The sequence below is a fragment of the Sorangium sp. So ce394 genome, from assembly GCF_051474665.1.
Taxonomy (GTDB): Bacteria; Myxococcota_A; Polyangia; order Polyangiales; family Polyangiaceae; genus Sorangium; species Sorangium cellulosum_D.
This window is the reverse complement of record NZ_CP150339.1, coordinates 8077198-8307883: the sequence shown is the minus strand read 5'-3', so window position 1 is coordinate 8307883 and position 230686 is coordinate 8077198. Positions and strand designations below refer to the sequence as shown.

The following is a 230686-nucleotide window of genomic DNA, read 5'->3' as shown; positions in this document are numbered from 1 at the left end:
CGTGGGCCTACGTGGCGTCGGTCACGTACCACGACATGTTCTGGTACCCGCGGTACGCGAAGGAGAAGATGGCGCCCGTGCTGGAGAGCCCGTGGGGGCGGCTGTTCGCGAACTGGGGCAAGGTGCAGCCCGACGCGGAGGGGCAAGGCTACCCCGACGTCGGGTCGGCGAGCCCGGATCTGGTCCGCACCGGGGTGCGGCACTTCCTCGAGGGCATGCGCCTCGTGGGGATGGCGGTGGCGGAGTCGCCGGAGATCCAGGTCCGCAAGCGGGCGCGCGCGCAGGCGGCCGGCGGGGGCGGGGCGGCGGCGGTGTAGGCCCCGTGTCCTGATCCCGAGCGCAGCGCTCGCCGGGGGCGGTACCTTTCATCCTCCTGCGCGGAAGCTTGGCGCCGGCACGCTCCGGCGCTGGGCTTCCGCGCAGGAGGGCTCCGTCTCTTTTCGCCGCGCAGCTTGACGCTCCCGTTCGCCCGCGCTTTCCTAAGGGCGTCGAAAAAGGCGGACCGGTTCGGTGAGCCCGGTCGCTTCCGCAAGGGAGCTCTGTCCGACGCACCAGCGCGCCAGGACCCACGACGAGCAGGACGCAGTCTGCGCTGCGCCTGGTCGGGGCATCCATGGGCGAGCACATCCATCACCAGCATCCTGCGGGAACGCGCGCCGGCACACGCCGGCGCCGGACGGGTCGCGCATGGTGGGTCCCGACCTTTCAACCCCCTGAAAGGACCCGACATGCATCTCAACCACCTCGATCTGTGCGTACCCGACGTCCGAGAGACCAGCGAGTTCTTCGAGCGGTTCTTCGGCTTCCGATGCCAGCGGGAGAAGGGGCGCGACGCCCTCGCCATCCTGCAGGACGAGGCCGGCTTCACGCTCGTGATCAGCCGGCTGCGCGCCGGGGACCCGACCAGCTATCCGGCCCAGTTCCACGTGGGCTTCCTGCTCGAGAGCGAGGCGGCGGTCCAGGAGGCGTATGACCGGATGAGGGAGGCGAACGCGGAGAACGTGTCGCCGCTGCGGGATGTCCGCGGCGGGCCGGCGTTCTACACGCGGGCGCCGGGCGGCGTGCTCGTCGAGGTGAGCCACCGCCGCTGACGGCGCGAAGCGCACCGGCTCCACGGGATCCGACAGCTGGCCTAGCATCACGGGTCAGAAATCCCGCCAGAAACACCGGTCGATGACGAGCAGTCGCCGGAAACAGTAGCGATTTTCATAATTTCCGCCTGCTTCGCCGCCGAGGGCGGCTCCGGTGTGGCCCAACGGGGCCCTATGATCCCGAGGCGCGCGGCAAGATGGAGCGCTTCTGGCGGACGCTGCGCGAGGGGTGCCTGAATTTCCTCGGCGACGTCGTGTCGCTCCAGGACCTCAACGCTCGGCTGAATGCGCGACGCAAGCGGTCCTTACGCACCAGCAGTGCTGCCCAAAAGCCGAGCCGGCCGGTGGACTTCGACCCTGCGAGGACACTGTTGCGGGCAGGAGGCGAACGAGCCGATGACCACGGCGCCGACGCCGCAGGAGGTGCTCGATGAGCGAGTCCTTCGGCCGCTTCTTCGCCCTGTCGGAATCGCCCTTCTCCAAGGAGATCCCCGACAGTGACCTGTGGCTGCCTCCGTCCAAGCAGGCGCTGGTCGACGAGCTGTGCGAAGCGGTGCACGAGCGCTCCCAGGTCCTGCTCGTTGGCGAGCCGGGCGCTGGAAAGACGTGTGTGCTGCGGGCGCTGCGCCATCGGTTGCCTCAGGCCGGCTTCCGCCTGACTTACTGCCACAACGCCACGCTCGGCCGGCGCGACTTCTATCGCCAGCTCTGTCAGGCACTCGGCCTGACCCTTGCCGCGACGGCGGCCGCGGTCTAGATGCGAACGGAAGATGCGCGCGCTTTCAGTCGCGGGATCGACCTGGCGCATGCCTACCGTGAGGATCCATGCACCGAATCCGTGATCTCGAGCAGCGACCGCACGAGCGGGTCCTTGTCGTCCATGGCGCGCCACACCGAGCGGCCAAGGATGACAACGTCGAGGTCCCGAACCCGCTTGAACACCACTCCGGCAAGGAGCGTCGACGCGGCACTCTCGGGAAACAAGCTGAGACCTTCGCCGCTCGCCACGAGGATGAGGATCACATCGCTGCTGGCATCCTCGTGGGCGAGTTCGAGCGTATGGTCACGCGCTCGGAAGGCGGCGATGATGTCGTCGTGGAGGCGCGGGCCCTCCTTGCGCGGAGGCCAGAGGAAGCGCTCGTGCTTCAGGTCTGCGACCCTCAGTGTGCGCCGTGCAGCGAGGCGATGGCTCTTCGACATCACAACGCCGACGCGCTCGCGATACAGCACGCGGAAGCGGAAGAGCGGGTTGTCTTCCGGCGAATGATAGCCGTACCCGACTGAGATCTTGCCATCGCGCAGCGCGGCGACCTGCTCCTCGCTCGGCAGCGGCCGAAGGCGTACCTCGACGCGCGGATGACGCGCGCGGAACGTCTGCACGATCCCCGGCAGCAGGAGGGTGTCAGCCAGGGCGCCGTCGAATCCGACCACGACCGTCCCGATACGGCCTTGCGCCGTCGCGCGGGCGTCCTCGACCGCGAGCGTGGCGCGAGCTAGGGTCGCGCGCGCACCTTCGAGGAAACTCCGACCGGCGGCGGACAGCTTCACCCCGCGTCCCGAGGGCACGAAGAGCTCGACGCCGATCTCCTCTTCGAGCTGAGCGATTTGCCGGCTCAAGGGCGACTGCGAGACGTGAAGCTGCTCGGCCGCCCTTCCGAAGTGCTCCGCTTCCGCGACGGCGATGAAGTACCGCAGGTGACGTAGCTCCATGATTTCAGATCTATAGGGTCTGAAACCGTTGCGATCAATGTCCTGGTGGGGCTGAACGCGACGGTGCAGGCTGTTCAACATGGGGCGACACGAGAAAGGCCCGGCGGCTCCCCCCTATGACGTCATCATCGCGGGCGCGGGGCCGGTCGGACTTTTCCTCGCGTGCGAGCTCGGCCTGGCCGGCGCGTCCGTCCTGGTGCTGGAGCGCGACACGACGGCGGCGTCGCCTGGGTGAGTTCCTCGCGGAAAACTAGCTCCACGGCAACGACGCTGGTTACCAGGCACTCCCGGAGTCCATCGACCTGTCGCTGTTTCGCTGAGCCTCGCGCTCGACAACCGAGAGAACCCGACCATGACCGAGAACAACCCCACTTCCAGCTCCGAACGAAAGGAGCGCGCGAGGCCCGCCCCCGAGGCGAACCAGATGATGCAACGTCGCCCCGCCGGCGCGGTGCTCGTCGCCGCGGCAGTGATCTTCTTCCTCGCCGAGTTCATCGCCGCCGCGGCATGGACGGATCCTCCATACAGCTACACGCATCACTACATCAGCAACCTGGGAGTCCGTGGCCCCCTCGAGGCTCTTGGCCAGTTCATGAACTCGCCACTCGCGTGGGTCATGAACACCGGGTTCTTCCTCTTCGGGATCATGTTCCTCATCGGTGTCGCCGCGCTCAAGGGCCTGCGAAGCTGGCGCCGCTGGGCAGCGCTCATCCTGGGAGCTCTCCTGGCGCTTGGCGGCGTCTTGCTGGCGTTCAACCCCGGTTCCGGAGAGCCGCCCGACGGCGCAGTCGACTACCACGGCTTGGGCGCCTTCGCGTCTATCGTCGGAGGCAACGTGCTCGTGATCCTTCTTGGACGCCAGCGCCAACAAATCGGAGTCACTCCGAAAGCTGGGAGGGCCATGGTCGTCCTCGGCGTGTTCGGGCTCGCCTCGATGGTGGCCTTCCTCGCGGTCGCCAGCTCGGGGGCCAACGTCCTCATCGGCCTCGTCGAACGCTGCGCCGTCTATCCCATCATGGTCGGTTTCATCTGTGCCGGGGCGTCGATCTGGAATCGCCGGACCTGTGCACGCTCGAGCGGCGAGGACGAGACTTCCCGACCACAGATGCTGAAGCAGCAGCCAGCCTACATTAACATTATCAAGATGCGCGCCAAGCCTGGAGCGAGTGACAAGCTGTTCCAACTAGCCACGGTCGGAATGGAGAAATCGGGCGCATCGGACCGGTGGATCGTCTGTCGAGAAGACGGCGACCCGGATCTTCTGTGGTGCGTGGAGGTGTTCAAGTCCGACGAGGCGAAGAACGCCTACGAGAATGGCCCGCTGGCTGACGAACTTCGCGAAGAGATCCTGGCTCTGCTGGCCGAGGCACCGACGCAGATTTCGGTCCATCCGTACTCCGCGGCCCGAGTTCAAGTCGCCGCCCCGGTCTACTCGTCCGGGGTCTCGCTGATACGAAGCAGCAGCTCATGAAGCTTCGCGACCTCCGCCTTCGAGAGCGCAGCGAACGCGCGGGCAGCGACGTCGCGCGCGACAGCGGTGCCGGCGACGAGCGTCTTCGCGCCGCCCGCGGGATTGCGGCGCCTCCGTCGCCTGTCCGCCCGGCTGGTACGTGAGCGGCTCGCAGAGCGGGCCGAGCTACTGCGCCGGGATCTACGATCGGATCTCGTGTGGTGCGATGCCGTACCCGAGCGGGGCTTACGCGACGTGCGACCCGATCTGCTACCCTGGCTTTACCGAGACGGTGGTGAATGCCGGCGTGCCGAGCTGTGACTACCAGGACAAGCGCACCTGCGTGAAGTGAGCGGCGGCGCCACCTTCCGCCGCGACCCAGCTCTCTCCGGCGAGCGCGCGCACGAGCTACGGCGACGGCATCGGTCCTGCCCGTCGTCAACGATCGCCGCGCATCGATTGCCTCGTCCCTCGGCGTGCCGCCCGCGCGTGCCGGAGGCCCACCTCTGCCCCCCTGCTCGACCAACTGCGAGTTGCTCACTCCTTCTTGGGCGGGCCACGACGTTCTACCCCGTCCGGCTGGAGTATCCACCCAACGCGGCGCCTGACCAGGCGCTTCGGGTCGCCATCTTCCTGGCGCTGCTCAGGCCAGCGAGTCCGCGCGAGCGGCGGGCTCGACGCTCGGCCCGGCTTGCTCACCCCTCAGGTGCTACCGGCAGCCCGAGCAGCCGGCCGATCGCCTCGTGAACGACCCGGGCCGCCACCTCATCTTCGAGGGCGACGGCGCGGCTCAGAGTGCCGGCGAGCGAGGCGATCACCGCAGCCCGACGCGACGGCTCCGTCACGGCGAGCGCCCCAGGCCCGAGGCTTGACCGCTGGGCCCACGTTGGGCCCATGCCGTCCGAGGGGGTGCGATCAGTAGCTTCCGGCCGTTTCGCCGCCGAGGGCGGCTCCGATGTGGCCCAACGCGGGCCCAACGGGCCGCCCTCCGGCGCCGCGTCGGCCGCTGTCGAACGGCCCGCAGCATTCGCTTCGAGATGTCCCGGCAGCATGGAGATCGCGCCATCCACCTGGTCGATCCGGTTTCTAAAATAATATCCCCTTTTCCTTCCTTTTCCTTGGGGTGGGCTTGACGAAGCGCTCCGCGTTGTATGCGCGCTCCAACGCCTTCTGCCGCCACGGGTCCGGCAGCAGCGTGGCCGCGTCGCGGTAACGCTTGGACTGCTCCTGCTTGAAGGCAGGGGACTCGAGGATGTCCATCGACGAGACGGCTTCTTTCACGAGCGCGAGGTTGTAGAGGGCCTCGCCCGCGTAGGGCGCCTTGGGAACCGCCTCGACGATGGCCGCGAGCGCCCTTGTGTCGCCGAACCCCGCGGGGAGAGGGCGTGGATCGTGCATCCACGCCTTCGGGTAGTCCGGGGCGTGTCGAAGCGCGGTCGCCGTCGCGAGGAAGAGATCCACCTTGTGCGATCGTGGCAGCGAGCTGGCGAGCGAGATCGCGCGCTCGATGTCCGACGCGCGCATCCACTGCAGCCCCAGCAGCAACCGCGCTTGCGCGTGGAGCCACACCACGTCGGCCGGCAGATCGGCCGCCTCGAGGGCCGCGCGGTGCGGCGCCGGAAGCCCTTTGTCCATCAGCGCCCGCAAGAACGCAGGCTGGCGGGCGAGCGACGGCTCGAGCAGCAGCCCCGCATAGAACGTCGGCAGCAAGCCGGCGAGCCGCTCGTTGGTGGAGCCCGGTGACGCGGGCGGGGGCGGTGGTAGCTTCAGGGCAAGCTCGGGAGGCATGGTGTTCAACGCCAGGGAAGATATCCACCTGAACGGCGGGGACAGCGTCCCGGCGGGCGAGCTCCTCCGCGGGAACGTCCCATCGGGCGCGATCCTCCGCGGGGGCGACGGGGGGGTGGCCTTCCGGAGCGGCGGATACGACATCAATACCGAGTAGGTGTCGAAAAAGGTGCTCATCAGGCAGTGGGGCTGCATTTCGCGCATGATTATCCCGCCCCGGTTGGCGCGATAGTCGTCGAGCACGCCGAGCGCAGCGAAGTCGCGGAAGCTTACCAGGTAGGCACGGACGGCCTGGTCCACCAGCGGTTTATACACGGCATACCGGCCGAGGGAATAGGCATTGAAGAGAGCCATCTCAGCCCTGCCGAGTTTCGTCGATGGGCCGGCCACCAACATCAGCACGTGGTTAACTGTCGTTAGCGACACTTCCGCCAGCGCAGACGCAGCGATGGTGCGACCGTAGGAAGCCGGCATCGAGAGCACCTGTGCCCCGAGCTCGTCCAGAAGGGCCTTTTGCGCCTCCCACTCCGGCGTCAGGGTCTGCGCGAGGCGCGTCACGTCCTCTCGGGTGGGGCTCGCTCTGAGGTCGAGCGGCGGCAAATGGGGCGCCACGCGGGATACCCTGGATGCGAGCGCATGGCCATAGAGGGTCAGGTAAATCGCGCGGCTCATCCCCTGCGGAGGTGCGGCGAGCATCGGCACAACCAGCGCTTCGGCGCAGGCCGGAGGCGCGAGCTCCGCGCGCAGCGCCCGCACGACGCCGGCGGGCAGGCCGGCGCACCCCTCGAGCGCCGCGAGCTTCGCGCCGCGCTCGGACGCGCTCGGCGCGGAGAGCGCGGCGGCGAGGGCGGCGAGCGTCTTCTGTCGCGTCGCGCAGGCGGGCGCGCTGGCGTCCGCCGACGGCGTCCTGCGCACCAGGGCCGAGCATTCCAGAGGCGGTGGGGACAGCCCCGCAGGGGGCGCTGGGAGCGGGAGGGTTGCCGGGTCGAAGGATACGGGCTCCTCAGTCCATGGGTCATCCTGGTGCTTCGCGCTCTGGGCGTACGGGTCACTCGGCGCCACCTGGGCGGCCGCGCCGCCAGATGACGCGGCCGCACTGGGCACGGCCGCACTGGGCGCGGCCGCATCGCTGGATGACGCAGCGGCGGGCGCGTTCGATCCGGTCGCGGCCTCTGCGGCCGCCGGGGGTGGCGCGGGCGCGGCGCACGCGGAGAGCGCCGCGGCGAGCAGACCGGGCAGAACGCATCGGAGGGCGCGCGGGCGTGTGGACGGGTGCGGGTGTTCATCGCGCTTCATCATGGATTCGAGTCTCCCTGCGTGGATTGGGGCCGTTTTTGAGTGCAGCGATGTCGACGCCAGTCTGGCGTGGAGCGTGTGGTCATTCGACCCCAGCCTGTCGTCCGCCTCACGCATCGACCTCGCGCGCCGCCCGCAGCATCGCGATCGCGGGCCGCGGCAGATCGGCGGACACGAGCACGCGACCCGCCGGCTGCCGGCTCACTTCCTGGACGACTCGGGGGCGACCGAAGGCGCTGCCGGCCGGGCCGGGGGTATCGATGCGGGCGTCAACGTGGGCGTCGGCGCGGGGATCACGTTCGACGTCGGGCCGGGGGCGACGTGCGTTCGCGCAGGCGCCTTTTGCTTCGGCATCTTCTGCTGGTCCAACGAGCCCGGCAAGGGCGAGCCGTTCGGCGTCAGCGACCGCGGGGTCGCCGCCTCCGGCGCCGCCTTCGGGGGGGGCGTGGGGCGCGGATCGCTCGACCCGCCCTGTACGTCGAGCGCCTTGTGCGTCCGCTCGCGCGCCCCCTGCACCTCCGGCGCGCGGTCGCCTGCCGGATCGAGCCGCGCCGCCTCGTCCAGCTGCGTGAGACAGGGCTGGAAGTAGCCCACTTCGCACGCCCAGAGCGCCTGGGCGCGCAGCTGGCGCGCGGTGTCCAGCGGCGTTACCTCCTGCTGGGCTCGGGGTCTCGATGCGGGCGTCTGCCTGGGCTTCGGCGCGGGGGCCACCTGCGACGTCGGGCTCGGGGCAACAGGCGTTCGTGCAGACGCTCTTTGCTCCGGCATCTTCTGCTGGTCCGACGAGCCCGGCGAGAGCGAATCGATCGGCGCTGACGACGGAACCTCGAGGCGCGACGGCACCGGCTCGGGGCGGAACGCGATCTCCTCTTTCGGCCGCCGGAGGAGGCGCGCGACGAGGAGGGCGAGGAGCGAAAGCGCTGCCACAGCTGCGAGCTCCGCGAGCCAGCGCTCTCGCATCCAGCGGCGCATGCGCGACACCCGCTGCCGCACGCGGGCCGCCGGGACATGCTCCGCTGCAGCGATGCTCTCGAGCTTCTCCCCTTCACCCTCGCGCGCCATCCAGTCGAGCGTCTGCTCCGCGTCGCGCGTCGACGCGGCGGCCTGCCGTTCGGCCCAGCGCGCGAGCTCGCGTGCCTCGATCGGCGGCGGCGCGACCGGCACATCCGGCAGCTCTGCGACGCTCTCGCGGGCCGAGCGCCGGAGGTGGCGGGCCACCTTGTGGCGAGCGATTCCGAGCAGCCAGCACCTGAACTCCGCGGGCTCTTCGGGGCAGGCTTTCGCCGTGAGCGCCTCGCAGAGCACGGTCTGCACCACGTCCTCGACGTCGGCCCCGGACATGCGCCGCCTCACGAAGTCCGTGAGGGTCCGGCGGAGGTCCGGATCGGCGAGGGGGGAGCGCGAGCGGATCGAACATTCGGCCATGTGGCAGCTCATCGAACTCTGAATGGCCCGGGGCGCGCAAAGTGTGACACGCGACGGGCGAAATGAAACGAGCCCCCCACACGCGACCACCACCGGTCACCCCGGCCCACCGCCGCGCCTTTGTCTGGCCTCCCGCCGGCAGGACGACCTCTCGCGCGCGCCTCGCCGGGCATCTCCTGCTCCGGACGCTGCGCGCTGGGCCCCAGAGCCCCACCTCCGTCCGGTCAACCGGACGCTGCATGGGACCACGCACAGCCCGCGGGCGAGGATGGCAGAGGGGGCGGCGCGCGTCTCAGTCGCCTGGCGCGACAGGGGCAAGGAGCGAGGTGTCGATGCGCAGGGCGCGCGCCGTGTAGGGCCCCATGGGAGACGCCTGCGTGCGCACCGCGACGGTGAGCTCCGCGCCGAACGCGGAAGCGTGGACGAGCGGCTGATCCGGGCGCGACTCGATGTAGCCGTTGTTCCCGAGCGCGGGGAGCGGCAGCACCAGCGTGACCTCCGGGGCGCCTCCGGCCGACGGCACGCGCACGAGGCGCAGCTCGCCCCGGCTTTCGTCCACCGCGACGTCGCCGGCGCACACGAGCGATCCGTTGATGTTCTGCACCTCGTAGTCGATCGTCCAGTCGATATGGCTGATCACGACCGCGATCCATACGTCGCCATCGCTCGTGCGCGCGGCCGAGAAGGCCGACCACCCGAGCCCCGAGGTCACGTCGTGGCATTCGGCCGGGCAGCCGCCGGTGGGCTCGCTGGAGTCCGCGGGCTGCCAGTCGCGCGAACATTCGAGCGTCGGTGTCGCGGTTCCGGGGATCGCGATCTCGTCGAAGCCGGCGCCCTCGGCGGCGCTCGCCAGCCGCAGCCCGTCGGGGTGCTGCACGACCGCGGCAACGCGCGGAACCATCGCTTCCCCGGCGGGCTGCGGCGGCGCGATGACGCCGTATTCGAGCGGCGAATATCCGGCGACCGGAGCGCCGAGGCTCCGCTCCGTGGTGCCATCGAGCACCTTGAGCTGCCAGCTCAACGAATCCGCCTCGGCGAACCCAAAGGCCAGCGGCGCGCCGTCTGGCGCGAGGCCGAAACGGGTCCAGTCGCTGCGGCTCGGCCGGCTCGCCGGCACGAGGTCCCAGGTGCCGCTCGGCGCGCGCGTCGCGTGGACGAAGCGGTCGGGCCCGTCCGCATCGAACCAGATGTGCGGCTCGCCCCGGGAGTCCATCGCGAAGCCGTACACCGGCACGGCCTTGTCCTCGGGGTCGAACACCGGCTGCATCTCGGTCGCGCCGCCGGCGAGCGGCAGGAATACGAGACCGCCGGGATAGGCGCCTGGGCTGGCCTGCGTCTCATCCGCCGCGGCGTACGCCTCTCCCTCCGGCGAGAGCGCCACGTGCATGTAAACGGCCTCCATGTCGAGATCGCGTTGCGTCGCCCCCTCCTTGTCGAGCTCGAACAGCCGCGTCGGGTCGTTGCCGAGCGCCACGAGGTACGTCGCGCCCGCCGCCGGCGCGGCCATCACTCCGCCGAACGCAAAATTGGACTCGGTGCAGGTCACCTCCACGTCGAGCGTGATCGCGCAAGGCGCGTCCGCAGGACAGGCGTCGTCGTGGTTGCCCGGCCGCGAATCGCACGTCACCGCCGCGCCGCCCTGACCGCCCGCGCCGCCCTGATCGCCCGCGCCGCCCTGACCGCCCGCGCCGCCCTGACCGCCCGCGCCGCCTGCCGCTTCTGCGCCTGGCGACCCCTTGATATCGATCTGGCACCCAGCCGTCAGCCACAGGCCGGCGAGGATGCCGGCGCTCAAGATCCATTGGTCGCGCGAATTCAATTGTCTTCCCATGATCGATCGCCTCCTTGAGATGCGTGGCCACTCAAATGCGTGGCCACTCAGCAACAACCGCGCCATTCGATTTCTGCGCAATAGCCACGGTCACACTTGATACTCGTGCCCCCACGCGCCATGGCAACGACGTTCACAATTGACGGATTGTGCCGCCTTGTGCCGCACGCGATCCGCTGGAGCTCGCCGATGGGCAGCCCCTCCTCTCCTCGGCGACGGGCTCGCTGGCGGCGAGGGGATGGTCGGCTCCAACCGGACCCTGCAGGGGCTCCTCGGAGCCACATCCGGTGAAGCTCCACGACGCCTGGAGAGCAAACCAACCTGAGCCAGGAAGACAGCTGAGCGGCGTGACACAAATTCAGCAGGTGCCCTCGCCTGTGCATTGGTAGATCCTATGTTCTCTTGCCCGGCCGCGAAGCCGGGCGATGAGGGGCTCCAGTTGTCGCACTTTGCCCTCGGGCTCGCGCCTACGGAGGTGCGCCGAGCGGCGTCGCCGCGACAGATGGTCAGCTCGCCGTCCAGGTGCCATTCATCATTTCGCAGATCGGCTTCGCTATATCGTCCGCGAGCGACTCCGAGTTGTAATAGTGCAGCGTCGTCGTCCTGAGCATCCTCGCCCATCGCGCTCCGGGGGAACCTCCTGTCGTAGGCGTCGAGCGCCGAGAGGCACCCCGCCGCGTCGCCGGCGCGCCCCGGCCCGGCGCGTTCGCCGCGACCCACAGCGCCGTCCCGAGGGGAAACGAACGCTCGCGGCCGGGCGCCATCTCGCTGAGCTTGTGATGCGCGATCAGGAAGACGTGCTGCGCGGCGTCGTCGGCCGACCCGGCGAGGACGCCCAGCCCGCGCAGAGAGCGCCAGATGACGTCGAAATGCGCGTCGACCAGCGCGCGGTAGCGCTCCGCGGAGGGCGGCGGCGCGCCCTGATCGGCGCGCTCCGCGTGCGCCGTCATGGCCGCGTCGCGCGCCGCCTCCGCGCGCGCAGGGGGGTCGGCCAAGGTCGCGCTGATCATGGTCTGCTGCAGCTATGTTCGGAGGCGGGCGCCGGGATCACGAAATCGTGAGCCGATGCGAGCGGCGGGCTCGACGTTCGGCCCAAGCTTACTCGCGCCTCCGGTGCCACCGGCAGCCCGAGCAGCCGGCCGAGCGCCTCGTGAACGACCCGGGCCGCCACCTCATCCCCGAGGGCGACGGCGCGGCTCAGGGTGCTCGCGAGCGAGGTGACCACCGCGGCCCGACGCGAGGGTTGGGTCACGGCGAGCTCCCCAGGCCCGAAGCTTGACGTTTGGGCCCGGGTTGGGCCCACCTCTTCCGAGGGGCTGCGATCCGTCGTCGCGCCCTCCCCAAATCCCCGGAGATGCGACGGATCGCGACGGTTCGCCACCACCGAACAGTCCCGCCAGAAAAAACGGCCGATGGCGAGCGGTCGCTGGAAACAGCAGCAATTTTGCTAGCTTTCGCCTGTTTCGCCGCAGAGGGGGGCTCCGGTGTGGCCCAGCGGGGCGCCCTGCGCCGCCGCATTGCCCGCGGTGAAGGGCTCGTGGCAGCGTGTGGGACGGTGGGAGGCGAGCGGCCTGAGCGCCGCAGCGTTCGCGACGCGCGAGCGCATCGAAGCGAAACGGCTGGTCTGGTGGCGCTGGAAGCTACGATCGACACCGCCGGCAGGTTCGGCGGCAGTGATCGACTTCCTGCCCGTCCGGGTCCTGGACGCGCAGCCCGCTCGACCGAGCCCGGCCGGCCCCATCGCAGCGCACGATGAGATCGTCGCAGCATACGACAGGTTCGTCGTCGCGCACGACGAGTACGTCGTGGGGCACGATGAATACGTCGCCGTGCACGAGTACCCGTTCCGCGCCACCCGTCCGAGATGGCCATCGACATGCGCCCGGATTTGATGTTGGGCGCGTCGCCGACGCAGCGCTGCTGGCCGCGCCGGCGGTCCAACGTCACGAGGGGCGTACAGCGCGTGGTACTCACTCGCGGGCAGGCCGCCGCCACGGGCCCGCTCCGCCGCGGAGGACATGAGCATCGCAACAAGGGCTGTCTTGTGCGCCCACGCTGCGATCGATGCGAGTTCGCGCGGAACCCCATTGGACCTCTTGTTCTCCCAGCAGGCAGCCGTGTTGCCGTTACCGGCGGACTGGAGGCCGCAGTCCATCCATGAGGAGGTCCAACAGGCACTGGCAAGAGCTTCTCGCTGGGGCTTGGGGGCCACCGTGAAGATGCCGATGAGACTCGAGGCGATGTCTTCGGCGGTGACGTCTCGGCGGAGGTCATCCGCCGCGCGGCCGGCGTCGAGGATTGTGGTGATGGCCGCGAGCAGCTCGATTCGGGTCTGGTCGTGGGTGATCTCGCCTGTCTCGATCATCGCCAGCAGTGTGTTGAGCAGGCCGTTCTTGGTCGCGATCCAGTCGCCGAACAGGTCCCTCCAGCGCCGCATCGCCACGGCCGGCGGCAGTTGGTCACGAGCAGGAGCCGGGCGGTCCGGCTCGATTCCTTTGGCGGCCCCGAAGTCCTGGAGATCCGTGAGGTTCCAGCTCCGCAGGCCGGACCGGGACAGGTCCGTGTTCGGGTCACCGCGGCCGGGCTGAACCCGATGGACTGGTTCATGACCGCTGATGCGGACACTCTCACCCGTCGCCTCAGCCGCGCTACGTCGCCATTCGAGAAGCCGAAGACGAGGGGCCGACGAAATGCTTCCTGCGTTGCCGAGGATGAGGGGGGCCAGGACCCGCTTCGCAGTAGCCTCAAGGAGGTGACCGATCGGATCATCGCGACGCGATCCATCGCGACGTAACCGCCCGGCCAACGACATCCCGCCGTCACCAGCGCGAGCGGGCATGCTCGCGGGGTCCGCGTCGCGGCACCGTCACGTGGCATGCGCCGGCCGGCTTTGCCCGTCCGGTCAGGCCGCAGCGGCCGCGCCGCTCGCCTCGGCGCCTCTCTCCGTGCCTGCAAATAGGTAGTTCTTGCGGCCGAGCGGCACCCGTCGCAGGCGGCGCTCCACCTCACCGTTGTCGATCTCGAACCGACCGTCGGTGAAGCAGCGGCGGGAGACCTCTTCTTGGTTGAGCGCGTACTGGGTGGCGACGTAGAGCGGGGTGTTGGGCACCAGCTTCGGGTGCAGCTCGCGGATCCAGTCGTACAGCTCGTCGACCCGGGGCACCCCGGGTGCGGGTGGCGAAATCTCGGCGCGCGGCGCGCTCTTCGTAGAACCGCTCCACGCTCTCGACGAAGAGGCGGGTCAGCACGCCGAACAACGCCCCGTCCTGGGCGAGCCTGCGCCGCCATGGAAACGGAAACGTCAACACCCACGGACGGTGCGCCACCTCGGGCAGGACGTCCTCGATCAGGTTCGCCGCCGTGGCACACATGCGTCGGCCCAGACACGACGGGCAGAGAGAGCACCTCGCCCCGGGCGAGGACATCCGGTCCGCGCGTTTCTACGGCGATGTGGGCTTCGTCGTGACCTTCAAGAAGACCGACCCGCTCTACACGCCCGACTTCTCGAGCCCCGAGTCCCCGAAGGTCCGCGGCGAGCTCAAGATCCCCGGGTTCTCGACGTACATGCACATGATCGACGAGGGCCACGTCATGAGCATCGGCTACGACGCCGACGACCAGGCGGCCAGTTCGGCGACGAGATGACGTTCAGCGGGCTGCTCGTCTACAAGGTCGATGCCGCCGAGGGCTTCAGCTCGGTGGGCGGCGTTCCCCACCCGCTGCCCGACGCGAGCTCCGGCGCCGCCAGCTGCGGGAACTGGTGGAGCCAGGCCAGCTCGTTCGTGAAGCGGAGCGTCTTCATGGATGATTACGTCTACTCGATCTCGGAGGACGAGATCCGCGTCGCCAACATCAGCGATCTCGCGACCCCTGCAGCCGTCGTGTCGCTCACCCCGTGAGCCGGGCCCCGCGGCGCGGGCGCCCGGCGCGCCGGCCGGGCGCCCGCGCCGCCGGCTCCGCGGGGCTCCCCCTGCGCGGACTACGGCCGCAGCGCCGCGAGCGCGAGGGCCGTGACGGTATCGGCATACGCGGCGCAGAGCGGAGCGGTGCGCAGCAACCAGCGATGGAAGATGGGCCCGTAGAGGAGCTCGACGGCCACGCGGAGGTCTACGTCGGCCCGAATCTGCCCTGCGCGCTGCGCGACGCGGAGGCGGTCGACCGTGGCATCCATCTGCGGTCCTAGCAGGCGCTCCACGAGGCGCGTCGCGAGATCACGGTCGTGCTGGGTCTCGATCGTGAGCGCCCGGAGCGTGGCGTCGATGCGCGGATCGAGGAACTCCTCCACCGTGGCGCGCAGCACGGTCTGGAGATCTCTCCCGATGTCACCGGTGTCGGGCAGGACGACGCCGCTCGGCCCCTCGTTCATGGCGAGGAGGGCGTCGAACACCACCGCGCCCTTGGAGGGCCACCAGCGATAGATCGTCTGCTTGCCCACGCCGGCGCGCGCGGCGATCGCCTCGATGGTCAGCTTCGCGTAGCCGACATCCATCAGCAGCTCCCCAGCGGCGGCGAGGATCGCGCGGTGAGACCGTTCGTTGCGGCGGGACGAGTCCGGGGAGCGGGCGGGCATGCGCGCGCCGATCGTAATCGATGGCGAGACGAGACGCACCGTCTTGACAGAAGATAGCGGAGCGGCCACAGTACGCGAGACGCGCCGTCTCGCCAGCGAGGGGACGGTAGGACCAAGGAGATTCCATGACTTACGCAGAGCGTGTTTGGATGATCACAGGGGCGGGTCGCGGGCTCGGCCATGCCTTTGCTCGCGCGGCGCTCGAGGCGGGCGACCGGGTCGTCGCGACAGCGCGCCGGCCGGACGCGCTCGGGGAGCTGGCCGCGGCCCATCCGGAGCGGGCCGTGGTTCTGCCGCTCGACGTCACCGATCGGAGCGCGGTGTTCAGCACGATCGAGCGGGCGAACGCCGCTTTCGGGCGGCTCGACGTCGTGGTGAACAACGCCGGGTACGGGCTGCTCGGGGCGATCGAGGAGCTGACGGAGGCCGAGGCGCGCGCGCAGCTCGAGACCAACGTCTTCGGCGCGCTCTGGGTCACGCAGGCCGTGCTGCCGCACATGCGAGCGCGGCGCTCCGGCCACATCGTGCAGGTATCGAGCGTCGGCGGGGTGGGCAGCATGCCGACCTTCGGCATCTACAACGCGAGCAAGTGGGCGCTCGAGGGCTTCAGCGAGGCGCTCGCGGCGGAGGTCGCGCCGTTCGGCGTCCGCGTGACGATCGCGGAGCTCGGCGGGTTCGCGACCGACTGGGCGTGGCGCAGCATGCGGTTCGCCACGCCGCTGCCGGCGTACGACGGTCTGCGCGAGTCGCTCTTCGGGAGCGCGCGTGTCCCCTGGGACATGAGCCACCAGGCGAGCGACACGAGCGCCGACCCGGCCGAGGCCGCGAGCGCCCTCGTCGCGCACGTGCGCCGCGGCGACGGGCCGCTGCGCCTGCTGATCGGCGACGACGCGCCCGAGCATGTTCGCATGGCGCTGGAGCGACGCCGCGACGACTACCGGCGCGACGGGCGGTTCAGGTGGCCGGTGTGAGCGAGCGCGGCGTCGCCTGAGCTCTATTTCACAGGAAGCTCGCCGTCGCGGCGCCGCTCGAGGCCGTGGGCGGCTGCTCCGCCGGCGCGGAGAGGAAGCGGGCGATGTTCCTTCGCGCTTGCCTCCCGGCACAGGCCTGCTGCTTGCCGGCATCACTTTCCGGATGCCTCCGGGGCGCTTCGGCACGCAACCGCCGCGCGCGGGCGATCCCCGTAGAGCCTGCGGGCACTGGCGAACGGCAAGGCTCCGGCAGGGAGTCGACGCGAGCGGCGGGCTCGACGCTCGGCCCAAGCTTGCTCACCGCTCCGGTGCCACCGGCAGCCCGAGCAGCTGACCGATCGCCTCGTGCACGACCCAGGCTGCCTCCGCGTCCCCGAGGGCGACGGCGCGGCTCAGGGTGCCGGCGAGCGAGGCGACCACGGCGGCTCGAGGCGATGGATCGACCGTCGCGAGCTCTCCGGGTCCAGGGCTCGGCGGTTGGGCCGGTGTTGGGTCCACGTCTCCTGAGGGGGTGCGATCCGTCGTCACGCCCTCCCAAGTTCCCTGGCGGTGCGACGGATCGCGACGGTTCGGCGCCGCGGAAGAGTCCCGCCAGGGATTGCTGACGCGCGAAACCAGCGCGGACGCGAAGCCGGTCGCCCCCGCACCAGGCGCCTGCGCTCGCCGCGCGGCATCGCCCGCCTCTTCGAGCCGTGGTTCGCCCGCTCTGTGACGCCGTGACGCGGCGAGAGCGCCCCCGGCGATGGGCTCGATAGCTGCGTTTCAGCCGCCGGGCGTGCCACCCCCAGCGCCGGGCGGGCCACCCCCAGCGCCGGGCGGGCCACCCCCAGCGCCGGACGGGATGGGCGGCCCGCTGGTGTCGCCGCAAAGCGTCTCCTCCAGCGACGAGCGGATCACGAGCACCTTCCACGCGAGCAGCGCGCCGTCGGGCTGGAGTGCGGTCGAGAGCAGGGCCTCGTCACCCACGTAGACGAGATCTGTCGAGTTGCTCGTGTCCGGCTGCCCGAACTCCTTGTAGTCCGCGTGCTCGGCGAAGATCTGCGCGGTCAGATCCTCGGGGAAGAAGAGCTGGGACGTGACGTACTCCTGACCTCCGACCCGCAGGGTGAAGTGGATGTGGACGGCGCGCCCCTCGTACCACCCCGGATAGCAGGTGTCGAAGTCGACCCGGCCGTCGGCGCCGGTCGTCTGCACGCCGCGGAAGTAACGGTGCGACTCGGCATCGGCGTCATCGAACGTGCACATATCCACCGCGTCATTGCCAGAATACAGGCCTGCATTGCGGGTGTGCCAGATATCGACGGAAGCGCCCTCGACAGGGTTGCAGGACTCGTCGACGACGAGGAGCGCGAGCCGGACGGGCAGGCCCGGGTACCCCTCGCTGATGTCCCTTCGCTCGATTGTCTCCGCATAGCAGGGCCCGAGCATGAGCGCGCAGGTCATGGCACAGGTGGTGCCGAGGTCGTCCGTGAAGGGATCTGGATAGTCGCCGGACATCGATGCCGTGCCGCCGCTCGCCCAGTCGCCGGCGCTCGTGGTTCCGCCCGTCGCTCCGGTGCCGCCGGCGCCGCCCGTCGCACTCGAGCCGCCGGTCCCGCTCGAGCCGCCGGTGCCGCTCGATCTCGTGTCGCCGCATCCGCCGAGGCTGGCAAGGGGCATCACCGACAGGGCGATACCGAGGCCATGAAGAACATCGCGCCGCGTGACGGCGCGTGGCGCTTTTCTCTGCTCCATCTCGTCTCTCATCTCTTCCTCCTGGAAACATCCGACGTCCCGTGTCAGTCAGCGCCGCCGCTGAGAGAAGAACGCCTGGTGGCCCCTGGCCGCCCGGCGCGCGTCACTCCGCGGTGGCGCCCGCCTCGATCCAGGCGCGGATTGTCTGGATCTCCTCGTCCGTGGGCTTCACGCCGGCGGGGGGCATCGTCGTGCCGCACTCGGTGCATTCGATGTTGCTAAAGTCTCCGGTCAGCTTGCGGATCAACCAGCTCGTGCTGGGGGAGCCTGGATCGACCAGCGGCATATCGATCTCGGTGGCCGTCACCCCGACCAGGGCTTCGCGCACCTTGGAGGGGGCCACACCGCTGAGCACCAGCCCTTTGGAAGCAGCCACCGCGCCGTGGCAGCCGGTGCAGTACGCGTTCAGGATGGGCGCCACCTTCTCCGCGAACACGCCCGTTTCCGTGGTGGTCGGGCCGCTGGACGGTGGCGCCGCGTGGCCGAGCGCATGCATCTCCTCGCACTGGGCGATCATCTCGGCCTTGTATTTCGCCTCGTCCTCTCCAATGCCCTTCGCGACCCGATAGCGCTCCCACATGTCGTCGATCCAACCATGCAGCCGCCAGAAGGACACCAGGGCGACATTGACGTTGTTGTCGACCAGGTTGTACGGCGAGCCTGGCACGGCCCACTGCGAGTGCAGCCCGCCGTGGATGCCACCCGGCGGACGGCCGGAATCGTCCGTTCCACCCCCGTCCCCACCCATTCCACCCCCGCCCCCACCCGGTCCGCCACCGCCTCCACTCGTTCCGTCGCCGCCACCCGATCCATCACTCCCACCCGTTCCATCGTCGCTCCCGCCCGGTCCGCCGCCAAAGCCGGGAGGACCCCCCGGCGGGAACCCGCCAGGACCCCCCGGCGGGAACCCGCCCTCTCCCAGCTGGATCCATTGTCCCAAGTCGTCCTCGCTTTCGAACAGATCGAGGTTGTTCTCGATGTCCTGCAGGAGCGCGATCGCTGCCAGCTGGTCCTCGCTCCAGCGGATGTCGACCCACGGCAACGGGTTCTCGGGATCGTCCTGGGTCAGCGGCACCTCCTTGAAGCCGCTGATGATGGCGGCGTGCTTGGGGAACGCTTCCTTGAATCCACGGATCATGTGGCGATGCATCACGAGGAACGCATAGCCGTCGCCGGGCTCGCCTTCCTGGATCTCGGCGCGCCACAAGCCACGCGCTGCCATGACCTCGGCGCCCTCGCAAATGCCTCCTGGGCGGCCCTGCACGCAGCCCTGATCCCAGCGCCGGATGTTGTGCCAGTCGCCGTGCTCCTGATCCCATTTCTGCTCCTCGATCCAGTCGAACATCTCCTGAGGCAACTGCAGGTCGTATTGGTCGTCCGAGGGATCGTTCGGGTCGCCCTCGCTCGTGTAGATCCGGATGAGCTCCCCGGTCATCGTTGCGTCGCGCGGATCTGGATCGTAGGGTATGCCGCATTGGGCATGCTCTCCGACGTGCGTGCCCGTGTCGGCCTGCGCATCATCGGTCGTCTTCGTGCACGACGCCGGGACGAGGACGAGCAAGAGCGCGATGGGCGAGAGCCCTCTAGCGCCCCCGCTGCCCCGGCCCGAGGAGGCGGAGTCCGTTCCCATGTCTCTCAACATGAGTCGCTCCGAGCGGACGAAAGGCGCGGCCTGGGCCGGAAGCCCTGCCGCCCATCGCAGAAATCGAGCGTGAACCATGTCAGTTCTCCTTGGCGCCTTCTTTGCTCGGCCGGCGACGCCGGTGATCGAGAGGAGGAAGGCCGCTCTCCTCACGAAGGCGTTCCACGTCCGCCCGACCCGCCCGCGACGATGGCCGCCCGCCATGTGGGCGTCGTTGCTGGAGTGTGTCGGAGTGTTGCAGGCGGGCTCGCCCCGCCCCGCCCGGGGTTATCTTCGGATCTCGAATGGATACCCTGGAGCCTCCGATCCGCGCCCTCCTCGTCGAGGACGACGAGCGCCTCGCCCGCTTCACCCGCGAGTACCTGGAGGAGCACGGCGTCTCCATCACCCACGCCGCCGACGGCGAGGCCGGCCTGCGCGAGGGCCGGCGCGGCGGCCACGACGTGATCATCCTCGACCTCCTGCTCCCGCGCCGGAGCGGTCTCGAGGTCTGCCAGGCCCTGCGCGAGGGCTCCGACGTGCCGGTCCTGATGGTGACAGCCCGGGCCGAAGAGGCCGATCGCGTCCTCGGCCTGGAGATGGGCGCGGACGATTACCTCACCAAGCCTTTCTCCTCGCGCGAGCTGCTCGCGCGTATCCGCGCCATGGTCCGCCGCGCCCGCGGCCAGGTCACCTCGGGGCCGCGGGTGCTGCGCGTGGGCCCTCTGGTGCTCCACACCGGCAGCTTGCGGGCCACCCTGGGCGGCCGGGAGCTCGCGCTCACCGCCTACGAGTTCACGCTGCTCCGCGTGCTGGCCGAGCGCCGGGGCCGGGTGCTCACCCGCGAGCAGCTGCTCGATCTGGCCAAGGGCGCCGCGGAGGAGGCCTTCGATCGTTCCATCGATGTCCGCATCTCGCGCCTCCGGCAGAAGCTCGAGGAGGACCCGAAGCGCCCGCGCCTGCTCAAGACCGTGCGCGGCGCCGGCTACCTGCTCGCCGACGACGAGGCGGACCTGTGAGCCGCACCGGCCGCGCGCTGCGCCGCTTCCTGGTCCGGGTCTACCTCCACGGCCTGCTTCTCATCTTCCTCGCCGGCGCCTCGGTCTTCCTGGTGCTGGAGTCGATGGTGCGCCCCGCCATGGATCAGCGCGTCGACGGCACGACCGCCTGGGTGGTGGATCACATGGCCCTCTCCACGGGCGATCCGGCGCGCCTCGAGCGCGAGCTCGCCGCCCTCAAAGGCCGCGCCAACATCCAGCTGTCCTTCTACGACGCGCGCGGCGCGCTCCTCGCCACCGGCGTCCATCCCCCGTTGCCCCCGCTCCCTGCCGAGCAGGCCGCGCGCCTCGAGCCCGGGGTAGCCACGCCCATCGGTCCCCCGCACACGCACGCCGTCGGCCTCTTCACCGACGGCCGCCGCGTCGGCCACGCGATCGCCCATCGCGCCATTCCCGCTTCGCCCATCACGCCCGCGGTGGTCGCGCTCCTCGCGGTCCTGCTGGTGCTCGCGGCCGCCTCCATCCCGCTCGCCCGGTCCGTGGCGCGCCCCATCGAGCGCCTGCGCGGAGTGGCCCAGGCCTTTGGCGCGGGCCAGCTAGAGGTGCGCTCAGCGATCGCGCGGCAGGACGAGATCGGCGATCTCGCCCGCTCCTTCGACGAGATGGCCGATCGCCTGGTCGCGCTGCGCCGCGCCGAGAAGGAGCTGCTCGCCAACGTCTCCCACGAGCTGCGCACCCCCCTGTCGCGGATCCGGGTCGTGCTGGATCTCGCGAGCGAGGGCGATCCCCAGCGCGTCCGCCGCTACCTCGGCGAGCTCGCGGAGGACCTCGGCGAGCTCGAGCGGCTGGTCAACGACGTGCTCACCGCCGCGCGGCTCGATCTCGCCGTCAACCCCGGCGGCCTCCCGCGACTCGAGCGCGCGCCGGCGGATCTCGGCGATCTCGTCGAGGGCGCGGCGACCCGCTTCCGCGCGCGCTCTCCCGAGCGGCAGCTCGCCCTCGCGGTGGATCTCGACGGGCCCGTGTCATTCACGGCCGACCGCTCCCTGCTCCGGCGGGCGATCGACAACCTGCTCGACAACGCGCAGAAGTACTCCGACGCCGACGCACCCGTGACGCTGCGCGCCCGCCTCGACGGCGGCGCCGCCGTGATTGAGGTGGAGGATCGCGGCGTCGGCATCCCCGAGGAGGACCTGCCCCACCTGTTCCGCCCCTTCTTCCGCGGCGACCAGAGCCGCACCCGCGCGACCGGCGGCGTCGGCCTCGGCCTGATGCTGGCGCGCCGGATCGTGGAGGCGCACGGCGGCCGGCTGGAGATCGAGAGCCGGGTGGGCCAAGGAACGACGGCGCGGATCGCGCTGCCGGTGGAGGCGGGGGAGGCGGCGTGAGTCATGCGAGCGCGGCGGAGCGCCGCGAGCCCGCCCAGAGCGCCCGCATGTGCGTCACGCTCGGCGGCGCCACGCAGCGGCGAGGCCTGAGGCGGGGGATCCGCGCATGTGAAGCAACGGTGAGCGGGCGCTTCCGCCCGGCGCACGAATGAGGCCGATCAGGTCGATCGTCGGGCGATCGACGAGCAGATCGAGCTCGTGCTCGCGTTGCTCGTCGATCTCGACGCCTCGCAGGGCGCGGGCGCCGCGGTGACGGGGCCCGGGGAGATCGTGCTGGTGGGCGGGGTGCAGGGCGGCGCCGCGGCGCCGACCCGGCGGCTCGCGCCTGGGTGCGCCGGCGCGTGCGCCGCCGCAGAGGTCGCGGGCGCCCGCCCTGCCGGCTGCGGTCGCGGACGTCGCGGCGTTCGCGCTGCCCGGGGGCCGGGTCCTCGCCGTGGGCTCCGAGGCCGGCGCGGACGGGCCGACGAGGAGCTTCGTGGTGCAAGAGATTGATCGCCCGCGCACGCCCTCGCGCTTGCCTCCCCGGCACAGGCCTGCTGATTGCCGACAGCTCCCCAGGCCCGGGGCTTGACAGCTGGGCCCGGGTCGGGGCCAAGGCACCCCGAGGGGGTGCGATCCGCCGTCACGCTCCCCAAAATCCCGGAGGATTCGACGGATCGCGACGGTTCGGCGCCGCGGAACAGTCCCGCCAGGCTTTCTCCGGCAGCGAGAACGGACCGGAAGCAAGCTCGGCTAATTCAAAACGTTACGTCTGATTTTTCCGCCGAGCGGGGCTCGGCCGTGGTCCAACGCGGCGATCTCGTTGTCGCGAGTTGCTATGACTCCGCGAGTCCGGGGGCCGCGACAAGACGGGCCGGGAGCTCGTGCGGCTGAGCCGCGCGGGGGCCGGGACGCGGCCAGGGTGAAGCTCGCCGGGCGCACGGTGGAGGTCGCGGCGGGGACCTGCACGACGACCGTGCCGCTCGACGTGTCCGCCGCCGGCGGGGGGGCCGGCGGAGCCGAGATGAGGGGATGGAAGGGGAATGGGGTCGCGGCCGGGCGGCAGCGACCTGCAGGTCGGCAGGGGGGTGGGCGAGACCAGGCGGCAGCGACCTGCAGGTCGGCAGGGGGGTGGGCGAGACCAGGCGGCAGCGACCTGCAGGTCGGCAGCGGGGTGGGCGAGACCAGGCGGCAGCGACCTGCAGGTCGGCAGGGGGGTGGGCGAGACCAGGCGGCAGCGACCTGCAGGTCGGCAGGGGGGTGGGCGAGACCGGGCGGCAGCGACCTGCAGGTCGGCAAGGGGGTGGGCGAGACCAGGCGGCAGCGACCTGCAGGGGTGGTGTCCTAATGAGGGCAGACGGCGCGCCGCCGCTTGACCGGCGCGTGCGACCGCCATGCGGTCACCGATCTGAAGCTCAAGCGTCCCCATCCAATACGCCCTCTGTGCTGGACGTTGGACATCGCCGGCGCCGTCTGGTTCTTCCCCGCTTCCGTGGACACCCCCGGAGGCACCCAGGGGGCAGGGATGGGACGGAGAAAGAGGAGGGCGTTCACGCCCGAGTTCAAGGCGGAGGCGGTACGGTTGGCCAAGGCGGGCGACCGGAGCATTGGCCAGGTAGCGAAGGACCTCGACCTGACCGAGACGGCGATGCGCGACTGGATCAAGCGCGCGGACGCTGACGCGGGCCACGGCCCGCCGGGAGCGTTGACCACGCCGGAGCGTGAGGATTCAGAGCTGGTGAAGTCGCCTTCCTCGGCGGCGATGTCGGGCGAACCGTTTATCCTCGTGTGGCTCCTCACTGCTGGCGCGCCCAACGCTCCGAATGAGCCGCCAACGAACACGATGAAAGCGAACCCCTCCTCGTCGACCTCATTCGGTCGCTAGGCTCGCCTTCCCAAAGATCTTAACTTTGGCCTCATGGATTTCTAGTGCGAGGATCACCTCGTCCCGCGTCCAGCTTGGATTGCCGTGCCCGTGTGTTACGGCCATGATATGTGCCCAACGACTTCGGATTCTGCTGCGCGTGGATGCGCTACGTTCACCCACGCGTCGACGATCTCGACGAGCACTGTCCGGGACGCGGACAGGCCCGGCGTCACGACGAAGCTCCCTCAGCGCGCCGCGCTGGCCGCGTGCGACGGCCGCCGCCCCGACGTCACGGCCGGCGCGGCGCCCGCGACGAACCTGACGCGCACCGGCTTCGGCCGGAGCGGCGGCAGCGAGCGCGCCAGCCGCTCGTACGCGTCGCGCCCCACGCGCCGCTCCTCGTGGACGAGCGTCGCCCAGATCGAAGCCTCGCGCGCCTCCGCCTGCTCGGCCGCGCGCGGATCGAAGCGCAGCCCCCGCTCGATGGCCGTCGCGCCGGGCACGCCGCCCTCGGCGCGCCGCGCCGCGCGCTCCCGGAAGACGCCCGGACCGAAGCGGTCGTACTGGAGGATCGTGTGCGCCGTCGACACCGCGCCGGCCCACGGATAGCTGCGCAGCGTCCAGCCGCGCGACAGGTCGGCGAGCCGCTCGTCGACGTCGGCGCGCTCGGCGTCGGTCTTCCACGGCTCCCGCGGGACGAAGAACAGGCCGAGCCCGAGCTCGTCGCCCTCCAGCTCGAACACCTCGTCGATGCCGAAGCGCTCCGGCGCCTGCGCGACCAGCGAGCCGTGCGTCAGCCCGAACTCGCCGACGATGTACACCGCGAGCGCCTCCCGCCGCTCGCGCAGGAAATCGAGCGTCTCGACCGCCTCGGCGTGCGTCTCGGTGGGGAAGTCCGTGAAGCACATCGCCTCGGCGGCCACGCCCGCGGACGCGAGGTGATCGATGACGTCGGAGACGACCTCGACCGGCGCGCCCTTGTCGATGAGGCCGAGGACCCGCGGCGACGCGGACTCGACGCCGAGCGCGCACGCGACGGCGCCCGCGCGGCGCAGCACGTCCGCGCGCTCCCGCGTGAGGTACTTCTCCGGCTTGAGGTCGGTCGCCCACCGCACGTCGAGCCCGGCGTCGAGGATCGCCTGCGCCATCTTCACGAGCGTCTTCGGCGCGACCGAGTCCTGCGACAGGTAGAAGTGGCGGGTGCCGTGCCGCGCGGCGAGCGCCCCGAGGTGCGCCACGATCGTCTCGACGGCGCGCTCGCGGTACGCCGCGGTGCCGACCTCCGCGAGCCCGTAATGGCAGAACGTGCACTTGCCCCAGTAGCAGCCCCGCGTCGGGTCGTACGGGAGCACCAGCGTCGGCGCAAGGTACGCCCCGACCGGGAGCCCGTCGAAGTCGGGCGCCGGGAGCGCCTTGAGGTCCTCCATGCCGTGGCCGGGCATCCAGCGCGCGCCCATCAGCCGGTCGCGCGCCACGACGTTCGGCACGTCGCGCAGCGGCCGGCCCTCGTCGAGGGCGCGCGCGAGCGCGAGCAGGGTGTGCTCGCCCTCGAAGAGGCACGCCGAGTCGAACGGCCCGAGGGCGCGCGCGAGCCGCTCGCCCGAGAGCCGGAGGAGCAGCTGCGTGACGCCGGGGCCGCCGCACGTGACGTGCACGCCCGGCAGCGCCTCCTTGATCTTGCGCGCGAACGCGTACGCGGGCTGGAGCTGGCCGGGGAAGCACACGGAGAGACCCACGATGTCGGCGCGCGCGTCGCGGAGCCGGGGCACGAGGACCTGCTGCACCCAGGCGTCGAACGGATCGTGCTCCGGGCGGCTCGACCGGGCGATCTCGTCCATCGACATCAGGCCGAACGGCGTCCGGTATGCCGTGAAGTCGAGCTTGAGCGGGTGGTGGGTGGCGGACACGACGCCGAGCGCCGCCTCGATCGTCGCGACCGCGCGGGCGTAGGCGTCCGGGTCGTAGAAAGTATCGGCGGAGCGGAGCGCGGCCTTGGCGCCCTCGACCGCGCCCGGGACGGCGTGCGCGTCGCCGCGCGCGCGGGCGAGGGCCAGGTACTCGAGCTGCTCGGCGTGCGGGAGCGCCGCGCGCCGGTCGAGCTCGCCGAGGCGCGCCTCGAGCCGGTCGAGGAGCCCCGCCATGCGGTCCTGGGCGAGGAGGGCGTCGAACGCCTCGACGTTCGCGTCGACGGGCAGCACCTCCACGCCGTTCGCGCGGAGGAAGCCGGTCAGCATCGGCACTGCGAGGTACGGCGCGGTGGGGTCGCAGGTCGGCGGATAGACGAGCGCGATGCGCATGCGGGGCGGCGGTCTAGCACAGGCCCGGAGGAGCGTCCGGGCCGGTCGACCGCGATGCCGTCGAGGCCGGCGGCGGCTCCCTCGGAGGCCGCCGGCGCCGCGCGACCCCTTCAGGCAGGCGCGCCAGGGAGCACATCCGCTCTCCTCACGGCTGCTCCGTGTAGGCGTAGAGGCCGATGTAGGTCCCGACGAAGCCGCCGGCCTGCTGCGTGCTCAGGATCTTCCCGTCGACCTCTTCCAGGAGGCTGACCCACGCGCCGGGCTCACGCGCGTAGGAGAAGCTGTAGGCGGCGCCCTGCGCCTCGATCTTGAGGTGGATGGGCGCGCCTGCGGAGAGATCGAGCGGTGCCGAGGCGATCACCTGGGGTTCGCCGTTCGCGGTGCTCCCGGCCTTCTTCTCCAGCTGGATGACCGGCTTGCCGTCCGCCAGCGTGACGCCGAGGAAGTAATAGAAGTCGTCGTTCTGGAACGCGACGAGCCCCGCCGCGTCCCCGGGCGCTTCTGGCAGGTACTTCATGGCCGTGGAGGCGGAGGCCCAGCCGTGCTGCTGCCGCCGGCCGACGAACGACGGTTGCTCGCGCCGCCCGAGGTGGGCCGCGCGCGCCTTCAAGGTCAGCCACCCGGGCGACGCGGTGAGATCGTGCCATTGCTCGACGGGCGTGCGGATGAAGTTCCAGGCCGGGGCGAGCTCGTCGCCGTCGAACTCATCCCGGTACGTGAAGTTGCCGCTCGTCGGGGTGGCCGGCGCCGGCTGCGGCGGCAGGGCTGGGACGTCGTGCACGTAGGGCACCGTCTCCGTGCCTGCCGTGATGACGGGCCAGCCGTCGACCCACCGGACGGGCATCAGGAACGTCTCGCGGCCCGTGTTGTAGAGATCGCCCTCGTAGGGCCGGGTGCCCAGAAAGACGGACCACCAGTCGCCGTTCGGCAGCTGAACGAAGTCGGCGTGGCCGGTCGAGGTCACCGGGAAAGGCCGGTTGCGATCGAGGTGGCGTTGCGTGAGGATCGGATTGCCCGTGTAGGGCTCGTACGGGCCGGTCGCCGACGCGCTGCGGAACACCACCTCGGAGTGCTGATCGCCTGTGCCGCCCTCGGCGGCGATCAGGTAGTAGGTTCCATCCACCTTGAAGATGTGGGGGCCCTCGATCCAGATCGGCTTCTTCGAGATGTCGACGCCGCCGTCGACGATCACCGAGCGCGGGCCGACCATCTTCTGCGTCGCCACATCGAACTCCTGGATCCAGAGCGCTCGGTGGCCGTCGTAGAGCGACGCGCCAGCCGGCGGGCCGTTGTTGATGACGTAGGCCTTGCCGTCGTCGTCGAAGAAGAAGGAGGGGTCGATCCCGTCGACGCTGTTGAGCCAGGTGGGGTCCGACCACGGCCCCGCCGGATCGGTGGCGGTCACGAAGAAGTTGCCGCCGCCGCCGACGAGCGTGGTGACCATGTAGAACACGCCGTCGTGGTACCGGATCGACGGCGCGAAGATGCCCTCGGAGATCGCCTGGCTTTCGAGGTCGAGCTGCGAGGGGCGGTCGAGCACGTGCCCGAGCTGCGTCCAGTGGACGAGATCGCGGCTGTGGAAGATGGGGACGCCGGGGAAGTAGGAGAACGACGAGTTGACGAGGTAGTAGTCCTCCCCGACCCGGCAGAGGCTGGGATCAGGGTAGAACCCTGTCAGGATCGGGTTCGAGTACTCGCCTTCCCCCGCGGTGAACTCCTGATACACCGGGTCCTTGCCCTCGTACTCGAACCAGCTGAACTGCGGGTTCTTGCTCGGGGGCATCGAGGTATCCGGGTCGGCGCCGCCGTCGCCGCCGGTACCGCCGTCGCCACCGGTGCCGCCGGTGCCGCCGTCGCCGCCGTCGCCGCCGTCGCCGCCGTCGCCACCGGTGCCCGAGCCGGGGCCGGTGCCGCCATCGCCGCCGGCGCCGCCGGTGCCCGAGCCGGGGCCTTGATCGCCGCTCGTACCCGGGGGTGCGTCCTCGCTGGAGCACGCGCTCGCGAGGAGCGCCAGCAGAACGAAGGCGGCGCGCGCAACGCGCCGATGGGAGCGCCCCGCCAGCCGTGGGCCTCCATCGACGGACACGAGCTTGCCAGAGACCCCGGACGACCGGGCCTGACTCGGCTCGCTCTCACGACCCACCAGCGCGTCCCCGCGCCTCCATTCGCTTCCAGGAGGGGCACCGATCGCGGACAAGCTCTTCATGAAGAACACCTCGCTGGTCAGGCTGGACCCGACCACGTCAAGAACCTCGGCGAGCCTCGGGACTCGCCAGCAACGACCCAAGGTCGCCCGGAGAGTACTGAACCCTCCGCATGAGGAAAACCTATGAATACGCTTGAGCCTGGGTCGGGGTCGGCTGGCGGCCCGAGCAGCCGTCGATCGCCTCGTGAACGACCCGGGCCGGGGCGCGACTCGTCACTGGATGCCCGGGGGGATCGTGAGGCATGCTGCGTCGAGCGTCGATGAGCCCCTCCACGCAGCACGTCGCGATCACCCCCCTCGGTCCTGCCGAGGCGGCGACGGTCGCCTGGCTCCTGCGCGGCCAGCTCCATGTCACCGTCGTCGTGAAGGCGACGTTCGCGCTCGTCCCCGAGGGGCGCATGTCCCTCGCGAAGCCGGAGCCGATCGCGCCGGACGAGCAGCCGGATCCGTCGGGCCGCGGGCTTCGCGCCGCGGGCGACCTCGCGCCGTACCGCGCGCAGTGCGACGTCGTTGTGACCGGCCACGCGGAGCTGCCGCCGGCGTTCTCGTCGCCGGCGGTCATGGTCCGGCTCACGGTGGTGCAGGGCGGCCAGGTCCGCATCGACAAGCAAGCGCAGCTCGACGGCTCGGCGCGCGTCGGCGCGGGTCGCTCCCACGTTCGCATCGAAGGCATGGGGCCGCTCTCCCGCGCGTCGCCGCCGCGCAGCCGGCTGCTCGGCGGCGTCGACGCGCGCCGCCTCGCGGGCCTCTGGCTCGACATCCCCGAGGGGCTCGACGCGAGCTACTTCCAGGCGGCGCCGGCCGATCAGCGCCTCGGCGCGCTGCGCGGCGACGAGTGGATCGTGCTCGGCGGCATGATCGCGCAGCGGCCGAAGCTCCGGACGCAGCTGCCCGAGGCCCGCGGCGCCGCGCGGCTCTACCGGAGGCAGGGCGCCGCGCCGCGGGCTGGAGAGCCGATCCCGCTCCGCGCCGACACCGTGCACGTCGACGTGGATCGGCGCTGCTGCTCCGTCGTGTGGCGCGGCCATCTGCCCGTGGAGGCCGCGGAGCTCGCGTCGCTGCGCGTGCTCGCGGGCGTGGAGCTCCCAGGGCAGCCGGTGGCGTGGGCCGATCCGTTCGGCGCCGGCGGCGCGTCCGCCGCGGGCGCCGCGCCGCCGGCGGCGGCGTCGCAGCGAGGCGACAGGGGCGGCGCGCTGGAGGGCACGAGCCACCTGAGCCTCGAGGAGGCGGCCAGGGTGGTCGCGGCGCCGGTGACGCCGTTCGACCCGTGGCGCGCTCCGGCCCGCGCGGCGCGCTCGAGCGCCGCGCCGCCGGCTGCGCCCGGTGCCGCTGCCGCGCATAGCACCGAGGTGCCTGCGCCGCGCGCGCGCGAGAGCGATGCGCCGGCGGAGACGGCCCCGGTCGCGGGGGCTGCTCCGCGCGGGGAGAGCGCGCCTCGTGGTGAGGCGACGCCTCGTGGCGAGACCGCGCCGCCCGGCGAGACCGCCGTGCTCGGGGGGACGAGCCAGCTCAGCCTCGAGGAGGTGGCCAGGGCGGCCGCCTCCGCTGCGACGCCGTTCGGCGCGCGCCGCGCGCCCTCCGAGCCTGCGCGCGCGGCTGCGCCTCGCCCCGCTGCGCCGGCGGCGTCGCAGCCGGCCGCTGCCCCGCGCGCAGCGGCGTCCTCGCCCGTGCGCCACGGCGCCCTCGAGCTGCTCGGAGAGACGAGCGCGCTCAGCGCCGAGGAGGCGGCGAAGGCCATCGCCTTCGCGGCGACGCCGTTCGACGCCGGGCGAGCGCCGGCCGCTGCCGCGCCCGCGCGCCGTCCCGCCCCCTCGAGCGCGTTTCCGGCCTCGCCCGCGCTGCTCGCGCCGGCGCCTCCCGTTGCGCACGCCCAGGCGGCGCCGCCCCCCGTGCAGCCGCCCGGCCTGGGCGATGCGCGCGGCCTGGGCGATGCGCGCGGCCTGGGCGATGCGCGCGGCCTGGGCGATGCGCGCGGCCGGCCGGAGGGGCTCGGCGCGCAGTTCCTCGCGGCGATGGCCGACGCCGATCTGGCGTCCATCTAGCGGGACCGGAAATGGCGCGGCGGCGCCGTCCCGGCGCGCGGCTCGACCGGCGCGCCCGGGATCTTTCCGGCATCTCGCCGGCGTCGAGGGCCGTCGTCCATTGCGGTCGAGCGGGCGTCGCACGTAGGATGGCATCCGGCTGAATGCTGCCCGCGGTCCGTCCGCGCATCCGCTCGGCGCACGTCTGCTCAAGGGAGAGTCCATGCACTTGTTTCAGGTCGACGGACTGGAGCACGAGCTCCGTGTGACGCGGTTCGAGGGGCGCGAGGGCATCTCCGAGCTCTTTCACTTCGATGTCCTCGTCGCCTCGCCGGAGAAGGACATCGCGTTCACGGACGTCGTGGGCAAGGCGGCGCTGCTCACCTTCCAGATCGGCGAGCAGCCCCGGTTCGTCCATGGCGTGGTCGCGAGCTTCGAGCAGGGCGAGGAGGGGAAGCGGCTCACGGCCTATCACGCCACGATCGTGCCCGACGTCGCGCGCCTCAAGCACCGCCGGAACAGCCGGATCTTCCAGGCGCTCACCGCCCCGGAGATCATCGAGAAGGTGCTGCGCGCGGCCGGGATCCCGGGCGATGGCTACCGCTTCTTGCTGAGCGGGGTTTACCGCGCGCGGGAGTATTGCGTGCAGTACCGGGAGAGCGACTTCGCCTTCGTGTCGCGGCTGCTCGAGGAGGAGGGCATCTGTTACTACTTCGAGCACGACGAGGGCGGCCACGTGCTCGTGTTCGCCGACGGCCCCTCTGCGCACGGGCCGATCGCGGGAGAGAGCGCGGTCGTGTTCCGGCCGCAGCTCGGCGCGCTGTTCCAGGGCGAGCACGTCTCTCGTTTCCGGTACGTCGAGCGGGTGCGGTCGGGGAAGGTGACGCTGCGCGACTACAACTTCAAGAAGCCCGGCCTGTCGCTCGAGAGCAACGCCCAGGCGGACGCGGACGACGACCTCGAGGTCTACGATTATCCGGGCGACTACGACGCGCCCGGCGCGGGCTCGAGCCTCGCCAAGATCCGGCTCGAACAGCTCCAGACCTCGCGCAGGACGGGCAGCGGCGAGAGCGTCTGCCCGCGCTTCGTCCCGGGCCAGACCTTCACGCTCGCGGAGCACGGCCGCGACGCCTTCAACCGCGAGTATCTGCTCGTCTCCGTGCACCATTACGGCCACGAGCCGGCGGTGGACGCCGTCACCGACAGCGACGTCCCGGCGTACGGGAACCGGTTTCAGGTCATCCCTTCCGACGTCCCTTACCGTCCGCCGTCGGTGACGCCGTGGCCGACGATCAAGGGGATCCAGACGGCGATCGTGGTCGGTCCTCCTGGCGAGGAGGTCTATACGGACGAGCATGGCCGCATCAAGGTCCAGTTCCACTGGGACCGGGAGGGCAAGAAGGACGCCCAGAGCTCGTGCTGGATCCGCGTGAGCCAGATCTGGGCCGGCGCCGCGTGGGGCGCGGTGTTTCTGCCGCGGATTGGCCACGAGGTGGTGGTCGATTTCCTCGAGGGCGATCCGGACCGGCCGCTCGTGGTGGGGAGCGTCTATCACGGCACCAACGTGCCGCCGTACGCGCTCCCAGCGGAGAAGACGAAGAGCACCATCAAGTCGAACAGCTCGACCGGGGGCGGCGGGTTCAACGAGCTCCGGTTCGAGGACAAGAAGGGCTCGGAGGAGATCTTCCTGCACGGCCAGAAGGACTGGAACATCGCGATCGAGCACGACAAGAAGCAGTGGATCGGGAACGACGAGATGCTCGAGGTCGCCCACGACCGGAGCAAGGTGGTGGGGAACGATCAGAGCGAGGAGATCGGCGGCCACAAGAGCATCGACGTCGCGAAGACCCACACGGAGACGATCGGCGAGGACGAGACCCTCTCGGTCGGGGGCGACAGGGCCGTGAGCGTCGGCGGGGATCACACGGAGTCGGTCTCGGGGAGCCAGTCGATCGACGTGGGCAAGAGCCAGAGCGCGTCGATCGGCGAGAACAAGAGCGAGTCCGTGGGGGGCTCGAGCTCGGAGAGCGTCGCCAAGGGCAAGTCGACGAGCGTGGACGAGGGCTACACCTTGACGGTGGGCAAGGACATGACGGTGACCATCGGGAAGAGCGCGAAGGAGGAGGTGAAGGAGAAGAAGACGATGATCATCGGCGAGAAGCTCGCGATCCAGTGCGGGGACGCCACGATCACGATCGAGAAGAACGGCAACGTCACCGTGCAGGGGAAGAAGATCACGGTGAAGGGCGAGGGCCCGGTCCGGGTGGAGGGGAAGAAGCTCGACGTGAAGAGCGAGGGGGCGGTGAACGTCGAGGCCTCGGGGAACGTGAAGATCAAGGGGAGCAACGTCGGGGTGAACTGAGGCGGGCAGGGGATCGCGGGCGCTTCGAGGCGAGCGGGAGCGGAGGAGCAGGGCGATGAGGGACGATGGGCGGGCGCCGGCGGCGGAGCAGGGCGGCGAGGTGATCCTGATCGAGGAGGAGGGCGCCGAGGCGGCGGCCTCTGGCGAGGCGGGGGTGGACGAGGCGGCGGGCGAGGCGGACGCGATAGAGGGCGCGGAGGGGCTGCTCGAGCTCGTGGTCGCGGCGCACGAGGAGCGCGTCGCGGCGGAGGCCGCGAAGGCCGGGCCGATCGACGGGGTCGTGGTGGGGCGGATCGTGGGGTTCGGGCCGAACGGCGATCCGCTCGTCGAGGCGGCGGTCCTGGGAGGCGGCGCGGGTGGGGGCGTCCTCGCGCGGTCGATGACGGCGCTCGGGCCGGAGGACGAGGGGCGGGAGGTCGCGCTGCTGTTCGAGGGGGGGCGGCGCGACAGGCCGGTGGTGATGGGGCGGATGCACGCGGCGGGGGACGGCGCGGGCGCGGCGAGGCGCGACGGCGCGACGGCGACGGCGGACGGCGAGCGGCTGGTGCTCACCGCGGAGAAGGAGATCGTGCTCCAGTGCGGCAAGGCCAGCATCACGCTGACGCGGGCTGGCAAGATCCTGATTCGCGGCGCGTATTTGCTCACGCGGTCCTCCGGGGTGAACCGGATCCAGGGCGGCTCGGTGCAGATCAATTGATCTCGACGATAGAAGCCGAAGTCTTCGAGCAGCACGCCTCCGAGGCGGCGTTCCTGTGGTCGTACCGGGACGCGGCGGTGCTGGACCCGCTGTATGATCTCGAGAGCCTGGGTGAGCTCGACGAGCGCCTGGAGGCGCACGTCGACGGCCTCCGGCTCGCCGGCGACGCGGGGTGGGAGATCTGCAGGGCGGCCGTCGACGAGGAGGAGCCGGGGAGCGTGTTTGCGCCGATGGTGCTCGCGGTCGAGCGGCGGGATCTGAAGGGCATCGCCGAGGTGCTCGACGTGGGCGGGGCCGTACCGGCGCTCGCGCGGGCGCTTGTGTCGGGGCTGGGCTGGGTGTCGTTCTCGAAGGTGCGGGCGATCCTTCCCGGGCTTTTGTCGCACCGGGTCGGGCCGGAGCTGTACGCGATCGGGATCGCGGCGTGCGCGGTGCAGCGGCAGGATCCCGGGGCGGCGCTGGGGTACGCGGTGGGGTCGAGCGATCTGCGCCTCAGGGCCAGGGCGCTGCGCGCCGTGGGCGAGCTCGGTCGGGCGGATCTGCTGGACGAGGTGCGGGGCGCGCTGGGCAGCGAGGACGAGGCGTGCCGCTTCGCGGCGGCGTGGTCTGGGGCGGTGCTCGGCGATACGGCGGCGCTGCGGGCGCTCGGGGCCGTCGCGGACGGCGGCGGGCGGTTCGCGGAGCGCGCGTGCGCGATGGCGATGCGGCGGATGGAGCCGGCGCTGGCGTCGACGTGGCTGCGCGCGATCGCCGGGGCGCCGCGGGGGGCGCGCGCGGCGCTCGCGGGGGCGGCGGCGCTCGGGGATCCGGCGCTGATGCCGTGGATCCTCGAGTGCATGGGGACGCCGGAGCTCGCGCGGATGGCAGGCGGGGCGTTCACGATGATCACCGGCGTGGGGCTCGAGGAGGCGAAGCTGCGGGGGGAGAGGCCGGCGGGGTTCCAGAGCGGGCCGAGCGACGATCCGGAGGACGAGGACGTCGCGATGGATCCGGACGAGAGCTTGCCGTGGCCGGATCGGGAGAAGATCGCGGCGTGGTGGGGGAGCCGGGGGAAGGAGCTGAAGCGGGGGACGCGGTACCTCCTGGGGAGGCCGATGGAGGTGGCGTGGCTCGAGGAGGTGCTGAAGCGAGGGAGCCAGCCGGCGAGGGCGGCGGCGGCGGTGGAGCTGGCGTTGCGGGGGGCGCGGCGGGGGGTGGTGGAGGTGAGGGGGCCCGTGCGGGAGCAGGTCAGGGGACGGGGGAGCTACTGATCGATGCCAACGCTGCTCAGCGGCAACGCCGCGTCGGCAGCCGAACAAGAGGCGAATCTCGTGAGACGGAGGCTTCAATGAGCGTGACAGTTGGAGTGAACTCGATGTCGGTGGTCCACAAGGGCAGCGGTGGGGTTACTTCGAGCTTCCCCGACGTCTGCAAGACGCCGAGCCCAGGCGGGCCGATCCCCATTCCCTACCCCAACATCGCCCTCGCCAGTCACACGGCCAAGGGTACGAAGAAGGTGAAGTGCGACGGCAACCCCGTCTGCGTGGCCGACTCCAACTTCAGCACCAGCACGGGCGACGAGGCGGGGACCGCAGGCGGCGGGGTGGTGTCCAACAAGACGAAGGGGAAGGCGGAGTTCGTGAATTACTCCTTCGACGTGAAGTTCGAGGGAAAGGGCGTGGCGCGGGCTCTCGACATGATGCTTCATAACGACAAGAATACGCCGCCGTTCCCGCTGATGCAGGGGCCGGTAGTGGTGATCCTGCCACCCGGGGCCGATGTGACCAGAGAGTGCGCCTGCTGCTCTGAGTCGCTCGGCTGAGCCCTGAGCCCACGGAGAGCGGACGGAGGTCGAGCATGTCGCAGAAGCAGCACACGGCGGATATCGAACACAAGCTCAATCACGTGTCGGTCTCGGGGGCGACCGAGGGAGGCCAGTGCTTGAACCGGCATGTCGGGAGGACAGAGGTCTCCTGCAGCCACATGTGGCAAGGGTTCAAGCAAGCCGAGGCGACGAGCGACCTCTACAACTGGCCGAAGTACAAGGGCATGAAGAAGATGTCCCTGGCCGTCCGCTATGGGACGGATGGATTTCGGTGGCGGGAGCGCAGAGCGCCCCGTCAGCATGAATGGGATGTCGGCGAGCCGGGGCCGCGAGGAAAGAGCAACCACAAGGATAGCGCTAATGTCCCGTATTATCATGAAGCGCATCACCTGGTGCCGAACGGCGTGCTGAACGGCTGTATCAACGACGCGTTTGGCACTATCGATGCGGTCTTGTGGGCAGTACGTGCCGGGTTGCTCGATGAGGGGTACAATATCAACCACAAGCATAACATGGTATTACTCCCGCTCGACGCCGCGATCGCGAAGCAGCTCGAGCTGCCACGCCACCGCGCATTCGGCTCGTACAGCCACCGGACCTACAGCAAGCATGTCAAGACGAAGGTCAAGAAGATAATCAGCGCCAACCAGCAGAACATCGATAATTGTGAGCTGACGAAGTACTCGGATATGAAGGACCAGCTCGTGTCGCTATCAAAGACGCTGTTCGAGCGGGTGGTCAAGGCGGGCAAGGAGGGGGTCTCCAGCCTCGACGACATGAGCAGGCAGAGGTTCAAGTGAGCGCCGAGCGCGGGCCGAGGAGGTAGACGTCATGAGCTTTCACCTGCTGTCGACCACCGGGGACTTGGCGAACGAGGACCTGGTCCTGATCGAGGATGCACCCCGGGGCATGGGTATGAAGAGCTACTGCATGGCTCGCGGCGTTCGCGCCACCCCGCACTATCCGGATAATGCCAAGATCTACCTCAGGGAGGAGAACCCGGGCATCAAGCTCTCGTCGCTGCTCGGCAACACGGAGAGCTACCTCATCGTTTCATCGGCGATGAGGGGCGTCATCGAGCAGCACTGTCAAGGGCTCGAGATCGAGTACCTCGCGTTCACGCTGTACGATCATCGTAAGCGGGTGCACTCGAGAGACTACTGTATCGTCAACCCGATCGGAGCGTTCGACTGCCTCGACGAGGCGGCCAGTGGGGTTAAGTACGGTAAACAGGGCAGCGTCGTCAAGGTCGACAAGTTTGTTCTTGATCGGAACAAGATTCACTTCTTGCCTGCATTGTTCCGTGCTGACAAGGAAGTTACTGAGTACATCGTACGTGACGACCTAGCTCAAGCCCTGAGGACGAGCGGCTTCACGAACGTGCTGCTCGAGGGCCTGGACGTTATCGGCTGAGCGCCTGCGGAGCGCTGCTGGTGGAAGCCCTGGGAGAGCGATGGACCTGGTGATTACGGGCTACGGTGCGCTTTCATGTGTCGGCCAGAGCGCCGCGACGACCTGTGCGTCGATACGAGCTGGGCTGTGCTTGCCGCGAGAGATCCACTGGTTCAGTGTGCTCGACGAGGAGCAGCAGGCGTTGGTTCCGCTCACCGGTCATCCGATCAGGGGCTACACCGACGGTTTCGCTGAGCTTGGAAGGCTCATCCGTCTCGCACATGGAGCCGTGCGCAGCCTGCAAAACGAGTCGGGGCTCCTCGCGAGGGCTGATGCGCGGTTCTGGGAACGCACGGGGCTCATCTTCGTCGGGCCGCCTCTGGAAGAAGACCGCTTCGAGGACGCTGAGGAAGACGTCGATGAGCTGAAGGCATCTGTCCTGGCTCAGCTCATTCGCGCATTGGGTCTCCCCCTATCTGAGCAGGCTTCGGCGCTCGTCGACATCGGCCCGGCTGGTGCGGCAGATGCGATCTATCTCGCTGTTCAGCGCATCACGCAGCGGCAGGTTGAGCGCGTCATCCTCGTCGCGGCAGACTCCTGCCTTGACAGCATCACTCTAGAGTGGCTGCTGGAGCGGGGGTGGCTGAAGTCGCCGCGTAATCCTGTCGGGCTCGTGCCCGGCGAGGCTGCGGCGTGTGTGATGCTCGAGTCGCGCTCGTCCGCGCAGCGACGGGGCGCGCGGGTCACTGCGGTCGTGCGAGCGGCCGCCACCGACCGCGAGGAGGCCCACGCGCTCGCTGACAAAACGAGCACCGGGGCAGGCCTATCTCGCGCCATCTTGAAGGTCACCTCGGGCGGGGGCGCACCTGCTCGCTTCGAGGGCGATGTCATCATCGATCTTGATGGCGTGCCGTGGCGCGCTGCGGAGTGGGGCTATGCCCAGGTGAGGTGCGCCGATGTGCTCGGGCCGAACATGAAGCTCGTGCTTCCGTGCGGATCGCTCGGACACGTCGGCGCGGCGAGCGCTGTGCTGGGGCTGGTAATCGCAGCCCGCTCCTTGGAGCGTGGGTACGCTTCGCGCGGGCAGTCGCTCATCCTCGCCAGCTCCGGCTGGGGTTATGTCGGTGCGGTGCTCGTTGGAGCGGGGAGGTAGAGTCTGTCATGGCATCGAAGTTCCTTCGGGCCTACATGAGTAACGCCCATCACGACTGTGAGCAGATGCTCCCGGCAGCGATGGCCCATCGTCTGACCTTCAAGCAGGCGCTCCGGTTCAGCCAGCAGTATCGCATCATCGCGATCGGCGCACTGTTTCTGTACATGGATGCTTCAGCGTTTCAGCTCTACTTGTACAAGAGTGGCCGCTCGTTCGCACACTACGTCCAAATTGGGCGCGAATCTGAGCAGGTGCCGAGCCGATGCAGGCCGCTCTTCGATGCGGTTGCGGCGCTCGATCTGGACGGAGCGAGAGACATCGCTCGGCGCATTCAGACCAGCCGGAGCGACGCTGAGTATGAGGAGGACTTTCTCTATGTCACCTTCATTAGGTCCTGGCTGCTGGGGCGGGCACACGAGGAGGGGACAGGCCTGCTCGAGCGCTATGAGGTCGTCCTGGAGGGCGCCGACGATCCTCGGCTCGATCTGTGCCGGGCGCTTCTGCGACGAGATGGCTCGCTGTTCGACGAGGCGCTCCGGCGCTTTCTCGAGCAGGTCGAGGCCCGCTACCTGCGGCTAGCCAGGACCGAATCCATCACCGACGAGGAACTGGCGACGGAGGGCAGGCTCTCCGTGGAAGGGCTTGCCCTAGTGACCCTAGCGGAGAGCGCCGGCATGAACACGTCGAGCGACTATCTGATGGTTCCGTCCGCGGCGCGTGCGCGGAGCGCGCCCACGGCGTCGCCCGAAACCTGGCAGGTCGTCGGGAGCTGAGCAGCTTCGATGTTGCCGCACGGCCGTCGCCATGGGTTGGATGGCTCGCGTTTCGCGCTGGCGTCTACGGAGTTGACCCGCGGCAGCGCGGACCCCCTGTGCCTCGTCAGGCATTGGGGGCTGCATGGGGGCAGCGCGCGAGCCGCTGTTCGCCGGTGCCGGCATTCTGCAAACCCCGGCCAGGGGTTGCATCGGTCAGCTGTTGCGAGCGATGGGAGCGCGTCGCAAGCGCCCCCGTCCTGTCGTCCGCTGCTCGTGGCCGAAGTCGCGCGAGCGCCGCAGGATCGGAGCCATCCGCAGGTTGATCAAGGCCTATACCGAGACGATCGTGAAGGCTCGGCTCCATCTGGTCCACTTTCGCCCACAGACGCTCGCCGCGTATCGGGAGCGGTGCTGCGTCTGTGAGCTGCGGGAGCGTCCCCTGCTCGACGCCGCGCACATCGTCCCGGACCGGCTCCCGGAGGGCGCACCGACGATCCGGAACGGCCGCCCTATGTGCGCGACCCACCATCGAGCGTACGACCAGGAGATCCTGCTCGTCACCGAGAACTACCGGGTCGAGGTTCGCGGTGACGGGCTTGTTCGTGGGGACAGCGACGCGACCCGGAGGACGCTCCGAGACTTCCACGGCCGGTCGCTCTGGCTTCTGAGGGAGGAGGGACTCCGGCCGGACGCTGAGCTGCTGCGAAAGAAGATCGAACTGGCGGCGTAGAGTCAGCCCAGAACAGGCCGGCATGGCATCGAGGCGCAGCGTTGACGGGAGCGCGGAAACTGCTCCTTGCGTCACCAGGGGAGATCGTCGCGCAGCGTGACGCGCTCGTTGCGTCCGCGGGCGTTTGTTGAGATAGTGCGCCGCGTCACCATGGAAGCGATCGGCGTGGGAGTGCGGGGCGCAGTCTGGCTGCTGCTTGGTTTCATGCCTGTGGCAGGCCCGGGTTGCGCCAGCCTAGAGGTCGACTCCGAAGGCGAATGGCGGGGATCTTATGGGGCCGAATCCTCGCCAGACGTATGGCCGAAACGGCCGAGCTCGCTCGTGCAGCGCGGCGGCGCGCCACCGGGGCTACGCGCCGCGTACCTCGCAGCGGTACAGGCCGGGGCTCCAGCTGCGTACCACGCGAAGCCAGTGACGGCGGGAAAGCTGCGGACGCGCAATCCGAAGCAACGGCTCGATGTGGAGCTCACGGCGAAAGAGGTGCGGCTGGAGCACGAGGGCTGGAGCTTCTCCCTGGCGACAACGCGCTACGGGTGTGCGGGCGCGCTGCACCCGGTCGGCTCGGCCGCACCCACGGGCGAGAAGAATCGGGTGGAGTACCGTCGCGGCGGGGCCACCGGAGCGGCATTGGTCGAGTGGTACGTCAACGGTCCGCTCGGGCTGGAGCAGGGGTTTACTTTGTCCGCGGCGCCGGACTGCGGCGGTGGAGGGCGGTCTGATGAGGTGTTGATTGAACTGTCGGTGGCAGGCGCGGTACCGCTGCCGCCTACCAACGTAGGCGGCGCGGTGGCGCTGCGCGAGCCGGGTGGGGCGCGCGTCGCACGCTACGGTGAGCTGTTCGTGCACGATGCAACAGGGCAGGAGTTGCCTGCGCGGCTGGAGGTGCACGATAGATCCGTGTTCATCCGGACGGACACGGAGCGTGCGGTTTATCCAGTGACGGTGGACCCGCTGGTCTGGGTGCAGGAGACGAAGCTATTAGCGAGCGATGGCGCGGCAGGTGATGACTCTGGTTATGCGGTCACCATTTCGGGCGACACTGCGCTGGTCGGATCTCGGGCTGGCGACGGCTCGAGTTTGAACTCTGGTTCGGTACATGTATTCGTCCGCACTGGTTCTACATGGTCTGAAGAAGCCGAGTTGCTGCCAAGCGACGGCGCGGCGGGCGATCAGTTTGGTACTTCAGTCGCGATCTCGGGCAACACCGCGTTGATCGGGGCTCCGCTTGATGACAACCCAGGCTCGGAGTCGGGCTCGGCCTATGTCTTCGTCCGCACCGGCACCACATGGTCTGAGCAGGCCAAGCTGCTCGCCTCCGATAGCGTGCTCGGCGAGCGTTTCGGTACTTCGGTTGCCATCTCGGACAACACTGCGCTGATCGGTGCTATGTTTGACGACGACCAGGGTTCATACTCTGGATCGGTCTATGTGCTGATGCGTACTGGTAGCACATGGTCCGAGCAGGCCAAGCTGCTTGCCTCGGATGGCGCTCCGGGTGATTATTTCGGCGCCGCCGTTGCCCTATCGGGTGATACCGCGCTGATAGGGGCCCCAGTTAATGATGAGGTGGGAGAAAATTCGGGTTCGGTCTATGCCTTCGTGCGCACCGGCTCTACTTGGTCGGAACAAGTCGAGTTGCTGCCGAGCGATGGCGAGGTGGGCGATCAATTTGGTAAGTCCGTTGCCATCTCTGGCGATACAGCTCTGATAGGCGCTCCGCTTGATGACGACCAGGGCTCGGAGTCGGGCTCGGCTTATGTCTTCGTGCGCACCGGTGCGACATGGTCTGAGCAGACTAAGCTGCTCGCTTCCGACGGCGCATCTGACGATCGTTTTGGCTTCGCAGTTGCCGTTTCAAACGATACCGCGCTGATCGGGGCCTACGGGGATGACGATGTGAGCCCAAATGCTGGCTCGGCCTATGTGTTCGTACGCGCCGGTAGCACATGGTCTCGGCAGACGAAGTTGCTCGCGTCCGAGGGGACCGCAACCGATTTATTCGGTTATGCAGTTGCCTTGTCGCACGATGCCGCCTTGATTGGGGCCCTCCAGGATGACGAGTTGGGTCCGTACTCGGGCTCGGCCTATCTCTTCGCGCTGAAGCTCGAAGTAGGTGATCCCTGCTCCACCGCGCTCGAATGTGTCAGCGGCTTCTGCGTGGACGGCGTTTGCTGCAGCTCTGCCTGCACCGACCAGTGCGAAGCGTGCTCGCTGACAGCCGGATCCACCGTTGACGGCACCTGCTCGCCCCTCACCGGTTCTGCGTGCGACGATGGCGACGGGTGCACCGAGACGGACTCTTGTCGGGCGGGCACCTGCATCGGCTCGACTCCTATGGCTTGCGCTCCGCCCGATGCCTGTCACGAACCTGGCGTCTGCGAGCCTGGTGCCGGTCAGTGCTCCTATCGTCCCAAACCGGCAGGTGTTCCCTGTGGCGTTGCCGCCTGTAGCGGTGCCCTGCGGGAGCTACCCGACCAGTGTGATGGCCGAGGCACCTGCGCGGATGGCGGCTCCCAGAGCTGCGGCCTCTTCCTTTGTGCGGAGGCGACCTGTCCTACGACGTGCGCTAACGATGCTGCGTGCGTCGCCGAGGCATACTGCGCCGCCGGCAGTTGCTCGCCGAAGAGGCCCATCGGCTCGGCCTGCGCTGCGACTAAGGAATGCCTGAACGCTCAATGCATCAGCGGCGTCTGCTCCCTCGATACGGATGGCGACGGTGTGTCCGATTCGAACGACAACTGCCCGATGCTTCCGAACCCCGCCCAGACCGATGCAAACCATGACGGTCGCGGTGATGCCTGCGATTGCGCCAGCCCGCCCAAGCCGGACGGCGCGTCCTGCGACGACGGCGACCTCTGCAGCCATGGCGATACCTGCCATCGAGGCTTGTGCATGAGTGGCGACCCCATCATCTGTCCCGATGTGGCGGCGTGCATCCGTGGGCTTTGCGCTCCTGGCACTGGTGCCTGCGTACCAGTCCAGAAGCTGGAAGGTACCCCCTGCGTCGAAGGCGGCGAGCGCGGGGTGTGCCTTGCCGGCGGCTGCGTTCTGGAGCCGTCCCTCGGCGTCGGCGAGTCCGCAGGCGAGGATGGTGGTTCCGGCACAGGTATCGGCGACAGCGGCGCCTCCGCGGGCGAGGGAGGCAACTTCGCAAACGTCAGCAGCGGCGTCAGCGGAGGCGGGGCGGACAGCGGAGGCAGCGGTCCGGACGCTGGCGGCGCCCCTGGTACGAGCCCTGCGCTGCAGGATGCTCGGCGGGTGCATGGCAACGGCTGCGCTACAGGAGCCGCTGCGGCCAGCGGGCGCGGCGAAGTCGGGGTACTGGTTGGGCTGCTGCTCGCAGCAAGTCGGAGGCGTAGGCGAGCGGCACTTGGCAGTGTGCGCGCTGAGCGACCCGAGAGACGATAGGCGCCGTCACGCAGCCTACTGGTGCCGAGGCCACGACCGCCTGACACCCAGTGATGTGATGTGAGGTAAGAGTCCAGTGCGATAGCAGCGCACGCTTGGATTTGTGCTGGGGGCAGTTCGATGTGGATTGCCAGCAGTGCGCGCGTCCACGTCGACCGTGCCCAGCCGAAGTCCTGCGGGCTCGCGTCAAGCAACTGCTCCAGTCGCCGCCGGTGCGTTGCCGAGACCTTCCGCTGACCGTTGCGCGCGCGATGGTCCCGTAGGTCGCAAGTCCTTCGGTGAGGAAGCGTCGCACTTCGACGTTCTGCGCTGGGCGTCGTGGCTCCCTACTGCGGGGATCGTCAAGGCACTCTGTTTCTGCCGAGCTCTTTCACGATGGCGCTCGTGAGCGCGTGCCTGCGCGCCGGGCTCAGATCTTCCTCGATCGCGATCGCGCGCACGTCGTGCGGCCCGTCCCGCAGCGCGACGTGCCCGCGATACTGCAGCACCACGCGATCGACATCCGTGTCCACGATCACCGTATCCAGCCGCAGCTCTACCTGCGCATCGTCCCGCCGTGCGAGCCCCACCCGGCACCTGGGCGCGGCGAGCCCTGGCAGCCGGAATGAGAGCCTCCCGAACGGCGACGCGTTCTCCACCAGCACCGGCTCATCGCCCCTCAGGTAGCCTGGCGCGACGAGCCCCTTCGAGGCCGCGTTGAAGAACCGCCGATCGAAGTCCCTGGGCAGGAGCGGCATCCGCTCCTTCGACCACGCGGCGTCGTAGGTCCCGGCCAGCGCGGCCCGAGGCTGCCAGTCCGGCGAGACGAACCCCACCCCCGCCGGCGCGACCGCCTGGCCGTAGCGCTGCAGCGGCTCGCCCGGGTCCTCGATGTTCGGCAGGCGGAGCCCCTCCTCCACGGCCGCGTCCGGCGCGCGGAACCCTATCCCGACGGGATTCCTCGGCTCAAACGCGTGCTTCGCGGGATCGGGGTGGCTCCGGTCCCAGCCGCCGAAGGCGTGCTCGTAGCTGAGCGGGATCCGGTCGAACGGCCGCGGTCGCGACGGGACCATCGCTGCACCGCTCCGAACCCACGTCCGATCCCCGAAGACCCGCACCGTCTTCCCGACCGGGCCGACGCGGAACACCACCTGGAGCTCCGGGACGGCATGGCGCGGCGCCTGCGCGTGGCCGACCAGGACCACATCCGTGGCGGGCTTGAAGAAGGCGAACGCCGGCTCGATCCGGTAGCTCGACGTGGCCGCGTCCGCGCCCCAGAGCTCGCCGGCGAGGCCCGGCGGCGGCTGCTGCTCGGCGCGCTCGAGGCCGCGCACGGCGTGCAGCGTGAACGTCGCCTGGACCAGCACGACGAGCAGCGGGCGGCCCTCCTCGTCGGCGAGGAAGAGGGGCTCCATGGCCCACGGCGTCTGGTTGTCGACCGCAGGATGCCCCATGAGACGGCAGGATCTCCGATCGGCCGGAACGGCGCAATAGCCTCAGCGCGCGGCAGCCGCCGCTCGCCTCAACGCGCGCTCGCCGCCGCTCTCCTCACCGCACCACCCGCAGCGCCCCGCCGCGGCTGCCGACCACGATCGGTATCTGCATCGTGCTCTCGTCCGCGTCCGGCGGCGTCTGTAGCAGCGGCTCTCCTCCGGGCCGCCGCAGCTCGCAGAGCTTCCCCCCCGCGCATGGCGCGAGCTCCACGTCCTCGCGCTCGAAGTCCGTCACGAACCCCCGCGGCGCATACTCGGCCTGCAGGACGCCGCGCAGGCTCGCCCGGATGGCACCCGCGTCGTCGTCGTAAGCCGCCGCGTACGCCTGCACCTTCGGCTCCATCTCGGCCACGAGCCCGTCCACGTCGCCCGCGCGCGCGAGGTCGCGCAGCCGGATCGCATAGTCGCGCAGCGCCTCCTCGCCGGGCAGCGGCTCGCCCGTGGTCAGCTCGGCCGTGAAGTCCGGCCCCGCGGCGTCGAACGCGAAGCGAAACGCCTGCGGAACCGGCAGCTCCTCGCCGCGCTCGTCCGCGGCCTCCATCCGCGCAGCGAGCTCCCTCATCACCGCGAGCTCTAGCACCACCGGCCCCTCACCCGGCGCCACCGCGTCGCCCTTGCCGTAGACGCGCACCGCGCCCTCGAGCTCCACGCCCCGGAAGTCTCCGGGGGAGCCGTCGTCGCGCGGCAGCGGAGCGACCTCCACGTCGAGCCGGTTCGCGCCCGCGACGAGGACCAGGTTGATCGGCGGCGCGAACCACTCGGGCTGCTCGCCCTCGGCCGTGAGCTCCACGACGGGCACGTCGTTCAGCCGCACGCGCACCCGGCATCGCTCCGCCTTCGTCTCGAGGTGGTAGATGGGAAAGCTCATCGTTAGTTAGAGTAACTTATCGTTCGAACGGCCCTCTACCGCGTCGCGCCCGCCCCCCCGCGTCCCGGCGGGCTCAGCCGGTGAGCTTCCGGAGCGGGCTCGCGCCGTCGTTCAGGTGCTTCTGGAGGCTGCGGCCGTCGATCGTGCCGTCGAGGTACGCCTTGAACCGATCCGCCTCGATCCAGTCGCGCCCCCAGCGGTCGCCGAGCGCGTCGAGATCCTGCCGGACGGCGTTCGCGAGCGCGTCGACCATCTCGGGCGTGCGGTGGAACGCGTGGTCGCGCTCGATGCGCGCCGCGAGCGCGCCGGCGACCTCGTCGACCGTCCACGCCTTGTCCGCGACGAACGCGCTCCCGGACGGCGTGAAGACCCGGATATCCCAGCTGTTCGAGAGCACCTTGGCCAGCACCGCCTTGATCGCGTCGCGGCTCATGAACGGCGGCTTGTACTCCTTCGGGCTGGGCCACTCGACGTGGAGCCGCTCGCTCTTCGGGACCAGCGTGCCCTTCCACTTCTTGGTGCCGCCGATGCCCCACATCCCGACCGAGCCCGTCGCGGTGCACTCGATGCCCGTCCACACGAGCCCTCCGTCGATGCTGACGATCTGCGAGCGGTTCGGCTGGTTGATGCCGAGCGTCAGATCGACCTCGAGCGCGGTCTCCATCTTCGCGTTGAACTTGAAGAAATAGCCCGCCTCCGCCCGCGCGCCGAGGGCGCCGCCGATGCTGCCCTTGCCCTGCAGCGCGGCCCCCGGCGCGCCGTCGGGCTTGTACCGGGTGCCGCTCACCTCGACCCCGAGCGAGCCCGAGACCTGGCCGAAGACCTGGAGCTTGAAGCTGTAGGCGCTGACGCCCACGCCGATCTCGAACGTGATGCTGAAGACGTCGAGCGCGGCCTTGACGTCGATATAGCGGAAGACGCGGTGATCCTCCCACTCCTGCCAGCGCCACTCCGCCGCGAGCCCGCCCTGCATCACCTGGATCTCGAGATCGACATACCAGCCGACCTGCGGCGCGTAGCTCTTGATCGTCTTGATGAGCCCGAGCCCCTCCTTGATGAACTCGAGCAGGCTCCCCACGATCTTCGCGGCGTCGATCGACAGCGCCCCGCCGTCGCGGCTCAGCACGATGGAGTCGGCGAGCTTCGTGCTCGTCTCGGACTCGGGCTTGCGCTCCTCTGTCGTCTTCCCGCCGGTCGTGGTCGCGGTGTGCGACGACTTGCTCGAGGCGATCTTCAAGGTCGACGGCTTCCAGCCCTCCGCGCTGACCTCGAGCTTCTCCTTGACCGTCTTCTTCTTGGTCATCGAGAGCTTCGACAGCGAGTCTCCCTCGATGGACTGCGACGACGCGGTGTACTTGTAACCCGCCTTGAAGCTCTCCAGCGGAGGGAACTTGAGCTCCAGCTTGAACTGCCGCGGATTGTAGACCTCGACGCTGACCGGCCGCGGGCCCGCCCCGAACGTGTACGACGTCTTCTCGTTCAGCGCCCGCCAGAAGGGGGGGAAGGGGAAGCGCAGCTCGTTCAGGTCGCCGAGGTACGCGACCTCGGCCTTGTACGCCGTGTACCCCGCGCTCGCGCCGGACTGGCTCGCCTTGGCCTCCGGGTGCCCGGGCGTGGTGAGCGCGAGCGAGGGGGGCATGCTGCCGAGGTAGTCGTCGCGCCAGTGGACGGTGACCGTGTCCTTGGTCTTGCCCTTGTCGGGGACGACCTGGATGAGCGTGCCGCGCTCGAAGAACGGTCGGGAGCCGGCCGCGTGGTGCTTGCACTCGATCTTCCAGTCGCGGATCTTGGCCTCGGCCTCCTTCGGCTTCGGCTCGGGCGGCTTCTCCTCCTTCGCCGCCTGGCTCTCGCCGTTCTGCGCCGGGAGCGAGTCGAAGCGCGCGATCTCGCGCGAGAGCTCGCGCCGCCGGACGAGCACCATCGTGCCCAGCGAGAGGCGCCGAGTGACCAGCAGGCAGAGCTGGTGATCGTCGGGCGGGAAGGCGAGCTCCAGCGCGTCGTCCTCGAGCGCGCGCAGCAGCCGGTGGCGGTTCGACGGATCGTCGAGCAGGAGCCGCACGTGCCGTTCGATCGCGTCGGGATCGGTCACGGCGATGCCGTCGCCGGGGTCGGTCATGCCGAGCGTGGAGCGCAGCTCCAGCGGCTCGTGGAAGGAAGCGAGGAACATGCGGCTCAAGGGTTCACCTGGGCGGGGCGCGACGCGGCCATCGGACAGGAGAGCGAGGCGCGCTTTTCCTGTCAAGCAGAACCCGCGAGACCAGGGGCGGGCCGCTCTCGCGTCTCGTTCGCGTCTCGTTCGCGTCTCGTTCGCGTCTCGCGCGCGTGTTGAGCGCGTCTCGAGCCGTGCGGCGCGCGTCGCGAGCGCGTCCGCTGCGCCTTTCCTTCTCGAACCCGATCGGTGTACTACCGCGGCCGCCGTCTCCGTCGCCGTCCCTTTCGCCGTCGCGACCCGTGGTGAGACCACGGCAGCCCAACAGGTGCCCATGCGCAAGATCGTCGTCCACGAGCCCGGCAGCCACGACAAGCTCCGCGTCGAGGAGCACCCGGACCCGAGCCCCGGGCGCGGCGAGGTGCTCGTCGACGTGCGGGCGGCGGGCGTCAACTACGCGGATTGCGTCGTCCGCATGGGCCTTTACGAGTCGGCGAAGAAGTACGTCGGCTGGCCCATCACGCCCGGCTTCGAGGTCGCGGGCACGGTGGCCGCGGTCGGCGAGGGCGTCGCGGATCTCGCGCCGGGGGCGCCCGTCGTCGGCGTGGTCCGCTTCGGCGGCTACGCCTCGCGCGTCGTGGTCCCGCGCCACCAGGTCTTCCCGCTGCCGCCGCGGCTCACGCCGGAGCAGGCCGCGGGCTTCCCGGCGGTGTTCATGACGGCGTACTACGCGCTGTTCGAGCTGGTGCGGCTGCGGCCGGGCATGGTCTTGCTTGTGCACTCGGCCGCCGGCGGCGTGGGCAGCGCGCTGGTGCAGCTCGGCAAGATCGCCGGCTGCCGCGTGGTCGGCGTGGTGGGCGCGGCGCACAAGGTCGAGCCGGCGAGGCGCCTCGGCGCCGACGCGGTGATCGACAAGAGCAGCGAGCCGCTCTGGGCGGCGGCGGAGCGGCACGCGCCCGAGGGCTACGACGTGGTCCTCGACGCGAACGGGGTCGAGACGCTGCGACAGAGCTACCGGCACCTGGCATCGGCGGGCAAGCTCGTCGTGTACGGCTTCCACACGATGCTGCCGCGGCAGGGCGGCCGCCCGAACTACCCGAAGCTCGCGGTCGACTTCCTCCGGATGCCGCGCTTCAACCCGCTCGATCTCTGCAACGACAACAAGAGCGTGCTGGCCTTCAACCTCTCGTACCTGTTCCACAAGGCGGAGATCCTGCGCGAGGCGATGGATCGGCTCGCGGGCTGGGTGGAGGAGGGGCGCATCGCGGCGCCGCCGGTGGCGACGTTCCCGCTGGAGCGGGCCGCGGACGCGCACCGGGCGATCGAGTCGGGCAAGACGGTGGGCAAGCTGGTGCTGACGATGTAGCCGGCGGCTGTCGAGAGGCGCCGGGGAGAAGTGAAATTCAACCCGGAGGGGGTCGAGAGCCTCCCGGGAGAATTGAAATTCAACCTGGAGGCTGCAGGCACGCCAGCAGGCGAGCGATTGGCGAGGACGGAGCCCTGGAAGGAGGCGAGGGGTGGCGCTGGCGTGATGACGGCGCGCGCGATGTCTTCGCGGAAGCGCTGGGGGATCGTCGTGGTCGGGGTGCTGGTGCTTTGTCTCGCGGCGCTTCTTGCCGTCGCGGTAATTGGGACCGTGAGGGGGTAAGGCGCCGTCGGGATCGGCCTCCAGCTTCGCCGGCCAGCTGCAGCACGCTGACGCGCTGGTAACTCCAGGTGAATGACACGTGGGGATGGCATCGCCGCAGAGCGCGCGAGGCGGCAGGGCCGCGCGGGGTCGCGCGGCCCTGCGGGGCGGTGGTGTCAGGGAGAGAAGCGCAGGTCGTCGAGCACGTAGGTGCCTGCGTTCGTGGGCGCGTTGAGCGCGAGCCGGAGCTGGCACTCGTTGTCCTGGGCGAGGAGCGCGAGACCCGCCGGAGGCACGGTGAAGCTGACGACGTGGGCGCCCGAGCCCAGCGGGAGCGGGACCGTGTTGGTCGCGACCTCCTGGTAGGACAGGTTCGCCCCCATGCACTCCAGGAACATCGTGGCATCGCCGGACCAGCCGGGGTTGACCGGCGGCGGCGACACCACCTGGAGCTGCAGCGTCGGCCCGAACGAGGCGAGCTCGCTGGTCGGGAACGACGTGCTCTCGATGACCGTGTAGTTCGAGGCCGCGACCGAGAGCGCGTTCAGCACCGGGACGGTCGGCGACGCGACGAGGCTCGCCGTGGTGCCCTGGACGACGTGCCAGGTATCCTCGGTCTCGAAGCCGAGCACGCGCGCAGCGGTGGTGACCGGCACGAACGGCCCGTTGTTCAAGAGGTAGCTCGGCGGCCCGTTCCACTGGAGCTCCCCCATGAACCGCACGTTGTCGAACTGGAAGCAGTCGCCGTTCGCCGCATCGGCCATGAGCGAGACCTGCAGGGTGGAGCCGCCGTCGGTCTCTTGAAGGGCGGCGAAGATCGGCTCGGGGAGCGTGAAGTGCGCCGTGACCCACTCGCCCGCCGGGTAGCCGGTCAGGTCGAACTGTCCGGCGAACTGGGCGACGGTGTCCTCGGGTCGATCATGATAGAAGAGCTGCACGGAGCCCTGCCATGCCGGGTTCGGCAGCCCGGTGGGGATCCGGACGTCGAGCGCGAGGTGGTGAGAGATCCCGGTGAAGCTCTTCGGGACGAAGGACGGGCTCTCGAGCGTGCGGGAGCCCGAGGAGCACACCCGCTGGGATGCCTCTCCCACGGTCGCCATCGGACTCATCGAATTGCTGGCCGTGGTGGTCCAGGGGTCGTCCCAGCTGCCGACGAGGGCCTGGCCGCGCGGCGTGGAGCGGTAGGTGGTGGCCCGCAGCGACTTGACGTGCACGGTGGCGCCGGCGGCGCCCGCGACGTCGATGGCGATGGTGACGGGCTCCTGCGTCTGCTGGAGCTCCTCCAGGGCGTCGGCAGGGACGTTGAAGAGCACGTCCGTCTCGCCCGCGGTGAGGACATCGGCGAGCACGACGGTCGAGCCGAGCTGGACGGTGCCGGTCGAGGCGGCGTTCAGGGTGACCTTGAGCCGAGCGCTGCGCGTCGGGTTGCCGGTGACCGCGACGGAGAACCACACCGACCCCGGCGTCCAGCTCGTTCCTGTGCGCTGGTACTCGCGGTCGATACGGGCGTTGCCAGCGCCGTCCGGGGTGATGGTGAAGCCGGTGCCGTCGCCGTTTTGCGCGGCGGAGCCGGGCTGCGCGGGCAGCCAGCTCTCGTCGAACCGGATCTGGCTCGGGGGGTCCGCGGCCGCGTCCCCTTCCGGGAGGCGCTTCGGATTGTGGTGGTCCCTCGAGTCGAGGGTCAACTTCGCACCCAGGTGCGGATTGTGGATTGTGACGAGCCCGTCGCCCATGGCCCGCACGTACTCGACGTCCGTGAACTGATAGTCCGCGTCGACCTGCTGGACCAAGAGCAGCGGGAAATCGCGAACGTCCTGCGCAGTACGCGGATCGAACGCGAGGCCGAGGACCCCGTTGATCTTGAAGAACTTGAGCTCGGGGGCGGGCTCCGCGAAGTACGAGATCTCCAGCAGCTCGTCGCTCACCACCGTCCGGTAGGGGAACACGTTGTCCCAGTCGGTCAGGCCGGCGTTCCTGGACACGACCGCGCTCAGGACCTCGGCGGCCGGAACGCTCGCTTCCTCGGTGCCTGAGCCCCAATGACCAGGGACGACCTCCCAGAGACCGCCGTGGATCACGGGGAAGGAGACGACGACGACGTGCAGGCCGCCGCCCGGCTTGGTGATCACCTTGGCCCTCGACCCGTTGTCCAGGTTGACGACCTGGCTGTCGACCCATCCGGTCGGAGTCTTCGTGGGCCAATCCAGATTGGGATCGTAGCCCAGCGTGACGTTCTTGTACACGGCCCCGTTCTTCGAGGTGTAGCCGCCTCCTCTCATCATCGGCGTGACGTCCTGACCTTCGTTCACGCCCCAGTCGCCCTGATCGCCCGGGAGCAGCAGCACGCTGGGCTTCGCGAGGAAGTCGTGCGTGTGCTTCTTCTCCTCGAAAAACTGAGCCTCGACATTCGATTCGCCGGGCCTCAGGCCCGCGTTCTCGAAGTGCCAGTACTTGCCGCCCGAGCTGTTCAGGTAGTCCTTGGTGGTGAAGTAGTGCTCGAACGCCGGCTCGTAGTTCCAGGACCCGGAAAATAGGCCATCCTCTTTGACTGTCTCTTCCAGGACGCGGGCCGGATCACGCGCGATGGCGTCGAGGTCCGGGTCGCCCATCACGTTGGGCGCCGGGTAGCGCGCCGGCCCGTGAATCCGGTAGAACTGCGTGGAGTAGCGCGCCGCGGCGCGCGTGTACGCGCCGAACCCGGGCTGCTCGTTGTCCGGCTTCAGCATGAAGTGGTGGATCAGCTCCGGCACCTGGTACCCGCTGAGCGCGGCGTCGAGGGCGAACCCTTTGTACTGATCTCCGCCGTTCGTCCACATGCAGTTGCGAGCATCGCAGTGCGGATTGTCGTTGAATGAATACACGCCCGTCAGGATGCCGAACATGATGGGCGGATAATCGGAGCTGTACAGCGCAAGGTTGTCCCTGTAATCCCAGAGACGCCGCATCGGGGCGTAGCGCTTGCCGTGGTAGGACTGGAAGGCGATCATGGCGGCGGCGTAATCCACGGCGTTGCGCGCGGCGGTCCGCACCTTCTCGCCTTCGGCATGGCTGGCGAGCTGCATCAAGGCGCGCAGCGTGAAGCCCTGGTAGGGGCGCGCGTTGGTCTCGAAGAAGCCGTTCTTCGTGATCCGGCCGAGGATGGCGAGCAGCCCTTGCTCGAGGTGCGTGCCGTCATTGACGTACTTCTCGGGGCTCAGGTCGTGGATCGTCTGGATCTCCGGATCCTGTCGGGGGTTGTTGCGGATCCACTGGTTCGCCAGGTAGATCCAGGTGTTGATCATGAGGACGTGGTTCTCGGTCTCCGGGACTGTTATGATTTCATTGGGGTACGACAGCTTGCTCACCCTGTCTCCGGCGTAAGGGATCGTGGGTCTGCACCAGGTCTCCACGTGGACGTTGTCGCCGGGGTCGAGGGCCCCGCTCTCCCAGGCGTCACACGTCGTCTGGGGCGCCCACCTGTACATGAGGAGCGAATTGACGGCCTTGTCCGTGAGCAGCGGCTGCGAGCCCTCGGGCGTGTTCCCGAACGCGTTCAGCAGCGTCATCGCGCCCATGAGATAGAAATCGAAGTCCGCGTTCGTACCGACGTCTTTGTGCATGTACGCGTGGCTGAGGAGCCAGTCCTCGACGATCTGCGGGAAGGTCCCCGGCGGCCTGAGCACGTCCGTCTCCTCCAGGTGGACCATCGCCGCGAGCCCCGCGGCGATGCGGCGGAAGCCTGCATTTTCGGCGTCTTCCCAGCTCCCGATTTTGGTGAAATCGCCTTGAAAGGTGCGCATCCACGCCCGCAGGAGCTTCTTGAAGCGGTCGTTCATCTCCGCGTCGGCGTCCGCGACCGAGCCGGGGATGGGGTGCGGATCGCCCTCGATGACGCACTGCTGGTCGCCGAAGGCGATGTCGGTGACGTAGTAGTCCTCGTCCCAGTCGTGGCCGAACCCTCTTTTGTAGACAGCGCCTGCGCTCAGGTCGTCGTAGATACCCCACTTGGGGGCCGGGCCTTCGGTGCGGCCGAACACGAGCTCCCCCTGGCCATCTGAATCCGCGTCGAAGATGGCGAGCGGGTACGCGCCGATGTCTTCTCCCCATTCCTGACCGCGGGTGGTCTCGGAGATGACCCCGCTTTCGTCCTTGCTGAAGATCACGATCCTCGAGCGCTGGTCGCCCCCGCTCCGCCCGACCGCGAGCTCCTCCCTTCCATCATCGTTCATGTCTCCGGCTGCGATGGAGATGGCCTGGTGGTCGCTATCCCAGGCGTCGCTGCCGGGGTCGAACTGCGGCCCGAAGGCGATCTGCCCGAGGGCGAGGTCGTGCATGCCGGGGAAGACGAACACACGCTGATCGCCGTGGTCTCCTTCGGCGATCGCCGCGAGGTCCCCGTTGCCGTCGCCGTCGAAGTCGAGGAGCTTGACGCCGAGCACGGCGGGGTCGTCGCCGAACACGCTGTCGCCCGCGCTGAAGCGGGTGGTGAGGTTGCCGTTGACATCCAAGCCTGCGACCTCGACGCGGAGCCCGATGCTCCCGCACAGGAGGCCGCAGCCCATGTTCCTGGAGATGGCGACCTCGGCGCGACCGTCTCCGTTGACGTCGCGCACGTCGAGCCCCGTCACGTAGTAGTCCTCACCCCATTCCGTGCGCTGCTCCTTGACCACGTTGAAATGGGGGGTCTCGCCGTCATGGGTGAAGTCATCCAGGATCAGCACCCTGCCCGCCAGCGTATCGGTGCCGTCGTTCATTCCGACGATGACCTCGTCGTCGCCATCGCCGTCCAGATCGCCCGCCGCCAGGGCTTCCACGCCCTTGCTCGTGCTCCAGTTGCCCATCGTCGCGATCTGCTTGAACTGGGTGGTTCGATCATCGTAGATGACCAGGCGCGGCACGACGTCGCAGCCCAGCACGCAATCGCGCCGGTTGCGCCCCGCGATGAGCTCGAGCTCCTCATCATCGTCGATGTTGGCGAACGTGATCGCCGTGGCGTGATAGGGCTCGCCGTAGTTGTCGCCGCGCAGGGTGAACACGTGGTCGCCGTCGTACACGTAGATCGACGGGTGTTTTTCCGTGTCACGGAACCGCGAGACGGCAAAGAGCTGAGCTTTGGCTCGGCATTCAGTGTTCTGCGCGTCGGCGGTGATTGGAACGCCGACCAGGACGATGGATCCAAGCAATGATAACCAGCGACGCATCGGTCTCCTTCTCTGGGCCTGCAGGTTGGCTGCGGAGCGAAAGCAGCCCATTCGCTGCAGGCGTCCGCGAAAGCAGCGACCGTGCCACCGCACGCGCGCCTCCCCGCAGGGCGCGGTGAGATGGCCGGCGAGCCGAAGCTGCGCGCGCCCTCGCCCCGCCACGCGCATGGCGGCACGTGGCACGTGCCACGGGCACGTGCCCGTGCCGCGTGCAACCCGGTGGCGGGCCCGCAGGTCTCCAGCCTGGGGAGGGGACGGCCTCGCCGGCCAGCGCGCGAGGCGGGCAGGGCCGCGCGGGGTCGCGCGGCCCTGCGGGGCGGTGGGTGTCAGAGGGAGAAGCGCAGGTTGTCGAGCACGTAGGTGCCTGCGTTGGTGGAGGCGTTGAGCACGAGCCGGAGCTGGCACTCGTTGTCCTGGGCGAGGAGCGCGAGACCCGCCGGAGGCACGACGAAGTTGACGACGTGGGCGCCCGAGCCCTGCGGCAGCGGGACGGTGTTCGTCGCGACCTCCTGGTGCGACATGTTCGCGCCCATGCAGGCCAGGAACATCGTGGCATCGCCCGGCCAGCTGGGGTTGACCGGCGGCGGCGACACGACGTCGAGCTTCAGCGTCGGCCCGAACGCGGCGAGCTCGCTCGTCGGGAACGACGTGCTCTCGATCTCGGTGTAGTTCGAGACCGCGACCGACAGCGCTTTCAGCTCCGGGACGGTCGGCGATTCGACGAGGCTCGCCGTGGTGCCCTGCACGACGTGCCAGGCGTCCTCGGTCTCGAAGCCGAGCACGCGCTCGACGGTGGTGACCGGCACGAACGGCCCGTCCTCCAGGCCGCTCGTCGCCCCGTTCCACTGCAGCTCCCCCATGAACCGCACGTTGTCGAACCGGAAGCAGTCGCCGTTCGCCGCGTCGGCCATGAGCGAGACCTGCAGGGTGGAGCCGCGGTCGCTCTCCTGAAGGGCGGCGAAGATCGGCTCGGGGAGCGTGAAGTGCGCCGTGACCCACTCGCCCGCCAAGTAGCCGTCAGGTCGAACTGGCCGGCGTACTGGGCGACGGTGTCCTCGGGGCGATCATGGTAGTAGAGCTGGAGGGAGCCCTGCCATGCCGGGTTCGGCAGCCCGGTGGGGATCCGGACGTCGAGCGCGAGGTGGCGAGAGATCCAGGTGAAGCTCTTCGGGTTGAAGGAACCGCTCTCGAGCGTGCGGGAGTCCGAGGAGCACACCCGCTGCGACGTCTCGCCCACGGTCGCGACCGCGTTCATCGAGTTGCTGGCCGTGGTCGTCCAGGGGTCGTCCCAGGTGCCGACCCTGGCCTGGCCGCGCGGCGTGGTGCGGTAGGTGTTGGCCCGCAGCGACGTGATGTCCACGGTGGCGCCGGCGGCGCCCGCGATGTCGATGGCGATCGTGACCGGCTCCTGCGTCTGCTGGAGCGCCGCCAGCGTCGCGGAAGGCACGTTGAAGAGCACGTCCGTCTCCCCCGCCGTCAGGACGTCGGCCAGCACCACGGTCGAGCCGAGCTGGACGGTGCCGGTCGAGGCGGCGTTCAGGGTGACCTTGAGCCGGGCGCTCCGGGTCGGGTTGCCGCTGACCTTGACCGAGAACGACACCGACCCCGGCGTCCAGCTCGTCCCCGTGCGCTGGTACTCGCGGTCGATGCGGGCGTTGCCAGCGCCGTTCGGGGTGATGGTGAAGCCGCTGCCGTCGGCGTTCTGCGCGGCGGAGCCGGGCTGCGCGGGCAGCCAGCTCTCGTCGAACCGGATCTGGCTTGGCGGGTCCACGGCCGCGTCCCCTTCCGGGAGGCGCTTCGGATTGTGGTGGTCCCTCGAGTCGAGGATCAACTTCGCACCCAGGTGCGGATTGTGGATCGTGACGAGCCCGTCGCCCATGGCGCGCACGTACTCGACCTTCGTGAACTTATAGTCCGCGTCGACCTGCTCGACGAGGAGCAGCGGGAAATCGATGACGGCCTGCGGCCCCTGCGGGTCGACCGCGCTCGCGGAGTCGCCATCGATCCGGTCGATCCACATCAGCGACTCCTCCTCCGAGAAGCCGATGTCGAGCTGCTCGTCGCTCACCACCGTCCGGTAGGGGAGCACGTTGCCCTGCGCCGTCAGGCCGGCGTTCCTGGACACGACCGCGCTCAGGACCTCCGCGGCCGGGACGCCCTGCTCCTCGGTGCCTGAGCCCCAGCGACCAGGGACGACCTCCCACAGACCTCCGTGCATGACGGTGAAGGAGACCACGACGAGGTGCAGGTCGCCGCCCGGCTCGGTGATCACCTTGGCCCTCGACCCGTTGTCCAGCATGACAACGTCGCTCTGGGCCCAGCCATCCGGGGTCCGCGTCGGCCAATCTTCCTTGGGATCGAAGCCGAGCGTGACGTTCTTGTACACGGGCCCGTTGTTCGAGGTGTAGCCGTCCCCTCTCATCATCGGCGTGAGGTGCTGAGCCTCGGTCACGCCCCAGTTGCCCTGATCACCGGGGAGCAACAGCACGCTCGGCCTCGCGAGGAAGTCGTGCGCGTGCTTCTTGTCTGGCTTCGTATCCTCGATAGCCTCTTCGAGAGAGCCCAGCCCCGCGTTCTCGAAGCGCCGGTACCTGCCGCCCGAGCTGTTCAGGAAGTCGTTGGTGGAGAAGTAGTGCTCGAACGCCGGCTCGTAATCCCAGAACCCGGAATAATCGCCTTGCTCTCTCATCGTCTCTTCCACGACGCGGGGCAGATCACGCGCGATGGCGTCGAGGTCCGGGTCGCCCATCACGTTGGGCGCCGGGTAGCGCGCCGGCCCGTGGATCCGGTAAAACTGCGTGGAGTAGCGCGACCCGGCGCGCGTGTACGCGCCGAACCCGGGCTGTTCGTTGTCGGGCTTCAACATGAAGTGGTGGATCAGCTCCGGCACCTGGTAGCCGCTGAGCACGGCGTCGAGGGCGAACCCTCTGTACTGATCTCCGTTCCACCACATGCAGTTGTGAGCCCACTTCGGGCAAGACGGATCATCGTTGAACGAATACACGCCCGTCAGGATGCCGAACATGCTCGGCGGAAAGTCGGCGGTGTACAGCTCCAGCTGGTCCTTCTGTGCCCATTGACGTCGCATCGGGGCATAGCGCTTGCCTTCGTAGGACTGGAAGGCGACCATGGCGGCCATGTAGTCGACGGCGTTGCGCGCGGCGGTCCGCACCTTTTCGCCTTCGGCGTGGCCGGCGAGCTGCATCAAGGCGCGCAGCGTGAAGCCCTGGTACGGGCGCGCGTTGGCCTCGAAGAGGCCGTTCTTCGTGACCCGGCCGAGGATGGCGAGCAGCGCTTGCTCGAGCTCCGTGCCGTCGTTGACGAACTTCTCGGGGCTCCGGTCGCGCATGGCCTGGATGTACGGATCATGCCGTGGATTGTTGCGGATCCATTGGTTCGCCAGGTAGATCCAGGCGTTGGTCATGAGGACGTGGTTCTCCGTCTCGGGGACGGCGATGTGGAACGGCAACGCGTCGACGAGCGGCGCGTCGTGCACCAGCTTGCGCACCTTGTCTCCGACGTACGGGACAAACGGTGAGCAAAAGTGTGCGTAACGGTCGGGCGGGTAGCTGCTGTCGTTTTGGATGACGTCACAAGCCGCCGGGGTCATCCTCGTGTACACGAGGAGCGCTTTGACGGCCGCGTCTGTGAGCAGCGGGGTCGCGCCCTCGGGCGTGTTCCCGAACGCGTTCAGCAGCGTCATCGCGCCCATGAGATGAAAGTCGAAGTCGCCGTCCGTACCGACGTCTTCATGCATGTGCGCGTTCTCGACGAGCCAGTCCTCGACGAGCTGCGGGAAGTCCGGCGGCGGCCTGAGGTTATCCCCCGGGTCCAGATGGACGAGCGCGGCGAGCCCCGCGGCGATGCGGCGGAAGCCCGTGATCTGCGCCCTGTCCCAGCTACCGAAGTTGGTGAAGTCGCCTTCGAAGGTGCGCATCCACACCTTCAAGAGCTTCTTGAAGCGGTCGTCCATCTCCGCGTTGGCATCCGCGACCGAGTCGGGGATGGGGTGCGGATCCCCGAAAATGGCGCACACCTTGTCGCCGACGGCGATGTCGGTGACGTAGTAGTCCTCGTCCCAGTCGGTGGTCCCCCCTTTCCGGTAGACGACGTCCGTTAGCAGGTCGTCGTAGACGCCCCACCTCGGGTTCGGGCTCTCGGTGCGGCCGAACAGGAGCTCGCCCCGGCCGTCCAGATCCGTGTCGACGATGGCGACCGCGCTCGCGCCGACGTCTTCGCCCCACTCCTGGCCGCGGGTGATCTCGGAGATGGTCCCGTTGTCGCTCTTGCTGTAGACGATGAGCTTGGGGCCCGGGCCATCCCCGAACCGCCCGACCACCAGCTCCTCGTTTTCGTCCCCGTTCATGTCCCCGGAGCTGATGGAGATGGCCTGGAGATCGCCGCCCCAGTTGTCGCTGCCGGGGTCGAAAGGAGCCCCGAAGGCGATCTCCGTGGTGAAGAAGTCGTGCTCGCCGGGGAAGACGAACACACGCTGGTCGCCGTAATCACCTTCGGCGATCGCCGCGAGGTCCCCATTGCCGTCGCCGTCGAAGTCGAGGAGCTTGACCCCGAGCACCGAGGGGTCGGCGCCGAACACGCTGTCGCCCGCGCTGAAGACGGTGGTGAGATCGCCGCTGCTATTCAGGCTCGCGACCTCGACGCGGAGCCCGAGGCCGCTGCACCCGTCGCACGGGCTGTTCCTGGAGATGGCGACCTCGTCGCGGCCGTCTCCGTTGACGTCGCGCACGTCGAGCCCCGTCACGTAGTAGTCCGGTCCCCATTCCGAGCGCTGCTCGCGGACCGTATCGAAATGGGAGCTCTCGCCGTCATGGATGAAGTCGTCCAGGATCAGCACCCTGGCCGCCAGCGCATCGGAGCTCTCGTTCATTCCGACGACGACCTCGTCGTCGCCGTCACCGTCCAGATCGCCCGCTGCCAGGGCCTTCACGCCCGTGCTCGTGCCCCAGTTGCCCAGCGTCGCGATCAGCTTGAAATGGGTGGTTTTGTCATCGTAGACGAACAGGCGCGGCACGGTGTCGCAGTTCACGCAATCGCGCGCGTTGCGCCCCGCGATGAGCTCGAGATCCGGATCGCCGTCGATGTTGGCGAACGTGATCGCCGTGGCGTAGTGAGGCTCGCCGTAGTCGCCGCCGAGGTCGACGAAGACGTGGTCGCCGTCGTACACGTAGATCGACGAGTGGCCCTCGGTGTCGCGGTACCGGGAGACGGCGAAGAGCTGATCTTCGGCCCGGCATTGAGTGCTCTGCGCATCGGCGGTGATTGGAACGCCGATCAGGACGATGGATCCAAGCAATGTTAACCAGTGACGCATCGGTCTACCTCTCTGGGTCTGCAGGCTGGCTGTGGGGTGAAGACGGTCCATTCACAGCAGCGCACCGCTAAAGCAGCGGCCGTGCCACAGAGAGCGCGCCACCCCGCGGCGCACGGTCGGATGGCCGGCGAGCCGAAGCTGGCCGGTCTCGCAACCCGGCGCGTGTAACAGCACGTGGCACGTGTCGCGCGGCACAAGGCACGTGGGCACGTGGTCGACGGCCGCGTGTGGCACCCGTGGCGGGCGCGCAGGTCTCCAGCGTGGGGTGGGGGTAGGGATGGCCTCGCCGGCCAGCGAGCCGGGTCGGCAGAGCGCGCTCAGGCGCTTGCGGCGGCGGGGGAGCTCCGGCTAGATTCGCGCGCGCCAGCGCGCTCTCCGCCGCTGGCGCTCATCGCGCGCGAAGCGCTCATCGCGGCCGCGCTCCATCACCCGCTCTTCTGGACGGGCATCACAGGTCAGGGGAGAATATCTTGTTTTCGTTCATCGCCGCCTTCAACCTGCCGGACGCGAGCGACCGCGATCCCGCCGCGTTTCTCCGCCGCACGGCGCTCCTCATCGGCGAGCGGATGCCCTCCGTGGGCCCGGAGCCCCGGGTCGCGGTGGAGGTCTTGCCGGAGGTGGGCGGCGGGTGGGCGCTCCTCGCGCCGGAGCCGCGGCCGAGGCTCGACCTGCTCGATCAGGTGGTCACCGACACGCACGCCGTGCTGTTGTTCGGCGATCTGCAGGGCGAGTCCAGGGCGTCGCCCGCAAGCGCCGTCCTCCGCGCCTATAAGTCGGGCGGCGGGGCCGCGGTGGCCGCGCTCGACGGCAACTTCTCCGCCGTCGTCGTCGACCGCGCGGAGCGCACGGTCGCGGTGATCTCGGACCTGCTCGGCCGCCGGGCGCTGCGCACCCTGCACGCGGACGGGGCCCTCTACGTCTCTCCCCACGACATCGCGCTCGTGGCGACCGGGGCGTGCCCCATCGAGCTCGATCACGCCGCGGCGTGCTCGATCGTCGCCGCCGACTGGTCCATCGGCGGGCGGCCGCTGCTCGCGCGCGTCGAGCCGTGCGAGCCCTCGCACTGGCTGCGCCTGCGGGGCGGCCGCCTGGAGCGGCTCGCCGCGCCCCTCGGGCTGTTCGAGGGCCGCGTCGACGCCCGCGACGGGGCCGCGGTCCGCGAGCGAATCGACCAGATGGTCGACACGATGTGCGAGAGCACGCGCTTCGCCGCGGCGGGCTTCGACACGGTCCGGGCCGACCTGACCGCGGGCATCGACAGCCGCGCCGTCTTCGCGCTCGTCGCGTCGGTCGTGCCGGCGGAGCGCATCGTCGCCAAGACCTCGGGCGCGCCCGACAGCCTCGACGTGCGCGTGGCCGGGCGCATCGCCGCCCTCTCGGGCGTGCGGCACGAGCACCGCGAGCTGGATCTGCCCATCCACGATGACTTCAGCCGCCACGCGGATCTCATCGCGTTCCACATGAACGGCGATTCGAGCGCCAAGCGCGCCATCGACAGGTATCCGAGCTGGGACGACGAGCGCCCCCTGGGCTTCGACGGGGGAGGGGGCGAGATCTTCCGTGGCTATTACTATGCTCGCCCCGGCCAGTACCGGCGGGTGGCCGGCGCCGGCGCCGGCGACGTCGCGGCCTTCCTCGCCCGGAAGTGGCGCCGCCTGGCCGCGCCAGGCTTCCGCTCGCCCGAGCATCCGGCCGCCGTCCGCGAGCGCACCCAGGCGGTGGTCGAGGCGATGTTCCGGCGCTCGCCCGACGTGCACGACGTGCTCGATCAGTTTTACCTCTTCGAGCGGTATGGCCGCTGGGGCGCGCTCACGTCGCGCTTCTCCTGGTGGAGGAGCTTCAGCCCGTACGCGAGCCCGTCCGTCGTGCGGCTGGCGTTCAGCCTGCCCTCCCCGATAGGCATGCACGCGGGCTTGCACGACGCCATCGTGCGCCGCTTCTTGCCGCCCGCGCGCGGCATCCTCGTGAACGACAACGCCCTGCTCCGGTTCCAGGGGCCCGGGCTCGGGCGCATGCTCGCGCGCGATCTGCTCTATGTCACGGGCGAGCTCTGGCGAGCGGCGACCGCGTGGCGGGGCCGCTCGGCCAAGCAGCGCCGCTCGGTGGACGCCATGCGCGCCGACATGGTCGCGGGGCCGCTCCACGACTACGCGCGCGACGTCCTCCTCTCGCGAGACAGCATCGCCGTGGATCTGCTCGGGCACGAGCTCGCCGCGCGCCTGCTGGACGAGAACAGGGCGCGCCGGCAGCACCTGGAGACCCTGTGCAACCTCCTCGGCATCGAGCATTTCCGGCGGCTCGCCGCGGCCACCGCCGCGGCCGCGGCCGGGCGTTGACCGGCGGCGTCGCTGGCAGTCACGTTGCTGGACGTGCCGCCGATGGCCGCGGTGAAGACGACGGCCATGTCGCGCTCGTCGCGATGTTGCTGATGCTGTGCTGGAGGTCGAGGGCGAGAGGCGGCGCGAGGCGGCGCGCGGCGGTGACGTGAGCTCGTCGGGCTCACCCCGGGGCGTGGGCGGCAGACCCGAGGCGGCGCCGCGCGGTCTGGATATCGGCGCGGAGGCGTGACGTCAGCGAGCGCTCACTGGCAGACCCAGTAGTCAGGGAACGCGCTCGATTGCGGCGTGCACGCCGGAAGCCCTTCGAGGCTGCGGAAGTTGTTGATCTGGCTCATCCGGGTGCTGGAGATCCGCATGCCCCGCGCCTTGCCGCCGACCTCGGCGCAATGATCGTCACCCGGCTTCTCCGAGTTGGAATGGATGCCGAAGATCCAGTTGGTGTTCCTGAGGAAATAGGGGCCGCCCGAGTCGCCTTCGCAGACTCGGATGTCGTCCGCGTCCGTGACGAAGTGCTCGGCACCTACCCAGTTCAACGAATCATTCATGAAGCGCATGACATTTTGGCCCGTGCCATTGTAGTGGTAGAAGCCCCGCCCGTAGAACGTATAGGGCTCCGTGGAGCCGAGGTACCCTGCGTAGATGCCATCGGCGGCGTCGCTGGCCGTCACGTTCTGGAACGCGCCGCCCGCAGCCTGGGTGAAGACGACGGCCATGTCCGCTTGCGCATCCGCATGCTGCAGGCGTCGCACCCAGACACTGCGGTTCGTCGAGCATTTGCCGTTCGAGGGGGTGCCTGTCATGCAGCTCCAGGTGGTCCCGGTGCGCGCGTAGGATACCGAGACGCTCACAGACCCCGTCAGCGCCGTGCCGAGCAGGTGGTCAAAGCAGTGAGCCGCGGTGAGGACCATGTGTCGACCGATCAGCGTTCCCGTGCAGAATCCGTTAATCCCATCTCCGATCTCCACGGCGCCGACTCCGCCGCCCTCCGTGCCGGCGCGGATCTCTTCCGCGTGGGTCCCGAGCGGCTCGTCGGAGAGGTCGTCGCTCGGATCTGCGGCGACGCACGCCGAGCCTGCCAGAGCGAGCAGCGCGCCGGCTGCGCCCGTGCGAGCCCATACGAGCCCAGCTCCTACCATCCCGCGGCAACCTTTCGAATCCTTGATGTTCGTCATTGGAGTTCTCGCCTTCGTCCTGAGTGGTTGTTCTTCTTCTCCGCTGCTCGCGGCGCGCAGAGCGACACACAGGGCTCGTCACCGAAGCCCGTGGGCCACACCGCTGGCCTTCGAACGCGGCCACATCGATGCTCCCGACATGCTCGGTCGGAGGGAGCCTCCGCCTGCAGCATCGGGATCATCGCGGGATACGCTTCACCCGGGACCGCCCGTCTTCAGCTGGATTACGATCCAGCCATACAGCGGGTCAGATAAAGAGTACCGCTCAGGGGGCAGTGCAACGAGCGCGCCAGCTCAAACGCACGACGGATCCGGGAGCGCTGGCAAATTTTGACGGTCATTTCGCCCTGCGCGCCGTGACATGTCACGGCGCGGCCCCATGACATGTCGCCCAGCGCACCGTGACATGTCACGGTGGAGCGGGCCGCACGTCACGGCGGGCGGCTCGTTGTCCGGCGCGTGGACGCGACAACCTCCCCCCGGAGCGGAACCTGGGCCGAGGTCTCCCGGATCTCCGCCGACGCCGCCGGAGCGCTTCAAATGCGCGTCGCGGCGGACGAGCAGGATGGCGCCCGGCGCGGTAGGCAGCGTCCCGCCCGGCGCGGTGCTGCTGAACCCGTGCTGGAGGTGGCGGCGCGGACGCGCGAGGCGCTGCCCGGCTACGCGGGCATCGTGGACGACGGCGCGGCGTTGCTCGCTCGCGCTGCGCAACACGCTCTCTCACGATGTTGCCCAGAGCGCCCAGCGCCGGCGATACCCGGCTGGTCAACGAGCCGCATCCGCAGGGAAGCGGGTATGCTCGCTGTCGTTTACCTGGAGCCACCTTCGGGACTTGAACCCGAGACCTACGGTTTACGAAACCGTTGCTCTACCACTGAGCTAAGGTGGCACGCCTCTCGTCGAGGAGGCGCGCAGATTACCCACTCGCCCCGCCGAGTCAAGCTCTTTTATTCGTCCCCCGATCGGCCTCTCCTCTTCCTTGGGCTTTCGTGGCTTCCGCTGGCTCGCCGCCACCGCCGCCTCCGCGGCCTACCTCGCTCCCCCGCTCCTCGGCCCCGCCGCGTCGCCGGCGCTCCCCCTCGCGAAGAACTCGCCCAGCCGCTCCGAGAGCTCCGCCGCCGCCGACCAGTGCATCATGTGCCCGGCGTCCGGCAGATCGACGTGCTCCGCGCGCGCGAGCTTCGCCACCCGCGCCGCCTCGTCCGGCGGGCGCCACCCGGTCGGCCCGCCGCTCACGACCAGCGTCGGGCACGCGATGCGCTCCAGGAACGCCGCGAACGCCTCCGCCTGGAACCAGAGCGGCGACGTCGTCCGGTGCATCGGATCGTACGCCCACGCGAGCCCGCCGCCGGGCTCCTCGCGCGTGAGCAGCGGCGCGCGCGTCGCGAGCACGTCGAGCGGCACGCGCGGGTGATGCGCCGCGAGCCGCGCGATCGCGTCCTGCATCGACGCGAGCCGCCGCGGCGCCCGATCGAGCCCCTTCATCTCGCGCAGCCACGTCTCCATGCGCGCGACGGCGACGTCGGGCCCGCGCGCCGGCGGCCCCAGGCCCTCGAGCAGCGCCAGGCGCTCGACGCGGCCGGGGCTCGCGCCCGCGTAGTACACCGCGACCGCGCCGCCCATCGAGTGGCCCACCACGCCGAGCCGCGGCGGCGCGAGCGCGTCGACGAGCGCCGCGACGTCGGCGATGTAGTCGGGGAAGTAGTAGTAGCCGCCCGCGCCGACGCGGCCGCTCCGGCCGAAGCCGCGCAGGTCGGGCGCGATCACGTCGTGCCCCGCCCGCGCGAGCGGCTCGGCCACGAGATCCCACGTGCTCCCCGCGTCGAGGAAGCCGTGGAGCAAGAGCAGCGTGAGGCCGGACGGCCGCGCGGCGTCGTCGCGAAAGCGATGGACGCACAGCGTGAGACCGTTGGTCTTCCAAGATTCCGACGTCCTACGCACCACGCGCGTGCTCTCGCGTGCAGGCGCCCACGTCAACCCCCCGCGCGCGCCGCGCGCCCGGCGCCGTCACCGCTTCGCTGGCGGCGCCGCAGGAGCCGCCGGGGGAAGCATCGTCCCCGTCGCCACCGGCACGGCCGATCCCGCCGCGCCCGCAGGCGGCGCGGCCGCAGCGCCCGGCGCGGCCGCAGCGCCCGGCGCGCCCGGCGCCGCGGCGTCGGACCCGGCCGGCGCGGCGCTCGCCGACGCCGCAGGCGCCGCCGGGAGCGCGGCGCCCGTGAGCCGCGCGGCGTCCTTCAGCACCTCGTCGGCGTGCACGCCGGGATCGACGTCCGGGTAGACCTTCGCGACCTTGCCGTCGGGATCGATCAGGAACGTCACGCGCGCCATCGACCCGAGCCGCGTCGGCACGCCGAACGCGTTGGCCCACGTCTGGTCGGTGTCGACGAGGATGGGGAACGGCAGCCTGTGCTCGGTCGCGAACGCCTCGTGCGACTCGCGCGTGTCGGGGGAGACGCCGAAGATCTGCACGTTGGCCTGCTTGAAGCGATCCCACGCGTCGCGGAACGCGCACGCCTCCTCCGTGCAGCCCGGCGTCCCGTCCTTCGGATAGAAGTACACGACCACGGCGCGACCCCGCTGGTCGGACAGCCGCTGGATCGCGCCGTTCTGATCGGCGGCGAACACGTCGGGCGCCGTCGCGCCGACCGGGAGGAGCCCCTGTCCACCGTCGGGTCGCTCGGCCGCGCCACACGCGAGCAGCGAGACAAAGGCAAAGACGACAGCAACTACGACAAAAACGAGGGCAGTCGGGAAGCGTCTCTTCATCAGAGCGCCACGTTAGCACGCACTCGGTAGGATCGATCCGACGCTTCTGGTACGTTGCGCCGACAGGAGACCAGGCCGATGGCGATCTACGGAAACGGCAGCGGCGCCGCCCCCGGCGCGGTGCGCCAGGGCAGGGGAATCACCTACCCCGATTTCTCTTCGCCTACCGTGGATAAGGTCATGGTGGAAGAGCGTGCAGCCGGGCTCGGCAAACGAAGCATCAAGGGCCCGGCCAAGGTCGCCGGCCTCAAGCTCGCCATCTCCATGATGGACCTCACCACCCTCGAGGGAAAAGACTCGCCCGGAAAAGTCGAGCAGCTCTGCCAGAAGGCGCTTCGCCCTCACGAGCGCGCGGACATCCCTCCGTGTGCGGCGGTGTGCGTCTATCCGAAGCTCGTGCCCGTCGCCAGGCGAGCGGTCGCGGGCTCGACGGTCAAGGTGGCGAGTGTGGCGACCGCCTTCCCGAGCGGGCTGTCCACGCTCGAGGTCAAGCTCGCCGACGTGCGCCAGGCGGTCGAGCTCGGCGCCGACGAGATCGACATGGTGATCGACCGCGGCGCGATGCTCGCCGGCGAGGTCAACGCCGTGTACGACGAGATCGCCGCGACCAAGGAGGCGTGCGGGCGCGCGCACCTCAAGGTGATCCTGGAGACCGGCGAGCTCGGGAGCTACGACCGCGTCCGCAAGGCGAGCCGCATCGCGATGCTCGCCGGCGCCGACTTCATCAAGACCTCGACCGGGAAGGTCACCCCGGCGGCCACGCCCGCGGTGACGCTGGTGATGCTCGAGGCGATCCGCGATCACGCGCACGCGACCGGCCAGCGCGTCGGGATGAAGCCGGCCGGCGGCATCCGGACGGCGAAGCAGGCGCTGCACTACCTCGTGCTGGTCAAGGAGACCCTCGGCGACGCCTGGCTCACGAGCGACCTGTTCCGCTTCGGCGCGTCCACGCTCCTCAACGACGTGCTCATGCAGCTCGAGAAGGAGCGGACCGGCGCCTACCAGGGCGGCGACTATTTCAGCAAGGACTGACCGCGCGCGGTCGGGGCGCGCGCGCGGCCTGGCGTCGCGCGGCGTGGCCGGGGCCGATGTTCAACGCGCGGCCGCCGGCGTAGAGTGCGCGGCATGAGCGACAGGAGCACCGCCGCGGCAGGCGGCGACGGGGGCGCGCCCCGGGAGTCTGGCGCGGAGCGCGCCGCGCGCGACGCGAGCCCCGCGCGCGAGGCGGCCGTCGTGTTCGGCGACGCGTGGCGCTACGCGCCGGCGCCCGAGGGGCGCGACCACGTGAAGATCGCGCCGCGGTACGACCTCTTCATCGGCGGCGCGTGGCGCGCCCCGGAGTCGGGCCGCTACCTCGACAGCGTCAGCCCGTCGACCGAGGAGAAGCTCTGCGAGTTCGCCGAGGCCTCCGAGCGCGACGTCGACCTCGCCGTGCAGGCGGCCCGGGCCGCGTACGAGAAGCACTGGTCGCGCCTGCGCCCGCTCGATCGCGGCAAGTACATCTACCGCATCGCCCGCGCCCTCCAGGAGAAGTCGCGCGAGCTCGCGGTCGTCGAGTCGCTCGACGGGGGCAAGCCCATCAAGGAGTCCCGCGACGTCGACCTCCCGCTCGCGGCCGCGCACTTCTTCTACTACGCGGGCTGGGCCGACAAGCTCGAGCACGCCTTCCCCGGGCGGGACCCGCGGCCGCTCGGCGTCGCGGGGCAGGTGATCCCGTGGAACTTCCCGCTCCTCATGGCGGCGTGGAAGCTCGCGCCCGCGCTCGCGGCGGGCAACACGTGCGTCCTCAAGCCCGCCGAGACGACGCCGCTCACGTCGCTGCTCCTCGCGAAGATCATCGAGGAGGCGGACCTGCCGCCCGGGGTCGTCAACGTGGTCACGGGCGCGGGCGCGACGGGCGCCGCGGTCGTCGGCCACCCCGGCGTCGACAAGGTCGCGTTCACCGGCTCGACCGAGGTCGGCAAGCGCATCCAGCGCGCGCTCGCCGGCACCGGCAAGCGGCTCACGCTGGAGCTCGGCGGCAAGGCCGCGAACATCGTGTTCGAGGACGCGCCGCTCGATCAGGCGGTCGAGGGGATCATCGGCGGCATCTTCTTCAACCAGGGCCATGTCTGCTGCGCGGGCTCGCGCCTGCTCGTCGAGGAGAGCGTCCACGACGCCCTGCTCGTCAAGCTGCGCGAGCGCATGGCGACCCTGCGCGTCGGCGATCCGCTCGACAAGAACACGGACGTGGGCGCCATCAACTCGCGGGCGCAGCTCGAGAAGATCCAGGAGCTCGTGGCCGCGGGCGAGCGCGAGGGGGCCGCGCGCTTCTCGGTGAGCTGCGCGCTCCCGGAGCGCGGCTACTGGTTCGCGCCGACGCTCTTCACGGGCGTCGCGCAGTCGCACCGGATCGCGCGCGAGGAGATCTTCGGCCCGGTGCTCTCGATCCTGACCTTCCGCACGCCCGAGGAGGCGATCGAGAAGGCGAACAACACGATGTACGGGCTGTCGGCCGGCGTCTGGACGGGCAAGGGCTCGAAGAGCTTCTGGGTCGCGCAGCGGCTCCGCGCCGGCGTCGTCTGGGCGAACACCTTCAACAAGTTCGACCCCAGCTCCCCGTTCGGCGGCTACAAGGAGAGCGGCTTCGGCCGCGAGGGTGGGCGCCAGGGGCTGCTCGCCTACCTCGAGGTGGACTGATGGCGCTCGGCAACGGCGAGGCGGGCGCGCGCGTCGGCGTGCGCAAGGCGTACAAGATGTTCGTGGGCGGCGCGTTCGTGCGCTCGGAGTCGGGGAGGTACACGCAGGTGCGCGATCACGGCGGCGCGGGCGCGGTCGAGAACATCCCGCGCGCCTCGCGCAAGGACGGGCGCGACGCGGTGGTCGCGGCGGCCGGCGCGCTCGGCGGCTGGTCGTCGCGCTCGGCCTACAACCGCGGGCAGATCCTCTACCGCCTCGCGGAGATGCTCGAGGCGCGGCGCGCGGAGCTCGCGGCCTCGCTCGAGCGCGGCGGCCAGGGCGCCGGCGACGCCGAGCGCGAGGTCCTCGCGTCGATCGATCGCGCCGTCGCGTACGCGGGCTGGGCCGACAAGTACCAGAGCCTCTTCGCGAGCCTGAATCCCGTGTCCGGCCCGCACTTCACCTTCACGGTGCCCGAGCCGATGGGGGTCGTCGTCATCGCGGCGCCGCCGCGCCCCGCGCTCCTCGGCCTCGCGGGCGCGCTCCTGCCGGTGATCACCGCCGGCAACACCTGCGTCGTGCTCGCCAGCGAGGCGGATCCGCGCACCGCCCTCGTCTTCGCCGAGGCGCTCGCCACGAGCGATCTGCCGGGCGGCGTCGTCAACCTCCTCACCGGCCAGCTTGCCGAGGTGCTGCCGCACCTCGCCGCGCACATGGAGGTCGCCGCGCTCGATCTGCACGGCGTGGACGCGGCCCTGGCGAAGCGCCTCGAGGAGGCGGCCGCCGCCAGCGTCAAGCGGGTGAGGTCCCGCTCGCTCGGCGAGGCGGAGTGGTTCGACGACCGGGCGGCGACGTCCCCGCGCTGGATCGAGCGGTTCGTCGAGCTGAAGACGATCTGGCACCCGGCCGGGCCGTAGCGCGGGCGGCGCGAGCCGCGCGCCGCTCAGCCGCCGAGCACCATCCCCGTCTGCAGCGTCCGCCCGGCGACGAGATCCGCGGCCGGGAGCGGCTTCCGCCCCTCGGCCTGCGCCCGCAGGATCTGGATCGCGCCGTCGCCGCAGGCGACGATCACGATGTTGCGGCCGGCCATCACCACGGTCCCCGGCGGCGCCCCGTCGCGGTCGGCCTCGCGCTCGACGCGCGCGGCGAGCACCTTGAGCGCCTTGCCCTCGATCGTCGTGAAGGCGCCTGGCCACGAGGTCATCCCCCGGATGTGGTCGTGGATCTGCCGGGCGCTCCGGTCCCAGCGGATGCGCCCGTCCTCCTTCTTGAGGAGCGGCGCGTGCGTCGCCGCCTCGTGATCCTGCGGCGTCGCCTGGAGCTCGCCGTCCACGGCGCGGCGGAGGTCCTCGCGCACGACGCGCGCCGCGAGCGCCCCGAGATCGACCGCGAGCTCGTCGGCGGTCGTGTCGGGGCCGATCGGGATGCGATGGATCGCGTAGACCGGCCCCGTGTCCATGCCCTCGTCCATCTGCATCAGCGAGACGCCCGTCTCGGCCTCGCCCCCGGCGATCGCCCAGGTGATCGGCGCGGCGCCGCGGTAGCGCGGCAGGATCGACGCGTGCAGGTTCATGCAGCCGCGCCGCGGCGCATCGAGCACCGCCTTCGGCAGGATGCGCCCGTAGGCGATCACGAGCGCGACGTCGGCGGCGGCGTCCTTCACCCACGCGGCGAACTCGGGCGTGCGGATCTTCTCGGGCTGCACCACCGGCAGGCCGAGCTCTCCGGCCTTCACCTTGACCGGCGGCGCCTTGAGCTCGAGCCCGCGGCCGGCCGGCCGATCGGGCTGGCAGACGACGCCGACGACGTCCGCGATCGACGCGAGCGCCTCGAGCGAGGGCACGGCGATGGCGGGGGTACCGAAGAAGAGCGCGCGCACGCCCTAGCTTCTAGCAGGAGCGGCGCCCCGCACGGCCGCCTTCTTCATCGCGATCGCGCCGACGCTGCCGCGCGGACGTGGCTCAGGGCTGCGCCGCCGGCCGCCCGGCGTCGTCGTCCTTCCCGCGCGCCGCTGCGCCGCGCGGATCGGCGCAGCAGCGGAAGCCGGTCTCGTAGAACACGAACTTCGGGTCGTGCGCGTCGTTCGTCCCGCGGCAGCCCGTCCACGGCTTGGCCCAGAAGCCGCCCATGAGCGCGCCCGGCCACCGCCGGCCGCGGCGCGACGCGACCCACTCCTCGACGTTGCCCATCATGTCGAAGATGCCGAACGACGAGGCGCACCCGGGGTACGAGCCGCTCGGGGCGCCTTGCCAGAGCCGCTCCACCTCGTGCCGCGCGACGTCGCCGGAGGCGCCGAGCTTCCGCTCGTCGACCGGCCGCCACGCCTTGCCGCTGTTGCAGACGGCCCTGTCCACGCGCCAGCCGTAGACGAGCGGGCGCCGCTCGGGGCCCTCGCACGCGAGCTCCCACTCCTGCTCGGCGCACACCCGCTTGCCGCGCGCCGCGCACCACGCGGTCGCCATCTCGAACGACTGCATGACGAGCGGCTTCGCGCCCCGCTGGTTCGGCGCCTCGAACTGATCCATGCACACCGCGATCTCCGTCGTCGGCCCCTCCTCCGCGGTGATCCCCTCCCAGTAGGCGAAGCAGTGGGTCGCCTTGCCGCTCTTGACCGGCTCGACGCAGACATGCTGGACGTCGTCATGGTGGGTGCCGGTGACGAGCCGCATGTCCGGCGGGCACGCCGGGCTGGGCCCTGGATCGAGGGACGGCGCCGCTGGCAGGCTGAGCATCGCGAGGGCGAGCGCGCCGAGGCCGAGCAGGGGATCGATCATCGTTCGCGAGGGCTCCGGTGTCGCTCCGCGCCGGGCGCCGCCGCGGCCGAGCCCGCGTCGCGGCGCGACGGCGGGGAACGGTGGGGAGACGATGCGCCTCTCGTCTGACGCGGTGGGCGACGCGGTGGGCGACGCGGTGGGCGACGCGGTAGACCCTGCGCCGCGTCGCCGCGCCGCCCGACAAGCGAGCGCTGCAGGTCGGAGCTGACCCGCAGAATATCCCCATTCAAAAAAATGGCCAGGGCTGTGGCACGCGGCATGCGCCGTGTCTATGGTGAGTTCCCGTAGCCTCGCGGGCTGTCTTCCACCAGAGCTGCCAGCAGGGCTCCGCGTCGCACCGTTCGCATCCGTCTGGATGCAAGCCAGGATGACCGGGGCGCGCGCCCGCCGCGCGACCCGGCGTCAGGTTGATGAAGGGGTTTACCTCCCCCGGTCGGGTGCCTAGAGGAGATCGCCATGTCCGAGAAAAAGAACCCGCCGATGCCGCCGCGCTCCGAGGAAGAGGTCGTCTTCGGCGACGAGCTGCCGGTTCTGCCGATCCGCAATGCGGTCCTGTTCCCGGGCGCCGTTGCGCCCTTCGATGTCGGCCGCGAGAAGTCGGTCGCGCTGGTCGAGGATGTCGACAACCTTCCCGGCCCGGTCATCGCGATCTTCGCCCAGCGCGATCCGTCGACCGACGATCCCGGCGCCGAGGATCTGTACCCCATGGGCTGCGCCGCGCGGGTGCTGAAGGCGCTCAAGCACAGCTCGGGCAACTACTCGCTGATCCTGCAGGGCCTCACGCGGATCCGGCTCGACACCGTCACCGCCCACACGCCGTACCTGCGCGCCAAGATCCGCCGCATGGACGAGCCGGCGACGGAGGACGTCGAGGCCGAGGCGCTCGCGATGAGCCTGCGCGACATCGCGAAGCAGGTCATCCAGCTGATGCCCGAGCTCCCGCGTGAGGCGGGCTCGCTCATCGACTCGATCCAGGCGCCGGGCGCGCTCGCCGACCTCGTCGCGGCGAACCTCGACGCGCCGGTCGAGGAGAAGGCGCAGCTCATCGAGACGATCGACGTGAAGGAGCGCATCCGCAAGGTGCTCCGGCTGCTCACGCGGCAGCTGGAGATCCTGAAGATGCGCGAGCGCATCAACTCCCAGATCAAGGAGGAGATGGGCAAGAACCAGCGCGAGTACGTGCTCCGCCAGCAGCTCAAGGCCATCAAGGAGGAGCTCGGCGAGGACGACGGCGATCAGGGCGACCTCGACGGGCTCGAGGATCGCATCGCGAAGGCGAACCTGCCGACCGAGGCGGAGACGGTCGCGAAGAAGCAGCTGAAGCGGCTGCGGACGATGCAGGTCGGGTCGGCCGAGTACACCGTGGTGCGGACGTACCTCGACTGGATCCTGGACGTGCCGTGGACGCAGTCGACGCAGGACAACCTGGACATCGGCAGCGTCCGCAAGGTGCTCGACGAGGACCACTACGGCCTGGAGAAGGTCAAGAAGCGCATCCTCGAGTACCTCGCGGTCCGCAAGCTGAAGCAGGACAAGAAGGGCCCGATCCTCTGCCTGCTCGGGCCGCCCGGCGTCGGCAAGACGTCGCTCGGCCGGAGCATCGCGCGCGCCCTCGGCCGCAAGTTCCACCGCGTCTCGCTCGGCGGCGTGCACGACGAGGCGGCGATCCGCGGCCACCGGCGCACCTACGTCGGCGCGCTGCCCGGCCAGATCATCCAGGGCATGAAGAAGTCGGGGACGATCAACCCGGTCTTCATGATGGATGAGGTCGACAAGATCGGGCACGACTTCCGGGGCGACCCCTCGGCGGCGCTGCTCGAGGTGCTCGACCCGGAGCAGAACAACACGTTCGCGGATCACTACCTGGAGATCCCGTACGACCTGTCGCACGTGATGTTCGTCGCGACCGCGAACGTGGCCGATCCGATCCCGCCGCCCCTCCGCGACCGCATGGAGATCCTCGAGATCCCGGGCTACACGCGGAAGGAGAAGCTCGCGATCGCGCGGCAGCACCTGCTCCCGAAGCAGCTGTCCGAGCACGGGCTGACGACCGACCAGCTCGAGGTCACCGACAAGGCGCTGGAGGAGATCATCGATCACTACACGCGCGAGGCCGGCGTCCGCTCGCTCGAGCGGCAGATCGCGGGCGTCATCCGCGGCGTGGCGGTGAAGGTCGCGGAGGGCGACACGCAGAAGCGGCGCGTCGACAACGAGGACGACCTGCACGAGTTCCTCGGCCCGGCGAAGTACACGAGCGAGGTCGCCGAGCGCACCGCCGAGAGCGGCGTCGCGACGGGCCTCGCGTGGACGAGCGTCGGCGGCGAGATCCTCTTCATCGAGGCGACGCGGATGTACGGCACGGGCAAGCTCCAGCTGACCGGCCAGCTCGGCGACGTGATGAAGGAGTCGGCGCAGGCGGCGCTGTCCTTCGTGCGCAGCAACGCGGCGAGGTACGGCATCGCGAAGGACTTCCTCGAGAAGAGCGACCTGCACATCCACATCCCCGCCGGCGCGATGCCCAAGGACGGGCCGAGCGCGGGCGTGACGATGTTCACGGCGCTCGTCTCGCTCCTCACCGGGGTCAAGGTCCGCCACGACGTCGCGATGACGGGCGAGATCACGCTCCGCGGTCGGGTGCTTCCGATCGGCGGCCTGAAGGAGAAGGTGCTGGCGGCGCACCGCGCCGGCATCAAGCGCATCATCGTCCCCGAGCGCAACCGGGCGGATCTCGAGGAGGTCCCGAAGGAGGTCGTGGACGAGCTGCAGTTCTTCTTCGTCAGCCGGATGGAGCAGGTCCTCGAGGCCGCGCTCGAGCGGATGCCCGAGCCCGCGCCCGCGACCGAGGAGTCGAAGGACGGCGAGAAGAAGGACCTGGAGAAGTCGGAGAAGAGCTCGATCGCGAGCAACTGATCCGGGGGCGATCGCTCTGCGATCGTTCTACGAGGCGCCGCGCGGCTTGGACGCGCGGCGCCTTTTTCGTCAACCCTTTCGTCAAGAGGGGCGAGCGGCTCGTCGCGCGCCGCGCCGGGAGCCGCGGGCGTGCGCGCGCTTGCCGCCGGCTTTCGTCTCGACGGAAGTCAAGCGAATCGGTAGCCTCGTTGTCGCATGAGGCCGTGCCCGAACTGCGCGTGGATGCTCAAGGAAACCGACGCTGCCTGCACGATGTGCGGCGCGAGCGTGGCGGGTGCTGCGCCTTCGGCCTCCGGTCCGGTCGCGCCTCCGCCGCCGGTGCAGGGGGGCGCGGGCGCCTACGCTCCGCCTGGCCCACCGGGCTATCCGGGGCAATCGGTCGCCTCCGGGTACGGCGGTGCGGCGCCGCAGGGGTACGGCGCCGTGGGCGGCGCGCAGGGGGCCTACCCGCCTCCTCCTCAGGTCGGGGTGGGGGGTGGTCTCGCGGCGCCGCCGGGAGGCGTCCCCTTCTCGAGCGGCGCGGACTCTCCGTTCCCGGTCTCTCCATGGGCGCGCGCGGCTCCTTCGGCGGGGCTCACGTCGCAGCCGTCGTCGCCTCCGATGAACCAGCCGGGCGTCATGCCCGCCCAGCCGCCGCTGGCGTCGCCGATCCCGGGCATCGTGCCCGGCGCGTCGATGGGCGGCGCGATGGGGCAGCCGGCCGCGTCGCCGGCGCCGGTCTTCGGCATGCCCCCGCAGATCGTCGCGCAGCCGCCGATGGTCGTGCCGACGGCGGCGCCGGGGATGGTGGCGCCGCCGCCGCTGGTGCAGGCCGGGGCGGTGGCGCCGCCGCCGCTGGTGCAGGCCGGGGCGGTGGCGCCGCCGCCGCTGGTGCAGGCCGGGGCGATGGCGCCGCCGCCGCTGGTGCAGGCCGGGGCGATGGCGCCGCCGCCGCTGGTGCAGGCCGGGGTGCCTGCGGCGGCGCAGGGCAGGGCGCCGGCGATCGTCGCGCCGCCGATCGTGCAGGGCGCGGTGCCGGCGGCGGTGCAGCCGGTCCCGGGGCAGCCGTCACGCGTGCTCGTCGGCTTCCTCGTGACGTTCCAGAACGACCCGGGGGGCAGCTTCTGGCCGATCTACAGCGGGCGCACCCAGGTGGGGCGCGCCGGGGCGGATCCAACGACAGAGATCGGGCTGCCCGACGCGAGCGCCTCGTCGCGGCATGCGTCGCTCCACGCCGACCCGACGACGGGCCAGGTCTTCATCGAGGACGACGGCTCGCGCAACGGCACCTTCGTCAACGAGCAGCGCCTCGGGCAGGGCGAGCGCCGGCAGCTGCGCGACAACGACCGGCTGCGGCTCGGGAGCACGACCTTCGTGGTGAAGGTGCTGGTGGCGTGAGCGGAACGGGCCGGGCGCTGCGTCGCAGGCCCAGCCCTCCACGGAGCTTACTGTCCGCCCGTGCCGCCTGCGCCACCGGTGCCGTCGGTGCCGCCTGCGCCGCCTTCGCCGTCCTCGGCCGCCTGGCATACCTTGAAGCCGGTTGAGGGGTCGACATCACATATCCCGGACGTGCAGTCGTCAGCGGTGACGCAGGCCTGCCCATCCCCGCAGTCCCTATCGCAAAGCGTGCCGCCGCAGTCGATGTCGGTTTCCAGGCCGTCCTTCTCGCCGTTGAAGCAGAGCGGCGCGGCCGGCGGGATCACGCAATTGAAGTATTCAACCACCTCGGCGGGGGTCTCCTTCACGATACCCTCGCTGTCGGTCGACGGATCGATCGGCGGGTAGTGGACGCGGAAGCTGATGAATCCGGCGTACTTCTCCATCTCCTCAGCGTCCGTCAGGTCGGCCTTCGGCGGAGGCTGGAGGCCAGGGCTCGACTCGAGCACAGCCCTCGGCAGCAGTTGATCGAAGCCGCCGCACTCCCGTTCGGCGGCGTCGATCCGGTTGAAATGGTGCGAAGTCCCGTCGGCGCAGCTCACATCGAGGATGTCCCGGCCCTCCGGTGTCGTGATCGAGACAGTCCCTCCGTTCACGCTCAGAACCTCGGCGCTGCTGCCGCCGCCGCTTCCGCCAGTGCCGCTACCGCCGTTCCCGGGGTTGCCCCCGCCACCGTCGCTGCCGCCACCCTCGTTGCCGCTGCCATCCTCGCACTGCGGGAGCATGACTCCGGCGCCCCCCGTGCCCCCGGCGCCCCCCGCATTCTCGGGCTCACCGCAAGGATTGATCGTCACGGAGTAGGTGAACTCCCCCGCGTACGTGAACGAGCCGCACTCCTGCGCCTGGGCGTCGATGCGCTTGAACGAGACGCTCGTCGGGGGGAACGCCGCGACGTCGAGCGGCGGATCGAAGATGACCTGCCCGCCACCCTCGAGGAAGCACACGTCGAGCTTCTCACGGGTCGCGAAGCTGCCTTTCGGCCCATTCCCCGCGCCCGGAGCGCCGCACCTGTCGTCGATGTCGTCGTGAAAGGTCGCGTAGCAGCTGTTCTGATCCCTGAGGAACGCGCAGATGTTCTCGAACTCCTCGCCGCAGCCGGGCACGGTGACGGCTGCGGCCACGAGGAGCGGAGCGACGGCGGCGGCGAACAAGACGTAACGGCGCATGGGCGCAGTCTACGCGGACTCCCCGCAGGTGGGCCAGATCCGCAGAGGTCGCCAAGGCACGGCGGCGCCGGGGGGCGCCTCGGCCTCGCGTCCGCGGTCGGCTCGCCTCAGAGCTCGGCGTAGGGCCCGGGGACCACGTACGCGTCGTCGTTGCCCGCGTACGTGAACACCCCCCAGCAGACGAGCTTGTACTTGATCGCGAACGCCATCGCCTCCCGCAGGCTCGCCTTGGGCGCCAGCACGGCGAGGTTCGAGCGGCGGACGCCCCACCAGCCCGGCCCGTGCTGCAGCACCGCGTCGTGGAGGTCCTTCGTCGCGTGCTCCGAATCCTCGAGCACCGCAAGGCGCAGCCGGACGAACGACTTGTCGCTCGAAGGGAAGTCGAACCAGTACAGGTTCGACCTCGCCTGCTTCGGGGCGATGCTCCCGGCGCCCTGCGCCGACAGGAAGCGCGTGAGGTCGTCGGGCGCGAGCTTCTGCGTCACCGGGTGCGTGTCGACGCCCTGGCACGTCTCGGGGCCCACCTTGAACTCCCCGAGCGTGAGCGGCGGCTCGCGGCCGTTCTCGGGCGTCAAGAGGAACCTGTCGATCTCGGGCAGATCGCCCGGGTACTCCACGCCGGCGTCGATGCCGCTGCACGCCGGGACCCCCAGCGAAAGCGCGAACGCCGCCGCGAGCGCGGGGCGCCCTGGCGCGCGGCTCGGCGCCGGACGTCCGTGGGCGGGGCTCCTGCGGAAGGGGGGGCTCGGCGCGCTCGCCGCCGGTGCTCCGGCGGGCGCGCCCTTGCGGCTCGGTTTGCTTTCGTTCGACATGGCTCTCTCGCGGCACCTGGGGCGTCGCCTCGATCGGCGGGCGCAGCGCTGCCCGGGCCGGGCAATCATTCAATGCCGGACGCCCCGAGGGCAAACTCCTCTGCGAACATTTGGCTGGCGCGCCCCCGCTGGCCTAAAGTTCGCCCGATGAGGCACCTCGGAACGCCGATGCTCGCGCACGTCCCCGCCCTCCGCGCAGGGCTCGCGGCCGCCGCGGGGCGCGCCGGAGCGGCCTGCGCCGCCGCGGCCATGATCGCGCTGCTCGCCGGCTGCGGCGGGTCGCCCGCCGCCCCCAGGCAGGACGAAGTCTTCTATCTCCACGGCGCCAGCGGGCTGCTGAGCAAGGACCAGAGCTTCGAGGTGTACTTCCCGCCGCTCGACGCCCCGGCCACCGATCGGGTGCCGCGCCGGATCGGCGTGGGCCTCATGAACGGCGACGTCCGCATCAGCCGCCCGATGGACTGGAACGTCGGCGGCGCCGACTACACGCCCGAGCGCCGCTTCATCACGTACCAGTCGCCGCGCCAGTTCCTGTTCTCGATCTACGAGCGCATCGACAGCCCGGAGGACCCGTGGCCCGACGTGCTCAAGCGCTACGAGGCCGACCTGGAGGAGCAGGGCGCGGAGATCCTCTCCGGCCGCGCCCCGGTGGCCACCGCGAACACGCAGGGCCGCAGCTACCTCGTCAAGGCGAAGATCCCCTCGAAGCCCGTGTCCGAGGCCTTCGCCCACGAGATCCTCGTCCGGAGCCCCCGCCGCGTCCTGCTCGTGCAGATCGTGCACCACGAGAACATCGACGCGAACGCCGACGAGATCACGGCCGCGCTGCAGAGCCTCACCGTGTACTGAGCGCCCGCCGCGCGCCCCCGTCACATCGGCGGGGGCTCGCCCCGATCCTCGTCGTCCTCGTCGTCGCCGCCCGCGAGGTGCTTGTCGTCGAGGGGGATCGTGATCACGAGCCGCTCCGCCGCGGAGCCGCCGATCCACGCGGTGCGCTTGAGCGTCGAGGCGCGCGGCGAGCCGAGCTGGAACCGCGGCGCCTCCTCCGTGTCCACGTGGATCTCGAGCATCACGTCGTGGATGCCCGGCGTGAACGTCTCGATGATGCCGCGGACGAGCTCCTGACGCTGGCCGCCGGGCAGGAACGAGAGGTACTCGTCGTAGCCGACCGGCCCGAGCACGACCTTGTAGCGGCCCGACCCGTCGAACACGTAGCGCCCCAGCGTCAGGCTCTCGCCGAGCTGGTGGTTCATCACGCCGAGCTTGTTCCTGAACGGCTTCTCGATCTTCGTCCAGTGGCCGACGAACTGCTCGATCTTCACGCCGATGTCCCCGAGCATCTCGGAGAGCACCGTCTCGAGGTTCCGCGCCGAGCGCGACTTCGAGGCGAGGATCGGCGCGTACCGGAGGAAGAAGAAGCGGTCGAGCGGCGTCTCGTAGTCGCGGAACCCGTCGAGGCCGACCGCGCAGAGCATCCGGCGCGAGAACGGATCGGCGCCCTGCTTGCGGTACGTGACGGGCAGCCGGTACTTGGTCCACGCGCGGTAGAGCAGCGACAGGAGCCGGTGGTGGAGGACGTCGAGGAGCTCGCGGACCGGCTGCGGCCCGCCCTGATAGTCGGCCAGCGCGATCTGCTCGATGAAGTACGCCGGCAGCGGCGACACCGAGCCGTACAGGCCGAGGAACGTGGTCGAGACCCGCGCCCGCTGGACCCCGTCCGCGTACTTGACCGGCGCGAGCTCGCTCACGTCGCTCGACGCGAAGACGAGCGACGGATCGCCGCGCAGCCGGATGCGCTCGTCCTGCACCGGCCCGAGCTGGCCCACCGGCGGCGCGGCGGGGAAGAGCCGCTCGAGCAGGTAGACGAGGCGGTAGTACGAGAAGCGCGGCGCGGTCTCCGCGAAGCGCCGGAGCGCCTCCATCGCCGCGGGGTCGGCGGCCGCGGCGCCCCTCGGCGCGGCCGCCCTCAGATCAGCGTCAGGCTGCCGCTCTTCGGCTCCCATTTGTGCACCACGCGTGTGTTCGTGCCGGTGACCGTCAGCTGCGTGAACGAGTTCAACGAGACGTAGGACCCGAGCATCTCGTTGAGGATGCTCGCGAACAGGTACATCTCGCCCTCGCCGACGAACCCGCCCTCGTCGAGCTCGACGTCGACCGCGACGCCGCGCACCGGCGCGCCCCGGTACAGCCGGTCGGTCGGCCGCACCCGGATCGACTTCATCGCGGCCAGGCGGAGCTGGTTCGCGCGCGCCGCCTGGCGATCGACGATCGCCTGGAAGTTGTAGAGATCGACCGTCGCCCGGAGCACCTCGAGATCGGTGATCGAGCGGTAGCTCATCGCCATGTGGGCCAGCACGCGCCACTGCAGCTCGCGCCCGATCGGCGGCGGGAGCGGCGCGGTGACGCCCGTGAGGTTCGTGAAGCTCGCCACCGCGGGGGAGGTCGCCGTCGGCACCCGCAGATCGCCGAGCTTCAGCTGCGCCGGCAGGCGGCGGTTCGTGCTCGTCGCCTCGATGCTGATCACGTCGAACTCGGGGAGCGCCCCCGCGTCCTGCGGCGAGCCGAACGACAGGTACATGTCGATGCCGTCGCCGATCGCGGCCGGGCGGAGGTGCGTCTGGTAGAAGATCGTCCGCGCGGCGGCCTCGGGATCGAGCTCGTGCTGGAAGCTGAAGAACGAGGGGATCTCGACGCGCTGGCTCGTGCGGCGGGCGATCCCGACGACCTTGTCGATGCTGTGGATCTCGAAGGCCGCGGGCGTCGCGCCGGCCGGGCGGCACAGGTACTCGTGCTTGGTGGCCTCGGGCTTGATCGGATCGCTCGTGTGCTCGAACAGGTTCACGACCGGCGAGCAGAACAGCCGGAGGTTCTCCCGGCTGACGCGGGTCCCCGGCGGGAGCCCGTCCCTGAACTGCAGCAAGATCGCGAACCGGTCGGAGATCCGCTCCGCCGAGAGCGCCTGGAGGCCGGTCACCTCGAAGAACGCGAACTTCTGCGGGAGCGTGAAGAACTCCTGCAAGAGCCGGAAGCCCGGGTAGACCGTCTTGGGATACGGGATCAGCGCCTCTTCGTCGGTGAAGCCGGTGAGCCGCACGGCGCGCCCCGGGAGCGACGCGATCGTCGTGTCGCGCCCGGACGCGTCCACGGCGGCGAGCGCGACGGTGTCGACGTGCGCGCCGACCCAGAGGCGGAGGTCGTCCTGGAGCCGGCGCTCGCCGTGGATGTAGAAGCGGAGCGACGAGAGCGACAGGCCCGCGAGCGCGGCGCCGCCGGTCAGGCGGAGCTCGATGCGGAGCGTCTGCGCGAGCTGCGCGCCCGTGTCGACGCGCACGTCCTCCACCGCGAGCGGGACGAGCTCGACGTCCTGCGTGGTGCGGAACCGGCACGAGACGCCGTCGACCGGCACCGACCCGACCTCCGCGTGCCGGGCCACGACGAGCCTCTCGCGCACGACGTTCGGCAGCGGCGTGAACTCGATGATCGACGTCGCCGGGATCTGACGGAGGTAGTGCGGAAAGAGCAGCGACGCGACCGAGTGGATCACCTCGGGGAGCTCGTCGTCGAGCTTCTGGCGGATCTTGCCCGTCAGGAAGGCGACGCCCTCGAGCAGGCGCTCGACGTCGGGGTCGCCGCCGCGCTCCGCGAGCATGGGCGCGATCCCGGGGTAGGCCGCGGCGAACTCCCGCCCCAGGTCCCTCAGGTAGGTGAGCTCGTCCTGGTAGTACTTGTTGAACATCCTCTCGCCACCGCCAGTCGACCGCCTGGGCCGAAGCGTGTCAACCGCCGTGAGCTCGGCCGCCGGACAGAAGCTACGTCATCCGGACGTTGCCGCTCTGGTCCACCGCGGCGCCGAGCCGGAGCGCCTGGCGCCGGCCGTCGGGGAACTGGATCTGCGCGGTGATCTCGAACTCGAGGATCATCGACTGCAGCACCGAGTCGCTGCGCAGGTGCCGGACCTGCACGTTCTTCAGCCGCGGCTCGTAGGCCTGGATGCAGTTCTTGAGCGAGCGCTGCACCAGGCCGATCGCCTCGGGGAACTCGTGCAGCACCTCGGAGACCTCCATGAGGCCGTAGTCCGGGCAGGTCAGCGAGCTGCCCTGGCGGGTGTTCAGCATGTGCCCGAGGTGCGTCAGGATGGCCGACTCGAGGTCGTGATCCCGGTAGGTGTGCCGCTCCGTCGAGTGCGGGTCGGCCGCGTGCTGGATGCGGGTGAGGAGCGATGGGCCGGCCACGGCGCGGATCGTAGATCAGCTCGCGCCTCGAGCGGAAGCCCGGCGTTTCAGCGCGGGGTGAGCCAGTCGTCCTCGGCCGAGAGGCCGCCGTCGTTCCAGATCCAGAGGACCTTCTGGTACGTGAACGCGACCTCCTCCTGCTCGGGCACGCGCGCTTGCGACGGGTGCCGCACGTTGAGCATGTGGAACTGGATGCTCGAGATGGTCGCGTTCGTGAGCTGGACCGTGAAGACCGGCTTCTCGATGCCGATCGCGACCGACCGGTAGAACTGGAGCTCCCAGCGGGGGATGCTCTCGTTGTGGCTGAGCATGCTGAGGAGGAGCGGGGTGGACCGGTCGAGGTCCTTCGTGACGATGAAGGGCTTGTGCATCCGCTTGCCCGTCGGGCGGCCGGTCACCGGGTCGCGCGGTCCCACCAGCGAGTGGAACACCTCCGTGACCAGGATGCTACCTTCTCGCCCCTTCTGGGTGACGGAACCCCTGACTTCCCCTTGTTTTGCGCCGACGAGTCTGAGGTAGGCGTTGAGGGGCATGCCAACATTCTGATCCGAGGACGCCGTATCGCCATGCCTGAATTCGAGCGGCCTCCCGGCCGGCTCGATCTCCAGGACCACAAACGCGACCGGGCGACCCGAAGGCCGCCCGGCGCGACGAGACCCGAAGCCGGAGGCTACGGGTTACTGGTTCGGCGTCTCCCAGTCGTCGTCCGCCTGGCGGGCGCCGCTGCCGTCGTCGTACGACCACTCGATCTTCTGGTACGTGAAGGCGACCTTCTCGTACTCCGGCGTCTGCGCGTCCCGCCGGGTGTTCTCCATGTGGAAGTCGATGCTCGCGACCGTCGCGTTCGTGAGCTTGACGGTGTAGTGGTTCTTCTCCTTACCGTCGTTGTTGATCGCCTTCGCGCCCGGCGTGTAGAACTTGAGCTCCCACGTCTTGATGCTCTCGTTGTTGACCAGGGCGTTGTAGAGGAGCGGGGTCGCCTTATCGAGCTCCTTCGTGATCACGAAGGGCTTGTGCTGCCGCTTGCCGCTGGGCAACCCGGTCGCCGGATCGCGCGGGCTCACGACCTGATGCTGCACGGAGATGACGGCGATCGTGTTCTCGCGCTTAGCCTGGGTGACCGAGCCGTGAATCGGGCCCTGCGTAACACCCTCCAAGGTGAGATGAGCTTGCAACGCCATGGTCAATTGCCTCTTCCTTCAAGGTCTCGCCGCCTGGGCTCAGTCTACGCCCCATTGCGCGCTGGCAGACGGTTCGTCCCATCGGGAGTAAGAGCCTGAGAGATACGACTCTCATCGTATCTCTATCCCTGTTCATCCCAGGGAGCCCAGAAGGTAACTCCCTATATGGGAGCGTCAAGACTTTTGTGTCCCAGGGCAGCCGGCGCTTGCAGGTTTCTTGGTTCTCGATGTTCTCGATGGCCGCAATATTCCGTCCGCTGGGCCACCGCTTCGATAGGGCGGCGCTCGTGTGTCGAGCCCGTTGCGGAGGTTGTGGGCGACGTGACGATGCGCGGCGCAACGGCTCGATCCGACGGTGGGCATGACCGCCGACATGGAGAACAAGGTGGCCTGGCCGGCCAACAGGGCTGGCCGGCCAACAGGGCTGGCCGGCCAGCCGGAGCGGCCGGCCAGCGTGGCCGGCCAGGGCGTTCGGTCGCGAACTCGCCTCGGCGACGCCTTGCATGATACGAAGGACGCGTGAACATCGTTCGCTTCGGCTCCGTCGCCGGCCTGGGGCTCGCCGCCGCCCTCTCGGGCTGCGGAGCGTACCCCGAGCAGCCGCACGGCGAGCTGCAGACACGCAAGCAGAACCCGATTCCGGTCTGCACGACCCAGCTTCCGCCCGCGCGGCGCGCGGCGGGCAACAAGGCGGCCGTCCGCACCCTCGATCACGACCAGTGGCTGGGGATCGTCGTCCCCGCTTACAACGAGGAGCGCGGGCTCGGGCCGACCGACGTCGACTGCACCGGGCACTACGTGTTCGCCAACGAGACGCTGCGCGGCGGCGTCTCCAAATCCGGCTGGCCGCGCAAGATCGATCCGGACGAGGTCGAGATCCGCTCCGGGCCAGAAGGGCTGCGCGCCATCTGGGTGCGCGTCCTCAAGTTCGAGAACGGCGACGAGGGCGGCGTCGTGGCGCTCGTGCGCGCGGCGGGCGACCGAGCCGACGTCTACGGCGTCGGCAGCTTCCGCGCGCCCGCCAAGGGGACCAAGCTGTCCCCGGTGCGCCTCGGCAACGACAACCTCGTCGTCGCCGAGACGAAGAGCTGCCCGGATCCCGACGACTGCCGGCAACGGGCCCACTTCTACCTGGCGCGACGAGGACGCCTGATCGAGGCGGCCTCCGTCGACCTGGAACGGACCGCCGTGGTGCCCTCCGTCACCGAGCGCGGGCTCTACGCGCGCTACGTGCTGCGCACCGACGTGTCCTACAAACCGAACGGCATCCAGCTGCTCGAGCAGGTGCGCGTGAAGATCGTGAAGTACGAGGACGGCAACCGCGACAGCGATCGCGAGCTCCGCCGCGTCGAGTTCCAGCGGTTCCTCCGGGTGGAGCGGGATACGCTCTTCTCGTCGAACGATCCGCTCTGGGAGCGCGTCGTCGGACAGGACTAGAACTGCAGCGGCGGCGCTGGGGGAGCGCCCGGGGGGGGGCGGGCGGTGGCCCGCCGAGCTCGCAGGACGCGCGGCTCGCACGCGCGCAGGGCGCGGACGGGCCGCGCGTGGGTCGGCTCGGAGGACGGCCAGAGAGGAAAATTGCCGTCGTGACGGGGAGGGGCGCCGGCGCGGAGGGCTCGCCGGCGACAGGGGCTCGCCGGCGAGCTGCGGCGGCTACCAGCAGAACAGCGCGTTGCCGTAACCGCAGTTCGGACGCTGGAACATCGCGTAGGCGGTGCCGACGGCGAGGCCGCTCAGGAAGCCGGTGACGCCGCCGATCGCGATCTGACCGGCGTTCTCGTGCGGCCGCGTGCCTTCCGGGGCGACGCCGCGCGCGATCGTGGTCACGACCGAGGCGGTGAGGGGGAAGGCGACATTGCCGATGAAACCGCCGGCGTTGAAGCGACCCGACGAGTACCGGAACGTGTCGACCAGGAAGATGCCGGTGCCCGCGCCCGTCGCGCCCCACGAGGCGAACGCGTGCGTCGAAGGGCCGCCGAACGACTCGCAGCCCGAGTCGGGCAGCGCCGTCTTCGTCTCCTCGATCCCGCATCCGGGGCGCGTCGACTCGATCGCGTCCTTGATCGGCAGATCCACGAGCAGCGTCAGCGCGGTCATCGTCATCGCAGGCGCCAGGACCGAGAAATGCCAGCGCCCCTTCCAGCCGACCGTGGCCTCCGGATCGCTGTAATAAACGCGCGGCATCAGGAAGACGACCGAGGAGCCCAGCGCGAGGCTCACGTCCGAGACCGTGGCCCAGCCCTTATCGCGCACCGCCTCCGCGGCCGCCTCGCGCGGGGCGAGGAGGCACGCGGCCACCGAAAGACAACCTGCTGCTACGACTTTCTCCCTGATTCGCATGAACGGCGCCTCGCGTTCGGCCGCGCCACCGGCGAAGGGCGGCGAGCTCAAGGCGCGGCGCGCCGCGCGAAGCCCCGCCGTTTTGGGGCGCTACCGTTTGTTCGAATTCCCAGAGACGGGGAAGCGGACGATGCTCCTGCCTCCCGACTCGCCGGATGACCCGTAGTCCTCTCCGGCGGTCGCAGCGTACGCCCGAGAGAACTGCTCGCCAAATATTTCCCGAAACGTCTCCTTGTCCTCCCCCGAGTAGTCGCCGTGGCGGCGCTCGTAGAGCTTCCAGAGCTCCTCGTACTTGCTGGAGAACAGCCCGCCTTTCTTGCCCTCGCGCTCGAGCTTCTCTTCGAGCGTCTTCGGCGCGAGCTTCACGAGCAGCGACCTCACGCCCCCCATCACGCCGTTCAGGAGCGCGATCTGGTGGCTCATGACATCGACGAAGATCTCGTGGAGGTGCCGCGCGGCCTCCGGCCCGCCGACCGGCGTGAGCAGGACCGTGCCGAGCTCCTTCGCGTCCTTCGCGTTCGCGACGTTGTCCGTCTCCGCGGAGCGATCGCGGGCCAGCACCTCGGCCTCGAACTCCTGGTAGCCGTCGCGCAAGCTCACGAAGCACTTCAGGAAGACCTCCATCGTGTCGCGGAGCCGCCGCGCGAAGTTGACGATGCCCGCCACGTCGTCCGGCGGCTTCGCGCCGGGCGCGAGGGCGCCCGCCAGCTCGGACAGCGCAGCGAACGCGGCGTTCGCCGGCGCCAGCTCGCCGAGCGTGCGGTAGTCCACGCCGTAGTACTGGGAGATCTTCTGGAAATCACGCTCCGCGAGCACGCTCGGGTGCTCCTCGCCCAGCCGGCGCAGGTAGCTCTGGCGCGCGTCGGGCGGGAGGCGCGCGAGGTGATCCCAGATCATCCGGTACACCGCGCCCCACGCGGTCCGGTACGCCTCCAGGTACGGCACCACCTGGCGCAGGTACGGGTCCTCGCCGCCGGGCGCGGCGCGCTTCTGCGGGTGGAGCAGCGCGGAGAGGTTCTCGCCGCCCGTGCCGAGCAGCGTGCCGTCGCTCGGGCTCTCCGACTTCAGCGGCGCCTCGACGATCGCCAGCCGGATCTGGATCGGGCCGATCGTGATCTCCGGCTGGCTGCTCACGTCCACCGAGGTGTCGCGCGCCAGCCGGTGCCCGGCGAACATCGTCCCGTTGGTCGAGCCGAGGTCGCGGACGAGGATCCGGCGATCGCGCACGTCCACCGCCGCATGGAACTGGGAGATGTACGGCCGGTCGATGTGAAGGTCGTTCAGCTGGTTCCTGCCGATCCGGACAGGGAAGCGCTCGAACGAAGCTTCGAAGCTTTGGTTGGCCTGGGTGTCGGACACGCGGGCCGAGAGCGCCGCCGGCATGGGTGCAGACTAGCAGACCCGCTCCGCCGCACGGGAGTGCCTGACGCCCCTCCGCGCCGCCATCCCGCCGACGCGCGGTCCGCCCACCAGCCCGCAGCGCACGGCGAAAGCAAGCCGGTCGCTTTCTTGACGGGCTTGCCTACATGGTGCGACCTTAAACCACACATGAGCCTCGTCCATAAGATCCCTCCCATGGTCTCCGCCCTGGCGTTTGGCTACGGGGTCGGGATGGCGGCGCCCCAGTCGGCGATCTCGTCGGTCCAGGCGGCGGTGTCGACCTACCAGCTGGGCGGAGCGCGGGCCGGGGCGCAGGTCACGGCGCTCGCCGCCGCGCCGGCGCGCGGGGTCGACGCGCCTCCGGCGCGCGGGGTCGACGCGCCGCTGGCGCGCGGGGTCGAAGCGCCGGCGCTGCCGCCGGGGAGCGAGTCGCGGGAGCTGCTCCGGCTGCGGGACGCCGCGGGGCGCGACGCGCGGGAGGGCGCGTCCTGCGAGGTGGATCGGCCGAGCTTCTCGCGGCCGCCGCGCGCGTTCTCCGCCGAGGGCAGCTACGCCGACGACGTGGACGACCTCGACGCGCCCGGCGCCGAGGCGCTCTCGAAGCTGCAGCTGCCGGACCTCCGGCTCTCCGTGTCGCGCCGCACCCTGAAGTACGTCCGCTTCTTCACGCGGACCGACCGCGGCCGGGGGATGTTCGAGACGTGGCTGAAGCGGAGCGGGCGCTACCAGGAGATGGTCCAGGCCGAGCTCCGCGACCGGCGGCTGCCGGAAGATCTCATCTGGGTCGCCATGATCGAGAGCGGCTTCGACCCGCGGGCGAAGTCGCCGGCGGGCGCCGTCGGGCTCTGGCAGTTCATGCCCGCCACGGGGGAGGTGTACGGGCTGCAGCAGACGCGGCACCTCGACCAGCGCAAGAACCCGCGCCTCGCCACGCAGGCCGCGGCCCACCACCTGCGCGATCTCTACATGCGCTTCGGCAGCTGGGATCTCGCGCTCGCGGCCTACAACATGGGCTACGAGCAGCTGCTCGACCGCATCGATCGGTACGGCACGTCCGACTTCAACGAGCTGGCGCGCCAGCAGGCGATCCCCTCGGAGACGGCCGCCTACGTGCCGAAGATCGGGGCGGCGGCGATCGTGGCGAACAACCTGGAGCGGTTCGGGTTCGATCAGGTCGAGGTGAGCCGGCCGCTCGACGCCGCCGAGATCGCGGCGCCGCCGGGGACGCCGCTCAAGACCCTGGCGAAGGCCGCGGGCGTCGCGACGTCGACGCTGCGGTCGCTGAACCCCGACATCCTCGGGGACCGCGTGCCGCCCGGCCGGGGGGACTTCATCGTGATGATCCCGTCGGACACGCTGGCGCGGGCGCAGGCGGCCCTGCCCGCGATGCTCTCCGCGGAGCAGCTCGCCACGGACGACGCGTCGATCCTCGATCCGGTCGACCTGCTCGGCGGGCGCGACTTCGCGCCGCGGCGGAGGAGCCTCGACGACGAGAGCCTGCTCTCGCTGCTCCCGAAGCCCGCGCGGCGGCGGGCGGCGGACCCGGCGGACGGCGACGACCGGCCCGCGAGCGGCAAGCGGCGCGCGATGCGCGACCCGGTGGCCTCGCTCGACGACGGCGCGGAGAGCCCGTCCGACGACGACGCGGCGTATGCCCCGGCGCGATCGCGGACCGCGCGCGCGGGGCGAGCTGCGCGCGAGGTGATGCTCTACCGCGTCGGGCCCGGCGATACGCTGATCGGCGTGGCGCGGCAGTTCGTCATCGACGTCGAGGACGTCGCGCGCGATAACGGGATTGACGCGGACCAGAAGCTCCGCGTCGGCGCCCTGCTAAAGCTGCGGATACGGCCCGACATGGTGGACCGCGTCGCCTCGAGCGAGGCGGCCGTCGCGCAGGCGAAGGACGAGAGGGCCCAAGACGGGGCGGCGGCGTCGCGGGGCGCCGCGCCGCGCGTCGAGGCGGCCCGCGGCGGGGCGAGGCCGCCCGCGCGGGAGCGCGGGGAGGCCGGCGGGGGCGAGGGCCGCGCCCCGGAGGCCGCGGAGAAGAAGCCCAAGGGGCGCGGCTGACGACGGCGCTTTCGGACGAGGGCGCGCCTCGGTTAGCATGCCTCGCATGCAGCTCGTCGACACCAAGGCCATCGTCAAGCGACTCACCAAGAACTGCACTTCAGCCCTCGAGGCGGCGATTGGCCAGTGTGTCAACGCGCGCCACTACGAGGTCACGCTCGAGCACCTGCTCCTCGCGCTGCTCGACGACGCGAACTCCGACATCGCGTTTCTCGTATCCCACTATGATCTCGACCCGTCGCACCTCCGCGCCGCGCTCCAGCGCAGCCTGGAGGAGCTGAGGAAGGGCAACGCCGGAAGGCCGGTGCTCTCTCCGACGATGCTCGAGTGGATGCAGGACGCCTATCTCGTCGGATCCATGGAGTATGGCTACCAGCGGGTGCGGAGCGGCGTGCTCTTCCAGCGCCTCGTCCAGCAGCCGACCCGGTACTCGGTGAGCGGCATCGGCGCTTACCTCGAGGGCATCTCGAAAGACGATCTCAAGACAAATCTCTCCAAGATCGTCTCCGGCTCGAAGGAGGAGGCCGAGGCCGCCGCGGCGTCCGCGGGCGCGCCCGGGGCGGGGAAGCTGCCGGCCGGCATGGCGAGCGCCGGGCCCGACTCGGCCCTGGCGAAGTTCTGCGTCGACTACACCGGCAAGGCGCGCGCGGGGCAGATCGATCCGATCTTCGGCCGCGAGCGGGAGATCCGGCAGGTCATCGACATCCTCGCGCGGCGCCGCAAGAATAACCCGATCATCGTCGGCGACGCGGGCGTCGGCAAGACGGCGCTCGTCGAGGGGCTCGCGCTGCTCATCGTCGAGAGCTCGCCGGAGAACCCGAAGGTGCCGCCGCTCCTGCAAGGGGTCGACATCCTCGGGCTCGACATGGGCCTGCTCCAAGCGGGCGCCGGCGTGAAGGGCGAGTTCGAGAACCGCATGAAGCAGGTGATCGCCGAGGTGAAGGGGTCGCCGAAGCCGATCATCCTCTTCATCGACGAGGCGCACACGCTCATCGGCGCGGGCGGCCAGCAGGGCGGCGGCGACGCGGCCAACCTGCTCAAGCCGGCGCTCGCCCGCGGCGAGCTCCGCACGATCGCGGCCACGACGTGGAGCGAGTACAAGAAGTACTTCGAGAAGGACGCGGCGCTGGAGCGGCGCTTCCAGCCCGTCAAGGTCGACGAGCCGAGCGAGCCGGCCGCCGTCGTGATGCTCCGCGGGCTCCGGCCGAAGTTCGAGCAGGCCCACAACGTCATCATCCAGGACGAGGCGGTGACCGCCGCGGTGCGGCTCTCGGCGCGCTACCTGACCGGCAGGCAGCTGCCGGACAAGGCGGTCGACCTGCTCGACACGTGCGCGGCGCGGGTGAAGGTCGCGCTGCAGCAGCGCCCCGCCGCGGTCGAGGACGCCGAGATCCTCATCGTGAACACCGAGACCGAGCTCAAGGCGCTCGAGCGCGATCGGGACAAGGGCGTGCACATCGACGCCGAGCGGGTCGCCGAGCTCAAGGATCGGCTCGCCAAGGCGAAGGCCGAGCTCGAGGAGGTGCGCGCCGCCTACGCGAAGGAGACGGCCGGCACGCAGAAGGTCATCGACGCCCGCAAGAAGATGGACGAGGCGAAGTCGAACGAGGAGCGCGACGCCGCCCGCCGCGAGGTGGTGAAGGCCCTCGACGAGCTCAAGCAGAGCCAGGGCGAGGTGCCGCTGATCCGGCCGGACGTCGACGAGGCGATGGTGGCGAGCGTCGTGGCGGCATGGACGGGCATCCCCGTCGGCAAGATGGTCCAGGACGACGTGAAGGCGCTCCTCGAGATGGAGGACCGGCTGACCCGGCGGATCAAGGGGCAGACGCACGGCATCGTGACCATCTCGAAGGAGCTCCGGAGCGCGCGCGCGGGCCTGAAGCCGCTGAGCACGCCGCAGGGCGTGTTCCTGCTCGTCGGGCCGAGCGGCGTCGGCAAGACGGAGACCGCGCTCGGCATCGCCGACCTCATGTTCGGCGGCGAGCGGATGATGACCGTCATCAACATGTCCGAGTTCCAGGAGAAGCACACGGTCTCCCGGCTCATCGGCTCGCCGCCCGGCTACGTCGGTTACGGCGAGGGCGGCATGCTCACCGAGGCCGTGCGCCAGCGGCCCTACACGGTCGTGCTCCTCGACGAGGTCGAGAAGGCCGATCCCGACGTGCTGAACCTGTTCTACCAGGTGTTCGACAAGGGCATGCTGAGCGACGGCGAGGGGCGGCTCGTCGACTTCAAGAACACGGTCATCATCCTGACGAGCAACCTCGCGACCGACAAGATCACGAACATGACGATCGCCGCGCGCGAGGAGGACCCGGCGCGGCGGCTCGACGCCGACGGCGAGTTCATCAAGGAGGTGGTCGAGGCGATCAAGCCGACGCTCTCGGCGCACTTCAAGCCGGCGCTGCTCGCCCGCATGACGACGGTGCCGTACCTGCCGATCTCGCCCGACGCGCTCGGCGAGATCACGCGGCTCAAGCTGGACGCGCTCGTCGATCGCCTGCGCAAGAGCCAGCGGATCGAGGCGTCGTACTCGGACGCGCTCGTCGACACGATCGCCGCGCGCTGCACGGAGGTCGACACGGGCGCGCGCAACATCGATCACATCCTCCGGGCGTCGCTCCTGCCGCAGCTCTCGGTCGCCGTCCTCGAGAAGATGGCGGAGGGCCCGCTCCCGAAGCGGCTCCAGATCGGGGTCGACGCCGAGAAGAACTTCACGGTGTCGTTCTCGGACTAATCGACCGCGCCCGCGCACCGAAAGTTGTACGGGCCGTGAGACTCCGCATAAATTGGGCGGAGCATGGTCGCGTTCGCCAAGCTCCTACAGCGTTCGATGTGGCTCGGGGAGCCGCGTTCGCCCTCCCCCGCGGGGGAGGGCCCGCCGCGCAGGCCGGCGCCTCGACCCGGGCCGGCGTCGCTCCTCCGCGGGGCGGCCCCGGGGAGGGCCGCCGCCCTGGTCGCGGCGGCGACGCTCGCCGCCGCCGCGCTCGCCGGCCTGCCCGCCGCGGTGGCGGGCTGCACGTCCCCCGCGCCGCCGCCCGCCGCCCCCGAGCCGTGCGACGTCCAGATCGTGACGCTGTCGATCTACGCGTCCGACAACATCAACCCCAACGAGAACGGCAATCCGCGGCCCGTCGTCGTGCGGCTCTACCAGCTGAAGAGCAGCGCGCGCATGGAGAACGCGACGTACGATCAGATCCTGCTCCGGGACAAGGAGACGCTCGAGGACGACCTCGCCAAGGTCGACGAGGTCGAGGTCTTCCCGAACGACCTCGTCGAGGTGAAGTTCGAGCGCCTGCCGGACGCGAGCCACCTCGTCGGCGCCGCCCTGTTCCACAGCCCGAAGGGGAGCAGCTGGAAGACGTTCTACGAGTTCCCGCTGCCGCCCGGAGAGGCCCAGTGCGGCGGGCGCGAGAGCGACGCGGGGCCGCCCGTGGCCGACCCGCGGGTCGCGTTCTTCATCGACTCGACAAAGATCGACAACGGGGTCGAGATGGACGAGTCGATGTTCCCCAACGCGACCGCCGTGCGGCGGCTCAACCTGCCGAAGAAGGCGGCCGCGCCGGAGGCGCCGTCCGCGCCGAGGCGGTAGCGGCCCATGGTGCGCCCCGGTCGTCCTCGATGCGGTGCTCGATCGCTCGCGGGAGCGGCGAGCGGCGCGGCGCGCGCGGCGCGGCGTGATGGCGCGACGCGCGCGGTCCGGCGTCGCGGCGCCCCGCGCGCGGCCAGCTTTCGCGCCGCGCTGCGCGGCACATCTGATAAGACTGGACGGGCGACATGATCCACCCGCGTAAGCCTGTCTGGACCGAGGGGCTCTTCATGACCCCTCAGCATCTGCAGCAGTCGGACGTCTACCACGAGACGCTGCTCCACGCGCGCCTCCACGCGGTCGTGGGCTACGACTGGGGCATCACGTCCGCGCAGTTCGACGAGCGGGCGCTCTCGGCCGGGCAGTTCAAGGTGGTCAAGTGCCACGGCGTCTTCCCCGACGGGACGCCGTTCTTCATCGGCGATCGCGGCGAGGACCAGGTCGAGGCGCGGCCGCTCGAGGGCGCCTTCCCGGCCGCGCTGCAGGATCTCGACGTCTACCTCGGCATCCCGAACCTGCGCGAGACCGCGGCGAACATCAGCCTCGACCCGGCGAAGGCGGGGCCGGCCCAGCGGTTCGTGGCGTCCCAGGCGACGGTCCCGGACGTGAACTCCGGGCGCAACGACACGTCGGTCACCTGGGCCCGCACCAACCTGCGGCTCATCTTCGGCACCGAGCCGCGCGACGCGTACCAGACCGTGCGCATCGCGCAGCTCACCCGCGACCGCTCCGGCGCGATCGTCCTCCGGAAGAGCTTCATCCCGTCGGTCCTCCGCATCAACTCGTCCGACCACATCATGTCCGGCCTCCGGCGGGTGCTGTCGGCGCTGGTCGGCAAGCAGAAGTCGCTCGTCGAGGGGCGGCGCATGCGCACCGCGGCGTCGGTCGACTTCCAGGCCTCCGACCTCACGAAGTTCTGGCTGCTCCACACCCTGAACTCGTACATCCCGGTCGTGTCGCACCTCGTCGACCACGGCCGCGCGCACCCGGAGCAGTGCTTCGTCGTCATCGGCTCGCTCATCGGCGAGCTCTGCACCTTCTCGGCGGCCGACAGCGACCCGACGACGATCCCCAAGTTCAACTACCTCGACCTGGAGGGCGTCCTCGACCCGATGTTCGATCGGGCGGTCGCGCTCATCAGCGGGGTCGTCACGGACCAGTTCATCATCGTGCCGCTCGAGAAGCGCGAGGACGGCATGTACCTCGGCAGGTTCGATGACCCGAAGGTGCCGCGCACCCACGAGATGTTCCTCGAGGCGAAGGGCACGGACGAGGCCACGCTGCGCGAGCGGCTCCCGCGCCTGCTCAAGATCGGCTCGTGGACGCAGATCGGTCACATCCTGCACTCCGCGACGCCTGGCGTGAACGTCGCCATCGAGTACCGGCCGCCGGGCGCGATCCCGGTCAAGCCGGGGCTCGTCTACCTCCGCGTCAACCAGTCCGGCGATTACTGGAACGACATCCTCGGCTCTGGCACGATCGCCATCTACCAGCCTATCGAACCGCAGAAGGTCGACCTCCGGCTGATCGGGGTCCCGACGGGGAAGTGATCGTGCCTGGCCGCCCCATCCGGGTGAGGAGCCCATGAGCCTCTCGCAGACGATGTACTTTGTTTGCTCCGACGTGCTGTCGCTGATCCTGCAGCTCAGGAACTCGCGCGACCTGCCGGCGCCGGACATCCTCCAGCGGCGCGTCCTCGGCCTGTTCGACACGATGATGCAGAACGGGCGGGAGGCCCGCATCCCCGAGCAGGACATGATCGACGCGAAGTTCGCGCTCGCGGCCTTCGCCGACGAGGTGATCTTCAACTCGAACTGGCCCGGCAGGACGCAGTGGCTCCAGAACCCGCTGCAGTTCCAGTTCTTCCAGCTGAACACGGCCGGCGACGGGTTCTTCACGAACCTCGACAACCTCTACGGCCAGCGCGGCAGAAACCACGTCGCGCAAATCTACTTCCTGTGCTTGGCCCTCGGCTTCCAGGGGAAATATCGTCTCCGGCAGCAGGAGGGCCTCGGCGCGGTCATCGAGGGTGTGGGCAACTACGTCGCCGTCGCCGAGGGCGGCGGGGACGTCCTCGCGCCGAACGCGGAGCGCAAGGACGGGGGCGCCGGCGCGGTGCGCCGCGAGCTGCCCTACCTGGCGATCGCGCTCGGCCTGCTCGTGCTGGCCGTCCTCGTGGTCATCGTGCTCCGGCTCGTCGTGGCCTCGGACGCGGAGGGCGTGGCCGACCAGATCAAGAAGCTGATCAGCACAGGGACCTAGGCGACTCCGCCCGTCCTCTGTTGTTCCCGAGGGAGACTTCCGATGTGGCTGTGGATCCTGAGCGCCCTGTTCCTCGCCGCCGTGTGGGGAGTATGGTTCATGCTGCGCCCCGCGGGAGGGGAGGGGGCCGAGGTGCTGCCGATCGAGATCCCGATCGCGGCGACGGCGGCCGTCCTCTTGCTGCTGGCGGGGCTCGCGGTCTACCGGCGGATCCGGGCGGCGCGCGCCGCGCGGGCGCTCGAGAAGGCGATCGCGCAGCAGGCGCAGGAGCAGGTGATCAACGCGAAGCCGGAGCGGCGCGCCGAGATCCAGGAGCTGAGCCGGCAGATGCAGGAGGGCATCGCCGCGCTGAAGGCGTCGAAGCTCGGCGGCGGCCAGCGCGGCGCCGACGCGCTGTACGTCCTGCCCTGGTACGTGATGGTCGGCCCGCCCGGCGCCGGCAAGACCACCGCGCTCCGCCACTCGGGGCTCGTGTTCCCGTACATCGACCCGGAGCGCACCGGCGTGCGCGGCGTCGGCGGCACCCGGAACTGCGAGTGGTGGTTCACGAACGAGGCGATCCTCCTCGACACCGCCGGCCGGTACACGACCGAGAGCGACGACCACGACGAGTGGATGGCGTTCCTCGAGCTCCTGCTCCAGTACCGGGAGCACAAGCCGCTCAACGGCGTCATCGTCGCGGTGAGCATGAGCGAGCTGCTCGACGCGAGCGACGACCAGATCGACCAGACCGGCAAGAAGATCCGCGCGCGCATCGACGAGATGCAGCGGACGCTGCACATGACCCTGCCGGTCTACGTGCTCTTCACGAAGACCGATCTCGTGGCGGGCTTCACCGAGTACTTCGGCGACCTGAAGAAGAGCGAGCGCGCCCAGGCCTGGGGCGCCACCGTGCGGCTCGACGAGGGCAAGTCCGAGCCCGGCAAGATCTTCGATCGCGAGTTCGACGTGCTCATCGAGCGGCTCCACGCCCGCCTGACGAAGCGGCTCATCGGCGAGCGGAGCCGCGACGTGAAGGAGAAGGCCTACCAGTTCCCGCTCGAGTTCGCGGCGGTGAAGCGCAACCTCTCGGACTTCATCGCGGCGGCGTTCGCGCCCGGGGCCGGCGCGGCCCCCGCGCCGATCCTGCGCGGGTTCTACTTCACGAGCGGCGTCCAGGAGGGGCGGCCGCTCGATCGCGTGGTCGGGGCGATGGGTCGGGCGTTCGGGCTGCGCGCGGCGCTCGGCGAGGGCGAGGAGGAGGCGGCGCTCCCGAAGGAGTCGAAGAGCTTCTTCCTGCACGACGTCTTCACGAACGTCGTCTTCCCCGATCAGGATCTCGCGGCGCGCAGCGAGGCCGAGCTCCGGCGGCGCCGCTTGCAGCGGATCCTGGTGGCGGCGGTGGCGGCGTTCGTCGCCCTCCTGTTCCTGCTCCCGGCGGTGATCTCGTACTTCAACAACAAGGCGCTCGTCGCCGAGACGAGGCGCATCTCGGACGAGATCGCGTTCGTGGACTGGTCCGGGCGGAGCGGCGCCCCGCCGAACGTGCCCGCGAACATCGACAAGCTCGACCGGCTGCAGGGGCACGTGGGGAAGCTCGATCAGTACGTCGAGAACACGCCCCTCGACCACGGCTGGTTCATGTTCCAGGGGGACAAGCTCTTCCCCCCGACGATGGGGCAGTACATCAAGAGCCTGAAGCAGGGGTTCGTCGGCCCGGCGAAGGCGCAGCTCGAGGCGAAGCTCGAGCGGGTGCGCGACGGGGAGTTCCTGGACGGCTACAACGCCCTGCGCAGCTACCTCCTGCTCGGCAAGGGCTTCCAGGAACACATGGATGAGCAGGCGGCGCGGTGGCAGACCGGCCGGCTGGTCCAGGTCTGGGCCGACATCCTGAAGCCGTTCACCGACATGCCCGAGAGCGACCTCAAGGAGCGGCTCACGCCGCACGTCGCCTATTACATCGACCTCGTGCGGCGCAACAAGCTCGAGGCCGAGGAGCTGAACGATCCGCTCATCGCGAGGGCGCGGGCCGATCTCCTGCGGGTCGACCCGACGAAGCGCTACTACGACCAGTTCGTGACGAGCCTGATCGACCAGAAGTACGACGAGTCGGGGCCGAACACGCCGGAGAACCTGAAGTACCCGCCGGTGTCCCTGGACGAGATGTTCGCGGACCGGCCCGAGGTGCTGACCGTCATCCACAGCGCGCAGAAGAACCGGGGCGGGCCCTGGTTCAAGGTGGAGGGGCCCTACACGGCCAAGGGGCACGCGCAGGTGCTCGAGTCGCTCAAGGAGGGGAGGAAGAAGCTCGAGCGCGAGCTCTGGGTGCTCCCGCTGTCGAACGACGAGAAGCGGAGCGGCGACCAGATCCAGAAGGAGCTCGACCGCGTCCGGCAGGACTACGACAACGCGTACATCGCGCAGTGGGAGGCGTTCTTCCGCGACATCCAGGTCGACATCCCGAAGACGAACCGCGACGCGATCCACGAGTTCCGGGTCCTCTCCACGCCCGACTGGCCCTACCGGCGGCTGCTCCAGCGGCTCCACGACGAGACGCAGTTCCCGGTGGAGAAGCCGAACGTGCTCACCGCGGACGGCGGCATCATCGACAGGGCCAAGGACATGTTCGCGCAGCGGGTCGAGCGGCGGACGAACGTGCAGATCGGCTCGATGCTCCCGGGGCAGGGCGGGCGCGAGCACTACGACCCGGTGCCCGACAAGTTCGAGTCGATGGCGGGCTTCGGCGTGTCGGCGCCGGCGGAAGAAGGGCAGCCCCCGCCGCCTCCGGCCAAGCTGAACCAGTACGTCGGCCACCTCGAGCGGCTCGCCGGGGAGATGAGCGTCGTCGAGGACGGGCCGCCGGACACGGACACCTCGAGGGCCACCGAGGCGTTCCAGGACGCGGTGAAAGAGACGCAGACGCTCCTGCTCTCGATGGACCAGACCGGGCAGCGGCTGATGGAGCCGCTCCTCATGAACCCCCTCCGGCAGGCGTACAAGGCGGTCGTGCGGCGCGCCGGCGGCGCGGCGAGCGGCATCTGGGAGGTCGAGGTCTGGCCGCACTACCGCGACAAGATCAAGGACCGGTACCCGTTCAACCTCGCCTCCTCCCGCGACGCCTCGCTCGAGGACGCGATGGCCTTCTTCAAGCCGAAGGACGGCGTGCTCTGGGGCTTCTACGAGACGTACCTGAAGGGCTTCCACTACCAGGTCGGGCACGAGTACTTCCCGAAGTCGCACCTGTCGGGGCAGCCGCAAGCGGCGAAGCCGTTCACGCCGTTCAACGCGAACCTGTACAACTGCCTGAGGCGCTCGGACGAGATCACCGACGCGCTCTTCGGGGGCGGCGGCGCCGAGGGGCCCAAGGTCGTCTTCCACATCAACATGAAGACGGTCAGCCCCATCGTGAGCGAGGTGGTCTTCGAGGTCGACGGCCAGAAGAGGCTCTATCGCAACGAGAAGGAGTTCTGGCACACCTTCAACTGGCCCGGAGAGGGCGCGAAGGGCGCGAGGATCCAGGTGCGCGGCGCAGGCGGGCTCGACGAAGAGCTCGTGCGCGAAGGGCCCTGGGGGATCTTCCGGCTGTTCGAGGCCGGGACCACGACCGCCCAGAAAGACAACGACGCGCTCTTCACGGTGACCTGGCAGATGACCGCTCCGCCCGTGACCGTCACCATGGAGATCCGGCCGACCCGCGGGAACCATCCGTTCCCGGCGAGCTTCTTCCGGGCGACCAACTGCCCGCCCAGCATCGGTGATCGCTTCGGCAAAGGGTGATCCGGACAGCAACGGAGCCGGCGGGGGAGGGGGTGTCGTGCGGGGGGCCGGCGGGGGCCCCTCCCGCGAACTCGCGCCTTTTGGCGGCTATGGCCGTGGGGACGGGGGGACCTGGGCTGTGAGGTGGGCGCTGCGATGCGGGCCGGCGCTCGGATTCGCGGGGCCCTACCCCGCCGGCCCCCCGCACGACACCCCCTCCCCCGCCGGCTCTTTGTGACGGGGAAGAAGAGAGGGGCGGTCGGCGATCGCCGGCGCGGGGGTTGAGGCGATCGTCCTGAGCCTGCCGGCCGGAACGGAGCGTGCGGGGAGGGGGCCGCGCGCGCGGGGGGCGGCGGGGTAGGGCCCCGCGAATCCGAGCGCCGTCCCGCATCGAAGCGAATCGCTCATGATCTCGGCGGATCCGTACGTGTGGCCATAGCCACCACAAGGCGCGAGTTCGCGGGAGGGGGCCCCGCCGCCCCCCCGCGCGCACGGCCCCCTCCCCGCACGCTCCCGCTGCGACCAGGAGCAGCCGGGAAGGTGGTAGCGCTCGGTGAGCAGTTCGTGGTTCACTCCCAGGCCGTCATGTTCTGGCGCCGCAAGAAGGGCCCAGCCGCTCCGCCGCAGATCGGCTGCTTCGGCAAGCTGCCCGCCACGGGCGACTTCATCCGGCTGAACGCAGGAGGCGAAGAGCTCGCCGCCTTCGACCGATGGCTGGGCGCGTCCATCGATTTCGCCCGGCGCGCCATGGGCCCCCATTTCGATGCGTATTACCAGCCGGCGCTGGGCCTCTTCGTCTTCCACGGCGACCCGAAGGGCGACGAGCCGCCCGCCCGCGGGCTCGTGGGCGCATGGGCCGCGAGCGGCGACAACGCCGGCCGGCTCTACCCGATCGTCGTGTTCGGCTCGTACGACTACGACCAGCTCCTCGCCGCAGGGCCGTCGCTCCCCATCACCCTGTTCCCGCTCCTCGCCGCCGCCCACGACGCCGCGACGAACGGCCGGTCCATGCCCGTCGACGCCTTCCTCCACCGCGTCTCCCAGATCGCGCCGCCGTCGCTCGACGACCCGGACGCGTCGAACGCCGCCTACCGCGCCTGGCTCAAGACCCAGCCGATGAAGGCGCTCTGGGACGCAGGCTTCGGCACCGACGCGAGCCGCTTCTGGGTGCTGCAGAACATCCTCGACTCGGTGATGCCGTTCCGCGGCCAGGAGCTCCCCAGGACAGGGCTCGCGCTCCGGCTGCCGCTCGGCGCCGGCGACGCCTACGCCGCCGCCGTGTGGATGGACATGACCCTCCGCCTGTCGAAATGGGGACGCACGCTGATGAACGCGTTCTGGACGCCCCAGCGCACCCTGCTCCTCCACCTCGGACCCCCTCACGTGGGCTCGTTCCGCGAGATGATCGCCCCTACCACCCAGGCCGAGCACATCGCCGACCTGTGCGGACCCCCGCCGGTCGAAGAGCACGTTTCCCGACACGCGCTCGGGCCGGAGCTCGACGCCCTCGTCGCCCGCACCGACCTGTCGCTCGACAGCTTCCTGGAGGCCCTCGGCTGAGCCCGTGCCCGAGCCCACGACCCCCGATCCGCCGCATGCGCCGCCGCTCCGGCGCGCCGCCATCGATGCCCGCCGATTCGCCGTCCACGCTCGGGACGTCTTGATATCCTTCGCGCCCCATGGCCGCTGAAGACGCCATCCAGAAATCCAAAGCGCGGATCGAGACGCTGTTCGCTCCCATCGACGGCGGCGTCGGCGCCGACGTCACCTACGACGAGGCGTTCGAGGCCCTCAAGAACGAGGTCGATAAGCTGCAGTCGCTCGCGGGCGGCAAGGTCGACTGGTCCCGCGTCGTGACCGGCGCCGACGAGATCCTGAGCGAGAAGTCCAAGGACTTCCGCGTCGCGCTCTACTACGCCGCGGCGAAGGCGCAGCTCGACAGGCTCCCCGGCCTGCTCGACGGGCTCGTGCTCGTGCAGGAGCTGAACAACGCGTTCTGGGACACGATGTACCCCGCGCTCCGGCGGCCCAAGGCGCGCGGCAACCTGTGCACCTGGTTCGGCGACATCGCGGCCTCGACGCTCGCCGGCGTGACGCCCTCCGCCGCGGAGCGCGACGTGGTGAACGCCATCGACCAGGTGAGCCGCGCCCTCGACGCCGACCTCAGCAACCGGCTCGGCGACGCCTACGGCGGCTTCGGCCAGCTCCGGAGCGCGATCCGCAGCGTCGTCGCGAGCCTCCCCGCCGAGGCGCCGCCGCCGCCGCCACCCCCGCCGCCGCCACCCCCGCCGCCGCCGAAGGCGGCCGAGGCGGCGATCGTCCAGGCGCCGGCGGCCACCCCGGTGATCGTCACCCCGCCGCCGGCGCCGCCGCCGCCGCCGCCGCAGGTCGTCGTCACGAGCAGCCCGGGGCTCAGCCTGGAGGCGATCGTCGACGAGGACTCCGCGCTCACCGTCCTCGGCCGCTGCGCGCCCCTGATCGCGCGCGCGGGCGACGCGCTCCGGGCGACGAACCCGAAGCGCGCGGCCGCGTACCGCGTCCTCCGCATCGGGCTCTGGATCGACATCCTCGACGACCCCGGGGCCGGATCCCCGAACAGCACCACCGGGGTCCCGCCGCCGCCCGATCACGTGCAGCGGGCGCTCCCGGCGCTGACGAGCCAGAGGGCGTTCGCCGACATCCTGCCGCTCGTCGACGAGTACGCGCAGAGCTACCCCCTCTGGCTCGATCCGCACCGGTACGCGGCGAACGCGCTCGAGCAGCTCGGCGACGACTACGCCGACGCCCGGCGGGCCGTGCTCGTCGAGATGGGCGTCCTCATGCTCCGCGCGCCGCTCCTGGCGACGCTCAAGTTCAACGACGGCACGCCGTTCGCGGACGCCGAGACGCAGACCTGGCTCTCGAACGACGTGGCGGCCGCCTTCGGCTCGGGGGGCGCCGGCGCCCCCGCGAGGCCGCGGAGCTACCTCGACAAGCCGCTCTCCGAGGCCCGCGGGCTCGTCGCGAACGAGCAGCCCGTCGACGCGATGGTCCTCCTCGAGAAGGCGGCGGCCGCCGCTCCGTCGGCGCTGGACCGCTTCCGCGTGCGACTCGCGATGGCGCAGATCAACATCGAGCTGTCCCAGTTCCTCGTGGCGCGCGCGCAGCTCGAGGCGCTGGAGCACATCGTCGAGCACCACCGACTCACCACCTGGCAGCCGGATCTCTGCGCGGAGCTCTACGCCGCGCTCCATACATGCTACCGCGCCCTGAACGAGCGCGACGACGTCACCCCCGAGGCCAGGGCGAAGGAGGTGCTCTGCTTCGAGCGCGTCTGCCAGCTCGACGCTGCGCTCGCCCTGAAACTTTCGCTGGGGGTCTGAGGGGCCCGACGGGGGGAGGCGGGGACGAGGGGGGCGAGGCGGGGACGAGGGGGCGGCCGAGGACGATGAGAAGGCGGATGCGCGTCGCGCCGAGAAGCTTGCCCGGGGGGCCGGGGTTTTGGTCTATGCTCGTACGGCCTGCGGGCGCTCCGCCCGCTGCTGACGGGGAAAGGAGCCTGCGATGAAAGAGGGATCGGTCGCGCCGAAGGAGCGCGTGAACATCACGTACAAGCCGGCCACGGGGAACGCGAAGGAGGACGTCGAGCTGCCGCTGAAGCTCCTGATGCTCGGCGACTACACGCAGCGCCCGGATCCGCGGCCCCTCGAGGACCGCAAGCCGATCAACGTGGACAAGGACAACTTCCAGAAGGTCATGAGCGAGCAGAAGCTCGCGCTCACCTTCAACGTCAAGGACGTCCTGTCCGAGCAGGAGAACAGCGAGCTCACGGTCAACCTCAAGTTCCGCCGGCTGAGCGACATGGAGCCCGAGGCCATCGCGACCCAGGTGCCGGAGCTCAAGAAGCTCCTCGACCTGCGCGCCGCGCTGACGGCCCTCAAGGGGCCGCTCGGGAACGAGAAGGCGTTCCGCAACAAGATTCAGCAGATCCTGAGCGACCCGGCTCAGCGCAACAAGATCGTGAGCGAGCTCGGGCTCGACAAGGAAGGGGAGTGAGCGATGGCGACGGAGACACAGGCCGCGGGGAGCGCAGGCGTCCAGACCCTGGAGGGAGGGTCGCTGCTCGACGAGATCCTCGCCGAGACGAAGATGACGCCCGGCGACGAGGGGTACGAGATCGCCAAGCGGGGCGTGCAGGCCTTCATCTCGGAGCTCGTCGCCCCGCGGCGCGAGGGTGAGAAGGTCGACAAGGCCTTCGTCGACGCGCTGATCGCGGAGATCGACGTCAAGCTCTCGCGGCAGATCGACGAGATCCTCCACCACCCCAGCTTCCAGAAGCTCGAGTCCGCCTGGCGCGGCCTCAAGTTCGTCATCGACCGCTGCGACTTTCGCGAGAACGTCAAGGTCGAGATGCTCAACTGCTCCAAGGAGGACCTCCTCGCCGATTTCGAGGACGCCCCCGAGGTGCCGAAGAGCGGCCTGTACAAGCTCGTCTACTCGGCGGAGTTCGGCCAGTTCGGCGGCAAGCCGGTCGGCGCGATCATCGCGAACTACGAGTTTGGCCCCGGCCCCCAGGACATCGCGCTGCTCCAGAAGTGCGCCGCCGTCGCGGCGATGTCGCACGCGCCGTTCATCGCGGCGGCGGGCCCGCAGTTCTTCGGCCTCAAGGACTTCATCGGGCTGCCCAACCTGAAGGACCTGAAGGCGCTCTTCGAGGGGCCGCAGTACACGAAGTGGAACGCGTTCCGTGAGACCGAGGACTCGCGCTACGTCGGCCTCGTGATGCCGCGCTTCCTGCTCCGCCTGCCCTTCGGCGCCAACACCGTCCCGGTGAAGGCGTTCAACTACGAAGAGGACGTGATCGGCAAGCACGACGCGTACTGCTGGGGCAACGCGACGTACGCCTTCGCCACCCGGCTCGCCGACAGCTTCGCCAAGTACCGCTGGTGTCCGAACATCATCGGCCCGCAGGCGGGCGGCGCGGTGGAGAACCTGCCGCTTCATCAGTACGAGGCGATGGGCGAGATCCAGACCAAGATCCCGACCGAGATCATGCTCACCGAGCGGCGCGAGTTCGAGCTGTCCGAGGAGGGCTTCATCGGGCTCACGTTCCGCAAGGACTCGGACAACGCCTGCTTCTTCTCGGCGAACTCGGCGCAGAAGCCCAAGTTCTACGGGCAGAGCGAGGAGGGCAGGGCGGCCGAGATGAACTACCGGCTCGGGACGCAGCTGCCGTACATGTTCATCATGTGCCGCATCGCGCACTACCTGAAGGTGCTGCAGCGCGAGCAGATCGGGACGTGGAAGGAGCGCGCCGACCTCGAGAGGGAGCTGAACGAGTGGATCGGCCAGTACGTCGCCGATCAGGACGTCGTCTCCGCCGCGACCCGCGGGCGCCGGCCGCTCCGCAAGGCGAGGATCATCGTGACCGAGGTGCCGGGCAACGCCGGCTGGTACAAGGTCGACATGCAGGTGCGCCCGCACTTCAAGTACATGGGCGCGTTCTTCACGCTGAGCCTCGTCGGCAAGCTCGACAAGGAGTGAGCGGCCGGCCACGGCACCGCGCTGCCCGCGCGGTGCCTGGCCGCGCAGCGGGCGGCCAGGCCGCGCAGCGGGCGGCCAGGCCGCGCAGCGGGCGGCCAGGCCGCGCAGCGGGCGGCCAGGCCGCGCAGCGGGCGGCCAGGCTACGCAGCGGGCGGCCAGGCCGCGCAGCGGGCGGCCAGGCTACGCAGCGGGCGGCCAGGCTACGCAGCGTGGGCGACGCCGCGAGGCGGGCGGCCCTGGAACGAGCCCGCCCGCCGGCGTAGGCTCGGGCGATGAGGAAACTCTCAAGGATCTGCGTCTATTGCGGGTCGAGCGCCGGCGCGTCGCCGGCCTACCGCGCGGCCGCCGTTCAGGTCGGGGAGCTCCTGGCCGCGCGAGGGATCGGGCTCGTGTACGGGGGCGGCCACGTGGGGCTCATGGGCGCGGTCGCCGACGCGGTGCTCGCGGCCGGCGGGGAGGCGATCGGCGTCATCCCCCACTTCCTCAACCAGCGCGAGATCGAGCACCGGGGCCTGACGGAGCTCCACGTGGTCGAGACGATGCACGAGCGCAAGGCGAAGATGGCCGCGCTCTCCGACGCCTTCATCGCCCTGCCGGGGGGCATCGGGACGCTGGAGGAGCTGTTCGAGGTGTGGACCTGGACGCAGCTCGGGTCTCAGGAGAAGCCGGTCGGGCTGCTCGACGTCGCCGGGTATTACCGGCCGCTGATCGCCTTTCTGGATCATGTGGTGGCCGAGCGGTTCCTCAAGCCGGGCCACCGCGCGATGCTCCAGGTCGAGAGCGACGCCGAGGCGCTCCTGGGGCTGCTCGCCGCCTGGCGCCCGAACGTCGAGCACAAGTGGATGGCGCCCGACGAGCGGTAAGCGCGTCGCTCGACGCGAAGTCGGGAGCGAGGGTCATTCCTTCAACTCGAGCGCATTTCTCATCCGCCCTGTCGAGGACCCGGCCGCGCGCGCTCGCGAAACGCGGCCGCACTGCGGTGGTCGATCAGGCGATACCCTAGCTCGTATCCGGATCTCTCCTTGGCTCCGCTGCATGAGGGGCACTCCCGAGCGCTCCGGCAAGCATCGTGCATCTACGACCCTGCGCTCGCGCCCGGAGGCGCGTCGAAGGGCGCGGCGCAGTTTGCATCTTTTATGAAGGGCCCGCAGGAAACGCCCGAACGCGGCGCATTTTGCCTCATCTGTGGCAAGTTCGCCCGATCTCGCGTCCAGCGATCATGGCGCCGGCGAGCGTACTTCGATGTTCAGCGCTCTGCCCAGCCCATGTAGCGGATTGCCGCGCGTTTCACGGCGGCCGCGCGGCCCGGCCGCGATGTCCCCGTCAATGGCTTCATCCCGTCGTCGGCCCGTAAATTGCTAAAAGCCGGCGCGGTACGTTCTCAATTCACAGAAATCGGAGACAAGATGAAGCAGGTCGGGCCCGATCTCATCTGTTTGTCGCACCTGCGCTGGAACTTCGTCTTCCAGCGACCGAACCATCTGATGAGCCGCTTCGCGCAGGAGAGGCGGGTTTACTTCGTCGAAGAGCCCGTGTTCGAGGACGGGCCCCCGAGGCTCGAGGCGAGGCACATCGAGGCCAATCTCACCGTCGTCGTCCCCCACCTCCGCCACGGCACCGAGCAGGAGGAGGCCCTCGCGCAGCAGCGCCGCCTGCTCAACTCCTTCGTGCGGGAGCAGGACATCCGGCAGCCGATCCTGTGGTTCTACACGCCGATGTCGCTGCCGATCGCCGCGGACGTGGAGCCGTCGCTCGTCGTCTACGACTGCATGGATGAGCTCTCCGCCTTCCGCGGCGCCCCGCCGATCCTCCGGGAGCGGGAGCGCGAGCTCTTCGCGCGCGCCGATCTCGTGTTCACCGGCGGCCAGAGCCTCTACGAGGCGAAGCGCGCCCAGCACCCGTCGGTGCACGCCTTCCCGAGCAGCGTCGACGCGGCCCACTTCGCGAGGGCGCGCGAGCATGCCGCGGACCCGGACGACCAGCGCGACATCCCGAGGCCGCGGCTCGGGTTCTTCGGCGTCATCGACGAGCGGCTCGACGTCGAGCTCGTCGCCCGCGTGGCCAAGGAGCGCCCCGACTTCCAGCTCGTCATGCTCGGGCCGGTCGTGAAGATCGACCCGGCCACGCTGCCCCGGCTGCCGAACATCCACTGGCTCGGCCAGAAGTCATATCAGGATCTTCCGGCCTACCTCGGCGGCTGGGACGTCGCACTCATGCCGTTCGCGCTCAACGAGGCGACCCGGTTCATCAGCCCGACGAAGACGCTCGAGTACCTCGCCGCGGGCAAGCCGGTCGTCTCCACCGCCATCCGTGACGTGATCACGCCCTACGGCGAGAAGAAGGCGGTGCACATCGCCGACGCCTCCACGTTCGTCGCCGCGGCCCTCGCAGCGCTCGCGGGGCCGCGCGAGGAGCACATCGCGATCGCGGACGAGATGGTGAGCGCGACGTCGTGGGACAAGACGTGGCGCTCGATGTCGAAGCTCATCGCTGACGCACTCCAATCCAAGCGTCCGGCGGCTGTCCGGGCGGAAGGGAACGTACCGTGTTCGACACTCTGATCGTAGGTGCTGGGTTCGCTGGCAGCGTGCTCGCCGAGCGCCTTGCCTCGCAGATGAACAAGTCGGTCCTCCTGTGCGACAAGCGTCCGCACATCGGCGGCAACGCGTACGACTACCACGATGACGCCGGGGTCCTCATCCACAAGTACGGCCCCCACATCTTCCACACCGCGTCGCCGCGCATCTTCCGCTACCTGTCGCAGTTCACGGAGTGGCGCCCGTACGAGCACCGCGTGCTCGCGCACGTCGACGACAAGCTCGTCCCGTTCCCGATCAACGTGGATACGGTCAACGCCCTCTACGGGACCAACTACTCGCCCGCCGAGGTCGAGGCGTTCTTCGCCCGCGTCGCCGAGCCGATCAAGCACTGCCGCACCTCCGAGGACGCGGTCGTCAGCAAGGTGGGCCGGGAGCTCTACGAGAAGTTCTTCCGCAACTACACGCGCAAGCAGTGGGGGCTCGACCCGTCGGAGCTCGACGCCTCGGTCGCCTCGCGCGTGCCGGCGCGCACGAACTACGACTCCCGGTACTTCACGGACGAGTTCCAGGCCATGCCGCTGCGCGGCTACACGCGGATGTTCGAGAACATGCTGGATCACAAGAAGATCCGGATTCTCCTGAACACAGATTACCGCGACATCATGAACGAGGTGAGCTTCAAGGAGATGATCTACACGGGACCGGTAGACTCCTTCTTCGACTTCCGCTACGGGAAGCTCCCTTACCGCTCCCTGGAGTTCAAGTTCGAGACGCATGACAAGGAGACCTTCCAGCCCGGCGCGGTCGTCAACTACCCGAACGAGCACGCGTATACCCGTATCACGGAGTTCAAGTACCTCACGGGGCAGCAGCACCCGAAGACGAGCATCGTGTACGAGTTCCCGAGGGCCGAGGGCGACCCCTACTACCCGGTGCCTCGGCCCGAGAACGCGGAGATCTACCGGAAGTACAAGGCCCTCGCCGACGCGACGCCGAACGTGCATTTCGTCGGGCGGCTCGCGACGTACCGGTACTACAACATGGACCAGGTCGTGGGTCAGGCGCTCGCCACCTTCGACCACATCCGCGAAGCCAAGCTCGACGGAGCAGCGGTGACCGTCGCCGCCTAACGGACCCATGCCTCGACAGCACCTTGCACAGATCGGTATCCCAGGTTCGGTGCCGCCGCCGGCCGACAGCGGCGGCGCCCGCGGCTACCCGCGCCCGCTGCTCCGGCGAGAGGGCTGGACCTCGCTGAACGGGGCGTGGGAGTTCGCCCTCGATCCCCGGGCGGAGTGGAGCTCGCCGGCCGACGCGCGCTTCGACAGGACGATCGAGGTGCCGTTCGCCCCGGAGACGCCGCGGAGCGGGGTCGGCGAGACCGGCTTCTTCAAGGCCTGCTGGTACAGGCGCCAGGTCAAGGTGCCGGAGCTCGACCCCGCCGAGCGGCTCATCCTGCACTTCGGCGCCGTGGACTACCTGGCCAGGGTGTGGATCGAGGGCAGCTTCGCCGGCGAGCACGAGGGCGGCTACACGCCGTTCGAGCTCGACATCACCGAGCACGTGAAGGGGCGCGAGAGCGTCACGATCGTGGTGCAGGCCCACGACGATCCGAACGACCTCGCGAAGCCGCGCGGCAAGCAGGACTGGAAGCTCGAGCCTCACTCCATCTGGTACCCGCGGACCACGGGGATCTGGCAGACGGTGTGGCTCGAGCGCGTGCCGCGCATGCGCGTCGAGTACCTCCGGTGGACCCCGAACCTCGAGCGCTGGGAGATCGCGGTCGAGGTCCGCGTCGCCAACGCGCCGGTGGAGGGCGCGCGCGTCGGCGTGCGGCTGCGCGTCGGCGACATGACGATCGCGAACGACCAGTACACGGTCGTGGCCGGGGAGGTCCACCGGCGCATCACGCTCTCCGACCCCGGCATCGACGACTTCCGCAACGAGCTCCTGTGGTGCCCCGAGCGGCCGACGCTGATCGAGGCCGACATCGTCCTCTACGACCAGTCCGGGATGACGATCGACCGCGTGAAGAGCTACACGGCGCTGCGCTCGGTGGCCGTCCGCGGGGACCGCTTCCTCCTGAACGGGCGGGCGTATGTCCTCAGGATGGTGCTCGACCAGGGCTACTGGGAGGGGACCGGGATCACCGCCCCCGACGACGAGGCGCTGCGCCGCGACGTCGAGCTCACGAAGCAGATGGGCTTCAACGGCGCCCGGAAGCACCAGAAGATCGAGGATCCGCGGTACCTCTACTGGGCCGACAAGCTCGGCCTGCTCGTGTGGGAGGAGATGCCGAGCGCCTACCGGCACACGCGCAAGTCGATCGAGCGGCTCGCGCGGCAGTGGCTGGAGGCGATCCGGCGGGACATCAGCCACCCGTGCATCGTCGCGTGGGTGCCGTTCAACGAGTCGTGGGGCGTCCCGAACCTGCCGGACAACCCGAACGAGCGGCACTACGTGCAGGCGCTCTATCACCTCACGAGGTCGATGGACTACACGAGGCCGGTCATCGGCAACGACGGGTGGGAGAGCGTGGCGACCGACATCATCGGGATCCACGACTACGATCCGTCGCCCGAGCGCATCGCGCGCCGCTACTTCGCGCACGACGTCGTGCCCAAGCTGCTGAAGCGGGAGAGGCCCGGGGGGCGCGCCCTCGTGCTCGACCCGTCGGTCAGCCACGAGACCGCGATCGTGCTGTCGGAGTTCGGCGGGATCGCGGTCGCGCCCGGCGGCGGTGACGGCGGCACGTGGGGGTACTCCGCGTGTAGGACGTCGGAGGAGTTCGCCGAGCGCTACACGAAGCTCATGAAGGTGGTAAACTCCCTCGAGCTGCTCGCCGGCTTCTGTTACACGCAGTTCGCCGACACGTACCAGGAGGCGAACGGCCTCCTCCACGCCGATCGCACGCCGAAGTTCCCGCTCCACAAGATGGCGGCGGCGACGCAGGGGAACCCGTTCGTCGGCCCGAACGAGACGCCCTCGACGCTGAGCGACGGGGGGCTCGCGGACATGCCGGCCTTTGCGGACATGCCCGGGCTCGTGGACATGGGTGCGCCGCGATGACCGCGCGCGGGCTGGGCTTCGAGGCCGTCTTCGGCCGCCCGGCGAAGCTCGCGGCCGAGGCGCCGGGGCGCGTGAACCTGATCGGCGAGCACACCGATTACAGCGGCGGGTACGTGCTGCCGACGGCGATCCCGCAGAAGACGCGCATCGAGATCGCGCCGCGGGACGACGGGCTCATCCAGGTCGCGAGCGAGAACGTGGACGGCGGCGCCCCGCTCTCGTTCCGCGCCGGCGAGGAGGCGCGCCGCGGCCTGTGGCTCGACTACGTGCAGGGCATCACCGCGGTCCTCCGCGGCCGGGGCGCGTCGATCCCGGGCTTCGACGCGAGGATAGCGTCGTCGGTGCCGCTCGGCAGCGGCCTGTCGTCGAGCGCCTCGCTGCTCGTGGCGCTCGCCCGCGCCTTGCGGTCGATGCTCGATCTCTCCATCGACGACGTGGAGATCGCCCGCATCGCGCACGCGGCGGAGCACGACTTCGTGGGCGCGCCCGTCGGGAACATGGATCAGATGGCCGCGAGCCTCGCCGACGAGCACACGGCGCTGTTCATCGACACGAGGACGCTCGCGTTCGAGCGCATCCCGCTGCCCGCCGAGGCCGAGCTGCTCGTCGTGAACTCGGGGGTGGCGCACCAGCACGCGAGCGGCGACTACAAGACGCGGCGCGCGGAGTGCGAGCGCGCCGCGGCCCTGCTCGGCGTGCCGCAGCTCCGGGACGTCGACGCTGCCGCCGAGCGGCGCATCGCGTCGCTGCCGGCGCCGCTCGACCGGCGCGCGCGCCACGTCGTCACCGAGAACGCCCGGGTGCTCGCCGCCGCGGCCGCGCTCCGCGCCGGGGATCTCGGCCGTTTGGGCGAGCTCTTCGACGCGTCGCACCGGTCGATGCGCGACGACTTCGAGGTGTCGGTGCCGGCGGTCGACGCGCTGGTGGAGAGCGCGCGGGCGCAGCCGGACGTCTTCGGCGCCCGGCTGACCGGCGGCGGCTTCGGCGGCTCGATCGTGGCCCTGGTGAAGCGCGGCTGCGCGGCACAGGTGGGCCGGGCCGTCGTGGAGGCCTACGGGCGAACGCCGGGCCGGCACGCGACGGTGCTGGTGGGAGGGGTGGCCCCGTGAGCGATCGCGCCGGGATCGCGCTCTGGGCCGGCGTCGAGTGTACGGTCAACCGCGTCGGCGACCAGTACTTCAACCAGCTGGAACGCACGGGCCACCACGGCCGCATCACCGACCTGGACCTGCTCGCGGAGCTCGGGGTCACGGCCGTCCGTTACCCGGTCCTCTGGGAGCGCACGGCCCCGGACGGCCCGCGGAGCGCCGATTTTTCGTGGGCAGACGAGCGCCTCCACCGGCTGCGGGAGCTCGGCATCGACGTGATCGTCGGGCTGGTCCACCACGGCAGCGGGCCGCCGTGGACCAGCCTGATGGAGGACAGCTTCGCGAGCGGCCTCGCGGAATTCGCCGGCGCCGTGGCGGAGCGCTACCCGTGGGTGAGCGACTTCACGCCGGTGAACGAGCCGCTCACGACCGCGCGCTTCAGCGCGCTCTACGGGCACTGGTACCCGCACCGCCGGGACTCGGCCTCCCTCATGCGCGCGCTGCTCGTGGAGACGCGCGCCACCGTTGCCGCGATGCGCGCGATCCGGCGGGTGCGCCCGGACGCGCGGCTCGTGCAGACGGAGGACTTCGGCGCGATCGCCAGCACGCCCCGGCTCGCCTACCAGGCGGAGTTCGAGAACCACCGGCGCTGGCTGAGCCTCGATCTGCTGTACGGGCGCGTCGACGCCGCGCACCCGCTGCGCCAGCACCTCCGCGACTGCGGCGTGAGCGACGAGGAGCTCGCGCGGCTCGCGGCGGAGCCGTGCCCGCCGGACGTGATCGGCGTGAACTACTACCTGACGAGCGATCGGTTCCTCGATCACCGCGTCGAGCGCTACCCCTCGTGGACGCACGGCGGCAACGGGCGCGACGCGTACGCCGACGTGGAGGCGGTGCGCGCCCGGGAGGAGGGGATCTTCGGCCACCACGAGGTGCTGCGCGACGTGTGGCGGCGGTACGCGACGCCGATCGCGATCACCGAGGTCCACCTCGGGTGCACGCCGGAGGAGCAGATCCGCTGGCTTGTCGAGGCGTGGGAGGGCGCGCGCGCGGCCCGGGCGGAGGGCGCCGACGTGCGGGCGGTGACGCTGTGGTCCGCCTTCGGGGCGTACGACTGGGACAGCCTGGTCACCCAGGCGCGCGGCCACTACGAGCCCGGGGTCTTCGACGCGCGCGGGCCCGCGCCGCGGCCCACGGCGCTCGCGGCGGTCGCGAAGGAGCTCGCGTCCACCGGTCGGACCGAGCACCCGCTCGCCGGGGCGCCGGGCTGGTGGCGGCGCGACGAGCGGCTGCTCTACGGGGCGCCGCGCTCGACGGAAGCGGCGCTGGCAGCCGGGTAGGCCGGCGTTCCAGCCGTGCTCTCCGCTCCGTGGGGAGCCGCAGGGCGATACCCTGGCGTCCATGAACCATGGTTCGTGGACTGCTGGGATCCTCGCGGCGCTGGCCTCTCTCCTGGCGATGGAGGCCAGCGCGGGCGCGTGCGGCATGCCGTATCCGGGCGTGACGGAGGTCTTCCCGGCGAGCGGCGCGACGACCCCGGCGAACGCCGCGCTCTTCTTCGCCGGCCACGCCCTCTCGCTGGACGCCGTGTCGGTGACGGTCGACGGCGAGCCGGCGCGCCTCGTGGCCGCGCCGGACGTGCCGGCGGCGGGGTACGATCTCGTCGCGCGGATCGAGCCGCCGCCCAGTGAAGGGCAGGCGATCGTGATCGAGGGCAGCTTCTGCCCGGACGAGGGGTGCGAGGCGACGCGGATCGAGCTCACGGCCGGCGCCGCGGACACCGAGGCGCCGCCGACGCCGAGCGGGCTCTCGTTCGACCTCTACGATTATGCCGACGCCACGCCGAGCAGCGGGAGCTGCGAGTCGCACAGCCACCTCGCGTGGTGGGTCACGGCCGAGGGCGAGGCCGCGGGGACCGGCGCGTCCCCCGTGATCTACACGGTCGAGGCGTTCCGGGACGTCAGCTTCACGGAGCCGGTGTTCTCGACGAGCCGGCTCACGACCGACGCCTCGGTGACCATGGCCATCCACCAGACCGTGGACGTGCTCGCCGGCGTCGACGCCCCGACGGCGCTCTGCTTCCGGGCCACGGCGATGGATGCGGCCGGGAACGTCGCCGGCGAGGCCGTGCACGCCTGCAGGCCTTGCTTCTACAGGAAGGATCCGGAGACGGCGCAGCCGAGCTCTTCGCGGCCGTCCGAGCCGGAGTGGACGGAGCAGGACGTCTATCCCGGGGGAACGTGCGACTCAGGGATGGAGCCGGGCAGCGGCGGCGGGGGCGCTGGCGACGGCGACGACGACGACGACGACGCGGTGCGCGGCTGCAGCTGCCGCGCCGCCGGCGAGCGCGGCCCGGGCGGCGCGGGGGCGCTCGGGGGAGCGGCGCTCGCGCTGCTCGCGTGCGCGGCGCGGCCCCGGCGAAGGGAGCGCTGCCCTCACTGATCCCACTCGATCACGATCCGCTTCGGGTCCTCCGGATCCACCTTCACCGCGACCGGCTCCTTGCTCGTCAGCTGCCCCACCCGCAGCCGCGGCACGCTGTGCCGGATGACCGCCGTGTACGGCTCGCGGTTCTCGAGCATCACGTGCAGGTGGAGCGTCACCACCGGATCCCGGTTGGTCGTCACGCCCGTGTCGTCGAACTTCGTGATGACCGCCTTGCCCGGGAGCCCCGACGCCCGGATGCGCGCGGTCCGCGCGTTGACCTTGCCCCAGAAGAAGAGGATCGCGCCCATGAGCAGGCAGAAGAACGCGACCTGGCCGAGCGCCGCTCGGTTCTTGCCGAGGTGCGCCGAGAGGACCGCATACGCGCCGTCGGACACCGACGCCGCGCCGAACAGCAGGCCGAGGAGCGCGAGGAGGACGCCGGCGATGATCATGACAGGCCTCCTCAGGGCGCCAGGAGCAGCACCTTGACCTGGCTCGGGACGAGCCGCATCCCCGGGCAGTTCGTGGAGTTTTGCAGGCTCATGCTGGTCATCCTCGTCGCGGGGATGCCGCCGATCAGGCACGTGAACGCGCCCGTGAGATGGCGGCTCGGGCCCATGACCATCCCGGACGCCACCCCCATGTTGATCCCGGTGTTGTCGCCGTTCGTCAGCGGGACCGTCGTCGCCATGTTGTGCGCCGGGGTGCCCATGAACAGGATGTTGTACGCCGCGGGGACGCCCATCGGGCCGGCCGCGATGTTCGGATAAGGAATGGGGACCGGCGCCGGCGTCGGCGTGAGGCAGACGTCGGGGAACCCGAGATCCAGGCCCATCATCTGAGAGTTCGCGAACATGGCAGCGCCTCCTATCCGAGGTGAATCTGCTCGCCGTCGAGCTTGACCAGCTCCTCGGCGGTGACCAGCGTGTTCTCGCCCCGCAGGCTCGCCGTCTGCTTCGCGGCGTAGTCGATGCGATCGGCGCGCACGTGGTCGAACTGCTCGATGAGGCGATACGACCTCTTGAGCTTCTGCGTGAGCCGCTCGGCCACCGTCTCGAGGCTGGTGAAGACCATCTTGGCCTTCTCCACCTCGGCGTGGACCGCCGCCCCGAAGCAGGAGAGGCGCTGGAAGACGACGTTGCCTTCGACGGTGTTGACCCGGACGCCGGCGGACGCGACCGAGACGTCCTTGCCCGACGCGAGATCGATGCCCTCCTGCGCGGCGACCCGGAAGCGACCTCGCCGCAGCTGGAGCTCGATGTCGCCGTCGTGCACGACGCGCGCGGCCGCCCCCGGCGCGCGCTCCAGGACCGCCAGGACATAGCTCTTGCCGCGCTCGGACCTGGCGAGCAGCACGACGTCGCCGACCTCGGGCTCGACGAGGCAGCTCACCGCGCGCTGCGCCTCGTGCTCGCCCGTGCCCGCGCGGACGACGAAGCCGCCCGCGCCCGCGCCGACGACCCGCCCGGTCTCCTGGAACGTCTCCGTGCTCTCGAGCTTCCGTGCCAGGTTCTGCATCGATGTCCTGCTCATCCGATCGTCACACGCTCAGTGGGGGGACTTGAACGCTTCCGCCTCTGCCAGCGCCTCGTCGTCGCCGAGCGCGGCGGCGCGGCTCGTCCAGACGGCGCCCTCCTCCTCGACCTTGTGGTACCGCGCCCGGAAGAGCGTCGCCCCGGAGAAATCGGCGCCCGAGACGTCGGCGTAGGAGAAGTCGGCGTACGTGAGATCCGCGCCGGCGAAGACGGCGCCAGCGCACGCGGCCCGCGTGAAGACGCACTGCTGCAGGTCGGCCGAGGCCGCGTTCGTGGAGGAGAGCGTGGCCTCGACGAACAGCGACTGGCGCAGGAGGGCCCGCCGCAGGGAGGCGCGCGTGAGGTTCGCCTGGACGAAGACGGCGTTCTGGGCGGTCGCGCCGGTGAGGTCCGCGCCGGTGAGGTTCGCGCCCTTGAAGTTGCACTGGACGAGCGTCGCGCCCCGGAAGCTCGTGGCCTCGAGATCGGCGTCCATGAACTGCGTGAGCGTGAGATCCATCCCCGAGAGATCCATGCCCGAGAGCTTGCTTTGCATCAAGATCGCGTTCTCGAGCCGGGCGCCCGCGAGGACGGCGCCCGTGAGGTCGGCCTTCATCAGGACGGTCTGCTTGAGGTGCGCGCCCGCGAAGCTCGTGCCCTGGAGGCTCGCGTCGACGATGCTGGCCCGATCCAGGTTGGTCCTGGAGAGGTCGGCGCCGACCAGGATCGGCTTGACCAGGGCGGCGATGACGAGGTTGGCGCCGGCGAGCACGGCCGAGGTGAGGTCGACGTCGACGAGCTTCGCGGCGATCATGGTGGCGCCGGTGAGGTCGGCCCCGGCGAGGCGGCCCTTGTCCATGACGAGGTGATGCAGGTTGGCGCCGGTGAGATCCGCGCCGCGCAGATCGCACTCCATCAGCACCGACTCCTTGAGGCGCGCCCCCGAGAGCTTCGCGCCGTGCAGGTCGACGCGCTCGAAGATGCACCCCGAGAGATCCGCGCCGGTCAGGTCCATGCCGGCGAGGCTGACCTTCTCCAGGACCTCGCCGCCCCGCACCAGCGCGACGAGCTCATCCCTGTCCACGGGCGCCCCCTTGCACGACCCGAGCCTGGTTGACGTGCGCGTCGTCGAGGTTTGTCGCGCGGTCGCCCTCGACCCGCGCGAGATCGGCGCGAAACAGGTTGGCGCCCCGGAGGTCGGCGCCGCGGAGGTTCGCCTTCTGGAGGAGCGCGTAGATGAGGTTGGCGCCCGTCAGGGCGGCCTGGCTCAGGTCCGCCTTGACGAGCCTCGACTCGCGCGCCTCCGCGTGGTGCAGCCTGGCGCCGCGCAGGTCGCACTCGCTGAGATCCGCGCCCTTGAGGAGCGCGCCGGTGAAGTCGGCGCCGGCGAGCTTCGTGCCGCGCAGGTTGGCGGCGGTCAGGTTGGCGCCCCGCAGATCGGCGCCCTCGAAGCAGGAGTCGACGACGATCCGGAGGTTCTCGAGCATGGCGCCCCGGAAATTGGCGCGGTTGCCCTTCGAGGTGACGAACAGGGCGGACTTCAGCGTGGCGCCGGTGAAGTCCACGCCTTCGACGGTGACCTCGATGAAATTGCACTTGGTGAGATCCGCGCCGCGGAGCTTGATCCCGGTGAGGTCGTTCCGGAGGAAGATGAGCTCGGGCGCCGAGGCTTGCTGGAAGTCGGCTCCGGCGACGAGCGCCTCGGAGAGGTCGGCGCCCTTCAGCCGGGCGCCGCGGAAGCTCGCGCGCGAGAGGTTGGTCCTGGCGAAGACCGCCCCGGTGCAATCCGCGCCGGCCGCCTGCGCGTCGCTCAGATCGGCCTCGCCGAGGTTCGCGCCCGCGAGCTTCGCGCCGGTGAGGTCGGCCCCGGAGAGGTCGCACCGCGCGAGGACGGCGTCGCTGAGGTTCGCGCCCGCGAGGTTCGCGCCCACGAGGCTCGCGGCCTCGAGGAAGATGCCGGAGAGGTCCGCGCCCCGCAGATCCACCCCGGAGAGGTCGACCCCGGTGAAGTCGCGGGCGTCGAACCGCTCGCCCGCCTGGCGGCCGGCGAGCAGCGCGTCGCGGAGGCGCGCGGAGCCGGCCGGGTCGAGGCGCGCGGCGGGAGGGAAGTGCTGCGTATAACGTCGGTAAGCCTCGTTCATCTTCTGCTCTTGCAGGAGGAGCTTCTGCTCGAGCTCCGGATCGGCCAGCTTGGCCTCGACGTCGGGCAGCGCGACGCCGCCGTTCCGCGCCATGACGAGGATGTCCTTGAGCCGCTCGAGCTCGGCCTTCGCCGAGAACCGAGGCGGCCCGCCGGCCTTCTTCTTCTGCTCCTCGACGAGCGCGTCGTAATCGAGCCCCTGCGCCGCCAGCGCCTCCCGGGCCTGCGCCTCGGACGCCTTGCGCCGGTCCTCGGCCTCGCTCTTGAGCTTCTCGACGTCGGCCATGGCGCGCTCGACGTACGCCGGGAGCTCGTCCAGGTCGGGCGCGGGCTCCTCCGGGGGCAGCGCCGCGGGGATGTGCTCGTCCGGATCGAGGCCGAGCGCCCGGAGCTCCCCCCGCAGCCGCTCGAGCTCCTTCTCGGCCCGCCGGCGCTGGTTCTTCTGGAGCAGGTCTTCCCGCGCGAGCAGGTCGCCCACGTCGCCTATCTTGTCGTCCGCGATCTTCGGCTTGCTGGCCGGCTCGGGCGGCATCAGGTCGCCGTCGCGCAGCGCGAGCAGGTGGCCGTCCTTCTTGTCGAGGCGCCGCGCCAGCACGTCGCGGTAATGGCTCTCGGGCTTCGGCGACGCCAGCGACTCGCAACCGACGATGATCTCCAGCACGTCGGACGCGTCGTCCTCGGCGATCTCGGTGAGGCCCCGGAAGATCAGGATGCCGCGCTCGCGGTGCGGGAAGAAGCGCACCGTGTCGAGGCGGGTCGCGATCTCGCGGAGCTCGTCGCCGGCGTCGGTCTTCTGCCGGATGAAGCAGCGGGTGGCCACGCCGGGGAGCGCGGACTCGATGAGCGGCTCCGTGGGGTGCATGTTCTCGAGCGAGAACGGCTCGTCTCCGCGGAAGTACCCCTCGATCTGCTGGTCGTCCGGGGCCGTGTTGAAGAACCCGAGATCCGTGTCCTTCGCGAGCCCCGGGAACCCGTCCTTGAGCCACGCCTCGTCGTAGGTGCCGATCTTCGAGAAGCGCTGCGGCCACATGAAGTCGAGCGCGTCGAAGCCGGCCGGATCGGGGCGGTCCCTCGGCGAGCGCACGAGTCGGTCCGGATCCTCGATGTTGGGCAGGAGGTGGACCTCGCCCTGCGCGCCGCGGACCGGGGCGAACCCCTTGCCGACCGGGTTCTTCGCGAACCCCTCGCCGCCGAACGCGTTCTCGTACCGGATCGGCATCTCGGTGAACGGCGCCGGATCCGACGCGACGCCGCGCGTCCAGCGCCGCTCGCCGACCAGGTAAAGGGTCTTGTCGATCGCGCCGAGCCTGACGCGGGCGGAGCACGCGGGGGCCGGGCGGCCTCCGGGCGGGTAGCCCCGGGCGCTCAGGAGGACCTCGCCGCGCGGCTTCGGCATGCACATGTCGAGCACGCCCTCTTTCCCGAGCTCCTCGCCGACCATCTTCCAGAGGTTGATCTCGGGCAGGAGCGTGGAGGGGGAGGAGAGGGGGAAGAAGACGAGCAGGGTGGTGACGAAATAGAAGCGGCGGTCGAGCTCGAAGACCTTGTACAGGAGGCCCAGCCGCATCGGCTTGACGGTCTTCATAGGCGGATGTGCGCGGCCGCGATGGCGAGATCGAGCGCGGCCTGCTTGATGGTGGGGCCGTGGGTCGCCCAGAGCTCGAGGGCCTTGGTGCGGATCTCCGCGGCCTTGGCCTTGATGTCGGCGGTCTTGATCTCGACGTGCGGGCCGACGTGGATCTCGATGTTGGCGGCGAGCAGGGCCTCGAACTTCAGGCCGACGACCGACTCGATCTTCCCGCCGATCAGGTTCTCGTTCTTGATGCCGACGGTGGTCTCCGAGGTGGCGGAGATGGTGGTGCCGATGAAGGAGCCCAGCGTGGTGAGGATCTCGTCACCCTTGTTGGTGACGTTCATCTTGTTGCACGTGAGGTTGTAGTCGAGGCTGATGGTCTGGTTGACGGCGCCGGTGACGTTCTGGGTGACGCCGGCCTTGTACGTCTGGGTGAGCGCCCCGTCGACCTCCTCGAGCAGGGTGCCGTGCACCTTGAACGTGCTCGGGTCCGTGATGTCGACGGTGGCGCCCCCGGCGCTGACCGTGAGCTTGTAGCCGCCCGTGGTGACGGTCTCCTCGCGCCCCTTCGCGACGGTGGTCACCTGCTTGTCCTTGTAGGTCTCCGTGACGAGGTTGTCGACGACCGTCCTGAAGGGGCCGACGATCCACTCGGTCGAGCTCTGGTCGACCCATTCCTTCTTGTGGCCGACGGTCCAGAGATCGAGGTCCTCTCCGATGTACAAGTACGTCATCCCGTCGGTGTTCAGATACAGGTTGCTGTCGTCGTTGGGCGCGCCCATCCGGATGAAGGTGTTCTTCGTGGGCGTGGAGAGGGTGACGCGCTGGCCGCCGTCCTGGTCCTCGAGCTCGAGGCGGTTGCGGCCGCCGGTCTGGATGATGTTGGTCGTGCGGTTCTGGGACGTGACGGGGCTCGGGTTGAGCGCGTTCGGGACGACGCCGGCGATGACCGGGAGATCGGGGTCGCCGCCGAGGAAGGTGAAGAGGACCTCGACGCCCTTGCGGAGGGGGAAGTGCCACCCTTCGACGCCGCCGCCGTGGGGCTGCAGCATGCGGACCCAGGTGGAGGCCTTGCCGTCCTTGAGGGGGCTCTCGTCGAACTCGAACTTGACGGCGTAGCGGCCGTGGTCGTCGACCTGCGCGTACTCGCTCTCGGCCTCGCCGTCGATGGTCCCGTTCTCGAAGCCGTAGATGCGCGGCCACGGGGTGCGGCTCTCGGCGCGGTACTGGACGCCGGCCGGGATGGCCTTGAACTCCATCCGGTACACGTCGTCGGACTCGACGCCGAGCAGCTTCTTGATCTCCGCTCCGCCGCCGGCCGCGATCGCGACGTGCTCGGTCTGGGTGATGAGGTATTTCGCGTTGAGGGCGCCGCGCGGGTGGTCCTCGAGCTCGAACAGGTATCCGGGGCGAAAGAAGGGGGCGGTGCCGCCGCCTTGGGCCACGACCTGCCGCGCGAGCAGCTCCTCGGCGCGGATCTTCGCGAGCCGCGCGCCCTCCTCGGGGGTGAAGAAGCGGCCGGCATGCTGGTTGATCTCGCCGATGCCCGTCATGGAGACCGGCGCGCTCCCGGAGACGTCGAGCAGCGGCCGCGCGTAATCGTAGTCGCGGAGCTTGACCCGCGCCGGGAGCGCGGTGTGCCGGCAGAGGAACGACGAGAGCGACGCCCCGGCGACGACGTCGGTGTCCGAGACCGGGTGATACCGGACCGGCGTCCGCTCGATGGGCCCGTGGGCGGAGGACTTGTCGGTGATGATGAGCTTCTCGGAGCTGCCTTCGTGCTCGAAGTAGTAATAAAGCCCCTCGCGCTCCATCCAGCGTGAGATGAAGTCGAGGTGGCTCTCGCGGTACTGGCAGACGTGCTCGTGCGGCTTGTAATCGCCGTAGACCCTGAGCTCGTAGTCCTCCGGCAGCAGCCCGCCGTCCTCGAGGATCGCCTTGATGATGTCGGGGATCGTCTGATCGGTGAAGATGCGGCTGTGCTGGGTGAGGGTGAGCTGCCAGAGGTGCGGGACGAGCGTGGCGCGGAAGAGCGCGCGGCTGTAGGTCTCCTGCACGAGCTCGAGCGTGGACAGGATGCCGTGGAAGACGAAGGGCGGCGTGTCGTCGTCGTCGCGATCGAGCGTCAACGTGGCCTTGGCGCCGATCGTGTCGGCCATGTCGATGTCGCGGCTGTCGTCGCTGGTGAGCGCGAGGTAGATCTCGAAGCAATACGGCCGCGAGATGCCCTCGGTGCCTCGCACGCCGAGCACGCGGGCGGCCTCGGGCAGGACGCTGGAGCTGATGGAGACGACATCCTTCATGGCCATCGCAGGTCCCTGGGCGCCAGACACCCCGGCGCGGTGGTTGCAATCAAACGTGGCAAACGTGGCAAACGTGGCAAACGTGGGATCGAGAGTGTGATCGAGAGTGGGATCGAAGACGGCGCCAGGACGAGCCCTGTCCGCAAATCCAGACGATATCGGCCGGTATCCGGACCGTCAACACGGATTCACGGCGGCTCCCCTCCCTGGGTGAGCCGCTCGCCGGCGGCCGTCGTCGAGCGCCGCGCGAGCGCGCGCGCGAGCGCCGCGAGGGCGGCCTCTCCCCACGCCGCGCCGAGCTCTGCCGCCGGCCACGGCTCGCCGCGATAATAGAAGAAGCCAGCCATGAACTCGCGAGTCACCGCCTCGCGCATCCGGCGCGCCAGGTCGATGTCCCGGGCCTGCTCGAGCTGCAAGAGGCGGAGATCCTCGCGCTGCGAGGGCGCGCGGCGCTCGGCCCGCCGGATCATCCGGCGCGCGCGGAGCAGATCGATCGAGAGATCGCGCGCGCGCTCCGGGTCGCCCGCGGCGACCCAGATGAGCCGCCCGGCGAGCGGCGGGCGCCCGCTGCGGTCGCGCCACTCCGCGTCGGATCTGCGGTACATCGGGAGGTAGCGGAGGTCGAGCCCGAGCGCCGCGTCCCCCGGAGGCCGGAGCAGCGGCGTGTCGTGCTGGCGCTTGCCGTCCGAGTACCACGCGCGCAGCGGCGCTGACCGCCCCTCGAGGCGAGGGACGACGAGGCCGTGGAGGAGCTCGCCGAGCAGCTCGCGTATCAGCTCGCTCGTGTGCTCGAAGGTCACGGTGAAGTCGTCCCGCTCGCGGCGCCACGGCTCGAAGGACGCGGTGAGGAGCTGGGCCCCGCGGCGCTCGGTGAGCCCGGCGAGGCGCGCGGCCTCGAGCGCCGCGAGGCAGGCGCTCACGGCCGCGACGGGGACGCTCTCCCGAGGGCCGCCGTAGAGCGATCGCGCGATCCCGGACGGCGTGACGGGCGCCGCGTCCGCGGAGAGCTCGAGCAAGGCGACCGCGCGCGCGACGCGCGAGACGAGCGGGCGCTGCCCGTCGAGCTCCGGGAGGTCGTCGATCCGCGCCACCGCGGCGAGGACCGCGGGATCGAGCGCGGCGCGCGCCGCGTCGAAGGCGGCGTCGAGCGGGATGCAGCGGTCGAGCGGCGCGTCGCGGAGGCCCTCGGCGCGGAGGATCTCGCCGACCCAGCCGGGCACGGAGAGCGGGGCTTCACCGTCCGGCGCGGTGCTCGCGCGCAGGGCCGACGCGGTCCGGATGAGGAGGTCGATCACCTCGGGGAGCAGCGGCCAGGAGGCGACGAGCTCGTCCTCGGTGAGCGACGCCGAGGCGCGGGCGTGCTGGACGAGCTCCGCGGCGCGCTGCCGGAAGAGATCGCGGAGGGCGGCCTCGGCGGGCGGCCGCTTGGCGAGCGCGCCGAGGCGGAGGACGTCCGGCAGGGAGCGATCGAGGCGGAGGCGGAGATCGGCTGGAAAGAGCGCCTCGAGCGGCCCGAGGTCCTCGGGCTCGCGGCCGTCGTCGCGGGCGGTCGCGACGAGCCAGGCCCGCGACTTGAGGCGCTGGGCGAGGTGGGAGAGGAACGAGACGACGTTGCGCCGCCCGGCGTCGTCCGCGGCGGCGAGCGCGTCGACATCGTCGATGCCGAGGCACAGCGTCTTCTCCGGCGCGCGCAGGCGGAGGAGGGCGAAGATCTCCTCGACGGCATCCTTGACGGAGAGCTCCCTGCGCCGCTCCGCGGGGTCTCCGAGGCGCTCCTTCAGCTGCTGGAGGACCGCGGCGTGCAGCGACGCGCCCCGCGCCCCTTCGCGCGCGGCGCTGACGACGACGCTCGCCCCGTCGATGCGCGCGCGCAGCGCGCCGAGGGCGTCGCGGAGCTCGGGGGCGAGATCGCGCGGGCTGCGCGCGGCGCCGGGGAGGGGGCCGCCCGGCGGAGGTGCGCTGTGCAGGCCGGTCAGGAGCAGCCGGAGGAGCGTGGACTTGCCCGAACCAGGAGGTCCCGCGATCCAGAGAAAGGGCAGGGGCGCCGCCCGCCCCTCGTCGACGGCCGCGGTGAGCCGCCGGAGCGCGCGGAGGAGCGGCGCGCCGAGGCTGGGTGGAACGAGGACGCCGGCGAGATCGCCCGGAGCGGGCGCCGCGCCTCGCCCCGAGGCGCCCGCGCCCGGCAGCAGGAGGCAGGGGTCGACGAGGAAGAGATCGCGGAGCCGCATGCGACGGGTCGCCCAGCGTAGCAAGGCGCGCTCTCCGCCGGCAGCGCGCCCCGGTCAGAGCACCCGGGCGAGCACCACGACCGAGTAGCCGACCGCCTGCTGCTTGCCGGGGTTGTGGTACGAGTGGCGCTGATCGCCGCGGAACACCGCGACGTCGCCGGCGCCGAGCGTGAACCGCTCGCCGCTGACCACGAGCTGGAGCTCCCCCGACTCGCACGTCAGGTACTCGCGGGTGCCGGGGGTGTGCGGGACGCCCGTCATGCGCCCGCCCGGGGGGATCTCGATGCGATCCATCTCCATGCCCGGGATCGGATCCGGCAGGAGCTTGCGGACGAGCGCCTGGCCGGGGGAGCGCGTGGGCAGCGCGTCGCGCGCGTAGAGCTGGCACGTGGCGCGGGGCGCGGAGAGCATCTCCTCGATCGAGACCTGGAGCGCGGCGGCGGCGCGGTGGAGCACGCCGAGCGTCGGGTTCGCCGCGCCGGACTCGAGGTGCGCCCACGTCGCCCGGGGCACGCCGGCGAGCTTGGCCAGCTGCTGCTGCGTGAGCCCGCGGGCCTCGCGCAGCTGCTTGATGTTCTTCGCGAGCCGCCCGGCGAGCTCCGCGTCCTGATCCATGACCGGAGATTAGCACGATTCCAAGATACTGGAGGTGGCTCCAAATTATGGGTCAGCGCAGATTAGGCTCTGGGCGAGGAGGAAGCACCATGAACGACGAATCGACCGGAAGCGAGTCGCTGATCCAGGCTGGAGGCATCTCCCAGCCGTCTCTCGCCGACGCCGCGCGGGACGCCGACGCCGCGCGGGACGCCCACGCCGCGCGGGACGCCGACGCCGCGCGGGACGCCCACGCCGCGCGGGACGCCGACGCCGCGCGGGACGCCCACGCCGCGCGGGGCGCGCCGTTCGCGCCGCGCGCGGCGCTGGTCACCGGGGCGAGCCGCGGGCTGGGCGCCGCGCTCGCGCGGGAGCTCGCCCGGAGGGGCGCGAAGGTGGTCCTGGTCGCGCGCGAGCGCGCGCCGCTCGAGGCCGTGGCGGCCGAGATCGCCGCGCAGGGCGGGGTGGCGCACGCGCTCGCGGCGGACATCGGCGACAAGGGCCAGACCCACGCGATCGCCGGCGCGGCGGCGGCGCTGGTCGGTCCCATCGATCTGCTCGTCCACAACGCGAGCACGCTCGGCAGGACGCCGCTGCCGATCCTGCTCGACACCGAGTGCGAGGATCTCGGCCGCGTGCTCGAGGTCAACGTGGTCGGCCCGTTCCGCCTCACCAAGGTGATCGCGGGCGCGATGGCGCTGCGGCGGCGCGGGGTGGTCGTCCACATCAGCTCGGACGCGGCCGTGAACGCCTACCCGCGGTGGGGCGCGTACGGCGCCTCGAAGGCGGCGCTCGATCACCTCAGCCGCACCTGGGCCGCCGAGCTCGAGGGCACGGGCGTCGCGTTCTATGCGGTGGATCCCGGCGAGATGAACACGCGGATGCACGCCGAGGCGATCCCCGACGCCGATCCGAGCGCGCTGGCCGACCCCGCGGACGTGGCGAGGCGCATCGTCGCCCTCATCGGCCGCGCCGGCGAGGTGCCGAGCGGCGCGCGCGTCGAGGCCGCGCGCTTCGAGGAGGCGCCATGAGCCCCGCCGCCTGGCCTCGCGAGAACCCCCTCGAGGAGCGGCTCCTCCACGTGGATGCGCGCCTCGGGCGCCTGCGCGACGGGCGCATCGCGGATCTGCCCGCGCTCCTCGATCCGGGCGATCTCCTGGTCGTGAACGACGGCGCCACGCTGCCGGCGTCGCTCCACGGCGCGACCGGGGGCGGCGCGGCGGTGGAGGTGCGCCTCATCGGCGAGCTGTCCGAGGGGCGCTACGCGGCCCTCCTGTTCGGCGCGGGCGACTGGCACACGCGCACCGAGGATCGCCCGCCGCCGCCCGCGCTCGGCCCGGGCGACGCGGTGACGTTCGGCGACGACCTGTCGGCCGCGGTCGAGCGGGTGTCGCCGGCCTCGCCGCGCCTCGTCGAGATCGCCTTCCGCGAGCGGGGCGCGCCGCTCTGGTCGGCGCTCTACCGGAGGGGGCGGCCGATCCAGTACGCGTACGTCGCGGCGCCGCTCGAGCTCTGGCACACGCAGACGCGCTACGCGAGCCGGCCGCTCTGCGCCGAGCTCCCGTCGGCGGGACGGCCGCTCGTGTGGGGGCTCTTGCTCGAGCTGATCCGCCGCGGCGTGCGCGTCGCCTCGCTGACGCACGCGGCCGGGATCTCGTCGACCGGCGAGCCGGCGCTCGACGCGCTGCTCCCGTTGCCGGAGCGCTTCGAGATCCCGGAGGAGACGGTGGCGGCGGTGCGCGAGGCCAAGGCGAGCGGGCGCCGGGTCGTCGCGGTGGGCACGACGGTGACGCGCGCCCTGGAGGGCTGCGCCGCCCAGAACGGCGGTGAGCTCCGGGCCGGCTCGGGCGTCACCGATCTGGTCCTCCACCCTGGCTTCCGGCCGCGGGTGGTGGACGGGCTCCTGACCGGCGTGCACGACCCGACCGAGAGCCATTTCCGGCTCCTCGAGGCGTTCGCGCCGGCCCCGCTGCTCCACCGCGCCAACGCGTACGCCGAGCAGGCGGGGTATCTCTGCCACGAGTTCGGCGACTCCTACCTCGTGCTCAGCTGATCTCCGGGCGACGGCTCGCCGAGTACGGGCCGGTTCGCTGCCTGCATGCGAAAACGCCGAGGTATGTCGAGCAGCACAGCGGATTGCGACGTTGCGCCGTCGTGCCGTGGAGGGGGCGTGGTCGCCGCCAGCTCCGCCATGGCGCCGCCACCCCTCGAGCTGGCTTTCTCCTCGGGTTTTCCCGCTGTTTCGCGTGGGCATGCCGCGTGCTCGAGGCCGACCGTCATGCCGACGCTCGAGCACAACGCCCTCGTCGAGATGTTCCGTGACCAGCCGGCGCTCGCGCCCCGCTTGCTCTCGACGCTCTTTCACGTCGAGGTGCCGCCGCACGCCTCCGCCGCGGTGGTCGAGTCGTCGCTCGACCAGCTCCTCCCCGTGGAGTTCCGCGCTGACCTGGTGCTCGAGCTCCGAGACGCGAGCGGCACGATCGTGCTGGCGATCGTCATCGAGGTCCAGCGCGACATGGATCCGAACAAGAAGTTCTCGTGGCCGACGTACGTCACGGTCGTGCGCGCCAAGACGCGCTGCCGCACGGTCGTGCTCGTGGTCGCGCCGGACGCCGGCGTGGCTGCCTGGGCGGCGGAGAGCATCGATCTCGGCCTGGGCCGCGGCCACGTCGCGCCCCTGGTGCTCGGCCCGGCCGTCGTCCCCGAGATCACCGATCCAGGCGAGGCGGAGGCGGAGACGGAGCTCGCCGTGCTCTCGGCGGTGGCGCACGGCAACGGGCCGAACGGACCCGCCGTGGTCCTGGCGGCGCTCGCTGCCCTTGGCCGGCTCGACCAGGAGCACGCGATGGTCTACTTTCAGCTCATCTGGAACGCGTTGCGTGAGCCGATGCGGCAGGCTCTGGAGGCGTTGGTCATGGAACGGCAGATCGAAGGCGAGGCGACGTTTCCCCCGTTCGTGCAGAAGCTCATCGATCGCGGCATGCGTGAGGGCGAGCTCAAGGGCATCCGTGAGGGCGAGCTCAAGGGGAAGAGGGATACGCTGTCGCGGCTGCTCGCGCGTGCAGGGATCGCGCCCACCGAGGACGAGAGCGCGCGCATCCAGGCATGCACGGACATCGCGACCCTCGATCGCTGGATCGATAACGTCCTTGGGGCGAAGACCGCCGCCGAAGTGCTCTCCTGACGGGTGACGGATGCGGCCCAACAGGCCATGAATCAGACGCGCTTCGACCGCCGGTGATCGCCAGGGCGCTGGGGCGCGAGAACGAAGGTGGACATGGCCCGATGCTGGTCAGAGGAGCACCCTAACCTTCGCGTCACGACGGACGCGCTTCGGCTGATGCCCGTCGTGGAGCTTGAGCCCGGCCGCGTCGGCTCGGCGCCCCATCCGAGCTCGGGGCCGTGGACCGCAACGGAAAGCGATGGCTACTGGCGGGCGTGCCTTCGTGCGGGAGGCCTGGCCGGTGTTGACCCCATCGTGCTCGGCTCGTGGTTCGTTGCGATCGATGCGCTGACGTCCCAGGACGCGCTGGTCCGGGTCCTGCGTGCACACCTCGGCGACAGCGCTCCAGCGGACGACGAGGTTGGCGCCCTCAGCGGTGGCCTCGCGCTCGTCGACGACGGCGAGGTCCTCTTGTTACCGGCCTGTTGTGGTGATTTTAGCGATCTCGAAAATTGGCGGACAGCCGCCCATCGGTCGGCCGAATCGCCCGAGGTGCTCTGGATCGGTCACCCATGGCTCATGGCCTGGTATGCTGCCCCGATGCTTCACATTCGGGAAGAATCCGAGCACGGCATACCCGCTCAACCAAGAGAGCTCGTGGTCAAGCCAGAGATCCTGCAGCGCGCGGTGCGCCTCGCCGTGCAGGATCTCGATGTCTTCTCCGAGCGAGTCGCGTCAGCGCTGCGGCACATCCCCGGCGTCATCGACGCGCGGGCGACTGCCAGGATCCTTGTTGGTAGGAGAGCGTCTTGATGGCGCATCACCCGAACGCGCGCAGACCGATCGCGATGAGGCGCGCTGCGAAGGGCCCGGTGGCTCCCCGCCCCGTCCTGCGCGAGAGGCCAACCCGTAGCCGTCTGGCGTCGACGAGCGCGACCTGGGTGCGCTCGGCGAGGGCCACGGGCGAGCGGCGACCGAGCGAGGGGAGGGCGGCGGTGCCGAGGATGCGCGGCCCGACGCCCGGGAGGCCGAGCACCATCTCGAGAGGGCGGCCTCGGTCGTGGTCGGCAGCTCGGCCGCCGTCTCGGCGGGGGCATCGACGGGGCCCGGCTCGTCGGGGCCACCTCCGATCGCGGGTGAGGGCGCGACCTCGGCCCACCTCTGCGCTCCCGGGGACGGATGGGACCGCCCTGCCCCGCGGGGTTCATCGCTCGCCGGCTTATCCCCGCGCCGGGTGACGGCCAGGGTCGCCCGAGGTACACTGCGCGCGATGAAGCTCGCCATCGACCTGTCGCCCGCGCAAGCCGACCTCCTGCATGAACGCGCAAAGAGCCTCGGCTTGCAGCCGGAAGAGCTGGCGCGGGCCGCCGTGGCAGATCTGCTGACGACGCCGGAGGACGAGTTTCTAGCTGCGGCCGAGATCGTCCTTCAGAAGAACGCAGAGCTGTACAGGCGGCTCGCCTGATAGTGCGTTACTTGACCTTGGCGGAGGTCTTTTACCTCCACGAGCGGGTCCTTGCGGAGAGCGGTGGCGCCGCAGGCGTTCGCGGCCTCCGAGCCGTCGAGGCTGCCGTGGCCCAGCCGAAGGCAACCTTCGCAGGTGAGGATCTCTATCCTAACCGTCGTCGCCAAGGCAGCGACGCTTTGCTTCTCGCTGGTGCAAGGCCACCCGTTTGTCGATGGTAACAAGCGTGTCGGTCATGCCGCGATGGAGGTCTTCCTCATGCTGAACGGCTACTCCCTTGATGCGCATGTCGACGAACAGGAGCGAATCATGCTCTCACTAGCCTCTGGCGCGCTTCCACGGGACCAGCTCCTCGGCTGGCTCGAACAGCATGTCCGGCGGCGGGAGACCTCCGTCTAGGAGGAGTTCATCCCCGTCATGCTGGGCGTGACGCTCTGGCCGCCGCTCAAGCCCAAGCAGAACAGCGCCGTTCACATCCGCGCCTTGTACAGCTTCTTCCTCGCAGGAGCCCAGCCCATGTACATCTCGCTAGATCGCATCGACGTGGAGCTCGAATCGAAGGACGGTCGTGCGCGCGTGATTCAGACCGACCACCGAACGGCAGCCGAGATATCGGCACGACCAGCCCTCTCGACCATCGTTGCGCTGATCCGGTGCCTCAACCCGCGTCGAGCCTATGGTGAGCTCGAGCTGTTCTACAATTGTCAGCACGATCCGCCTGCGTTTCTCCGCGATGCCGTCGCGGCGTGCGGAGCTCGGCTCTGGGTCGGCGATGACCCTGCGACTCTCGACCAGGATCTGCCTCAGGCCGCGATCGATGAGGGCGCGGTCGATCGACTCGTCAACGGCGCGATGCAGGAGCTCGCGCGCGAGCTCGTGGGAGGATCGGACGCGACCGAACCTCTCGGAGCCCTTGAGCTGCTGGAGCAGGAAATGGCCAGAACGGGGTTTCCCGACGAGGAGGAGGATGTCACGGCGTTCTGGACCTCCGTCTTGGAGCTCGGCGCGCTCGCGGGCGCCGCCGTCGGTGCGTCGAACAGCGGTGCATGGTTCCATGACGTCGCAGGCCAAGCGACGTTGCCGCTCAAGTACAGGTGCTCCTTTCGAGGAGAGATGGCCGCGGCGAACCCCCTCGGCAAAGCGCTCAAGTTCATTCGTGAGCAGGGAGGCGGAGAGGAGCCGAGCTTTCTCGTCAGGACGCTCAGGTCGAGCTCGTGAGCGAACCAGGCGAGGTGCGCGATCAGCGCCGCCGCACGGAGGGCTCCCGCGGGCCATGACACCGCCACTGCCTTTCCGGTGTCGTAGAGCGAGAAGAGGCGACAACGCACCGACAGGTACATCGAGATAGGCGGCCTCGAGGTCGTCTGAGCGCGCGTGCGGCGCTCCCCCTCACCTCACGAGCAGGACGTCCGCGGCGACCTCCGCGAGGTCATCCTCGAGCTGATGACCGCGGGCGTCGAGCTCGCGAAAGGTCGCGCTGGGGAGCGCTTCGCGGTAGTGCGCGAGGTGCGCGAACGGCACGGTCTCGTCGTCACGGCTGTGATAGAAGAAGAGCCGTAGCTCCGCCGGCAGCTTGGCCGCGAAATCGTCGGCGAGCGCAAACTCGGGCACGTCCCAGTCCTCGACACGCCAGAACGGCGCGGCGATGAGAAAGAGGCCGGAAGCTCGGCCGTCAAGCGGCTCCTCGGCGGCGTACTTCAGCAGGAGCGAAGCGCCGAACGAGTGGCCGACGAGCGCCGCCTTGCGCTCGAACGCTGCGAGCTCCCGCGCGATCGCGTCCTTCCACGTTGCATAGGTCGGGTTCCGCTCGTTCGGCATCGCTGGATAGCGGACGTCGTACTCGACGCCGAGCGCGCCCTGGAGGGACTCCGCGAGCGGTCTGTCCGCTTCATATGCACCTTCACCGCCGCCGTGGATGAACAGTACAGGATTTTTCAAAGCTTGGTCCTCGAGGCTCCGCCGAGGGCGGTGTTATCACGATTCTCCGCGGCCTGAACGAGAACCCGCCGCGGAGGCAATCGGGCTCGATCGGCGTGGAAAGCGGCGGCCTCTCCGAGCGCTCTGGCGCGGGGCGCCCCCGTCCGATGATGCGCGTGGCTCGCGTCACCAGGGCCTCCCGGCGGCCGCGCGCGCCGCCTCGACGCGGCGCACGCACGCCTCCCGGCTGGCCCTGGCGGCGGCCTCGGGCACGCGCAATAGCTCCATCCTCCGGTCGACCGGCATGCAGTAGGTGGTGGCGGCCCACAGCTTCGGGTCGTCGACGCTGCGGAGCTCCTCGAGATCGGTCCACACCCGCACCACCCTGTCGTCCGCCGCGGCGACGATGCGCTGGCCATCCGGGCTGAACGCAACGGCGTTGATCGGCGCATCGACGGCGCGGAGGACCAGCGGCTCGCCCGCGCCGCCTCCGTGCCACACCCGCACGGTCTCGTCCTGCGATCCGGTGGCGATGCGCGTGCCGTCGGGGCTGAACGCCACCCCGAGCACCCAGTGCTCGTGGCCGCGGAGGACGAGGGGCTCGCCGGCGCCGTCGGCGCGCCACACCCGCGCGGTCCGGTCCCAGGACGCGGTGGCGACGCGCCGGCCATCGGGGCTGAACGCCACCGCGTTGATGCCGTCGTCGTGACCACGCAAGACCGTCGGCTCGCCGGCGCCGTCGGCGCGCCACACCCGGGCGGTGTTGTCCGACGATCCGGAGACGATGCGCTGGCCGTCGGGGCTGAACGCCGCCGCGTAGACGCGATCCGTGTGGCCGCGGAGGACGAGGGGCTCGCCGGCGCCGTCGGCGCGCCACACCCGCACGGTCCGGTCCCAGGACCCGCTGACGACGCGCTGGCCGTCGGGGCTGAACGCCGCCGCGTAGACCTGATCGTCGTGACCGCGGAGGACGAGGGGCTCGCCGGCGCCGTCGGCGCGCCACACCCGCACGGTCTTGTCGGCGGACCCGCTGACGACGCGCTGGCCGTCGGGGCTGAACGCCACCGAGTTGACCTCGTCGTCGTGACCCCGGAGGACGATCGGCTCGCCGGTGCCGTCGGCGTTCCAGACCCGCACCGTCCTGTCGAGCGACGCAGAGGCGACGCGCCGGCCATCGGGGCTGAACGCCACCCCGTAGACGCGATCCGTGTGGCCGCGGAGGGCGAGGGGCTCGCCGGTGTCGTCGACGTTCCACACCCGCGCGGTCCTGTCGTGCGACGCGGTGACGAGGTGATGGCCATCCGGGCTGAACGCCACGGAATAGACCTGATCGTCGTGACCGCGGAGCACGAACGGATCCCCCGTGCCGTCGGCGTTCCACACCCGCGCCGTCTCGTCCTGCGACGCGGAGGCGACGCGCCGGCCATCGGGGCTGAACGCCACCCCGTAGATTCGATCGGTGTGGCCGCGGAGGACGAGGGGCTCGCCGGTGCCGTCGGCGTTCCACACCCGCACCGTCCTGTCCCAGGACGCGGTGACGATGCGCTTGCCATCGGGGCTGAACGCCGCCGCGTAGACCCGATCGTCGTGGCCGCGGAGGACGATGGGCTCGCCGGCGCCGTCGGCGCGCCACACGCGCGCGGTCCGATCCTGCGCCCCGGTGACGATGCGCTCGCCATCGGGGCTGAACGCCGCCGAATAGACCTGATCGGTGTGGCCGCGGAGGACGATGGGCTCGCCGGCGCCGTCGGCGCGCCACACCCGCGCCGTACGGTCGGCGGACGCGGTGACGATGCGGGCGGCGTCGGGGCTGAACGCCGCCGCGTAGACCCGATCGTCGTGGCCGCGGAGGACGATGGGCTCGCCGGCGCCGTCGGCGTTCCACACCCGCGCGGTCCGGTCCTGCGCCCCGGTGACGACGCGTCGGCCGTCGGGGCTGAACGCCGCCGATTCGACCTGAGCCGTGTGGCCGCGGAGGACGATGGGCTCGCCGGTGCCGTCGGCGTTCCACACCCGCGCGGCCCTGTCGGCCGACGCGGTGACGATGCGCTTGCCGTCAGGGCTATAGTCCGCGTCCAGCACCCCGTCCGGGTGGACGAGCACCGCGCGCGCGAGCCTGCTGTACAGCGCCCAGCGCGCGAGGACGGCCCACCCCCGCGGCTCGTCGCGCGGCTCGACCTCGCGCAGGATCGCGAGCACGCTCGTGGGATCGGCCTGCAGCTCGCGCGCCGCGGCCACGCGGGTGGCGTTGCGCGCGCGCAGGGCCTCCCGATCGGCGCGCGCGGCCTGCTGGTCGGCGCGGACCGCCAGGTACGACACCGTGACCGCGAACGCGGTGAGCGCGGCGATCACGCCCGTGGTGAGCCGCCGGCGCAGGCGGCGCGCCCGCTCGCAGTAGGCCACGACGGCTAGGAGATAGCGCTCCTCGCGCCGGCCGAGCCCGGCGCGCCACTCGGCCCCCTGCTCGGCGCGGCGGCGCTCGTACCACGCTCGGGCGTCGCTCGCCGCGCGATCGCGCCAGAGCAGCCCCTCGGCCTGCCCGCTCGCCGCCCATGGCTCGGCCGCGGCGCGCAGCCGGGCCAGGAACTCCGCGTCCTGCTCGCTCTCGGCGAGCCACTGCCCGAGCTTCGCCCACCGCTCGATCAACGACTCGTGCACCAGCTCCACGGTCGTGCCCTCGCGCTCGCCGCCGGTCTCGATGAGCAGGAGCCGCGCGGCGGCGAGGTGCTGGACCACCTGCGCGATCGCCTGGGCGGCGTCGCCCTGACCGTCCGGCGCGAGCTCGCGGAGCTCCTCCAGGCGCACGACGGCGCGCGTGCGCTCGGGCGTCACGAGGCGCAGGAGCACCGCCCGGGCCAGCCGCTGCTCGTGGGGCGGCAGCGCCGAGAGCACCGCGTCCGCGTGCGAGGACAGGGCGCCGGCCACGCCGCCGAGCCGCTCGTAGCTCTCCCGCGTCAACATCCGGCGCTCGCGATCGCGCGCCTCCCACAGCTTCGCGGCCGTGAACTGCAGGAGCGGCAAGGGGCTCCGGGTGCTCTCCAGCGTGCTCAGCATGTGCTCGACCAGGGCCGGGGTCTCGAACCGGTGGCCGGCCGCCTCGGTGGGCCGCGTCAGGGCCTCGCGCAGGCAGTCGCGACCCATGGAGGGGAGGAACGAGAGCCCGCGGGTCACCTCGGTCATGAAGTGGTGGTCGTCGGCGATGCGATCGAGGAAGTCCGAGCGGATGGCGAGCAGGACGCGCAGCGGCGAGGAGGCGTCGTCGGCCGCGCCCGTGAGGCACGCGATGAACGCCGCCCGCGCCTCGGCGGCGGCGCCGAGCGTGTAGAGCTCCTCGAACTGATCGACGAAGAGCAGGATGCGGTGCCGCTTCCCCACCCGGCGGCAGCGCGCGCGCAGCCGGGCGCCCAGGCTGCCCGGCTGCGCGCGCAGCGTGGCGACGAGCTCGTCGTGGTCGGGGAGCTCGGGCGAGCCCGTCGCGCTGGCGGGCTCCGCCTCGGCGACCTGCGCGAGCACGTCGACGAGGGCGGACAGCGGGCGGTGCCCGGGGCGCAGGATGAACGCTTCCCAGCGATCGCCCAGGCGCTTCAACGCCGGGATCACGCCCGCGCGCACGAACGACGATTTGCCCGCCCCCGAGGGCCCGGCGACGGCGACGAGCTGCTGGTTGCGCAGCCGCGTCAGCAGGGCGGCGACCTCGCGATCGCGCCCGAAGAAGCGCGGGGCGTCCGCCTCCTGGAACGCGGCGAGGCCGGCGAACGGGCTCTCGTCCTCGCTCAGCGCGAGCGACGTTCGGCCGGGCAGGAGGTCCTCGAGCTCGGCGAGGAGCTCCTTGGCCGAGCCGATGCGCTCGGCCGCGCGCTTCTTCAGGCAGCGGTCGATGAGGGCGCCGAGCGGGCCGACGTCCGGGCGCCGCTCGCTGGTGGCGGGCATCGGCAGCTCAAGGTTCACGATCTCCACGAGCCGCGCCGCCGAGAACGGGTCGAGCGGGTGCGCCCCGGTGACCAGCTCGTGGAGGATGATGCCCACGGCCCAGAGGTCGGAGCGGGCGTCGATGTCCCCGCCCCGCAGCTGCTCGGGGGACATGTACCGGGGCGTGCCCAGGATCGTGCTCTGCGCGCTCGGCCGAGCCCCTCCGGCGAGCACCATGCGCACGCCCGTGAACATCGAGATCCGCTCGGCCTCGATCTGCTTGGCGATGCCGAAATCGAGCACCTTGATGGAGCCGGAGTCCTCCAGGGCGATGTTCTCCGGCTTGAGGTCGCGGTGCACGATCCCGAGGTCGTGCGCGCAGGCCAGCGCGCGGACCACCGGGATCATGAGCTCGACGGCCAGGCTGGGCGACAGCGGGCCGGGCGGCGTGTGCGCGATGGGCGATCCGGACGCGCTCGGGTGCTCGCGCTGCGACATCCACTCGCGCAGCGTGCGGCCCTTGACGTACTCGAGCACGAGGTAGGGGTGCCCGTGGAGCTCGTCCACCTCGTGGATGACCACGATGTTCTCGTGCCTGCAGCGCGCCGTGGCGCGCGCCTCGGCAAGGAAGCGCCCGATGCCTTGCCTGCTGTGCTCGCGGAGCAGCTTGATGGCGACCAGGCGGCCGAGCCTCGTGTCGCGGGCCAGGAACACGACCCCCATGCCGCCCTGGCCCAGCTTGCGGATGATCTCGTAGTGCTTGATGGTGTCGCCGACGTTCGGGGGCACGTAGGCCGCGAGGGCATCCGCCGGCGTCGCCAGGGCATCCGCCGGCGTCGTCGGGGCCTCCTCCGCGGACGGCGTGGCCCCTGACATCTCCGGCGTCTCCACCTCCTCGGGGAGCGCGCCCGCGGCAGGCCGCGTCAGAGGCCCCGAGCCCGGGCTCTCCGCCGTCTCCGCGCCGGTGGGCACGCCGAGGTCGACGAGGGCCGCGCGGCGGAGCCCGCCCGGCTCGCAGGCGTCGAGCTCGCGCAGGAGGCCCTCGGCCGTGACGAGCCGCTCGTCGGCCTCCTCGTTCGTCGCCCGCCGGACGATCGCGCCGACCGGGTGCCCGAGGAGCGCGGGAGGGATCCGGACCGGCCCACGGCCCTGCTGCTGGACATCGCCCCCGTCCGGAGGGCTGGCCCGGTCCGCGCGCCTGCCCGTGAGGCACTCGAGGAACATGAGCGCCCAGGCGTACAGATCCGAGCGCGCCGTCGGGGCGGGCCCCCAGATCTGCTCGGGGGCTGCATACGCCAGCGAGCCCAGGGGCTCGGTCCCCGAGGCGGGCCCTCCGCCCCGGCCGCTCCGCAGGCTCGCGGCGACCGCGGCGACGCCGAAATCGAGCACGCGCGCGTCCCGCCGCGCCGCCGAGGGGACGATCATCACGTGCGTCGGCCGGAGCGCCCCGTGGACGATGCCCTGCCTGTGCGCGCAGGCCAGCGCGTCGAGGACCTGCCGCATCAGGTGCCGCGCCTCCTGCGGCTCGAGCGCGCCCTGCTGCGACAGCTGTTCGGCCAGGCTCTGGCCGGGCACGAGCTCGCTGACCGTGAACACGTGCCCCTCGTCCGCCTGCCCCCAGTCGATGGGCCGGACGATGCTGGGATGGTGGAGCCGCGCGCAGCGACACATCTCTTGCAGGGAGCGCGCGAGGTCTTCTGGATCTGCGGGGTCGCCGCCGCCGTCGAGGCGCATGAGCCTGAGGGCGATCGGCTGCCCGGTCTCGATCCGTCGCCCCCGGTAGACGGTGCCGAGGCTGCTCTCCCGGAGCACGGAGAGGAGCTCGTAGCGGCCCTGGAACACCATCCCTGGAGCGAGAGTCTCCCGGTTCATCGAAACCCCTCAGGTGGCAGCCGCCTCCCCGCGGCGGCCTCGGGCGGAAGGCCCGACGCCACGAGAGCATCGCGCCGATCGCGGCCGTCGAGCCCGTTCGGCGCGTGGCCGGGAGAGCTCGACGAGATGGCCGGTCCGATGCTCGGGCAGCCGATGTCGCTGCCCACCATTTCATAAAGTGGCCCCCGCGCGTCGTCCGGCGCCGGCGCGCCGCCAGCGCGTCGAGCGCGGGCCGGGCGGGCGACCCGACCCACGTCGCAGCGGACGACCCGGCCCACGTCGCAGCGGACGACCCGGCCCACGTTGACGGCACCGCGGCGGATCGCTAGACGGCGTGCGAATGGTCGATGCGTCCGAGACCCCTTTCGCCCTGCTGGGCGGCGAGCCGGCGGTGCGCCGGCTGGTCGAGCGCTTCTACGACCTCATGGGCCGCGACGAGCCGGCGCTCGCGCGCCTCCACGTGTGCGACGAGCGCGGCCAGGTCGCGCGGGAGAGCCGCGACCGATTCGCGCTCTTCCTGATCGGCTGGCTGGGCGGGCCGCAGGACTACATCGCGGCGCACGGCCACCCGCGGCTGCGAATGCGCCACGCCCGCGTCCCGGTCGATGTGGCGATGCGCGACGCGTGGCTGCGCTGCATGCGCGCGGCGATGACCGAGCTCGACGTGCCCGCGCCGCTCCACGCCTTCCTCGACCAGCGCTTCGGCGAGGTGGCGGACTTCATGCGCAACCGACCGGGCTGAGCCGTTTCCTCCACGTCCGGTGAGCGCCCGCCGCTGCTGGTGCGGAGGTTGCACGCAGCCTCACCATGAAGACGCAGAAGAAGAGCCAGCCAGCGAAGACCGCAACGACCGCAACCCGGCAGGAGACGCCAGCCCCGGTTGCCGAGAGGGAAGCGAAGGCGTCGCCGGAGGGCGATCTCGTCGGCGGGGCTGCCGAGGGCGCGCTCGTCGGAGGTCTGCTGGGAGGCGGCGGCGGCGCGGCCGTGGGCGGCGCCGCCGGGCTGATCGGCGGCGTGCTGGGCGAGGACGACGACTCCGGCTGGTGAGGGGCGCCGGTCCTCGGGCGCCGCGCGCGAGAGCGCCCCGGCTGCTCGGGCGTGAACGGCGCCTCCCGGAGCGCACCGGGTCAGGCGCCTGCGGGCGGCGCGGGCGGCGCGGCGTCCGCCTGCCGCTCGTGCCAGGCCGGGCCGTCGAGGAGGCGGGCCACCATCATGCTGCTCACGTTGTCGCCGACCGCGTTGACCAGCGTGGCCGGCGGATCCACGAGCGCGCCGACGGTGGAGATGATGGGCAGCGCCTCCATCGGAAACCCGAAGAGCGAGACGATCACCAGCTCTCCGATGAATCCCCCGCCGGGGACGCCGCTCATCACGGTGCCGCTCAGGAGCGCGACCCCCAGCACGGCCAGGTACGTGTCCGCTCCGCCGAGCTCGCGGCCGAAGACGCCGAACAGCAGCGCCGTCTTGAGCACCGCCGAGAGGCACGAGCCCTCCATGTGGATGGTCGCCCCGATCGGGATGACCACCTCCGCGATGTCGTCAGGCACCCGGGAGCGCCGCGCCGCCTCGAGGTTCGAGGGGATGGTCGCCATGCTGCTCGAGGTCGCGAGCGCGGTGAGCGCCGGCGCGGGGATGTTCTTCCAGAACGCCCTCACCCCGCGGCCGCGGCCGGCGAGCCACGCGTAGAGCGTGAAGGCGAGGAAGAAGTATGCGGCGGCGAGCGGGTAGAAGAGCCCGACGGCGCGCACGTACGACTGGAGCAGCGTCGGGCCGAAGGCGCCGACGAGGTGCGCGAAGTAGGCGCCGAGGCCGATCGGCGCGTAGTACATCACGAAGTCGACGAGCTTGAGCATCACCTCGTTCGCCGAGGCGAGCAGGCGCGCGACCGGCTGGCCGCGCTCGCCGGCGGCCGTGGTCCCGAGGCCGACCAGGAAGGCCATCACGATGAGCGGCAGCACGTTCCTGCGGGAGAGCAGGTCGCCGAAGTCGGGGACGCTGACCGCGCCCACGAGCTGGTCGCCGAGGCTGACCGGCGCGACCTCCGGCTTGCCGGGCAGCGTCACCTGCAGGCCCTCGGCGGGCGGGTAGAGCGCGACGGCGGCGAGCATCAGCGCCGAAGCGACAAGGCCGGTCGCGACGAAGACGCCGAGCATCGCGGTCACGATGCGCCCGAGGCGCCGCAGGCTGCCCATGCCCGCCACCGCGGAGGAGATGGAGAAGAAGATCAGCGGCACGACGAGGGTGAACAGGAGGTTGAGGAAGAGGTCGCCGAGCGGCTTGAGCACCGCCGTGCGCTCGCCGAGCGCGAGGCCGAGCCCGGCGCCGGCGGCGATCGAGGCGAGCAGGAGGAGGGTGAAGCGGTGGGCCGTGAGGAGGGTCCGCAGCGTTCTCGTCATCGCGGCCGCCAGCATGGCGCCATGGCGGGGGGAGCGCGCGGGCGTCGGCGGTTCGCCGCCGCACGGGCGCACCCAGGTTGAGCCGGGGCGGGCGGACGCACCCAGGTTGAGCCGGGCCGCACCCAGGTTGAGCCGGGCCGCACCCAGGTTGAGCCGGGCCGCACCTAGGTTGAGCCGGGCCGCACCCAGGTTGAGCCGGGCCGCACCCAGGTTGAGCCGGGCCGCACCCAGGTTGAGCCGGGCCGCACCCAGGTTGAGCCGGGCCGCGTCACTCCGGCCTGAGCGCGGAAAGTGCCGCCCTGGCGAAAATTTCCGCGATGAGCCCGATCGCGCGCTCATCGAGGTCGAACGCGTGGTGGTGGTGCGGCGCCGCGGTCGGCCCGCCCGCCCCCACCGTGAAGAGGCATCCAGGAACGCGGCTCGTGAACTCCGAGAAATCCTCGCTGACCGTGAGCGGCCCTGGATCCATGACCTCCGCGCGCTGCGTCGCCCGCGCCGCGGCCGAGACCAGATCCACGGGCGCCGCGGCGTTGGCCGTCACGGGCGAGCTCGACAGCACCCTGAACTCGCACGAGGCCCGCAGCGCCGAGCACACCCCCGAGGCGATCCCCTGGATGCGGTCGAGCGCGTGCTCCCGGCTCTCCTGCGAGAACCACCGCACCGTGCCCTGGAGCGCCACGCGCTCCACGACGACGTTGGCCGCGTTCCCGCCGGAGATGGCCGAGATGCTCACGACGAGCGGCTCGCCCGGCTTCGTCTCGCGCGAGACGATCGACTGCAGCGCGGTCACGACCTGCGCCGCCGTGTAGATCGGATCGACCGACAGGTGCGGCAGCCCGCCGTGGCCCGCCTTCCCGACCACGGCGATCTCGAACGTGTCGATCCCCGCGAAGAACGGCCCGGGCCGCGTCGCCACCACCCCGAACGGCAGGGGCGAGATCACGTGCGCGCCGAGCGCCTGATCGACGCCGTCGAGCGCCCCCGCCTCGATCATCTGCAGCGCGCCGCCCGCGAGCTCCTCCGCGGGCTGGAACAGGAAGCGCACCCTGCCGGCGATGCGATCCCGGCGCGCCGCGAGCAGCGTGGCCGCGCCGAGGAGCGCGCTCACGTGGGCGTCGTGGCCGCACGCGTGCATCACGCCCCTCGTCTCGGACGGGAAGTCGTGCCCCGACTGCTCCTCGACCGGGAGCGCATCCATGTCGGCGCGCAACAGCAGGGTGCCGCCGGCGCGCTCGCCCTCGAGGTCGGCGATGACGCCCGTCCCGGCCACGCCGGTGCGCACCGACAGGCCGAGCCCGCGCAGGCGCTCCGCGACGATCTGCGACGTGCGCACCTCCGTGTAGCCGAGCTCGGGGTGCCGGTGCAGATCGCGCCGCACGGCGACGAGATCGCGATCGAGGAGCTGCACGTCCCTGCTCAGGTGATCGGCCATGCCGCGATGGTACCACCCGCCTCGACGCGCCGCGCCGGCGACCGCGTCGCCCGCGGCCCGCGGGGCGAGCTTCGCGCCGGTGACGATTTCCTGAATCCTTCGCCCCGCGCCGGGGCTTCTCCGGGCGAACGATGGAGGAGCGCATGAGACGCAATGTGGGAAAGATGGATCGCCTGTTCCGTGGTCTTTCGGCGCTGGCCCTGCTGGCGTGCGCCTGGGCGGCGCCGCTGCCGCTCGCGGCGCGCCTCGGCGCGCTCGGTCTGACGGGCGTGTACCTGCTGTTCACGGCGCTGTCGGGCGCGTGCCTCGGGTACGCTCTGCTCGGCAGGTCCACCTGCCGGCTCCGGCCGGGCTGAGGCGCTCGATGGACGCGTCGACGTCACACGATACGGTCCTCACGGCGGCGGCGCGCGGCGACGACGGCGCGCTGGAGCTGCTCGTGCGCGCCTACCACGACCGCGTGTACCGCTTCGGCCTGCGCGTGTGCCGCGACGCCTTCGACGCGGACGACGCCGTCCAGGAGGCGTTCGCGAAGCTCGCGCGCCGCCCGGAGGTGGCGCGGGACCCGGGCGTCCTCTCGTGGCTCATGACGGTGGTCCGGAACGCGTGCCTGCGCATGCTGCGCCCGTTCGCGCGGGAGCGCGCGCGGCTCGGCGAGCGGGTGGACGACGCCGACGCGGCGCCCTCGGGCGAGCTCGACCCGCAGGCCGCCTTCGAGCGCTGGCGGCTCGTGCGCGCGGTGCACGAGGCGATCGCTGCGCTGGAGCGGCCGTACCGCGAGGTGCTCGTGCTGCGCGACGTCGAGGGGCTGACCGGCGAGGAGGTGTGCCGGATGCTCGGGCTCGGCGAGGCGGCCATGAAGAGCCGGCTCCACCGGGCGCGGCAGCTCGTCCGGGCGGAGGTCCTCCGGCGGGAGGGCGCGCCTCCCGCGCGTAACGGAGGAGGGTAGGGGCATGTTCGCGAGCAAGAGCCTCGCGGCGCACGTCGCGCGCGGGGTGATCGGCCTCGGGGCCCTCGCGGCCTCGGCGCTCCTCGCGCGGGATCTCCTCTGGGCGTCGATCGCGCTGCTGCCCGTCGCGCTCGTGGCGCTGCGCGGATGCCCGATGTGCTGGACGGTGGGGCTGATCCAGGCGGTCGTCGCCAGGGCGCGCGGGGAGCGCCCCGAGGGGGTGTGCGACGACGGTGGGTGCGCTGGAGGGCCGGCGGGGCGCGGGTGAGCTCTCGTGGTGCCTCCGGAGCTCGGCGCGCATCCGCGCGCCAGGCGCCGATCCGGCCGCCCCTCGGGCGCGCGAAGCGCTGGTCCCGGGGGCGCGCTCGGCGTATGGAAACGCCCATCATGCATCGGGTGTTCATCGACGGGCAGGAAGGGACGACGGGGCTCCAGATCCGCGAGCGGCTGCAGGGCCGCCGCGACCTCCAGCTGCTCGAGATCGATCCGGAGCGGCGCAAGGACCCGGCGGCGCGCCGCGCGATGATCAACGAGGCGGATCTGCTCATCACGTGCCTGCCCGACGACGCCGCCCGCGAGTCCATCGGGATGATCCAGAACCCGAGCACGCGCGTCATCGATCCGAGCACCGCGCACCGCACCGCCGACGGCTGGGTGTACGGCTTCCCGGAGCTCCGCCCCGGGCAGCGCGAGGCCGTCCGGCGCGCGCGGCGCGTCGCCGTCCCCGGCTGCCACGCGACCGGGTTCCTCGCGCTCGTGGTCCCGCTGGTCGACCAGGGGCTCCTGCCCAGGGACGCCCGCGTCGTCGCTCACTCGCTCACCGGCTACAGCGGCGGCGGGCGCAAGATGATCCAGGCCTACGAGCAGGCCGACCCGGCCCGCCGCGAGCAGCTCCGCAGCGCGCGCCCGTACGGGCTCACCCTGCAGCACAAGCACCTGCCGGAGATGCGCGCGATCGCCGGGCTCGAGCGGGCGCCGCTCTTCCAGCCGGTCGTCGGCGATTTCTACAAGGGCATGCTCGTCTCGGTCCCGCTCTTCGTGGACGCCCTGAGCCGACCGGCGACGCCCGCGTCGGTGCACGAGCTCTACGCGTCGTACTATGCCGGCGAGCCGTTCATCCGGGTGATGCCGCTCGGCGGCCAGGGCGCGCTCGACGACGGCTACCTGGGCGCCCTCGAGTGCAACGACACGAACCGACTCGACGTCTTCGTGTTCGGCAAGCCCGATCAGATCCTGGTCGTCGCGCGCCTCGACAACCTCGGCAAAGGCGCCTCCGGCGCGGCGGTGCAGAACCTGAATCTGATGCTGGGCACGCCGGAGGACACCGGCCTCGGCTGATCCCGGCCGCGCGCTGGGCGCTCGCTGTCGCGTCGGCCGGCGAGCGCCCAAGCGCCCGCCGGCGCGCCGCGGTCGACGTGTCACGCCCCCATGCGCTGCGCCGGCTGCGCCAGCATCTCCGGGAGCCCGGCCACGGCCTGGACGTCGGGGGGGAAGTCCGCGAGCTCCTGGACCTGGCGAACCTCGATGATCGCGTCTTCCGAGCCGGGGCAGCGCGAGGCCCACGCGATCGCCTCTTCCCTCGATTTTACCTGGATGATCCAGTAGCCGCCGAGCACCTCCTTCGCCTCGGCAAAAGGCCCGTCGACCACCCGGGGCTTCCCTCCGGGGAACGAGATGCGCGCGCCCATCGAGGGCGGGTGGAGGCCGTCGAGCGCGAGCAGCACGCCCGCCTTCTGCAAGGATTCGTTGTACCTCATCATCGCAGCGACCGCCTTGGCGTCCGGCATCGTGCCCGGCGCCGCGCTCTCGTACCCCCTCGGGATCATCAGCATCATGAATCGCATCGTCGTGTCTCCCTTCTCGAGCCGGGCTCGGCGCGGCCTCGACCGGGCGTGAGCCCTCGCCCTTGTCGACGCGACGAACGAGCGGACGCGAGATCGACACGGCCGTCGATTTTTTTTCTGCGTCGGCCCCCGGCGAGGGCGCCCGCGCCGCCCGCCCTCACCCGTCCGTCCGGCCCCCAACGCCGTGGCTCGGCGCCTCCGTCATCCCCGCACGTCCCGAGGAGCAGCTCGCCGGCTCACCCGGCGCGGGTGTAGAGCCGCGGCGCCGAGCTCTCCAGCGCGGCGCTCAGGCGCTCGGCGGCGTCCTCCGACGCGCGCCGGCAGGCGATCCGCCATGGCCGGCGCAGCGGGCCGGACGAGAGCCGCTTGACCGTCAGATCGCCGTCCCCGAGATAGCCGTGCGCCATCCACTCCGACAGGACCGCGATGCCCATGCCGGCGCGCGCCGCGTCGATGACGGCCTCGGTCAGCGGAAAGCGCAGGAACTCGAGCCTGGGCCGCTTTCGCCCGAAGACGGCGCTCATGAACCAGCGCGCCTCGGCCGGCGGCGTGTTCGACGTGATGAGCGGGCCCTTCCGCAGGTGGTCGCGCGTGAGCGACCCCCGCCCGGCGAGCGGGTGCGAGGTCGAGACCACGAACACGACCTCGTCCGAGAAGAGCGGCCGCTCCGCGAGCGCGCCGCCCCCCTCGCGGGGGCCCGGCAACGAGGCGGTGGTGAGCAGCGCGACGTCGATGTCGCCCCGGACCAGCGCGCCGACCGGATCCTGGGTGTGCTCCACCGCGAGCTCCACCTCGAGGCGGGGCAGCCGGCGCCGGAGGCTCGCCATCGCCGAGGGCAGCCAGCGGTACGCCGTGTAGCACTCGCACACGAGGCGGACGCGCGTCGTCGGGGCCGCGGGCGCCGCCACCTCCAGCTCGAGCTCCCGGAGCTGCGCGAGGATGAGCCCGGCGCCCGCGATGAGCCGCTCGCCCGCGGCGGTCGGCGTGACCCCGCGCGCGGTGCGCTCGAACAGGCGCGCGCCGACCCGCTCCTCCGCCTGGGCGAGCGCCCGGCTCACGGCGGACTGCGTGATGTGCATCGCGGACGCCGCGCCCGCTGTGCTCCCGGCGGCCGCGAGCGCGACGGCGAGCTCCAGATCGCGGATCTCGAGCTGGGGTCGCGGGCCGATGGCCGGGGGCGCGGGGAGAGAAGTTATGCGTGACACGCATAGATCCTATCACGACGATGCGTTGGACGCACAGCCCCTCGAGGCGCACCTTCCTCGCCGTCAGGAGGTCTTCATGAAGCTCTATTTCTCCCCGCTCGCATGCTCTCTCGCCACGCGCATCGCGCTCTACGAGGCCGGCGCCGAGGCCTCGTTCGTCGAGGTCGACCCGAAGACGAAGCGCACCGAGGACGGCGCGGACTTCCGCGCCGTCCACCCGCTCGGGCTCGTGCCCGCGCTCGAGATCGAGGGCGGCGAGATCCTCACCGAGAACGCGGCGATCCTGCAGCTCGTCGCGGACCGGTCCCCGGAAGCCGGGCTCGCGCCGCGGGATCCGCTCGGCCGGGCGCGGCTCCAGCAGTGGCTCTGCTTCATCGGCACCGAGCTCCACAAGGCGGTCTACGTGCCGCTGCTCGACAAGGCGGCCCCGGCCGAGGTCAAGGGCTACGCGCTCGCCAAGGCGGACGCGCGGCTCGGCTGGGTGGCGGGGCGGCTCGAAGGGCGGGAGTTCCTGCTCGATCGCTTCTCGGTCGCCGACGCCTACCTCTTCGCGGTGCTCAACTGGTCCTCGGTCACGCCCGTCGACCTGAAGGCCTGGCCGGCGCTCCGCGCGTACCAGGCGCGCCTGCGGGCGCGCCCCAGCGTGGCGCGCGCGTTCGACGACGAGTGGGCGCGCTTCGTGCGGGAGACCCAGCGGCACGGGGAGAGCCTCCCCGCCGGCGCCCAGCGCGCCGTCGGGTGACGGATCCACCGCGACCTGCGCGCGCCGCACGAGATCGACGGCGGCGCGCGGCCCCGGGGCGAGCCGCCCGGGGCCGCGGCCGGGCATCGCGCCGGCCGGCGCAGCGCGTCGTCACGGGAGCTGGTGCGGCATGGGGTGGCATTCCTGCTTTGGCTTTGAGCGCGGATCCGGCATCCTCTATATCGAGCTCCTCGGCTGGCGCTGAAAGGCGAGCTGCGCGCAGCGCTTCAACGAGCGTTGATCGAAGCGGCGGCCAGAGCGCCGGCGAAAGCGCCAGCAACACTCCGGGGAGACCAGTTTATGCAACTGCGGTCGGTTCTGCTCAGCGTCATCGTGTGTTCTTCCCTCTTCACGCCCGGCTGTTACCTCGGGGACGAGGGCGCCTCCGAGGAGGTCGGCGAGGTCGCCTCGCCGCAGCTGGATCCGGACGGCAGGGCCTGGCGGCTCTTCAAGCTGAGCGTCGGCGGGGTCCCGTTCGCGAGGGCGCTGGCCATCGGCGGCGCGAACATGGGCAATTACACGGCGAACACCGAATATTGGTACGTGGATCCGGCGGCCCTCTCGGCGCTCGGAACCAAGAACATCGTCTTCACCCACAGCGGCGGCGACAGCTACCCGCCCTCGCAGCGCGGCCCGCAGAGCTTCGCGCTGCCCAGGCAGGTGCCCTGGGAGACCTTCCAGACGGACCCGGTGAGCGGCGGAGCCCTTTACCGAAAGGACAACGTTTACCTCCGGATCACCAAAAATCAGAGCGGCCTCACCCGGCTCACGTGGTACCAGATCCTCGCCGACGGCGTCCCGAAGAACATCGTGCCTTCCGGGACGTTCGTGCCGGTGCGCGGGGCGGTGAGCGTGCCGAGCGGGCACGTGGGCTATTACATCGACCAGGCGGTCGAGTAGCGCGGCCGCGGGGCCCTCGGGCCGCGACCGGTGCGCCGCGCCGCGCTCCCGCCAGCCCTGGAGGCCGCGCGTGTACGGTCGGGCCGCCGTGGGCGACCAAGCAGCTCGCGACTTGCGCGCTCGGGGGGGGCCTCGCGCGACGGGGGCCGACCGCGTGGAGGCGTACGTCCTGCGACATTCCCCGACACGGAGCGGCTCTCCCCGGTCGTGAAGGCTCTCCCCGGTCGTGAAGCGTATCGCTCACGCGGCACGAGACACGCGGCACGAGAGACGGCCGCGCGCCGTCGTCGCGCGTCCGCTGAACGCGCTTTTCGTGCGCGAGCGTCTCTGATACGAAGTCATCATGAGATACTTGCGACAACTCTTCGTCTGCTCGGTTCTTTCGGCGCTCACGATCCCGGTCGGCTGCGGACCGGAGGCGCCGGACGTCGCCGAGCAGGTTTCCGACGTCGGCTCGATCAGCCTCGCCCTGGTCGGGACGAGCGCCACGGGCGCGACCTACCGCCTATCCCAGGCGTGGTTCAACCTCTACGGTCCGACGCACCGGCTCGTCCATGGAGACGGCGACAGGGCGGTGCTCACGGAGGTGCTGCCGGTCGGCCACTACGACGTGTACCTCGAGCCCGGCTGGATCCTCGAGCGGTGGACCGGCGGCGGCTACCAGCAGGTCGAGGCGGCGCTGACGTCGCCGAACCCGACGCCGGTCTATATCTACGAAGGCGCGGCGGCGACGGTCGTGTTTCAGTTCCGGTCGGACGGCGATGTCATCTCCGTCGGCCAGGGGACGCTCGACATCGCCATCGGGGTCGATGACACGCCGGCGCTCAGCGAGGACACCGACGTGGCGTGCAGCAACGGCTACGACGACGACGGGGACGGGTACACGGACTGCAACGATTGGGACTGCCAGTGGCAGCCCTTCTGCGCGTCAGGGCGCGAGGACACCGACGTGGCGTGCAGCAACAACTACGACGACGACGGGGACGGGTACACGGACTGCAGCGATTGGGACTGCCAGTGGCAGCCCTACTGCGCGCAATGGCGCGAGGACAACGACGCGGCGTGCAGCAACGGCTACGACGACGACGGGGACGGATACACGGACTGCAGCGATTGGGACTGCCAGTGGCTGCCCGTCTGCGTGCCCTACGGCGAGAACACCGACGTGGCGTGCAGCAACGGCTACGACGACGACGGGGACGGGTACGCGGACTGCAGCGATCCGGAGTGCCAGTGGCAGCCCTACTGCGCGCCGGTGCGCGAGGATAACGACGCGGCGTGCAGCAACAACTACGACGACGACGGGGACGGGTACGCGGACTGCAGCGATCCGGAGTGCCAGGGGCAGCCCGTCTGCACGGTGTGGGGCGAGAGCACCGACGCGGCGTGCAGCAACGGCTACGACGACGACGGGGACGGGCTCACGGACTGCGGCGATCCGGAGTGCCAGTGGCTGCCCTTCTGCGCGACGCCGGCCATCCTCATCGAGACCTTCGATGACGGAGACTTCTTCGGCGGCGCGCCGTACGCCGGCATCTCGTCGCCGTTCACCGGGCCGTGGGTGCCGATCTACGACCCGACCATCCCGTACCTCGATCTGGTCCCGTCGGCAGGGCCCGGCACCGGGACGGCGCTCGGCGTTTACTCCCCGGCGATCCCGACCGAGTGGGGCGCCGGCGTCATGCTCGACTTCGACCCGTGGTCGGTCAACGTGGCGAGCTTCCAGGGCATCCGCTTCAAGATGCGCTCCCTGTCCTACCCGATCCGCTTCGAGGTCAGCTCGCTCCTCACCGTGCCCGAGGGCGGATACTGCTCGAATTGCCTCGACTACCATGGAACCGAGCTCTGGTCCGGCTCCGATTGGATCACCGTGGAAGTGCGCTGGGCGGAGCTGGTGCAGCGGGGGTGGGGCACGCCGGCGCCGCTCGACCCGTGGAACGTCATGGCCCTGATCTGGCGCACGCCCGCGGGGCAGGCGCCGTCCCTCGAGCTCGACGACATCGAGCTGTTCTGAGCCCAGGCGCCCCCGCCAGCGACCGCCGGTAGCCGTACGACCGGTACATACCGGTTCGTCCGCGTCGGAGCGGCTCAGTCGCCGGCGACCTGGGTGGGAATGCCGAGCAGGTAGATCTTCTTCATCCTGCCGCCGATCACCCCCTTTTCCCATCGGTACCCTTCGTCCCGGAGCCCTCGCAAGAGCTCGTCCAGGTCCTCGAGCGTGTAGGTCCTCGCGTTCGAGACCGCCCCGTCCCAGGCGAAGCACAGCGGGATGATCGGGAAGAGGTACGTGAAGACGAGCTGCCGCGCGGTCACGGGCCTCGCCAGCGGCGTCATGAGGAGGCACATCAGGAAGTTGGCCGGCAGGGCCGTCCACCAGAGAAACGCCGGATAGCTGTTGTCGCTGATCTCGAAGATGCAGATGGGCTGTCTGCTCCTCTGGGCCGTCTCCAGGATCTTTCTCGCGCTCTCCGGTCTCATGTGGTGGAAGCTGCTGATCATGGTCCTGAGCCCCGCCGTCTCGCGGCCCACCTCGGTGGCGTCGAGCGGGGTCGTCCGGTACGACACGTTGCTCCCTTCCCGGGCGTTGATGCGCGCCGCCGCCTCCGCGTTGGGGTAGAGATCGGTGAGCGTCAGCGTGACGCCCTCGAACCCCGGCTTCTGGTTCAGGCGCTCCAGGACATCGAGCATCGGGCCCCCGCTCCCGGAGCAGAGGTCGACGATGCTCGTGGAGCGCGACTCACGGAGCGCCCGGGCGACCAGCTCCGCCAGCTCGTCGCTCGAGCCGAGCGCCTTGTGCACCGTCACGATCATGCGTGTCATGCAGGCCCTCAGCCACCCCGGAAACCAGCTGAAGTCTTCGAGCTCGAACAGATGGATGCGCTTCATTCGCTCCTCGGGGGCGCGCGGCAACGCGGATCGAGCGCTGGAGCCGTGGGGCTATCGCTCGTCCGCCCTGCGGGGGACCTCGGGTTGTGGAGTGTATTCGATTTTGCGCCGGAGCGGAGGAGATTCGACGCGGAGCGGAGGGGCGCAGCAGCGCTCGCCTCGTGGGTCGGAGTGCGCCAGCACGCCGGCCTCGGCTCGGGCGGGCTCGGCGCCCCCGGCCTCGAGGCTTCGATGGATGCCCGTGCCTTCCGTCGTTCAAGAGGACGGGAACGTCGTTGTCTACTCACTCGAAGGGAAAGCCTTGTGGGCGACCGGGATGTATCACTGAGGCTCACGTCGTCGACGCGGCAGCCCGACGTCACTTGCCGAGATTTTCCCCCGAGGTGGAGCACGGGCCAGGGCCACGCGGCTGTCCACCAGGTTCCCTGTGGCGAATCAGCGAAAACTTCTGTTCGGGAGCGAACAGGCGCTCGTTCGCTTTATGCACTCTCCATTCCACGGGCTCGTCGGCGATGGCGCACGTCGCCAGCATTCGATCTTCGGTCTCGAGCGCTGCGAGGCCCGGGAAGGCAGCTCTCATGTCGGCCGTGGTCTTCTCGTAATTGTTCACCGCTTCGCCGAGCCTCCAGCTCAACGTGACCGGCGCGTACCTGGTCGACGAGGCCGCAGCGAACAGATCGCCCAGGTAATAGGCCTTTCCCGCGGCGAACTGCTCGTCCTGCATGAAGCCTCGCACGAGCACCACGCCCAGCAGCCACCCGAGCTGATTGTTGAGCAGGATCTGTGTCATCGTGCAGGTGGACGGCGGTATCTCGATGACCTGTAGAGGGCGATCGATGCTGAAGCGGATGGTGTAGGTGCTTTCGCGCGCTCCCTCGGATCGGCAGCTCAGCACGAGGATGATCGTTTCGTAGTTCCTGGGGTGGTCGGCGGCTGGATCGACGTGAAAGCTTCCATACAAGTACGCTTCCTTGCCGGTCGGCTTCTCGCTGGGGGCGACCGGAACCGTGTAGCTCTTGGGGGCAACGCTGGCGCATCCCGACAACGACAAGGCGACGGCGAGGAGAGCTGGACGCGAGCCGCTGGCCCATGAGGTCAAGTTCGTGAGGTGAATCATCGAATCATCCGCGATCTTGTCGTGCCCGCACCGGCGCGCCCTCGGCCGGGGGATACGCGACGTCGAGCGCGCTGATCTGCCCGGCGAGGCGCCGGTTCACGGCGTCGATCGCGAGCAGGTCGCTCATGATCTCGCGGAGGGCCAGGCCGGGCTCCGACAGATCCATGAGCTGGGTTTGCGCCTCCGTGTTGCGCGACAGCGCCCGGCCGACGGGGTGCCGCTCGTCATGGTAGCTGTCGAGCAGGTGGGGCGGCGCCCAGCCCTGGACCGCGGCGGCGAGCTTCCAGCCGAGGTTCATCGCGTCCTGCAGACCGACGTTGAGCCCCTGGCCGCTTCCGCTACGGCGCGCGGCTCATCCTCGAGGGCCTCGCGGCGGCGCCGGGCGACGCGCCGCCGAGCCCGGCGCCGCCGAGCCCCGCGCCCGAAGCCCCGCCGCGCCCGCGCGCGGGGCGGGGGTCGCTCCGCCGGAGCCGGTGACGGCGGAGCTCTTCTCACCGATCACCGGGCTGCGCAGGTCCTCCGGAGGGCGCGCGCCTTGTCGATGCACGCCGTGAGGGCGTCCTCTGCGGGCTCGTCCGGGCACGAGGCCTCGAAATCGCGGATCGCGTCGCGGAGCCCGCGCAGCCGCGGGCCCCCGGCGCCGAGGTCGAGCTTGCCCTTGCGCCCGTCGTCGTCGTCGCCGCCTCCGACGAGCAGCAGCGTGCCGACCACCGCGCCCACGACGACGACGCCGGTGAGGACGCCCGCCACGATGACGCCGGTCTTGCCCTCGACGTCCGGGGGCTCCGCGTCCGGGAGCGACGGCGTGCCCGCCGGGACCTGCGGCGCCTCGAGCCCCGCGGCCAGCACCGTGGTGGTGATCCCGCCCGCGAGCCCCAGGCCGCCGATGACGAGGCTCGACACCGTGAGCGCGCTCGGCCCGGCGCCGGCGCTCGCGTTCACGTCCACGTTCACGCTGGCGGAGAGGCGCGCCTCTGCCGCGTTGCACACGGCGTAGGCGTCGAGGCGGTGGATCTCGAGCGACGCGCGCGGCGCGGTCTCGGGCGGCAGCTTCGCCGCGAGGATGATGTCGTCCGCCGAGCGCCGGAGCGTCAGCGTCGCGGGTTCGGCGTCGGGCGCGGCCGCGGCGTCGGGCGCGGCCGCGGGCCGCGTGGAGGCCTTGCCGCACCCGGCCAGTCCACATGCGATGAGCAGGAGCGTCGTGCAGGAGAGGACATGATCGCGTCGCAGGGTCATACTGCCACGCTACGCCGTATTACCGCGGTTTCGTCGAGTGAAATCGGCCTCGCCGCAGATCGGATATCGGCCGACGAGCGGGCTCTGCGTGGGACAAAGCCGCGGTGTGTACGGCGCCTGGAGGAGCTCAAGGCGCGATGTAGGTCGGCCCTGCCACGGTGTTGAGCGTGAGCTTCACCGCGTTCCCGATGACGTCGCTCGTGAGCGCGACCAGCGCCGGCTCGTCCTTGGCGAGCTCCGCGGCGTCGATGCGGTACAGCGAGCCCGCGGCCCCCGGCATCCACAGGTTGCCGGACTCGTCGACGGCGAGGTCCGTCACGAGCGCGAGCACGTCGATGTCGAAGAGGACCTCGGGCGTGATCGTGCCGCTCGCCGCGCGCTCCTCCGGCGTGTACCGCACGAGCTGGTTGCCGGCGAAGTAGCCGACCCACAGGTTGCCGTCGGCGTCGAAGGCGAGCCCCTGCGGGCCGCGCAGGTTGGCGACCACGGGCGGCCCGCTCTGGCCGAGGAGGACCACGTCCGCGGGCTCGTCGGCGATGTCGGCCACGAGCCGCTCGGCCGCGAACTTGACGACGCCGTTCGTCGCGTCGTCGCCGACCCACAGGTTGCCGTCGGCGTCGAAGGCGAGCGACTCGGGGCGGCTCGCGTCGGGGCTCGTGAGCGTGAGCGCGGGCGCGGGCTCGCCCGAGCCGGCGAGCGCCTCGGGCGCGAGCTTCACGACGCGGCTCAGGGTCGCGACCCACAGCGCGCCCTCGGCGTCGAAGGCGAGCGCGCGCGGGCCGCACGGCAACGTGGTCTCGCACACGGCGCTGCCGCCGAGCAGCACGTCGGGCTCGTCGGCGGTCGACGCGCCGAGGCGCGCCGCGCCGTACGCCGCGAGCTTGCCGGAGCCATCGCCGATCCACAGGCGCCCAGCGCCGTCGACCCGCAGGGCCGTGGGGCTCGTGAGGCCCGCGTCGAGGATCGCGCTCGGGGCCTGCTCGCCGCCCTCCGCGAGCTGCGCGGCGTCGAAGGCGAGGATCTGGCCGTCGCCGTTGCCGTTCGTCGCCCAGAGCCTCTCGCTCCCGGGCTCGCGCGTGTACCGCACCGCCACCGTCGCGGTCTCGCCGTCGCGCACGCACACGGTGTCCTCGCCCTCGATCGCGCCCTGGTAGGCCGGGCCGACCAGCTCGCCGGGGCTGCGGACGCGGTGGGCGCTGACGCGGTACTCGCCCGCCGGCAGCGTGAGCGTGCGGCTCTCGGTCGCCGTGCCGCCGTCCACGACGCCGGCGCCGTCGCTCACGCGCACGTCGGCGGGCACGGCCGACTCGATGTCGAGCGCGAGCGAGCCCGTGCCCGACGCGGGGCACGCGTCGGCCCCGGGGCCGCCGGTGCCGTCGCTGCCATCGCCGGAGCAGGCCGAGAGCGCCATCAGGATGCCGAATGCCCAAGATTTGCGTGCTTGCATGGTGACTCCTTGGCTGGTTGTACGCGGGATCGTTCGTCGACTGCCGGCCTCCGGACGCCGTCCCGATCTCTGGATGCCGGGGCGGCGTGCGCCCGGAAGACGCGTTGTGTACACCACCGATGTACGCATGCCCCCGCGCGATCCTGCCGCGTGAAGAGATCCCTCGACGAGCGGCGCGCGGCGGCCGGATCCACCTCGCAGCGCGTCGGACGGCGATCTCGCGGCGCCGTCGCGAGCCACGGTGGTCGAGCCCGCGCCGCCTCGCGCGCGAGGCGCGCTCGATCAAGCCTGGATCCGGGCCGTTCCGAGCAGCTACGCTGAGATGCCCCATGCCTCCGCCCCGACCGCCTCGCGACCATGGCCCGCGCCACGCTCCGTTGCCCTCGTCCGCGGTGTCCGCGCTCATCCGCCCCGGCAGGCTCGACGCGCTCCTCGCCCCCTGGATGCCCGACGCGGAGGAGCGCGACTTCGTGGTCCGGTGCATCGTGGGAGAGGGCCCCATCCATCACCGCGGCGCGAGCTACACGCTGCTCTGCCTGCTCGGCCTCCTGCTCGAGGAGCTCGGCCCGGACGAGGGCGGCGCGCCGCGCGGCGAGGCGCTGCCCGTCCCGATCCGCCTGCCGCCGCACCTCGCGCGCGGCAGCGAGCACGACTACCCGCTGGCCATCCCGCTCGCGCCGCTGGCGCGCCTCGCCCCGAAGGGCTCGCCGGAGCTCGCCGCGCTCGTCGACTGCCTCACCGACGGCCCGCCGCACCACGCGCTCGCCAACGCCGCCATGATCTGCCTGCTCGACGCCCTCTTCGCGCGCGCTGGGCGCGCCCGCGTCGGGGCCGGGGTGGAGCCGGCCTGATGGCGCTGCCGCCGGCGCTCGGGCAGGCGTTCCGGATGGTGGCCGCCGAGCTGGGCATGCGCTCGGCGGCGCGGCTGTTCCTGCGCGAGCTGATGGCGGCCGGCGGCGCACCGCTCGTCGGCGAGGCCCGCGACCAGCTCGGGCGCGAGTTCCCCGTCCTCGACTTCATCGCCGAGCAGTGGCTCTCCGGCGGCGCCGAGGCGCCGCTCGACCCCGCGGGCGTCCTCGACGCGCTCCGCGGCGTGACCCGGCTGCTCGTCGTGGGGCTCGAGGCCGACTGCCTCGACGCGCTCGTGCCGCGGCTCTCCGGCGTCGACGCGGGCCTCGTCACCGACGGGGGCGGGCTCGACCCCGACTTCCGGCGGGTGCTCGCGAACTACGACGGGCTCATGACGCCGGTGGAGCTGTCCGAGCTCCACCGCTGGGCCGGGCGGAGGAGCGCGCTGCTCACCTTCGTCTACGGCACCGACGGGCACGCGGCGCACGTGAGCCCCTCGTGGCTGCGCGTCTCGGGCCCCGACGTGCGGACCCAGTTCCGCTCGCTGATCGGCTGGGACATCCTCGGGCGGCCCATGACGGTGTACCCGCGCTGGATGGTGGAGACGAGCCCGGCCGATTTCTCGTGCCTCGTGCGGCCGGCGCCGCCCGGGCACGGGGCCGCCGCGGCCGTCACGTCGCCTCGCCCGCGCGCGCCCACGCCCGCGCGCGAGGCGACGTGACGGCGCCGCAGGCCGCGCTCCTCGTCGTCCTGCTCGGCGCGCTCCTGCTCCAGGCGCTCCTGCCGTCGCGCCGCGTGCTCATCGTGACGGGCGGCGCGGCCCTCGCCTCCCTCGCGTCGACGCTGCTGGGGGTCGCGACGACGCAGCGCCTCCTCGCCGAGGTGCCGTGGGACGTGCTCGTCATCCTCGTGACGCTGGGGCTCCTGTCCCAGCTGCTCGCCGCCTCGCGGCTCTTCGACCGCCTCGCCGTCGCGGCGACGCGGCTGAGCGGCGCCGAGCCCTTCCGCGTCCTCTTGGTGTTCTCGATCGCGATGTACCTCGTGAGCGGCGTCGTCAACAACCTCACGGCGCTCGTGCTCGTCCTGCCCGTGCTGCACGTGCTGCTCAAGCTCATGGGCACGCGGCAGCGGTACGTCTCCTGGCTGCTCGGCCTCCTGCTCGTCGCCTGCAACCTCGGCGGGGCCGCCACGCCGATCGGCGACTTCCCGGCCATCCTGCTGCTCGGCCGGGGCAGCATGACGTTCGGGGCCTACCTCTCGCGCGCCGCCCCGGCGACGCTCTTCGCGCTCGCCCTCCTGCTCCTCGTCGTGGGCGCCGTGGTGCGCCCGGCCGCTGGCGTGCCGAGCGATCCGGTCTCGGCGCGGCTCACGCGCGCGGCGATGGAGGCGCTGCACCGGCGGGTGCGCGCCGATCGGCGCCTCCTCGTGCCGGCGGCGGCGTCGCTCGCCGCGATGGTGATCGCGTGGCTGTTCCTGCCCGCGGAGCTCGGCGTCGGCCCGGAGCTCGTGTGCTGGCTCGGCACCGGCGCGGCGCTGCTCATGGCGCGCCGGCTCGGCGAGCGGCTCGCGAGGGCGGGGCTCGACATCGAGGCGGTGCTCTTCCTCCTCTCGCTCTTCGTGATGGTGGCGGCGGTGCGGCGCACCGGCCTGTTCGAGGAGGTCTCGCGCTCGCTGGAGCGGCTGCCGGTCGCGCCGTCGCTCCAGCTCGTCGCCTTCCTCGTCCTCGCCGGCGTGCTGACCGGGCTGTTCTCGGCGGGCCCCAGCATGGCGGCGCTGCTCGACGTGGCCGAGTCGCTCGCCGAGCGGGTGCCCGGGCCCGCCGTCTATGTCGGCCTCGCCCTGTCGGTCTGCGCGGGCAGCTCGCTCTTCCTGACCGCCGCGACGTCGGGCCCGCTCGCGCAGGCGCTCACGGAGCGGGCCGACCTGCGCGACCTCGACGGCAAGCCCATCCGGTTCGGCTTCTTCGACTTCCTGCCGGCCGGCCTCCTGAGCTTCACGGTCATCCAGGCCGTGGCGATCGCGTACGCGCTCCTCGCCGTCTGGACGGGGCGATGAGCCGACCCTGCGCTGGCGCCGGGCGGGGCGGCCTTGACACCCGGAAACGCGTTCGCGTCTCCTGGCCGCCGCCTGCCACGCTGCGGCGCGACCCCAGCGCGCCTGTCCCGAAAGGAGCGGATCATGACGTTGCGACGCCCCGAACACTTCACCCACCACCACGCCCAGCTCGCGGATATCCGCCTGCACTATGTGCGCGAGGGGCGCGGGAGGCCGCTCATCCTGCTCCACGGCTGGCCGGGCTTCTGGTGGGAGTGGCACAAGAACATCGGCCCCCTGGCCGAGAGCTTCGATGTCATCGTGCCCGACATGCGGGGTTACGGCGACTCCGAGAAGCCCGATCTCTCGCGCGTCGACCTCTTCCACCTCGATCGCGTCGTGGAGGACATCGCCCAGCTGCTCGACCACCTCGGCATCGAGCAGGCGCTCCTCGCGGGCCACGACTACTCCGCGCTCGTCCTGCACAAATTCGTGCGCAAGCACCGCGACAAGGTGATCCAGGCCGCGATCATCAACCCCATCACGCCGGGGTTCGAGGGGCGATACCTGAGCCCCGGCCACTTCCCCGAGTCGTGGTACTCGCAGTTCCACCAGCTGGACATGGCCGTCGAGCTGGTCGGCTCGAGCCGCGACGCGTGCCGCACCTACTTCCGTCACTTCCTGAACCACTGGTCGCACGACAAGGGCCTCTTCCAGGGGGAAGAGCTGGAGATCTACGTCGACAACTTCATGAAGCCCGGCAACATCCACGGCGGCTTCAACTTCTACCGCGCCAACCTGTCCATCACGAGCCAGCCCTGGACCCCGCTCGACCGGACCATCTCCGACTGCCGCGTGACGTTCCTGCAAGGCATGGGGGATCCCGTGGTCCCCTCCGCCTGGACCGACCTCGTCACGCCCTGGTACAGCCGCTACACGATTCATTACGTGCAGGATGGCGGGCACTTCTTGATGCGGGAGAAGCCGGCATTTGTGAACAAGCACCTCCGGGATGCGTTCCTGAAATAGGCGTCGGCCGCCGTCAGCGCGCCCCGGGGACGAGGAGCTCCTCGAGGACGGCCGTGAGCTCGTCGACCCGCACCGGCTTGGTCAGGTAGCGGTAGAACCCGGCCTGCTCGGCGCGGCGGGTGTCCCGGGGCATCGCCGCCGCGCTGAGCGCGATCACGGGGATGTCGCGCGTCTCCGGCCACTCCTCGAGCTTGCGCGCGGCCTCGTAGCCGCTCATCCCGGGGAGGTTGATGTCCATGATGACGACCTCGGGCCGCCGCGACCGCGCGAGCTCGATGCCGATCTCGGCGTTCGGCGCGGTGATCAGGCGGACGCGCTCGAACTCGGAGATCAGCTCCTCCATGAACGCGATGTTCGACGGGTTGTCCTCGACGTAGAGGACCGAATGGCGGACGCCGCCGGGCCCGGCGAGCGGCGACGCCTCCAGGCGCGCGTCCGCCTGCCCCGGGGCGGCGCTCTCCGGCGCTTCCTCGTGCGCCGGGAGCTCGATCCAGAACTCCGAGCCTTCGCCCGGCACGCTGCTGAAGCCGACGCCGCCGCCCATGAGCTCCGCGAGCCGCTTCGTGATGGCGAGGCCGATCCCGGTCCCCTCGATCGGCCCCGTCTCCTGGCCGGCGCGCTGGAAGGGCTGGAAGATCTTCGCGTGCTGCTCGCGAGGGATGCCGATGCCGTTGTCCGCCACGCAGACCCGCACGACGCCGTCCTCCGGCCTCGACACCGCGATCGTGGCGCGGCCCCCCCGCCGGCCGTACTTGATCGCGTTCGAGCCGTAGTTCATGAGGATCTGCGCGAAGCGGGTGCGATCCGCGGTGATCTTCGGGAGCTCCGCGGGCAAGGGCGCGAGGGCGATCTCGATGCCGGCGCGCTGGGCCATGGGGTCGAGCGTCGTCTTCACCTCGTCCAGCACCTCGGGGACGTTCACCGGCTCGATCGACACCGTCACGCGGCCGGCCTCGATGCGCGAGAGGTCCAGGATGTCGTCGATCAGCTTGAGCAGGTGCTCGCCGCCCTTCAGGACATGCTCGATCCGCTCCTTCTGGCGGTCGGTGAGCGGCGTCTTCCGGTCGCGGTGGAGGAGCTGCGCGAAGCCGAGGACCGCGTTGAGCGGCGTGCGGAGCTCGTGGCTCATCGAGGCGAGGAACTCGCTCTTCGCGGAGCTGGCCGCCTCGGCCAGGGCCCGCGCCTTGCGGAGCTCCTCCGCGCGCTGCACGTCGCCGGTCATGTCCCAGAGGGTGCACACGGTCCCGCCCTCGGCCGTCCGCCGCTCGGTCGCGCGCAGGCTGCGCCCGTCGCTCGTGCAGAGATCCAGCGTGCCGCTCGGCTCGGCGTGGTAGGCGAGGAGCCGCGCGCGGAAGGCGGCCGGCGGCTCGCCGCCGAGGGCGAACAGCCCCGCGGCGATGCCCTCGTCGATGAGCTCGGCGTAGCTCCGGCCGACGATCGGGCCGCTCACCCGCGCGCCGAGCCAGTGCCGGTACGCGCTGTTGCAGAGCGCGAGCCGATCCTGCGCGTCGAACACGGCGAACGCGCCCTGGAAGCTCTCCACCGCGCTCCTGAGGAGGTCGCTCGTGCGCTTCGCCTCGGCCTCCAGGCGCCTCCGCTCGCTGATGTCGCGGGCCACCTTCGAGGTGCCGACGAGCTTGCCCTGGGCGTCGTGGATCGGAGAGGCGGTGATCGAGACGTCGATGTCCCTGCCGTCCTTGCACCGGCGCACCGTCTCGAAGTGCTCGATGTGCTCGCCCCGCTTGAGCCGCTCGAGCGTCCGCAGCACCTCGCCCTCCCGCCCCGGCGGGGCGAGCACGGTGAGGGGCCGGCCGATCATCTCCTCGGCGGTGTAGCCGAAGATCGCCTGCGCGCCCCGGTTCCAGCTGACGACGCGCCCGTCGAGCGCCTCGCCGATGACGGCGTCCTCGGACGAGTCGACGATCGCGGCCAGCCGCCGCATCGCGAGGTCGACCCGCTTGCGGTCGCTGATGTCGCGGATGGCGCTCGAGACGAGCGTGCCCCGCTCGGTCGTCAGCGGGCTGAGGCTGATCTCGACCGGGAACTCGCTGCCGTCCCTCCGGCGCCCGAACAGCTCCAGCCCCGACCCCATCGGGCGCGCCCTGGGCGCGGCGATGAACGCCGCGCGGTTCCCCACGTGCGCCCCCCGGAATCGCTCCGGGAGGAGGAGCTCGATGGGCTGCCCGACGAGCTCGCCGCGCGCATGGCCGAACATCCGCTCGGTCTGGACGTTGACGAACACGATCCGCCCATGCTCGTCGACGACCACCATGGCGTCGGGCGCCGCGTCGATGAGCAGGCGGAACGTGCTGTCGTCGAGCGCTGGGGCGCCGGGCCCGCCGGGCGCCTGGTCGGGCGGAGACGGGCGTTCGCTGGAGGAGAGTTCACGGGTCATCGGGGAGCCTCACGCAGAAGACGGCGCCGGGCGCGTTGTCCTCGATCCGGATGGTCCCGCCGTGCGCCTCGACGGCCATCTTGCAGAAGGCGAGCCCGAGGCCGCGGCCGGAGCGGTGGACGGCCTCGTCGCCGCCGCCGAGCTGGACGAAGCGATCGAACACCCGCGCGCGCATGTCGGCGGGGACGCCCGGCCCCGCGTCCGCCACGCGGATCTCCACCGCGGCGCCGTCCTTCGCGGCGCTCACGGTCACCGCGGTGCCGGCCGGGGCGTGGTGGATGGCGTTCTCGAGGAGGTTCTCGAGCGTGCGGCGGAGCAGGTCCGGGTCGGCCTGGACGGCGGGCGCCTCGACGGCCTCGCGCAGCGCGATCGACCCGGAGCTCGCGCGCAGGTCGAGCGCGGCGAACGCCTCGTGGACGAGCGCGCGGAGATCGACGCGCGCGCGCTCGGGGGCGAGCCGCCCTTCCTCGCTCTTGCTGATGTCGAGCAGGTCGTAGATGAGCCGCAGCAGGGAGCGCGCCTGATCGCGGATCTGCCGCGCGGAGTCGCGCGCCGGCTCCGGGAGCGCGCGGTCCCGGAGCAGGAACTGCGCGTGCAGGTCCATGCTGCTCACGGGGTTCTTCAGGTCGTGGACGACGAAGGCCGTGAGCTGCTCTTTCTGGAGCTGGAGGCGCATGAGCGCGTCCCGCTGCTGGCGGACGAGCTCGACGTGCTCGCGCAGCTCCGCGCCGAGCCGGCGCAGCCGCAGCGCGGCCTGCACGCGCGCGAGGAGCTCCGACGGGCGGACGGGCTTCGTCAGGAAGTCGTCGCCGCCGGCGCGCAGGGCGCTGTCGAACGTGTCGACGTCGCGCAGCGCCGTCAGGAACACGATCGGCGTGCTCTCGCCCCCGGGGAGGGCGCGGATCCGGGCGCACACGGCGAAGCCGTCCATGCCCGGCATCCGCACGTCGAGCAGCACGCAATCCGGCCTGCGGCGCTCGAACTGCTGGATCCCCTCCTCGCCCGTGACGGCGAGCACGACCTCGTGGCCCTCGTCCTCGAGCGTGGCCTGGGCCAGGGCGCGGTTCTGCTCGTTGTCATCGACGACGAGCACCCTGGATCTCGGCTCTGGCTGCTCCATGGGCCCCCGGTTGCGGGCGCGAGGGTACACGAGGGGCAGCGGGGCCACCATAGCGCCCGCCCTTCAGCCGAGCGGCGGTGCCGGTGCGCCGCGCCGGCCGCGCGCACCGCGGGTGGCCTGCGGCTCCGCGATCACGCCGGGTCGCCGTGGGGCGCGGCGAAGCCCCGCAGCAGCCGCTCGCGCTGCGCTCCCAGGTAGCGGATGTCCTCTTCGTACAGCGCGGGGTGGCCGGCTGCGATGTGCGCCTGGGACGCGGCTTCGCCGGCCTCGGCCCGCTTTCGCATGGTGGCGAGGAGGGCCGCCAGCCGGTCGACCACCGTGTCGAGCAGCTCCGCTCCGGCCGCGACGCCGTAAGCGCGGCAAAACGCGGCGGCCCGCCGTGCCTGCTCCTCGGGGCTGCCGGCGCTGTCCGGGTTGGTCGGCGCGTGCAGCGGCGCGAACCGGTAGACGGCGTAGGCCAGATCCCACACGCGCGGCCCCGGGTGGGCGTTGTCGAAATCGATGAAACCGACCACGCGGCCGGCGCGGACGACGCAGTTGTAGGGCGCGAGATCGCCGTGACAGACCACCTCGGCCGGCGAGCGGGCCGGCAGCTGCCATCGGTCGTCCGGCCCCGGCGCGAAGGTCGCGCTCGCGTCGTGGAACCGGCGCAGCAAGGCGGCGGCGGACGTGAGGAGCTCGGGCGTGCGCAGCTCGGCCGGGAGCGCGTTGTGCACGTCGCCCTCGAGGTAGGACAGCACCTCGTTCCCCTCGTCGTCGTAGCCGAACGGCTCCGGCGCCGCGTCGAAGCCCGCCGCGCGCAGGTGCCGCAGCAGCCGGTGGATGGCCGGCGCCGCCGCCGTCGCGGGCCGGTGGACCCGGTCCCCGCGCCGGCGCACGGTGTTGACCCCGCCCTGGAATACCGTCTCTTCGACCATGCTCCGTCCTCCGGGATCCATGCGCGCCCGCGCCGTCGTAGCGCATTCCTGGGGCCGAGAACACGCGATTTGCAGCACGGCGGCCTCATCCGCTCAGCCTGCGGGCAATTCACGACGACCCCTCGCGAGGATCGACAGCAATGCTGGCGGTGGCACCCTCGGTCACATGGAGATCCTGAGGGATGAGATCCTTTGATTGGAGATGCCGGTGTACTGCTGAGCCCGATTGGGTTCTCGCTGAAGAGCGCTTTTCCTCTGCACGTCACGCATGCCGCGATCCTCTGGGCCGACACACGATGTCTTCTTGACCCACTCAGCGCCCCCCTCTAGGCATGACGCATGAGAACTCCGTTGCATCTCATCTTTTTCTCTGCGCTTGCAATCGTCGCTTGCGACGGTAACCCGGCTCCCAGCGAGAACGCCGACGCGACAGGCTCCAGCTCGTCGGGGGGCGTCATGGCTGGCGGCGGGGGTGGAGGGCCTCCGGGCGGCTCTGGCGGTGTAGGGGGAGGCTCCGGCGGCGCGGGCGGCTCCGGCGCTGCCGGCGCGAGCAGCGGCGGCGGTGGCGAGGCGAGCGCGGGCACGGGCGGAGGCGCGGGCGCCGGCGGCAATGCTGGTGCGGGCGGCGACGCGGGCGCGGGCGGTGAGGGGGGAGCGGCGCCCTTCCCCTCGCTCAAGATCACGAGCGACACGGCATCCATCGAGTTCACGCCCGTGCTGATCGCCTCGCAGGACTTCTATCCGGGCGAGGCGACCGTCGACTCCGGCGGCATCGTGAGCCTGCTCAATGACAATAGCATCGACCTCGGCACCAACGCGGAGACGCAGACGCTGAGGCAATCGGTGGCTCATCCGAACCTGCGTATCATCTTCACGGTGACGGAGACGTTCTATCGGATCGTCGCGAACCGCGCCGCGGGGATCAGCGCGCTCGCGGATCTCCGCGGGAAGCGGATCGGGACCATCCCGAACACGTCTGCGGCCTACTTCGTCAACAAGTACCTGGGCACCGTGGGCCTCACGGCGGACGACTACACGGTTGTCCCCGGAGGTATCTGCATCTCCACGCCCTGCGGGGCGAACACGCTGCCGTCCCTGATGGAGCGGGGCGAGGTGGACGCCGTCGCGCTCTGGGAGCCTTCCTCCGAGCTCGCGAAGGAGGTGCTCGGCAGCGACGCCATCGTGTTCCAGGATCGCTCCCTCTACCGCGAGATCGTGAACCTCCACAGCACCGCCGAGAAGCTTGCAGACCCCGAGAAGCGGCGCGGTATCGTCGAGCTCGTGCGAGCGCTCGCGAGGGCGCAAGAGCTCTATCGCACGGACCCGGAGGCCGTCTGGCCGAGGATCTCGGAGGCGATCGGCATCGAGCCATCCGTGCTCGAGGCGGTCTGGGAAGACGAGCGGTTCCTGGGCACGCTGGTGCCCGACATCCTCGACGTGCTCGAGGAAGAGGAGCCCTGGGTCGCCGCGCAGACCGGCCGCGCCCCGCGCACCCGCGCCGAGCTCGCCCCGCTGGTCGACGACAGCGTGATGAAGGAAGCGCTCGGGCTGCCGTAGGTGCTCCGTCCGCTGGGAACGAGATCGCCGCCCGGGTCGAAGGGGTGTCGGGGTTGGAACAGGGGGTCAGGCGGTCGTCGACGAGGTCGACGAGAGCCCCGCAGGCGGCGCGCGCCGCGCTCTCTGCGTGAGCCGGCGCAGCGAAAGCGCCGCGAGCAGCGCGACGAGCCACGCGAGGCCGTAGGCGACCGCCGGAGGCATCGCGCCGAGCGCCGCGAGCAGCGCGACGAAGAACGCCGCGAACCCGAACAGGCCGCGCGCGAAGCCCGCGAGCAAGGCCACCGCGGCAGCCGCGCCGTCCCTGGGCAGGGTGAAGCACGGGAGGATGTTGCCCGTGATCGGGACGGCGAGCAGCAGGCCGCTGAACCCCGCGGGCGCGACGCCGGCGCCGCGCACGATGCACCAGGCCATGGCCATCGCGGCCACCACGCGACAGGCGAGCTCGGCGCGCGGAACGGCCGTCGAGGCAGGCGCCTCGCCGAGGCGCGGCAAGGCCAGCGTGCCCAAGGCAGGCGACAGCAGCGCCGCGGCGCAGGCCCACGGCGGGGGCAACCGCAGCGCGAGCAGCGCTGCCCCCAGCGACAGGAAAGCCACGTTGGCCGCCAGCAGCGCCGTGCCGCAGCGGAGGCGCGTCGCGCACCAGGCAAAGACGACCCCATGAACGATGGTGGCCGGCAAGCACACCAGCGTCGCGAGCACGATCGCGCTCGCCTGAGCGGGCGTCTCCTGCAGCAGCACGAAGCCCATGATCGGGCCGACGATCATGGGCAGCCCAGCGATCGTGCCGCCTACCGCGTGGCCGAAGCGCCGCGCCGCCAGCGAGGACAGCAGCACCGATGCGCCCACCAGCGCGAGCTTCAGCAGCACGCCGGCCCAGGCCTCCGTCGATGGCGCTGCAGGACGCGCATGAGTCGCCGGGCCTCTGTAGGGCCACGTTCCAGCGGAGACAATGCCAGGAGCTCTCCGATGGCGCGGCGCAGGCTGCTGGCGCTGCTCCGCGTCGAGCTCGAAGGGCAGGTTCAGGGAGGGGATGGGGCAGCGCGGTGGCCCCCGGGACGGGGCCGCTCGGGCTCGCGGGGGCATGCCTCTGCCTGCGCCCCGCGCGCCCGGCCGCGACGGGCTAGTTCGGAATGCCGTCGTTCTGGCAGGTCAGGCTGCAGCCGTCGCCGCTCACCTTGTTGCCGTCGTCGCACTCCTCGTAGGCGGTCTGGCGGATGCCGTCGCCGCAGTACGGACCGTAGACGCAGCCCGGCGCGCACTTGCCGTAGCCGCCGGTGTTGTTGCCGTCGCCGTCGTCGCACTTCTCGTCGCCGTTGCGGATGCCGTCGCCGCAGCGCGGGCCGAACACGCAGCCCGGGCCGCACTCGCCGTAACCGCCGTCGTTCTTGCCGTCGTCGCACTTCTCGCCGGCCTGAACGACCCCGTCGCCGCACTGGGCGCCGAGGCGGCAGTTCTTGCTGCAGCCCGTGGCCTCGTTCGGCGGATCGCACTGCTCGCCCCACTCCTCGTCGACCTCGTTGTCGCCGCACTTGGCCGCCGGCGTGCAGTCGGGGAGGCAGCTGCCGTAGACGCCGTCGTTCACGCCGTCATCGCAGGTCTCCGTGCCGTTGACGAGGCCATCGCCGCAGTACGGCCCGTACTGGCAGAGCGCGGTGCACCCGCCGTACTCGCCGCCGTTCCCGGCGGCGCCGAGGTCGCAGTCCTCGTCCGCGGGCTGGACGATGCCGTCGCCGCAGCGCGGCCCGTAGACGCACGAGGGCGCGCACTCGCCGTACCCGCCGTCGTTGATGCCGTCGTCGCACTCCTCGCCGAACTCCGGCTGCAGCACGCCGTCGCCGCAGTGCGCGCCGAGCCGGCAGCTCTCGCAGTTCGTGTTGGCCGCGCTGTCGCACTCCTCGCCCCACTCCGCGTCGACGTGCTCGTCGCCGCACTTCGGCGCCGGCGTGCAGCCCGGGGCGCAGGTGCCGTAGGTGCCGTCGTTCACGCCGTCGTCGCACGCCTCGGCGCCGTTCACCACGCCGTCGCCGCAGTACGGCGCGTAGTCGCAGGACGCGGTGCACCCGCCGTAAGCGCCGTTGTTCAGCCCGGCGCCGAGGTCGCAGTCCTCCTCCGCGGGCTGGACGATGCCGTCGCCGCAGCGCGGCCCGAACAGGCACGCGGGGCCGCACTGCTCGTACCCGCCGTCGTTCACGCCGTCGTCGCACTGCTCGCCGAGCTCCGGCTGCACGATCCCGTTGCCGCACTGCGCGGCGAGCCGGCAGTTCACGCAGCTCGGGTCGCTGCTGTCGCACTCCTCGCCCCAGTCCCGGTCGACGTTGCCGTCGCCGCACTTCGGCGCCGGCGCGCAGCCCTGGCCGCAGGTGCCGTAGGCGCCGTCGTTCACGCCGTCGTCGCACGCCTCGGCGCCGTTCTTCACGCCGTCGCCGCAGTACGGGCCGTAGGCGCAGGAGTCGGTGCACCCGCCATAGACGCCGGTGTTCATCCCGTCGCCGAGATCGCAGCTCTCGTCCTCGGGCTGGACGATGCCGTCGCCGCAGCGCGGGCCGTTGACGCACGAGGGCGCGCACTGGCCGTACCCGCCGTCGTTGATGCCGTCGTCGCACTGCTCGCCGAGCTCCGCCTGCAGCACGCCGTCGCCGCAGTGCTCGCCGAGCTGGCAGCGCACGCAGCTCGGGTCGCTGCTGTCGCACTCCTCGCCCCACTCCGCGTCGACGTGGCCGTCGCCGCACTTCGGCGCGGGCGTGCAGTCCGGGTTGCAGGTGTCGTAGAAGCCGTCGTTGACGCCGTCGTCGCACCCCTCGCCGCCGTTGACCACGCCGTCGCCGCAGGACGGCCCGATCTCGCACTCCGTCGTGCAGCCGCCGTAGCCGCTCGCCGTGTTGCCGGAGCCGAGATCGCACGCCTCGTACGGCGCGTTGACCAGGCCGTCGCCGCAGCGGGGCGGGGCCACGCACCCCGGCGCGCAGGCGTTCGAGGCGTTGGCGTAGGTGCTGTTGTTGACGCCGTTGTCGCAGGCCTCGGGGCCGTTCTTCACGCCGTCGCCGCAGTAGGCGCCGAGCTGGCAGTCGTTGCACTGGCCATAGCCGGTCCCGTTCGCGATGCCGTCGTCGCACTCCTCGCCCGGCGTGACGACCGGCGGCTCGACCCCGCACTGCGGCGTGCACACCGACGTTCCGGCGCTGAAGCCCGAAAGCGTGAGCTGGTAGTTCGACCCGGTGACGTGGCGCTCGGCCTGGAACACCGCGATCTCGTAGACCTTGCCCGCCTCGAGGTTGAGGTTGACGGGGTAGGGGGCGCGGTTCGGGCAGTTGGCGCCGGTGCAGGGGGTCACGAGGGCGCTGCCGTCGTCCCGGATGGTCACGCTCTCCTGGAGGCGCTCGTGGATGCCGCCGATGTCGACGGTCAGCGTGTTCTTGATGAACACCCAGACGTCGTCGTCACCGTAGAAGGTGAGCACCGGGTCGGCCGCGGCGGTGTTCGGGTTGAACTGGAACCAGTACCGGATCTCGCTCGTGAAGTAGAAGTTGTGCCCCGGGGGGCGCGGCTTCTCCAACCCGGCGGCGACGAGGTTGTCGAGCGCGGGGGTGGCGCCGACGTCCACCGGCCAGAACGGGTTTCGCTCGTACACGAACCTGCCGGGGGTCCCCTCGAGCAGCTCGATGGTGGTGAGGAGCGTCCGGTTGTACCGCGGATCGTCCCGGTACCAGGAGTAGAAGCTCTCCTGGCCCGAGGTCCAGCCGGTCTCGCGACGCGGCTGGGTGAACGCGAACCCGTACGAGTTCACGGGCTTGCCATCGGCGTCGAGCGTCGGCTGGACGGTGCCGTCGAGCTGCGCGCCGTCCGAGGGGGTGATCTCGAAGTCGAAGTGCCCGATGAGGCCGTCCGAGAGATTGGCGTCGCAGTCGGTGTTGCTCGTGTTGCGGTTGTAGGTGTCCGGGCACCAGCCGATGAAGTCGCGGATGACCATCGGCAGCCGCATCTCGGTGGGCGCCACGGTGCAGACGTAGCCTGGCTCGATCCGGCACGTGGCGGAGCAGCCGTCGCCGCTCTCGGTGTTGCCGTCGTCGCACTGCTCGGTGGCGTCGCCGGGCAGGAGGATGCCGTCGCCGCAGATCGAGAGGCACGCGCCGGCCCTGCAGTCGGGCTCGCGCTTGCAGTCCGGCGTGCAGCCGTCGCGCCAGTTGCCGTTGTTGTCGTCGCAGACCTCGGTGCCCTCGACGATGCCGTTGCCGCAGTCGGAGTAGCCGCTGCAGTCCTGGGGCTCGAGATCGTCGCACATCCGGCCGGGCTCGATCCGGCAGGTCTCGTCGCAGCCGTCGCCGCTGTCGCCATTGCCGTCGTCGCACTGCTCGGCGCCGACCTTGATCCCGTCGCCGCAGAGGGTCTTGCACCGGAACCCGACGCGCGAGCAGTCCCACCCGTCCTCGATGGTCTCACAGTCGGCGCTGCAGCCGTCGCCGTCGGCCGGCTCCTCGCCGTCGTCGCACTGCTCATCGCCGCCGATCACGCCGTCGCCGCACACGGGCGGCGGGGGCGGGGTGCAGGGGCCGCCGGCCGGCGGGCACGTCCAGCCCACCTCGATCTTGCACTGCGGGGTGCAGCCGTCTCCGCCGACGGGGCTCACCCCGCCGCCGTCGTCGCACTGCTCGCCGAGCTGCACGACGCCGTCGCCGCAGAAGGTCCTCTCGGTGCAGGGCTGGCCCGGCCGGCAGTTCCAGCCCTCCTCGAGCCGGCAATCGGCCGTGCAGCCGTCGCCGGACACCGGCGGATCCTCGCCGTCGTCGCACTGCTCGCCGCCGTTCACGCGGCCGTCGCCGCACCGGTAGACGAGGATGCACGGCTCGCCCGGCTCGGGGCACACGTACGCCGGATCCACCGCCTTGCAGTCAGCGCTGCAGCCGTCGCCGCTCGCCGTGTTGCCGTCGTCGCAGATCTCGCCCGGGTCCACCACGCCGTCGCCGCAGCGGATCAGGAGCTCGCAGGGCTGCCCCGGCGTCGGGCAGGTGTAGAACGCCTCCTGCCGGCACAGGCTCGAGCAGCCGTCGCCGCTCGCGGTGTTGCCGTCGTCGCACACCTCGCCGGTCTCCTTGAGGCCGTTGCCGCAGACGGGCAGGCGCGTGCACGGCTGGCCGGGCCGGCTGCACTGATATCCCTCCTCGCGCATGCACGTGGCGCTGCAGCCGTCGCCGGACGCGGGCGGGCTGTCGCCGTCCTCGCACTCCTCCGAGCCGTTCACGCGGCCGTCGCCGCACCAGTACTGGAGGGTGCAGGGCACGCCCGGCGTGGGGCACGTGTAGATCGGCTCCACCGTCTTGCAGTCGGCGCTGCAGCCGTCGCCGCTCGTGTTGTTGCCGTCGTCGCAGACCTCGCCCGGGTTGAGCGCGCCGTCGCCGCACCAGATCAGGAGCTCGCAGGGCTGCCCCGGGTTCGGACAGGCGTAGAACGCCTCCTGCCGGCACAGGCTCGAGCAGCCGTCGCCGCCCGCGGTGTTGCCGTCGTCGCACTGCTCGCCGCTCTCGAGGAGCCCGTTGCCGCAGACCGGCAGGAGCTCGCAGGGCTGCCCGGGCCGCCGGCACACGTAGCCCGGCTCGCGCATGCACGTGGCGCTGCAGCCGTCGCCGGACGCGGGCGGGTCGTCGCCGTCCTCGCACTGCTCGCCGTTGTTCACGCGGCCGTCGCCGCAGCGATAGAGGAGGGTGCAGGGCACGCCCGGCGTGGGGCACACGTAAAGCGGGTCGAGCACCTTGCAGTCGGCGCTGCAGCCGTCGCCGCCCGACGTGTTGCCGTCGTCGCAGAGCTCGCCGGGGTCCACCCTGCCGTCGCCGCACCGGATGAGCAGCTCGCACGGCTCGCCCGGCGTGGGACAGTTGTAGAAGGACTCTTGCCGGCACAGGCTCGAGCAGCCGTCGCCGCCCACCGCGTTGCCGTCGTCGCAGATCTCGCCGGTCTCCTTGACCCCGTTGCCGCAGACGGGGACGAGCTCGCAGGGCTGCCCGGGCCGAGGGCACACGAAGCCCGGCTCGCGCTTGCAGTCGGCGCTGCAGCCGTCGCCGGACACCTCGTTGCGGTCGTCGCACGTCTCCGAGCCGTTCACCCGGCCGTCGCCGCAGTCGTAGAGCAGCTTGCAGGGCTCGCCCGGCGTCGGACAGACGTACGAGGGGTCGACGAAGTAGCAGTCGGCGCTACAGCCGTCGCCGTCCGCGGTGTTGCCGTCGTCGCAGAACTCGCCCGGGTCGACCACGCCGTCGCCGCACGCGATGGTCAGCACGCACGGCTGGCCGGGCGCGGGACACTCGCAGTAAGGCTCGATCTCGCACAGCCCGGAACAGCAGTCGCCGGGCAGGCTGTTGCCGTCGTCGCACGCCTCGCTGGCCTGGTTGATCATGCCGTCGCCGCAGGCGGGCTCCTGAGGCAGCTCGCACTCGGGGGGCGGGTCGTCGCCGGCGCAGGGATCCGGCCGCTCTCCGCCGCTGCCTCCCTGGCCGACGCCCACGCCGAAGTCGCTGCCGCCGCCGCCGCTCTCGCCGGAACCACTCGAGTTCGTGCCGGTCCCTGCGCCGCCTGCGCCGGGATCGCCCGTGGAGGGCGCTCCCCCGCCGCAGGCGGCAGCGACTTGCAGCAATCCCACCGCCAAAGCCAGATAAGACGTTCTCAAACTCACGACACACCTCGACGAACACGAGCGGATGCGCTCGGGCAGAAAGTCGACGACCCTGTTCCAGGGTAGCCCGGGCGCCCTTCACACCCCTAGACGAAAATCACTTCATCCTCCCCCACTCGGCCACATCTGCGCGGCATCCCGTTCTCGGTGGACGCCACGAGAGCTCCGCTGACGATTGACGCGCGTTGCGCGACGCAGCGCCGGGTGGGGGCGGTGCTTCCTTTCTGCTGCTGTGGCACGAGCGACCGTGCGGCATCGCAACCCGGTTCGCGCTTGACATTTGCGCTCCGACCGGAAGTCGCGATCTCGTTGATGTACAAACCAAAGGGGCGCTCGCCTCGATGATCGCGCCGCGGTCCACGAGCAGCTGCACCCGGCTCGCCTCGTCGATCGGCCGCGTGCGCTTGATGTTTCCGAGGTGCTCGTGGTCGCCGAGCGAGGCGAAGATGCCGAGTCGAGGGATCCGCGTGAAGACGGCGTGAACGCGGTCACCCGGCCGGCGCGAGCGGCAGATCGACCGCGAAGGTGGCGCCTCGCCCCGGGTTCGACGCGGCGCTCACGGCGCCGCCGTGCGCCTCGACGATGGCGCGGACCAGCGCGAGCCCGAGCCCGTTGCCCTGCTCGCGCCCGCGCGTCGTGAAGAAGCGATCGAACACCCGCGGGAGATCTTCCGCCGAGATGCCGGGGCCGGTGTCGGAGACGCGGATCTCGACGCGCCTGCCCTCGACCACGTCGACGCTCGCGTGCACCTTGCCGCCGTCGCCCGAGAACGACGCCGCGCTCTCGAGCAGGTTGCGGAGGACGGACTCGAACCGTGAGGCGACGCCGACGACCCGGGCGCTCGCGGCCCCGGAGACGGTGAAGCGGACCTGGGCGAAGCGCTCGTCGTCGGCCATGGCCACGACGAGCCCCCGCGCGAGCGCCGCGACGTCGACCCGCTCGCGCGCCTCGTGGAGCATCCCGGCCTCGGCGCGGGCGAGCTCCAGGAACTGGCTCACCAGCGTGTCGAGCTGGTGGCTCGACTCCTTGAGCAGCCGCGAGAGCCGGGCGGCCTGCTCGCGCCCGGCCGGCGCCTCGGCGAGCGCGTCGGCGCAGCCGCGGATCGTGGCCACGGGGTCCTTGAACTCGCGCGCGAGGTCCGCGACGAACGCCTCGTTCGCCTTGCGGCGCGCCGCGAGCGCCGCGAGCAGGGCGTTGAACGCCGCGGCCACGTCCTGCATCTCGGCCGGCCCCTGGACGGGGAGGTCGGCGCTCGGGGTGGGCTCGCGGATCTTCGCGAGCGCGCGCCGGCGGAGCGCCTCGAGCGGGCGGACGAACCGGCGCGTGAGCCAGAGGGCGAGGAGCAGCGACAGCGGCAGGGTGATCGCGACGAGGCGCGGGAGCTCGATGCGCAGGTACAGGGAGAGGAGCGTGGGCGCGAACACGACGGCGACGACGAGCGCCGTCACCCGGAAGCGCAGTGAGCGGAAGAAGGGGAGCGGGCCGCCCCGCGCCCTCCCGTCATCCACGGAAGGCCCGGAATCGGTCGCCGGCGCCGATCACGGTCTCGACGCGATCGGAGGTGGTGTCGACCTGCTCGATCTGGCGGAGGACGGCGAGCGCGGCCGTCCCGTCGCGCGCGGAGAGCGTCGCGTGCCCCGCCTCCTGGAACGCGAGCGCGAGCACCTCGAGCAGGGAGGCGTCGTCGTCGACGAGGAGGATGCGTGCCATGCCGCGCTCCCCGATGGTCGCACGGTTCAGCCCGCTTTCACACCCTCGGCCTGCCGGAACACGATCGCGGCGCCGAGCGCCGCCGCGGCGGGGACGAAGAGGTCGCCCGAGGTCGACGCCCTCAGCGGGAAGCCGTTCCCTTCCAGGAGCTGCCGCGCGGCGGAGGCGTCGCGCACCGCGACCGTGTAGGCGACGAAGGCCGGGAGCGCCGGGGCTCGCTCGCCCGGCAGGAGCGCCTCCAGATCGGCGTCGGCGACGAGGGTGACGCGGGCGCCGTCGAGATCGAAGACGCGCGCCGGGCCCTCGGCGCGCGCCGCGCGGCCGAGGTACGTCGCGTAGCGGCGCTCGACCTCCGGCAGCGCCGCCCGGTCGACGCAGAGCACGGCGTCGACGAGGTCTACCGCGCCGTTCGGATGATCCATGTGGAGCTGCGCCTCGAGCAGCTCCGCGGGCGGGTTCTCCGCGATCGCGAGCCTCCCCTCGGGCGCGCGGCCCGCCCCGGCGTCCTCCGGAGCGTCGCTGTCGAGCTCGATGAAGCGGAGCGCCTCCACCCGCGGTCCTTGTGCGGTGTCCACCGGCCGCCGGACCGCGCTGACGCCCCCGTGGCGGATGCCCTCCGCGCTCAGCCTGCCGGCCGCGGCGTCGGCGTCGGGGGTCTTGAACACGAGGATGTGCAGGCCCTGGAAGCGCGCGAGGCACGCGGCGATCTTGGCGACGGTGCTGCGAATGGCCTCGGTGAGCCGCGGCAGGTGCTCGGGAGGCGCCTGGATGGGGACGAGCTTGGCGTCGCTCGGGATCCCGCCGGGGTCGTCGTCCCGGACGCAGCTCACGAGCTCGACGAAGTTGCGTCGGAAGTTGGCGTGGGTGTTCGCGGCGCCGAACGGCCTGGGCGGCTCGCCCTCCCTGGGCGACAGCATGGGGTAGGCGGGCGGCGACAGGCGGAAGCCGAGCCGGCGGTAGAGCTCGAGCCCTTCCTTCATGTCGCCCACGACGTGGCCGACGTGGTGCAGGTGATCGATGTCACGACCCATTCAGGTCACCTCCGCCTCCTCGAGCGCTGGGGGAGCGAGACCGCCGCAGGAGGCCTCGGCGGTACGCCCGAGGAGCCTAGCCGAGGTCGCGGCGGCCCAGGCCGCGATCGCCGAGGCGATCTGTGTCACGGCACATTCGAGCTCACTCGCTGCGGCGCTTTGTGGCACATATGTGCCAGGGAAACGTGCGCCGAGTAGCGGAACAGGCTCGTTTTGGTGGCCGGCACGACCTGTGATTCATCAGTGCCAGCGGAAGCCATACCTCGCCTACGGCACATTTTTGTCGTCGAGCGCCAGCGGCTCCCGGGAGAACACCATGCCTTCTTTCTCGATCTTGAGAGGTTCCTCGCTGCTCGCGTTCCTGGTGAGCGCGTTCCTCGTGGCCTGCTCGGGGAATGACGCCGACCCCGGCGGCTCCGGCGGCTCCGGCGGCTCCGGCGGTTCCGGCGGCTCCGGCGGCTCCGGCGGCGACGAGACCGGCGGCGGCGGCGCCGGCGGCGAGGCGAGCTGCGATGCCATGCGCGATGACGAAGCGCTCGAAGAGCCGATCTCGATCGTCGTGACGAACGAGCGGAGCACGCCCGTGTACTATTCCGCGGGCCCATTCGGCTCGATCGATTGGTGGATCGACGGCACGAACCTGCTCGGTTCCAGGATTCCGACCTGCGAGGGTCTGCTCATGGGCGAGCCCGGCGGCCACAATGTCGGGGTGGAGTTCGCGGAGATCGCGCCCGGCGCGTCGGTCACGATCGACTGGCACGGGCGTCTCGCCGAGTCGGCTCCTGTGGTCGCCGGCTGCATCAGCCCGTCGCTCGAAGAAGAGCACGAGACGTGCGACCGCTTCGAGCTCGTCGGCGACGGAGACCACGAGCTGAAGGCCACGGTCTTCCTGGAGCGCGACGAGGAAACGAGGATCGCAACGTCGCCGCTCCCGGTCATCACCGTGCCCTTCACCCTGCCGACCGAGAGCATCGCCGTGACCATCCCGGAAGATCCGTAGTCCCGGCGCTTGGTCGTCCTGTTCCCGGCCACGGGACGGGCCTGGCCAGCGTGCGCGGGGCCAGGTCGCCCGCCGGCGAGCGTCGGGCGGGGCCGCGCCGGCTCCGCCGGATCACTCGTCTGCGGGCGGATCGGGCAGGCCTGGCAGGCCGTCGATGCTCGCCGCGTTCTTCTCCCGCCGGTACCGCGAGAGGCCCTCGTTCCCCTTGCGCTCCGCCCATTTCGACAGCGTGTCTCGCTCTCCCTCGTAGGCCATGCGCGGCACGGCGTATCCGCACGACGTGGCGACGCGCTCGAGCGCGACGCGGATCACCGACCGGACGCCCGGGAGCTGCGGAAAGAGGCCCGCGAGCGCGTCGAAGCGCGGATCGCCGGGGAAGACCGGCTCGCCGCGGCCGTACAGGCGCACGATGCGGGGCGGGCCGGAGAACGCGCAGAACATCAGCGTGATGCGGCCGTTGTCGCGGAGGTGCGCGACGGTCTCGACGCCGCTGCCGGTGAGGTCGAGGTAGGCCACGGTCCGGGGGTCGAGGACGCGGAAGGTGTCGTGCCCCTTCGGCGACAGGTTGACGTGCCCGCCGCTGCCCGAAGGGGCGGAGGCGACGAAGAAGAGGTGTTGCTCGGCGATGAAGCCGGTGAGGTCGTCGTCCAGCTCGGAGAAGGTCTTTCCCATGGATCCTCGGGGGGACAGGCGCGCGCGAGGGCGCTCGTGGGGGCGCGTCCGTGCGCGGGGTGATCGGAGCCGTGGCGTGCGGTCGGGCCGCGCGAGGCGCCGCTGGAGCGAGGCTGTCGGTATTGATGAGAGAGATTTTAACGCAAAGGCGCAAAGGCGCAAAGGCGCAAGGAAAGAGGGTGAGGAGGGGCAAGGGGCTCCGTGCCTGGTTCCCTCCCATGTGAAACGGACGAGCCTGGTCATGCGGCGCTTGTCTACTCCATCTTGTCTTTTTGCGCCTTTGCGCCTTTGCGCCTTTGCGTTGAAATCCGAGCTTCGCGATCGTTCAGGCGATCGCGGGCTCACCTCGTCCTTCATCACCGGTTCGCGCGCCCGCCATCGCGCCGGGGAGCCGCGCCGTGCGCCGTTCAGGGGTTCAGATCGCCGCTGTACGAGAAGCCGGTGCCCAGCGGGATCATGATGCGCTGGATGATCGGCAGGTTGACGTGGGCGCGCAGAGCGCCGTTGTCCAGGCCACGCCCCGTGCAGCCGGAGAACGCGACATGGATCGCGCCCTTGCCGGCGGCGTCCTCCACGAGCAACACCGCATCTGCCGGGGGCGGCGCAGGCGGGTGCAGGCACTGCTTGGGATCGACATCGGGGTTGGGCCCGGGCCTCGACGCATTGAGGGCGGCGGCCAGCGCGGCCGCCTCTCGCCCGGACAGGCGCGCGGAGCTCCGCAGCACATCGCCCCTCGGGCCGTAGTAGCAGATGGAGAGCGACGACGGGTCGCGAGGCGCCAGGGTCGAGCGTGCGCCGGGGTGCGCCGCCTTGGGAGGGCGCCTGTCAGGGCAGCCGTTGTGATCGACGCCGACGAGCTGCGCGCTGTCGAGGATCCGGCGGGTGATCTCGGGATCGTGGGTCCGGACCGAGATCAGGATCTGCCGCGACGGGATCCTCAGCCAGCCGAAATGGCGGCCGTCCGCGCCCCGCCCCTCCGTGCGCTCGGCGCTCACGCCGCCGAGCGACACGTCGCGGCGCGTGAACTCCGGGCCCTTCTTCACCTCTTCCGGCGCATCGGCGCCGATCTGCGCGACCTGCTTCGTCGGCTTCTCCGGCGTCAGGCACCCGAGCTGGAGCATCTGCGCCCGGACGACGGTGGGCCTGTCGCTCATGTTGCAGCCGTAGTCGTTGACGGCCCAGTCGGCCGGGACCTCGATCTGCACGCCGAGGGAGCTCTCGAACCGCCACCCCGCGGCGGCCGCCGGTGGCGGCGTCGCGGCCGGCGCGGCGCTGGCGGCGGGCGCGGTGCCGGCGGTGGGCGCCGCGCCGGTGCTCGCCGCGGCGCTGGCGGCGGGCGCGGCGCTGGCGACCGGCCTGGCCTCGACAGCGGCCGTCCCTGACCGGTCCGGAGCGGCGCGCGCGCAGCCTGCGGCGCCCAGCCCGAGCGCGCCGGCCGCGAGCACCCCCGTCAGGGCGCATGCGGTCGGGCGCCACCGCCGGACCGGGCGCCGCTGCCGAAGCGGCGCGTCGATGTTGCCCCCGCCGGCTCCGGTCCACACGCGCGCGCTCGTTTCGCTGTCTCGATCTGCGTTGGCCATCGCTGTCCCTCACCGTTCGCGCGGCGGAGCGGAGCCGCCGCATCCCCCACCTACGCACGCGCTCCTGCATCGATCTACACGAAAACCGGAGCCCGTGCCGTTCGTCCGGCAGCCTGAACGATCCGTGCCGGGTCGGCCGACGAGATAGCGGAGCGCTCCCCGGACGAATCGGTGCATCTGCCATGACGCGATCCGGGTGTGATCGCAGACATCCGCGCCGCAATCGTATCGTGTCGGTTGAATGGCGCGCTCGCTGCGTGATGCGTCGGGATAGCTGCGCTGCCCATGGGCCGCCCCTCTCGATCGATGTCCGGACAACGCGATCCAGCCCCGGGCTGCGCTCCTTGACCCCCATTCCTGGACCCATATAGTCAGCTGGACGGTCGGGCTGCACACAATCCGTGTCTGCCGTGCCGTCGAGCACGCGACCGCGGCAGCGCGCGGGTCGTGGACGTGTGCGCTGTTCACGCATCGACCATCATCACGATCTAGGAGGCTCGAATGGAACACCTGATTCGGCAGATCGCCCAGGACCGTCTCTGGAACCAGTGGGTCGCGGCCAACTCGGCCGGTGAAGCGACCCTCGACGCCGGCTGCATCTCGAGGAAGGACGGCTGTATCTCGAAGAAGGCGGGCTGCATCTCGAAGAAGGCCGGCTGTATCTCGAAGAAGGCCGGCTGTATCTCGAAGAAGGCCGGCTGCATCAGCTGACAGGGCCACCCGGGTCGGCGAGCGAGGCGGAGCTCCATCGCTGTTGCGGGCTCCTGCCTCGCTCGCGGCCGCCCGGACCCTGGGGAACAACGCTTCTCGACGGCCCGCCCGGCCGTCTCCCGGAGTCGACCGATGGACGCCCAACGACAGACGCTCGCCGCGATGATCGAAGAGGTCAGGGACATCCCCATCTACCGCGCGTCCATCGAGGCGGGCTCGTTCCCGATCCTCGAGAAGCCGGAGATCGCCAGGGGCTTCCCGGACAACTGGATGACCCCGAGGCTCGCCGCGGCGCTCGAGGCCGGCGAGGCGGAGCTCGTGCTCTCGACCGGGACCAACCACGCGCGGATGCAGATCATCCGCCCGCCCTTCTTCCTGCTCAAGTCCTATTACCGGCTGTGGAGCGAGCACCCCGACATCGCCTTCACCTGGCAGCAGGGCTGCCAGCGCGTCTCGCTCACCACCGTGCTGGCGACCGAGCACGTGGCGCGGCTCGGCGCGAAGCGGCGCGCCGCCCCGGCGCCGGCGCACCCGAGCCTCGAGGAGCGCCGGCTCGACGAGCGGACGCTCTACCTCAACCTGCAGCTCGACCCGGCGCTCTGGGAGCGCAGCGACGTAGAGCGCATGCTGGGCGAGATGACCGCCGTCCAAACGGCGCATCCGCGAGGCTTGTACCACCTCGACTGCGACGGCTACCACCTCGCTCACCTCGTGCAAAAGGCCCTGTCTTCGGGCGCGTGGCAGCGCTTCCCGAGGCCGGCCAGCATCGTCCACGCCTACGAGTACACGCCGAGGAACGTGCGGCGGTTCCTTCAGCAGCGCTTCGAATGCCCCATCATCGACCTGTTCGGCAGCACCGAGCTCGGATATCTGTATTACAGCGATCGTCACGGGCGATATTGGCCCTACCTCGACGAGATGCACCTCGAGCTGATCCCGGTCGAGGACGGCAGCGCGATCTACAGCCTCATCGTGTCGAGCGTGCGCAACCCCCACATGCCGCTGATCCGCTATCGCTCGGGCGACTGCGCCGAGACGGTCGACGGCTCGCCCGACCCGCTCCGCATCCGGCGGTTCTGCGGGCGCGAGCGCGAGCTGCTGCGGCTCGGGCGCGGCGGCCTGCTCTCCCAGGCCCACCTCGACGACTGGATCGCCGCGTCCGCGCCGTCCATCTTCGTCTACCAGCTCCGCCCGAGCGGCCCCGAGGAGGCGCGGCTCCTGTACACCACGTTCGACGGCAGGCCCATCGGGGCGGCCGCGGCGCGCGCGCTGCGACAGGCGATCTCGGACGGCGCCGGGCTCGACTGCGCTCCCGAGCACCGCGAGCACATCGCGATCGGCAAGTCCGGGAAATACGCATGGCTGGTGCACGAGACCGAGGCCGCGGAGCGAGGTGGCGTATGAAGACGGAACAACCCAGGGTGACGGCCGCCGCGCTGAAGGCGTTGCTCGACGACGCCTTCTTCTCCGGGATCGTCCGGCACTTCGCGAGGACCACCGGCGAAGAGCCCGCGTACGTCGAGCGCCAGGTCATCGAGTGCCTGAGGTACCTGTACCTGGTGTCGCGCTACCCGGAGCGGCTGGCCGGGCTGTTCCTGCCCGTGGAGCAGGCGATCGACGAGGTCTGGCACTACCTGATCTTGCAGACGCGGGAGTACCGCGAGCTCTGCGAGGAGCGCCTGCCGGGGCGCTTCTTCATCCATCACCGCAGCTTGCCGTACGAGGATTACCAGGAGACGCAGCCCAGCCGGGAGCAGGCGCTCGAGGAGGCGCTGCGCTGGCTTCCGCTCTACCGCGAGGAGTTCGGCCCCTTCGACGAGGGCGCGCTGCCCCACTGGACGATGGTGCGTTTCCTGAGCGAGCGCCTCGGCCTGTCCCTGGGCGCCATCGCGGCGCTGGATGCGGAAGGCGAGCCCGCGCGGCCCGGCGCGGAGCGCTCCCGTTGATCCGCCGCGCGCTCGCCGCCGCGCCGGCCGCGTCCGTCAACACGGCGGTCCTGCTGCTGTGCCAGGTCGCCGGGATCGCCGGCGTGGTCTCGATCCAGTTCGTCGGCAGCGTGGTGGGCGAGCGGCTCGCGGGGGACATGCGGCTCGCGACCGTGCCGGTGGCCGTGCTGGTGCTGTCCTCGGCGCTGGGCACCTGGCCGGCGAGCCAGCTGATGCGGCGCTTCGGGCGCCGGCCCTGCTTCATCGCCGCGGCGCTCCTGTCCGCCGGCTGCCTCGCGCTCGCCGCGCGCGGGGTGGAGACCTCGGACTTCGCGCTGTTCTGCACGGCGGTCCTCGGCGTCGGGCTGCACGGCGCCTTCGTGCAGCAGTATCGCTTCGCGATCCTCGAAGGGCAGCCGAGCGGTCGCGCGCCGCGCCTGCTGACGATGATCCAGCTCGCCAGCGCGGCGGGCATCGTCCCCGGCATCTCGCTCTTCGGCCTGCTGGAGGGGCGGACGTCCAGCACCATGCCGCATACCCTGCTGATCCTGGCGACGCTCCAGGCGATCTCGGCGCTCTCGTTCGCGGCGTACCGGCCGCAGGAGGCGCTCGCCGCCGGGGCCTCCGCCGCGCCCGACGCGCGCGCGCGCGCCCTGTACTGGCCGATGGTCGCCATGGGCGCAGGCGCCTTCCTGGTGATGAGCCTGATCATGGTGCCGACGCCCTTGCAGATGTGCGGCGTCGAGCAGCGCTCGGTCAAGGAGGCGAGCTGGGTGATCGAGGTGCACCTCCTGAGCATGTACCTGCCGTCGCTCTCGGTCGGCGCCTTGCTCAAGCGGATGTCGATCGCGGCGCTCCAGGGCGTCGGGCTCGGGTTCCTGCTCGTGGGCTTCACGCTCAGCTGGATTCCGGGGTTCGAAGGGCACCTGGTCGGCCTTTCGTTGGTCGGGATCGGGTGGTGTTACGTGTTCGTGACCGCGACGACCCTCGTCGCGCGCAGCCGCTCGGGCGCCGAGCGCTTTCGCGCGCAGGGCGTCAACGATCTGTGCGTGTTTGCCGGGAGCGGCGCGGCCTCGCTCTCGTCCGGGGCGCTCCTGTCGGCGCTGGGGTGGAGCGGCCTGTTGCACCTCGGCGTGCTGCTGGTCGTGAGCTTGATGGCGCTCGCCTGGAACGTCCACCGGGCCTGAAGGCCATCGCCCCGGGCGGCGCCGCGCCGCACGCATCATCGCAAACGCCGCGCGGGGCGAGCAGCGCCGCGCGCACATCCGTGTCCGGAGGGAGGCGAACATCATGTCCGAGGTGGAGTCGAATCGTTCGGTGGGCGGCGCGGCGCCGGTGGGCCGCTTCGATGCGGTCGTGGTCGGCGCCGGGTTCGCGGGGCTGTACATGCTTTACCGCCTGCGCCAGCTCGGCCTCTCGGCGCGGGTCTACGAGGCGGGCAGCGGGGTGGGCGGCACGTGGTTCTGGAACCGCTACCCGGGCGCGCGCTGCGATATCCCCAGCATGGACTACTCCTATTCGTTCTCGCCCGAGCTCCAGCAAGCGTGGAAGTGGACCGAGCGTTACGCTACCCAGCCGGAGATCCTGCGCTATCTCGAGCACGTCGCGGACAGGTTCGAGCTCCGCCGGGACATCCAGCTCGGGACGCGCGTGACCGCGGCCGCCTTCGACGAGCGGACGGGCCGGTGGCTCGTCCGGACCGGCGACGGCGCGAGCGTGTCCGCCGGGTTCCTGATCATGGCCACGGGCTGCTTGTCCGCGGCGAAGACGCCCGATCTCCCCGGGATCGAGCGCTTCCAGGGCGCGCGGTACCACACGAGCCGCTGGCCGCACGGAGGCGTCGACCTCCGCGGCAAGCGCGTCGGCGTCCTCGGCACCGGCTCGTCCGGCGTCCAGGTCATCCCCGTCATCGCCGAGCAGGCGGCCCGGCTCTTCGTGTTCCAGCGGACCCCCTGCTTCAGCGTGCCGGCGCGCAACGCGCCCCTGGATCCGGCCTACGAAGCGTGGATGAAGGCGAACTACGCCGAGTACCGGCGCAAGGCCCGCGAGACGCGCGCCGGGGTCGTTATGGAGGTCAACCCGAAGTCCGCGCTGGAGGTGTCGCCCGAGGAGCGGGAGCGCGCGTACAAGGCGCGATGGGAGCAGGGCGGCACGTCCTTCCTCGTCACGTTCTCGGACGTGATGCGCTCCCGCGAGGCCAACGAGACGGCCGCCGAGTTCGTCCGGTCCCAGATCCGCGCGACGGTCCGCGACCCCGCGGTCGCCGAGGCGCTGTGCCCGCGAGAATACCCGCTCGGCACCCGGCGCCTCTGCGTCGATACCCGCTATTACGAGACGTTCAATCGAGACAACGTCACCCTGGTCGACCTGAACGCGTCGCCGATCGAGGAGATCACCGAGCGGGGGCTCCGGACGCGGAGCGCGGAGCACGCGCTGGATTGCCTCGTGTTCGCGACGGGCTTCGACGCGATGACGGGCGCCCTGACCCGCATCGACCTCCGGGGCAGGGGCGGCGCGTCGCTGAAGCAGGTGTGGGCCGACGGCCCGCGCGCGTACCTCGGCCTCGCCGTCGCCGGATTCCCGAACCTGTTCACCATCACCGGCCCGGGCAGCCCGTCGGTGTTCAGCAACGCGATCGTCTCCATCGAGCAGCACGTGGAGTGGATCGCCGACTGCCTCGCGTACCTGCGCGCGCGCGGCCTCGAGCGCATCGAGGCCACCGCCGAGGCGGAGGACCGGTGGGTCGCGCACGTCAAGGAGGTGGCCGACGGCACGCTCTATCCCCTGGCCCATTCCTGGTACATCGGGGCCAACATCCCTGGCAAGCCGCGCGTCCTCATGCCGTATGCCGGCGGCGTCGGGGCCTACAGGAAGCGGTGCGAGGAGGTCGCGGCCCAGGGGTACGCGGGGTTCGCGCTGGCGAAGGCGGGGTGAACGGCGGCGGCGTGGGCTCGGCGGAGCCCCGGCCACGGGTGCGCCGCCTGCAGACGAGCAGGAAATCAACGGGTGAAAGCACCCCTCCTGCTGGGCTCACGAGAAAGGGAATGTCGCGCGAGCGCCGCGCACCGGAGCCACCACGACCGGGCGCTCCCCCGCATGAACCTGGCATCGAAAATGCAAGCGCTGCCACCGACCCGGGCTCGAGCCAGGGCCCAACGCGCCTGATTGGACATGCTTCTCGTGGACGCTACGACGATGAACGGCAGGTACACCCTTGGCCGGCTGATCGGCAAAGGGGGGATGGGGGCCGTTTACGAGGCCGATGACGTCGCGCTGCAGCGCCGCGTCGCCGTGAAGGTCCTCTCCCCGGAGCTCGCCCGCGGCCGGTCCGCCCTGGGCCGGTTCGAGCGCGAGGCGCGGGCCGCGAGCGCCATCCGGACCGAGCACATCGTCCGCGTGCTCGACGCCGACGTGGATCGGGCGACGGGCTCGCCGTTCCTGGTCATGGAGCTCCTCCGCGGCGAGGACCTCGCGCACCTCCTCGACCGCCTCGGCCCGCTGCCCCCCCGGCTCGCGCTCCGGATCGTGGCCCAGGCGTGCGTCGGCCTGCAGAGGGCGCATGACGCCGGGGTCGTGCACCGGGACATCAAGCCGGCCAACCTGTTCCTCGCGCGGCGCGAGGGGGGCGGCGGGCTCGTCGTCAAGCTGCTCGACTTCGGCGTCGCGAAGATCCGGCCAGCCCACGATCCTCGCCGGGATACCACGGGGCTCACGTGGTCCGGACACGTGCTCGGGACGCCGCGCTACATGTCCCCCGAGCAGGCGCGGGGCATCAAGGACATCGATTATCGGACCGACCTCTGGTCGCTCGGGGTCGTGCTCTACCGCGCGCTGGCCGGTCGAACGCCGACCGAGGACGTCAAGTCGGTCGGCGAGCTCATCACCGCCCTGGTCGCCGACCTGCCGGCGCCGGTCCAGGACTTCGCGCCGTGGGTCCCGCCCGAGGTCGCCGCGGTCATCGACGGCGCGCTCCAGTACCAGCCGGCCGACCGGTATCCGAGCGCCTCCGCGATGCGCGACGCCCTCCTGCCGCTGCTCGGCGAGGCCCCTCTCTCGCTGGACGAGAGCCTGCTCGTCCCCCTGGCGCCGTCCGAGCGCCTCACGGTCGCCCCGCGGTTCGAGCCGCGGGTGAGGGCGCGCGCCCCCCGGCGGCCGATGAGCGGCGCGGGCGGCGCGCAGCGGTGGAGGGACCTCCCGCTGGACAGCGGGACCGCGACCCCGGACGAGCGGACGCTCAGCCGGGACTACGGCGCCCTCGGCGAGCCGACGCTCAGCCGGGACTACGGCGCCCTCGGCGAGCGGACGCCCAGCCGGGACCACGGCGTCCTCGGCGAGCGGATGCCCGGCCTGGACCGCGGCGCCCTCGGCGAGCGGACGCTCGGCCGGGACCACCGCGTCGACGAGCGACCGGAGCGACCGCCGAGCGAGCCCGCGCGGCCGCCGCACCGGGACCGGACCAGGTTGCGGCTCTCCGCCTTCGCGCTGCTCGCCGCGGGCCTCGGCGGGGCCGCGATGCCCTGGCCGGCCGACGCGCCCGGCGCGGCGTCCGCCGGGGTGCTGCGCGCGATCCACGGCGCGCTGGAGGCGCCCTCGGTCGAGCGCCCGGCGCCCTCGCCGATGCCCGAGGCGTCCCCGTCCGCGCGCCGGATCGGGCGGGCGATCGCCCCCGGGGAAGCCCCGGCGGAGAGCGACGGGGCGCCCGCGGCGCGGAACGACGGCATGGCGGCGCTGCCCGGGATCCCGGGGGAGGTCCGCGACGTCCTGGAGGGCGATGGGGAGACCGAGGTCATCGTCGCCGGCGCCGGCGCCGCCGCGGCGAAGCGGAAGCAGGTGTCGCGCCGGGCTTCCGGGAGCCCGGCGCGGAAACCTCGGCCCGCAGCGGCGAGCGCGGCGCCTGCCGCGGCGCCGCCCCCCGCGGACGCGAGCGACCCGCTCCTCCCCCGGCGCTTCGAATAGCCGGCGTCGACCGCCGCGTCGGGTCAGCGGAAGTCGTCGACGTTCATGTTGTACCGCCGGATCCACCGGTGCACCTGCGCGCGATCCCTCCCGAGCTCGCGCGCCACCGCGGCGACGTTGCCCCGCTGCTGCACCAGGAGCTCCCGCAGCGCCTTCTCGTCCGGGCAGGCCCGCGGGGGCAGCGTCCCCCTCAGCGCGTCGGCGCCCTCGCGGGCCGAGGGCGCCGCCTCCTCCTCCGGGGCCAGCGTGGCGCGGGCTTCGTCCGCGGGCGGCGGCTGCGACGCCGAGCTCCGGGCGCCGTAGCTCCGCATCCGGTCCCGGATCTCGTCGCTGAGGTCCTCGACGTCGAGCTCGGCGCTGCGCGCCCTGGCGGCCCAGCGCTTGATGAGCGCCTCGAGCTCCCGCACGTTGTAGGGAAAATCGTGGTGGAGCAGGCCCGCCATGAACGCCATGCCGGGGCGCGCCTCGGGCCGACCGTGGCGCCTCGCGAGCGCGACGCACAGCGAGAAGATGTCTTCCTTGCGCTCGCGCAGGGGGGGCAGCGTGATGCTGAGCTCGTTCAGGCGAGCGAACAGGTCGGCGCGGAAGGCGCCCGTCTGCTGGAGCCCGTCGAGGTCGCGGTGGGTGGCGGCGACGATCCGCACGTCGACCTGCTCGGGCTGCGACGCGCCGAGCGGCATGACCTCCTTCGACTGGATCACCCGGAGGAGCTTCGCCTGGGCTTCGAGCGGCATATCCCCGATCTCGTCGAGCAGGAGCGTGCCCTGGTGGGCCGCGCGGAGGATGCCCACCCGGTCGCGGTCGGCGCCCGAGAAGGCGCCGCGCCGGTGTCCGAAGAGCTCCCCCTCGATGAGCGCGGCGGGGATCGCCGCGCAGTTGACGACGTGGAGCGGCCCGCGCCTGCCGCTCCAATCGTGGAGCTGCTCGGCGAAGATCTCCTTTCCGGTCCCGCTCTCGCCGAGGATCAGCACCGACAGCTCGCTGCGCGCGATCTCGCGCAGGCTCCCGGCGAGGCGCTGGCTCTGGTAGCCGCCGACGATCCGGCTCGTCGAGGCGCGCGGCCGGGGCTTCGCCGGCGCGTCCGGATCGTCGAGATAGGCGCCGTCGATGCGGTAGTGCGCGTAGCTCTCGGCGTCGCTCTCGACGAACTTGAAGATGGCGTCGCCGATCCGGATCTCGTCGAGGTGCGCGAGGACGGCCTCGGCGACGAACTCGCCGTTATGCAGCGTGCCGTTGCGGCCGCCGAGATCGACGAGCTGCCAGACGCCCCCGCGCCGCTCGATGCGGGCGTGCTGGCGCGACGCGGTGCGCGTCGGTACGCAGATGTCCGCGCTCGGATCGCGGCCGAGGACCGAGCCCGACTCGGGCAGGGCGTACGCCGGGCGAAACTGCTCGTAATTGGGCGCATAGAGCAGCACGATGCCCGCCCCCGAGCTCACGGGTCCGGCGACCGGCGTGCAAATTTGCATCGAGGCTGTGGTGCCGAGGCTCTTCGTCGACGGCCATCGTTCGCCGGGCATTGCGTGGACGATGCTATCAAAGCTCCTCCCCGCGCGCGCGCTTTGTTCCGTCCGGATCACGCGCTCACAGCGTCGTTCCTGTGCGATACCGCGGCAGGCTCTCTTGTCGATCACCGCTCAGGCAGCGAGCCTGCCATTCTCGTGACCGCAGGGCTGGCGCTCGCGATGGCGGAAGAAACGTCGGCGACCTCTGCAGTGCTCGATGCGACAGAGGACTGCGGCGCAGGCTGCGGCGACGCGCCGTCCTGCGGGACAGCGGCTCAGCGACGTCGGTGGATGTCACCGTGAATGCGTGCCTGGCACGGCGACGTGCGTGCCAGGGCACAGCGAAGGCGTGCCAGGCACCCGGCCCGCCCCGCGCCGCCCACGCGCCCCGCGCCGCACCCACGCCGGCGCCCTCTCCGGAGCCTATTGCAGGGCCCCACGCTTTGGCCGCACCATGCGTGATGTGGCCTGGGGAGAGGCACGGCGCGGCGCAGCGCAGCCCTGCCCGGCATCGCGGGGGGTAAGGCAATCTTGTTGATCTCGGCGACGACGGTCCCTTCGAGGAGCTCCGTGACCACCTCGTCCCTCCACGGCCGCGCGCCCGCGCCGGCCGGGCGCCTCGTCGCGGGATCATGACCGCCTCCACCCCGCCGCTCCCGGCCTCGATGGCCCCGTTCCTCGGCAGCTTCCGCGAGGTGCTCCGCGTCCTCCAGCGCACCCCCGGCTTCGTCCTGCTCCCCGTCGAGATCCCCGGCCCCGACGTGGCCCGCGCCCTCGGCGACTTCCTCACCCGCGAGGGGCGCCGCGCGCTGATCATCGAGCCGCGCCGCGACGAGGCCACCTGGAAGGACCTCGTCTCCGCCCTCTACAAGGCGGAGCCCGAGCCGCGCGGCGTCGTCGTCCTCGTCGGCTCCGACCCCCCGCCGGCGGCCGCGCGCGAGGGCCTCCGCCTCCTCAACCAGCACCAGCGGCACGACACGCTGTCGAGCCGCCTCGGCTGCCCCCTGCTCTGGTGCGGCCCGCCGGCCTTCCTCGCCCTCTGCCGCGAGGAGGCGCCCGACTTCTGGGCCATCCGCACCCCCGAGATCCGCCTCGCCGACGAGCCCTCGCCCGGCGCCCCCGAGCCGCGCGCCCTCGAGATCGCCGCCCACCGCCCGGGCGCCGCCGCCTGCTCGCTGCGCGCCGCGCCGCACGGCGCGGCCGAGCCCGCCGCGGAGCTGCTCCTCCGTCAGGCCGCCGCCGAGCGGCGCCGCGGCCACGCCGTCGCCGCGGCGGCGACCCTCGGCGCCCTGCTGGCGCGGCCCGGCGCCGCGCCGGTCCTGCGCCTGCGCGCCCAGCTCGAGATGGCCGGCCTGCTCGAGGACGGCGGCGACCTCGCGGCCGCCGAGGCGAGCTACCGCGAGGCGCTCGCGCTCTCGCGCCAGGTCGAGGACCGCGAGGCCGAGGCCCGCGCCCTGATCGGCGCCTTCGGGATCGCCGCGCGCACCGGCCGCGCCGCCGAGGCCGAGGCGCCGCTCGCCGAGGCGCGCGCCATCGCCGAGCGGCTCGGCGACCGCGCCCTCGAGGCGTCCGCCGTGGCCGCCCAGGCGCTCGCCGCGACCGGCCGGCACGACGCCCAGAAGGGCCGCGAGCGCATCTCGGAGGCCAAGGCCCTCTACGCCGCGGACCCGCAGAAGGACGCGGCCTCCGGCGAGGGCCCGGGCGCCGAGCGGGACGTCGGGCACGTGGACGTGCTCGTCGTCACGGCGCAGAAGGACGAGCTCGACGCGGTCCTCGCCGAGGGCGCCGCCGGCGACGGCGAGGCCGGCGACCGGGGGTGGCGCGAGCTCCGGGACCTCGGCGGCCTCCGCTACTACCGGCGCACGCTCCCGAGCGCGCGCGGCGGCCTGCTCGTCGTGGCCGCCGCGTGGATCGGCGCGGCGGGGCAGCGCACCGCCGTCATCCGCGGCCAGCACCTGCTCGCCGAGCTCGATCCCGCCTGCCTCGCGATGTGCGGCGCCTGCGCCGGCGATCCGAGGAAGGTGTCGCCGGGCGACGTGATCGTCGCCGACCAGCTCTACAGCTTCGACCACGGCAAGCGGGCGGCGCCGCCGGGCGGCGAGGCCGGGCTCTTCCACGACCTCTGCACCTTCAACCTCCAGGCCGCGTGGAAGATGGACGCCGCCTACCTCGCGCGCGAGCTCGACCTCTCGGCGCTCTCCCGCGCGCGCCCGCCCTCCCGGGCGGCCGCGCGGCGCTGGCTCCTGCACGCGCTGTACGCGCACGAGGCCGAAGGCGGGCCGACGCCCGTGGCGCACCCGGATCGGCGGCGCGCCTGCCCGGGGTGGACCGCGCGGCTCAAGGAGGCCCTCGAGGACGGCCTCGTCTCGATGAAGGGCGGCGCCCTCGCCCTCACCGCCGCGGGGCGCGAGAAGGTGCTCGAGGAGCGGCTGCTCTACCCCGACGCGCTGCCGGCCGATCCGCCGCTCCGCGTGCACGTCGGCGCGATCGCCAGCTTCTCGGCGGCGCTCGACGACCCGGACATCTGGGACCGGCTCCAGCGGGTCGTGCCGGGCACGCTCGGCCTCCTGGCCGGGGGCGCGGCCCTCGGCGACCTCGCGGCGCGCTTCCAGCGGCGCTCGATCCTCATGCGGGCGGTGGCCGACCCCGCCGATCGCGACGGCGACGACGGCCTGCGCGCCTTCGCCTGCCGCGCCTCGGCGGCCGCGCTGCTCGCCTTTTTGCAGCAGCACCTCGCGCCCGAGCCGCGGATCGAGCGCGCCTCCGCGCCGGACCTGCGCGAGCCGGCCGAGGACGGCGAGCGCCCCCAGGGCGAGCGGGAGCCCGTGTTCGACGACCGGCGGGACAGCTTCCTCGACCGCGTCGAGCGCGTGGCGCTCCTGCGCGATCCCGGCGCGACCGTGACCAGGCACCGCGCGCCGCCGCCGTTCGCGGGCGCGCTCGAGGTCGCGGTGCCGGACGGCCGGCGCGTCGACGTCCGCGTGATCGGCGTCCTCGACCGGTCGATCACCGAGGAGCTCGTCACGCGGTACGTCACCGAGGTCGAGCACCGCTTCCGGCAGCGGGACCCGTACCTGCGCTCCACGCTCGTCCACACCGACCCGCCGGCGCCGCCCGATCTCGCCCGGAGCGCGGCGCGCCGCGGCGTCGTGCTGAAGAGCTTCTCCGAGGTCCAGGGGCTCATCGACTTCGGCCGCTACCTCGCGTGGCAGACCGAGCGCGTCGAGGCCGACCCGTCGTACCCGCCGTGGCTCTACGTCGAGCAGCCGGCGGTGGTGAGCCTCGGCGATCGCGAGAAGAGCGCGACCGAGAGCGCGGTCGACGCGCTCTGGAAGCTGCTCGACGCGCCCCACCGCCGCTTCGCGCTGGTGCTCGGCGACTTCGGCGCCGGCAAGACGTTCCTCCTGCGCGAGCTCGCCCGGCGGATGGCGCGGGACCGGCACCCGCTCGTGCCGGTGCTCATCGAGCTCGGCCGCATCGAGAAGCAGCGCTCGCTCGACTCGCTCCTCGCGCAGCACTTCGCCCTCGCGAACGAGCCGGTCGACCTGCGGGCCTTCCGGTACATGCTCGCCGAGGGGCGGATCGCGCTCCTCTTCGACGGCTTCGACGAGCTCGCCCTGCGGCTCACCTACGACCGCGCGCTCGAGCACTTCGACACCGTGGTCCAGGCGGCGGAGGGGATCGCCAAGGTCGTCGTGACCAGCCGGACGCAGCATTTCCTCACCGATCCGCCGATCAAGCGGGAGCTCGCCCGGCGGGCCGAGCAGCTGCAGGGCTACCGCCTGGTGCAGCTCCAGGGGTTCGGGGAGAAGCAGATCCGCCGATTTCTCGGCAACCTGAGCCCGGAGCCCGCCGAGGCCGAGGCGCGCTACCGGCTGCTCCACGAGGTCAAGGACCTGCTCGGGCTGTCCGAGAACCCGCGCATGCTGGGGTTCATCGCGAAGATCGAGCCGGACAAGCTGCGGCAGGCGAAGGCGCGGACCGGGACGATCACGGCGGCGAAGCTGTACGAGGTGCTGGTCGAGCAGTGGCTCGATCACGAGCACGCGCGCGCGAACCCGCCGGGCGCGCCGCGGGGCATCCCGCGCGACGCGCTGCGGGCGGCGATGACGGCGGTTTCGCGGCTGCTCTGGGAGCGGAGCGCGCGGTCGGTCGGGCTCGGCGAGCTGCCGGAGAGCCTGATCCGGGGCGCGCAGCCGGCCGACGCGCCGCCGCTCGAGCGGGGGATCGTCGAGCACCTGCTCGGCTCGGGCTCGCTGCTCGTGCGGGACGCGGAGGGGTCGTTCTCGTTCGTGCACCGCTCGGCGCTCGAGTGGCTGGTGGCCGAGGCGGCGGCGCGCGAGGTGAAGGAGACGGGCGACAGCGCGGCGCTCGGGGCCGACGAGATGAGCGAGCTCATGGTCGACTTCTTCGTGTCCCTCGCGGGGCGCGGGGCGGCGGCGGCGTGGGCGCAGCGGATCCTCCGCGGGGCGGCCGAGGGGAACGCCAAGGACAACGCGCTGCGCGTCGCGCGCTGGCTGGCCAAGGACGGCGGGGCCCGGGAGGACGGGGACGGGGCCGAGCGCGACGTGGCCGGCGTCAACCTGGCGGGGCAGGACCTGAGCGGGTGCAACCTCGCCTGCGCCGACCTGCGGAAGGCCGATCTCACGCAGGCGAACCTCTGGAGCGCCACGCTCGTCGAGGCCCGGCTCGCCGGCGCGTCGCTCGGCGGGGCGCAGCTCTCGAGGGCGGATCTCACCGGCGCCGACCTCGCCGGCGCGGATCTGCGGGGCGCGGATCTCTCGTTCGCGCGGCTGGTCGGCGCGGATCTGCGGGGCGCGGATCTCGCGGGCGCGCAGCTGCGCGGCGCGAAGCTCGTCGGCGCGCGGGGGGTGCCTGCCGCGCCGCTGTCGGCGGACGGCGCGGCGCCGCCCCGGCCGCGCGAGGCCGACGCGATGTGGGCGCCGGTCTCGCCGTGCAACGCGGTGGCGTGGAGCCGGCTCGGCGATCTCCTGGCGGCGGGCCACGAGGACGGCTCGGTGCGGCTCTGGGACGCGGTGACCGGGCAGCCGATCCGGGCGATGCACGGGCACCTCGGCGCGGCGATGAGCGTGGCGTTCAGCCCGGATGGGCTCTGGCTCGCGTCGGGCTCGTCGGACAACACGGTGCGCCTCTGGGAGGTCCGGACGGGCCGCGCGGTGCGCGCGTTCGAGGGGCACACGCTCGGGGTGCGCAGCGTCGCGTGGAGCCCGGACGGCCAGACGCTCGCGTCGGGCTCGTCGGACAAGACGGTGCGCCTCTGGGAGGCCGGGACGGGCCGCGTGCTGCGCACGTTCAAGGGGCACACGCTCGGGGTGCGCAGCGTGGCGTTCAGCCCGGATGGGCAGACGCTCGCGTCGGGCTCGTCGGACAAGACGGTGCGCCTGTGGCGGGTCCGGAGCGGCCACGCGCTGCGCACGTTCGAGGGGCACACCGACTGGATCCTCGCCGTGGCGTGGAGCCCGGACGGCCAGGCGCTCGCGTCGGGCTCATCGGATCGGACGGCGCGGCTGTGGGACGCGGGGGGCGGCCGCGCGCTGCGCACGTTCGTGGGCCACACCGACTGGGTGTTCGGGGTCGCCTGGAGCGCCGACGGCCGCACGCTGGCGTCGGGGTCGCTGGACCGGACGGTGCGGCTCTGGGAGGTCGGGACCGGCCGGGCGATCCGCAGGCTCGAGGGCCACAGGAAGGGGGTGTGCAGCGTGGCGTTCAGCCCGAGCGGCCAGACGCTGGCGTCGGGCTCGCGCGACAAGACGGTGCGGCTCTGGGAGGTCGCCCGGGGTCATGCGCTGCGCAGCTTCGAGGGCCACACCGACTGGGTGCTCGGGGTGGCGTGCAGCCCGGATGGTCAGGCGCTCGCGTCGGGGTCGGACGACAAGACGGTGCGGCTCTGGGAGGTCGGGAGCGGCCGGGCGATCCGCACGTTCAAGGGGCACACGCTCGGGGTGCGCAGCGTGGCGTTCGGCCCGGATGGGGTGACGCTGGCGTCGGGCTCGGACGACAAGACGGTGCGGCTCTGGGAGGTCGCCCGGGGCCGGCTCCTGCGCTCGTACGAGGGGCACGCGCAGGCGATCCGCAGCGTGGCGTTCAGCCCGGATGGCGAGATGCTGGCGTCGGGGTCGGACGACCGGACGGTGCGGCTCTGGGAGGTCGTGAGCGGCGGCGCGGTCCGCACGCTGGAGGGCCACGCGCACCGGGTGTGCAGCGTCGCGTGGAGCCCGGCGGGCCTGACGCTGGCGTCAGGGTCGGACGACCGGACGCTGCGCCTGTGGGAGGTGGGCCGGAGCCGGGCGATCCGCGCGTTCGAGGGGCACACCGACGGGATCCGCGGGGTGGCGTTCAGCCCGGATGGGGTCCTGCTCGCGTCGGGGTCGGACGACCGGACGGTGCGGCTCTGGGACGTGGGGAGCGGCCGTGCCCTGGGCTGCCTGGAGGGGCACACGCGCGGGGTGCGCGGGGTCGCGTTCAACCCGGCCAGCCAGATGCTCGCGTCGGGGTCGTCGGACAAGACGGTGCGGCTCTGGGACGTGAAGCGGGGCCGCGTCCTGCGCACCCTGGAGGGCCACAAGGCGTCGGTGCAGGGGATCGCCTTCAGCCCCGACGGCGCGCTCCTCGCGTCGGCGTCCGCCGACGGCACCCTGCGCCTCTGGGACGTCGGCACGGGCGGGTGTCTCGCGATCTTGCTGCCCTGTCCCGAGGGCTGGGCGGCGTTCAGCCCCGACGGCCGTTACAAGCTCGGCGGCGACATCGGCGGGTCGTTCTGGCACGTCATCGGCCTGTGCCGCTTTGAGCCGGGCGAGCTGGATCCGTACCTGCCGAGCCCGCTGCGCATCCCGAGCGAGGCGCCGCTCGTCGCGCACCCGCGGCCGGTGGCGCTGCCCGCGAACGGGGCGGGGCGGTAGGGCGGGGGACGGCGCGCCGCGCGCGTGCCCGACGCATCGCTCACGCCTGCGGAGGGCCCGGACGCGCGAGCCCCCTCGGCAAGACCAAGGGGGCCGCGGCTGACGCTCTTGTTGGGCAGCGTCAGGGAAGTCGCGTGCCAAGCTATCGCGTCATCCCCTGCACGTCCCTGGCGGCGGGTTGCCGATATCGCGCGCCAGCACCCGCAATTTGCACTCGCCCTCAAGCTTTTGTGCGCAAACGATTAACCAGCAAATCGTCCTGAATGATTTGGTCTTTGATTTGCGTCAACTCATCGACGTCCCAGTTGCAGCTCAAGTATCGGCCCTTGGCCCAATCAGCCTTGCCGGAGCAAAGCCAAACAACGAACCCGGCTGACAAATCAGGTTCGTCGATAAGGCCGGCGTGGATTTCCTCGGGCATGTTCTTTGCGAGCGCGGTGGAAACACCTCCTGGATGGATGGCAAAGCATTTGATGCCCTCCTCGCCATGATCAACGTCGACGAACTCGCAAAGACGGTTGATCGCGTGCTTGGATGTCTGATAGTCCGACGCCGCAGGCGTTACCAGTTGAGCGCCGATGGAGGAGACGAGGATCAGATGGCCACCTGTCGATCCTGCGGCAAAATGCTTCCTGGCCGACTGGATGAGATAGGGGATGGCAAATCGAATCACGTGATATGTGCCTTTTAGGTTGACTTCCCATGTCTTCCACCAGCTGGCTATGTCAGACTCGCCAATCTTCTTCCACTGATCGAGATGACCGGCATTCGAATCGACCGCATCGATGCCGCCAAATTTGGCCACGCAATCCGTGATGGACGCCTTGACCTGCTCCTCATCTGTTACGTCGCAGGACGAATACTCACATTGCGTCTCTGGATTCGCCTCGCTCACTCGTCTTTTTGTTGCCTCGAGCCCCTTTTCTGACCTCGCGGTGATATAGATCGCTTTGGCGCCCGCGTGAGCGAAAGCCACCGCGGTAGCCTGACCAATACCCTGCGATGCACCGGTGATAAAAATGACTTTGCCCGATGCGCTGCCGCTCAATGTAGTCTTGGGATCGATGGCAGGGTATAGCGAGTGATGCGCCTTGATATCGAGAAACTGTGTTCGAATAGAAGACATGAGACTCCTTGCGTTCCTTGTGCTGCTATACTGTTTGAGGGTCTATACGATCCCTGTCGTGCGGAGCGCCGAGCCCGGGCGACGATAGCGCGAAGACGATCCGTCCGTATTCGAGAGCACGGAACGCGGAGCGTGTCAACGCGAAGGAGACGCGTCGTTCCGCTTGTGCTTGAGCACCTCGTCGCGTCCGCAGGAGCGAGTTCGGCGATGCGCCGCGCGATGTGGGGGGCATGTGTCTCCAGCGCGAAGTGGCCGCTGTCCACGAGCTCCACCACGGCACCGGGGTTGTCGCGGCGGTAGGCCTCGGCGCCGGGCGGGATGAAGAACGGGTCGTTCTTGCCCCAGATCGCCAGCGTCGGCAGCGCCCGCTCGCGGAAGAACGCCTGGAACTTCGGATACAGCGCCACGTTGTTCGCGTAGTCGAGGAACAGGTCCAGCTGGAGCTCGGCGTTGCCCGGCCGCTTCAACAGCAGGTAGTCGAGCATGTACGCCTCCGGTGCCACCAGGCTGGTGTCGGCCACGCCGTGCTCGTACTGCCAGCGCGTGCCTTCGAGCGTGAGCAAGCCGCGCAGGCCGTCGCGGTTCTCCGGCGTGGGGTTTCGGCGTTCAGCGCCGGCGACAGCGCGGCCTGGTTCTTTGCCCGCTCTTCGTCCGCGAGCGCGCGGCGGTAATGCTCGCCGCGCCGGCTTCCTGGGCGCGCTCGAGGACCTGAGGCCTGTGGGGATGAGGGCCGCTACCTCTGCGTCAGATACTGGTTCTGCCACGCCACTATCCAGCCAGGGTATTCGGGCGTGAGCGCGCTCGCCTCGTCGAGCTGCTGGATGTGCTCGGGCGAGAGCGTGACCTCCGCGGCGGCGAGGTTGTCGGCGAGCTGCTCCCGCGTCTTCGCGCCGATGATGACGCTGGTGACGAAGGGGCGAGTCAAGTGCCACGCGAGCGCGACGCGCGCGACCGGGAAGCCCGTGGCGCCAGAGACCTCCCGCAGCGCGCCGAGCACGCGCGGCAGGCGGGCGCGGTCGACGGGCGGGAAGTCGAAGCTCGAGCGCCGCGCGCCCTCGGGGCCGCCCGGCTTCTCCGGATCGTACTTGCCCGACAGCATGCCGCCCGCGAGCGGGCTCCAGGGGAGGATCGCGATGCCCTCCGACTGCGCCAGGGGCACGATCTCGCGCTCGATGTCGCGCCCCGCGAGCGAGTAGTAGACCTGCGCGCTCTCGAACCGCGCGAGGCCGTTCGCCTGCGCGAAGCCGATCGCCTTCATGGCCAGCCACGCGGGCAGGTTGCTGAAGCCGACGTAACGGGCCTTGCCCGAGCGCACCACGTCGTCGAGGGCGCGCACCGTCTCCTCGATGGGTGTCACGGGATCGACGCCGTGGATCTGATAGAGGTCGACGTGATCGAGCCCGAGCCGCCGGAGGCTCCCGTCGATGCTCGCGAGGATGTGCGCCCGCGACAGGCCCACCTGGTTCACGCCCGGGCCAACGCGTCCGCGCACCTTGGTGGCCACGACGACCTGCTCGCGCGGCCGGCCGAGCGCCTTGAGCGCCGCGCCGACGAGCTTCTCCGACTCGCCTTCGGAGTAGACGTCCGCCGTGTCGATGAAATTGACGCCGCTGTCGAGCGACCTGCCGACGATGGCCTCGACCTCGCTCGTGCCGAGCGCGCCGATCACTTCGTAGAAGCCCTTCCCGCCGAACGTCATGGCGCCGAGGCAGAGCTCGGACACGTAGAGGCCAGTCTTCCCGAGGAGCTTGTATCGCATCGTGCTTTCTCCCTTGTGTGTCCGGAGGGGTAGGTCTTCGAGCGCGCTCGAGGTCAAGGGCTGGCCGGCAAAACAAAACGTGGCCAGGTGCGCCCCTTGACTTCGAGCGCGCTCGAGCGTTTACCGTGACGGGTGCCGAAGCGCCGCCGGCGCTCCCCCGCACCAAGCAGCGCCGCGCCAAGAAGCGCTGAGCTGCCTCTTCAGCGGTGAACTTCACCGGCATCGGACGCGGATTTCACCGGTAAACTTCACCGACGTCCGGCGTGGTCTTCACCGGCATCGGACGCGGAGGAGGCTCAGGCGATGCGGAGCGCCAGTTCGGCGAAGGCCGCTCGCACAGCCTGGGGATTCTCGATCCAGGGGAAGTGCCCAGCGCCCTCGATAACGCGCTCGATTACGTTGGGCGTCTGGAACCTCGGGTCGCCCCAACCGCCTTGCCAGACGATCCGATCGTCCGAGCCGGCCAATCGAAGGACCGGCATTCGAGTCGGCCACCACGAGGCCCGGTAGACGTGGTCGAAGTTCGCCTCCGACCACGCGACCGCCGCGCTGTTGTAGGGCATCCTCGCGAGGAGCTCGCGTCCCGCCGAAAGCCCGGCCGGGGTGAAGTTCCATTCCGCGGACGCCCCCGCAATCGCGGCGATGTTCTCGTCACGCGGATCCGCTTCATAGATCGCAGTCGCCGCCTCGACGTCGGGCAACGGATTCGCCTGGGTCATCTCCACGAAGCGAGGATGCCAGAGGGCGTCCGGCGCGGTGTCCAGAAGCGCCAGGGCCTCGAGGTGCGGCTCCAGGTCGGGCGTCGAAAGCAGATACATGCCGCCGGTCGAATGTCCGGCGAACACGACGTTCGGGAGCGCCCTGGCAGCCTCGGCGACGACCTGGGGCCAGGCATCAAAGGGAGTCGCGAGGCGCCCAGGAGGGTCGCGGTTCGAGCCGTCTCCAGGCAGATCGACGAGCCAGGTGGCCCCCGGCACATCCAGGATGTCGGCGAGCCCTTCCAGGCTTTCCGAGCCGATGCCGGGTCCTCCCGGCAGGAACAGCCAGTTGAGGTCTCCCGGGCGGCTCGAGTGACGACGCAGCCGGACGCCCGACGGGGTAAACAAGAGGTCGGCCATGTCGGCCATGGTGAGCGCAAACGACGCCTCCGGCCAGGCTGCGGAGGGGGTTGTGGAGGGAAGGACCCGGCAGCATGCATGAGCCGCTTCGCCACTCGTTTTCCCACCTCTCCCCGTGGCGTCCGCAGTTCCGCCATGGCGTCGCCAGGCAGCATCGCGGCGAGAGGGTCGTCGCCTGCGCACGCCGCCGCGCTTGCCTCCCGGCACAGGCCTCGTGCTTGCCGGCACGCTGTCGGTGATCGTCGCGTCCCGCGTCGCGCGGCCCGTCAGGGCCAGGCGGCCCGGCGCGCGCGCCGCTCATTCGTCGATGAAGATGCCGCCGTAACGGTGGTAGGCGTCTGCCTCTCTGGTCAGCTCAGGTGCGTCGCGGGGGGGCGCTACGAGCGCGGGCGGCTCCGCCGCGCGAGCGCGAGGAGGCCCGCGAGCGCCGCGGCGAGCGCGGTGGCGCCGCTCGGAGAGCCCGCCGGGCCAGAGGCGCTGCACCCCGCCGCGGCCGGCGCGAGGTCCCCGCCCGTGTCCGCGTCGCCATCGCCGATCAGCTCGGAGCCGTCGGACGACACCGGCAGCGCGTCGGGCTCGTGGAGATCGCGGACGGCCACCGGCGCGCCGAGCAGCTCATCGCCGGTGAACGAGGTGGACAGCACCTCGCGCGCGCCGCCGTCCTCCGGCGCGAACGCCGCGGTCGCCGCGAGGCGCGCGGGGGAGCCGCCCGTGCTCGCGACCTGAAACAGCGTGTTGCCGATGGTCACGTAACAGGTCCCGCCATGCCAGCGCCCGTGCCCGAGGTCCGTGCTGATGCGCTCGGGCGCTGCCCCTGGCCGGCCGATGTAGCGATTGCCGTCGTTCAGGAAGAGGACGTCGCCGACGTTGCTGAGGCCGTCGTGGCCGACCCGGAGCTTCGCTTGATCGAACTGGCTCGACGTCGTGAAATTGCTGATCTGTTGCTGCCGGCCGTCCGTCATCCGCAGCCATATCTGGTTGACCGCGCCGTCGGTCTTCAGGAAGCCCGTGTAGCCCGCGTGCAGCAGCAGCCCGACCGAGCTGCTGGTGATCGACTCGCCCAGGAACACCTCGTTTTCTCCAGACTCCGTGTACAGGTTGTACAGGTAACTCGAGCTCCTGCGCCCATCCCACCACTGGGCGGCGATATACGTCCCATAGGTGATCGGCCGCTGCAGGTTGCCCTCGTGATGCACGGGGAGCGACCCCGAGGGCCCCACGATCGAGCCGCTCTCGTGGGTCCCGAAATAGACGTCCCCGGGAGCCGCGATGTCGGCCTGGAAAGGCGATCGGCTGCCCGGGCTGGACCAGAGAAGCCTGTTGGCGAGCCCCGTGCCCAGCGAGTGCGCGAAGGCCCAGTCGTCGTTGGTCGTGGTGAACACCACCGTGTCGCCGTTCACCGCGTCGAGCCGCGCCGCGCGCGCTACGGTGTAACGGTTGCCACCAACCCAGGAAAGGATGTAGCCGTTCGTCGTCTGGTACACGGCCCCGGTCGGCGTGAGCGCTCCATAGACCGCGCTGAGCGGGGCATCCTCTTGCGGTATCACCCCGAGCCACGTCACGGCCTGTGTGTTGCGATCGACGATCGCGATGCGCCCGCGGTGATCCAGGACGAGGAGCCGCGTCACATCGAAGTCGATGATGGCGCCGGGAGCGCGCTGGACGACGGTGAGCCGCGGGCTCCGGTCGACGTAGATCGGGCCGATCGTCCTCGAGACGACCGGCCCCACGCCGTCGCTGGCCTCGACCGTGAGCGTGTACGCCCTGCCCGACGGGATCTGGTAGTCATCGCCGGATTGCCACTCCTTGACGTACAGCCGCCCCGGCACAGACGATGGCGCGTCGTTGTAGAGCTCGACGCTCCCGTCGGCGCTCGCGAAGGATGCGGAGAGGTACTGGCACTCGTACGGCGGCGTCGGGATGCACTTCGCGTCGAAGCGCCAGCCCGCCGTGAGGGTGTCGTTCGGTAGCGCGTTCCATGCGAGGGTCGGAGGCGCCGAGTACCGGTGCAGGGTGCGCTGCGCGCTCGCCCAGTCGCCGAACGCGCTGAACGCGTCGACCGTCACGACGTGGGGGCCATACGGAAGCTCGCCCCCGAGCTCGCCGAGGTCGAACGACCCCTCGAAGTAGCCGTCCTCCGTCGGCGTGAGCTCGATGATGAGCCCTTCGAACTCCGCTTCCACGTAGTAGAGGTCGTCGGGCGACGACGACGCCGCGACGCGCACCGGGATCGTCTCGCTCTCGATGAACTTGTTGCTCGGCTCGACGATCTCGACCGTGACGGCGGCTTCAGCGGCCTCGGCCGAGAGGGACAGGACAACGGCAATCGCGGCGGCAACGTGTCGGCGGTAACTTTGCATGGATCCTCCGTATTTCAGGAGGCTTCGGTGCGCCCGCGGTCGCCATCGTTCATCTAGTTCGCGTCGCTACTTTCCGGATGCCTCCGGGGCGCTTCGGCGCGCAACCACCGCGCGCGGGCGATCCCAGTAGAGCCTGCGGTACGGAGGCAGCTCGCGGCATCGGCTGGTATACGTGTTGCTGTGGTTCCGGCCGGCTCCAACCCAAGGGAGGCTCCATTGAGCAGAGCGAAGCGCTTGCTTTCGGTAGGTGTCGCGATGGCGGTCGGTCTGGGCCTGGCGACGGGCATGACGGGAGCGGCGTCAGCCCGTGTGGACACCGGTGGCGAGGTCGTCGTCGCGGCCGCGGACTTCTGGTACCTGCACAGCACGTACAACAGGCAGGCCGAGTGCGAGACCGCCGCTCAGCTGTACATGTGGCCCAACAACCCGGGCGGCGCGGACGACTACGAATGCCGGTCCGAGGGCGGCCGCTGGAATCTGTGGCTGGGGTTCCTGTCCTGATGTAGCACCGGGAGGCGGCGCGCCGCCGATGCAACCGCTGCCGTCAACCGGTGCAACCCACGGTTGACAGGGATGGGGGGCTGAGTGGGCGGGGAGAGCGCCCGAGTGGAGCGTCTCGTCGACGGTGCGTGGGCTGCAGTCGTGCTGGGTCCGGTACGTGACCTGATCGGCTCCCACCCCTTCGCTATCCCCTCAGCCGGGCATCAGCAAATCTGGAATTATGCGGTTTAAGCAACATTATCGGGGGATGCCCCGCCCGGCCATCCGCGGTTCCTGACCGTGGAATCAGGTTTAAGTCAGTTGACTTCATAAGTCGCGCGCCTTAGACCCGTGGCGGGAGGTCTCGATGAGCACTGACAGCAGCGATCAGGTCCTGGAGTATCCGTTCCGCGCCCCGAACGCCGTGGAGCCTCCGGAGGAGTGGGCGAAGCTCCGGAAGGGGTGTCCGGTCGCCCATGTCCGGCTGCCGAGCGGGGACGAGGCGGTGCTGGTCACGCGGTATGACGACGTGCGCCATGTGCTCTCGGATCCGCGGTTCACCCGCAACCTGAGCCAGGAGGGCGCGGCGAGGATCACGGCCAACGAGGGGGGCAGCGCCTTCGAGAGCGAGGCCGCGGCCGAGATCTCGGCCGGCGAGCAGCACGAGAAATGGCGGCGCTTCATCAGCCGCTGGTTCACCGTCAAGCGCATCTCCGCGATGCAGCAGAGCATCGAGGCGATGGCGAATCAGCTCATCGACACGATGGTCGCGAAGGGCCCGCCCGCCGACCTCGTGAGCGGGCTCGCCTTCCCCTTGCCGGTCTGGGTGATCGCCGAGATCCTCGGCATCTCCGTGGATGAGCGCGACAAGCTCGCCATCTGGTCGAATGCCATGCTCACCCTGACGCAGTTCACGCAGGCGGAGGTCGACGAGGCCCAGGCGGAGTTCACCGAGTACCTGATGGGCCATATCGCGAAGAAGCGCGCGCAGCCCGGGGACGACCTGCTCAGCGATCTGATCAGGGCCGCCGACCAGGGAGAGCAGATCAGCGAAAAGGTCCTCATGCTCACGGCGCAGGGCGTCCTGGTGGCCGGGCACGAGACCACCTCGAACATGATCGCCAAGATGGTCGCCATGCTGCTCTCGGACCGGAAGCGCTGGGAGCGGCTCCTGGCCGAGCCCTCCCTCGTCCGCACCGCGGTGGAGGAGGCGCTCCGCTTCGACGCCAACGCGGGCTTCGGGCTGCCGCGCTTCATCACCGAGGACATCGAGCTGTCGGGCACGAAGGTGCCGCGCGGCACGACGATCATCTGCAACATGGCCGCGGCGAACCGGGACGAGAAGGCGTTCGAGCGGGCCGACGACATGGTGCTGAGCCGCGCGCCGAACCCGCACCTCGCGTTCGGCGCGGGCGGCCACTCGTGCGTGGGCCAGGCGCTCGCGCGGACCGAGCTGCAGACCGTGCTGGGCGTGCTCCTGCGCCGCTTGCCCTCGCTCGATCTCGCGGTGGCGCCCCAGGACCTGCCGCGCCGCGAGGGCCTGCTCGTCGGCGGGATCGAGAGGCTCCTGGTCCGCTGGTGACGATGGCCGGCCGCGACGTGAGACGGGAGCGGAGAGACCCATGGAAACCGGTTCGAAGCTCAGGGTGATCGCGGACGTCGAAAAGTGCTGCGGCGCGGGCCAATGCGTGATGGTCGCGCCCGCGGTCTTCGATCAGCGGGAGGACGGGATCGTGATCGTGCGCGACGCCGAGCCGCCGGAGGAGCAGCACGCGGCCGTCCGGGAAGCGGTCGCCGTGTGCCCCGGCGCCGCCCTCCGGCTGAGCGAGGGCGCACGATGACGACGCTCGACAAAACGAACGGTCGTGCTATCGTAGCCTCGTGACCAAGGGAGAGGACACCCGCAGGGCGATCCTGGCGGAGGCGCTGTCGCTCGCCAGCGAGGTCGGCCTCGACGGCCTGAGCATCGGGCTGCTCGCCGAGCGGGTGGGCATGTCGAAGAGCGGCCTGTTCGCGCATTTCGGCTCCAAGGAGGACATGCAGGTCGCCGTGCTCGACGAGGCGACGAGCCGCTTCGTGGACGTGGTCGTGAGCCCCGCCCTCCGCGAGCCGCGCGGGCTCCCGCGTGTCCGGGCGCTCTTCGAGCGCTGGCTGCGCTGGACCGAGCAGCCGTGCATGCCCGGCGGCTGCGTGTTCCTGCACGCGAGCGTCGAGCTCGACGACAAACCCGGGCCGGCCCGCGACAGGCTCGTCGCCTCTCAGAAGGACTGGATCGAGACCCTCGCGCACGCCGCGCGCATCGCCGTCGAGGAGGGGCACTTCCGGAAGGACCTCGACGTGCATCAGCTCGCGTTCGAGGTGTTCTCGATCGCGTACGGCTTTCACATCCTGGGCAGGCTGCTGCGCGACCCCAAAGCAGAGAAGCGCGCCCGCGCCGCGTTCGAGCGGCTGGTCGGCGACGCGGCGGCGACGCGCTGACGAGACAACCGGAGGTACCATGAGCAAGGCGACTCTCGGACCAAAAAATAGTACGAACGTTCGATCGTTTGATCTGCGCCTCTTCGCGGTGCGCGCCGGCCTGCGCGCGGTGGGGGCCTTGTCCCCGGAGGCGGCGGCGCAGTGGGCCGAGCGGATCTACAGGACGCCCCGGCGCCACGCGCGGCCGGCGTGGGAGCGTGAAGCGCTCGCCGGGGCGGCGCCGTCGCGCGTGGCGAGCGGCGCGGGCGATATCCCGGTGTGGACGTTCAACCCGTCTCGGCCGCGGTCCGGCGATCCTGCGGTGCTGCTGGTGCACGGGTGGGAGGGGCGCGGGAGCCAGCTGTCGGCCTTCGTCCCGCGGCTGGTCGCGGCGGGGCTCCGGGTCGTGGCGTTCGACGCGCCCGGTCACGGCGACCACCCGAAGCCCGACGCCACGGTTGTCGACCTCGCCGACGCGCTCGCGCACGTCGCGCGCGCGGCCGGCCCCATCGAAGGGATCGTGGCGCACTCGCTCGGGGGCGTGGCGGCGGTCCTGGCGCAGCGGGGCGGCGTGCGCGCGAAGCGCTATGCGTTCGTCGCGCCGCCGCTCAACCCGCACCGCTTCATCGGGGCGTTCGTATCGTTCTTCGGGCTGGATCCGCGCGTCGAGCGCCGCCTGAAAGAGCGCATCGAGGCGCGGACGGGCATCGCGCTGCGCGAGCTCGACGGGCGCTTGCTGGCGCCTCGGATGCGCGGGGAGCTGCTCGTGGTGCACGATCGGCAGGACCAGGAGGTGCTGTTCGAGGAAGGGCTCGCGCTGGCCGGCGCGTGGCCGGGCGCGCGCCTCCACGAGACGCAGGGGCTGGGCCACCGGCGCGTGCTCCGCGACAGCCACGTCGTCCGGGAGGTGGCGAGCTTCATCGCGGGCGCCGAGGCGGCGGAGGACACGGGCCTGAGCATGGATTCGCTCGAGGGCGAGCTATTTCATCGAGAGCTGCGGTGGGTCGCCTGAGGGGCCCCGGCATTGCGGCATTGCGACCGGCGCCGCGGTGGCTCGCCTGAGGCGCCGCGCGACGCGATACGCGACACCGAAAATGCCGCGCGCGCCGCCCCCGAGCGGCCTTGCTCCGCGCCGAAGCGGTCGGGTATCCTGCCGCCGCCCCGATGGAGCTCGAGAACCGCACTCCGTTTCCCGTGCTGGAGTACGACATCGTCGATGCTCGGGGCGACGAATCGCATGTCGTCGTCGCGCGGGGCAGCTACGAGCTGCGCGCCGCGCCGGGCGCGGGCGAGAGCGACGGCGCGCGGATCACCCACGTTGCCGCCATCGCCGATGGCGAGCTCGTGGTCTCGGACGTCTATCACGGCGAGATCAACCGCAGCAGCGTCAAAGTCGAGAGCGATCTCGCGCAGAGCAAGCCGAGGTGCGACGTCATCGTGATCGGCGCCGCGCACGCGCCGGCCGGCGAGGCGGCGGCGCGCGTGGACGTGCGCGTCCGCATCCGGCGCCTGGCCGCGATCCCCGACCTCGCGGAGGCCGGCACGCTGCTGGATCACCGCCTGGCCGTCCACGGGGCGCGGGCGTTCGAGCGCAAGGACGATGAATGGGCGCTGACGGATCCGGAGCCCTTCGTGGCGCTGCCGCTGCGCTACGAGCACGCCTTCGGCGGCCAGCTCAAGGTGTACGCCGAGGATGAGGCCGCGAGGCGGCTCGACGGCGCGCACCGGCTGAGCGAGGCGGCGCGCCGGGCGCACCCGGAGGCGGACGCGGCCCCGGTGGCGCACGCGACCTGCGCGCACAATCCGTTCGGCGTCGGCTTCCTCGAGGGCTGGTACGCCGACGCGGCCGAGGTGAAGCGCTGGCCGGCCCCGCGGATCGAGGCGCCCGGCGCCGGGATCACGGCGGAGATCTTCGCGCGGATGGTGGCGGGCGAGGTGCGCGCCGGCGAGGCGCCGGAGCTGTCGCCGCGCGGATTCGGCGTCATCGCCAAGCCGTGGCAGCCGCGGCTGAAGCTGGCAGGCACCTTCGACGATCGCTGGCTCGCCGAGCGCTGGCCGTACATGCCGCCCGATTTCGACATGGCTTACTGGAACGGCGCGCACCCCGACATGCAATGCGATTACCTGCTCGGCGGCGAGCTCGCCGAGCTGTGGAACCTGCTGCCGCCGAGCGCGCCGGGCGCGGCGCCCGAGGCCGCAGGCACGGCCTGCCGCTTCCACGTGCCGGAGGCCGCCGTGGTCGTCCGGCTCGCCGGCAAGGGCGACGCGGTGAGCTTCGCCGCCGTGCCCATCGACACGGCCATCGTCGACCTCGAGCAGATGCGCCTGTCGCTCGTGTGGCGCGCGCGCATCCCGGCGTCGCTCGAGGTCGAGGGCGTGACCCTCCTCTCGCTCGGGTACATGCAGCAGGCGGGTGCGGCTTAATCGGGGCACGGAGAGAGAACATGCCTATCGGCGCTCGAAAGGACAGCAGCTTCTACGCGGTGACCGTCGCCCCGGACGTGTGCTTGACGCCGGTGGGCGGCGCGATGGTGCCGGTCCCGTACATGCTTTACGCCAGCTTCGACGGCAGCATGAAGTGCATCGAGGGCGTGAATCTCAACGGCAAGCCCACCTACGTTTACGATCACAGCCTGGCGCCGACCGTCCGGGGCGACGAGCCCGGCACCGGGGGCGGCGTGAAGTCGGGCGTGAACCTCGGCAAGGTGTGGGCGCACGAGGCGTCGAAGAACGTCCGCGCCGACGGCCGGCGCGTCGTGCGCAGGGGCGATCGCTGCTGGATGAACGTGAAGGCCTGACGCCGTGGCCCTCCCTCCCAGCGCGCAGATCGACACCTCGGTTCGAGGCGAGACGCCCGGCGACGGCAACCCGCCCGCCAACGCGCTCGGGCGCGTCTACACGACCCAGCAAGAGAGGACGCAGGTGGCGCTGCTCGACGAGGAGCTCGCCAGGCAGCTCGCGGCGGAGGCCGCCAGGAGAGCGGCGGCGGAGGCCGCCACGAAGGCGGCGCCGGGCGCCTTGTCCACCCTCGGCCCGGCGGCCGGCGGAGCGGCCGCCGGCGCGGGGGTGTGGGGGGCGCTCGCCGGCGGAATCGGCCTGATCGGCATCTCGCGGACGCATGCCCTCACCCAGGACGCGCTCACCGATCCGGCTCACCGGCCGATGCGCACGCCCTTCCTCGGCCTGGACATGGGCCTCGACCTCCGCGCGGCCCCGAGGCTCGACAGCAATGTCCAGGTCAGGCGCCCGCCGTGCATCGTGGGGCGGCACGGCGATCTCAAGAGGATCTGCAAGCTGCTGCCGGGCGAGGGCTCCCAGTCGCACCACATCGTCCCCGACGAGTTCGTGCGCTCGGGCACGCGCAACGGCTCCGCGTACCGGATCCTCTCCGAGGACGACGGCGCCGCCATCTGCATCCCCGGAAACGCCTTCGTCAAGGGCACGCTGCACAACGCCATTCACGCGGACCTGAACAGAATCCTTAACAACAAGGTCGCCGCCGGCGAGTCGACCGACGGCACCCTCCCGCTCTCCGAGGTGATCGGATCGTCGCTGCGCGTCACGGTCGCGTACAAGCCGGAGTGCACTGCGCAGATCATCCGCGAGGTCGACAGGGCATTCCAAGGGATCGACACCACCCAGCGAGTGAAGATCAGATGACCCCGATCGGCGCGGATCCCCGAGCGACACCGGACGATTCCAGCGACACCCCGATGACGATCACGGGCGCGCTCGCCCTGAGCGCCTCCAGCGTCTATCTCTCGGCGACGTTCGCCGCGCCGGGGGATTATGCCCCGCATACGAGGCTCTTCCTGTACGACGAGGCCGGCGCCCCGCCGTGGACGGCGCACGACGTCGGCTTCTTCACGGTCGGGCTGGAGAAGCAGGCCGCCCCCGGGGAAGATCTCGCGCTGTGCGCGCTCTCGCTGGACGGCGAGGTCGAGCTCCGGTCTGCGCGGGGCGCGGTGCTCGAGCAGATCCCGGAGGCCGGGCTCCGCCGGCCGACGTCGAAGGGATACGGCTTCCTCACGGCGCTGCGCCGCGTCGGCGACCGCCTGTTCGCCTGCGGGAGCGCGGGGCAGGTGTACCGGAGGCTCGGCCCCGGCCGGTGGGCGCACGCGGACGCGGGCCTGCTCCAGGCGCCCGGCGTGGACTTCCAGGACCTCGTGAGGCCCGTCGACCTCCAGGGGCCGGCGGAGGACGACCTCTACCTGGCCGCCCAGCAGCTCGGCCCGCGCGGGCTCGAAGGGAGCCTGTATTACCTGGGCAGTCCGCGGTGGCGCCGCCTCGAGGTGCCGGCGGTCGGCGGGCTCAACGCGGTTCACGTCGAGAGCGCGCAGCGCATCTGGGTGTGCGGGCACGAGGGAGCGCTGCTGGTCGGCAATCACCGCGACGGCTTCCGGAGCGTGTCGCGGGAGAGGAGCCCGCACCTCTTCCACGCCGTCGCCATGTACCAGGAGACCCTCTATCTTGGGTCGAACTTCGGTCTCTTCCGCTACGACCTCGAGCGCCGGCGCGCCCTGCGGGTGCGCACCGGCCTCGAGCAGGAGCTGCGCTACATCCACACGATCGAGCAGGCCGGCGGCGTCCTCTGGTGCGTCGGCCCCACGGACGTCGCGCGCTTCGACGGCGAGACGTGGACCCGCGTCCACCCCCCGGAGGCGCCGAAGGGCGCGGGCTGACGCGCGCCTTTACCGATCTCCTTCTTCGGGAGACGGCTCGCCGAGCGGGATGGCGTGGCGGATCGCGAACGCCTCGTCGCCACGGCGGCTGATCAGGTGGATCGCGCGGGCCTGGAAGGTGATCGGCAGGATGCGCCGCCATTCGGCCACGAGCGCCTCGCCGCCCTCGGCGCGGAGCTGCGCGATGGACAGGTGCGGGATGAAGCCGCTGGCGGAGACCGTGCTCTGCTCGCTGCACTGGGGGAAGAGGGCTTCCAGCCTGGCCTGCAGGGCCTCCAGCGCGCCGGGCGGCTTGGAGCGCGGGTGGAGCCACGCCGTGGCGCCGGCGCGGTGCTGGAAGCGCCGCACGTCGTCGAGGGTCACCTCGAAGGGCGCGACGTCGCGCAGCGCCGCGGCGATGACGCTCCTCGCCTCGGCGAAGGCGGCCTCCGGCAAGAACCCGTAAAGCAGGTTGATGTGCGGCATCCACCGCTGCACGTGCCTGTCGTGCGCCTGGCGGATCGCCTCGATCGGCGCCCACGCTTCCCGGGGCGGGATCAGCGCGAGGGCGCTGCGGTGGACGGGCCGGGCGTCGAGGCCGCATCGCGGCGGCGGCGCGGGCGCGCTGCGCTGGCCTTCGAGCAGGTCCACGCGCCGGCGGCGGTCCCAGACGGTGGTTGCGCCCTGGCGGATGTACTGGATGCGATGCCAGGGGATGTCGCCCTCCGGGTCGAAGCTCGGGAGGCCGATCTCCTCGGTTCCCGACGCGCGGGTCTCGTAGCCGATGACGAACGCGGCCGGGTCGAGCCGCGGGTCCCAGCGGATCTGGTCGTACACCTGCCGGCTGGTCCGGAGCTTCTGCCGCGCCTCGCCTTCGTGTCCTGAGCTCTCTTGCCGAGCCATGCCAGGAAGGTAGCAGCCCGAGGCGATCGCGACAGGGAGCCACGTCACCGCGGCAGGGCTCCGTGGCTGAGTCCTCTCGGGATCTCGGGCGCTGCTCAGCGCGCTTGCCGCTGCAACCCGAACAACGTGGAGAGCCGCATTGCGCCTTCGCGGTCCAGCGTCGAGAAGCGGGCCCGCGTGAGGTGCGAGGCCAGCTCGAGCAGCTCCGGCGCCGCGAGCACGGGATCGTCGAGGAAGGCCCACCCCTGGCGCAGCAGCGGCCAGAAGCCTGCCACCACGGCGCGCGCCGGCGGCGTTGCCCGATGCGTCCAGGAGAACCTCTTCTCCTTCTCCGTCCGAGGCTCGCGCGCGGGCACCGCGGGGATATCCACGTGGAGCAGGCCGTCGCTGCCGACGTGCGCCTCGAGCTGCGCGAGGAGGGCGACGTCGTAGGGGATCGCCTGGTGATTCTCGTGATAGGCCGACGCCATTCGACGAATGTTGTCGAGGTCCCCGATCGCGTCGTAGAGATACGCGCTCACGGCCCCGAGGACGGGATCGACGTGCTTTTTATGCCGGAGGTCGACGGCCTCGTCCAGGATATCGCTGGCCCGCAGCCCGCCGCGCTCCATGCGCCCGAGCGCCTCGATGGCCGCCTTGCTCGCGAAGTAACCGCCCCAGACCGTGCCGTACACGAGGGCGGATGAGCCGAAGTCGTCGCACAGGATGGAGCCGATGAAGCGGGGGAGCGCCGTCGTGGCGACGTAGGTGCCGTTGGCGAGCTCGACGAGCACGGGCACCGGCTTGTCCAGCACGAAGCCGTTGCGCTCTCCGACGCGCCACCAGTGCGCCACGCCGTTCTGCACCTCCGCGAACGTGTCGGGCGGGGTCCAGAGGGCCGCCACCCGGGCGCCCTCGACCGCGAAGCCGGCGCGGGTCTCGAAATGCGTCGGCGAGCGCAGGCGACGCAGCCGCTCCTCCACCGACAGCTTCACCGACAGGTTCAGATCTCGCGCCGACTCCAGCTCCGACAGCTCATCCAGCAACAGCTCATCCGGCTCCGGCCCCAGGCTGTCGAGCCTGAGCACCTGCTGCGGCACGCCCCCGAGCTCCTGGGCAGGGGGCCAGGGCGGGAACTCCGGGGGCGACAGCGTGGGCCCGACGCCAAAGTAGTAGTTGTCGCCCTCGGGGAACGCCGGCACCGCCGTCGGCACGACCTTCTTGCCGTAGCGGTTCGAGAGCGCCGGCACCTCCGTCGTGAGGTACTTGCCCAGGCTGCTGCTCGTGATCTTGCCCGGGAGGATCTGGGAGAACGCGGACGGCTTCGTGCCCCAGAGCGCTTCCAGGAGCACGCCGGAGAAGAGACACCGATCGTCGTCCGGCGAAGCGCCCGGCACCGCGAACGTGGCGGTGCCGTCCTGCGCGGCGATGAACTTGTCGAGCGCGGGTGTCCCGTCCGGTCTCCTCGGACCGCGCCCGAGCACGGCGTCGGCGGTGAGGTCGAGCGCGTCGACGTCCGGGGGCAGCGACCGGCACGCGTCCGCGAAGATGCCGATCTGCTGGATGCCGTGCATGTAGAGGCGGCGGCGGAGGACCTCCACGGCCACCGCGCGCAGCTCTTTGTGCCAGTCCGAGAGGAGCCACAGCCCCTCCTCCGCCTCCCGGATCAGCCCGTGCCCCGCGAAGTAGAGCAGCATCCGGTGGATCGGCCCCGAGCCGGGCGCGAGGACCGCTTCCAGCTCGGCCTTCAGCCGCGGAAACGTGACCGGCTCTTCGTCGTCGATCACCAGGCGCGACTCGTAGCCGCTCGCGACCGCCCACGCGTGGAACCCGCGCGCTCCGTTGTGCGCCCCTGCGAGGAACGGCAGGCGCTCCGCGTCGCCCACCCCGATCGCGAAGGCGACCATGCGCTGGTTCGGAGGCACCGGTGATCCTTCGCTCGCGGCGTCGCTGGGCATCGATGCGGCCTAGAGATCGAGGATGCTACTCAGGTAATCGGTCTGGTACGCCCGCACCTTCTTGCGGATCGTCGGCCCGAGGTCGATGAGCGACGGCCGGTTGATCGACACCTTGGCGCTGCTGGCCGAGAACGCCGCCTGCTCCTTTTGGAGCTTGAAGAAGAGCACCTGGGTGATGCCCCTGTTCGCCTTGATCAGGCAGGCGAGCAGCGAGACGAACACGTCGTCGTTCGCGCCCGTCTCGACGATACCGACCTGGAAGCGCGCGATGTTCGCGTGCTGCGACTCGCGGCTGAAGATGGTGAACCAGGAACCACCCTCCTTCATCGCCGCCAGCGCGTCGATCGCCGACTTCACGATCGCCGCGGCGGTGGCGCTGGGCCCGAGCGCCACCGAGAGGACCTCGATGATCTTCTCGTGGACCTCGGCCCCCGTCCCCTGCGTCGTGTAGTCGGACCAGGCGCCGGCCTGCGTCACCCAGCCGACGTTCTGCAGCACCTCCACGTACTTCGCGTACCAGTCGAGGGGCGCGGCCTGCGCGGACGCGTGCTTGTTGGCGACGAGCTGGGCGAGCAGCGCCGAGTCCGAGATGGCCTCCCGGACGCCCGCGTCCACGCCCTGCGCGAACGACAGGAGCGACGAGCCGATGACCCGAGCTTGGCTCTTCGCGGCATCGAAGACGTCGCCAGCGTCGGTCGCCGCGTCCTGCGCGACCAGCTTGCGAGGGATTCCCGCGAGGTCCAGGGCCTGAACGTAATCGCGCGCCGCGGCCGGATCGAAGCTCATGGCGAGAAGGAAATCCAAACGTCTCGGAGACGTCAAGCCCCAATCGCGGGACCTGCCCTGGGTGGACAGAGCATTCTTCGATGCGATCCGGTCCCCCTGGAAACGCCAGATTCGTTCAGCAACGTATCTATCCGTGAAGGGGGCCCCCTCGCGTCACGGCCCGCGGGGCGAGCGGCGAGGGGGTCGCAGGCCACGAGCGCGCTCGCCATGAAAGCCAGCAGGGCGACCCCTCGGAGGGGTCCCCATGCCATCAGAGCTCGATCGGCCAGCCCAGGTGGCGCTCGTACATCCGGCTCCGGTGCTCGACGAGGGCGCGCGGCACCGCGTCGCCGAGCTCCTCGCGCGCGGTCCCGAAGGCCTGGCGGAGCAACGGCTGGAGGCGGGGACAGTCGCTCTCCGGGATCGGGCAGAGCGGGGTCAGGAAGGTGGCGGCGTAGACGTCGAGCGCGTTCGGGCGGTCGCCGTCGAGGTAGTCGCGGCCTCCGTCGAGCCGGGCGGCGAGGGCGGAGAGCGCGGCGACGACGCGGGCGCGCACGCGGTCGAGATCGAACGCCGGGGAGTAGCCGTAGCGCGCCGCGAGGTAGCCCGCGACGGGCGGCGGAAAGCCGCGCTTGCCCTCGCTCGTCACCGAGGCGTGGATCATGAGGAGGCGCGCGTTCCAGCCGATGCCGTCCTCGCCCGCGATCTCGTGGAGCAGGCCGACGGTGCGGGCGCGGTGATCGAGGTCGTCGGGGAGCAGCGCGCCCGGCGGGCCGAGGCGGGCGGCGAGGGTCGTGATCGCGGCCCAGTGGACGCGCGGGGGCTCGTCGTCGTGGAAGACGACGGGCACGTTGTCGGCGCGCATCCACGCCGCGAGCTCCGCGTCTTCCCGCGAGAACCGCACCACGCGGACCGGCACGCCCTGAAGCCGGAACAGCCCCTTCGCGGCCTCCGACCAGGGGCTCGGCACCATCCCCGACGCGACCATGCGGACGCCGCGGGCCGCCTTCGCGGTCGCGACGTCGACGAACTCGATAGGTTTCATGCCCCCGATGCTGCCCCCGAGCGGCCTCGCCGTGCAAGCCGCGCCGGCGCGATTCCGCGCCGATCGCTACGCGATGCGGCAGGCCTCGTCGAAATCGAGGCGGGGGTTGCGCGGGTAGAGCTTCTCCGGGTCGCCGTGGCCCAGGTTGATGAGGAGGATCGATCTCCACGGCACGTCGGCGAAGAACGCCGCGTCGACCTTCTCCCGGTCGAAGCCGGCCATCGGCCCGCAATCGAGCCCGAGCGCGCGGGCCGCGAGGATCAGGTAGCCGGCCTGGAGCGAGGCGTTCTGCAGGAGAAAGAAGTCGCGCTGCTCCGGCGGCATCGCGGCCAGGGTCTCGCCCATCGTCGGGCGCGCCGGGAAGAGCTTCGGCATCTTCTCGTGAAAGCGCGTGTCATAGGCGATGATCGCGGTGACCGGCGCGCTCATGGTCTTCTCGACGTTGCCCGGCGCGAGGCAGGGGCGCAGGCGCTCCTTGGCCTCGGGGCTCTTCACGAAGACGATCCGCGCCGGCACGGTGTTGGCCGCCGTCGGCCCGAGGCGCAGGGCCTCGTAGAGGCGGCGCAGGGTCGCGTCGTCGATGGTCTCGGCGAGCCAGCCGTTGTGGGTGCGGGCTTCGAGGAGGATCTGCTGGAGGAGTTGGTCGCTCATGAGGCTTGCTCCATGGTACGTGGTCGAGGTGGGGCGAGTCGTTCCGTGAGATCCCGCGTCAGGTCGCGAGCGCGGGCTCGCCGACGCGGGCCCCGGCCACGCGCCTCGGGGCGCCCGCGAGCCTGCGGCCCTCGGGGCGCAGCGCCCAGGAGGCGGCGGCGACGGCGACGAGGACGAGGGGCGTCATCACCTGGGCGGCGGCGTCGCCCACGGCGGCGTGCGAGGCGGCGGCGCCGGTGAGATCGAAGACGATGCCGGCGTACGCCCACTCCTTGAGGCGCGGGAAGCGGGGGGCGAGGAGGGCGACGGCGCCGAGGACCTTCCAGACGCCGAGGATGGTGGCGAAGTAGGCCGGGTAGCCGAGGTGCGCCATGCCCTCGAGGACCTGGGGGGAGCCGGCGAGATCGGCGAGCCCGCCCGAGGCGACGCCGAAGCCGAGGAGACCCGTCGAGATCCAGTAACCGATGGTGCGTGCCTTGTCGTTCATGAGCGAGCATTCTGGGCCGTGGACGCGCCTGTAACAATGCATCAACAGTTGGAAGCACCTGCCAGGATTTGATCCAAATGGACGAACCCCTCGAGACCTCCGAGCTCCTCGCCTTCTCGAAGACCGTGGAGGCCCGGTCCCTGTCCCGCGCCGCCGCCGAGCTCGGCGTCCCGCGCGCCACCATCAGCCGCCGCCTCGCGCGGCTGGAGGAGCGGCTCGGGGTGCGCCTGCTCCGCCGGACCACGCGCAGCCTCGCCCTCACCGACGCGGGCGAGGCGCTCTACCGCCACGCCCGCATCGTGCTCGACGCCGTCCACCACGCCGAGGCGAGCGTGCGCCAGGCCGACGACGCCGTGCGCGGCGAGCTGCGCGTCTCGGTGCCGCCGATGATGGACGAGAGCTTCAGCGCGATGCTCTGCGATTTCGCGCGGCGCTACCCCGAGGTCCGCCTCCACGTCCACAACACGACGCAGCTCGTCGATCTCCGGCGCGGCGGCTACGACGTCGCGCTCCGCGCGAGCGCCGCGCTCGAGCCCGGCCTCGTCGCCCGGACGCTGATGCGCCACGCCCTCCTCGCGGTCGCGTCGCCCGCGTACCTCGAGGCCCGCGGCGCGCCGCGCACGCGCGGCGATCTGCGGGGCCACCGCTGCCTCATGGGCTTCGCCCGGGGGGAGCTGCCGCAGACGCACTGGCCGTCCTCCGGCGGCAAGCTCCAGGTCGAGGGGGCGCTCTTCACGAACGACATGCACCTGCTCTGCGACGCCGCGCTCAAGGGCCTCGGCATCGCGCTCTTGCCGGAGCCGCTCGCGCGCGCGCACCTCGAGAGCGGCGCGCTCGTGCACGTGCTGAAAGGCGTGATCCAGGGGGAATCGCACTTCGCGGTGATCTACGCGGAGCGGGAGTTCATGCCGCCGCAGCTCCGCGCCTTCGTCGACGCGGTGGTGGCGTGGGGAGGGGGGGATCTCCTCCCGCGGGCGGGCGCGCCGAAGCCGAAGCGGCCGGCCAAGGGCGGCCCGCGCCCGCGCTCGAGGTCGCCCGGCGGCGCCCGGCGCGCCTCCGGATAGCCTGGCAGGGCCCGATGCGAGCGTGTCCCGCGTGCGCGTCGAGGAGAGCCTCCCGGCGGACGTGGATCAACCGGGGAGGGCGGCGGTCAGGTCCACCTCGACCAGCTGACCGGTGAAGCCGAGCGAAGCGACCCCGAGCAGGGTGCTGGCCGAAACGAAGGCCGGGCCGAGCGCCGAGTCGTTCAGCCGCTGCCACACCGCGCCTAGCACCTCGCGGTCGTCGCTGACCACGTAGATCACCGAGCGCACCACGTCGGCGGGCTGCGCCCCGACCGCGGCCAGGACGGCCAGGGCGTTCGCCGCCACCTGGTCGGCCTGCGCGAGGGGGTCGCCCGCGCCGACCAGGTTGCCGTCGGGATCGAGCGGGCACTGGCCGGCGAGGAAGGCGAGCCGGCCCGCCTCGACGATCGTGACGTGGTGATAGCCGGGAGTTTCGTGGACGCCGGGCGGATTGAGCTTGCCAACGCGCATGGAGGGGAAAGGAAAAACAAAATGACTCGAGGATGTCAAGGGCGGCTCTGCGACGCTCTTCTCAGGTGCGATGTTCGAGCCGGCGGCGATATCCATCTTCTCGACGAGACCGGCCCCGCCTCATTCTCGCCCCCACGCATGCCGGGCGCGCGACGCCGCGCGCGTCGCGACCCACCGCCGAGCGGCGCCGCGCACCATCCGGCCCACTGACGAGAGCCGATCGAGCCCCGAGCTCGCGCCCAGGGAGCGCGCCATTCCCCGCGACATCTCCACGAACGCGCGGTCGTACGGGAACCACCAGAGCTCGCGCGACGCGGTGCTCTCGTCGACCGCGATGAGCCGCGGCCTCGTCATCGCCCGCAGGGCCTCGGGGCCGTTCTGCACGCCGTAGCCCGAGCGCCCGCGCCCCGTCCACACGGCCTGCGGCGCCGCGCCGGTGAACATGTGGTTGTTGACCGTGGCGACCCCGACCCGCAGCTCCCGGGCGAGCGCCTCGCCCCGCGCGACGTCTCGTGTCCACACGCTCCCCGTGAGGCCATAGACGCTCTCGTTGGCCGCGCGGATCGCCGCGCCCGCGTCCGGAACGGCGATGACGGGGAGCACGGGCCCGAAGGTCTCCTCGCGCAGGAGGTCGAGCGACGGGTCGACGCCCGTGAGCACCGTCGGAAGATAGAAGTTGCCCCGGCGCGCCCCGCCGCAGCGCACCCGCGCGCCGGCCGCGACCGCCGCGCGCACGTGCGCCTCGACGCGCGCCATCTGCGCTTCGGTGACCAAGGGGCCGATCTCCACCGTGCCCGGCGCGCCGCCGTCGTCGCCGGCGCGCAGCCGCTCCGCGACGGCGACGAGGCGCTCGACGAACGCCTCGAACACCTCCGCCTCGACATAGACGCGCTCGATCCCCGCGCAGCTCTGGCCGGCGTTGACGAAGCCCGCCCACGCGACGCCGTGCGCGGCGCGCTCGAGATCCGCGTCGCGCAGCACGATGGCCGCGTCCTTCCCGCCGAGCTCGATCTGCGCCGGGATGAGGCGATCCGCGGCCGCGCGCGCCACCGCCCGCCCCCCCGCGACGCCGCCGACGAAGACGACGTGATCGACCTCGGCGACGAGCGCCGCGCCCGCCTCGGCGCCGCCCTGCACCAGGCCGAGCAGCGCCTCGGGCAGCGCCTCGCGAAGCGCGCCGGCGAGCGCGGCGCCGGTCCGGGCGGCGTGCTCGGACGGCTTCAGCACCACCGCGTTGCCCGCGAGGAGCGCCGGGACGAGGTTGTGCACCGCGACGGACACCGGATAGTTCCAGGGCGTGATGAGGCCGACCACCCCGTGCGGCAGGCGCTCGACGCGCGCCCTCTTGCGCGGAAACATGACCGGGTTGAAGGCGACCGCCTCGTCCCCGAGGAACGCCTCGCCGCGCGTCGTGTAATACCGAAATACCTCGGGGGTCGAGCCGAGATCGACCCCGTACGCGTCCGCCATGGGCTTGCCCAGCTCCCGGTGGAGCGCCTGCGCGAGCTCGTCGGCCCTCCCCAGCAGGCGCCGCCCGGCCTTGACGAGGGCGCGTGCCCGCTCCGCGACCGGACGCCGTGCCCAGGCGGCCTGCGCCCGCCGGGCGGCGTGGACCACCCCGGCGATGTCGCCGGCGGCCGTCACCCGCACGGACGACAGCGGCGCGCCGTCGAGCGGCGAGGTGCCATGAATCCATCCTTCCTCGACGATCGACCCCATGGACTAGGCAGCTCGCTGGCCGAGCAGGGCGGGCGCGATGCGGCGGCAGCCCGGCATCCCTGACCCTCGAAGGTGCGCGGCGAGCGTCCGGCGGAAGGCGCCGCGAGAAAGGGGCCTGTGGCGATCGAGCGCCCGGAGCAGCGGCACCACCGTCGCGAGCACGCCCGCCGTGTGCCACCAGTAGCGCGAGATCGCGCGGACGTACGTTGGCAGGCTGGCTCGGGACAAGAAGCCTTCCAGGTAGGCGCGGTCGTAGGCCGTGTGCGCGCGCTCGTCGATGGCGAGGCGCCGGAACACCGGCCCGAGCGGAGGATACGAGAGGCGCGGCGCGGCGATCTCGTAAAACGCGCTCATGACAACCTCGAACGCGAGGCAGTCGACCGCGAACTCGAGCACGTCGTGCGGGACGGCGACCCTGCGGAGCATCGATTTCATGAGCCACCCCGGGAGGCGCGCGCGTTCGACGACGTCGGGGTAGGCGCGGGTGAAATCGAGGAGCGCCTCGCACCAGAGGTTCGCGTGCGCCTGCTCGTCCCGGAGGTGCTTCAGGCCGTGCGCAAAGAACGAATCGAGATAGCCGAGGTCGCCGCGCTCCCGCGCCAGATCGAGCGCCGGGAGGACGGGCAGGACCCCGAGCGCCGCCGACTCCACGACGGCGAACCAGGTGATCAGGAGGCACGTGGCGTCCGCCTCGGCGTCGCTCTCGAACCCGAAGGACACCGGCGCATCGATCGGGGCGTTCTCGTCCTCAGGTTTCATCATCGATGGCCGCTCTCCCGGCGGCGTGCGTCAAGCGCACGAGTCCTCGGTCGCCGCGACGGGCTGCAGCAACCGTGCCGGTCGCGACGTGGCATGGGGCGCCGGAGCGCGCCGGAGCGCGCCCCGCTCGACCCAGGCGGAGCCGCGCTCGCGGCCGGCGCGCCGTACGGACGGGCCGCTCGAGCGTGCTTGGGAGTTGGTCGCGACACCGGAGGCGTGAGCTCTCCTGCCACGCCGCGCTCCTGCCAATCGCCTTTGTATCCCGGATCTCCGCGCCTTCCCGCGCGATCGGCGAATGCCGCGCTGGCCAGGCTGGTTGCGCGACGCGCCCGCGCTGTCTACGCTCGCGCTCAACAACGAGCGCCCGCGAGAGCCGCGGCGAGCCGAAGGGCCCGCCGGAGGCGGCGCGGCGGCGCTGCAAGGAGGCGATGATCCCATGTGCGGCATTGCTGGATGGGTGGATTACGCCCGCGATCTGACGCGGGAACGCGACGTCCTGCAAAAGATGACGAGGACGATGAAGAACCGCGGACCGGACGACGAGGGGCTGTGGCTCGCGCCGCGCGCGGGCCTCGGGCACCGCCGCCTCGCCATCATCGATCTCGAGGGCGGGCGCCAGCCCATGATCGCAGAGCAAGACGGCGCGCCGGCCGCCGTCCTCGTCTATACCGGCGAGGTCTACAACTTCCGCGAGCTGCGCGGCGAGCTCGAGGCCCTCGGACACCGATTCAGGACGAGCAGCGACACCGAGGTCGTCCTCCGCGCCTACCTCGAGTGGGGCGCGAGCTTCCCCGAGCGCCTCAACGGCATGTACGCCTTCGCCCTCTGGGACCCCCGCGAAGAAGAGCTCCTGCTCGTCCGGGACCGCATGGGCATCAAGCCGCTGTTCTACCAGTCGACCGGCTCGGGCGTGCTGTTCGGCTCGGAGCCCAAGGCCATCCTGGCGAACCCGCTCGCCGCGCCGGTCGTGGACGAGACCGGCTTGCGCGAGCTCTTCGCCTTCGTCAAGACGCCGGGGCTCGCCGTCTTCCGCGACATGCGCGAGGTGCGCCCTGGCCACGTCGTGCGCGTCCGGCGGGGAGGCGTCACCGAGCGCCGCTACTGGGCGCTCGAGTCCAGGCCGCACACCGACGATCTCCCGACGACGATCCGCACCGTCCGCGAGCTGCTCGACGACATCGTCGCTCGCCAGCTCATCTCCGACGTGCCGCTGTGCACGCTGCTGTCCGGAGGGCTGGACTCCAGCGCCGTCACCTCGCTCGCCCAGAAGACCCTGCGCGCGGCGGGCGCGGGGCCGGTGCGCTCGTTCTCCGTCGATTTCGTGGGCCAGGCCGACAACTTCAAGGCGGACGAGCTGCGGAGCACGCCGGACGCGCCCTACGTCGCGGAGGTCCAGCGGTACGTCGGGTCGGATCACGCGGACATCGTGCTCTCCGCGGCCGAGCTCGCCGATCCCGCCGTCCGCGCGATCGTGCTCCGGGCCCGGGATATCCCGGTCGGCTTCGGGGACATGGATGCCTCGCTGTACCTGCTCTTCCGCGCCATCCGGGAGCGCTCCACGGTGGCCCTGTCCGGCGAGTCGGCCGACGAGATCTTCGGCGGGTATCTCTGGTTCCACGACCCGGAGGCGGTGGCGGCCGCGACGTTCCCCTGGAGCTCCATGCGCACGCGGATGAGGAGCTCGAGCTCCGTCGCGACGCTGCTCGCCCCGGATCTCCTCGGGCGGCTCGACGTCCAGGGCTACATCGCCGACCGCTACGCGGAGGCCCTCGCCGAGGTCCCGCGCCTGCCGGGCGAGGACGGGAAGGAGCGGCGCATGCGCGAGATCTGCTATCTGCACCTGACGCGCTTCTTGCAGCTCTTGCTCGACCGGAAGGATCGCATGAGCATGGCGACCGGGCTCGAGGTCCGGGTCCCGTTCTGCGATCACCGGCTCGTGGAGTACGTGTTCAACACGCCGTGGTCGATGAAGACCTTCGACGGGCGCGAGAAGAGCCTGCTGCGCGCCGCGGCCGACGATCTCCTGCCGCGCTCGGTGCTGGAGCGGCGCAAGAGCCCGTATCCGGCGACGCAGGATCCCGCGTACGCGCAGGCGCTCCGGGGCCAGCTCGACCGGCTCCTCGCCCAGAAGGACGCTCCGGTGCTGCCGCTGCTCGACGCGGCGCGCGCCCAGGCCGCCGCGTCGAGCGCCGGGGGGCCCTCGGACGAGGTCTCCCGGTCGAGCGTGGAGCAGGTCCTCCTGCTCAACGACTGGCTCGCGCGCTACGAGGTGAAGCTCGCGCTCTGAGCGCGTCTCGCCGACGGCGGCCTCCCGCCGCGCCCCCACCGCGAACGAGCCTGGCGGCGCGGTGTCAGTGCGGCGGGGCGGCGCTCGGGTCCATGTGCATCACCTCCCAGTGGTGGCCGTCGAGATCGTAGAAGCGCCGGAAGTACATGAAGCCCATGTCGGACGGCTCGCCCGCCTCCGTCCCACCGGACGCGATCGCGGTGTTCACGAGCTCGTCGACCTCGGCCCGGCTGCCGGCCGACAGCGCGAAGATCCCCTCGGTCGACGTGGCGGTGTCGCAGATCTGCTTCTTGGTGAAGTCCTTGAAGCGCTCCTCGACGAGGAGCATCACGAACGCCTGCTCGCTGACGATCATACAGGTCGCCTTGTCGTCGGTGAACTGCGGGTTGAACGAGAAGCCGAGCCTGGTGAAGAACTCGACCGATCGCTTCAGGTCACGGATGGGCAGGTTGACGAAGAGCATACGGGAACGGTTCGTTGACATGATCGTCTCCACGGTGGGGTGGGTTCGAAGCTATTGACGCCCGCAGGGGGTCGAGCTCATCGGTCGGGCGAAAAAGAATCGACCCGCCCCGTGTCTACCAGGTCCGCCTGCCCTGGAAAAGCGCAGGAGCGCCGAGCCCGGCGCCGCCGCGGCCCCGCAGCGCTTGGGGGATCAACGTGGACGGCATGGGTCAGGTGTCGCCCTAGCCGCGCCTGGGCGAGGTGCTCCCACCGTGTCGTCCCATGTCGCCGCGCTCGATCCCGCCGGCGTCAACCGCGGGTTGACGTCGTTGACGACCCCGCGCGACGCCCGCGCGTGTGCCTTTCCGCCGGCACGGTCGGATTGCGTCGGACTGCGGTCCTTCGGCGGAAAAATGTAAGGATAGCGTGCATTTGGGCGACCTCTGGCAAAGCCGCTTCGTGGCCCGAGCGTTGCTTTGATGGGCTGTCGAGGCGCGCGGCGGGGCGCTGCATCGCGGCGAGGGGCGCAGGGCTCCGGACCGTCGAGCGGTGAGATCTCCTGAGATGGCTTGACTACTTGCTCGGTCGCGCGGACGGCCAATCAACGAGGGATGACATCATGAGCTTGAAATGGATCGGTGCTTTGGGTTCGCTGCTCTCGCTCGGTCTCGTCGGCTGCATCGCGGCGGACGAGGCCGCGATGGACATGGGCGCGATGAGCGACGCGCTCAGCGCGGTCAAGATCCAGGCGGAGGATCAGTCCTGGGCCATCTCCTCGGGCGACAGGATCGAGGACAACGCGGACAACGTGAAGCTCCGCGCCAACCAGAGCGGCGACACCTTCAAGTTCTCCACGTCGGTCGCGGCCGGCAAGTACGAAATCGTCCTCCGGTACGCCAAGCGGAACGTGTACGGCAAGTACGAGCTGCTCGCGAACGGCTCCTCGGTGAAGTCCTTCGACGCGTATACGTCCTCCACCGGCGACAGCTGGACGACGGCGAAGCTCGCGGAGAAGTCGCTCTCCGGGAACGTCGAGTTCACCTTCAAGGTGACGGGCAGGAGCTCGTCCGCGTCGGGCTACGACCTCAAGATCGACTACATCGAGCTCGTGCCCGTGGACGGCGGCGGCTCGGACGGCGGCGGCTCGGGCGGCTCCACCACGACGGGGGACGGCGGCGTCGTCAGCGCGACCATCGTCGTGAAGAAGGGCGAGACGTTCGACGGCGGCGGCAAGCGCTTCATCGCCGACAAGGACAAGCTCGGCGACGGTAGCCAGAAGGAGGGGCAGAAGCCGGTGTTCAAGCTCGAGGACGGCGCGAAGCTGAAGAACGTCGTCCTCGGCGCGCCGGCCGCCGACGGTATCCACACCTACGGCAACGTCACGCTCGAGAACATCGTCTGGGAGGACATCGGCGAGGACGCCATGACGGTCAAGGAGTCCGGCACCGTGGTCCTGAACGGCGGCTCCGCGAAGAACGGCGAGGACAAGGTGTTCCAGATCAACGCGCCCAGCACCTTCAGGGTCTCGAACTTCAAGGCGGAGAACGCCGGCAAGTTCATCCGGCAGAACGGCGGAACCACCTTCAAGGTCGACGTCTTCATCGACCGGTGCGACGTCTCGAAGATGAAGGAGTCGATCTTCAGGACCGACAGCAGCAGCAGCTCCGTGACGATGACGAACACCCGCTACAGCGACATCGGCAAACAGCTCTTCATGGGCGTGAGCTCCTCGAAGATCTCGACGTCGAACAACACGGAGTACTGATCGGCCCGCGCGGCCGCGGGCGCCCGGCGGCGCTCAGCGGCCGCGCGCTCCTCAACACGCCGCGCCGCATACCGTGCTTCCGTCTGGACACGTCACGCCGGGCGAGCCGTCAGCGCCGCAGCTCACCTTGCACGTCGCCGTCTCGGCGCACCTCGCGGTGCAATCCGCGAAGCACTTGATATCGCAGCTGCTCTCGCCCTCGCACAAGATCATGGAGCCCGAGCCCATGTCGAACTTGCACGCGGCCTGGTCCCGGCAAATCGCCGTGGAGCGAACGTCGGCCTTCAGATCGCACTTCGACTGCTGCGTGCACGTGAGCACGCTGCCGTCGCCGCCGTCGCCCTTGCACTCGCTCGTGTCGATGCACTGGATCACGAGCGCCTCCTCGCTGCTGCCGTTGCACTTGGAGCCCATCGAGCAGTCGAGCGCGCACGCCTCCGAGCCGCAGTCGGTCTTGCAATCCGCGCCCGCCACGCACTCGCAGTCGAACCCGCTGCACGCACATCCTGCGCCCGTGCACGTCGCGCTCTCCGCCTCTTCGCGGTCGCTCCCGCATCCAGCAGCCGTGATCATCGCGAGCGCCATCAGCCACATCCGAGCCTTCATGGTTGTCTCCTTGGAAAGGGGACAGGGATCTACACCAGGCGTGGACGGCGCCGCGAGCATCTAGCGCCCCGCGACGCCGCGGGGCGAGACCCGCCGGCGAGGATCCGATCGCCGCCGCCTCGATCGGGCTTCCGGCGCAGCTCACCCGGGCGTCCCGGCCAGCGCCGGCAGCGCGCCCTGCCGCACCGCGGCGGAGCGCCGGCCGGCAGCGCCGCGCTCGCGGCGATAGGGCGAGGCGCCCTACGCTGCACGCGCAGGCTCGCCACATGTGGCGCAAAGGACGCTGCCATCGACGCGGGAGACCTGTCAGTCCGCGCAGCGGGGGGCGCTCCCACCAACTCTCTGCCTGGTCCGATGGATGCATTGGCGCCTCCCACGACTGGCCGTTGACGGAGCTGACCGATGCGGACGAGCGGATGAGCCCGCCGGCGAGGCGCCGGATGGAGGTTCCCCGGCCGACCCATCTACGTGAGGGAGCCATGGCGAACAACCACCAGCCCAAGGAGAGCGGGCTCGTCGAGCTCGTGAAGGACGCCATCCAGGACACGCAGGAGCTGATCCGGATCGAGGTCGCGCTCGCGAGGAACGAGACGAAGCGGGACGTCGCCAAGTTCAAGAATGCGGCCATCGCGTTCGGCGTGGCCTTCGCCGCCGCGATCCTGACGCTGGCGATGCTCCTCGTCGCGGCGGCGCTCGCGATGGGCGGGCCGGCGCCGGCCCTCGTCATCGCGGGCGTCCTGCTCGTCACGGCGGGGGTCGCCGGGCTCGTCGGATACCGGCTCATCCCGCGGGAGCCGCCGCTCGACGCCACGAAGGAGCACGCCCAGGCCCAGGCCAACCTGCTGAAGGAAGAGATCGCATGAGCACGAACACCGATGGCATCGACGACCTGGAACACCGCGCCGCCCAGCTCCGTGAGAGCGTCCGCGCGAGCCTGGACGAGCTCGAGCGGATAAGCGAGGAGCACGTCGTCACGGCCGGCGGCGCCGCAGGGCCCGCGGTCAGGGACAAGGAGGCGAAGGACTCGCCGGAGCGCGAGCGCCTCGAACAGCGGGCCGACGCGGTCCGCGAGCACCTCGTGAGCCGCGTCGGCGAGATGGAGCGGCAAGCGCGAGCGAAGGTCCTGCCGCTCGCCGCGATCGGCGGGGCCGTGCTCGTCGCGCTGACGCTGGGCCTCGGCTACATGTTCTACAAGACGCTGCGGCGATAAGCGCCGGACGCGCCCGCCCGCCCGGCTTGCTCGGCGTCGGGGTCGCGGACCACGCGGTCGCGGACCACGCGCCGAGGCGATGCGCGCTCAGGGACGGGGCGCGGCCGTCGGCAGGCGGTGCGCCGTCTCGACGATCGAGGGGCGGCGGGCCACGGCGGCCCAGAAGGCCGAGAGGGCCGGGCGCCCGAGGCGCCAGTCGCGCTCGGGCCAGCGGAAGCCGAGGTAGCCGAGCAGGCACGCGGCACCGACCTCGGCCATCGTGAAGACCTCGATCGACAGCGCCTCGGTCTCGAGCGCGTCGAGCGACGCGGCGATCGCTTGCTCGAACCGCGGGGTCATCGGGTCCGGCTGCGCCGCGGCGCGGCGCTCGGCGGCGAACAGGCGCCCGGCGGCCGTGGCCGCGCCGTCGGTCAGGCCCTGCAGCCGCAAGGCGCGGCGACGCTCGCGGCCGGAGCGGGGAACGAGGCGCCCGCCGCCGGCGCGCTCGTCGAGGTGATCGCAGATCGCGGACGACTCGTAGAGGATCTCGCCGTCGTCGAGGACCAGGGTCGGCACCTTGGCCAGGGGGTTGACCGCGCGCAGGCGCGGATCCGTCCACGGATCGGTCTCGACCAGCGCGATCTCCCCTGCGAGGCCGAGCTCGTGGGCGGCGATGCGGACCTTGCGGGCGAACGGCGAGGTGAACGCGAGCCACAGCTGCATCGGCGAAGGATGGCCGATCCCGGCGACGGACGACAGGCCTCGTCTCGCGCTCGCCCGGCCATCACGGCTCGTCCGCCGGCGGCGCGCTCAGCCCCCGGTGGACAGGAGCCGCACGTCGCGTCCTTCTCGCTCGTCATCGTCGAGCGGCTCCCACCTGTCGCTCGCCAGCTCGAAGAACTGAGGTGGAACCACCATCGAGAAGGTGCTCCCCTGCTCCCGATTGCGCCGCTCCACGCGCTCGCGCCGCAGCGCGCGAGGCGCATCGAGCACGTAGATGGTGAGGCCGTATCCGCCGGCGTCGACGCGCTCGTAAAACCTCTCCCTGGCGTCCCGGCGGATGAGGCCGATCTCGAGCACGACGCTGGTGCCCACGTCGAGCATCCTCTCGGCGAGCGTCCAGATCTGATCGATACACCGCTCCGTTCGCTCGATGTACCACGCCAGCACGCCCGTATCGGGGCGATCCGGGCTGAAGAGCGCCGTCATCCACTCGTCCAGGTTCATCCGCACGGCGCGCTGCGCTCGACAGAGCTCGAGCGCGAACGTCGACTTGCCGGCGCCGACCGGGCCGACGATGAGGTGGAGATGCGCCGCGCCGCGCGCCGCTGCGTGAAGCTCGCCCGACGAGGCGTGCTTCGGAGACGTCCTCTCATCCATCGTCCTGTCTCTCATGGATCCTCTCCTCGGTGTGGGCGCGACGAGACGAACCGTGGCCTGCGCATCGAGGCATGGAGTGACCGCCTCGATCCATCGGCACGAGATCGTGCGACACGGGCGCACGCGCGCTCGTCGCCTCGCGGGCGACACGCATCTTCACGGAGCTGCGGCGGCGCGCGCAGGTCTCGTCGCGAGCGCGGCCAGCAACGAAAACGCCAGCCGGAGGGCTGGCGCTCTCGAGGTTGTACCGGAAGGCGGCAGCGGCCGTAAAGTCAAAACATCGCGGCCGTGAGCGGCTGGGAGCTCCGCCGCGCGACAGCCATGTTGCGCACATCGAGAGGAGGGCCGGGCAGCTCGGCGCGGCCTCCTCGTGCCGCAGCACCGGCTCCATCGGCCCCGCGCCCCGCGCCCCGCGAGCCGCGCACGCCCGAGCGCCGCACCCCTGCGCGCGCGGCGTCGCGGAGCCGCGTGGCTCGCGGGTTGCTTCTCCCGGGGCGCATCACCGCAGCCCCGACGTGAGGACCTCGGTCGAAGCCTCCTGCCACGCCGCTCGGCCGCGAAGCGAGGAGTCGCTGGAAAGAGAGGCGTGCGTCTCATGGACCAGGAACAGAGAGCCCGACAGGACACGTGGCAGCGTCAGCTCTATCAGCTGCTCGTCGAAAACACGAAGGATTACGCCATCCTCATCGCCGATCCGGCCGGCGACGTCATCGCCTGGGGCGGGGGAGCCGCCGAGGTCCTCGGGTTCACCGAGGAGGAGATCCTCGGAAAGCCGCTCGAGCTGATCTACACGCCCGAGGACGTCCGCGCCGGCGTGCTCGCCGACGAGATGAAGACCGCCCTGGCGCGGGGCCGGGCGGTCAACGAGCGCTGGCAGCTCCGGAAGAACGGCAACCGGGTCTGGTGCAGCGGCCTCATGACGCCGCTCAGGGACGAGGCGAACAACCTGCGCGGCTTCGCGAAGGTCGTGCGCGATCGGACAGAAGGCCACCTGGCAGACCTGGCGCTGCGCGAGAGCGAGCAGCGGCTGCGGGTCGCGCTCGACGCCGCCAAGATGGGCACCTGGCTCTGGAACGTCGCCGAGGACAGAGAGACCCTGGACGCGAGCCTGAAGCGCCTCATGGGCGCGGCGCCGGACACGGAGGTGCGCACCCTCGAGGACTTCATCCAGCTCATCCATCCCGACGACCAGGCGGCCGTGCGAGGCGCCTTCCAGGCCGCGCTCCGCGAGGGCACGGAGCTGACCGTCGAGTTCCGCATCGTCGGGCCGGATCGCTCGGTCCGCTGGCTGCGAGACCAGGGGACGATCCTGCGCGATGCGCGCGGGAGCCCCGTGGCCATGACGGGCGCGTGCGTCGACATCACCGAACGAAAGCTCCTCGAAGAGGCGCTCCAGCTCCGAGCGGAGCAGCTCGCCGAGGCCGACCGGCAGAAGGACGAGTTCCTGGCGATGCTGGGGCACGAGCTGCGCAACCCGCTCGCCCCGGTTCGCAGCCTCATGGAGGTGCTGCGCCAGAAGCCGTGCGACGCCGAGCGCCTGGCGAAGGCCTACGCCATCATCGACCGCCAGGTCGAGCACCTCGTGCGGCTCGTCGACGACCTGCTCGACGTCTCGCGCATCACGCGCGGCATGATCCAGCTCCACAAGGAGAAGGCGGAGCTCGCCGCGATCGTGGGCCAGGCCGTGGAGACCGTCCGCCCGCTCGTCGAGGCGCGCGACCTCGAGCTGATGATCTCGCTCCCGATGAAGCCCGCGCACCTCGAGGTGGACGCGACCCGGATGACGCAGGTGATCACGAATCTCCTCCACAACGCGGTCAAGTACACGGAGCCAGGGGGCCGCATCTGGGTGATGGGCGAGCGGACGGGGGATGGCCTCGAGATCCGGATCAGGGACACCGGACAGGGCATCCCGCCGGACCTCCTGCCGAAGTTGTTCGATCTGTTCACCCAGGGAGACCGCGCGCTGGACCGGTCCCAGGGGGGGCTCGGCCTCGGTCTGACGCTGGTGCGCCGCCTGGTCGAGATGCACGGAGGGGCCGTGCGCGCCGCGAGCGACGGGCCGGGGAAGGGGAGCGAGTTCATCGTGCGGCTGCCGGCGGAGGCCCTCGCCGCCGGCGCCGGGGGCGCGGAGACGCCCTCCGCGGCGCTCCCGCAGGCGCGCCCGGGCCCCGCGAGCGCGAGGCGCATCCTGGTCGTCGAGGACAACCCCGACGTGGCCGAGTCCCTCGTCATGCTGCTGCAGGCCCTGGGCCACGAGGTCGCCATGGCGAGGAGCGGCCCCGAGGCGCTCGAGGCGGCCCCGGCGTTCCTGCCGGACGTCGTGCTGCTGGACATCGGGCTGCCTGGGATGGACGGGTACGAGGTCGCCAGGCAGCTCCGCCGGCAGCCCGAGCTGGAGCGGGCGCTCCTCGTGGCGCTGAGCGGGTACGGCCAGGATGAAGATCGGCGCCGCTCGCGGGCGGCCGGCTTCGACCATCACCTGGTCAAGCCGGTCTCGCGCGCGGTGCTGCAGCCGCTGATCGCCTCCGGGCAGCGCCGGCTCGCGCAGAACGTCAGCTGAGCCGGAGGCGCGCGGCGGGGGGACGCCCGCTCATTTCGCGCAGATCCCCGGCCGGCGCTTGTCCCACGGCGCCGCCTGCTCGAGCTGGCCGGCGAGCCGCAGCAGCGTCGCGTCGTCGGCGTACCGGCCGGCGAACTGCACGCCGACCGGCAGGCCGTCGGCGCTCATGTGGAGCGGCACCGACATGGCCGGGCTCCCGTTCACGTTGAAGAGGGGCGTGAACGCCGCGAACTCGAAGATCCGGTCGAGCCAGCCCTCGGCGCTCACGGTCGGATCGTTCGCGTCGAGCGTGCCGGACGGGATGGGGAGCGTGGCCAGCGTCGGCGTGAGCAGGGCGTCGAACTGCGTGAAGAACTGCCCGAGCTGCCGCGCGAGCTGGTCGCGCGCGACGAGCACGTCGTGCAGATCCACGGCGCTCATCCGCCGGCCGGCCTCGGCCATGGTCAGCGTGGTCGCCTCGAGCGTGTCGCGCCCCGCCGCGAGCCCGTACAGCGGGCAGACGCGGTCGAACATGTGGGCGTGGTACGACAGCAGCATCCGGAAGGCGATCCGCACCTTCTCCCACGCGATGTCCGGCCGCGCCGGCACGACCTCGTGCCCCAGCTGCTCGCACAGCGCCGCGGCCCGGCGCACCGCCAGCTTGCACTCGTCGTGCACCGGCACCCCGCTCCAGGAGGCGTCGGTGAACGCGATCCGCAGCCGCCCCGGCGGCGTGCGCGCCTCCTCCAGGAACGACCGCGGGGCCGACGCCGTGAAGTACGGCGCGCCCGCGTCGGGCCCGGCGATCGCGTCGAGCAGCGCCGCGCTGTCCCGCACCGAGCGCGTCAGCACGTGGTCGGTGGCGTAGCCCATCAGGACCTCGCCCTCGATCGGCCCGGTCGGGACGCGGCCGCGGGTGGGCTTCAGCCCGAAGAGGTTGCAGCACGACGACGGGATGCGGATCGACCCGGCGACGTCGTTGCCGTGGGCCATCGGCACCATGCGCGCCGCCACGGCCGCGGCCGCCCCGCCGCTCGAGCCCCCGGGCGTGCGATCCGGGCGCCACGGGTTGCGCGTCGGCCCGTGCGCCGCCGGCTCGGTGACCACGTTGAGGCCGAGCTCCGGGGTGTTCGTCTTGCCCAAGGACACGAGCCCCGCGCGCCGGAAGCGCGTCATGAGCTCGTCGTCCGCGGACGAGACGAGGCCCTGAAACAGCCGAGAGCCCATGCCGGTCGGCGTGCCCGCGACGAGGATGCCGAGGTCCTTCACGAGGTACGGCACCCCGGTGAACGGCCCCTCCGGCAGCCCCGCGCGGATCGCCCGCTCGGCGTCGTCGCGCAGCGAGGAGAGCACCGCGTTCAGGGCCGGGTTGACCTGCTCGATGGCGGTCGAGGCCACGTCCATGAGCTCGGAAGGGGTGACCTCGCGCCGGCGGACCAGCTCCGCGAGGCCCAGGGCATCGAAGGCGGTGTACTCGGAGATCTTCATGGTGCAGGTCCCTTATACGAGGCTCCCGCGCGCGGCGGATGGAAGAAAGAAGCGACGCCGCGCAATGCGCCTCCGCTCGGCGCAGCGGCGACGCAGCGACGCGGCGCGCGCGCCGGACCACCGTCGATGGCGGGGAGCCGTGATAGGGTCGCCGCCGTTCACGCCACCGCACGGAGGACCTCACATGAGCACGATTGAGCGGCACACCCCGGGGACCCTATCGTGGGTCGATCTGATGACGCCCGACCTCGACGGCGCGATGAAGTTCTATGGCGCGCTCTTCGGGTGGACGTTCGAAGTCGGCCCGCCGGAGCTCCACCACTACACGACGTGCAGCGTCGGCGGGCGCCGCGCGGCCGGCATCGGCCAGCGGCCCGCGGGCGCCACGTTCCCCCCGGTGTGGTGCGTCTATTTCGACGGCGAGGACGCCGACCGGATCGCCGAGCGCATCCGCGCGAACGGCGGGCAGATCCTGATGGGGCCGATGGCGGTGGCGGATCATGGGCGCATGCTCGTCGCGTCCGACTCGACCGGCGCCGCCTTCGGCGTCTGGGAGCCGAAGAACCACACCGGCGCGCAGGCGATCCTCGAGCACGGCTCGATGATCTGGCACGAGGTGAACACCCGCGATCACAAGAAGGCGGCGGACTTCTACTGTCGCGTCTTCGACCTCGAGGCGCAGAAGCTCGACGCGCCCGGGATCGACTACGTGACGCTCCACAAGGGCCAGAAGACGGCGGGCGGCGTGCTCCAGATGAACGCGCAGTGGCCGGCCGACGTCCCGCCGCACTGGATGACGTATTTCGCCGTCGACGACCTCGACGCCGCGCTCGCGAAGGTCGAGGCGCTGGGCGGCAAGGTGCATGTGCCGCCCTTCGACACGCCTTATGGTCGGCAGTCGGTCGTCACCGATCTCTGGGGCGCGGCCTTCACCCTCATCAAGCCGAGCGAGCTCGCGAACGCGGGCGGATGACCGCGCCCGGCCGCGCGACGGCGCCGCGCGGGGCCGATCAGCCGGACGAGGTCTTCCGGCGGCGGCCCTCCGGGCGCTTCGGGGCCTTCTTCGCGACGGCCGCCTGCGCCCCGGGCTCGACGTCGGGCAGCTTGCCGTTCCCCTGATCGACCACCTTCTTCTCGTACCAGGGCCGCGTGCCGTGCGCGCGGATGAGGTAGGCGAACGCGAGGACGCCGAGGAGCGGCAACGCGACCCAGGCCGCGGAGTGGGCCGTCACGCCGGGGCCGATCGCGCTGGCCAACGGCCACGACGGGACGTGGCGCGCCTTCAGCGCGTCGCCCTTCCGGAGTAGGGCGAAGGCGGCGTGGGACACCTCGTCCACGATCGCGGCGCCGCCTTCGCCCTGCGCCGTCACCTCGTGGTAGTCGGTGTCGCCCCTCTCGATCTCTCTCAGCTCGGTCACGCGGACATCGATCGTCTCTCCCAGCCAGCGGCGCGCGTGGAAGCCCGCGAACGCGGCGTTGAACGCGATCGACGCGACCGCGGCGAAGGCGCCCCACCGCAGGTGGAACGCCGCCCTGCGCGCGAACCGCTGCCCGAGCGGCTCGGACGAGAGGAGCATGCGCCGCCCGTGCGAGCGGGGCACGAGCAGGAACCCCTGCGCCGCGCCGCGGTATCCCTGGGTCGGCGCCTCGGGGTCGGGCGCGCGCCGGAGCTCGCCGACCGCGAAGACCTGCTCGCCGGGCACGAGCTCGGCGACGCGGACGCGCTTCGTGCGATCGACCAGGATCATGCCGTCGAGCGCGTCGACGAGCGTCACGTCCTCGCCGGGCTCCACGCGGACGCGCGCGCCCGAGGCGTGGCGCAGGTAGAAGGGCTGCACCCGGACCTTGCGATCGGTCTCGGACCACTCGTGGCTCCAGACGCCGGAGCTCTCCGTCTCGGACCCCTCCTGCTCGACCTCGACGCGCACGGCCACGTCCGCCCCTTGCGCTCGCTCGACGGTGCCCATGACGACGGCCTCGCCGGGCGCGAGCGCGACGCCGGGATCGAACGACGCCTCGGCCTGCGCGGCGGCGCGGCGCTCGCGGAGCGCCAGCCGGACGGCGTGGGCGGCGAGGACGAGCAGGCCGACCGTCGCGACGCCGTCCACCAGGACCGACGACAGCCAGGCGTCGAGGTGGTGGTCGCTGACGATGGACATGAGGCGGTGTCCCATGGCCCGCCATGAGAGCGCAAAGCGGGGCGCCCGTGCGAAAAACCCGGCGCCTCCGCGGCGGCGCCTCCGCGTGGTCGCGCGCGCGGAAGATCGCCGGAGGGCGCGTCGGCCCGGCGCTCCCCGCGAGGGCGCGGGCGCCCGTTCCCTCCCGCGCGTCCCGCGCGTACACCCGCGGAGAGGATCATGTCCGCGCCGCCGCCTCCGCTCCGCCCGTTCCGCGTCCACGAGCCCGCCGCGCCGGGGCCGGTCGTCGTCGAGGTCCCGCACGCGGGCCTCGCCGTGGACGAGCGCGCGGCGCGCTTCACGCGGGTGCCGGAGCGCGCGCTCGTGGCCGACGCGGACGTCGCGGCGGACGCGCTCTTCGGCGACGTCGCGCTCGAGGGCGCCGCGCTCGTGGTGGCGACGGCGAGCCGCTTCGTCATCGACCTCAACACGGCCCCGCGCGTGCCCACGCCCTACGAGGACAAGCTGCCCTACGGGCTGCGGGAGGTGCGGCGGCGCTCGGCGAGCGGCGAGGCGTGGCTCGACAGCCCGCCGCCGCGCGCCGAGGTCGAGCGCCGCGTGCGCGAGGTGTTCGAGCCGTACCACGCGGAGGTCGCCGCGCGCCTCGCCGCCGCGCGCGCGCGCCACGGCGTGGCGATCCTCGTGTCGGCGCACAGCTACCCCGACGTCCTGTTCCCGCGCGCGGCCGACGTCGTGCTCGGGACCCGGGGCGGCGCGAGCGCGGCCGGCTGGGCGCGCGATGCGGTCGCCGACGTCGCGCGCGCGCACGGCCTGTCGCTCGCGCTGGACGACCCGTTCCCCGGTGGCCACGCGATCGAGCGGCACGCGCGCCGCGACGAGGGGGTGCACGCGCTCCAGGTCGAGCTCGCCCGCCGGCTTTACTGCGACGCGCCCTCGTTCACGCCTCGCCCCGAGGACGTCGCGCGCCTCCGCGGCTTCGCGCGCGGCGTCGTGGCCGCGCTCGCGGCCGCCGCGCGAGATCACGGCGCGATGACGCCGCACGAGGACGCCGCCGCCGCGCGATGACGGAGCCGCCATGCGCGATGACGAAGCCGTGAAGAGGCCGCCATCGCGCGATGACGAAGCCGCGACGAAGCCGTGAAGAGGCCGCCATCGCGCGATGACGAAGCCGCCATCGCACGCTGACGCTGCACAATACCGCCACCGCGCGGCGACGCGGCACGACCACGCGGTGCGCGCGTCGTCGGCGCTGCGCGGTCAGGCGCCGGACGCGCACACGTGCGCGCTCATCCCACCGCCGGATCCCCTGTTTCGCGGCGCCGCCCGGCAGCAGCTGAGCGTTGACGCCGCGGCGCGATGCGCCGAGATTCCGCCGTCAACACTTAGGTCTGGGACGGGAGACTCTTGATGCGCCACGACGGTTTCACGCTCTCGTGCTCGGCGCTCGCCAGCGTCGCTTTCATCGGCTTCCGGGGCACCGAGCACGTCTCGCAGCCGTACGAGTTCGAGCTCTTCTTCTCCGTCCCCGCGAACACCGACGTGCGCAAGGCGGTGGGCGAGCGGGCGACCGTCCGCGCGAACCGCGGCCAGGGGAACGACCCGTTCGTGCTGCACGGGGTGATCGCCAGCGTGCGCCTCCTGCACCAGAACGCGGATCGGGCGCTGTACCAGGCGCTGCTCGTGCCGAAGCTCTGGCTCCTGCGCCACTTCTGGCGCAGCCACGTCTTCACGAACCAGGCCGTCAAGGAGTTCCTCTCGGCGACGCTCCAGAGCGGCGGGCTCGCGGCCAGCGAGTTCCGCTTCTCGATCGACGACGCCGACTACCCGGTCGAGGAGTTCGTCGCGCAGTACCGCGAGACGCACCTTGCGTTCTTCCACCGGTGGCTCGAGCGCGAGGGGCTCTACTACTACTTCGAGCACCCCGAGGACGGGCCCGGCGAGGTGCTCGTCGTCGTGGACGACCGCGGGCTGCACGACGACTTCCCGGGCGGCGGCGCCGTGCGCTACGTCCCCCTCTTCGGCGAAGACGTGACCGCGCCGCCGGGCCTGCACCACCTCGAGCAGGACGTGCAGTGGCTCCCGAAGTCGGTCACCATCGCCGATTACAACTACTCGAACCCGTCCGCGTCGGTGAAGGGCGAGAGCAGCATCACCCAGAACGGGCTGGGCGCGATCCGCGAGTACGGCTACCGCGTCTTCATGCAGAGCGACGCCGAGCGCCTCGCGCAGGTGCGCGCGCAGTCGATCGGCTGCCGCGAGGTGACCTTGCGCGGCAGCGGCGACGTGCTCGGCCCCCGCGCCGGGTACCGGTTCTCGCTGGAGGACCAGCCGGGCGACGTCGGCGAGGAGTGGCTCGCGCTGGAGGTGCACCACACCGCGTCGATCGCCGGGATCACGCCCGAGATCGCGAAGCTCACGCGGCTCTCGGACAAGGACATCTACGGCGTGAAGCTGCTCGCGATCCCGGCCGACGTGCAGTTCCGCGCGCCGCAGACGACGCCGTGGCCGCGCATCTACGGGCTCGAGAACGCCGTGGTCTGCGGCCCCGCCGACAGCCAGTACGCCCAGATCGACGCCGACGGCCGCTACCTCGTGCGCTTCGAGTTCGACACGAGCGGCCTGCCCGACGCGCGCGTCTCGACGCGGGTGCGCATGATGCAGCCCCACGGCGGGACCACCGAGGGCTTCCACTTCCCGCTGCGCAAGGGGACCGAGGTGATGATCGCCTTCCTCGGCGGCGACCCGGACCGGCCGTTCATCGCCGGGGTCGTGCCGAACGCGCACCGGCCGAGCGTCGTCGGGGAGCGCAACCTCAGCCAGAACATCATCCGGACCGGCAGCGGCAACCAGCTCGTGCTCGAGGACGAGCAGGGCAAGGAGTTCATCTTCCTCCACACGCCGAACAACCGCACCGGCATCTACATGGGCACGCCGAGCGGCGGCCACTCGTCGGTCTACACGGGCGACGGCGAGACGCAGGTCGGCACGTTCCTGTCCCCCGAGAACGCCGACCCGGCGGTCGGGGGCAGCAGCCTCGTCGACGTCACGTTCAGCTACCTCGAG

The 230686-nt window shown here is 71.2% G+C and carries 175 protein-coding genes, 1 tRNA gene and 8 pseudogenes (2 of these 184 running past the window's edge); 99 read left to right on the top strand and 85 right to left on the bottom strand.

Annotated elements, in window-relative coordinates; genetic code table 11:
* The 3 genes from WMF33_RS30525 to WMF33_RS30515 form a co-directional block, all read left to right on the top strand.
* Positions 1-317, top strand: partial view of a DUF362 domain-containing protein gene (locus WMF33_RS30525; RefSeq protein ID WP_061626597.1) — the end only. Its footprint begins 991 nt before the window's first position; only the last 317 of its 1308 coding nucleotides appear in the window; the start codon falls outside the window, past its left edge; its stop codon occupies positions 315-317.
* A 411-nt stretch (positions 318-728) separates the two neighbouring features.
* Positions 729-1091: a VOC family protein gene (locus WMF33_RS30520; protein ID WP_020738022.1), complete on the top strand. Its 363-nt coding sequence runs from the start codon at positions 729-731 to the stop codon at positions 1089-1091.
* 430 nt (positions 1092-1521) lie between these two features.
* Positions 1522-1848, top strand: coding sequence for an AAA family ATPase (locus WMF33_RS30515; RefSeq protein WP_437331924.1), 327 nt, complete (start codon positions 1522-1524; stop codon positions 1846-1848).
* A gap of 53 nt (positions 1849-1901) precedes the next feature.
* On the opposite strand, the gene WMF33_RS30510 is transcribed toward WMF33_RS30515, so the two are convergent.
* On the bottom strand, positions 1902-2801 hold the full coding sequence (locus WMF33_RS30510) for a LysR family transcriptional regulator (protein WP_437331923.1): 900 nt from the start codon (positions 2799-2801) through the stop codon (positions 1902-1904).
* Positions 2802-2880: 79 nt separating this feature from the next.
* Here WMF33_RS30510 and WMF33_RS30505 point away from each other — a divergent pair.
* The 3 genes and pseudogenes from WMF33_RS30505 to WMF33_RS30495 all read left to right on the top strand — a co-directional run.
* Positions 2881-3030: pseudogene (locus WMF33_RS30505) on the top strand (FAD-dependent monooxygenase); the annotation flags it as partial.
* 123 nt (positions 3031-3153) lie between these two features.
* Positions 3154-4272 carry a DUF998 domain-containing protein gene (locus WMF33_RS30500; protein WP_437331922.1) on the top strand — a complete coding sequence of 373 codons (1119 nt, stop codon included), beginning with the start codon at positions 3154-3156 and terminating at the stop codon, positions 4270-4272.
* Positions 4273-4411: 139 nt separating this feature from the next.
* Positions 4412-4603: a hypothetical protein gene (locus WMF33_RS30495; RefSeq protein WP_437331921.1), complete on the top strand. Its 192-nt coding sequence runs from the start codon at positions 4412-4414 to the stop codon at positions 4601-4603.
* A gap of 734 nt (positions 4604-5337) precedes the next feature.
* Here WMF33_RS30495 and WMF33_RS30490 read toward each other — a convergent pair.
* The 4 genes from WMF33_RS30490 to WMF33_RS30475 all read right to left on the bottom strand — a co-directional run bounded on the left by WMF33_RS30490 (position 5338) and on the right by WMF33_RS30475 (position 11601).
* Positions 5338-6954 (bottom strand): hypothetical protein, encoded by a 1617-nt coding sequence (locus WMF33_RS30490; RefSeq protein ID WP_437331920.1) that lies wholly within the window; start codon positions 6952-6954, stop codon positions 5338-5340.
* 582 nt (positions 6955-7536) lie between these two features.
* Positions 7537-8760 carry a sigma factor gene (locus WMF33_RS30485; RefSeq protein WP_437331919.1) on the bottom strand — a complete coding sequence of 408 codons (1224 nt, stop codon included), beginning with the start codon at positions 8758-8760 and terminating at the stop codon, positions 7537-7539.
* A 292-nt stretch (positions 8761-9052) separates the two neighbouring features.
* Positions 9053-10591, bottom strand: coding sequence for a hypothetical protein (locus WMF33_RS30480; RefSeq protein WP_437331918.1), 1539 nt, complete (start codon positions 10589-10591; stop codon positions 9053-9055).
* Positions 10592-11097: 506 nt separating this feature from the next.
* Positions 11098-11601 carry a hypothetical protein gene (locus WMF33_RS30475; RefSeq protein WP_437331917.1) on the bottom strand — a complete coding sequence of 168 codons (504 nt, stop codon included), beginning with the start codon at positions 11599-11601 and terminating at the stop codon, positions 11098-11100.
* 516 nt (positions 11602-12117) lie between these two features.
* On the opposite strand from WMF33_RS30475, the gene tnpA reads away from it, so the two are divergent.
* Positions 12118-12483 carry an IS66 family insertion sequence element accessory protein TnpA gene (gene tnpA, locus WMF33_RS30470; RefSeq protein ID WP_437331916.1) on the top strand — a complete coding sequence of 122 codons (366 nt, stop codon included), beginning with the start codon at positions 12118-12120 and terminating at the stop codon, positions 12481-12483.
* A 234-nt stretch (positions 12484-12717) separates the two neighbouring features.
* On the opposite strand, the pseudogene WMF33_RS30465 reads toward tnpA, so the two are convergent.
* Positions 12718-13049: pseudogene (locus WMF33_RS30465) on the bottom strand (TetR/AcrR family transcriptional regulator); the annotation flags it as partial.
* Between WMF33_RS30465 and WMF33_RS30460 the strand changes: the two are divergent.
* Positions 13047-13226 (top strand): annotated as a pseudogene (locus tag WMF33_RS30460) (alcohol dehydrogenase catalytic domain-containing protein); the annotation flags it as partial. The pseudogenes WMF33_RS30465 and WMF33_RS30460 sit on opposite strands and share 3 nt — an antisense overlap.
* Positions 13227-13520: 294 nt before the next feature.
* Here WMF33_RS30460 and WMF33_RS30455 read toward each other — a convergent pair.
* Positions 13521-13751: pseudogene (locus WMF33_RS30455) on the bottom strand (IS66 family transposase); the annotation flags it as partial.
* 209 nt (positions 13752-13960) lie between these two features.
* Here WMF33_RS30455 and WMF33_RS30450 point away from each other — a divergent pair.
* Positions 13961-14236, top strand: a complete 276-nt coding sequence (locus WMF33_RS30450) for a beta-propeller domain-containing protein (RefSeq protein ID WP_437331915.1) — start codon at positions 13961-13963, stop codon at positions 14234-14236.
* Positions 14233-14490, top strand: a complete 258-nt coding sequence (locus WMF33_RS30445) for a beta-propeller domain-containing protein (RefSeq protein WP_437331914.1) — start codon at positions 14233-14235, stop codon at positions 14488-14490. The genes WMF33_RS30450 and WMF33_RS30445 overlap by 4 nt, the downstream gene beginning before the upstream one ends.
* 80 nt (positions 14491-14570) lie before the next feature.
* On the opposite strand, the gene WMF33_RS30440 is transcribed toward WMF33_RS30445, so the two are convergent.
* A complete protein-coding gene (locus WMF33_RS30440) occupies positions 14571-15161 on the bottom strand; it encodes a TetR/AcrR family transcriptional regulator (protein WP_437331913.1) in 591 nt (196 codons plus the stop codon).
* A gap of 125 nt (positions 15162-15286) precedes the next feature.
* Here WMF33_RS30440 and WMF33_RS30435 point away from each other — a divergent pair, with 125 nt between their 5' ends.
* On the top strand, positions 15287-16132 hold the full coding sequence (locus WMF33_RS30435; protein WP_437331912.1) for an SDR family NAD(P)-dependent oxidoreductase: 846 nt from the start codon (positions 15287-15289) through the stop codon (positions 16130-16132).
* 297 nt (positions 16133-16429) lie between these two features.
* Here the strand turns inward: WMF33_RS30435 and WMF33_RS30430 are convergent, their stop codons facing one another.
* The 3 genes from WMF33_RS30430 to WMF33_RS30420 form a co-directional block, all read right to left on the bottom strand.
* A complete protein-coding gene (locus WMF33_RS30430; RefSeq protein ID WP_272101989.1) occupies positions 16430-16552 on the bottom strand; it encodes a hypothetical protein in 123 nt (40 codons plus the stop codon).
* 342 nt (positions 16553-16894) lie between these two features.
* On the bottom strand, positions 16895-17791 hold the full coding sequence (locus WMF33_RS30425; protein WP_437331911.1) for a protocatechuate 3,4-dioxygenase: 897 nt from the start codon (positions 17789-17791) through the stop codon (positions 16895-16897).
* 178 nt (positions 17792-17969) lie between these two features.
* Positions 17970-19427, bottom strand: a complete 1458-nt coding sequence (locus tag WMF33_RS30420; RefSeq protein ID WP_437331910.1) for a hypothetical protein — start codon at positions 19425-19427, stop codon at positions 17970-17972.
* Between the two features lie 365 nt (positions 19428-19792).
* Here WMF33_RS30420 and WMF33_RS30415 point away from each other — a divergent pair, with 365 nt between their 5' ends.
* The 3 genes and pseudogenes from WMF33_RS30415 to WMF33_RS30405 form a co-directional block, all read left to right on the top strand.
* Complete coding sequence (locus WMF33_RS30415) at positions 19793-20506, top strand: response regulator transcription factor (protein ID WP_437331909.1); 714 nt, start codon at positions 19793-19795, stop codon at positions 20504-20506.
* The gene (locus WMF33_RS30410; protein ID WP_437331908.1) at positions 20503-21873 is read left to right on the top strand and encodes a sensor histidine kinase; all 1371 of its coding nucleotides are present in this window, start codon (positions 20503-20505) and stop codon (positions 21871-21873) included. The genes WMF33_RS30415 and WMF33_RS30410 overlap by 4 nt, the downstream gene beginning before the upstream one ends.
* A gap of 1504 nt (positions 21874-23377) precedes the next feature.
* Positions 23378-23581 (top strand): annotated as a pseudogene (locus WMF33_RS30405) (transposase); the annotation flags it as partial.
* 383 nt (positions 23582-23964) lie between these two features.
* Here the strand turns inward: WMF33_RS30405 and WMF33_RS30400 are convergent.
* Together WMF33_RS30400 and WMF33_RS30395 are read right to left on the bottom strand one after the other, a co-directional pair.
* Positions 23965-26016, bottom strand: coding sequence for a B12-binding domain-containing radical SAM protein (locus WMF33_RS30400; RefSeq protein ID WP_437331907.1), 2052 nt, complete (start codon positions 26014-26016; stop codon positions 23965-23967).
* A 145-nt stretch (positions 26017-26161) separates the two neighbouring features.
* Entirely contained in the window at positions 26162-28102 is a 1941-nt protein-coding gene (locus tag WMF33_RS30395) for a glycoside hydrolase family 43 protein (protein ID WP_437331906.1), read from the bottom strand.
* A 380-nt stretch (positions 28103-28482) separates the two neighbouring features.
* Here WMF33_RS30395 and WMF33_RS30390 point away from each other — a divergent pair, with 380 nt between their 5' ends.
* From WMF33_RS30390 to WMF33_RS30340, 11 genes are all read left to right on the top strand, one after another.
* Positions 28483-30264, top strand: coding sequence for a DUF2169 domain-containing protein (locus WMF33_RS30390; RefSeq protein WP_437331905.1), 1782 nt, complete (start codon positions 28483-28485; stop codon positions 30262-30264).
* Positions 30265-30466: 202 nt separating this feature from the next.
* Positions 30467-32605, top strand: a complete 2139-nt coding sequence (locus WMF33_RS30385; RefSeq protein WP_437331904.1) for a type VI secretion system Vgr family protein — start codon at positions 30467-30469, stop codon at positions 32603-32605.
* 214 nt (positions 32606-32819) lie between these two features.
* Positions 32820-33302: a DUF6484 domain-containing protein gene (locus WMF33_RS30380; RefSeq protein ID WP_437339538.1), complete on the top strand. Its 483-nt coding sequence runs from the start codon at positions 32820-32822 to the stop codon at positions 33300-33302.
* Positions 33299-34552 carry a TIGR02270 family protein gene (locus WMF33_RS30375; RefSeq protein WP_437331903.1) on the top strand — a complete coding sequence of 418 codons (1254 nt, stop codon included), beginning with the start codon at positions 33299-33301 and terminating at the stop codon, positions 34550-34552. Before WMF33_RS30380 ends, WMF33_RS30375 begins: the two co-directional genes overlap by 4 nt.
* A 77-nt stretch (positions 34553-34629) precedes the next feature.
* Positions 34630-35103: a DUF4150 domain-containing protein gene (locus tag WMF33_RS30370; protein WP_437331902.1), complete on the top strand. Its 474-nt coding sequence runs from the start codon at positions 34630-34632 to the stop codon at positions 35101-35103.
* Between the two features lie 35 nt (positions 35104-35138).
* Complete coding sequence (locus tag WMF33_RS30365; protein WP_437331901.1) at positions 35139-35906, top strand: AHH domain-containing protein; 768 nt, start codon at positions 35139-35141, stop codon at positions 35904-35906.
* A 31-nt stretch (positions 35907-35937) separates the two neighbouring features.
* Positions 35938-36519, top strand: a complete 582-nt coding sequence (locus tag WMF33_RS30360) for an imm11 family protein (RefSeq protein WP_437331900.1) — start codon at positions 35938-35940, stop codon at positions 36517-36519.
* 40 nt (positions 36520-36559) lie between these two features.
* Positions 36560-37651 (top strand): hypothetical protein, encoded by a 1092-nt coding sequence (locus WMF33_RS30355; RefSeq protein ID WP_437331899.1) that lies wholly within the window; start codon positions 36560-36562, stop codon positions 37649-37651.
* An 8-nt stretch (positions 37652-37659) separates the two neighbouring features.
* Positions 37660-38424 carry an Imm49 family immunity protein gene (locus WMF33_RS30350; RefSeq protein ID WP_437331898.1) on the top strand — a complete coding sequence of 255 codons (765 nt, stop codon included), beginning with the start codon at positions 37660-37662 and terminating at the stop codon, positions 38422-38424.
* Positions 38425-38725: 301 nt separating this feature from the next.
* Complete coding sequence (locus WMF33_RS30345; RefSeq protein ID WP_437331897.1) at positions 38726-39136, top strand: HNH endonuclease; 411 nt, start codon at positions 38726-38728, stop codon at positions 39134-39136.
* A 411-nt stretch (positions 39137-39547) separates the two neighbouring features.
* Positions 39548-42544, top strand: a complete 2997-nt coding sequence (locus tag WMF33_RS30340; protein WP_437331896.1) for a thrombospondin type 3 repeat-containing protein — start codon at positions 39548-39550, stop codon at positions 42542-42544.
* Between the two features lie 341 nt (positions 42545-42885).
* Here WMF33_RS30340 and WMF33_RS30335 read toward each other — a convergent pair whose 3' ends face one another.
* The 3 genes from WMF33_RS30335 to WMF33_RS30325 all read right to left on the bottom strand — a co-directional run bounded on the left by WMF33_RS30335 (position 42886) and on the right by WMF33_RS30325 (position 47060).
* A complete protein-coding gene (locus WMF33_RS30335) occupies positions 42886-43977 on the bottom strand; it encodes a DUF2169 family type VI secretion system accessory protein (protein ID WP_437331895.1) in 1092 nt (363 codons plus the stop codon).
* A 94-nt stretch (positions 43978-44071) separates the two neighbouring features.
* The gene (locus tag WMF33_RS30330; RefSeq protein WP_437331894.1) at positions 44072-44884 is read right to left on the bottom strand and encodes a hypothetical protein; all 813 of its coding nucleotides are present in this window, start codon (positions 44882-44884) and stop codon (positions 44072-44074) included.
* Positions 44885-44957: 73 nt separating this feature from the next.
* Entirely contained in the window at positions 44958-47060 is a 2103-nt protein-coding gene (locus tag WMF33_RS30325) for a hypothetical protein (protein WP_437331893.1), read from the bottom strand.
* Positions 47061-47367: 307 nt separating this feature from the next.
* On the opposite strand from WMF33_RS30325, the gene WMF33_RS30320 reads away from it, so the two are divergent.
* The gene (locus WMF33_RS30320; RefSeq protein ID WP_437331892.1) at positions 47368-48399 is read left to right on the top strand and encodes a synaptic vesicle VAT-1 family membrane protein; all 1032 of its coding nucleotides are present in this window, start codon (positions 47368-47370) and stop codon (positions 48397-48399) included.
* Positions 48400-48836: 437 nt separating this feature from the next.
* Here WMF33_RS30320 and WMF33_RS30315 read toward each other — a convergent pair whose 3' ends face one another.
* The 3 genes from WMF33_RS30315 to WMF33_RS30305 form a co-directional block, all read right to left on the bottom strand.
* Positions 48837-53693: an FG-GAP repeat domain-containing protein gene (locus tag WMF33_RS30315; protein WP_437331891.1), complete on the bottom strand. Its 4857-nt coding sequence runs from the start codon at positions 53691-53693 to the stop codon at positions 48837-48839.
* Between the two features lie 473 nt (positions 53694-54166).
* On the bottom strand, positions 54167-54646 hold the full coding sequence (locus WMF33_RS30310) for a hypothetical protein (protein ID WP_437331890.1): 480 nt from the start codon (positions 54644-54646) through the stop codon (positions 54167-54169).
* On the bottom strand, positions 54535-59172 hold the full coding sequence (locus WMF33_RS30305; protein ID WP_437331889.1) for an FG-GAP repeat domain-containing protein: 4638 nt from the start codon (positions 59170-59172) through the stop codon (positions 54535-54537). Before WMF33_RS30305 ends, WMF33_RS30310 begins: the two co-directional genes overlap by 112 nt.
* Positions 59173-59642: 470 nt before the next feature.
* Here WMF33_RS30305 and WMF33_RS30300 point away from each other — a divergent pair, with 470 nt between their 5' ends.
* Positions 59643-61508 (top strand): hypothetical protein, encoded by a 1866-nt coding sequence (locus WMF33_RS30300; RefSeq protein WP_437331888.1) that lies wholly within the window; start codon positions 59643-59645, stop codon positions 61506-61508.
* A gap of 245 nt (positions 61509-61753) precedes the next feature.
* Here the strand turns inward: WMF33_RS30300 and WMF33_RS30295 are convergent, their stop codons facing one another.
* The 4 genes from WMF33_RS30295 to WMF33_RS30280 form a co-directional block, all read right to left on the bottom strand.
* On the bottom strand, positions 61754-62683 hold the full coding sequence (locus tag WMF33_RS30295) for a trypsin-like serine peptidase (protein ID WP_437331887.1): 930 nt from the start codon (positions 62681-62683) through the stop codon (positions 61754-61756).
* An 814-nt stretch (positions 62684-63497) separates the two neighbouring features.
* Positions 63498-63572: transfer RNA gene (locus WMF33_RS30290), tRNA-Thr, on the bottom strand.
* Positions 63573-63712: 140 nt separating this feature from the next.
* Positions 63713-64627 carry an alpha/beta fold hydrolase gene (locus WMF33_RS30285; protein ID WP_437331886.1) on the bottom strand — a complete coding sequence of 305 codons (915 nt, stop codon included), beginning with the start codon at positions 64625-64627 and terminating at the stop codon, positions 63713-63715.
* A 63-nt stretch (positions 64628-64690) separates the two neighbouring features.
* A complete protein-coding gene (locus WMF33_RS30280; RefSeq protein WP_437331885.1) occupies positions 64691-65449 on the bottom strand; it encodes a peroxiredoxin in 759 nt (252 codons plus the stop codon).
* 78 nt (positions 65450-65527) lie between these two features.
* Between WMF33_RS30280 and deoC the strand changes: the two genes are divergently transcribed.
* The 3 genes from deoC to WMF33_RS30265 all read left to right on the top strand — a co-directional run bounded on the left by deoC (position 65528) and on the right by WMF33_RS30265 (position 69024).
* Positions 65528-66481 carry a deoxyribose-phosphate aldolase gene (gene deoC / locus WMF33_RS30275; RefSeq protein ID WP_437331884.1) on the top strand — a complete coding sequence of 318 codons (954 nt, stop codon included), beginning with the start codon at positions 65528-65530 and terminating at the stop codon, positions 66479-66481.
* A gap of 93 nt (positions 66482-66574) precedes the next feature.
* Positions 66575-68128, top strand: a complete 1554-nt coding sequence (locus WMF33_RS30270; RefSeq protein ID WP_437331883.1) for an aldehyde dehydrogenase family protein — start codon at positions 66575-66577, stop codon at positions 68126-68128.
* Complete coding sequence (locus WMF33_RS30265; protein WP_437331882.1) at positions 68128-69024, top strand: aldehyde dehydrogenase family protein; 897 nt, start codon at positions 68128-68130, stop codon at positions 69022-69024. The genes WMF33_RS30270 and WMF33_RS30265 overlap by 1 nt, the downstream gene beginning before the upstream one ends.
* 26 nt (positions 69025-69050) lie before the next feature.
* On the opposite strand, the gene fmt is transcribed toward WMF33_RS30265, so the two are convergent.
* Both fmt and WMF33_RS30255 read right to left on the bottom strand, forming a co-directional pair.
* The gene (gene fmt / locus WMF33_RS30260) at positions 69051-69986 is read right to left on the bottom strand and encodes a methionyl-tRNA formyltransferase (RefSeq protein WP_437331881.1); all 936 of its coding nucleotides are present in this window, start codon (positions 69984-69986) and stop codon (positions 69051-69053) included.
* An 82-nt stretch (positions 69987-70068) separates the two neighbouring features.
* Positions 70069-70881 (bottom strand): formylglycine-generating enzyme family protein, encoded by an 813-nt coding sequence (locus WMF33_RS30255; RefSeq protein ID WP_437331880.1) that lies wholly within the window; start codon positions 70879-70881, stop codon positions 70069-70071.
* A gap of 456 nt (positions 70882-71337) precedes the next feature.
* On the opposite strand from WMF33_RS30255, the gene lon reads away from it, so the two are divergent.
* Together lon and WMF33_RS30245 are read left to right on the top strand one after the other, a co-directional pair.
* Positions 71338-73791: an endopeptidase La gene (gene lon, locus WMF33_RS30250; RefSeq protein WP_437331879.1), complete on the top strand. Its 2454-nt coding sequence runs from the start codon at positions 71338-71340 to the stop codon at positions 73789-73791.
* A 222-nt stretch (positions 73792-74013) separates the two neighbouring features.
* Positions 74014-75168 (top strand): FHA domain-containing protein, encoded by a 1155-nt coding sequence (locus WMF33_RS30245; RefSeq protein WP_437331878.1) that lies wholly within the window; start codon positions 74014-74016, stop codon positions 75166-75168.
* A 47-nt stretch (positions 75169-75215) separates the two neighbouring features.
* Here the strand turns inward: WMF33_RS30245 and WMF33_RS30240 are convergent, their stop codons facing one another.
* Together WMF33_RS30240 and WMF33_RS30235 are read right to left on the bottom strand one after the other, a co-directional pair.
* Positions 75216-76373 carry a hypothetical protein gene (locus tag WMF33_RS30240; protein ID WP_437331877.1) on the bottom strand — a complete coding sequence of 386 codons (1158 nt, stop codon included), beginning with the start codon at positions 76371-76373 and terminating at the stop codon, positions 75216-75218.
* 107 nt (positions 76374-76480) lie between these two features.
* Positions 76481-77185, bottom strand: coding sequence for a hypothetical protein (locus WMF33_RS30235; RefSeq protein WP_437331876.1), 705 nt, complete (start codon positions 77183-77185; stop codon positions 76481-76483).
* Positions 77186-77332: 147 nt separating this feature from the next.
* Between WMF33_RS30235 and WMF33_RS30230 the strand changes: the two genes are divergently transcribed.
* The gene (locus WMF33_RS30230; protein ID WP_437331875.1) at positions 77333-78034 is read left to right on the top strand and encodes a hypothetical protein; all 702 of its coding nucleotides are present in this window, start codon (positions 77333-77335) and stop codon (positions 78032-78034) included.
* A gap of 20 nt (positions 78035-78054) precedes the next feature.
* Here the strand turns inward: WMF33_RS30230 and tssG are convergent, their stop codons facing one another.
* The 5 genes from tssG to WMF33_RS30205 form a co-directional block, all read right to left on the bottom strand.
* Positions 78055-79188, bottom strand: a complete 1134-nt coding sequence (gene tssG, locus WMF33_RS30225; protein ID WP_437331874.1) for a type VI secretion system baseplate subunit TssG — start codon at positions 79186-79188, stop codon at positions 78055-78057.
* Entirely contained in the window at positions 79152-80921 is a 1770-nt protein-coding gene (gene tssF / locus WMF33_RS30220; RefSeq protein WP_437331873.1) for a type VI secretion system baseplate subunit TssF, read from the bottom strand. The genes tssG and tssF overlap by 37 nt, the downstream gene beginning before the upstream one ends.
* A gap of 73 nt (positions 80922-80994) precedes the next feature.
* Positions 80995-81417, bottom strand: coding sequence for a type VI secretion system baseplate subunit TssE (tssE, locus tag WMF33_RS30215; protein WP_061622427.1), 423 nt, complete (start codon positions 81415-81417; stop codon positions 80995-80997).
* Between the two features lie 47 nt (positions 81418-81464).
* A complete protein-coding gene (gene tssD, locus WMF33_RS30210; protein WP_044986282.1) occupies positions 81465-81950 on the bottom strand; it encodes a type VI secretion system tube protein TssD in 486 nt (161 codons plus the stop codon).
* Positions 81951-82094: 144 nt separating this feature from the next.
* On the bottom strand, positions 82095-82598 hold the full coding sequence (locus WMF33_RS30205; protein ID WP_437313263.1) for an Hcp family type VI secretion system effector: 504 nt from the start codon (positions 82596-82598) through the stop codon (positions 82095-82097).
* Positions 82599-83117: 519 nt separating this feature from the next.
* Between WMF33_RS30205 and WMF33_RS30200 the strand changes: the two genes are divergently transcribed.
* On the top strand, positions 83118-84035 hold the full coding sequence (locus tag WMF33_RS30200) for a hypothetical protein (RefSeq protein WP_437331872.1): 918 nt from the start codon (positions 83118-83120) through the stop codon (positions 84033-84035).
* Between the two features lie 216 nt (positions 84036-84251).
* On the opposite strand, the gene WMF33_RS30195 is transcribed toward WMF33_RS30200, so the two are convergent.
* Positions 84252-84896: a hypothetical protein gene (locus WMF33_RS30195; RefSeq protein ID WP_437331871.1), complete on the bottom strand. Its 645-nt coding sequence runs from the start codon at positions 84894-84896 to the stop codon at positions 84252-84254.
* 132 nt (positions 84897-85028) lie between these two features.
* Positions 85029-86321 carry a type VI secretion system-associated FHA domain protein gene (locus tag WMF33_RS30190; RefSeq protein ID WP_061622430.1) on the bottom strand — a complete coding sequence of 431 codons (1293 nt, stop codon included), beginning with the start codon at positions 86319-86321 and terminating at the stop codon, positions 85029-85031.
* A gap of 192 nt (positions 86322-86513) precedes the next feature.
* On the opposite strand from WMF33_RS30190, the gene WMF33_RS30185 reads away from it, so the two are divergent.
* The 17 genes from WMF33_RS30185 (at position 86514) to WMF33_RS30105 (ending at position 112633) form a co-directional block, all read left to right on the top strand.
* Positions 86514-88385 carry a transglycosylase SLT domain-containing protein gene (locus WMF33_RS30185; RefSeq protein ID WP_437331870.1) on the top strand — a complete coding sequence of 624 codons (1872 nt, stop codon included), beginning with the start codon at positions 86514-86516 and terminating at the stop codon, positions 88383-88385.
* Positions 88386-88422: 37 nt separating this feature from the next.
* The gene (gene tssH, locus WMF33_RS30180; protein WP_437331869.1) at positions 88423-91122 is read left to right on the top strand and encodes a type VI secretion system ATPase TssH; all 2700 of its coding nucleotides are present in this window, start codon (positions 88423-88425) and stop codon (positions 91120-91122) included.
* A 96-nt stretch (positions 91123-91218) separates the two neighbouring features.
* Positions 91219-91977, top strand: coding sequence for a type VI secretion system lipoprotein TssJ (gene tssJ, locus WMF33_RS30175; protein ID WP_437331868.1), 759 nt, complete (start codon positions 91219-91221; stop codon positions 91975-91977).
* Between the two features lie 185 nt (positions 91978-92162).
* The gene (gene tssK, locus WMF33_RS30170) at positions 92163-93524 is read left to right on the top strand and encodes a type VI secretion system baseplate subunit TssK (protein WP_061627898.1); all 1362 of its coding nucleotides are present in this window, start codon (positions 92163-92165) and stop codon (positions 93522-93524) included.
* A gap of 34 nt (positions 93525-93558) precedes the next feature.
* On the top strand, positions 93559-94236 hold the full coding sequence (locus tag WMF33_RS30165) for a DotU family type IV/VI secretion system protein (protein ID WP_020737975.1): 678 nt from the start codon (positions 93559-93561) through the stop codon (positions 94234-94236).
* 42 nt (positions 94237-94278) lie between these two features.
* Positions 94279-97992 (top strand): type VI secretion system membrane subunit TssM, encoded by a 3714-nt coding sequence (gene tssM, locus WMF33_RS30160; protein ID WP_437331867.1) that lies wholly within the window; start codon positions 94279-94281, stop codon positions 97990-97992.
* 519 nt (positions 97993-98511) lie between these two features.
* A complete protein-coding gene (gene tagF, locus WMF33_RS30155; RefSeq protein ID WP_437331866.1) occupies positions 98512-99531 on the top strand; it encodes a type VI secretion system-associated protein TagF in 1020 nt (339 codons plus the stop codon).
* A 119-nt stretch (positions 99532-99650) separates the two neighbouring features.
* Positions 99651-101333, top strand: coding sequence for a type VI secretion system protein TssA (gene tssA / locus WMF33_RS30150; protein ID WP_437331865.1), 1683 nt, complete (start codon positions 99651-99653; stop codon positions 101331-101333).
* A gap of 181 nt (positions 101334-101514) precedes the next feature.
* Complete coding sequence (gene tssB / locus WMF33_RS30145) at positions 101515-102006, top strand: type VI secretion system contractile sheath small subunit (protein ID WP_437313251.1); 492 nt, start codon at positions 101515-101517, stop codon at positions 102004-102006.
* Positions 102007-102009: 3 nt separating this feature from the next.
* Positions 102010-103494, top strand: coding sequence for a type VI secretion system contractile sheath large subunit (gene tssC / locus WMF33_RS30140; RefSeq protein WP_437331864.1), 1485 nt, complete (start codon positions 102010-102012; stop codon positions 103492-103494).
* A gap of 272 nt (positions 103495-103766) precedes the next feature.
* The gene (locus tag WMF33_RS30135) at positions 103767-104357 is read left to right on the top strand and encodes a TIGR00730 family Rossman fold protein (protein ID WP_061628584.1); all 591 of its coding nucleotides are present in this window, start codon (positions 103767-103769) and stop codon (positions 104355-104357) included.
* A 543-nt stretch (positions 104358-104900) separates the two neighbouring features.
* Positions 104901-106055 carry a glycosyltransferase family 1 protein gene (locus tag WMF33_RS30130; protein ID WP_437331863.1) on the top strand — a complete coding sequence of 385 codons (1155 nt, stop codon included), beginning with the start codon at positions 104901-104903 and terminating at the stop codon, positions 106053-106055.
* A complete protein-coding gene (glf, locus tag WMF33_RS30125; protein ID WP_437331862.1) occupies positions 106040-107164 on the top strand; it encodes a UDP-galactopyranose mutase in 1125 nt (374 codons plus the stop codon). Before WMF33_RS30130 ends, glf begins: the two co-directional genes overlap by 16 nt.
* A gap of 49 nt (positions 107165-107213) precedes the next feature.
* Positions 107214-109103: a glycoside hydrolase family 2 protein gene (locus tag WMF33_RS30120; protein ID WP_437331861.1), complete on the top strand. Its 1890-nt coding sequence runs from the start codon at positions 107214-107216 to the stop codon at positions 109101-109103.
* Complete coding sequence (galK, locus tag WMF33_RS30115) at positions 109100-110212, top strand: galactokinase (RefSeq protein WP_437331860.1); 1113 nt, start codon at positions 109100-109102, stop codon at positions 110210-110212. Before WMF33_RS30120 ends, galK begins: the two co-directional genes overlap by 4 nt.
* Complete coding sequence (locus WMF33_RS30110; protein ID WP_437331859.1) at positions 110209-111531, top strand: family 1 glycosylhydrolase; 1323 nt, start codon at positions 110209-110211, stop codon at positions 111529-111531. The genes galK and WMF33_RS30110 overlap by 4 nt, the downstream gene beginning before the upstream one ends.
* A gap of 61 nt (positions 111532-111592) precedes the next feature.
* Complete coding sequence (locus WMF33_RS30105; RefSeq protein WP_437331858.1) at positions 111593-112633, top strand: hypothetical protein; 1041 nt, start codon at positions 111593-111595, stop codon at positions 112631-112633.
* Here the strand turns inward: WMF33_RS30105 and WMF33_RS30100 are convergent.
* The 8 genes from WMF33_RS30100 to WMF33_RS30065 all read right to left on the bottom strand — a co-directional run bounded on the left by WMF33_RS30100 (position 112627) and on the right by WMF33_RS30065 (position 122991).
* Complete coding sequence (locus WMF33_RS30100; protein ID WP_437331857.1) at positions 112627-113070, bottom strand: hypothetical protein; 444 nt, start codon at positions 113068-113070, stop codon at positions 112627-112629. The genes WMF33_RS30105 and WMF33_RS30100 overlap by 7 nt on opposite strands.
* A gap of 11 nt (positions 113071-113081) precedes the next feature.
* Positions 113082-113474: a DUF4150 domain-containing protein gene (locus WMF33_RS30095; protein ID WP_437331856.1), complete on the bottom strand. Its 393-nt coding sequence runs from the start codon at positions 113472-113474 to the stop codon at positions 113082-113084.
* 11 nt (positions 113475-113485) lie between these two features.
* Positions 113486-114136 carry a DUF3540 domain-containing protein gene (locus WMF33_RS30090; protein ID WP_437331855.1) on the bottom strand — a complete coding sequence of 217 codons (651 nt, stop codon included), beginning with the start codon at positions 114134-114136 and terminating at the stop codon, positions 113486-113488.
* Positions 114137-114166: 30 nt separating this feature from the next.
* Positions 114167-115216: a pentapeptide repeat-containing protein gene (locus tag WMF33_RS30085; protein ID WP_437331854.1), complete on the bottom strand. Its 1050-nt coding sequence runs from the start codon at positions 115214-115216 to the stop codon at positions 114167-114169.
* The gene (locus WMF33_RS30080) at positions 115203-117857 is read right to left on the bottom strand and encodes a DUF2169 domain-containing protein (RefSeq protein WP_437331853.1); all 2655 of its coding nucleotides are present in this window, start codon (positions 117855-117857) and stop codon (positions 115203-115205) included. Before WMF33_RS30080 ends, WMF33_RS30085 begins: the two co-directional genes overlap by 14 nt.
* The gene (locus WMF33_RS30075; RefSeq protein ID WP_437331852.1) at positions 117854-120154 is read right to left on the bottom strand and encodes a type VI secretion system Vgr family protein; all 2301 of its coding nucleotides are present in this window, start codon (positions 120152-120154) and stop codon (positions 117854-117856) included. Before WMF33_RS30075 ends, WMF33_RS30080 begins: the two co-directional genes overlap by 4 nt.
* A gap of 182 nt (positions 120155-120336) precedes the next feature.
* Positions 120337-122376: an AAA family ATPase gene (locus tag WMF33_RS30070; RefSeq protein WP_437331851.1), complete on the bottom strand. Its 2040-nt coding sequence runs from the start codon at positions 122374-122376 to the stop codon at positions 120337-120339.
* A 54-nt stretch (positions 122377-122430) separates the two neighbouring features.
* A complete protein-coding gene (locus tag WMF33_RS30065; protein ID WP_437331850.1) occupies positions 122431-122991 on the bottom strand; it encodes a helix-turn-helix domain-containing protein in 561 nt (186 codons plus the stop codon).
* A gap of 89 nt (positions 122992-123080) precedes the next feature.
* On the opposite strand from WMF33_RS30065, the gene WMF33_RS30060 reads away from it, so the two are divergent.
* The 4 genes from WMF33_RS30060 to WMF33_RS30045 all read left to right on the top strand — a co-directional run bounded on the left by WMF33_RS30060 (position 123081) and on the right by WMF33_RS30045 (position 126946).
* Complete coding sequence (locus tag WMF33_RS30060) at positions 123081-124001, top strand: SDR family NAD(P)-dependent oxidoreductase (protein WP_437331849.1); 921 nt, start codon at positions 123081-123083, stop codon at positions 123999-124001.
* Positions 123998-125023 (top strand): S-adenosylmethionine:tRNA ribosyltransferase-isomerase, encoded by a 1026-nt coding sequence (locus WMF33_RS30055; RefSeq protein ID WP_437331848.1) that lies wholly within the window; start codon positions 123998-124000, stop codon positions 125021-125023. The genes WMF33_RS30060 and WMF33_RS30055 overlap by 4 nt, the downstream gene beginning before the upstream one ends.
* 225 nt (positions 125024-125248) lie before the next feature.
* Positions 125249-126154 (top strand): hypothetical protein, encoded by a 906-nt coding sequence (locus WMF33_RS30050; protein ID WP_437331847.1) that lies wholly within the window; start codon positions 125249-125251, stop codon positions 126152-126154.
* 156 nt (positions 126155-126310) lie between these two features.
* Positions 126311-126946: a hypothetical protein gene (locus tag WMF33_RS30045; protein ID WP_437331846.1), complete on the top strand. Its 636-nt coding sequence runs from the start codon at positions 126311-126313 to the stop codon at positions 126944-126946.
* Positions 126947-126953: 7 nt separating this feature from the next.
* On the opposite strand, the gene WMF33_RS30040 is transcribed toward WMF33_RS30045, so the two are convergent.
* Positions 126954-127172, bottom strand: coding sequence for a hypothetical protein (locus WMF33_RS30040; protein WP_437331845.1), 219 nt, complete (start codon positions 127170-127172; stop codon positions 126954-126956).
* Between the two features lie 231 nt (positions 127173-127403).
* Here WMF33_RS30040 and WMF33_RS30035 point away from each other — a divergent pair, with 231 nt between their 5' ends.
* The 3 genes from WMF33_RS30035 (at position 127404) to WMF33_RS30025 (ending at position 128816) form a co-directional block, all read left to right on the top strand.
* On the top strand, positions 127404-127598 hold the full coding sequence (locus WMF33_RS30035; RefSeq protein WP_437331844.1) for a DNA-binding protein: 195 nt from the start codon (positions 127404-127406) through the stop codon (positions 127596-127598).
* A gap of 135 nt (positions 127599-127733) precedes the next feature.
* On the top strand, positions 127734-127997 hold the full coding sequence (locus tag WMF33_RS30030; protein WP_437331843.1) for a type II toxin-antitoxin system death-on-curing family toxin: 264 nt from the start codon (positions 127734-127736) through the stop codon (positions 127995-127997).
* A gap of 18 nt (positions 127998-128015) precedes the next feature.
* On the top strand, positions 128016-128816 hold the full coding sequence (locus WMF33_RS30025) for a hypothetical protein (protein ID WP_437331842.1): 801 nt from the start codon (positions 128016-128018) through the stop codon (positions 128814-128816).
* A gap of 171 nt (positions 128817-128987) precedes the next feature.
* On the opposite strand, the gene WMF33_RS30020 is transcribed toward WMF33_RS30025, so the two are convergent.
* Together WMF33_RS30020 and WMF33_RS30015 are read right to left on the bottom strand one after the other, a co-directional pair.
* Positions 128988-129536, bottom strand: a complete 549-nt coding sequence (locus WMF33_RS30020) for an alpha/beta fold hydrolase (RefSeq protein ID WP_437331841.1) — start codon at positions 129534-129536, stop codon at positions 128988-128990.
* A 165-nt stretch (positions 129537-129701) separates the two neighbouring features.
* The gene (locus WMF33_RS30015) at positions 129702-135296 is read right to left on the bottom strand and encodes an nSTAND1 domain-containing NTPase (RefSeq protein WP_437331840.1); all 5595 of its coding nucleotides are present in this window, start codon (positions 135294-135296) and stop codon (positions 129702-129704) included.
* 340 nt (positions 135297-135636) lie between these two features.
* Between WMF33_RS30015 and WMF33_RS30010 the strand changes: the two genes are divergently transcribed.
* Positions 135637-136038 (top strand): group II truncated hemoglobin, encoded by a 402-nt coding sequence (locus WMF33_RS30010; RefSeq protein ID WP_437331839.1) that lies wholly within the window; start codon positions 135637-135639, stop codon positions 136036-136038.
* A 65-nt stretch (positions 136039-136103) separates the two neighbouring features.
* Positions 136104-136343, top strand: a complete 240-nt coding sequence (locus WMF33_RS30005; RefSeq protein WP_437331838.1) for a hypothetical protein — start codon at positions 136104-136106, stop codon at positions 136341-136343.
* 80 nt (positions 136344-136423) lie between these two features.
* Here the strand turns inward: WMF33_RS30005 and WMF33_RS30000 are convergent, their stop codons facing one another.
* Positions 136424-137692 carry a dicarboxylate/amino acid:cation symporter gene (locus tag WMF33_RS30000; protein WP_437331837.1) on the bottom strand — a complete coding sequence of 423 codons (1269 nt, stop codon included), beginning with the start codon at positions 137690-137692 and terminating at the stop codon, positions 136424-136426.
* Positions 137693-137960: 268 nt separating this feature from the next.
* The gene (locus tag WMF33_RS29995; protein ID WP_437331836.1) at positions 137961-139124 is read right to left on the bottom strand and encodes a M20 metallopeptidase family protein; all 1164 of its coding nucleotides are present in this window, start codon (positions 139122-139124) and stop codon (positions 137961-137963) included.
* A gap of 143 nt (positions 139125-139267) precedes the next feature.
* Here WMF33_RS29995 and WMF33_RS29990 point away from each other — a divergent pair, with 143 nt between their 5' ends.
* The 4 genes from WMF33_RS29990 (at position 139268) to argC (ending at position 141411) form a co-directional block, all read left to right on the top strand.
* On the top strand, positions 139268-139480 hold the full coding sequence (locus tag WMF33_RS29990; protein ID WP_061625569.1) for a YgaP family membrane protein: 213 nt from the start codon (positions 139268-139270) through the stop codon (positions 139478-139480).
* An 8-nt stretch (positions 139481-139488) separates the two neighbouring features.
* Positions 139489-140073 carry an RNA polymerase sigma factor gene (locus WMF33_RS29985; protein WP_437331835.1) on the top strand — a complete coding sequence of 195 codons (585 nt, stop codon included), beginning with the start codon at positions 139489-139491 and terminating at the stop codon, positions 140071-140073.
* 4 nt (positions 140074-140077) lie between these two features.
* The gene (locus WMF33_RS29980; protein ID WP_437331834.1) at positions 140078-140341 is read left to right on the top strand and encodes a hypothetical protein; all 264 of its coding nucleotides are present in this window, start codon (positions 140078-140080) and stop codon (positions 140339-140341) included.
* A 116-nt stretch (positions 140342-140457) separates the two neighbouring features.
* Entirely contained in the window at positions 140458-141411 is a 954-nt protein-coding gene (gene argC / locus WMF33_RS29975; protein ID WP_437339537.1) for an N-acetyl-gamma-glutamyl-phosphate reductase, read from the top strand.
* 80 nt (positions 141412-141491) lie between these two features.
* Here argC and WMF33_RS29970 read toward each other — a convergent pair whose 3' ends face one another.
* Complete coding sequence (locus WMF33_RS29970; protein ID WP_437331833.1) at positions 141492-141917, bottom strand: YciI family protein; 426 nt, start codon at positions 141915-141917, stop codon at positions 141492-141494.
* A gap of 236 nt (positions 141918-142153) precedes the next feature.
* Entirely contained in the window at positions 142154-143122 is a 969-nt protein-coding gene (locus WMF33_RS29965) for a LysR family transcriptional regulator (RefSeq protein WP_437331832.1), read from the bottom strand.
* A 76-nt stretch (positions 143123-143198) separates the two neighbouring features.
* Between WMF33_RS29965 and WMF33_RS29960 the strand changes: the two genes are divergently transcribed.
* From WMF33_RS29960 to WMF33_RS29950, 3 genes are all read left to right on the top strand, one after another.
* Positions 143199-143864 carry a glutathione binding-like protein gene (locus WMF33_RS29960; protein ID WP_437331831.1) on the top strand — a complete coding sequence of 222 codons (666 nt, stop codon included), beginning with the start codon at positions 143199-143201 and terminating at the stop codon, positions 143862-143864.
* A gap of 333 nt (positions 143865-144197) precedes the next feature.
* Positions 144198-144764 carry a hypothetical protein gene (locus tag WMF33_RS29955; protein WP_437331830.1) on the top strand — a complete coding sequence of 189 codons (567 nt, stop codon included), beginning with the start codon at positions 144198-144200 and terminating at the stop codon, positions 144762-144764.
* Positions 144765-145107: 343 nt separating this feature from the next.
* Positions 145108-146778, top strand: coding sequence for a hypothetical protein (locus WMF33_RS29950; RefSeq protein ID WP_437331829.1), 1671 nt, complete (start codon positions 145108-145110; stop codon positions 146776-146778).
* Positions 146779-146852: 74 nt separating this feature from the next.
* Here the strand turns inward: WMF33_RS29950 and WMF33_RS29945 are convergent, their stop codons facing one another.
* From WMF33_RS29945 to WMF33_RS29925, 5 genes and pseudogenes are all read right to left on the bottom strand, one after another.
* Positions 146853-147650, bottom strand: a complete 798-nt coding sequence (locus WMF33_RS29945) for a hypothetical protein (RefSeq protein ID WP_437331828.1) — start codon at positions 147648-147650, stop codon at positions 146853-146855.
* Between the two features lie 358 nt (positions 147651-148008).
* A complete protein-coding gene (locus WMF33_RS29940; RefSeq protein ID WP_437331827.1) occupies positions 148009-148767 on the bottom strand; it encodes a hypothetical protein in 759 nt (252 codons plus the stop codon).
* Between the two features lie 52 nt (positions 148768-148819).
* A pseudogene (locus WMF33_RS29935) lies at positions 148820-149098 on the bottom strand (FAD-dependent monooxygenase); the annotation flags it as partial.
* A 167-nt stretch (positions 149099-149265) separates the two neighbouring features.
* Positions 149266-150003 (bottom strand): transcriptional regulator, encoded by a 738-nt coding sequence (locus tag WMF33_RS29930; RefSeq protein WP_437331826.1) that lies wholly within the window; start codon positions 150001-150003, stop codon positions 149266-149268.
* A 127-nt stretch (positions 150004-150130) separates the two neighbouring features.
* Positions 150131-151450, bottom strand: a complete 1320-nt coding sequence (locus WMF33_RS29925) for a Vgb family protein (RefSeq protein ID WP_437331825.1) — start codon at positions 151448-151450, stop codon at positions 150131-150133.
* Positions 151451-151842: 392 nt separating this feature from the next.
* Between WMF33_RS29925 and WMF33_RS29920 the strand changes: the two genes are divergently transcribed.
* The 4 genes from WMF33_RS29920 to WMF33_RS29905 all read left to right on the top strand — a co-directional run bounded on the left by WMF33_RS29920 (position 151843) and on the right by WMF33_RS29905 (position 155362).
* On the top strand, positions 151843-152301 hold the full coding sequence (locus WMF33_RS29920; protein ID WP_061627361.1) for a hypothetical protein: 459 nt from the start codon (positions 151843-151845) through the stop codon (positions 152299-152301).
* The gene (locus tag WMF33_RS29915) at positions 152301-153020 is read left to right on the top strand and encodes a hypothetical protein (RefSeq protein ID WP_437331824.1); all 720 of its coding nucleotides are present in this window, start codon (positions 152301-152303) and stop codon (positions 153018-153020) included. The genes WMF33_RS29920 and WMF33_RS29915 overlap by 1 nt, the downstream gene beginning before the upstream one ends.
* Positions 153017-154354 (top strand): SLC13 family permease, encoded by a 1338-nt coding sequence (locus WMF33_RS29910; protein ID WP_437331823.1) that lies wholly within the window; start codon positions 153017-153019, stop codon positions 154352-154354. The genes WMF33_RS29915 and WMF33_RS29910 overlap by 4 nt, the downstream gene beginning before the upstream one ends.
* Positions 154355-154477: 123 nt before the next feature.
* Positions 154478-155362 (top strand): alpha/beta fold hydrolase, encoded by an 885-nt coding sequence (locus tag WMF33_RS29905; protein WP_437331822.1) that lies wholly within the window; start codon positions 154478-154480, stop codon positions 155360-155362.
* A 13-nt stretch (positions 155363-155375) separates the two neighbouring features.
* Here the strand turns inward: WMF33_RS29905 and WMF33_RS29900 are convergent, their stop codons facing one another.
* The 3 genes from WMF33_RS29900 to WMF33_RS29890 all read right to left on the bottom strand — a co-directional run bounded on the left by WMF33_RS29900 (position 155376) and on the right by WMF33_RS29890 (position 159794).
* On the bottom strand, positions 155376-157757 hold the full coding sequence (locus WMF33_RS29900) for a PAS domain-containing hybrid sensor histidine kinase/response regulator (protein ID WP_437331821.1): 2382 nt from the start codon (positions 157755-157757) through the stop codon (positions 155376-155378).
* Complete coding sequence (locus tag WMF33_RS29895; protein WP_437331820.1) at positions 157747-158850, bottom strand: hybrid sensor histidine kinase/response regulator; 1104 nt, start codon at positions 158848-158850, stop codon at positions 157747-157749. The genes WMF33_RS29900 and WMF33_RS29895 overlap by 11 nt, the downstream gene beginning before the upstream one ends.
* A 158-nt stretch (positions 158851-159008) precedes the next feature.
* Positions 159009-159794 (bottom strand): phosphotransferase, encoded by a 786-nt coding sequence (locus tag WMF33_RS29890; protein ID WP_437331819.1) that lies wholly within the window; start codon positions 159792-159794, stop codon positions 159009-159011.
* Positions 159795-160250: 456 nt separating this feature from the next.
* Here WMF33_RS29890 and WMF33_RS29885 point away from each other — a divergent pair, with 456 nt between their 5' ends.
* Positions 160251-161351, top strand: a complete 1101-nt coding sequence (locus tag WMF33_RS29885; protein WP_437331818.1) for an ABC transporter substrate-binding protein — start codon at positions 160251-160253, stop codon at positions 161349-161351.
* A 66-nt stretch (positions 161352-161417) separates the two neighbouring features.
* Here the strand turns inward: WMF33_RS29885 and WMF33_RS29880 are convergent, their stop codons facing one another.
* The 5 genes from WMF33_RS29880 to WMF33_RS29860 form a co-directional block, all read right to left on the bottom strand.
* Positions 161418-162218 (bottom strand): hypothetical protein, encoded by an 801-nt coding sequence (locus tag WMF33_RS29880; protein ID WP_437331817.1) that lies wholly within the window; start codon positions 162216-162218, stop codon positions 161418-161420.
* 253 nt (positions 162219-162471) lie between these two features.
* The gene (locus tag WMF33_RS29875) at positions 162472-167973 is read right to left on the bottom strand and encodes a DUF4215 domain-containing protein (protein WP_437339536.1); all 5502 of its coding nucleotides are present in this window, start codon (positions 167971-167973) and stop codon (positions 162472-162474) included.
* 527 nt (positions 167974-168500) lie between these two features.
* Positions 168501-169520: a sensor histidine kinase gene (locus tag WMF33_RS29870; protein WP_437331816.1), complete on the bottom strand. Its 1020-nt coding sequence runs from the start codon at positions 169518-169520 to the stop codon at positions 168501-168503.
* Complete coding sequence (locus WMF33_RS29865) at positions 169513-169722, bottom strand: hypothetical protein (RefSeq protein ID WP_437331815.1); 210 nt, start codon at positions 169720-169722, stop codon at positions 169513-169515. The genes WMF33_RS29870 and WMF33_RS29865 overlap by 8 nt, the downstream gene beginning before the upstream one ends.
* Before the next feature lie 26 nt (positions 169723-169748).
* Positions 169749-170753, bottom strand: coding sequence for a VOC family protein (locus WMF33_RS29860; RefSeq protein ID WP_437331814.1), 1005 nt, complete (start codon positions 170751-170753; stop codon positions 169749-169751).
* 316 nt (positions 170754-171069) lie between these two features.
* Between WMF33_RS29860 and WMF33_RS29855 the strand changes: the two genes are divergently transcribed.
* Positions 171070-171753 (top strand): hypothetical protein, encoded by a 684-nt coding sequence (locus WMF33_RS29855; protein WP_437331813.1) that lies wholly within the window; start codon positions 171070-171072, stop codon positions 171751-171753.
* Between the two features lie 111 nt (positions 171754-171864).
* Here the strand turns inward: WMF33_RS29855 and WMF33_RS29850 are convergent, their stop codons facing one another.
* Positions 171865-172425, bottom strand: a complete 561-nt coding sequence (locus WMF33_RS29850) for a pyridoxamine 5'-phosphate oxidase family protein (RefSeq protein WP_437331812.1) — start codon at positions 172423-172425, stop codon at positions 171865-171867.
* A gap of 407 nt (positions 172426-172832) precedes the next feature.
* The gene (locus WMF33_RS29845) at positions 172833-173966 is read right to left on the bottom strand and encodes a hypothetical protein (RefSeq protein WP_437331811.1); all 1134 of its coding nucleotides are present in this window, start codon (positions 173964-173966) and stop codon (positions 172833-172835) included.
* Between the two features lie 540 nt (positions 173967-174506).
* Between WMF33_RS29845 and WMF33_RS29840 the strand changes: the two genes are divergently transcribed.
* The 6 genes from WMF33_RS29840 to WMF33_RS29815 all read left to right on the top strand — a co-directional run bounded on the left by WMF33_RS29840 (position 174507) and on the right by WMF33_RS29815 (position 181597).
* Positions 174507-174716 (top strand): hypothetical protein, encoded by a 210-nt coding sequence (locus WMF33_RS29840; RefSeq protein ID WP_437331810.1) that lies wholly within the window; start codon positions 174507-174509, stop codon positions 174714-174716.
* Positions 174717-174848: 132 nt separating this feature from the next.
* A complete protein-coding gene (locus WMF33_RS29835) occupies positions 174849-176120 on the top strand; it encodes a hypothetical protein (protein WP_437331809.1) in 1272 nt (423 codons plus the stop codon).
* Complete coding sequence (locus tag WMF33_RS29830) at positions 176117-176662, top strand: glycine-rich domain-containing protein (RefSeq protein ID WP_437331808.1); 546 nt, start codon at positions 176117-176119, stop codon at positions 176660-176662. The genes WMF33_RS29835 and WMF33_RS29830 overlap by 4 nt, the downstream gene beginning before the upstream one ends.
* The gene (locus tag WMF33_RS29825; RefSeq protein ID WP_437331807.1) at positions 176659-177828 is read left to right on the top strand and encodes an MFS transporter; all 1170 of its coding nucleotides are present in this window, start codon (positions 176659-176661) and stop codon (positions 177826-177828) included. The genes WMF33_RS29830 and WMF33_RS29825 overlap by 4 nt, the downstream gene beginning before the upstream one ends.
* Before the next feature lie 103 nt (positions 177829-177931).
* Entirely contained in the window at positions 177932-179575 is a 1644-nt protein-coding gene (locus tag WMF33_RS29820; RefSeq protein ID WP_437331806.1) for a flavin-containing monooxygenase, read from the top strand.
* A 246-nt stretch (positions 179576-179821) separates the two neighbouring features.
* The gene (locus tag WMF33_RS29815) at positions 179822-181597 is read left to right on the top strand and encodes a protein kinase domain-containing protein (RefSeq protein ID WP_437331805.1); all 1776 of its coding nucleotides are present in this window, start codon (positions 179822-179824) and stop codon (positions 181595-181597) included.
* A 23-nt stretch (positions 181598-181620) separates the two neighbouring features.
* Here the strand turns inward: WMF33_RS29815 and WMF33_RS29810 are convergent, their stop codons facing one another.
* Positions 181621-183117, bottom strand: coding sequence for a sigma 54-interacting transcriptional regulator (locus tag WMF33_RS29810; RefSeq protein WP_437331804.1), 1497 nt, complete (start codon positions 183115-183117; stop codon positions 181621-181623).
* A gap of 617 nt (positions 183118-183734) precedes the next feature.
* Between WMF33_RS29810 and WMF33_RS29805 the strand changes: the two genes are divergently transcribed.
* Complete coding sequence (locus WMF33_RS29805) at positions 183735-190022, top strand: pentapeptide repeat-containing protein (RefSeq protein WP_437331803.1); 6288 nt, start codon at positions 183735-183737, stop codon at positions 190020-190022.
* A gap of 220 nt (positions 190023-190242) precedes the next feature.
* On the opposite strand, the gene WMF33_RS29800 is transcribed toward WMF33_RS29805, so the two are convergent.
* From WMF33_RS29800 to WMF33_RS29780, 5 genes and pseudogenes are all read right to left on the bottom strand, one after another.
* Positions 190243-191148, bottom strand: a complete 906-nt coding sequence (locus WMF33_RS29800; RefSeq protein ID WP_437331802.1) for an SDR family NAD(P)-dependent oxidoreductase — start codon at positions 191146-191148, stop codon at positions 190243-190245.
* Between the two features lie 197 nt (positions 191149-191345).
* Positions 191346-191744: pseudogene (locus WMF33_RS29795) on the bottom strand (alpha/beta fold hydrolase); the annotation flags it as partial.
* A gap of 137 nt (positions 191745-191881) precedes the next feature.
* Complete coding sequence (locus tag WMF33_RS29790; protein ID WP_437331801.1) at positions 191882-192907, bottom strand: aldo/keto reductase; 1026 nt, start codon at positions 192905-192907, stop codon at positions 191882-191884.
* A gap of 296 nt (positions 192908-193203) precedes the next feature.
* Positions 193204-194034 carry an alpha/beta fold hydrolase gene (locus WMF33_RS29785; RefSeq protein ID WP_437331800.1) on the bottom strand — a complete coding sequence of 277 codons (831 nt, stop codon included), beginning with the start codon at positions 194032-194034 and terminating at the stop codon, positions 193204-193206.
* A 368-nt stretch (positions 194035-194402) separates the two neighbouring features.
* Positions 194403-196385, bottom strand: coding sequence for a hypothetical protein (locus tag WMF33_RS29780; protein WP_437331799.1), 1983 nt, complete (start codon positions 196383-196385; stop codon positions 194403-194405).
* Between the two features lie 309 nt (positions 196386-196694).
* Between WMF33_RS29780 and WMF33_RS29775 the strand changes: the two genes are divergently transcribed.
* The 9 genes from WMF33_RS29775 (at position 196695) to WMF33_RS29735 (ending at position 204004) form a co-directional block, all read left to right on the top strand.
* Positions 196695-196886, top strand: coding sequence for a hypothetical protein (locus WMF33_RS29775; RefSeq protein WP_437331798.1), 192 nt, complete (start codon positions 196695-196697; stop codon positions 196884-196886).
* Positions 196887-197232: 346 nt separating this feature from the next.
* On the top strand, positions 197233-198447 hold the full coding sequence (locus WMF33_RS29770) for a cytochrome P450 (RefSeq protein ID WP_437331797.1): 1215 nt from the start codon (positions 197233-197235) through the stop codon (positions 198445-198447).
* A 40-nt stretch (positions 198448-198487) separates the two neighbouring features.
* Entirely contained in the window at positions 198488-198706 is a 219-nt protein-coding gene (locus WMF33_RS29765; protein ID WP_061627543.1) for a ferredoxin, read from the top strand.
* 40 nt (positions 198707-198746) lie between these two features.
* Positions 198747-199343, top strand: coding sequence for a TetR/AcrR family transcriptional regulator (locus WMF33_RS29760; RefSeq protein ID WP_437331796.1), 597 nt, complete (start codon positions 198747-198749; stop codon positions 199341-199343).
* Between the two features lie 109 nt (positions 199344-199452).
* Positions 199453-200334 carry an alpha/beta hydrolase gene (locus tag WMF33_RS29755; protein WP_437331795.1) on the top strand — a complete coding sequence of 294 codons (882 nt, stop codon included), beginning with the start codon at positions 199453-199455 and terminating at the stop codon, positions 200332-200334.
* A 152-nt stretch (positions 200335-200486) separates the two neighbouring features.
* Positions 200487-201746 (top strand): DUF2169 family type VI secretion system accessory protein, encoded by a 1260-nt coding sequence (locus WMF33_RS29750; protein ID WP_437331794.1) that lies wholly within the window; start codon positions 200487-200489, stop codon positions 201744-201746.
* Positions 201747-201766: 20 nt separating this feature from the next.
* A complete protein-coding gene (locus WMF33_RS29745) occupies positions 201767-202120 on the top strand; it encodes a PAAR-like domain-containing protein (RefSeq protein ID WP_061627547.1) in 354 nt (117 codons plus the stop codon).
* Positions 202121-202124: 4 nt separating this feature from the next.
* Positions 202125-202982, top strand: coding sequence for a hypothetical protein (locus WMF33_RS29740; protein ID WP_437331793.1), 858 nt, complete (start codon positions 202125-202127; stop codon positions 202980-202982).
* 53 nt (positions 202983-203035) lie between these two features.
* Positions 203036-204004 (top strand): hypothetical protein, encoded by a 969-nt coding sequence (locus WMF33_RS29735; RefSeq protein ID WP_437331792.1) that lies wholly within the window; start codon positions 203036-203038, stop codon positions 204002-204004.
* A 9-nt stretch (positions 204005-204013) separates the two neighbouring features.
* Here the strand turns inward: WMF33_RS29735 and WMF33_RS29730 are convergent, their stop codons facing one another.
* The 6 genes from WMF33_RS29730 to WMF33_RS29705 all read right to left on the bottom strand — a co-directional run bounded on the left by WMF33_RS29730 (position 204014) and on the right by WMF33_RS29705 (position 209771).
* Positions 204014-204886, bottom strand: coding sequence for an RNA repair domain-containing protein (locus tag WMF33_RS29730; protein ID WP_437331791.1), 873 nt, complete (start codon positions 204884-204886; stop codon positions 204014-204016).
* A 95-nt stretch (positions 204887-204981) separates the two neighbouring features.
* On the bottom strand, positions 204982-206790 hold the full coding sequence (locus WMF33_RS29725) for a hypothetical protein (protein ID WP_437331790.1): 1809 nt from the start codon (positions 206788-206790) through the stop codon (positions 204982-204984).
* A 42-nt stretch (positions 206791-206832) separates the two neighbouring features.
* Positions 206833-207609: a hypothetical protein gene (locus tag WMF33_RS29720; RefSeq protein ID WP_437331789.1), complete on the bottom strand. Its 777-nt coding sequence runs from the start codon at positions 207607-207609 to the stop codon at positions 206833-206835.
* A 250-nt stretch (positions 207610-207859) separates the two neighbouring features.
* Positions 207860-208633 (bottom strand): glutathione S-transferase C-terminal domain-containing protein, encoded by a 774-nt coding sequence (locus WMF33_RS29715; protein WP_437331788.1) that lies wholly within the window; start codon positions 208631-208633, stop codon positions 207860-207862.
* Between the two features lie 66 nt (positions 208634-208699).
* A complete protein-coding gene (locus WMF33_RS29710; protein ID WP_437331787.1) occupies positions 208700-209284 on the bottom strand; it encodes a malonic semialdehyde reductase in 585 nt (194 codons plus the stop codon).
* 58 nt (positions 209285-209342) lie between these two features.
* Positions 209343-209771 carry a DoxX family protein gene (locus WMF33_RS29705; RefSeq protein WP_437331786.1) on the bottom strand — a complete coding sequence of 143 codons (429 nt, stop codon included), beginning with the start codon at positions 209769-209771 and terminating at the stop codon, positions 209343-209345.
* Positions 209772-209848: 77 nt separating this feature from the next.
* Between WMF33_RS29705 and WMF33_RS29700 the strand changes: the two genes are divergently transcribed.
* Positions 209849-210835 carry a LysR family transcriptional regulator gene (locus WMF33_RS29700; RefSeq protein WP_437331785.1) on the top strand — a complete coding sequence of 329 codons (987 nt, stop codon included), beginning with the start codon at positions 209849-209851 and terminating at the stop codon, positions 210833-210835.
* Between the two features lie 66 nt (positions 210836-210901).
* On the opposite strand, the gene WMF33_RS29695 is transcribed toward WMF33_RS29700, so the two are convergent.
* The 3 genes from WMF33_RS29695 to WMF33_RS29685 form a co-directional block, all read right to left on the bottom strand.
* Complete coding sequence (locus WMF33_RS29695; protein ID WP_437339535.1) at positions 210902-211306, bottom strand: RidA family protein; 405 nt, start codon at positions 211304-211306, stop codon at positions 210902-210904.
* Between the two features lie 120 nt (positions 211307-211426).
* Entirely contained in the window at positions 211427-213025 is a 1599-nt protein-coding gene (locus tag WMF33_RS29690; protein WP_437331784.1) for an aldehyde dehydrogenase family protein, read from the bottom strand.
* Positions 213026-213028: 3 nt separating this feature from the next.
* Entirely contained in the window at positions 213029-213787 is a 759-nt protein-coding gene (locus WMF33_RS29685; protein ID WP_437331783.1) for a hypothetical protein, read from the bottom strand.
* Positions 213788-214220: 433 nt separating this feature from the next.
* On the opposite strand from WMF33_RS29685, the gene asnB reads away from it, so the two are divergent.
* Positions 214221-216071: an asparagine synthase (glutamine-hydrolyzing) gene (gene asnB / locus WMF33_RS29680; protein ID WP_437331782.1), complete on the top strand. Its 1851-nt coding sequence runs from the start codon at positions 214221-214223 to the stop codon at positions 216069-216071.
* 64 nt (positions 216072-216135) lie between these two features.
* Here asnB and WMF33_RS29675 read toward each other — a convergent pair whose 3' ends face one another.
* Positions 216136-216555 carry a VOC family protein gene (locus WMF33_RS29675; RefSeq protein ID WP_061627568.1) on the bottom strand — a complete coding sequence of 140 codons (420 nt, stop codon included), beginning with the start codon at positions 216553-216555 and terminating at the stop codon, positions 216136-216138.
* A gap of 579 nt (positions 216556-217134) precedes the next feature.
* On the opposite strand from WMF33_RS29675, the pseudogene WMF33_RS29670 reads away from it, so the two are divergent.
* Positions 217135-217623: pseudogene (locus tag WMF33_RS29670) on the top strand (pectate lyase); the annotation flags it as partial.
* Positions 217615-218280, top strand: coding sequence for a pectate lyase (locus WMF33_RS29665; RefSeq protein WP_437339534.1), 666 nt, complete (start codon positions 217615-217617; stop codon positions 218278-218280). The pseudogene WMF33_RS29670 and the gene WMF33_RS29665, both read left to right, overlap by 9 nt.
* 51 nt (positions 218281-218331) lie before the next feature.
* Here the strand turns inward: WMF33_RS29665 and WMF33_RS29660 are convergent, their stop codons facing one another.
* Positions 218332-218886, bottom strand: a complete 555-nt coding sequence (locus tag WMF33_RS29660; protein ID WP_437331781.1) for a hypothetical protein — start codon at positions 218884-218886, stop codon at positions 218332-218334.
* A 479-nt stretch (positions 218887-219365) separates the two neighbouring features.
* Between WMF33_RS29660 and WMF33_RS29655 the strand changes: the two genes are divergently transcribed.
* Together WMF33_RS29655 and WMF33_RS29650 are read left to right on the top strand one after the other, a co-directional pair.
* Positions 219366-219749 (top strand): phage holin family protein, encoded by a 384-nt coding sequence (locus tag WMF33_RS29655; protein WP_437313154.1) that lies wholly within the window; start codon positions 219366-219368, stop codon positions 219747-219749.
* Entirely contained in the window at positions 219746-220096 is a 351-nt protein-coding gene (locus tag WMF33_RS29650) for a hypothetical protein (protein WP_437331780.1), read from the top strand. The genes WMF33_RS29655 and WMF33_RS29650 overlap by 4 nt, the downstream gene beginning before the upstream one ends.
* An 87-nt stretch (positions 220097-220183) precedes the next feature.
* Here the strand turns inward: WMF33_RS29650 and WMF33_RS29645 are convergent, their stop codons facing one another.
* The gene (locus WMF33_RS29645) at positions 220184-220798 is read right to left on the bottom strand and encodes a glutathione S-transferase family protein (protein ID WP_437331779.1); all 615 of its coding nucleotides are present in this window, start codon (positions 220796-220798) and stop codon (positions 220184-220186) included.
* 87 nt (positions 220799-220885) lie between these two features.
* Positions 220886-221470 carry an AAA family ATPase gene (locus WMF33_RS29640; RefSeq protein WP_437331778.1) on the bottom strand — a complete coding sequence of 195 codons (585 nt, stop codon included), beginning with the start codon at positions 221468-221470 and terminating at the stop codon, positions 220886-220888.
* Between the two features lie 580 nt (positions 221471-222050).
* On the opposite strand from WMF33_RS29640, the gene WMF33_RS29635 reads away from it, so the two are divergent.
* Positions 222051-224018 carry a hybrid sensor histidine kinase/response regulator gene (locus WMF33_RS29635; protein WP_437331777.1) on the top strand — a complete coding sequence of 656 codons (1968 nt, stop codon included), beginning with the start codon at positions 222051-222053 and terminating at the stop codon, positions 224016-224018.
* A gap of 30 nt (positions 224019-224048) precedes the next feature.
* Here WMF33_RS29635 and WMF33_RS29630 read toward each other — a convergent pair whose 3' ends face one another.
* The gene (locus WMF33_RS29630) at positions 224049-225485 is read right to left on the bottom strand and encodes an amidase (protein ID WP_061627564.1); all 1437 of its coding nucleotides are present in this window, start codon (positions 225483-225485) and stop codon (positions 224049-224051) included.
* A 184-nt stretch (positions 225486-225669) separates the two neighbouring features.
* Between WMF33_RS29630 and WMF33_RS29625 the strand changes: the two genes are divergently transcribed.
* Complete coding sequence (locus WMF33_RS29625) at positions 225670-226458, top strand: VOC family protein (RefSeq protein WP_437331776.1); 789 nt, start codon at positions 225670-225672, stop codon at positions 226456-226458.
* Positions 226459-226495: 37 nt separating this feature from the next.
* Here WMF33_RS29625 and WMF33_RS29620 read toward each other — a convergent pair whose 3' ends face one another.
* Entirely contained in the window at positions 226496-227644 is a 1149-nt protein-coding gene (locus WMF33_RS29620) for a hypothetical protein (RefSeq protein ID WP_437331775.1), read from the bottom strand.
* 198 nt (positions 227645-227842) lie between these two features.
* Between WMF33_RS29620 and WMF33_RS29615 the strand changes: the two genes are divergently transcribed.
* A complete protein-coding gene (locus WMF33_RS29615) occupies positions 227843-228688 on the top strand; it encodes an N-formylglutamate amidohydrolase (RefSeq protein WP_437331774.1) in 846 nt (281 codons plus the stop codon).
* A gap of 342 nt (positions 228689-229030) precedes the next feature.
* A protein-coding gene (locus tag WMF33_RS29610; RefSeq protein ID WP_437331773.1) for a type VI secretion system Vgr family protein crosses the window boundary here: on the top strand, positions 229031-230686 show its 5' portion. 780 nt of this gene lie beyond the right edge of the window; only the first 1656 of its 2436 coding nucleotides appear in the window; its start codon is at positions 229031-229033; its stop codon lies off the right edge, out of view.

Excerpts from the sequence above, each read along its gene's own strand:
- WMF33_RS30520 (WP_020738022.1), top strand. The coding sequence starts at position 729 with ATGCATCTCAACCACCTCGATCTGTGCGTACCCGACGTCCGAGAGACC.
- WMF33_RS30515 (WP_437331924.1), top strand. The coding sequence starts at position 1,522 with ATGAGCGAGTCCTTCGGCCGCTTCTTCGCCCTGTCGGAATCGCCCTTC.
- WMF33_RS30510 (WP_437331923.1), bottom strand. The coding sequence starts at position 2,801 with ATGGAGCTACGTCACCTGCGGTACTTCATCGCCGTCGCGGAAGCGGAG.
- WMF33_RS30500 (WP_437331922.1), top strand. The coding sequence starts at position 3,154 with ATGACCGAGAACAACCCCACTTCCAGCTCCGAACGAAAGGAGCGCGCG.
- WMF33_RS30485 (WP_437331919.1), bottom strand. The coding sequence starts at position 8,760 with ATGGCCGAATGTTCGATCCGCTCGCGCTCCCCCCTCGCCGATCCGGAC.
- WMF33_RS30480 (WP_437331918.1), bottom strand. The coding sequence starts at position 10,591 with ATGGGAAGACAATTGAATTCGCGCGACCAATGGATCTTGAGCGCCGGC.
- WMF33_RS30475 (WP_437331917.1), bottom strand. The coding sequence starts at position 11,601 with ATGATCAGCGCGACCTTGGCCGACCCCCCTGCGCGCGCGGAGGCGGCG.
- WMF33_RS30450 (WP_437331915.1), top strand. The coding sequence starts at position 13,961 with ATGCGTCGGCCCAGACACGACGGGCAGAGAGAGCACCTCGCCCCGGGC.
- WMF33_RS30445 (WP_437331914.1), top strand. The coding sequence starts at position 14,233 with ATGACGTTCAGCGGGCTGCTCGTCTACAAGGTCGATGCCGCCGAGGGC.
- WMF33_RS30440 (WP_437331913.1), bottom strand. The coding sequence starts at position 15,161 with ATGCCCGCCCGCTCCCCGGACTCGTCCCGCCGCAACGAACGGTCTCAC.
- WMF33_RS30435 (WP_437331912.1), top strand. The coding sequence starts at position 15,287 with ATGACTTACGCAGAGCGTGTTTGGATGATCACAGGGGCGGGTCGCGGG.
- WMF33_RS30425 (WP_437331911.1), bottom strand. The coding sequence starts at position 17,791 with ATGCCCCTTGCCAGCCTCGGCGGATGCGGCGACACGAGATCGAGCGGC.
- WMF33_RS30415 (WP_437331909.1), top strand. The coding sequence starts at position 19,793 with ATGGATACCCTGGAGCCTCCGATCCGCGCCCTCCTCGTCGAGGACGAC.
- WMF33_RS30400 (WP_437331907.1), bottom strand. The coding sequence starts at position 26,016 with ATGCGCATCGCGCTCGTCTATCCGCCGACCTGCGACCCCACCGCGCCG.
- WMF33_RS30390 (WP_437331905.1), top strand. The coding sequence starts at position 28,483 with ATGAGCCCCTCCACGCAGCACGTCGCGATCACCCCCCTCGGTCCTGCC.
- WMF33_RS30385 (WP_437331904.1), top strand. The coding sequence starts at position 30,467 with ATGCACTTGTTTCAGGTCGACGGACTGGAGCACGAGCTCCGTGTGACG.
- WMF33_RS30370 (WP_437331902.1), top strand. The coding sequence starts at position 34,630 with ATGAGCGTGACAGTTGGAGTGAACTCGATGTCGGTGGTCCACAAGGGC.
- WMF33_RS30365 (WP_437331901.1), top strand. The coding sequence starts at position 35,139 with ATGTCGCAGAAGCAGCACACGGCGGATATCGAACACAAGCTCAATCAC.
- WMF33_RS30360 (WP_437331900.1), top strand. The coding sequence starts at position 35,938 with ATGAGCTTTCACCTGCTGTCGACCACCGGGGACTTGGCGAACGAGGAC.
- WMF33_RS30355 (WP_437331899.1), top strand. The coding sequence starts at position 36,560 with ATGGACCTGGTGATTACGGGCTACGGTGCGCTTTCATGTGTCGGCCAG.
- WMF33_RS30350 (WP_437331898.1), top strand. The coding sequence starts at position 37,660 with ATGGCATCGAAGTTCCTTCGGGCCTACATGAGTAACGCCCATCACGAC.
- WMF33_RS30335 (WP_437331895.1), bottom strand. The coding sequence starts at position 43,977 with ATGGGGCATCCTGCGGTCGACAACCAGACGCCGTGGGCCATGGAGCCC.
- WMF33_RS30330 (WP_437331894.1), bottom strand. The coding sequence starts at position 44,884 with ATGAGCTTTCCCATCTACCACCTCGAGACGAAGGCGGAGCGATGCCGG.
- WMF33_RS30320 (WP_437331892.1), top strand. The coding sequence starts at position 47,368 with ATGCGCAAGATCGTCGTCCACGAGCCCGGCAGCCACGACAAGCTCCGC.
- WMF33_RS30305 (WP_437331889.1), bottom strand. The coding sequence starts at position 59,172 with ATGCGTCACTGGTTAACATTGCTTGGATCCATCGTCCTGATCGGCGTT.
- WMF33_RS30295 (WP_437331887.1), bottom strand. The coding sequence starts at position 62,683 with ATGACGAACATCAAGGATTCGAAAGGTTGCCGCGGGATGGTAGGAGCT.
- WMF33_RS30280 (WP_437331885.1), bottom strand. The coding sequence starts at position 65,449 with ATGAAGAGACGCTTCCCGACTGCCCTCGTTTTTGTCGTAGTTGCTGTC.
- deoC (WP_437331884.1), top strand. The coding sequence starts at position 65,528 with ATGGCGATCTACGGAAACGGCAGCGGCGCCGCCCCCGGCGCGGTGCGC.
- WMF33_RS30270 (WP_437331883.1), top strand. The coding sequence starts at position 66,575 with ATGAGCGACAGGAGCACCGCCGCGGCAGGCGGCGACGGGGGCGCGCCC.
- WMF33_RS30265 (WP_437331882.1), top strand. The coding sequence starts at position 68,128 with ATGGCGCTCGGCAACGGCGAGGCGGGCGCGCGCGTCGGCGTGCGCAAG.
- WMF33_RS30255 (WP_437331880.1), bottom strand. The coding sequence starts at position 70,881 with ATGATCGATCCCCTGCTCGGCCTCGGCGCGCTCGCCCTCGCGATGCTC.
- lon (WP_437331879.1), top strand. The coding sequence starts at position 71,338 with ATGTCCGAGAAAAAGAACCCGCCGATGCCGCCGCGCTCCGAGGAAGAG.
- WMF33_RS30245 (WP_437331878.1), top strand. The coding sequence starts at position 74,014 with ATGCTCAAGGAAACCGACGCTGCCTGCACGATGTGCGGCGCGAGCGTG.
- WMF33_RS30240 (WP_437331877.1), bottom strand. The coding sequence starts at position 76,373 with ATGCGCCGTTACGTCTTGTTCGCCGCCGCCGTCGCTCCGCTCCTCGTG.
- WMF33_RS30235 (WP_437331876.1), bottom strand. The coding sequence starts at position 77,185 with ATGTCGAACGAAAGCAAACCGAGCCGCAAGGGCGCGCCCGCCGGAGCA.
- WMF33_RS30230 (WP_437331875.1), top strand. The coding sequence starts at position 77,333 with ATGAGGCACCTCGGAACGCCGATGCTCGCGCACGTCCCCGCCCTCCGC.
- tssG (WP_437331874.1), bottom strand. The coding sequence starts at position 79,188 with ATGGGAGCCGAAGAGCGGCAGCCTGACGCTGATCTGAGGGCGGCCGCG.
- tssF (WP_437331873.1), bottom strand. The coding sequence starts at position 80,921 with ATGTTCAACAAGTACTACCAGGACGAGCTCACCTACCTGAGGGACCTG.
- tssD (WP_044986282.1), bottom strand. The coding sequence starts at position 81,950 with ATGCCCCTCAACGCCTACCTCAGACTCGTCGGCGCAAAACAAGGGGAA.
- WMF33_RS30205 (WP_437313263.1), bottom strand. The coding sequence starts at position 82,598 with ATGGCGTTGCAAGCTCATCTCACCTTGGAGGGTGTTACGCAGGGCCCG.
- WMF33_RS30190 (WP_061622430.1), bottom strand. The coding sequence starts at position 86,321 with ATGCCGGCGGCGCTCTCGGCCCGCGTGTCCGACACCCAGGCCAACCAA.
- WMF33_RS30185 (WP_437331870.1), top strand. The coding sequence starts at position 86,514 with ATGGTCTCCGCCCTGGCGTTTGGCTACGGGGTCGGGATGGCGGCGCCC.
- tssH (WP_437331869.1), top strand. The coding sequence starts at position 88,423 with ATGCCTCGCATGCAGCTCGTCGACACCAAGGCCATCGTCAAGCGACTC.
- tssJ (WP_437331868.1), top strand. The coding sequence starts at position 91,219 with ATGTGGCTCGGGGAGCCGCGTTCGCCCTCCCCCGCGGGGGAGGGCCCG.
- tssK (WP_061627898.1), top strand. The coding sequence starts at position 92,163 with ATGATCCACCCGCGTAAGCCTGTCTGGACCGAGGGGCTCTTCATGACC.
- WMF33_RS30165 (WP_020737975.1), top strand. The coding sequence starts at position 93,559 with ATGAGCCTCTCGCAGACGATGTACTTTGTTTGCTCCGACGTGCTGTCG.
- tssM (WP_437331867.1), top strand. The coding sequence starts at position 94,279 with ATGTGGCTGTGGATCCTGAGCGCCCTGTTCCTCGCCGCCGTGTGGGGA.
- tssA (WP_437331865.1), top strand. The coding sequence starts at position 99,651 with ATGGCCGCTGAAGACGCCATCCAGAAATCCAAAGCGCGGATCGAGACG.
- tssB (WP_437313251.1), top strand. The coding sequence starts at position 101,515 with ATGAAAGAGGGATCGGTCGCGCCGAAGGAGCGCGTGAACATCACGTAC.
- tssC (WP_437331864.1), top strand. The coding sequence starts at position 102,010 with ATGGCGACGGAGACACAGGCCGCGGGGAGCGCAGGCGTCCAGACCCTG.
- WMF33_RS30135 (WP_061628584.1), top strand. The coding sequence starts at position 103,767 with ATGAGGAAACTCTCAAGGATCTGCGTCTATTGCGGGTCGAGCGCCGGC.
- WMF33_RS30130 (WP_437331863.1), top strand. The coding sequence starts at position 104,901 with ATGAAGCAGGTCGGGCCCGATCTCATCTGTTTGTCGCACCTGCGCTGG.
- galK (WP_437331860.1), top strand. The coding sequence starts at position 109,100 with ATGACCGCGCGCGGGCTGGGCTTCGAGGCCGTCTTCGGCCGCCCGGCG.
- WMF33_RS30105 (WP_437331858.1), top strand. The coding sequence starts at position 111,593 with ATGAACCATGGTTCGTGGACTGCTGGGATCCTCGCGGCGCTGGCCTCT.
- WMF33_RS30100 (WP_437331857.1), bottom strand. The coding sequence starts at position 113,070 with ATGATCATCGCCGGCGTCCTCCTCGCGCTCCTCGGCCTGCTGTTCGGC.
- WMF33_RS30095 (WP_437331856.1), bottom strand. The coding sequence starts at position 113,474 with ATGTTCGCGAACTCTCAGATGATGGGCCTGGATCTCGGGTTCCCCGAC.
- WMF33_RS30090 (WP_437331855.1), bottom strand. The coding sequence starts at position 114,136 with ATGCAGAACCTGGCACGGAAGCTCGAGAGCACGGAGACGTTCCAGGAG.
- WMF33_RS30080 (WP_437331853.1), bottom strand. The coding sequence starts at position 117,857 with ATGAAGACCGTCAAGCCGATGCGGCTGGGCCTCCTGTACAAGGTCTTC.
- WMF33_RS30075 (WP_437331852.1), bottom strand. The coding sequence starts at position 120,154 with ATGGCCATGAAGGATGTCGTCTCCATCAGCTCCAGCGTCCTGCCCGAG.
- WMF33_RS30070 (WP_437331851.1), bottom strand. The coding sequence starts at position 122,376 with ATGCGGCTCCGCGATCTCTTCCTCGTCGACCCCTGCCTCCTGCTGCCG.
- WMF33_RS30065 (WP_437331850.1), bottom strand. The coding sequence starts at position 122,991 with ATGGATCAGGACGCGGAGCTCGCCGGGCGGCTCGCGAAGAACATCAAG.
- WMF33_RS30060 (WP_437331849.1), top strand. The coding sequence starts at position 123,081 with ATGAACGACGAATCGACCGGAAGCGAGTCGCTGATCCAGGCTGGAGGC.
- WMF33_RS30055 (WP_437331848.1), top strand. The coding sequence starts at position 123,998 with ATGAGCCCCGCCGCCTGGCCTCGCGAGAACCCCCTCGAGGAGCGGCTC.
- WMF33_RS30050 (WP_437331847.1), top strand. The coding sequence starts at position 125,249 with ATGCCGACGCTCGAGCACAACGCCCTCGTCGAGATGTTCCGTGACCAG.
- WMF33_RS30045 (WP_437331846.1), top strand. The coding sequence starts at position 126,311 with ATGCCCGTCGTGGAGCTTGAGCCCGGCCGCGTCGGCTCGGCGCCCCAT.
- WMF33_RS30040 (WP_437331845.1), bottom strand. The coding sequence starts at position 127,172 with ATGGTGCTCGGCCTCCCGGGCGTCGGGCCGCGCATCCTCGGCACCGCC.
- WMF33_RS30035 (WP_437331844.1), top strand. The coding sequence starts at position 127,404 with ATGAAGCTCGCCATCGACCTGTCGCCCGCGCAAGCCGACCTCCTGCAT.
- WMF33_RS30025 (WP_437331842.1), top strand. The coding sequence starts at position 128,016 with ATGCTGGGCGTGACGCTCTGGCCGCCGCTCAAGCCCAAGCAGAACAGC.
- WMF33_RS30015 (WP_437331840.1), bottom strand. The coding sequence starts at position 135,296 with ATGAACCGGGAGACTCTCGCTCCAGGGATGGTGTTCCAGGGCCGCTAC.
- WMF33_RS30010 (WP_437331839.1), top strand. The coding sequence starts at position 135,637 with ATGGTCGATGCGTCCGAGACCCCTTTCGCCCTGCTGGGCGGCGAGCCG.
- WMF33_RS30005 (WP_437331838.1), top strand. The coding sequence starts at position 136,104 with ATGAAGACGCAGAAGAAGAGCCAGCCAGCGAAGACCGCAACGACCGCA.
- WMF33_RS30000 (WP_437331837.1), bottom strand. The coding sequence starts at position 137,692 with ATGACGAGAACGCTGCGGACCCTCCTCACGGCCCACCGCTTCACCCTC.
- WMF33_RS29995 (WP_437331836.1), bottom strand. The coding sequence starts at position 139,124 with ATGGCCGATCACCTGAGCAGGGACGTGCAGCTCCTCGATCGCGATCTC.
- WMF33_RS29990 (WP_061625569.1), top strand. The coding sequence starts at position 139,268 with ATGAGACGCAATGTGGGAAAGATGGATCGCCTGTTCCGTGGTCTTTCG.
- WMF33_RS29985 (WP_437331835.1), top strand. The coding sequence starts at position 139,489 with ATGGACGCGTCGACGTCACACGATACGGTCCTCACGGCGGCGGCGCGC.
- WMF33_RS29980 (WP_437331834.1), top strand. The coding sequence starts at position 140,078 with ATGTTCGCGAGCAAGAGCCTCGCGGCGCACGTCGCGCGCGGGGTGATC.
- WMF33_RS29970 (WP_437331833.1), bottom strand. The coding sequence starts at position 141,917 with ATGCGATTCATGATGCTGATGATCCCGAGGGGGTACGAGAGCGCGGCG.
- WMF33_RS29960 (WP_437331831.1), top strand. The coding sequence starts at position 143,199 with ATGAAGCTCTATTTCTCCCCGCTCGCATGCTCTCTCGCCACGCGCATC.
- WMF33_RS29950 (WP_437331829.1), top strand. The coding sequence starts at position 145,108 with ATGAGATACTTGCGACAACTCTTCGTCTGCTCGGTTCTTTCGGCGCTC.
- WMF33_RS29945 (WP_437331828.1), bottom strand. The coding sequence starts at position 147,650 with ATGAAGCGCATCCATCTGTTCGAGCTCGAAGACTTCAGCTGGTTTCCG.
- WMF33_RS29940 (WP_437331827.1), bottom strand. The coding sequence starts at position 148,767 with ATGATTCACCTCACGAACTTGACCTCATGGGCCAGCGGCTCGCGTCCA.
- WMF33_RS29930 (WP_437331826.1), bottom strand. The coding sequence starts at position 150,003 with ATGACCCTGCGACGCGATCATGTCCTCTCCTGCACGACGCTCCTGCTC.
- WMF33_RS29925 (WP_437331825.1), bottom strand. The coding sequence starts at position 151,450 with ATGCAAGCACGCAAATCTTGGGCATTCGGCATCCTGATGGCGCTCTCG.
- WMF33_RS29915 (WP_437331824.1), top strand. The coding sequence starts at position 152,301 with ATGGCGCTGCCGCCGGCGCTCGGGCAGGCGTTCCGGATGGTGGCCGCC.
- WMF33_RS29905 (WP_437331822.1), top strand. The coding sequence starts at position 154,478 with ATGACGTTGCGACGCCCCGAACACTTCACCCACCACCACGCCCAGCTC.
- WMF33_RS29900 (WP_437331821.1), bottom strand. The coding sequence starts at position 157,757 with ATGACCCGTGAACTCTCCTCCAGCGAACGCCCGTCTCCGCCCGACCAG.
- WMF33_RS29890 (WP_437331819.1), bottom strand. The coding sequence starts at position 159,794 with ATGGTCGAAGAGACGGTATTCCAGGGCGGGGTCAACACCGTGCGCCGG.
- WMF33_RS29885 (WP_437331818.1), top strand. The coding sequence starts at position 160,251 with ATGGCTGGCGGCGGGGGTGGAGGGCCTCCGGGCGGCTCTGGCGGTGTA.
- WMF33_RS29865 (WP_437331815.1), bottom strand. The coding sequence starts at position 169,722 with ATGGCACGCATCCTCCTCGTCGACGACGACGCCTCCCTGCTCGAGGTG.
- WMF33_RS29860 (WP_437331814.1), bottom strand. The coding sequence starts at position 170,753 with ATGGGTCGTGACATCGATCACCTGCACCACGTCGGCCACGTCGTGGGC.
- WMF33_RS29855 (WP_437331813.1), top strand. The coding sequence starts at position 171,070 with ATGCCTTCTTTCTCGATCTTGAGAGGTTCCTCGCTGCTCGCGTTCCTG.
- WMF33_RS29850 (WP_437331812.1), bottom strand. The coding sequence starts at position 172,425 with ATGGGAAAGACCTTCTCCGAGCTGGACGACGACCTCACCGGCTTCATC.
- WMF33_RS29840 (WP_437331810.1), top strand. The coding sequence starts at position 174,507 with ATGGAACACCTGATTCGGCAGATCGCCCAGGACCGTCTCTGGAACCAG.
- WMF33_RS29835 (WP_437331809.1), top strand. The coding sequence starts at position 174,849 with ATGGACGCCCAACGACAGACGCTCGCCGCGATGATCGAAGAGGTCAGG.
- WMF33_RS29830 (WP_437331808.1), top strand. The coding sequence starts at position 176,117 with ATGAAGACGGAACAACCCAGGGTGACGGCCGCCGCGCTGAAGGCGTTG.
- WMF33_RS29820 (WP_437331806.1), top strand. The coding sequence starts at position 177,932 with ATGTCCGAGGTGGAGTCGAATCGTTCGGTGGGCGGCGCGGCGCCGGTG.
- WMF33_RS29810 (WP_437331804.1), bottom strand. The coding sequence starts at position 183,117 with ATGCCCGGCGAACGATGGCCGTCGACGAAGAGCCTCGGCACCACAGCC.
- WMF33_RS29805 (WP_437331803.1), top strand. The coding sequence starts at position 183,735 with ATGACCGCCTCCACCCCGCCGCTCCCGGCCTCGATGGCCCCGTTCCTC.
- WMF33_RS29800 (WP_437331802.1), bottom strand. The coding sequence starts at position 191,148 with ATGTCTTCTATTCGAACACAGTTTCTCGATATCAAGGCGCATCACTCG.
- WMF33_RS29790 (WP_437331801.1), bottom strand. The coding sequence starts at position 192,907 with ATGCGATACAAGCTCCTCGGGAAGACTGGCCTCTACGTGTCCGAGCTC.
- WMF33_RS29785 (WP_437331800.1), bottom strand. The coding sequence starts at position 194,034 with ATGGCCGACATGGCCGACCTCTTGTTTACCCCGTCGGGCGTCCGGCTG.
- WMF33_RS29780 (WP_437331799.1), bottom strand. The coding sequence starts at position 196,385 with ATGCAAAGTTACCGCCGACACGTTGCCGCCGCGATTGCCGTTGTCCTG.
- WMF33_RS29770 (WP_437331797.1), top strand. The coding sequence starts at position 197,233 with ATGAGCACTGACAGCAGCGATCAGGTCCTGGAGTATCCGTTCCGCGCC.
- WMF33_RS29765 (WP_061627543.1), top strand. The coding sequence starts at position 198,488 with ATGGAAACCGGTTCGAAGCTCAGGGTGATCGCGGACGTCGAAAAGTGC.
- WMF33_RS29750 (WP_437331794.1), top strand. The coding sequence starts at position 200,487 with ATGGAGCTCGAGAACCGCACTCCGTTTCCCGTGCTGGAGTACGACATC.
- WMF33_RS29745 (WP_061627547.1), top strand. The coding sequence starts at position 201,767 with ATGCCTATCGGCGCTCGAAAGGACAGCAGCTTCTACGCGGTGACCGTC.
- WMF33_RS29735 (WP_437331792.1), top strand. The coding sequence starts at position 203,036 with ATGACGATCACGGGCGCGCTCGCCCTGAGCGCCTCCAGCGTCTATCTC.
- WMF33_RS29730 (WP_437331791.1), bottom strand. The coding sequence starts at position 204,886 with ATGGCTCGGCAAGAGAGCTCAGGACACGAAGGCGAGGCGCGGCAGAAG.
- WMF33_RS29720 (WP_437331789.1), bottom strand. The coding sequence starts at position 207,609 with ATGAGCTTCGATCCGGCCGCGGCGCGCGATTACGTTCAGGCCCTGGAC.
- WMF33_RS29715 (WP_437331788.1), bottom strand. The coding sequence starts at position 208,633 with ATGAAACCTATCGAGTTCGTCGACGTCGCGACCGCGAAGGCGGCCCGC.
- WMF33_RS29710 (WP_437331787.1), bottom strand. The coding sequence starts at position 209,284 with ATGAGCGACCAACTCCTCCAGCAGATCCTCCTCGAAGCCCGCACCCAC.
- WMF33_RS29705 (WP_437331786.1), bottom strand. The coding sequence starts at position 209,771 with ATGAACGACAAGGCACGCACCATCGGTTACTGGATCTCGACGGGTCTC.
- WMF33_RS29700 (WP_437331785.1), top strand. The coding sequence starts at position 209,849 with ATGGACGAACCCCTCGAGACCTCCGAGCTCCTCGCCTTCTCGAAGACC.
- WMF33_RS29695 (WP_437339535.1), bottom strand. The coding sequence starts at position 211,306 with ATGCGCGTTGGCAAGCTCAATCCGCCCGGCGTCCACGAAACTCCCGGC.
- WMF33_RS29690 (WP_437331784.1), bottom strand. The coding sequence starts at position 213,025 with ATGGGGTCGATCGTCGAGGAAGGATGGATTCATGGCACCTCGCCGCTC.
- WMF33_RS29685 (WP_437331783.1), bottom strand. The coding sequence starts at position 213,787 with ATGATGAAACCTGAGGACGAGAACGCCCCGATCGATGCGCCGGTGTCC.
- asnB (WP_437331782.1), top strand. The coding sequence starts at position 214,221 with ATGTGCGGCATTGCTGGATGGGTGGATTACGCCCGCGATCTGACGCGG.
- WMF33_RS29675 (WP_061627568.1), bottom strand. The coding sequence starts at position 216,555 with ATGTCAACGAACCGTTCCCGTATGCTCTTCGTCAACCTGCCCATCCGT.
- WMF33_RS29660 (WP_437331781.1), bottom strand. The coding sequence starts at position 218,886 with ATGAAGGCTCGGATGTGGCTGATGGCGCTCGCGATGATCACGGCTGCT.
- WMF33_RS29655 (WP_437313154.1), top strand. The coding sequence starts at position 219,366 with ATGGCGAACAACCACCAGCCCAAGGAGAGCGGGCTCGTCGAGCTCGTG.
- WMF33_RS29650 (WP_437331780.1), top strand. The coding sequence starts at position 219,746 with ATGAGCACGAACACCGATGGCATCGACGACCTGGAACACCGCGCCGCC.
- WMF33_RS29645 (WP_437331779.1), bottom strand. The coding sequence starts at position 220,798 with ATGCAGCTGTGGCTCGCGTTCACCTCGCCGTTCGCCCGCAAGGTCCGC.
- WMF33_RS29640 (WP_437331778.1), bottom strand. The coding sequence starts at position 221,470 with ATGAGAGACAGGACGATGGATGAGAGGACGTCTCCGAAGCACGCCTCG.
- WMF33_RS29635 (WP_437331777.1), top strand. The coding sequence starts at position 222,051 with ATGGACCAGGAACAGAGAGCCCGACAGGACACGTGGCAGCGTCAGCTC.
- WMF33_RS29630 (WP_061627564.1), bottom strand. The coding sequence starts at position 225,485 with ATGAAGATCTCCGAGTACACCGCCTTCGATGCCCTGGGCCTCGCGGAG.
- WMF33_RS29625 (WP_437331776.1), top strand. The coding sequence starts at position 225,670 with ATGAGCACGATTGAGCGGCACACCCCGGGGACCCTATCGTGGGTCGAT.
- WMF33_RS29620 (WP_437331775.1), bottom strand. The coding sequence starts at position 227,644 with ATGTCCATCGTCAGCGACCACCACCTCGACGCCTGGCTGTCGTCGGTC.
- WMF33_RS29615 (WP_437331774.1), top strand. The coding sequence starts at position 227,843 with ATGTCCGCGCCGCCGCCTCCGCTCCGCCCGTTCCGCGTCCACGAGCCC.